This window comes from Proteus alimentorum, assembly GCF_002607735.1.
Lineage (GTDB): Bacteria > Pseudomonadota > Gammaproteobacteria > Enterobacterales > Enterobacteriaceae > Proteus > Proteus alimentorum.
This window is the reverse complement of the sequence record NZ_NBVR01000026.1, coordinates 1-230,686: the sequence shown is the minus strand read 5'-3', so window position 1 is coordinate 230,686 and position 230,686 is coordinate 1. Positions and strand designations below refer to the sequence as shown.

The 230,686-nt window shown below is 37.4% G+C and carries 182 protein-coding genes, 2 tRNA genes, 2 pseudogenes and 1 other annotated feature (1 of these 187 cut by a window edge); of the genes and pseudogenes, 104 read left to right on the top strand and 82 right to left on the bottom strand.

From position 1 onward, the window contains the following. The 5 genes from dinG to B6258_RS09570 all read left to right on the top strand — a co-directional run. A protein-coding gene (gene dinG, locus B6258_RS09590) for an ATP-dependent DNA helicase DinG (protein ID WP_099075071.1) crosses the window boundary here: on the top strand, window positions 1-273 show its final stretch. The gene continues 1,836 nt to the left of window position 1, outside the view; only the last 273 of its 2,109 coding nucleotides appear in the window; its start codon lies beyond the left edge, outside the window; the stop codon is at window positions 271-273. Window positions 274-1,217: 944 nt separating this feature from the next. Then, a complete protein-coding gene (locus B6258_RS09585) occupies window positions 1,218-2,774 on the top strand; it encodes a [FeFe] hydrogenase, group A (protein WP_099075070.1) in 1,557 nt (518 codons plus the stop codon). An 18-nt stretch (window positions 2,775-2,792) separates the two neighbouring features. Then, window positions 2,793-3,626 (top strand): 4Fe-4S dicluster domain-containing protein, encoded by an 834-nt coding sequence (locus B6258_RS09580; RefSeq protein WP_099075069.1) that lies wholly within the window; start codon window positions 2,793-2,795, stop codon window positions 3,624-3,626. Continuing rightward, window positions 3,623-4,768 (top strand): NrfD/PsrC family molybdoenzyme membrane anchor subunit, encoded by a 1,146-nt coding sequence (nrfD, locus tag B6258_RS09575; RefSeq protein ID WP_099075068.1) that lies wholly within the window; start codon window positions 3,623-3,625, stop codon window positions 4,766-4,768. The genes B6258_RS09580 and nrfD overlap by 4 nt, the downstream gene beginning before the upstream one ends. A 95-nt stretch (window positions 4,769-4,863) precedes the next feature. Beyond that, complete coding sequence (locus B6258_RS09570) at window positions 4,864-6,897, top strand: TonB-dependent receptor domain-containing protein (protein WP_164996155.1); 2,034 nt, start codon at window positions 4,864-4,866, stop codon at window positions 6,895-6,897. A 96-nt stretch (window positions 6,898-6,993) separates the two neighbouring features. On the opposite strand, the gene dps is transcribed toward B6258_RS09570, so the two are convergent. Together dps and rhtA are read right to left on the bottom strand one after the other, a co-directional pair. After that, window positions 6,994-7,500 (bottom strand): DNA starvation/stationary phase protection protein Dps, encoded by a 507-nt coding sequence (gene dps / locus B6258_RS09565; RefSeq protein ID WP_099075066.1) that lies wholly within the window; start codon window positions 7,498-7,500, stop codon window positions 6,994-6,996. A gap of 275 nt (window positions 7,501-7,775) precedes the next feature. Further along, window positions 7,776-8,669, bottom strand: coding sequence for a threonine/homoserine exporter RhtA (gene rhtA / locus B6258_RS09560; protein ID WP_099075065.1), 894 nt, complete (start codon window positions 8,667-8,669; stop codon window positions 7,776-7,778). A gap of 335 nt (window positions 8,670-9,004) precedes the next feature. On the opposite strand from rhtA, the gene B6258_RS09555 reads away from it, so the two are divergent. Both B6258_RS09555 and B6258_RS09550 read left to right on the top strand, forming a co-directional pair. Beyond that, a complete protein-coding gene (locus B6258_RS09555) occupies window positions 9,005-9,583 on the top strand; it encodes an LOG family protein (protein ID WP_099075064.1) in 579 nt (192 codons plus the stop codon). A 10-nt stretch (window positions 9,584-9,593) separates the two neighbouring features. Beyond that, on the top strand, window positions 9,594-10,058 hold the full coding sequence (locus B6258_RS09550; protein WP_099075063.1) for a GNAT family N-acetyltransferase: 465 nt from the start codon (window positions 9,594-9,596) through the stop codon (window positions 10,056-10,058). Window positions 10,059-10,149: 91 nt separating this feature from the next. Here B6258_RS09550 and B6258_RS09545 read toward each other — a convergent pair whose 3' ends face one another. The 3 genes from B6258_RS09545 to moeA all read right to left on the bottom strand — a co-directional run bounded on the left by B6258_RS09545 (window position 10,150) and on the right by moeA (window position 14,132). Next, window positions 10,150-11,850 carry an amidohydrolase gene (locus B6258_RS09545; RefSeq protein WP_099075062.1) on the bottom strand — a complete coding sequence of 567 codons (1,701 nt, stop codon included), beginning with the start codon at window positions 11,848-11,850 and terminating at the stop codon, window positions 10,150-10,152. A 267-nt stretch (window positions 11,851-12,117) separates the two neighbouring features. Next, a complete protein-coding gene (gene moeB, locus B6258_RS09540) occupies window positions 12,118-12,885 on the bottom strand; it encodes a molybdopterin-synthase adenylyltransferase MoeB (protein WP_099075061.1) in 768 nt (255 codons plus the stop codon). Window positions 12,886-12,890: 5 nt separating this feature from the next. After that, window positions 12,891-14,132 (bottom strand): molybdopterin molybdotransferase MoeA, encoded by a 1,242-nt coding sequence (gene moeA, locus B6258_RS09535; RefSeq protein WP_099075060.1) that lies wholly within the window; start codon window positions 14,130-14,132, stop codon window positions 12,891-12,893. 210 nt (window positions 14,133-14,342) lie between these two features. On the opposite strand from moeA, the gene B6258_RS09530 reads away from it, so the two are divergent. The 3 genes from B6258_RS09530 to yeiB all read left to right on the top strand — a co-directional run bounded on the left by B6258_RS09530 (window position 14,343) and on the right by yeiB (window position 17,486). Next, window positions 14,343-15,512, top strand: a complete 1,170-nt coding sequence (locus tag B6258_RS09530) for a YbfB/YjiJ family MFS transporter (RefSeq protein ID WP_099075059.1) — start codon at window positions 14,343-14,345, stop codon at window positions 15,510-15,512. Between the two features lie 148 nt (window positions 15,513-15,660). Then, entirely contained in the window at window positions 15,661-16,320 is a 660-nt protein-coding gene (folE, locus tag B6258_RS09525) for a GTP cyclohydrolase I FolE (RefSeq protein ID WP_023581251.1), read from the top strand. Between the two features lie 14 nt (window positions 16,321-16,334). Continuing rightward, the gene (gene yeiB, locus B6258_RS09520; protein WP_099075058.1) at window positions 16,335-17,486 is read left to right on the top strand and encodes a DUF418 domain-containing protein YeiB; all 1,152 of its coding nucleotides are present in this window, start codon (window positions 16,335-16,337) and stop codon (window positions 17,484-17,486) included. Here yeiB and sanA read toward each other — a convergent pair. From sanA to metG, 6 genes are all read right to left on the bottom strand, one after another. After that, window positions 17,483-18,214 carry an outer membrane permeability protein SanA gene (gene sanA / locus B6258_RS09515; RefSeq protein WP_099075057.1) on the bottom strand — a complete coding sequence of 244 codons (732 nt, stop codon included), beginning with the start codon at window positions 18,212-18,214 and terminating at the stop codon, window positions 17,483-17,485. The genes yeiB and sanA overlap by 4 nt on opposite strands. Window positions 18,215-18,355: 141 nt before the next feature. Then, window positions 18,356-20,053, bottom strand: coding sequence for an NAD-dependent malic enzyme (locus B6258_RS09510; RefSeq protein ID WP_099075056.1), 1,698 nt, complete (start codon window positions 20,051-20,053; stop codon window positions 18,356-18,358). Window positions 20,054-20,266: 213 nt separating this feature from the next. Then, on the bottom strand, window positions 20,267-21,151 hold the full coding sequence (cdd, locus tag B6258_RS09505; protein WP_099075055.1) for a cytidine deaminase: 885 nt from the start codon (window positions 21,149-21,151) through the stop codon (window positions 20,267-20,269). Between the two features lie 200 nt (window positions 21,152-21,351). After that, window positions 21,352-22,053, bottom strand: a complete 702-nt coding sequence (locus B6258_RS09500) for a CidB/LrgB family autolysis modulator (protein WP_099075054.1) — start codon at window positions 22,051-22,053, stop codon at window positions 21,352-21,354. After that, window positions 22,047-22,520: a CidA/LrgA family protein gene (locus tag B6258_RS09495; protein ID WP_099075053.1), complete on the bottom strand. Its 474-nt coding sequence runs from the start codon at window positions 22,518-22,520 to the stop codon at window positions 22,047-22,049. Before B6258_RS09495 ends, B6258_RS09500 begins: the two co-directional genes overlap by 7 nt. A 133-nt stretch (window positions 22,521-22,653) precedes the next feature. Next, window positions 22,654-24,681 (bottom strand): methionine--tRNA ligase, encoded by a 2,028-nt coding sequence (gene metG / locus B6258_RS09490; protein ID WP_099075052.1) that lies wholly within the window; start codon window positions 24,679-24,681, stop codon window positions 22,654-22,656. A gap of 204 nt (window positions 24,682-24,885) precedes the next feature. Here metG and apbC point away from each other — a divergent pair, with 204 nt between their 5' ends. The 5 genes from apbC to dcuC all read left to right on the top strand — a co-directional run bounded on the left by apbC (window position 24,886) and on the right by dcuC (window position 31,132). Continuing rightward, window positions 24,886-25,998 (top strand): iron-sulfur cluster carrier protein ApbC, encoded by a 1,113-nt coding sequence (apbC, locus tag B6258_RS09485; protein WP_036912151.1) that lies wholly within the window; start codon window positions 24,886-24,888, stop codon window positions 25,996-25,998. Window positions 25,999-26,218: 220 nt separating this feature from the next. Continuing rightward, window positions 26,219-26,860: a uridine kinase gene (udk, locus tag B6258_RS09480; protein ID WP_099075051.1), complete on the top strand. Its 642-nt coding sequence runs from the start codon at window positions 26,219-26,221 to the stop codon at window positions 26,858-26,860. Between the two features lie 67 nt (window positions 26,861-26,927). Further along, window positions 26,928-27,509, top strand: coding sequence for a dCTP deaminase (gene dcd / locus B6258_RS09475; RefSeq protein ID WP_006537532.1), 582 nt, complete (start codon window positions 26,928-26,930; stop codon window positions 27,507-27,509). A 46-nt stretch (window positions 27,510-27,555) separates the two neighbouring features. Further along, the gene (asmA, locus tag B6258_RS09470; RefSeq protein ID WP_099075050.1) at window positions 27,556-29,493 is read left to right on the top strand and encodes an outer membrane assembly protein AsmA; all 1,938 of its coding nucleotides are present in this window, start codon (window positions 27,556-27,558) and stop codon (window positions 29,491-29,493) included. Window positions 29,494-29,770: 277 nt separating this feature from the next. Continuing rightward, entirely contained in the window at window positions 29,771-31,132 is a 1,362-nt protein-coding gene (gene dcuC / locus B6258_RS09465; protein ID WP_036912153.1) for an anaerobic C4-dicarboxylate transporter DcuC, read from the top strand. A 110-nt stretch (window positions 31,133-31,242) separates the two neighbouring features. On the opposite strand, the gene B6258_RS09460 is transcribed toward dcuC, so the two are convergent. Beyond that, window positions 31,243-31,542, bottom strand: a complete 300-nt coding sequence (locus tag B6258_RS09460; RefSeq protein ID WP_099075049.1) for a hypothetical protein — start codon at window positions 31,540-31,542, stop codon at window positions 31,243-31,245. 76 nt (window positions 31,543-31,618) lie between these two features. Then, entirely contained in the window at window positions 31,619-33,199 is a 1,581-nt protein-coding gene (locus B6258_RS09455) for a TerC family protein (RefSeq protein ID WP_099075048.1), read from the bottom strand. Window positions 33,200-33,443: 244 nt separating this feature from the next. On the opposite strand from B6258_RS09455, the gene gndA reads away from it, so the two are divergent. Continuing rightward, a complete protein-coding gene (gene gndA, locus B6258_RS09450; protein WP_099075047.1) occupies window positions 33,444-34,850 on the top strand; it encodes an NADP-dependent phosphogluconate dehydrogenase in 1,407 nt (468 codons plus the stop codon). A 319-nt stretch (window positions 34,851-35,169) separates the two neighbouring features. On the opposite strand, the gene B6258_RS09445 is transcribed toward gndA, so the two are convergent. Together B6258_RS09445 and B6258_RS09440 are read right to left on the bottom strand one after the other, a co-directional pair. Beyond that, window positions 35,170-36,522, bottom strand: a complete 1,353-nt coding sequence (locus B6258_RS09445) for a dicarboxylate/amino acid:cation symporter (RefSeq protein WP_099075046.1) — start codon at window positions 36,520-36,522, stop codon at window positions 35,170-35,172. A 1,055-nt stretch (window positions 36,523-37,577) separates the two neighbouring features. Further along, entirely contained in the window at window positions 37,578-38,075 is a 498-nt protein-coding gene (locus B6258_RS09440; protein ID WP_099075045.1) for a YbaK/prolyl-tRNA synthetase associated domain-containing protein, read from the bottom strand. A 314-nt stretch (window positions 38,076-38,389) separates the two neighbouring features. On the opposite strand from B6258_RS09440, the gene yiaY reads away from it, so the two are divergent. Continuing rightward, on the top strand, window positions 38,390-39,541 hold the full coding sequence (gene yiaY / locus B6258_RS09435) for an L-threonine dehydrogenase (RefSeq protein WP_099075044.1): 1,152 nt from the start codon (window positions 38,390-38,392) through the stop codon (window positions 39,539-39,541). 100 nt (window positions 39,542-39,641) lie between these two features. Here the strand turns inward: yiaY and hisIE are convergent, their stop codons facing one another. The 8 genes from hisIE to hisG are packed head-to-tail and all read right to left on the bottom strand — an operon-like array spanning window position 39,642 to window position 46,771. After that, window positions 39,642-40,259: a bifunctional phosphoribosyl-AMP cyclohydrolase/phosphoribosyl-ATP diphosphatase HisIE gene (hisIE, locus tag B6258_RS09430; protein WP_164996154.1), complete on the bottom strand. Its 618-nt coding sequence runs from the start codon at window positions 40,257-40,259 to the stop codon at window positions 39,642-39,644. Continuing rightward, a complete protein-coding gene (hisF, locus tag B6258_RS09425) occupies window positions 40,259-41,032 on the bottom strand; it encodes an imidazole glycerol phosphate synthase subunit HisF (RefSeq protein WP_023581269.1) in 774 nt (257 codons plus the stop codon). Before hisF ends, hisIE begins: the two co-directional genes overlap by 1 nt. Next, window positions 41,014-41,751 (bottom strand): 1-(5-phosphoribosyl)-5-[(5-phosphoribosylamino)methylideneamino]imidazole-4-carboxamide isomerase, encoded by a 738-nt coding sequence (gene hisA, locus B6258_RS09420; RefSeq protein WP_099075042.1) that lies wholly within the window; start codon window positions 41,749-41,751, stop codon window positions 41,014-41,016. Before hisA ends, hisF begins: the two co-directional genes overlap by 19 nt. A gap of 5 nt (window positions 41,752-41,756) precedes the next feature. Beyond that, the gene (gene hisH, locus B6258_RS09415; protein WP_099075041.1) at window positions 41,757-42,347 is read right to left on the bottom strand and encodes an imidazole glycerol phosphate synthase subunit HisH; all 591 of its coding nucleotides are present in this window, start codon (window positions 42,345-42,347) and stop codon (window positions 41,757-41,759) included. After that, on the bottom strand, window positions 42,347-43,414 hold the full coding sequence (gene hisB / locus B6258_RS09410; RefSeq protein ID WP_099075040.1) for a bifunctional histidinol-phosphatase/imidazoleglycerol-phosphate dehydratase HisB: 1,068 nt from the start codon (window positions 43,412-43,414) through the stop codon (window positions 42,347-42,349). Before hisB ends, hisH begins: the two co-directional genes overlap by 1 nt. A 49-nt stretch (window positions 43,415-43,463) precedes the next feature. After that, window positions 43,464-44,546 (bottom strand): histidinol-phosphate transaminase, encoded by a 1,083-nt coding sequence (hisC, locus tag B6258_RS09405; RefSeq protein WP_099075039.1) that lies wholly within the window; start codon window positions 44,544-44,546, stop codon window positions 43,464-43,466. After that, complete coding sequence (gene hisD, locus B6258_RS09400) at window positions 44,546-45,865, bottom strand: histidinol dehydrogenase (protein ID WP_099075038.1); 1,320 nt, start codon at window positions 45,863-45,865, stop codon at window positions 44,546-44,548. The genes hisC and hisD overlap by 1 nt, the downstream gene beginning before the upstream one ends. 6 nt (window positions 45,866-45,871) lie before the next feature. Then, window positions 45,872-46,771 (bottom strand): ATP phosphoribosyltransferase, encoded by a 900-nt coding sequence (gene hisG, locus B6258_RS09395; protein ID WP_099075037.1) that lies wholly within the window; start codon window positions 46,769-46,771, stop codon window positions 45,872-45,874. Between the two features lie 44 nt (window positions 46,772-46,815). Next, window positions 46,816-46,946 (bottom strand) — a sequence feature (His leader region). A gap of 357 nt (window positions 46,947-47,303) precedes the next feature. Between hisG and B6258_RS09390 the strand changes: the two genes are divergently transcribed. Next, window positions 47,304-48,125, top strand: a complete 822-nt coding sequence (locus tag B6258_RS09390) for an SDR family oxidoreductase (RefSeq protein ID WP_099075036.1) — start codon at window positions 47,304-47,306, stop codon at window positions 48,123-48,125. Window position 48,126: 1 nt separating this feature from the next. On the opposite strand, the gene B6258_RS09385 is transcribed toward B6258_RS09390, so the two are convergent. After that, entirely contained in the window at window positions 48,127-48,747 is a 621-nt protein-coding gene (locus B6258_RS09385; protein WP_099075035.1) for a glutathione S-transferase family protein, read from the bottom strand. Between the two features lie 157 nt (window positions 48,748-48,904). On the opposite strand from B6258_RS09385, the gene B6258_RS09380 reads away from it, so the two are divergent. Then, window positions 48,905-50,107, top strand: coding sequence for a serine hydrolase (locus B6258_RS09380; protein ID WP_099075034.1), 1,203 nt, complete (start codon window positions 48,905-48,907; stop codon window positions 50,105-50,107). Between the two features lie 149 nt (window positions 50,108-50,256). Here the strand turns inward: B6258_RS09380 and B6258_RS09375 are convergent, their stop codons facing one another. The 4 genes from B6258_RS09375 to ybjG all read right to left on the bottom strand — a co-directional run bounded on the left by B6258_RS09375 (window position 50,257) and on the right by ybjG (window position 56,617). After that, complete coding sequence (locus tag B6258_RS09375) at window positions 50,257-51,927, bottom strand: formate--tetrahydrofolate ligase (protein WP_099075033.1); 1,671 nt, start codon at window positions 51,925-51,927, stop codon at window positions 50,257-50,259. Between the two features lie 364 nt (window positions 51,928-52,291). After that, complete coding sequence (locus tag B6258_RS09370) at window positions 52,292-53,656, bottom strand: L-serine ammonia-lyase (RefSeq protein ID WP_099075032.1); 1,365 nt, start codon at window positions 53,654-53,656, stop codon at window positions 52,292-52,294. Window positions 53,657-53,778: 122 nt separating this feature from the next. Next, window positions 53,779-55,095 (bottom strand): HAAAP family serine/threonine permease, encoded by a 1,317-nt coding sequence (locus B6258_RS09365; protein ID WP_099075031.1) that lies wholly within the window; start codon window positions 55,093-55,095, stop codon window positions 53,779-53,781. Window positions 55,096-56,005: 910 nt separating this feature from the next. After that, window positions 56,006-56,617: an undecaprenyl-diphosphate phosphatase gene (gene ybjG / locus B6258_RS09360; RefSeq protein ID WP_099075030.1), complete on the bottom strand. Its 612-nt coding sequence runs from the start codon at window positions 56,615-56,617 to the stop codon at window positions 56,006-56,008. Window positions 56,618-56,856: 239 nt separating this feature from the next. Between ybjG and B6258_RS09355 the strand changes: the two genes are divergently transcribed. Next, a complete protein-coding gene (locus tag B6258_RS09355) occupies window positions 56,857-57,282 on the top strand; it encodes a secondary thiamine-phosphate synthase enzyme YjbQ (protein ID WP_099075029.1) in 426 nt (141 codons plus the stop codon). A 253-nt stretch (window positions 57,283-57,535) separates the two neighbouring features. Here B6258_RS09355 and B6258_RS09350 read toward each other — a convergent pair whose 3' ends face one another. Continuing rightward, window positions 57,536-57,799, bottom strand: coding sequence for a GrxA family glutaredoxin (locus B6258_RS09350; RefSeq protein ID WP_036912158.1), 264 nt, complete (start codon window positions 57,797-57,799; stop codon window positions 57,536-57,538). A 171-nt stretch (window positions 57,800-57,970) separates the two neighbouring features. On the opposite strand from B6258_RS09350, the gene B6258_RS09345 reads away from it, so the two are divergent. The 4 genes from B6258_RS09345 (at window position 57,971) to B6258_RS09330 (ending at window position 61,425) form a co-directional block, all read left to right on the top strand. Continuing rightward, a complete protein-coding gene (locus tag B6258_RS09345; RefSeq protein WP_099075028.1) occupies window positions 57,971-58,273 on the top strand; it encodes a YbjC family protein in 303 nt (100 codons plus the stop codon). A gap of 167 nt (window positions 58,274-58,440) precedes the next feature. Continuing rightward, the gene (locus B6258_RS09340) at window positions 58,441-58,956 is read left to right on the top strand and encodes a type III secretion system chaperone family protein (protein WP_099075027.1); all 516 of its coding nucleotides are present in this window, start codon (window positions 58,441-58,443) and stop codon (window positions 58,954-58,956) included. Window positions 58,957-58,986: 30 nt separating this feature from the next. After that, window positions 58,987-60,120: a 23S rRNA (uracil(747)-C(5))-methyltransferase RlmC gene (gene rlmC / locus B6258_RS09335; protein ID WP_099075026.1), complete on the top strand. Its 1,134-nt coding sequence runs from the start codon at window positions 58,987-58,989 to the stop codon at window positions 60,118-60,120. Window positions 60,121-60,225: 105 nt separating this feature from the next. Next, window positions 60,226-61,425, top strand: coding sequence for a multidrug effflux MFS transporter (locus B6258_RS09330; RefSeq protein WP_099075025.1), 1,200 nt, complete (start codon window positions 60,226-60,228; stop codon window positions 61,423-61,425). A gap of 115 nt (window positions 61,426-61,540) precedes the next feature. Here the strand turns inward: B6258_RS09330 and artM are convergent, their stop codons facing one another. The 6 genes from artM to B6258_RS09300 form a co-directional block, all read right to left on the bottom strand. After that, on the bottom strand, window positions 61,541-62,209 hold the full coding sequence (artM, locus tag B6258_RS09325) for an arginine ABC transporter permease ArtM (protein ID WP_099075024.1): 669 nt from the start codon (window positions 62,207-62,209) through the stop codon (window positions 61,541-61,543). After that, window positions 62,209-62,913 carry an arginine ABC transporter permease ArtQ gene (artQ, locus tag B6258_RS09320; RefSeq protein ID WP_099075023.1) on the bottom strand — a complete coding sequence of 235 codons (705 nt, stop codon included), beginning with the start codon at window positions 62,911-62,913 and terminating at the stop codon, window positions 62,209-62,211. The genes artM and artQ overlap by 1 nt, the downstream gene beginning before the upstream one ends. A 31-nt stretch (window positions 62,914-62,944) precedes the next feature. After that, a complete protein-coding gene (gene artJ, locus B6258_RS09315) occupies window positions 62,945-63,679 on the bottom strand; it encodes an arginine ABC transporter substrate-binding protein (protein ID WP_099075022.1) in 735 nt (244 codons plus the stop codon). 14 nt (window positions 63,680-63,693) lie between these two features. Then, entirely contained in the window at window positions 63,694-64,422 is a 729-nt protein-coding gene (artP, locus tag B6258_RS09310; RefSeq protein ID WP_088493315.1) for an arginine ABC transporter ATP-binding protein ArtP, read from the bottom strand. 112 nt (window positions 64,423-64,534) lie between these two features. Next, window positions 64,535-65,992, bottom strand: a complete 1,458-nt coding sequence (locus B6258_RS09305; RefSeq protein WP_099075021.1) for a DUF2867 domain-containing protein — start codon at window positions 65,990-65,992, stop codon at window positions 64,535-64,537. A 52-nt stretch (window positions 65,993-66,044) separates the two neighbouring features. Beyond that, a complete protein-coding gene (locus B6258_RS09300; protein WP_075672475.1) occupies window positions 66,045-66,947 on the bottom strand; it encodes a LysO family transporter in 903 nt (300 codons plus the stop codon). A 342-nt stretch (window positions 66,948-67,289) separates the two neighbouring features. On the opposite strand from B6258_RS09300, the gene B6258_RS09295 reads away from it, so the two are divergent. From B6258_RS09295 to macB, 3 genes are all read left to right on the top strand, one after another. After that, the gene (locus B6258_RS09295) at window positions 67,290-68,966 is read left to right on the top strand and encodes an ATP-dependent nuclease (protein ID WP_099075020.1); all 1,677 of its coding nucleotides are present in this window, start codon (window positions 67,290-67,292) and stop codon (window positions 68,964-68,966) included. Window positions 68,967-69,101: 135 nt separating this feature from the next. Then, entirely contained in the window at window positions 69,102-70,211 is a 1,110-nt protein-coding gene (gene macA / locus B6258_RS09290; protein ID WP_099075019.1) for a macrolide transporter subunit MacA, read from the top strand. Beyond that, a complete protein-coding gene (gene macB, locus B6258_RS09285) occupies window positions 70,211-72,157 on the top strand; it encodes a macrolide ABC transporter ATP-binding protein/permease MacB (protein ID WP_099075018.1) in 1,947 nt (648 codons plus the stop codon). The genes macA and macB overlap by 1 nt, the downstream gene beginning before the upstream one ends. Window positions 72,158-72,296: 139 nt before the next feature. Here the strand turns inward: macB and cspD are convergent, their stop codons facing one another. Then, window positions 72,297-72,506: a cold shock domain-containing protein CspD gene (gene cspD, locus B6258_RS09280; RefSeq protein ID WP_023581298.1), complete on the bottom strand. Its 210-nt coding sequence runs from the start codon at window positions 72,504-72,506 to the stop codon at window positions 72,297-72,299. A gap of 288 nt (window positions 72,507-72,794) precedes the next feature. Between cspD and clpS the strand changes: the two genes are divergently transcribed. Both clpS and clpA read left to right on the top strand, forming a co-directional pair. Next, a complete protein-coding gene (gene clpS, locus B6258_RS09275) occupies window positions 72,795-73,109 on the top strand; it encodes an ATP-dependent Clp protease adapter ClpS (RefSeq protein WP_075672467.1) in 315 nt (104 codons plus the stop codon). A 30-nt stretch (window positions 73,110-73,139) separates the two neighbouring features. Next, the gene (gene clpA / locus B6258_RS09270) at window positions 73,140-75,431 is read left to right on the top strand and encodes an ATP-dependent Clp protease ATP-binding subunit ClpA (protein WP_099075017.1); all 2,292 of its coding nucleotides are present in this window, start codon (window positions 73,140-73,142) and stop codon (window positions 75,429-75,431) included. 123 nt (window positions 75,432-75,554) lie between these two features. Here the strand turns inward: clpA and infA are convergent, their stop codons facing one another. The 5 genes from infA to trxB form a co-directional block, all read right to left on the bottom strand. Further along, window positions 75,555-75,773 carry a translation initiation factor IF-1 gene (gene infA / locus B6258_RS09265; protein ID WP_004244560.1) on the bottom strand — a complete coding sequence of 73 codons (219 nt, stop codon included), beginning with the start codon at window positions 75,771-75,773 and terminating at the stop codon, window positions 75,555-75,557. Window positions 75,774-76,112: 339 nt separating this feature from the next. After that, window positions 76,113-76,805 carry a leucyl/phenylalanyl-tRNA--protein transferase gene (gene aat / locus B6258_RS09260; RefSeq protein WP_099075016.1) on the bottom strand — a complete coding sequence of 231 codons (693 nt, stop codon included), beginning with the start codon at window positions 76,803-76,805 and terminating at the stop codon, window positions 76,113-76,115. 1 nt (window position 76,806) lies between these two features. After that, window positions 76,807-78,558, bottom strand: a complete 1,752-nt coding sequence (gene cydC, locus B6258_RS09255) for a heme ABC transporter ATP-binding protein/permease CydC (protein WP_099075015.1) — start codon at window positions 78,556-78,558, stop codon at window positions 76,807-76,809. Between the two features lie 2 nt (window positions 78,559-78,560). Next, window positions 78,561-80,330 carry a heme ABC transporter permease/ATP-binding protein CydD gene (cydD, locus tag B6258_RS09250; protein WP_099075014.1) on the bottom strand — a complete coding sequence of 590 codons (1,770 nt, stop codon included), beginning with the start codon at window positions 80,328-80,330 and terminating at the stop codon, window positions 78,561-78,563. 141 nt (window positions 80,331-80,471) lie between these two features. Then, window positions 80,472-81,431, bottom strand: a complete 960-nt coding sequence (gene trxB / locus B6258_RS09245) for a thioredoxin-disulfide reductase (RefSeq protein WP_099075013.1) — start codon at window positions 81,429-81,431, stop codon at window positions 80,472-80,474. 544 nt (window positions 81,432-81,975) lie between these two features. Here trxB and lrp point away from each other — a divergent pair. The 8 genes from lrp (at window position 81,976) to B6258_RS09205 (ending at window position 92,629) form a co-directional block, all read left to right on the top strand. Then, a complete protein-coding gene (lrp, locus tag B6258_RS09240) occupies window positions 81,976-82,470 on the top strand; it encodes a leucine-responsive transcriptional regulator Lrp (RefSeq protein ID WP_004244566.1) in 495 nt (164 codons plus the stop codon). A 132-nt stretch (window positions 82,471-82,602) separates the two neighbouring features. Further along, the gene (locus tag B6258_RS09235) at window positions 82,603-86,286 is read left to right on the top strand and encodes a DNA translocase FtsK 4TM domain-containing protein (protein WP_099075012.1); all 3,684 of its coding nucleotides are present in this window, start codon (window positions 82,603-82,605) and stop codon (window positions 86,284-86,286) included. A 115-nt stretch (window positions 86,287-86,401) separates the two neighbouring features. Then, window positions 86,402-87,010 carry an outer membrane lipoprotein periplasmic chaperone LolA gene (lolA, locus tag B6258_RS09230; RefSeq protein ID WP_099075011.1) on the top strand — a complete coding sequence of 203 codons (609 nt, stop codon included), beginning with the start codon at window positions 86,402-86,404 and terminating at the stop codon, window positions 87,008-87,010. A gap of 7 nt (window positions 87,011-87,017) precedes the next feature. Then, complete coding sequence (locus B6258_RS09225; RefSeq protein ID WP_099075115.1) at window positions 87,018-88,367, top strand: replication-associated recombination protein A; 1,350 nt, start codon at window positions 87,018-87,020, stop codon at window positions 88,365-88,367. 118 nt (window positions 88,368-88,485) lie between these two features. Further along, a complete protein-coding gene (gene serS, locus B6258_RS09220; RefSeq protein ID WP_099075010.1) occupies window positions 88,486-89,775 on the top strand; it encodes a serine--tRNA ligase in 1,290 nt (429 codons plus the stop codon). Between the two features lie 304 nt (window positions 89,776-90,079). Then, a complete protein-coding gene (locus B6258_RS09215; protein WP_099075009.1) occupies window positions 90,080-91,066 on the top strand; it encodes a methionine ABC transporter ATP-binding protein in 987 nt (328 codons plus the stop codon). A 1-nt stretch (window position 91,067) separates the two neighbouring features. Further along, window positions 91,068-91,754, top strand: coding sequence for a methionine ABC transporter permease (locus B6258_RS09210; RefSeq protein WP_099075008.1), 687 nt, complete (start codon window positions 91,068-91,070; stop codon window positions 91,752-91,754). Between the two features lie 50 nt (window positions 91,755-91,804). Beyond that, window positions 91,805-92,629, top strand: coding sequence for a MetQ/NlpA family ABC transporter substrate-binding protein (locus B6258_RS09205; RefSeq protein ID WP_099075007.1), 825 nt, complete (start codon window positions 91,805-91,807; stop codon window positions 92,627-92,629). A gap of 342 nt (window positions 92,630-92,971) precedes the next feature. Here B6258_RS09205 and B6258_RS09200 read toward each other — a convergent pair whose 3' ends face one another. The 5 genes from B6258_RS09200 to ycaO form a co-directional block, all read right to left on the bottom strand. Next, window positions 92,972-93,859 carry a BPSS1780 family membrane protein gene (locus tag B6258_RS09200; protein WP_099075006.1) on the bottom strand — a complete coding sequence of 296 codons (888 nt, stop codon included), beginning with the start codon at window positions 93,857-93,859 and terminating at the stop codon, window positions 92,972-92,974. A gap of 299 nt (window positions 93,860-94,158) precedes the next feature. Further along, entirely contained in the window at window positions 94,159-94,899 is a 741-nt protein-coding gene (gene pflA / locus B6258_RS09195) for a pyruvate formate lyase 1-activating protein (RefSeq protein WP_023581312.1), read from the bottom strand. 106 nt (window positions 94,900-95,005) lie between these two features. Further along, window positions 95,006-97,288 carry a formate C-acetyltransferase gene (gene pflB / locus B6258_RS09190; RefSeq protein ID WP_099075005.1) on the bottom strand — a complete coding sequence of 761 codons (2,283 nt, stop codon included), beginning with the start codon at window positions 97,286-97,288 and terminating at the stop codon, window positions 95,006-95,008. A 54-nt stretch (window positions 97,289-97,342) separates the two neighbouring features. Further along, window positions 97,343-98,197 carry a formate transporter FocA gene (gene focA / locus B6258_RS09185; RefSeq protein WP_099075004.1) on the bottom strand — a complete coding sequence of 285 codons (855 nt, stop codon included), beginning with the start codon at window positions 98,195-98,197 and terminating at the stop codon, window positions 97,343-97,345. A 672-nt stretch (window positions 98,198-98,869) separates the two neighbouring features. Continuing rightward, complete coding sequence (ycaO, locus tag B6258_RS09180; RefSeq protein ID WP_099075003.1) at window positions 98,870-100,627, bottom strand: 30S ribosomal protein S12 methylthiotransferase accessory factor YcaO; 1,758 nt, start codon at window positions 100,625-100,627, stop codon at window positions 98,870-98,872. 228 nt (window positions 100,628-100,855) lie between these two features. Here ycaO and ansB point away from each other — a divergent pair, with 228 nt between their 5' ends. After that, on the top strand, window positions 100,856-101,893 hold the full coding sequence (gene ansB / locus B6258_RS09175) for an L-asparaginase 2 (RefSeq protein WP_099075002.1): 1,038 nt from the start codon (window positions 100,856-100,858) through the stop codon (window positions 101,891-101,893). 96 nt (window positions 101,894-101,989) lie between these two features. Here ansB and B6258_RS09170 read toward each other — a convergent pair whose 3' ends face one another. Together B6258_RS09170 and B6258_RS09165 are read right to left on the bottom strand one after the other, a co-directional pair. Further along, window positions 101,990-103,129: a two-partner secretion domain-containing protein gene (locus B6258_RS09170; RefSeq protein WP_099075001.1), complete on the bottom strand. Its 1,140-nt coding sequence runs from the start codon at window positions 103,127-103,129 to the stop codon at window positions 101,990-101,992. A 159-nt stretch (window positions 103,130-103,288) separates the two neighbouring features. Beyond that, window positions 103,289-104,719, bottom strand: coding sequence for an MFS transporter (locus B6258_RS09165; RefSeq protein WP_099075000.1), 1,431 nt, complete (start codon window positions 104,717-104,719; stop codon window positions 103,289-103,291). Window positions 104,720-104,855: 136 nt separating this feature from the next. On the opposite strand from B6258_RS09165, the gene serC reads away from it, so the two are divergent. From serC to kdsB, 12 genes and pseudogenes are all read left to right on the top strand, one after another. After that, the gene (serC, locus tag B6258_RS09160) at window positions 104,856-105,944 is read left to right on the top strand and encodes a 3-phosphoserine/phosphohydroxythreonine transaminase (RefSeq protein WP_099074999.1); all 1,089 of its coding nucleotides are present in this window, start codon (window positions 104,856-104,858) and stop codon (window positions 105,942-105,944) included. A gap of 198 nt (window positions 105,945-106,142) precedes the next feature. After that, a complete protein-coding gene (gene aroA / locus B6258_RS09155) occupies window positions 106,143-107,429 on the top strand; it encodes a 3-phosphoshikimate 1-carboxyvinyltransferase (protein WP_099074998.1) in 1,287 nt (428 codons plus the stop codon). A 312-nt stretch (window positions 107,430-107,741) separates the two neighbouring features. Then, a complete protein-coding gene (gene cmk, locus B6258_RS09150; protein WP_099074997.1) occupies window positions 107,742-108,428 on the top strand; it encodes a (d)CMP kinase in 687 nt (228 codons plus the stop codon). A 173-nt stretch (window positions 108,429-108,601) separates the two neighbouring features. Beyond that, entirely contained in the window at window positions 108,602-110,275 is a 1,674-nt protein-coding gene (rpsA, locus tag B6258_RS09145) for a 30S ribosomal protein S1 (RefSeq protein WP_006537421.1), read from the top strand. A 64-nt stretch (window positions 110,276-110,339) separates the two neighbouring features. After that, entirely contained in the window at window positions 110,340-110,627 is a 288-nt protein-coding gene (ihfB, locus tag B6258_RS09140; protein ID WP_006537420.1) for an integration host factor subunit beta, read from the top strand. Window positions 110,628-111,055: 428 nt separating this feature from the next. Then, a pseudogene (locus B6258_RS09135) lies at window positions 111,056-113,433 on the top strand (DNA internalization-related competence protein ComEC/Rec2). 95 nt (window positions 113,434-113,528) lie between these two features. Continuing rightward, complete coding sequence (locus tag B6258_RS09130; protein ID WP_099074996.1) at window positions 113,529-113,777, top strand: hypothetical protein; 249 nt, start codon at window positions 113,529-113,531, stop codon at window positions 113,775-113,777. Window positions 113,778-113,813: 36 nt separating this feature from the next. Beyond that, window positions 113,814-115,559: a lipid A ABC transporter ATP-binding protein/permease MsbA gene (msbA, locus tag B6258_RS09125; protein ID WP_420820584.1), complete on the top strand. Its 1,746-nt coding sequence runs from the start codon at window positions 113,814-113,816 to the stop codon at window positions 115,557-115,559. Further along, window positions 115,556-116,545, top strand: coding sequence for a tetraacyldisaccharide 4'-kinase (lpxK, locus tag B6258_RS09120; protein ID WP_099074995.1), 990 nt, complete (start codon window positions 115,556-115,558; stop codon window positions 116,543-116,545). The genes msbA and lpxK overlap by 4 nt, the downstream gene beginning before the upstream one ends. A gap of 514 nt (window positions 116,546-117,059) precedes the next feature. Then, window positions 117,060-117,275 carry a cold-shock protein gene (locus B6258_RS09115; RefSeq protein WP_023581324.1) on the top strand — a complete coding sequence of 72 codons (216 nt, stop codon included), beginning with the start codon at window positions 117,060-117,062 and terminating at the stop codon, window positions 117,273-117,275. A 415-nt stretch (window positions 117,276-117,690) separates the two neighbouring features. Beyond that, a complete protein-coding gene (locus tag B6258_RS09110) occupies window positions 117,691-117,870 on the top strand; it encodes a Trm112 family protein (RefSeq protein ID WP_004244593.1) in 180 nt (59 codons plus the stop codon). Between the two features lie 4 nt (window positions 117,871-117,874). Beyond that, complete coding sequence (kdsB, locus tag B6258_RS09105; RefSeq protein ID WP_099074994.1) at window positions 117,875-118,636, top strand: 3-deoxy-manno-octulosonate cytidylyltransferase; 762 nt, start codon at window positions 117,875-117,877, stop codon at window positions 118,634-118,636. A gap of 84 nt (window positions 118,637-118,720) precedes the next feature. Here the strand turns inward: kdsB and elyC are convergent, their stop codons facing one another. Then, entirely contained in the window at window positions 118,721-119,551 is an 831-nt protein-coding gene (elyC, locus tag B6258_RS09100; RefSeq protein ID WP_099074993.1) for an envelope biogenesis factor ElyC, read from the bottom strand. Window positions 119,552-119,926: 375 nt separating this feature from the next. On the opposite strand from elyC, the gene cmoM reads away from it, so the two are divergent. The 8 genes from cmoM (at window position 119,927) to B6258_RS09060 (ending at window position 131,790) form a co-directional block, all read left to right on the top strand. Continuing rightward, window positions 119,927-120,700: a tRNA uridine 5-oxyacetic acid(34) methyltransferase CmoM gene (gene cmoM, locus B6258_RS09095; protein ID WP_099074992.1), complete on the top strand. Its 774-nt coding sequence runs from the start codon at window positions 119,927-119,929 to the stop codon at window positions 120,698-120,700. Window positions 120,701-120,709: 9 nt separating this feature from the next. Further along, entirely contained in the window at window positions 120,710-122,032 is a 1,323-nt protein-coding gene (mukF, locus tag B6258_RS09090; RefSeq protein ID WP_099074991.1) for a chromosome partition protein MukF, read from the top strand. Beyond that, complete coding sequence (gene mukE / locus B6258_RS09085) at window positions 122,013-122,744, top strand: chromosome partition protein MukE (RefSeq protein WP_099074990.1); 732 nt, start codon at window positions 122,013-122,015, stop codon at window positions 122,742-122,744. The genes mukF and mukE overlap by 20 nt, the downstream gene beginning before the upstream one ends. After that, window positions 122,741-127,201 (top strand): chromosome partition protein MukB, encoded by a 4,461-nt coding sequence (gene mukB / locus B6258_RS09080; RefSeq protein ID WP_099074989.1) that lies wholly within the window; start codon window positions 122,741-122,743, stop codon window positions 127,199-127,201. Before mukE ends, mukB begins: the two co-directional genes overlap by 4 nt. Window positions 127,202-127,427: 226 nt before the next feature. Continuing rightward, window positions 127,428-128,141, top strand: a complete 714-nt coding sequence (aphA, locus tag B6258_RS09075) for an acid phosphatase AphA (protein WP_088493285.1) — start codon at window positions 127,428-127,430, stop codon at window positions 128,139-128,141. Between the two features lie 355 nt (window positions 128,142-128,496). Next, window positions 128,497-130,224 carry a L,D-transpeptidase gene (ldtD, locus tag B6258_RS09070; protein ID WP_099074988.1) on the top strand — a complete coding sequence of 576 codons (1,728 nt, stop codon included), beginning with the start codon at window positions 128,497-128,499 and terminating at the stop codon, window positions 130,222-130,224. A 329-nt stretch (window positions 130,225-130,553) separates the two neighbouring features. Next, window positions 130,554-131,102: a peptidoglycan L,D-endopeptidase MepK gene (mepK, locus tag B6258_RS09065; RefSeq protein WP_099074987.1), complete on the top strand. Its 549-nt coding sequence runs from the start codon at window positions 130,554-130,556 to the stop codon at window positions 131,100-131,102. A gap of 37 nt (window positions 131,103-131,139) precedes the next feature. Next, window positions 131,140-131,790 (top strand): MBL fold metallo-hydrolase, encoded by a 651-nt coding sequence (locus B6258_RS09060; RefSeq protein WP_099074986.1) that lies wholly within the window; start codon window positions 131,140-131,142, stop codon window positions 131,788-131,790. A gap of 150 nt (window positions 131,791-131,940) precedes the next feature. Here B6258_RS09060 and B6258_RS09055 read toward each other — a convergent pair whose 3' ends face one another. The 4 genes from B6258_RS09055 to pncB form a co-directional block, all read right to left on the bottom strand. Continuing rightward, entirely contained in the window at window positions 131,941-133,131 is a 1,191-nt protein-coding gene (locus B6258_RS09055) for an amino acid aminotransferase (RefSeq protein WP_099074985.1), read from the bottom strand. 380 nt (window positions 133,132-133,511) lie between these two features. Beyond that, window positions 133,512-134,663: a porin gene (locus tag B6258_RS09050; protein WP_099074984.1), complete on the bottom strand. Its 1,152-nt coding sequence runs from the start codon at window positions 134,661-134,663 to the stop codon at window positions 133,512-133,514. Between the two features lie 340 nt (window positions 134,664-135,003). Then, window positions 135,004-136,404, bottom strand: a complete 1,401-nt coding sequence (gene asnS, locus B6258_RS09045) for an asparagine--tRNA ligase (protein WP_099074983.1) — start codon at window positions 136,402-136,404, stop codon at window positions 135,004-135,006. A gap of 256 nt (window positions 136,405-136,660) precedes the next feature. Beyond that, window positions 136,661-137,875: a nicotinate phosphoribosyltransferase gene (gene pncB, locus B6258_RS09040; RefSeq protein ID WP_099074982.1), complete on the bottom strand. Its 1,215-nt coding sequence runs from the start codon at window positions 137,873-137,875 to the stop codon at window positions 136,661-136,663. A gap of 340 nt (window positions 137,876-138,215) precedes the next feature. Between pncB and pepN the strand changes: the two genes are divergently transcribed. The 3 genes from pepN to B6258_RS09025 all read left to right on the top strand — a co-directional run bounded on the left by pepN (window position 138,216) and on the right by B6258_RS09025 (window position 142,815). Further along, window positions 138,216-140,831 carry an aminopeptidase N gene (gene pepN / locus B6258_RS09035; RefSeq protein ID WP_099074981.1) on the top strand — a complete coding sequence of 872 codons (2,616 nt, stop codon included), beginning with the start codon at window positions 138,216-138,218 and terminating at the stop codon, window positions 140,829-140,831. A 203-nt stretch (window positions 140,832-141,034) separates the two neighbouring features. Further along, complete coding sequence (gene pyrD / locus B6258_RS09030) at window positions 141,035-142,045, top strand: quinone-dependent dihydroorotate dehydrogenase (RefSeq protein WP_099074980.1); 1,011 nt, start codon at window positions 141,035-141,037, stop codon at window positions 142,043-142,045. Window positions 142,046-142,263: 218 nt separating this feature from the next. After that, window positions 142,264-142,815 (top strand): cell division protein ZapC, encoded by a 552-nt coding sequence (locus tag B6258_RS09025; protein ID WP_099074979.1) that lies wholly within the window; start codon window positions 142,264-142,266, stop codon window positions 142,813-142,815. Window positions 142,816-143,083: 268 nt separating this feature from the next. Here B6258_RS09025 and B6258_RS09020 read toward each other — a convergent pair whose 3' ends face one another. Continuing rightward, window positions 143,084-144,208 carry a YcbX family protein gene (locus tag B6258_RS09020; RefSeq protein ID WP_099074978.1) on the bottom strand — a complete coding sequence of 375 codons (1,125 nt, stop codon included), beginning with the start codon at window positions 144,206-144,208 and terminating at the stop codon, window positions 143,084-143,086. 108 nt (window positions 144,209-144,316) lie between these two features. On the opposite strand from B6258_RS09020, the gene rlmKL reads away from it, so the two are divergent. From rlmKL to B6258_RS17875, 7 genes are all read left to right on the top strand, one after another. Next, a complete protein-coding gene (gene rlmKL / locus B6258_RS09015) occupies window positions 144,317-146,431 on the top strand; it encodes a bifunctional 23S rRNA (guanine(2069)-N(7))-methyltransferase RlmK/23S rRNA (guanine(2445)-N(2))-methyltransferase RlmL (RefSeq protein ID WP_099074977.1) in 2,115 nt (704 codons plus the stop codon). 6 nt (window positions 146,432-146,437) lie between these two features. Beyond that, the gene (locus B6258_RS09010) at window positions 146,438-148,366 is read left to right on the top strand and encodes an ABC transporter ATP-binding protein (RefSeq protein WP_099074976.1); all 1,929 of its coding nucleotides are present in this window, start codon (window positions 146,438-146,440) and stop codon (window positions 148,364-148,366) included. A gap of 85 nt (window positions 148,367-148,451) precedes the next feature. After that, window positions 148,452-149,741: a membrane integrity-associated transporter subunit PqiA gene (gene pqiA, locus B6258_RS09005; protein ID WP_099074975.1), complete on the top strand. Its 1,290-nt coding sequence runs from the start codon at window positions 148,452-148,454 to the stop codon at window positions 149,739-149,741. Then, a complete protein-coding gene (gene pqiB / locus B6258_RS09000; RefSeq protein WP_099074974.1) occupies window positions 149,734-151,386 on the top strand; it encodes an intermembrane transport protein PqiB in 1,653 nt (550 codons plus the stop codon). Before pqiA ends, pqiB begins: the two co-directional genes overlap by 8 nt. Beyond that, window positions 151,383-151,958: a membrane integrity-associated transporter subunit PqiC gene (gene pqiC / locus B6258_RS08995; protein ID WP_420820582.1), complete on the top strand. Its 576-nt coding sequence runs from the start codon at window positions 151,383-151,385 to the stop codon at window positions 151,956-151,958. The genes pqiB and pqiC overlap by 4 nt, the downstream gene beginning before the upstream one ends. A gap of 656 nt (window positions 151,959-152,614) precedes the next feature. Beyond that, window positions 152,615-152,785, top strand: coding sequence for a ribosome modulation factor (gene rmf, locus B6258_RS08985; protein ID WP_099075112.1), 171 nt, complete (start codon window positions 152,615-152,617; stop codon window positions 152,783-152,785). An 876-nt stretch (window positions 152,786-153,661) separates the two neighbouring features. Next, window positions 153,662-154,126, top strand: a complete 465-nt coding sequence (locus B6258_RS17875; protein WP_129586853.1) for a hypothetical protein — start codon at window positions 153,662-153,664, stop codon at window positions 154,124-154,126. 272 nt (window positions 154,127-154,398) lie between these two features. On the opposite strand, the gene fabA is transcribed toward B6258_RS17875, so the two are convergent. Together fabA and B6258_RS08955 are read right to left on the bottom strand one after the other, a co-directional pair. After that, window positions 154,399-154,917, bottom strand: coding sequence for a bifunctional 3-hydroxydecanoyl-ACP dehydratase/trans-2-decenoyl-ACP isomerase (gene fabA, locus B6258_RS08960; protein WP_023581351.1), 519 nt, complete (start codon window positions 154,915-154,917; stop codon window positions 154,399-154,401). A gap of 83 nt (window positions 154,918-155,000) precedes the next feature. After that, on the bottom strand, window positions 155,001-156,743 hold the full coding sequence (locus B6258_RS08955) for an AAA family ATPase (protein ID WP_099074969.1): 1,743 nt from the start codon (window positions 156,741-156,743) through the stop codon (window positions 155,001-155,003). A gap of 361 nt (window positions 156,744-157,104) precedes the next feature. On the opposite strand from B6258_RS08955, the gene matP reads away from it, so the two are divergent. After that, window positions 157,105-157,566 (top strand): macrodomain Ter protein MatP, encoded by a 462-nt coding sequence (gene matP, locus B6258_RS08950; protein WP_088493264.1) that lies wholly within the window; start codon window positions 157,105-157,107, stop codon window positions 157,564-157,566. Window positions 157,567-157,765: 199 nt separating this feature from the next. Here matP and ompA read toward each other — a convergent pair whose 3' ends face one another. Both ompA and sulA read right to left on the bottom strand, forming a co-directional pair. Next, entirely contained in the window at window positions 157,766-158,866 is a 1,101-nt protein-coding gene (gene ompA / locus B6258_RS08945; RefSeq protein WP_099074968.1) for a porin OmpA, read from the bottom strand. 347 nt (window positions 158,867-159,213) lie between these two features. Then, window positions 159,214-159,765, bottom strand: a complete 552-nt coding sequence (gene sulA, locus B6258_RS08940) for an SOS-induced cell division inhibitor SulA (RefSeq protein WP_099074967.1) — start codon at window positions 159,763-159,765, stop codon at window positions 159,214-159,216. A gap of 230 nt (window positions 159,766-159,995) precedes the next feature. Between sulA and B6258_RS08935 the strand changes: the two genes are divergently transcribed. Then, entirely contained in the window at window positions 159,996-160,604 is a 609-nt protein-coding gene (locus B6258_RS08935) for a TfoX/Sxy family DNA transformation protein (RefSeq protein WP_099074966.1), read from the top strand. Window positions 160,605-160,680: 76 nt separating this feature from the next. Here the strand turns inward: B6258_RS08935 and yccS are convergent, their stop codons facing one another. After that, window positions 160,681-162,843 carry a YccS family putative transporter gene (yccS, locus tag B6258_RS08930; RefSeq protein WP_099074965.1) on the bottom strand — a complete coding sequence of 721 codons (2,163 nt, stop codon included), beginning with the start codon at window positions 162,841-162,843 and terminating at the stop codon, window positions 160,681-160,683. 114 nt (window positions 162,844-162,957) lie between these two features. On the opposite strand from yccS, the gene helD reads away from it, so the two are divergent. Next, window positions 162,958-165,009 carry a DNA helicase IV gene (gene helD / locus B6258_RS08925; RefSeq protein WP_099074964.1) on the top strand — a complete coding sequence of 684 codons (2,052 nt, stop codon included), beginning with the start codon at window positions 162,958-162,960 and terminating at the stop codon, window positions 165,007-165,009. Between the two features lie 2 nt (window positions 165,010-165,011). Here helD and B6258_RS08920 read toward each other — a convergent pair whose 3' ends face one another. After that, a complete protein-coding gene (locus B6258_RS08920; protein ID WP_075673145.1) occupies window positions 165,012-165,470 on the bottom strand; it encodes a methylglyoxal synthase in 459 nt (152 codons plus the stop codon). Between the two features lie 136 nt (window positions 165,471-165,606). Between B6258_RS08920 and B6258_RS08915 the strand changes: the two genes are divergently transcribed. Further along, window positions 165,607-166,020, top strand: coding sequence for a CoA-binding protein (locus B6258_RS08915; protein ID WP_099074963.1), 414 nt, complete (start codon window positions 165,607-165,609; stop codon window positions 166,018-166,020). Between the two features lie 79 nt (window positions 166,021-166,099). Here B6258_RS08915 and hspQ read toward each other — a convergent pair whose 3' ends face one another. Continuing rightward, window positions 166,100-166,420: a heat shock protein HspQ gene (hspQ, locus tag B6258_RS08910; protein WP_206073616.1), complete on the bottom strand. Its 321-nt coding sequence runs from the start codon at window positions 166,418-166,420 to the stop codon at window positions 166,100-166,102. A 197-nt stretch (window positions 166,421-166,617) separates the two neighbouring features. Between hspQ and B6258_RS08905 the strand changes: the two genes are divergently transcribed. Then, on the top strand, window positions 166,618-166,899 hold the full coding sequence (locus B6258_RS08905) for an acylphosphatase (protein WP_099074962.1): 282 nt from the start codon (window positions 166,618-166,620) through the stop codon (window positions 166,897-166,899). Window positions 166,900-166,943: 44 nt separating this feature from the next. Here the strand turns inward: B6258_RS08905 and tusE are convergent, their stop codons facing one another. After that, window positions 166,944-167,273: a sulfurtransferase TusE gene (tusE, locus tag B6258_RS08900; protein ID WP_023581360.1), complete on the bottom strand. Its 330-nt coding sequence runs from the start codon at window positions 167,271-167,273 to the stop codon at window positions 166,944-166,946. 182 nt (window positions 167,274-167,455) lie between these two features. On the opposite strand from tusE, the gene B6258_RS08895 reads away from it, so the two are divergent. The 3 genes and pseudogenes from B6258_RS08895 to B6258_RS08890 all read left to right on the top strand — a co-directional run bounded on the left by B6258_RS08895 (window position 167,456) and on the right by B6258_RS08890 (window position 169,341). Beyond that, window positions 167,456-167,543: transfer RNA gene (locus B6258_RS08895), tRNA-Ser, on the top strand. 90 nt (window positions 167,544-167,633) lie between these two features. Then, window positions 167,634-167,911 (top strand): annotated as a pseudogene (locus B6258_RS18620) (phage tail fiber protein). A 302-nt stretch (window positions 167,912-168,213) separates the two neighbouring features. Beyond that, the gene (locus B6258_RS08890) at window positions 168,214-169,341 is read left to right on the top strand and encodes an ABC transporter substrate-binding protein (RefSeq protein ID WP_099074961.1); all 1,128 of its coding nucleotides are present in this window, start codon (window positions 168,214-168,216) and stop codon (window positions 169,339-169,341) included. A 350-nt stretch (window positions 169,342-169,691) separates the two neighbouring features. Here the strand turns inward: B6258_RS08890 and B6258_RS08885 are convergent, their stop codons facing one another. Both B6258_RS08885 and B6258_RS08880 read right to left on the bottom strand, forming a co-directional pair. Continuing rightward, the gene (locus B6258_RS08885) at window positions 169,692-170,219 is read right to left on the bottom strand and encodes a DUF4303 domain-containing protein (protein ID WP_099074960.1); all 528 of its coding nucleotides are present in this window, start codon (window positions 170,217-170,219) and stop codon (window positions 169,692-169,694) included. A gap of 166 nt (window positions 170,220-170,385) precedes the next feature. Then, window positions 170,386-170,838 carry a multidrug/biocide efflux PACE transporter gene (locus B6258_RS08880; protein ID WP_099074959.1) on the bottom strand — a complete coding sequence of 151 codons (453 nt, stop codon included), beginning with the start codon at window positions 170,836-170,838 and terminating at the stop codon, window positions 170,386-170,388. Between the two features lie 100 nt (window positions 170,839-170,938). On the opposite strand from B6258_RS08880, the gene B6258_RS08875 reads away from it, so the two are divergent. The 4 genes from B6258_RS08875 (at window position 170,939) to B6258_RS08860 (ending at window position 175,088) form a co-directional block, all read left to right on the top strand. After that, a complete protein-coding gene (locus tag B6258_RS08875) occupies window positions 170,939-171,811 on the top strand; it encodes a LysR family transcriptional regulator (protein WP_099074958.1) in 873 nt (290 codons plus the stop codon). 102 nt (window positions 171,812-171,913) lie between these two features. Next, window positions 171,914-172,855, top strand: coding sequence for a curved DNA-binding protein (gene cbpA / locus B6258_RS08870; protein WP_099074957.1), 942 nt, complete (start codon window positions 171,914-171,916; stop codon window positions 172,853-172,855). Further along, window positions 172,855-173,160 carry a chaperone modulator CbpM gene (gene cbpM / locus B6258_RS08865; RefSeq protein WP_099074956.1) on the top strand — a complete coding sequence of 102 codons (306 nt, stop codon included), beginning with the start codon at window positions 172,855-172,857 and terminating at the stop codon, window positions 173,158-173,160. Before cbpA ends, cbpM begins: the two co-directional genes overlap by 1 nt. A gap of 431 nt (window positions 173,161-173,591) precedes the next feature. Next, complete coding sequence (locus B6258_RS08860; protein ID WP_099074955.1) at window positions 173,592-175,088, top strand: C69 family dipeptidase; 1,497 nt, start codon at window positions 173,592-173,594, stop codon at window positions 175,086-175,088. Window positions 175,089-175,167: 79 nt separating this feature from the next. On the opposite strand, the gene B6258_RS08855 is transcribed toward B6258_RS08860, so the two are convergent. Beyond that, a complete protein-coding gene (locus tag B6258_RS08855; RefSeq protein ID WP_099074954.1) occupies window positions 175,168-176,064 on the bottom strand; it encodes an AraC family transcriptional regulator in 897 nt (298 codons plus the stop codon). A 386-nt stretch (window positions 176,065-176,450) separates the two neighbouring features. Here B6258_RS08855 and B6258_RS18060 point away from each other — a divergent pair, with 386 nt between their 5' ends. The 4 genes from B6258_RS18060 (at window position 176,451) to lpxL (ending at window position 179,823) form a co-directional block, all read left to right on the top strand. Continuing rightward, window positions 176,451-176,597, top strand: a complete 147-nt coding sequence (locus tag B6258_RS18060) for a hypothetical protein (protein WP_164996153.1) — start codon at window positions 176,451-176,453, stop codon at window positions 176,595-176,597. A 361-nt stretch (window positions 176,598-176,958) separates the two neighbouring features. Further along, window positions 176,959-177,816 (top strand): alpha/beta fold hydrolase, encoded by an 858-nt coding sequence (locus tag B6258_RS08850; protein WP_099074953.1) that lies wholly within the window; start codon window positions 176,959-176,961, stop codon window positions 177,814-177,816. A 395-nt stretch (window positions 177,817-178,211) separates the two neighbouring features. Beyond that, a complete protein-coding gene (cspE, locus tag B6258_RS08845; RefSeq protein WP_006537332.1) occupies window positions 178,212-178,424 on the top strand; it encodes a transcription antiterminator/RNA stability regulator CspE in 213 nt (70 codons plus the stop codon). A 469-nt stretch (window positions 178,425-178,893) separates the two neighbouring features. Then, complete coding sequence (lpxL, locus tag B6258_RS08840; RefSeq protein WP_099074952.1) at window positions 178,894-179,823, top strand: LpxL/LpxP family Kdo(2)-lipid IV(A) lauroyl/palmitoleoyl acyltransferase; 930 nt, start codon at window positions 178,894-178,896, stop codon at window positions 179,821-179,823. Between the two features lie 442 nt (window positions 179,824-180,265). Here lpxL and B6258_RS08835 read toward each other — a convergent pair whose 3' ends face one another. The 3 genes from B6258_RS08835 to B6258_RS18055 all read right to left on the bottom strand — a co-directional run bounded on the left by B6258_RS08835 (window position 180,266) and on the right by B6258_RS18055 (window position 183,695). Beyond that, on the bottom strand, window positions 180,266-180,580 hold the full coding sequence (locus B6258_RS08835) for a hypothetical protein (RefSeq protein WP_099074951.1): 315 nt from the start codon (window positions 180,578-180,580) through the stop codon (window positions 180,266-180,268). 1,143 nt (window positions 180,581-181,723) lie between these two features. Further along, window positions 181,724-183,145 carry an SMI1/KNR4 family protein gene (locus tag B6258_RS08830; protein ID WP_099074950.1) on the bottom strand — a complete coding sequence of 474 codons (1,422 nt, stop codon included), beginning with the start codon at window positions 183,143-183,145 and terminating at the stop codon, window positions 181,724-181,726. A gap of 388 nt (window positions 183,146-183,533) precedes the next feature. After that, the gene (locus tag B6258_RS18055) at window positions 183,534-183,695 is read right to left on the bottom strand and encodes a hypothetical protein (RefSeq protein ID WP_164996152.1); all 162 of its coding nucleotides are present in this window, start codon (window positions 183,693-183,695) and stop codon (window positions 183,534-183,536) included. Between the two features lie 220 nt (window positions 183,696-183,915). Between B6258_RS18055 and B6258_RS08825 the strand changes: the two genes are divergently transcribed. Next, window positions 183,916-184,851 carry a 5'-nucleotidase gene (locus tag B6258_RS08825; protein ID WP_099074949.1) on the top strand — a complete coding sequence of 312 codons (936 nt, stop codon included), beginning with the start codon at window positions 183,916-183,918 and terminating at the stop codon, window positions 184,849-184,851. 220 nt (window positions 184,852-185,071) lie between these two features. Beyond that, entirely contained in the window at window positions 185,072-185,251 is a 180-nt protein-coding gene (locus B6258_RS08820; RefSeq protein ID WP_099074948.1) for a hypothetical protein, read from the top strand. A gap of 143 nt (window positions 185,252-185,394) precedes the next feature. On the opposite strand, the gene B6258_RS08815 is transcribed toward B6258_RS08820, so the two are convergent. From B6258_RS08815 to B6258_RS08795, 5 genes are all read right to left on the bottom strand, one after another. After that, window positions 185,395-185,910: a DUF1543 domain-containing protein gene (locus tag B6258_RS08815; RefSeq protein WP_099074947.1), complete on the bottom strand. Its 516-nt coding sequence runs from the start codon at window positions 185,908-185,910 to the stop codon at window positions 185,395-185,397. A gap of 194 nt (window positions 185,911-186,104) precedes the next feature. Continuing rightward, on the bottom strand, window positions 186,105-186,623 hold the full coding sequence (locus B6258_RS08810; protein WP_099074946.1) for a ClbS/DfsB family four-helix bundle protein: 519 nt from the start codon (window positions 186,621-186,623) through the stop codon (window positions 186,105-186,107). 508 nt (window positions 186,624-187,131) lie between these two features. Further along, a tRNA-Pro gene (locus tag B6258_RS08805) sits at window positions 187,132-187,208 on the bottom strand. Window positions 187,209-187,294: 86 nt separating this feature from the next. After that, on the bottom strand, window positions 187,295-189,031 hold the full coding sequence (yejM, locus tag B6258_RS08800; RefSeq protein ID WP_099074945.1) for an LPS biosynthesis-modulating metalloenzyme YejM: 1,737 nt from the start codon (window positions 189,029-189,031) through the stop codon (window positions 187,295-187,297). 26 nt (window positions 189,032-189,057) lie between these two features. Continuing rightward, complete coding sequence (locus B6258_RS08795; protein WP_004247042.1) at window positions 189,058-189,285, bottom strand: YejL family protein; 228 nt, start codon at window positions 189,283-189,285, stop codon at window positions 189,058-189,060. A gap of 155 nt (window positions 189,286-189,440) precedes the next feature. Here B6258_RS08795 and yejK point away from each other — a divergent pair, with 155 nt between their 5' ends. Further along, the gene (yejK, locus tag B6258_RS08790) at window positions 189,441-190,445 is read left to right on the top strand and encodes a nucleoid-associated protein YejK (protein ID WP_099074944.1); all 1,005 of its coding nucleotides are present in this window, start codon (window positions 189,441-189,443) and stop codon (window positions 190,443-190,445) included. 83 nt (window positions 190,446-190,528) lie between these two features. Here the strand turns inward: yejK and rplY are convergent, their stop codons facing one another. Next, a complete protein-coding gene (gene rplY, locus B6258_RS08785; protein WP_023581385.1) occupies window positions 190,529-190,813 on the bottom strand; it encodes a 50S ribosomal protein L25 in 285 nt (94 codons plus the stop codon). Window positions 190,814-190,957: 144 nt separating this feature from the next. Continuing rightward, entirely contained in the window at window positions 190,958-192,721 is a 1,764-nt protein-coding gene (gene radD, locus B6258_RS08780) for a DNA repair helicase RadD (RefSeq protein ID WP_099074943.1), read from the bottom strand. A 181-nt stretch (window positions 192,722-192,902) separates the two neighbouring features. On the opposite strand from radD, the gene rsuA reads away from it, so the two are divergent. The 3 genes from rsuA (at window position 192,903) to B6258_RS08765 (ending at window position 195,697) form a co-directional block, all read left to right on the top strand. Further along, window positions 192,903-193,607 carry a 16S rRNA pseudouridine(516) synthase RsuA gene (rsuA, locus tag B6258_RS08775; protein WP_099074942.1) on the top strand — a complete coding sequence of 235 codons (705 nt, stop codon included), beginning with the start codon at window positions 192,903-192,905 and terminating at the stop codon, window positions 193,605-193,607. A gap of 37 nt (window positions 193,608-193,644) precedes the next feature. Continuing rightward, entirely contained in the window at window positions 193,645-194,829 is a 1,185-nt protein-coding gene (locus B6258_RS08770) for a Bcr/CflA family multidrug efflux MFS transporter (RefSeq protein WP_240531561.1), read from the top strand. A 520-nt stretch (window positions 194,830-195,349) separates the two neighbouring features. Further along, window positions 195,350-195,697: a YejG family protein gene (locus tag B6258_RS08765; RefSeq protein WP_069368284.1), complete on the top strand. Its 348-nt coding sequence runs from the start codon at window positions 195,350-195,352 to the stop codon at window positions 195,695-195,697. A 127-nt stretch (window positions 195,698-195,824) separates the two neighbouring features. Here the strand turns inward: B6258_RS08765 and mepS are convergent, their stop codons facing one another. Both mepS and B6258_RS08755 read right to left on the bottom strand, forming a co-directional pair. After that, the gene (mepS, locus tag B6258_RS08760) at window positions 195,825-196,439 is read right to left on the bottom strand and encodes a bifunctional murein DD-endopeptidase/murein LD-carboxypeptidase (protein ID WP_099074940.1); all 615 of its coding nucleotides are present in this window, start codon (window positions 196,437-196,439) and stop codon (window positions 195,825-195,827) included. A gap of 344 nt (window positions 196,440-196,783) precedes the next feature. Continuing rightward, window positions 196,784-197,509: a phosphatase PAP2 family protein gene (locus tag B6258_RS08755; protein ID WP_099074939.1), complete on the bottom strand. Its 726-nt coding sequence runs from the start codon at window positions 197,507-197,509 to the stop codon at window positions 196,784-196,786. 347 nt (window positions 197,510-197,856) lie between these two features. Between B6258_RS08755 and B6258_RS08750 the strand changes: the two genes are divergently transcribed. Together B6258_RS08750 and B6258_RS08745 are read left to right on the top strand one after the other, a co-directional pair. After that, window positions 197,857-198,168: a hypothetical protein gene (locus B6258_RS08750; protein WP_099074938.1), complete on the top strand. Its 312-nt coding sequence runs from the start codon at window positions 197,857-197,859 to the stop codon at window positions 198,166-198,168. A 266-nt stretch (window positions 198,169-198,434) separates the two neighbouring features. Beyond that, on the top strand, window positions 198,435-198,764 hold the full coding sequence (locus tag B6258_RS08745; RefSeq protein ID WP_099074937.1) for a hypothetical protein: 330 nt from the start codon (window positions 198,435-198,437) through the stop codon (window positions 198,762-198,764). 146 nt (window positions 198,765-198,910) lie between these two features. On the opposite strand, the gene yeiP is transcribed toward B6258_RS08745, so the two are convergent. The 3 genes from yeiP to B6258_RS08730 form a co-directional block, all read right to left on the bottom strand. Then, complete coding sequence (gene yeiP, locus B6258_RS08740) at window positions 198,911-199,483, bottom strand: elongation factor P-like protein YeiP (protein ID WP_088493223.1); 573 nt, start codon at window positions 199,481-199,483, stop codon at window positions 198,911-198,913. Between the two features lie 161 nt (window positions 199,484-199,644). Continuing rightward, window positions 199,645-200,886 (bottom strand): tryptophan permease, encoded by a 1,242-nt coding sequence (gene mtr, locus B6258_RS08735; RefSeq protein WP_099074936.1) that lies wholly within the window; start codon window positions 200,884-200,886, stop codon window positions 199,645-199,647. Window positions 200,887-201,176: 290 nt separating this feature from the next. Beyond that, window positions 201,177-201,593: a nucleotide triphosphate diphosphatase NUDT15 gene (locus B6258_RS08730; RefSeq protein WP_099074935.1), complete on the bottom strand. Its 417-nt coding sequence runs from the start codon at window positions 201,591-201,593 to the stop codon at window positions 201,177-201,179. Between the two features lie 188 nt (window positions 201,594-201,781). On the opposite strand from B6258_RS08730, the gene fruK reads away from it, so the two are divergent. Continuing rightward, complete coding sequence (gene fruK / locus B6258_RS08725; protein ID WP_099074934.1) at window positions 201,782-202,720, top strand: 1-phosphofructokinase; 939 nt, start codon at window positions 201,782-201,784, stop codon at window positions 202,718-202,720. Between the two features lie 72 nt (window positions 202,721-202,792). On the opposite strand, the gene nfo is transcribed toward fruK, so the two are convergent. After that, window positions 202,793-203,635, bottom strand: a complete 843-nt coding sequence (nfo, locus tag B6258_RS08720) for a deoxyribonuclease IV (RefSeq protein ID WP_099074933.1) — start codon at window positions 203,633-203,635, stop codon at window positions 202,793-202,795. Window positions 203,636-203,801: 166 nt separating this feature from the next. Then, on the bottom strand, window positions 203,802-204,896 hold the full coding sequence (locus tag B6258_RS08715) for a YeiH family protein (RefSeq protein WP_164996151.1): 1,095 nt from the start codon (window positions 204,894-204,896) through the stop codon (window positions 203,802-203,804). A 184-nt stretch (window positions 204,897-205,080) separates the two neighbouring features. Between B6258_RS08715 and yieE the strand changes: the two genes are divergently transcribed. From yieE to B6258_RS08660, 11 genes are all read left to right on the top strand, one after another. Further along, the gene (gene yieE, locus B6258_RS08710; protein WP_099074931.1) at window positions 205,081-205,974 is read left to right on the top strand and encodes a DNA-binding transcriptional regulator YeiE; all 894 of its coding nucleotides are present in this window, start codon (window positions 205,081-205,083) and stop codon (window positions 205,972-205,974) included. 118 nt (window positions 205,975-206,092) lie between these two features. Further along, complete coding sequence (locus tag B6258_RS08705) at window positions 206,093-207,580, top strand: amino acid permease (protein ID WP_099074930.1); 1,488 nt, start codon at window positions 206,093-206,095, stop codon at window positions 207,578-207,580. 568 nt (window positions 207,581-208,148) lie between these two features. Beyond that, window positions 208,149-209,156 (top strand): FecCD family ABC transporter permease, encoded by a 1,008-nt coding sequence (locus B6258_RS08700; RefSeq protein WP_420820586.1) that lies wholly within the window; start codon window positions 208,149-208,151, stop codon window positions 209,154-209,156. Then, complete coding sequence (locus tag B6258_RS08695; protein ID WP_099074929.1) at window positions 209,156-209,938, top strand: ABC transporter ATP-binding protein; 783 nt, start codon at window positions 209,156-209,158, stop codon at window positions 209,936-209,938. Before B6258_RS08700 ends, B6258_RS08695 begins: the two co-directional genes overlap by 1 nt. Before the next feature lie 177 nt (window positions 209,939-210,115). Beyond that, the gene (locus tag B6258_RS08690; RefSeq protein WP_099074928.1) at window positions 210,116-212,134 is read left to right on the top strand and encodes a ligand-gated channel protein; all 2,019 of its coding nucleotides are present in this window, start codon (window positions 210,116-210,118) and stop codon (window positions 212,132-212,134) included. Between the two features lie 766 nt (window positions 212,135-212,900). Next, window positions 212,901-213,110 (top strand): hypothetical protein, encoded by a 210-nt coding sequence (locus B6258_RS18365; protein ID WP_074454084.1) that lies wholly within the window; start codon window positions 212,901-212,903, stop codon window positions 213,108-213,110. Beyond that, window positions 213,100-214,479 carry an APC family permease gene (locus B6258_RS08680; RefSeq protein WP_099074927.1) on the top strand — a complete coding sequence of 460 codons (1,380 nt, stop codon included), beginning with the start codon at window positions 213,100-213,102 and terminating at the stop codon, window positions 214,477-214,479. The genes B6258_RS18365 and B6258_RS08680 overlap by 11 nt, the downstream gene beginning before the upstream one ends. Before the next feature lie 588 nt (window positions 214,480-215,067). After that, window positions 215,068-216,477, top strand: coding sequence for a fimbria/pilus outer membrane usher protein (locus B6258_RS08675; RefSeq protein ID WP_338064486.1), 1,410 nt, complete (start codon window positions 215,068-215,070; stop codon window positions 216,475-216,477). A gap of 39 nt (window positions 216,478-216,516) precedes the next feature. Beyond that, complete coding sequence (locus B6258_RS08670) at window positions 216,517-217,128, top strand: hypothetical protein (RefSeq protein ID WP_099074925.1); 612 nt, start codon at window positions 216,517-216,519, stop codon at window positions 217,126-217,128. Window positions 217,129-217,291: 163 nt separating this feature from the next. After that, on the top strand, window positions 217,292-219,004 hold the full coding sequence (locus tag B6258_RS08665) for a ShlB/FhaC/HecB family hemolysin secretion/activation protein (RefSeq protein WP_099074924.1): 1,713 nt from the start codon (window positions 217,292-217,294) through the stop codon (window positions 219,002-219,004). Between the two features lie 81 nt (window positions 219,005-219,085). Continuing rightward, window positions 219,086-230,686, top strand: an 11,601-nt coding sequence (locus tag B6258_RS08660) for a two-partner secretion domain-containing protein (protein WP_099074923.1), incomplete at its 3' end; no start/stop codon positions are given.

Sequence of the window (230,686 nt, the reverse complement as noted above, 5' to 3'; positions counted from 1 at the left end):
AAAATTGCTTTTCCGCCCGTGACGGATCCTGTGATTGTGACAGAAGGCGAGTGGCTTAAATCACTAAAGCGCTATCCTTTTGAAGTGCAAAGCTTACCCAGTGCATCGTTTAATTTAATTCAGCAAGTTGGGCGTCTTATTCGTAGTCATCATTGTCACGGTGAAATTGTGATTTATGACAGACGTTTATTAACAAAAAACTACGGTTCACGCTTATTAACGGCGTTACCTATTTTCCCTATTTATCAACCTGATATGCCTAAAGAGAAGTGATTTTCTATTATATTGTGTAAATTTCGTTTTTATTGGTGATTTATTCTTCTCTGATTTGCGCAGATAGGTTATTAACGTGTTATTAATAAATATAAACTATTTACTATAAGTTTTATTTTTAATAAAAGAGCGATTGTGTTTTTTGTTTAAAATAATACAAGTCATCTTAAGGTTAAATATATTTAATCATTTCATTTTTGTTTTTATTTAATACTCCGGCCGATATTATTAACTTGTATTTATTATGAATCTTATTAATACTTAAAAAATAAAAATAGTTAATTTTTAAAACAAAGTGATTATTTTACATAAATTAATATAATTATAACAAAACAAACAATTATATTGTCATTTTCTTATTTTTATTAATTTAGAAAAAGTGAATAATTTATTTAGAAAATATTACAATGATATTTTTTTAATTATTTAATTTATATTAAATTCTATGCAATAATCTCTTTTTTATTTAGTTAAGATAAATGCTCAATAATTTTATAAAAAATAACACTTATTTTAATTTGTTGATTTTAAAGTAATTTTTATTTTAATTTTTTTGTTATTTTTATCTTTTTTGATGGGGTTATTTTTATTCTTGTATTTCTATTTTGATATGAATCAATAAAATTAAATATATTTAATTAATAAGGTTGTAAGCTGTTTTTTTTTGATTTCTCTTCAGTACAATATCTCTCATAAACACCCTATCACTTATTGAATTAAAAAAATCTCTCCTGATTTTCTTAAATGAAACGATGATTGCTGATAGGGTGTTTTTACACAAAATAAATCGATTTCACTTAGGTTGATGCTTATTTCAAGTATTGATCTTTTTATTAATAAAATAATAAAAATTGTTTTTAACAAAAATAAATTTTAACTCTTTATATATTATTGCCATTAAAGGGTAATTTTATTTATATATTAAAGCAGGAGCATTGTAAAAAATGAAATCTATTCTTCCTACAAAAGAAGAAAGTGACGAGAAATTATTATCTCGTCGCTCTTTCTTTTCATTTGCTGGAAAGGTAAGCCTTGCCGCAGGGGTAACCGCTGTTACTGCAGGATGTGATGGCAATATTTCTGGTGGTACAGGTTGGGTTCCTGAGCAATATAATGCGAAAGGTACTTTTCCTGTCCAAGTGAGAGGCCGTATTCCTATTGACCCTAATAACGTAGCCATTTGTCGTGATGACAAAAAGTGTATTTTATGTGGTCAATGCGTTGAGGTATGTGAAAAAGTACAAACGGTAATGGGAAACTATGATTTACCGCTCATTGATAGCGTTCCTTGTATTGATTGCGGACAGTGTACGCTTTGGTGTCCAACTGGGGCAATAACAGAAGTTGACGACACAGATAAGGTGATTAGGGCGTTATTAGATCCAACCTTGCATGTTGTTGTACAAACAGCCCCTGCGACAAGAGTCGCACTAGGTGAAGAATTTGGTATGCAACCTGGTGAAGATATCGAATTACTTCAAGTTGCGGCGCTGAGAAAATTAGGTTTTGATAAAGTTTTTGATACAAACTTTTCTGCTGATCTAACCATTATGGAAGAAGCAACAGAATTACTGCAAAGAATTCAAAATAATGGTGTCTTGCCCCAATTTACTTCTTGTTCTCCTGGATGGGTTAAATTCTGTGAGATGTTTTATCCTGAATTAATACCTAATCTCTCTTCTGCAAAGTCACCAATGACGATGCTTGGTTCGATGATAAAAACGTATTACGCCAAAGAGCAAGATATTGATCCGAGTAAAATTGTTTCCGTCGCCATTATGCCATGTACCGCTAAAAAATCAGAAGCTGCTCGTCCTGAAATGAATGGCGCAAGTGTGTTATGGGAAAAACCTAATCTTCGTGATGTTGATATCGTTATAACAACAAGAGAACTCGCAAGATTAATTAAAAGTCACCATATCGATTTAACCTCACTTCAACCCGCAAATTATGATCGTCTGATGTCTGAATACAGTGGCGCAGGTGCTATTTTCGGCGTAACAGGCGGTGTTATGGAAGCCGCAGTAAGAACCAGTTATTACTTTATTACAGGTGAAAGACCACCAGAGCCTCTATTTAATTTGCAACCCGTGCGCGGATTAGAAGGTATTAAAGAAGCTACTGTGAATATCCCGAGTGTGGGTGAAATTCGTGTCGCGGTTTGTTCTGGTATGGGAAATGCACGTCCTGTTTTAGAAGCGATCCAAAAAGGGGAAAAACAGTGGCATTTTGTTGAATTTATGGGGTGCCCTGGGGGTTGTATTGCTGGTGGTGGTCAACCTCGCTCAGCATTACCACCTTCAGATGAAATACGTGCTTTGCGTATGAAAGCGCTGTATAGCAAAGATGAACGCGCCACCATTCGCTTAAGTTATGAAAACAGCGAAATCCAAAGTATTTACGAACAATTTTTAGGCGAACCTTGTGGTGAACGCGCTCACCAGTTGCTTCATACGCATTACCAAGATCGCAGTATTCATTTTAACAAAAAGAAAGCTTAAAGATTGAGGAAACACATTATGTCTAAAGGTGTATTAGTCGATCTTACAAAGTGTATCGGCTGCGGTAGTTGTACAGTTGCATGTAAAATGTACAACGAAAATAAATGGATAGAAGACAGACAACCCACAAGTGGTGAAAATGCCAAACTCGCGGATGAAAACTGGACGGTTATCAAAACAGTCACGGTTGAAAAAGAAGATAAAGCGGTGTGGCGTTATGTCAAAGAACAGTGTTTTCACTGTATTGATCCTGCTTGTGCATCAGCGTGTTTTGCTAAAGCTTTTCAAAAAACGCCAGCAGGTCCTGTGGTTTATTATCCTGATCTCTGTGTGGGATGCCGCTATTGTATGGTGGCATGTCCATTTGATATTCCTAAATATGAGTGGGAAAAATCACTTCCTTATGTCACTAAATGTATGATGTGTTCCTCTCGTGTTGAAGAGGGACAATCTCCAGCTTGTGTCGCAGTATGCCCAACACAAGCTTTAGTTTTTGGTGATAGACAAACCTTATTAGAAAAAGCGAAAGAAACCATTACGAATAACCCTAGCTATGTTCAGCATATTTATGGTGAAAAAGAAGTAGGGGGTACTGAATGGCTCTATATTTCGGATGTGCCATTCGAAAAACTAGGCTTTAAAACAGGGTTAACTGAAAAACCCCTCTCTTCTTACACTTCTGATTTTATGAAATATACGCCAATTGCAGGAGCAACTTGGGCTGTGATCCTTGGTGGTATTGCAATGTTTAATCATAGAAAAGACAAAGTGAGCCGAGATGAGCAATCACATCAGCATATAGAGCATAACCAGAAGAATAGCACTGATGAAGAAACAAGGAGATCAGAATGAGTGTTATCGATAATACAACCCGCTTTAACAAGTGGCGTTTTCCTATGACACCCGTACGCTGGGTACTTGTGGTCATTAGCTTGATTGCTGTCGGGCTTATTTTATTTCGCTTAGTCACTGGATTAGGATTAGTCACTAATCTTAATGATGAGTGGCCTTGGGGTCTTTGGATCTCGTTTGACGTGATGTGTGGTGTAGCGTTAGCTGGCGGGGGATATGGTACTGCATTAATTGTTTATGTTTTTAAACAAGAACAATTTTCAAGTATTGCACGCAGTGCGGCATTAACCTCATTAATTGGCTATTTATTGGTGATGGTAGGGCTTTTCCTTGATATTGGGCAGTGGTGGAACTTCTGGCGACCATTAGTTTCTCAAGGGCATAGTTCAGTACTTTTTGAAGTCTTTATTTGTGTTTCTGTTTATACCAGTGTGCAATTAATTGAATTTGGTGAAGTTGCCACTGAACGTATTGGGCGTAAATACCATCAATTTTTCCGCAAAATATTACCTGTTTTACTGGTGATTGGTATTGCTATTCCATCAATGCATCAATCATCACTTGGGGCGCTTTATTTATTAATGGTCGATAAACTGCATCCATTGTGGTGGTCGCCAATTATTTTCTTTCAATTTTTAATCTCGTCATTCTTTGTCGGTCCTGCCATGATTGCTGTTGAAACTGCATTAGCAGGTAGAGCATTTAATCATAAAGTTCCTATGTCTGTATTAAGTGGACTAGTGCGAATTTCAGGTTATGCAATGCTGGTTTATTTAGCGTTGAAATTCGGCAGTATTATTGTAGAGGGTAAAGTGCATTACCTTTTTGAAGGTAGCTTTGAATCTTTATTTTTCTGGATTGAAGTTGGTTTCGGCGTTATTGTGCCGTTAATTATCTGTTTCTCTCCATTAATAAAACGTCGTGGCTGGCTGGTGACTTTTGGTGCATTAGTGGCTTCAGGGGTTATTTTAAACCGCTACAATGTGGTGGTGACAGGTATGGTCACATCAACGGGTGTTTCTTATTGGCCATCATTACCAGAATTAACGATCACTATTGGTCTTGTTGCAATGGGTGTTCTTGCTTATTTATTTATCTGCGAAAACTTCCGCATTATTGAACATGATAACGCCAAACATTAATTAATTTAATGCCCAATTTTATTGGGCATTTTTTTATCAATAAAATCCAAAAAATATTTTTATTTTTTCCTTTAACAATAAACAGAACGATAAATATGCCTATTTTAAAAAAATCTTTATGGTTTATTTCATCCTCTTTGCTTTCGATTACACCCATATGCAGTTATGCCCAAGTAGATGAAAATAAATCAGAACACATTATTGTCAGTGGACAAAAAGAAGATAATACGTCAAATCGTATTTATAAAATTGAATCTGAAAAAATAAGTGATATTGCTGGTGGAACAAACTTAATCACTGTTGATCATGAAAACCGCTTATTAACATTGAATGATGCCTTAAAAAATCAACCCGGTGTTGTGATACAAAGTTTATTTGGTGGATTAGATCAACCCCGTTTAAGTATCCGAGGTTCAGGCGTTCAAAGTGCACCACTTTCTAGAGGGGTATTGTTACTACAAGATGGACTGCCCCTCAATGAAGCCGATGGCAGTTTTCACTCCAGTATGGTTGATGTACGAGATGCACAATTTATTAGTCTTCGCCGTGGTGCAAATAGCACACAATTGCAAAGCAATAACTTAGGCGGTGAGCTTGATTTTATCACCTATACAGGACGAGATAACCAAAACCAATTACGTTATGAGCAAGGTTCTTTTGGGCGTCAAGGTTTACAAATGGCATTAGGGGGTTATGGTGATAATCATCCTATTGATGCCAGAATAAGCCTAAGCTATGACCATTATGATGGTTATCGTGAGCATTCAGCTTCTCAGCGTAAAACAATGCGCTCAACACTTGGGTATACCTCAGATAACTTTGAAAATAGAACATGGATTAATTGGACTGATTTGCGTTTTGATGTTCCTGGTCCTGCAACATCACAAATGCTTACCGATGATCCGAAAAGCGTATTACCTGCTATTAAGAAAAAAGATCCTCATAGGAATGTCGAACAATTGCGTATAGCCAATAAATCGACATGGAATAGTGGTGCTCAGGATATCCAATTTGGATGGTGGTATTCACAAACACACGATAATTTTAAAACGCCTAGCCATTATCAATTTGTAAATTATTACACTAAAGGCGCTCAATTTAATTATAAATTAGAAACTCAGCATATTAGTTATCGTGCCGCGTTAGCTTGGGATCATTCGATAATGAAAGATGATATTGAGAAAAATCCAAAAGGCTGGTTAGGACGATATGATGGACGTGCTGAAAATATCTATGCATCTTTAGGCGCAGGAATACATATTAGTCATAGTGTATTGTTTAATTTGGATATAAAAGGAACTCATGCGAAAAGAGATGTATTTTCGAGCCATAACTCCCTTGAACAATCCTTTAATTTCTTAACACCTAAAGTTGGGCTGATTTGGTATCCTAATTACAATACACGCTTATTTGCTAATGTCAGTATGAGCCAAGAGCCAGCTTCTTTTAATGATATTATTAATCCTAAGGTACCGTTAAATAAGGTCAATCTGTTAAAACTTTCGCCTCAAAAAGCAACCAGTTTTGAAATTGGTAGTGATATTGAATTAACCGACAACATAAGTTTAAGTGCGGTATTTTATCGCAGCCTTGTTAAAGATGAATATATCACTTCGCATGACACCGATGGGAATATTGTTGATATTTATAATTATCCAGAAAAAACACGCCATCAAGGTGTGGAATTAGGTTTAGATGCAATTCAACCACTTTCAATAGGCGATATTCTTTATCGAGCAACATGGACGTATAATGATTTTCGTTTTATGGGCGGGGAATATAATCGCAAATATATTGCAGGCGTTCCTAGAAATCTTATTTCGGGTGAAATTAACTATCAATTAAATGGATTAAGATTCGGCCCTACAGTGTATTGGTCACCCACAAATGTTGCTGTCGATCATGGTAACCATTTTAATATTCAAAAGAGTAAACCCTATGCATTATTAGGATTTAATGCACATTATCAATATGATAATCAATGGTCTACTTATTTGAATTTAGACAATATAACGAATAAACGCTATGCGGCAAGTACGTTAGCTAATCCAAGTGTGAATAAAAATGATGCCTTACTTTTTCCAGGAAATGGTTTTAGCGTTAATGCGGGTGTTGTCTATAAATTTTAGCTAAATAGAAAATAGAAAATAGAAAATAGAAAATAGAAAAAGGCTGTCTTAGATGACAGCCTTTTTCGTTATTAACAATGTATGGCGACATGTAAATTAATTTTCAATATTGGCTTCAATGAACCATAAGAATTTATCAAGATCACGCGATGCGGCAGTAAACATATCTGCGGTATCTTCGTCTTCAACTTCGTCAATCGCTTTACGAATATCATTAGCAACAACAGCATAACGATCGGCCAATGCTTTTAGGTGATCTTGCACATCGTGGATATCCAGAGGATAAGCTTTCAATGGTGTTTTCTTACTCACCACTTGTGCAGTACCTAATACAGTGCCACCTAATTGAACAATACGCTCTGCAAACTCATCGGTGTGCTGATTAATGGTATCGCGGAAGCCGTCAACCATCTCATGAACAGAAATAAAGTTTCTGCCACGCATATTCCAGTGCGCTTGTTTTGTGATGAGAGATAGGTCGATAAACTGCGTCACCATCTGTTGCAATAATTCAATCGCGTGTAGTTTTACGCTGTCATCGAGGTTATTACGGGTATAGAGCAGAGTTGAAGGTGTGGATTTGACTAATTTAGCAGTACTCATAATCGTTCTCCCTAAATAATTAATAACTCAATATCTTAATTTCTGTTAATCATGATAGTGAATTATTAATGGTTAGTCTTATCGATTGATACTATTAAATTGATAGGTCATCTATTAAAAAAATCTAATCTATCGAAATAACCTATTTAGGGTAAGACAATGAGCGAAAAATAGCAATGATAGGTCAGTAAAGTTATTATTTAATAAGTAAAAAGGATCATAAGATCCTTTTTAAATTAATATTTATTTCTTACTGAGTAAAATGAGTTAAATATCTATTTTACTTCCTCAATTTTGGTTTTGCTTTTCATGGTTGCTGTTGAACCAATAGAGGCTAATACAATAAAGGCAAGGGCAATCCATTGAATTAATGTCAAATGTTCGTGTAAGAAAATAATACCGATAAAGGCACCCATACAAGGCTCTAAGCTCATTAAAGTACCGAATGTTTTGGCCGGTAAACGTGTAAGAGCAATCATTTCTAAAGTATAGGGGAACGCGGTTGATAAAATCGCAATAGCTAATGCAACAGGTAAAATTGACCAGCTAAACATAATGTCAGGGCTACTTTGTAACATACCAATAGGCACAAAAATAAATGCGGCAATTAATGAACCCACAGAGACAGTTGCAGCACCATAGCCTTTTCCTGCACGTTGTCCGAAGACAATATATAATGCCCAACCCACACCTGCACCTAAGGCGTAAAGCATACCTAGTGGATCAAGGCCATCATGAATATTATCCCCAATAGGGAGCAATAACCCTAATCCTGCAATGACTAAAATTATCCATAAAAAGTCGATGGCTCTGCGCGATGAAAACATAGCAACAGCTAGAGGGCCTGTAAATTCAAGGGCAACAGCGATACCTAAAGGAATGGTTTCAAGCGCGAGGTAGAAAAGGTAATTCATTGCTCCTAACGATAAACCATATAAAAACAGTGGCATAATTGATTCTCGAGTAAACTTGAGTCGCCACGGTTTAAAAATAAAAAAGAGGATCAATGTACCCAATAATAGACGTAACGCCGTTACAGCTGGAGCACCAATAACAGGAAATAGGCTTTTAGCAAGGGATGCGCCACTTTGAATTGAAAGCATGGAGAGAAGCAAAAGAAGTACAGGGTAAAATACCTGTAATTTAGCTGAGTGTCTGGCTGACAACATCCTATAAAACCTCATCAATAATCAATTGTATGTGTTCTCTGTTAGTAGATAACAAAGGATCGCATAATATAATATAAAATAAAATCACCAGCTTTAATATAGCTATTCATTAATAAATATTTTTTATTTTAATTTAGTCGAGTGAGATTAGCTAAAATAAAAATTATTTCATTTTTAATAAAATAAAAAATAACTTCTCATAAATATAAGTATTAATAATGATTAAATATATATATGCGATAAAAAGCGTAAAAACACTTTTTTTAACCTTTTTTATTAAAAGTACCTTCAGTATAATTTCAAGCTCGTTTTAACTAGCTAAATGAGAATAAAAAATGAGTAAAATAAAATCTATCGCAGTGTATTGTGGTTCTAGTTTAGGGGCTTCACCTATTTATAAAGAACAAGCAATTATTTTTGCCAAAGAGCTGGTTAAACGTAATATTACCTTAATTTATGGTGGTGCCAGTGTTGGCATTATGGGCACTCTCGCTGATACTGTATTAGCCGAGGGCGGAAAGGTAATTGGTGTTATTCCCGTATTATTAGAAGGGCGTGAAATTTCACATAAGAATCTGACCGAATTGCATGTTGTTGAAACAATGCATCAGCGTAAAAGCAAAATGATTGAATTGGCTGATGGTTTTGTCGCTTTACCCGGTGGCTTTGGTACATTAGAAGAGTTTAGTGAAGTCTTTACGTGGAGCCAAATTGGGTTGCATCAAAAACCATTAGGCTTACTGAATATCAATCAGTTCTATTCTCCATTATTAATGATGATTGATAAAATGGCAGATGAACAATTCTTACATGAAAAATACCGGAATATGGCGATTGTGGAACAATGTCCTATTCAACTTTTAGATAAATTTGAAACGTATATTGCGCCTCCTGTAAAAACCTACAACAAATAAAGGTAAAAAAATGATAATAATAAGAAAAGCAATTTTGTCTGATGTAGAAGAAATTAATACGCTTTACACTTACTTATTTAATGAAATGGCGAATTTACAACCTGATCGATTAAAACCGGGTAAGCAAGATGAAGCATTTATTATTAATGGAATAAAAAATAATAAGTTTCATCTTTTAGTGGCAGATCTAGACGGTAAAGTGGTTGGATTTAGCATGGCACAAATTCAAGAAACCCCTCTGTTTAATTGTTTAGTTCAACGTAAATATGCTTATATTTACGATATCGTTACTGATCCTACGGTACGTAGCCAAGGCGTGGGGCGTTTATTGTTGACCGCAATGAAAGAGTGGGCTAAATCAGAGAAAATGACACATCTTGAGTTATCAGTATTAGCTGAAAATGGTGCAGCTAAACGTTTTTACGAACGTGAAGGATTAAAAGAAGTGAGCACAGTAATGGCTATTGCTTTATAACAGGACAAATTTACGTTAATTCTCATAGGATTAAGTGCATAGATAAAAATAAACCCGCTTTAAAGGCGGGTTTATTAATTATATTATTCAGCTAAATTGTGGGTTTCCCCGCAATGATCGTACACAATACCCTGACATTTTCAACATCTTCTGCCGATATTTCAAACAAGTTTCTATCTAATACAATAAAATCGGCAAATTTTCCGACTTCTAATGATCCAATGTGTTTATCCATATCTAATGCCTGAGCAGCATTAATGGTCGCTGCGCGTAGGACTTCAATTAACGTAAGGTTACGATCATTATCAAGGCGTGGGCTTGCTGCATCTTTTTGGCGAGTCATCGCGACTTTAAAATCGTACCATTCATTAAGTGGATCAATCGGCCAATCGCTCCCGAAAGCAACAGTAACGCCAGCATCAATAAACTTGCCAGCAGTCTCTAAATAATCGCAGCGAGATTTCCCCAACATTTCAATATCTTTTTCGATATTGCTCTGTTCTGCAGCCGCCCATTGGAAGGAGAGAAAAGGGTAGGCTTTTAGTTGTGTAAAACGGGCGTAATCTTTTTCACACATCAATTCATTATGTGCAAGTCCCGGTCTTATGTCTTTTTCAGGTAAGGCTTTGCGCATTGCACTAATCGCATCAAGAGCTGTACTAATGGCACCTTCGGCAACGGTATGAATATGAGGGTGATAACCCGCGCGGGCAATTTCTGTGACTAATGGCGTTAAAATCTCAGGTGAGAAATAGAGATCGCCAATATGTTCAGAGTTTTGCCAGTGTGGCGTATCATCAGTGCCAACATTAATACGATAAGGTGAGTGTAAACGTGCTGTCATAATCGGCGCTTGTAATACACCATCAAGGAAAAGTTTGATATGGCGGATCGCAACACTGGGTTGCGCGCCATTACTGATTTGATGCCATTGTGAAAATCGAGTGGTAGCATGGCGTACCGCGTTTGGAATATCTTCAATACAAGGTACATCATCTGGCGTGATTTCAACGGCATTTTCTACGCGAAGCGTTAGTTCGCCTGCTTTTCTTAATGTATTAAAGGCACGTAATTGAGGCTCACCTACTCGTGCATCCATAATGGTGGTCACGCCTTGTTCATTTAATAACTTTTGAACATGACGAGCTATCTGTAAATTTTGAGCTTCAGTCAGTGGCGGTAAGTTGTCAATGGCTTGCATTGCTGGCGCATCTTCAAGAATACCAATAGGTGTTCTATCACCATCACGTTCAATGTTTCCATCAGGCGGATCGGGAGTTTCAGCGGTGATATTTAACAACGCTAAAGCACGAGAATTAGCAAGAACACTATGGCAATCGCTAGAAAATAGCAAAATAGGGCGAGTCGTATTTAAGGTATCAAGGTGATAACGTGTCATTTGCACGCCTTCAGGTTGCATACCCTCGCGATACCATGCGGAGACTTTTAACCATTCGGTATCACTATCAATAAAGTTTTCATCAAGGTATTTTTGAATATGGAATAAAATGTCATCGATAGAGAGTGATTGATAATCAAGATGGCAACCCGCTAGCGTTGTGCCTCCCCAGAATGGGTGCATATGTGCATCAATAATGCCTGGCATGGCCATTCTTCCCTGTAAATCAATCTGCTCAGTATTTTCATTACAGTAAGAAAGTAACCCCTCTTTTTTACCTGAAGCAATAATAACACCTTGGCTGATCGCGATAGCATCAACAATATTATTATGATGATCGGCGGTGTAAATAAGTCCGTTGTAATAGAGAGTGTCTGCAATTTGAAATGTCATTTTTCTACCTTGTATTGCTTTTTTAGCACGTAGAATGCGTGCTTAAATGATTATTTTGCTTATAGAGGATCCTATTGCGTTTTGACGCGGGCGGTCATAGTAGAATTAAATCAAAGTGAATACTACAAGCTTGTTACATCAACTTAACGAAAAATACGACTTATAAGGCGATAAAAATGCTTGAAAACAGATTAATAGCGCTGTCTTTGAGAGAAAATAAGGTAAGTTTAAAGAAGTTAGACTTACCCTATCTAGGATAGAAAGCGGTTAGTTATCGGTTGAATTGGCAGAACACACTTCACAATGTGGATTTTTAGGTAATTTGAATTCACGAAATTGCATTCGCATGGCATCAAACATCAATACCTTACCCTGTAAATTTTCACCGTAGCCAGTAAGTAATTTAATAGCTTCAACGGCTTGTAATGTGCCAATTGTGCCGACTACAGGTGCCATTATACCGGCTTCAACACAACTTAACGCATTATCACCAAAAAGATGACTTAAACAGCGATAGCAAGGCTCATCATCTTGATAGGTGAATACACTGATTTGGCCTTCCATTCGAATCGCTGCCCCAGAAACGAGCGGTTTTTTCTGATGAAAGCAGAGGCGATTAAGTTGCTCACGTACTGTCACATTATCAGTGCAATCCATAACCATATTATGGTGGCTAATAAGCTCCGCTAACGCTTCATCTTCAAGTAATGCATCAACGGTTTCTATCGTGACATGAGGATTAATGGCTTCTAATGTTGTTTTTGCAGAGAGTACTTTAGGTTGACCAATCGTGGCGTCACGATGAAGAATTTGACGCTGAAGATTGGAAAGGGAAACCGTATCAAAATCTAATAATGTGAGTTTTCCTACACCTGCGGCTGTAAGATATTGTGAAGCACTACACCCTAAGCCACCAGCGCCAACAATCAATACAGAAGCACTTTTCAGTGCTTCTTGGCCATCAAAATCAAAGCCCCTTAATACAATCTGGCGATTGTAACGTAGCGTTTCTTCATCGGTTAATTCAATACTCATAAAGGCTATTCACTTTTTAATAGAGAATTAAATAGCTCGATAGTCACCGTTTCGCCAGCCGCAATTTTACCGCGCTCACGCTCTAAAACGATAAAACAGTTAGCGACACTAAAGGAGCTATAAACATGTGATCCTTGGTGTCCAGATGTTTCCACTTGCCATACGCCATTTGCATTAATACTTGCAATACCACGTTGAAAATCAAGGCGACCCGCTGATTTTTTCAATGGAGATTGTGCAATCGCTTGGAAACGTTGCGGTGCTTTCCATTGGCTAAAACCAGAGAGGCGTGCAATTAACGGTTGAACCAATTGATAGAATGTCACAGTGGCTGATACTGGGTTACCCGGTAAACCGCAGAACCATGCATTATGTAATCGACCAAAAGCAAAAGGTTTTCCCGGTTTAATGGCAAGCTTCCAAAAACCAATTTCACCAATTTCATCAAGAATTTGTTTGGTGTAATCGGCTTCGCCCACAGAAACACCACCACTGCTGATCACTAAATCTGCTTCTTGATCAGCCTTTTTAAAGGTTTCGCGTAGTTTTTCCGGTGAATCAGGAATAACGCCTAAATCTAGAACTTCACAGCCTAGTTTTTCAAGCATTAAACGTACCGCAAAGCGGTTGGTATCATAAATTTGCCCCGCTTTTAATGGCTGTCCGATGGTTTGTAATTCATCACCCGTTGAGAAAACAGCCACTTTTAAACGACGATAAACTTGTACGGTTGCCACACCTAAAGAGGCAATTAAAGGTAATTGCGCTGTTGAAAGCTTAGTACCAGCAGGTAATACAATGTCGTTTTCTTTTATATCTTCACCAATACGGCGAATATTCTGGCCTTTCTTCGCGGGTTGTAAAAAACGAACACCCTGTTCAGTCACTTCAGCTTCTTCTTGCATAATGACAGTATCAACACCAGCAGGAACCATTGCCCCTGTCATAATACGCACACATTGTCCAGCAGGGAGTTCTCCCTCAAAAGGAATACCCGCGAACGATTTACCTGCAACAGGAAGTGGAGTTTGTGCTTCTAAGTCAGCGTAACGAAGTCCATAACCATCCATTGCCGAATTATCAAAAGGCGGAACATTTAGTGGAGATGTAATATCTTCACTTAGAATATAATCTGCGGCGTTATTTAATGGAATGTTAAGGGTATTGGTAATTGCCAGCGGTTTTTCAAGTAGTTTTTCTAGCGCTTCATCAAGAGATAATAAACCGCTAACGTGACATTGACTCATCATATACTCCAAGATCTATCGAAATGTTCTGTTTTATTTCATGATACTAATCTATCACGATGAACATCATCATGTCAGAGATCATCTTGTGAATAGAAAGAAATGAAACTTTTTATTGCAAAAATATTAACTGATTGTGGTTAATGTGTTGCTTGTTCTGTTATTAATGAGCCGCACATTTAAAATGATAAAACAAAATAATGGATCTCCATGAATACTTCAAATCACCAAAGTCATTCAGCACAAGCTTTTCATATCGCTTTTAGTGGTTTTCTTGCTTTAGTGGTTGCAATGGGAATAGGGCGCTTTACATTTACACCGCAAGTGCCATTGATGATTGCAGAATATCAATTGACGCTAACAAGTGCGGGGATTGTCGCTGCATTTAATTACCTTGGCTATCTTGCAGGCTCGTATGATGCAATGAAAGCCGTTAAAGGTGTAGGATATCGCTTGTGGGCGGGACTTTGGGGAGCAGTGATAATCACTCTGTTGTCTGCTTTTTTAAATGATGCATTTACACATAGTATTGCACGCTTTTTTATTGGCTGGGCAAGTGGTTGGACATTAGTGTTGGTGGCTTCATGGGCTAACGAGTTACTGGCTCGCCTTAATCGACCTGCATTAAGTGTGGCTGTTTATGCAGGAACTGGCGCAGGTATATTTATTAGCGGTATTCTTGCTGTGTTAATTATGAAATGGCAAATGAGTGCGACGGTGGGGTGGTTAATTTATGGTTCTCTTGCTTTTATTTGTGCCATATATGTGCGTTATCATCTCCCAAAGCCTTGGAAAATGAGCCGAGAAGAAGTAAAAGTTGCTCCTTTAACGCTTACTCCAGCGATGAAAAAGCTGATTTTGGGTTATACCTTTGCCGGATTTGGCTATATTTTACCCGCAACATTTCTTTCTCAAATGGCGGCAGAACGCTTTCCGGGGAGCTTAATCGCACAATTTGTTTGGCCTGTCTTTGGTGCTTCTGCGGCATTATGTATTGGGATCGCTATTTTAACGCGTAATGTATTAAACACGCAGTTACGCTTAGCCATTACGCTTTGGTTACAAGCATTAGGCATTTTGATTGCAGAGTGGATCCCGACAATAACAGGGCTTGCGATTGGTGCTTTTTTAATTGGTGGGGGTCTTATGTGCGCTGTACAACTTGCTTTTTTACGGGGCAGAGAATTAGCACCTGATCATGGGCGTTATATGGCGGGTTTACTTACCACTTTTTACGCCATCGGGCAATTAGTTGGTCCCGTAATTTCTTCACTTTCAACGGCATTGACAGGAAAATTAGAACCTGCACTTTACGTTGCTTTTATTGTATTGATAATCGGTGGTTTTCTGGTGTGTTTAAAAGAAAAAGAGTGCCAGTAAACTAAAATTAGCGCATACAAAAATGCAATAATTTCATAACGAAAAATGCGGTATTGCTGGATAATGTGATTGAGGTCATCTAAAGTGTAGGCTGTTATTGCTAAGCGCAATAACAACTACTTAATTAATGTGTTTATCGGAGAGTCCAATGTCATCATTAAGTAAAGAGGCGCAATGGGTGCACGCTGCGTTAGTTGAACGCGGTTTGGAAACGCCTCTTCGTGAACCAAAACTCTCTCCAAGTGAGAGCAAACAGCAAATTGAACATCATATGACAGAAGTGATGAAGCTGTTAAATCTAGATTTAAGCGACGATAGTTTAGCTGAAACGCCTCGTCGTATTGCTAAAATGTATGTTGATGAAATTTTCTCAGGGCTGGATTACCACAACTTCCCAAAAATCACGCTAATTGAAAATAAAATGCAAGTTGATGAAATGGTGACAGTACGAGATATCACATTAACAAGCACTTGCGAGCATCACTTTGTCACTATTGATGGTAAAGCCATTGTGGCTTATATCCCGAAAGATAAAGTCATTGGGTTATCTAAGATTAATCGAATTGTGCAATTCTTTGCTCAGCGCCCTCAAGTTCAAGAACGCTTAACACAGCAAATCCTTATTGCATTACAAACGTTACTCGGCACAAAAAATGTGGCGGTTTCTATTGATGCGGTTCACTATTGTGTGAAAGCTCGTGGTATTCGCGATGCAACGAGTGCAACAACAACAACGTCGTTAGGCGGGTTATTTAAATCGAGTCAAAATACGCGTCAGGAGTTTTTGCGCGCTGTTCGTCATCTTTGAGATTTTAAATAAAAATGAATGAATCGTCTCATCAACGTATTGAAGCACTTGATGCGTTGAGAGGAATGGCGATCCTTGGCATTTTATTGCTCAATATTTCAGGTTTTGCATTATTAAGAGTGGCTTCATTTAACCCATTACATTCGGGAGAAGCCTCTTTTGGTGATCGTATAACATGGATGGCATTAAATCTGTTTGCTCAAGGCAAATTCCTCTTTATTTTTGCGCTGCTATTTGGTGGTTCGCTTTATCTTCTTTTGTATAAAGGAACACGTTTTAATGTATCGCGGTTAGTTGTACTGGCATTGATTGGTGTTATTCACACATTATTTATTTGGGAAGGTGATATTTTATTTCCATATAGTATATGTGGTTTATTTGTTTTTGCATTTATCAAGTCAATAGCAACAAAGCACCAATTTATATTAGGAGCGATACTCTATTTTTGTGGTGCACTTATTTTAGGTGTGTTGTTTTACTATTATCGTGATTTTATTGATACCGTTTGGTATAGCACGCCATACTCTCAATTGGCTGAATCAGATTGGAAAACAGGGCCTTATTTAAATAGTGTTTATTATCGTTTGAATGAGTTAAGTCTTTTTGTTTTTAATCTAGTACGTCAATACAGTTGGTTTTTGTTTGGTGCGATGTTGATGGGTTCTGCATTAATGGCATCAGGTTGGTTGCAGCAGAAATTTAGTCGCGCTCATTATGGTCATGTGGCACTTTATTTCCTCACGATAAGTTTAAGCTTACAAACGGTTATTGTACTGGTGGATTATTATCTTGATTGGGATTACCGCTGGGCGGCTATTTTGGCACAACCTTTAACTATGTTAATCCAAGTGATGCAAAGTTTGGGGTATATTGCGCTGTTTTATTGGAGTTGGAATATTATTCAACACTCTTATTTTGCTTATGCTTTACGTTGTGTCGGCAAAATGGCGTTAACGACCTATTTAATGCAAAGCCTTATCGGTATTTATTTATTCCAGCATATGGGGCTATTTAATCAATTTACTTTACCTGAACTGATGCCTTTTGTTGCGGTCATTTGGGCAATCAATATTGCTTTTGCTGTAATTTGGCTACGTTATTTTCCACAAGGGCCAATAGAGTGGATCTGGCGTAAATCAGCCTCGAAATTAGCCCAATTCTTTTAGGGTTTTTCGTGATTATTTTCATTCAGAGGAAGTGATTCGACTTCCTCCGGTGAAACCGCAGGATAACCTTTAATGCCTTCAGGAATTGATTGTATTGCGGGAATAGTTTCTGGTGGCCCTAAAAAGCGTGGTTCGCGGTTTAGAATATAAACATCAATCATTGCACCTGCTCTGGCAAATACTTCACGTACGCGTACTTTAAACATGCTTTTAGGGGATGCAACGGCAAAGCATTGCGCATCAATTCCTTTTTCTAATGCGATAAAAACAGCACGTTCACAGTGAAAACGCTGAGTAATAATGGTAAATCCATCAGTACCAAATACCTCTTTTGTTCGTACTACTGAATCAAGTGTTCTGAAGCCTGCAAAATCCATCACAATACGAGAGGCCGGAATGCCCGCTTTAATCAGATCTTTACGCATTGTATTCGGCTCATTATAGCTATGTTTTGCATTATCACCGCTGAGTAATAAATACTGAATTTTGCCACTATTATAAGCATTAACAGCACCTTGGATGCGGTATTGATAAAACTGATTTATATAACCGCTGGTATAGTACTTTGATGTCCCTAACACCATACCCACTTTTTTAGCGGGCAATGTATCCACATCTTCAAAGATATAAGGATTGGTTTTCCATCCGATCCAGCGATCGCAGGCAATCAAGGTGACTGCAAATAGAATAAAAAGTGTAAGAAAGAGATAAATGAGGCGTTTTAGCATGTCCTTGCCTTAATGACGCAAATAACGAATGACTTTCATAATGCTTAAGGCTACTTGAGCAAGGATAGGGAAGCAAGAAAAAAGCGCCTCATATTAAGTAATGACGCGCTTTTCAGAATGGTACTTAGTGTTTCAAACTACTTAGAACGAGGTTCTTTTGTAAATACGGTACTCTGGTGACCAATAGTTACGTTCAATGGCTTCTTCTAATGCAGAGTCTGAAGTCACAGTAGCAACACCTTGTACTTGTGCTTCTTTTGCAACTTGTTTGGCGATATAACGCGAAACTTGCTGAATATCAGACAGTAAAGGTAACAGGGAACCATCACCCTCTTTTGCCATTGGTGAACAATCTGCTAATGCACGACTTGCTACCATTAACATGGCGTCAGTAACACGTTTTGCACCACATGCGATAACACCTAATCCAATACCTGGGAAGATATAAGAGTTGTTGCATTGTGCAATTGGGTACTCTTTATCTTTGTATTTAACGGGTGCAAATGGGCTACCTGTTGCCACTAAGGCCTGTCCATCAGTCCAGTTGATAATATCTTCAGGACGTGCTTCTACACGAGACGTTGGGTTAGATAATGGCATTACGATAGGACGTTCACAGTGTTTGTGCATTTCACGAATAATTTCTTCAGTGAATAAACCTGCTTGTCCTGAAACCCCAATCAAAATAGTTGGTTTTGCATTCTTAACCACTTCTAACAGTGAAATCGCATCGCTTCCGGTTTCCCAATCTGCAATGGTTTCGCTTTTTTGGATAAGTTTGCTTTGGAAATCAAGTAAATTAGGCAGTTTGTCTGTTAATAAGCCGAAACGGTCAACCATAAAGATACGTTCACGCGCTTGCTCATCACTTAAACCTTCAGATTTCATTTGGGCAATGATTTGCTCAGCAATACCACAACCTGCAGAGCCTGCACCTAAGAAAGTGACAGTTTGGTCTTTTAATTGGCGACCCGCAGCACGACTTGCTGCAATTAGGCTACCTAAAGTGACCGACGCTGTACCTTGAATATCGTCATTAAAGCAACATAGCTCATCACGATAACGGTTTAATAAAGGCATCGCATTTTTTTGTGCGAAATCTTCAAATTGCAGTAAAACATTTGGCCAGCGACGTTTAACCGCTTGGATAAACTCATCAACAAACTCGTTATATTCATCACCTGTAATACGAGGATGACGCCATCCCATATATAGAGGATCGTTTAAGCGTTGTGGATTGTTAGTACCCACATCAAGTACAACAGGCAGTGTGTATGCTGGGCTAATACCACCACACGCGGTATATAAAGAGAGCTTACCAATAGGAATACCCATACCACCGATGCCTTGGTCACCTAAACCAAGAATACGTTCGCCATCTGTTACAACAATGACTTTTACGTTCTGTTTAGTGGCGTTTTGTAGCATATCGTCGATATTGGCACGGTTAGGGTAAGAGATAAATAAACCGCGAGCACGACGATAAATATCAGAGAAATGTTCACACGCTTCACCCACTGTTGGTGTGTAAATGATTGGCATCATTTCAGTTAGGTGAGATTCTAATAGACGGTAAAACAGGGTTTCATTGGTATCTTGGATATTTCGTAGGTAAATATGTTTGTCGTTATCGTTTTTGAAATCAAGATATTGGCGATAAGCGCGTTCAACCTGCTCTTCGATGGTTTCAACTGCTTCAGGCAGTAAACCATGTAAGTTAAAGGTGCTGCGTTCTTCTTCGCTGAAAGCACTACCTTTATTTAACAGGGGAAATTCAAGCAGGATTGGGCCTGCATACGGGATGTAGAGAGGGCGTTTACTTTCGTGTTCCAGTTCCATGAAAAATACTCTTGTAAGGCAGTTAGTCACATGACAATTATAGATCCTACAAAATAATAAAAATATGTACAGCTTATGTTATTTTTTTATGATTTTTATGCTTAGAAATGAGAGATAGATACGGTTGTTACAACTTTTTCTGGTAAGCATCAGCAAAATTTACATGCTGATGCTTTTTTAGGAGAGATTTTTAGCGGAATAAGTTAAAACTTTTTACAAAGTGATGCGTTGCATTTGGCGACAACCTAAAGCAGTTAATGTTGCTTGTGTTGCATCCCACTGCGTTAAAATTGTCTCTGCTTTTTCAATTAAGACAGCAGATTCAATATCCATCACAGACTCACCTGCCATATTTAATAAAATTAATGCTGCTTGTAATGGCGGTAAACTTGGGTTAAACGCGGCATTTTCAGCGTAGCTACCTTGGAAAATTTTGCCATTTTTCATTTGAACTGCAATACCACTGTGCGATCCACTATAAGGTGCATGGCTACGGTTAGCTGCTTGCAGCGCCTGTTGTGCTAATTCACTAGGATTATCAATCTTGTAACCGTGATTAACTTTGTCCATTAATAAAGAGGTGATATTGAGATCTTTCGGACCAAAGCTATCCGGTAAATAATCACCTAATGTGGCCATTTTTCTACCCGGTAACTGAATTTGAATATGGGTGCCGCTGTTCAACTCGTTCATAAACTGGCGACAATGACCGCAAGGTGTATAGTTAACGGTAACTGAAATTAAGCGAGATTCACCACGTAACCATGCGTGAGTCACAGCACTTTGTTCAGCGTGAACAGTTTGTTGTAGCGGGGCGCCAGCAAATTCCATATTGGCACCGAAGTAGAGATTACCACTTTCACCATGCGCAACGGCACCAACTTTAAAATTAGAGATTGGTACAACAGCACAAGCGGCAGCAACGGGTAAAAGTGCTAGGGCTAAGGCATCATCATTACATTGTAACTGTGTTTTTATGGCATTGACCTGCTCTGCCGTAAACATTGCAGGGAATTCATCCTGCTCAAGATAAGGAGCAAGTGCTTGTTGTAACTGAGGGGATAAATCTGACCAAATTGCCTGAAAACGAGTATGCATACATGAGTCTCCCATTAATCTTTCTGTATTATAAGATTCTAGGCATCTTTACCCATTCTTATATGTGATGAAAATCATATTTTCAATGAAACAATTGCAACAAATTCATTAATTGAGAGATGTATCTCAAATTTATAGTAAAAATCCCCGAAATAAATTTAATTAAATCGAGGATTTAAGAATGGAGGGTAAGAAAGGTATCAACTATAAAGATGCAAAATAAGAGGGAAGATAAATGGCGCTGTAAGGGAAGTAATAATCCCGCAGGTCATTAACGCCAATGAACTGTAAGCACCTTCAATATAATCTACTTCTGCTGCTCTTGCTGTACCCACAGCGTGAGATACAGTACCCATTGCTAAACCACGAGAGGCGTGAGTAGGGATACGCAGTATCTTAAATAAAGTATGACCAAAAATGGCACCTAAAATACCTACTGCAATAACACATGCAGCACTGATTGCAGGAATACCACCTATGGAGTCCGCGACAGCCATTGCAATTGGCGTTGTCACTGATTTAGGTAAGACTGAAGCAGCAATTTCTGGTGTTGCTCCTGCCCATAAGGCAATTGCCGTACCACTGACCATTGCAGCAATGCTTCCTATAAAGCAAATACTAATTAATGATTTCCACTGCGCGCGAATTTGGTGAAGTTGCTGATAAAGTGGGATAGCAAGCGCGACAACCGCCGGTTGTAATAAATCATTTAAAATACGACTACCCGCAAAATAGTGTTCATAAGGTGTATGTGTGATTAGTAGAATGGGAATAATCACCGCAATACCAATAAGTAACGGGTTTAATATTGGTAATTTATAGCGAGCAGCAAGTTTACGTGATAAATAAAAAACGATTATGGTGAGAGGAAGCGACCACCAAATATTCATCAATACTAACATTTTTTCTTCTCACTTAACGCGTTATCGTCGTCTTTTTCTTTTGCTATAACAACATCTTCAACTTGGTCTGGCTTTGCGCCAACAATAATACGTTCACGATGAACGTAGTGAGAACAATAAGCAACCAATGCCATTACACCAAAGGTACTGACCACACAGGCTAAAACAATCGGGAAGAGTTGTTGACTTAATAAATCATAATAATTCATGACGGCTACCCCGATAGGAATAAAGAGTAATGTCATATTTTTTAACAGAATATTGGCACCCGGTTTGACCCAGCGTAATGGAATAAGCTGGAAAGCAAGTAAACCAAAAAGGATAAGTAAGCCGACAATACTGCCTGGAACCGCAAAGGGCAAAAGGGCTGAAATCAGGTTACCTGCAAAAAGACAAAGATAAAGTATCAAAAAAGATCGTAGAAAATGCCAGAGTGTAATTTGCACTCGTGCCCGTTTAGATTTCATAAGTAAGTGTCCTAAATCAACTAACAGATTTATCATACACCGATTTTGAAAGTGTGCTACGGATCACAATAAAAAAAGAGCGAGGCTCTTATAGAACCTCGCCACTTATTTATTTGGCAAATGAATTTGGGTGTTATTTCACTTGCTGACCCGGTTTTGCACCAGTATCTGGGCTAAGTAAGAAAATATCTTTATCGCCAGGTCCTGCTGCCATTACCATGCCTTCTGAAATACCAAAACGCATTTTACGAGGTGCTAAGTTTGCCACCATTACCGTTAAGCGGCCTTCTAATACTTTCGGATCAGGGTATGCAGTACGAATACCAGAAAATACTTGGCGAGTTTCACCGCCTAAGTCCAAAATGAGTTTCAGTAACTTGTCTGATCCTTCCACAAAATCAGCTTGTTTAATTTCGGCGATACGCATATCGATTTTCGCAAAATCATCAAATTTGATGGTTTCTTGAATGGGATCATCCGCTAATGGGCCTGTCACTTCTTTCACTGGTGCAATGGTGCTTTTAGAGGCTTCAACCATTGCATTTGCTTTATCCATTTCAATGCGGTTAAACAATGCTTTAAATTTAGTGATTTCTTGGCCTAACAGCGGTTGTTCAAGTGCATCCCATGTTAATTGGGTTTGTAAAAAGGCTTCTGACCGCTCTGTTAATGAAGGTAATACGGGTTTTAGATAAGTCATCAGTACGCGGAATAAGTTAATACCCATAGTACAGATGGATTGTAGCTGTGCATCTTGACCTTCTTGTTTTGCTACAACCCATGGCGCTTTTTCATCAATATAGCGGTTGGCTTCATCCGCTAATGCCATGATTTCACGAACCGCTTTACCAAACTCACGATTTTCAAATGATTGTGCGATAGTTTCTTTCATATCAACAAAGTGTTGATAAAGCTTAGCATCATCTAAAGTATTCGCTAGTTTGCCATCGAAACGCTTGCTGATAAAGCCGGCTGTACGTGAGGCAAGGTTAACGACTTTATTCACAATATCGCTATTTACGCGTTGAACAAAGTCTTCTAAGTTTAGGTCAATATCGTCAATGCGTGATGAAAGTTTTGCTGCATAGTAGTAACGCAGGCAATCTGCATCAAAATGATCAAGATAAGCGCGCGCTGTAATAAAGGTGCCACGAGATTTTGACATCTTCGCGCCATTTACAGTGACATAACCGTGAACAAACAGGTTTGTTGGTTTGCGATATTCGCTGCCTTCTAACATGGCTGGCCAGAATAAGCTGTGGAAATAGACGATATCTTTACCAATAAAGTGATAAAGGTCAGCTTTGCTGTCTTTATTCCAAAACTCGTCGAAACTTAAATCGCCACGTTTTTCACATAAGTTTAAGAATGAACTCATGTAGCCAATAGGCGCATCTAGCCATACATAGAAATATTTACCCGGCGCATCAGGGATTTCAAACCCAAAATAAGGTGCGTCACGAGTGATATCCCACTGTTGTAAACCGCTGTCAAACCACTCTTGCATTTTATTTGCAACTTGTTCTTGCAGCGCGCCAGAGCGGATCCACGCTTGTAACATGTTGCTAAATGCCGGTAAGTCGAAGAAATAGTGTTCAGTTTCACGCATAACAGGTGTTGAGCCTGATACAACAGAGCGTGGATTAATTAATTCTGTTGGGCTGTAAGTTGAACCACAAACTTCACAGTTATCACCATATTGGTCTTGCGCTTTACATTTAGGGCAAGTGCCTTTTACAAAGCGATCAGGCAAAAACATGCCTTTTTCTTCATCATAAAGCTGAGAAATGGTTTTGCTTTTGATATGGCCATTTTTTTTCAGTGCAAGATAAATTTTAGTCGATAATTGGCGACTCTCTTCACTGTGTGTAGAGTGATAATTGTCATAACTGATATTGAAGCCAGCAAAATCCTGCTGATGCTCTTTGCTCATTTCTTCAATCATGGCTTCTGGTGTAATACCTAGTTGTTGTGCCTTGAGCATAATTGGCGTGCCGTGGGCATCGTCAGCACAGATGAAATGAACTTCTTTGCCGCGCATTCGTTGATAACGGACCCAGATATCTGCCTGAATGTGCTCAAGGATATGACCGAGATGAATTGAACCGTTAGCATAAGGTAACGCGCAGGTTACCAATAATTTATTCGCGACGTGAGACATAGTAAGGATCTTACTTCCATAAAATTAATAAAAGGGACTTTGATGTTAACCGATCCGTCATGATGTCGCTAGGGCAATAATCGAGTTTTTGCAAGAGAAATTTCAGTTGGCAAATTGAGGTAAGGCATTATCGTAGTCATCTACTATCTGATATGATAGATGCACTCATATATTTAATAAATAATGAAAACGAGAGGAGCCGGGATGAGTGATAAATCCCCCGAGCAGACCACCCCTGAGATTCTGAACGAAAAAGTTTCAGGTGTCTTGTCTACTTTTGAACACCCGACATTGAAACGTAATCTGCTTTCTCTAAAAGCATTACATCAATGTGCGATGATTGATGATGTTCTTCATATCGAGTTAGTGATGCCGTTTGTTTGGAAAAAACCTTTCCAAGTGCTAATCGAAGAAAAAACAGCTGAACTTCGCAACATCACTGGTGCAAAAGCCATTGAATGGAAACTCAAGCACAATATTTCAACCTTACGCCGTGCAAATGATCTGCCAGGCGTTAATGGTGTGCGTAATATTCTTGCTGTGAGCTCTGGTAAAGGTGGCGTTGGTAAATCAAGTACCGCAGTTAACCTTGCATTAGCGCTCGCACAAGAAGGCGCTAAAGTAGGTATTCTTGATGCTGATATTTATGGGCCGTCTATTCCGAATATGTTGGGTACCACAATGGAGCGTCCAACGTCTCCTGATGGACAACATATGGCGCCAATTATGGCTTATGGTTTAGCGTCTAACTCTATCGGTTATTTAGTCACAGATGATAATGCCATGGTATGGCGTGGTCCTATGGCGAGCAAAGCATTAATGCAAATGCTCCAAGATACGCTGTGGCCTGACTTGGATTATCTGGTTATCGATATGCCACCGGGAACAGGTGATATCCAATTAACCTTATCTCAAAATATCCCTGTAACCGCTGCGGTTGTGGTAACAACACCACAAGATATTGCGCTGGTGGATGCAATGAAAGGGATCGTCATGTTTAAGAAAGTCAATGTGCCTGTATTAGGCATTATTGAAAACATGAGCGCACATATTTGTAGTAACTGTGGTCACCTTGAACCTATCTTTGGTACGGGGGGGGCGGCGAAATTGGCAGAGAAGTATCATTGCCAATTATTAGGTCAAGTTCCTCTTCATATCTCTTTACGTGAAGACTTAGACCGCGGGCAACCAACAGTGATGCGTGATCCTGAAGGCGAGTTTGCTGATATTTATCGCGAAATCGCATCAACAGTATCTGCTCAAATGTATTGGGATGGTGATGCAATCCCAACGGAAATTTCTTTCCGCGCAGTGTAATTACAGTAAAATAATACGTTGAATTATTTGCTGATTTAAATGGAGAGCCACTTGGCTTTCCATTTTTTACAGGCGATTTCCGGCTGTTTTTGATAAAAAACAAATAGATTTCTGGTTTTACGCTGGAACCAGAGTGATTTCAAAACTATAATCTGCGCTAGCGTAATATTTACATATTATTACGTTATCCCTCTTTTTATTTCAAACCAGGTTTTTGATTATGGCTGACACAGCACATCAGTGCACAATTGTAGGTATCGCTGGAGCCTCTGCTTCGGGTAAAAGTCTTATTGCAAGTACACTTTACCGCGAATTAAGAGCGCAAGTAGGTGATCATAATATCGGTGTGATACCAGAAGATTGTTATTATCGTGACCAAAGTGATTTGACGATGGAAGAACGATATAAGGTCAATTATGACCACCCTAATTCGATGGATCACGCACTTTTATACCAGCATTTGTGTGAACTAAAAGCAGGAAATGCCATTGAACTCCCTCAGTACGACTACGTTGCTCACACACGCAAAACAGAATCCATTCATTTTCAACCTAAAAAAGTTATTATCATTGAAGGTATCTTGTTATTAACAGATAAACGCCTACGTGAAGAGATGGATTTTTCTATCTTTGTTGATACGCCATTAGATATTTGTTTAATGCGCAGAATTAAACGTGATGTGAATGAACGTGGACGTAGCTTAGACTCAGTCATTGAACAATATAATAAAACCGTTCGTCCTATGTTCTTCCAATTTATTGAACCTTCTAAACAATATGCCGATATTATTGTCCCTAGAGGGGGTAAAAATCGCGTTGCGATTGATATTCTGAAAGCAAAAATTGGGCAGTTCTGCGAATAATAGGTTCATTTATGGGCAGCTTTCATGCATGATGAAACTGCCTGTTTAATTTGAAGAAGGAAATAAAATGCGATTATGCGACCGTGATATTATTCAGTGGCTGGATGAAGGTAAATTAGTCATTGAACCCCGCCCGCCCGTCGAGCGAATTAACGGCGCAACAGCAGATGTTTGCTTAGGAAATCAATTTCGTGTTTTCCAAGGCCACACTGCAGCTTATATTGATTTGAGTGGCCCTAAGGCTGAAGTGAACGCTGCGCTAGAGCGTGTAATGAGTGATGAAATTGTTTTACCAGAAGGTGAGGCATTTTTCTTACATCCTGGTGAATTGGCGTTAGCTGTAACACTTGAGTCAGTCACTTTGCCTGATAATGTTGTTGGATGGTTAGATGGACGCTCATCATTAGCCCGTTTAGGTTTAATGGTGCATGTCACAGCTCATCGTATTGATCCCGGCTGGCATGGACAAATCGTATTAGAATTTTTTAATTCAGGTAAACTTCCTCTTGCATTAAGACCGGGTATGGTTATTGGTGCATTAAGCTTTGAACCTATGTCGGGTTCTGCTGATAGGCCTTATAATCGTCGTCAAGATGCAAAATATAAAAATCAACAAGGTGCAGTTGGTAGTCGGATTAGTGAAGATTAACTATCTTTATAATCATCATTATCATGTTCACTAAGCGGGTAATTATATGAAAAGGTTTTTGACAACACTGGCTATTTTGCTTGTGGTTATTTTGGCAGGCTTAACAGCGTTAGTTTTACTCATTAACCCGAATGATTTCCGTGGATATCTTATTGATAGGGTTGAAAAACAAAGCGGTTATAAACTCACATTACAAGATGATATGCGTTGGCATGTGTGGCCAAAGTTAAGCATTATCAGTGGTAAAATGTCATTGACAGCCCCTGGTGCTGAAATGCCTTTAATTACAGCCGATAATATGCGTCTTGATGTTGAGTTATTACCGCTACTTTCTCATCAACTTGAAGTAAAAGAAGTCATGCTTAAAGGTGCTGTAGTTCGCCAAACACCTGAAAGTAAGGCTATTCCTAAAATATCACCACCTTCTACTCCTCGAGATATTTCTCACCCTGTTATCGAACCTAGAGCCAATAATTGGCAGTTGAATATCGCTAAAGTAAGGATTTCAGATAGCTTAATTATTTGGCAAATGAAAGACGGTGAGCAACTTAATTTACGTGATATTAATTTATCGTTGAAAACAGACGAGAAAAAACAAGTTAGTCTTGAGATGAGTACGAAAGTGAATCGTGACCGTCGCGAGATCACGCTAAATGTTGCCGCTGACGCGGACATGAACCGCTATCCTTACCAAGTTACAGGTAATATTACACAGTTAGATTACGCTTTATCAGGTGTCGGGATCCCTGAAAATGGAATTGCAGGAAGTTTAACTTCAGATTTTACGATCCGAAATGAGGGTGTGAGAACAATTTCACTTGATAACTTAAATCTCACGGCTAATGATAGCCAATTGCAAGGCAATATCAGTGCGGAATTTGCGGATACTACTCGCTATCAAGTTGATTTAAAAGGTAATGTGCTAAATTTAAATACATTATTGCCAGAATTAGCAACGGCTAATGTATCAGAAAATGCATTATTAGCGCCAATGACGGATAATCATATACCTCCTGCATTTTCATTATTTAGTACAGCGCATGCGGCACCCGCACCAAATGCCACCATTATGGCAAAACCCGTTATTACTTCAGTCACTGTTGAAAGTAAAGAATATGATTTAACACATTGGAGTAATATTGAATTTACATTGAAATTAGCCCTGAATAAGCTTCTTTATAAAAATTTAGAGATCAATAATTTTAAACTTGATGCTTTAAATAATCCTAATTCGCTGAATATTCAAACCTTAACAGGACAAGTCCTTCAAGGTGATTTTTCACTACCAACGGTTATCTCTACAAGCATTGTGCCAGCGCATATCAGCATGGACATCACAATGAATAATATTCCATTACAGCCACTATTGCGTGTCTTTAATCAACCTGAAAACTTCAGTGGATTAATTTCAGCAAAAGGGAATTTAGAAGGAGCGGGATATAACCGAAAAGCTTTTTATCATTATTGGCAAGGCACGCTTAATACCTCTGTTAGCCAATTTAAAATGCAGGGATTAAATGTACCACAGGTTATTCAGCAATCCGTCGCGCAAGCGACAGATAAAGTGATTTACCCTGAAGATATTGAAAGTTATACCCAAGCAGATAATGTGATTGCTCAATTTAAGTTAGCGCCAAAAGGGAAAGTAACCATTAATTCACTTGATGCTCAAGCAGAGGCTTATCAAATTAAAGGGCAGGGCAAAGTGGATCTTCAGCGCCATGATCTTGATGTGATGTTACTCGTTAATATCAAAAAAGGTTGGGGTAAAGAAAATGAATTTATCCGTCAATTGGCTAAAATTGAAATTCCATTAAGGCTTTATGGGGATTGGAATGCTATTCAATATGAATTGAATATTGAAAAATTATTGCGTGATCAATTACAGCAAAAAGCCAAGCAAGCTATCGATAATTGGTTAAATAAACAAGATGCTGAAAGCCCCGAAGTAAAAGCACTTAATCAGTTATTGAAGAAAATCTAATTTCACGATTTTTAACTTCATCACATTCTTAATAAAAGCACACTATTTTGATAATTGTGTGCTTTTTGCTTTATATCTATCATTTAATTTATGTTTTGAATGAAAAGTAAGCATTCGTGCTATATATATGTAAAAAAATAGTCGTTTTTTTTGATATATGTCATACACTGCAACGTTGCCTTTGGGCAGAGTGTGTCAATCGCACTAAACGCAAAAATGATGATAAAAATAAAAAACTTCATTTTATAAATGACTACTTTATAGACAGGATAAATAAATGATTGAGATTCTTATCGGCGCCTTCGTTGCTGTAGGTGTTGGACGTTATATTGTAAAAGGCTATTCTCCAACGGGTGTATTAATGACAGGTGGTCTGTTATTACTGATCATCAGCGTTATTATGGGAAGGGCTGTTTTACCTGCAAGCGCAACGGCGACAGGTTATGGTTTAATCGATATTGTTGAGTATGTGAAAAATCTACTAATGAGCCGTGGTGGCGATTTAGGCATGATGATCATGATACTTTGTGGTTTTGCTTCTTATATGACACATATCGGTGCTAATGATGTTGTGGTTAAATTAGCATCACGCCCACTGAAAATGATTAACTCACCTTATCTGCTGATGGTCGCGGCTTATATTGTTGCATGCCTGATGTCACTGGCTGTTTCATCAGCAACAGGTTTAGGTGTGTTATTAATGGCAACGCTGTTCCCTGTTATGGTGAATATGGGAATTAGCCGCGGCGCAGCCGCTGCAATCTGTGCGTCTCCAGCTTCTATTATTTTAGCGCCAACATCAGGTGATGTTATTTTAGCTGCTGAAGCGTCTCAAATGCCATTGATCGATTTTGCATTTAAAACCACATTGCCTATCTCTATTGCTGCAATTATTGGTATGTGTATCGCTCACTTCTTCTGGCAGCGTTATCTTGACCGTAAAGAGCATATCGAAACAGAAATGTTAGATGTAAATGAGATCAAAACTCACGCACCAAGTTTCTATGCGATTTTGCCTTTCACGCCAATTATCGGTGTTCTCGTGTTTGATGGTAAATGGTTACCAGAACTTCATATTGTTGCCATTATTATTATCTGCATGATTTTAGCGGCTGTTATCGAATTTATTCGTAGCTTTAGCGCAAAACAAGTTTTTGAAGGTTTAGAAGTTGCTTACCGTGGTATGGCAGATGCATTTGCTCAAGTTGTGATGTTATTAGTTGCAGCCGGGGTATTTGCTCAAGGTTTAACAACGGTTGGCTTTATCAATGCGTTAATTGAAGGTGCTCAGTCATTAGGTTCGGGTGCGATTGTAATGATGATTGCCCTAGTATTAATTACCATGTTAGCGGCAATGACCACAGGCTCTGGTAACGCACCATTCTATGCATTCGTTGAATTAATTCCTCGTTTAGCAAGCAATATGGGTGTTAACCCAGCTTATTTAACTATTCCAATGTTACAAGCTTCAAACTTAGGCCGTACCTTATCGCCAGTTTCTGGTGTTGTGGTTGCGGTGTCAGGTATGGCAAAAATTTCACCATTTGAAGTGATGAAACGTGTTTCTGTACCTGTGTTAGTCGGTCTTGTTATTGTGATTGTTGCTACAGAAATTCTTGTACCAAGTACTTTAGGTTAATTTTTATCGTATTGAATTAATCTAAAATTATTGTTTTAAATTTTATTGGTGGGCTTTGTGTTAAAACAAAGCCCGTTTTTTTATTTGCTTAAAAAGCGTATAGAAAGTGATTATTGACATTGAATAAAAACATCTGCGACTTTTTTAGAACCTTCATAAATTTCAATTTTTTCTAATTCTTCTAATAAGTGATGAGGAGCATGTTCAACTAAAAACTGCATATAGCCCTCACTTATCCAATGTTCAGGCTCTTGCTGTGTGTGAATAATTTCAATCGCAAGGCTCCAGCTATTTGGTTCATGAGGTAGTTGAGTGGTTGGATAATAAAAACCAGTTAAAGGAGGTGGTGATTGTCTTCCTCCTTCAATGCAAGTTAACCAGATGATTTTAACATTGACATTGGTATACATATTATTTTCCAATAGGCATTATCTTCAGATAAAAAATATCCGCCATAAAGGCGGATATTTAAAGACCTCATTGAGATTACGCTTCGTCCACGCCCTCATTGTCGTCAGTGTTAGGCTCAACAATTCGAACTTTATTAATTCGATGGTTATTCACTTCTAATGGCTCAAATTCAATGCCATCAATAAGGATCTTCTCACCAACGGTTGGAACACGTTGTAAATGCTCCATTAATAAGCCAGCTAAGGTTTCATACTCACGTTTTTCATCCAATTTGATTGGAATATAAAGCACTAAGTCTTCAAGTGGTGTAAAACCGTTTACAGTCCATGAACCGTCTTCATTTTGAACCAAATCATGGCGTGAATCGTTTTCTTCAGAGCTGACAGGTAAGTTACCCGCAATAGTTTCCATAACGTCAGTCAGCGTCACGATCCCTTCAACTGAACCAAACTCATCTACAACAAAAGCGAAGTGAGTGTGAGCACTACGGAACTGTTCTAACGCTTGCAGTAAGGATAAACCTTCAGGGAAAATCAAAGGTTGAGTGACCAATAAACGTAAGTTTAGAGGTTCATTACGCAATTGTTGATTCAGCAGTTGAATAACATTAACCACACCGACAGGTTCATCACTATATTGCTCATCAGTGATCACTAGGCGAGAGTGAGGATCCTTTTCCAATAATTGGCGGATATCATCTTGTGTTGCATTTAAGTCTACATATTCAACATCATGGCGAGACGTCATGATACTGTTAACATTACGTTGGCTCAAACCAAGCACACGCACAATCATTTGGCGCTCTTGAGGATCAAACACTTCTTCTGAACTGGAGACTAAATCAGATGTGTGAGGATCTAATTCAGAAGATTCAGGCTTACCATTAATAATGCGTAGAACCGCTTCTGCTGTACGTTCACGCAAAGAGCGAGAGGCAGATAAGAAACGGCGACGGTTAAATTGTGCGAGCTGATTAAAGACTTCTATCATGATAGAGAAGCCAATCGCTGCATATAGGTAACCTTTTGGAATGGCGTAGCCAAAGCCTTCGGCAACTAATGCAAAACCAATCATCAGCAAGAAGCTTAAACACAAGATAACAATGGTTGGGTGGTTATTGACGAAATTTGTTAGAGGCTTACTTGCAAGGATCATCAAGAACATTGCAATAGTCACAGCCGCAATCATAACGCCTAAATGATCAACCATACCAACAGCGGTTATCACTGAATCAAGCGAAAATACCGCATCCAGCACGATAATTTGTGCAACGACAGACCAAAAGCTGGTCGTTTTGCGTTGTTTCCCTTCGTTATGATCTTTACCTTCTAGCCGTTCATTAAGCTCCATAGTGGCTTTGAACAGCAAGAATATCCCTCCGAGCAGCATAATTAAGTCTCTTGCACTGAAAGGATGATCAAACAGTGTAATGAGAGGTTTTGTCAGAGTGATAAGCCAAGAGAGGCTAAATAGCAACACAATCCGCATAACAAGGGCACACAATAAGCCTGTTACACGTGCTTTATCTCTTAGTTTTGCTGGGAGTTTATCTGCCAGAATAGCAATAAAAACAAGGTTATCAATACCAAGTACGATTTCGAGAACAATTAGGGTGGAGAGCCCTACCCAGATTGTCGGATCCAAGATCCATTCCATACAGTTTGTTTTACCTTCTATAAAGACGGCATATGCCGACTTGAGAATAATGAGCAATTTGCAGGAATTTTTCAATAATTTATTATCAATATAAAGGCAATAATTTCATTTTACGTGAAAGAGTGCGATATCGATTGCATCAATAACTACCACCAATGATGAGAGTGAGTTACTATGTGATCAGGTTAACACATTGCCAGTGCTTGGAAACTGGCAGGTATATTTTCAGACGGGAGTCATTTTCATGTCAAAACAGCAAATCGGCGTGGTTGGTATGGCCGTTATGGGACGTAACCTTGCGCTTAATATTGAAAGCCGTGGTTATTCGGTGTCTATCTACAACCGCTCAAGTGATAAAACAAACGAAGTTATCACTGAAAATCCAGGTAAAAAACTGGTTCCGAATTATTCTATTGAAGAATTTGTTGATTCGTTAGAAAAACCGCGCCGTATTTTATTAATGGTCAAAGCGGGTGAAGCGACAGATAAAACAATTGCTGCATTGACTCCTCATTTAGATAAGGGCGATATCCTTATTGATGGCGGAAATACTTTCTTTAAAGATACTATTCGCCGTAATCGTGAATTATCAGAGCAAGGTTTCAACTTTATTGGGACGGGTGTCTCAGGTGGTGAAGAAGGTGCATTAAAAGGTCCTTCAATCATGCCGGGTGGACAAAAAGAAGCTTATGAACTTGTCGCACCTATCCTTGAAAAGATTGCTGCTGTTGCTGAAGGTGAACCTTGTGTGACTTATATTGGCGCTGATGGCGCAGGTCACTATGTAAAAATGGTTCACAACGGTATCGAATATGGTGATATGCAACTCATCGCAGAAGCGTATTCCGTATTAAAACACTCTTTAGGTTTAACTAACGAAGAGCTTGCAGAGACTTTTACTGAATGGAATAAAGGTGAATTAAGTAGCTACCTTATCGAAATTACCGCTGATATCTTCCGCAAAAAAGATGATGAAGGTAAATACCTTGTTGATGTTATTCTTGATGAGGCGGCAAACAAAGGTACAGGTAAATGGACAAGCCAAAGCTCTTTAGATTTAGGTGTTCCTGTTACACTTATCACTGAGTCTGTGTTTGCTCGTTATATCTCTTCATTAAAAGATCAACGTGTTGCAGCATCTAAAGTATTATCAGGCCCAGCACCTAAAGCATTTACGGGTGATAAAAAAGCCTTTATTGAAAATGTTCGTCGCGCACTGTATTTAGGTAAAATTGTCTCTTACGCTCAAGGTTTCCAACAACTGAAAGCCGCATCAGACGAATATAATTGGGATCTAAACTACGGTGAAATCGCGAAGATTTTCCGTGCGGGTTGTATTATTCGCGCTCAATTCCTGCAAAAAATCACTGATGCTTATAACGAAGATGCAAGCATTGCAAATCTGCTGTTAGCACCATATTTCAAACAAATCGCTGACGATTATCAACAAGCTCTGCGTGATGTTGTGTGTTATGGCGTTCAAGCGGGTATTCCTACTCCAACATTCTCTGCGGCTATTTCTTATTACGATAGTTATCGTGCAGAAGTATTACCCGCAAATTTAATCCAAGCTCAACGTGACTATTTTGGTGCGCATACTTATAAACGTACTGATAAAGATGGCGTTTTCCATACTGAGTGGATGGAATAAATAAGAGTAAATATTCGGTTATATTAATCGAAATATAACAATAAAAGGTGCTCAAATAGAGCACCTTTTTTATAGATTTAATGTTTTGATATTAAACGGGATTAGTATTATTTAAAAAATCATTAAAGATATTATTTAGCCATTGAGGTTTTTCTTCGTGAACACTGTGTGAGCAAAAGGTACATTCAACAGTGAAGCAGAACTGATAGCATCAACCATTTCTTGAGTTTGAGATAAAGAAGCAAGCATATCATTATCACCACGACAGATTAAAACAGGGCAGTAAATTTATTATTATTGAGTTAAGAAATAGTCTAATCTAGTGCTCAGCGGCTTTTACATAATGAGGTTTTTCGTTTGCCTTATCAGAGACTAAATTATTATCATCAAAGTCTTCTCTAGAAATTTTCCCACTAAAAACAGCGTTCATTCTCTCTTTATCTAAGGCATTTTCCCAGCGAGCGACAACAATACAAGCGCAAGCATTACCAACAATATTGGTTAATGCACGACACTCTGACATAAAACGGTCGATACCTAAGATAAGCGCCATACCTGCAACAGGAACACTGGGGACAACTGATAGTGTTGCAGCGAGGGTAATAAAACCTGCTCCAGTGACACCCGCTGCACCTTTTGAGCTAATCATGGCAACAAACAGCAACGTGATTTGCTCCGTTAACGACAGTTCAATGCCGGTTGCTTGAGCAATAAATAAAGCCGCCATAGTCATATAGATATTGGTGCCATCAAGATTAAAGGAATAACCCGTAGGAATGACTAAACCAACGACTGATTTTTTACAGCCCAGTTGCTCCATTTTACTCATTAAGGTTGGTAATGCGGCTTCAGATGACGAGGTACCTAATACGAGCCAGAGCTCATCTTTTATGTATTTAATTAAAGAGAGAATAGAAAAACTGTTATATTTAGCAACAGCGCCTAAAACCACTAAAACAAAAAGTAATGCTGTTAAATAAAAGGTAATTACTAGCAACATTAAATTGCCAATAGAAGAAATACCATATTTGCCTATTGTAAAAGCCATTGCACCAAAGGCACCAATAGGTGCTAATTTCATTAGCATCCCGACCATTTTAAAAACTGGATCACAAAGATGCTGTAAGAATTTTAATACAGGTTCACCTCGAGAGCCTATCGATGCCAATGCGAGGCCAAAAATCACAGAAACAAACAATACTTGTAAGATATTACCGTTAACTAATGGGCTAATGATAGTATCAGGGATGATATTCATAAAAAAATCAACAAGAGAAGCGCTGTGTGCCTGAGTGACATACATTTCTACTCGGCTACTATCTAATGATTCAGGAGAGATATTTAAACCGTCACCGGGACGAATAATATTGGCAGTGATTAATCCAATGACAAGTGCAATTGTAGAAAATGTAAGAAAGTAAATCATCGATTTACCTGCTACTTTTCCGACAGCTTTCATATTATTCATACCCGCAATACCTGTCACTACGGTTAGAAAAATAACAGGCGCGATGATCATTTTTACTATTTTGATAAATCCATCACCTAAAGGTTTGAAAGATTCGCCAATATCTGGGTAAAAATGGCCTAACAGAATACCGAAAATGATAGCAATAATGACTTGGATATATAACACACGATAAAAGGGGAGCTTGCGGGATGAAATTTGCATAAAAAATTCCCTGTAACTGAAAAATATTTGAATAATTAAAAAGACATCATGTTGTAAACTATTATTTACATTTATTTTGTTGTGGGGAATAACTTAAAGGTATGAGTAAATCAGGTCAATAAAATAAAGTTGATTTTATCAAATATTGTGCTCTTCATCTAAAAAATTAGATTTAATTTCAATTTACCGCCATTTGTAGAATTTATTTTTCTTAAATCAATAAGTTAATGGAATTGTATTTTGTTTTAATTTTCCGTGTTTCTTTAAAAATATGTGTGTTTAGCTTTATTTTTTGGTGAATAAAATGGTTTAAATGTAAATGAATGTGGAAAGTGAGATATATGAAGGGCGTTTTGACAATAATTATTTGTTTTTATTTGGTTTGTTTTTTAATAAAAAATGAACTGCTGATAAGCTTTTTACTATAAATAAACTCTAACTAACACACAAATAAGCATTTATTCGTAGCGACAGGAAGTCTAAAAAGTAAAAGAGCGCTTATGCGCTCTTTTATGGATTATAGAAAATGATCTTCATTTTACTGGAATTTTAATTGAGTTATCAGACTCAATTTCAATAGGCGTTAGTGGGATATCTTCAACAAACTAAAGCGGTTGTTTTTTATGCATGAAGATTTCCCTGCACCTATTGGTACATTGTTTATATATTTGTATGATAGAAAGTAACTGAATTGTAAAAAAAATTTACATTATTGTATTTTTATTGATGCCAACTTAAATGTACGAGTAAATCAGGGCAATAACATAAAATCTATTTAGTTAATTATTGAGTGCTGAATCGAAAAAATAGTTAAAATTTTATGGCTGGCTCATTTTATAGCGTTATCGCTAAGATAATACAGAATTGATGGGATTAATTCTGATTTTTTTATTATTTGTGGTGTTAAATACTGGTGGTGTTTTGGGTTATATTATCTAATATTATATTTAGGTGTGTAAATATATACATACAGTAAGATTAGTTATCATAATAACAATTACCCATAGCTAAACTTATGAACAGGGTAATTGTTAGGGATAAGTTAACCGTTTTTATTATTCGTTTTCTTCATCACGAATAAAAGAGATTAATTCAGGTTGTGCAATACGTTTGTAATCTTGCGTATTAAGAATAATAGAACGCTCTAATGTGCCTGCATTAAAAGCTAATTCATCAAAACGTTCAAAAAGCAGTGGGTCAGCGACAAGCTTTAATGCTGGATGAAAACTAAAAGGGGGGATAGCACCAAATACGCATTGAGTAAGATCATCCACTTCTTTAGGGCTTGCCAGTGATGCTCTTGTTCCCCCAATTTTGTGAGCGAGTTTTGTGAGATCAGCTTGTTTATCGGCAGGTAATATCGCCAGAACATGTTGTTTAACGCCGTTACCTTTTATATGGCAAACAAGTCCTTTCGCTCCTTGTCCTAATTGTGTTCCTCTGATTTTTGCCACTTCTTCAGAACGACCTGCGGTAGGGTGTTTCATAACACGATAAGTGGCATGGTTGTCATTTAATAGAGTGGTGAGCTGCTCAAAAATAGTCAAAGACATCAATGACTCCTGAATTTAATAAGTTATTTCTTTGATGTCATTATACGACTTTAAAAAAAATATTCTGCTGTGATGTTCACGGCTGGTTTTGATTATTTTGATAAGCTTTTCAAATTATTTTGTTACAAATAATAATATGTTAATAGTATTATCCTATTGAATTAATAGAGTAATTAAATTACTAAAATTATATTCATATACTAATATTATAAATAAATTGATATCTATTCATTATTTTGATGATGATCAATTTAAGAACAAAAAGAATAGAACATATTAAAACATAGATTTAATTACTAAAAAGGAAGTCAATAATGGCTGTTTCTACATTCTATATCCCTTCTGTAAATAAAATTGGTGCTGGTTGTCTTGCTGATGCTGTAAGTTCAATGAAAGACTTCGGTTTTCATAAAGCATTAATCGTTACTGATAGTATTTTAAATCAACTGGGTGTTGTTGATAAGGTCAGCAAGTTACTGACAGAGGCTGGTATTTCTAGCGTGACTTATGACGGGACTGCACCAAACCCTACTGTTGAAAACGTAGAAGCGGGTTTAGCTCTGCTGAAAGAAAATCAATGTGACTGTGTGATTTCTTTAGGGGGTGGTTCACCACATGACTGCGCAAAAGGCATCGCGTTAGTGGCTTCTAATGGTGGGAAAATTGCAGATTATGAAGGCGTTGACCGCTCTGCAAAACCTCAATTACCACTGATTTCAATTAATACTACAGCAGGTACTGCATCGGAAATGACACGTTTTTGTATCATCACAGATACTGCGCGTCATATCAAAATGGCTATCGTTGATAAAAACGTTACCCCAATCTTATCTGTTAATGACTCAGAATTAATGATTGGTATGCCAAAAGGTTTAACCGCTGCAACAGGTATGGATGCATTAACTCATGCTGTTGAAGCGTATGTTTCAATTGCTGCAAATCCAATCACTGATGCGTGTGCATTAAAAGCAGTCACTATGATCAGCGAGTCTTTACGTAAAGTTGTTGATAATGGTGGTGATGCGACAGCACGTGAAAACATGGCTTACGCTCAATTCTTAGCAGGTATGGCATTTAATAACGCTTCTTTAGGTTATGTACATGCGATGGCTCACCAATTAGGTGGTTTCTATAACTTGCCTCATGGCGTGTGTAATGCGGTTTTATTACCCCATGTTCAAGCTTATAACATTCAAGCAGCCGCTGGTCGTTTAAAAGATATCGCACAAGCTATGGGTGTTGATGTTTCTGCAATGAGCGATGAGCAAGGTGCAAAAGCGTGTATCGAAGAAATTCGTAAAATGGCTAAAGATGTGGGTATTCCAGCAGGCCTGAAAGAATTAGGCGTGAAAGAAGAAGATTTCAAAACATTAGCTGAAAATGCGCTGAAAGACGCTTGTGCAATCACTAACCCAGTTCAGGGTTCTGAAAGTGATGTTATCGAGTTATTCCGCCAAGCAATGTAATGCTAAGAGAATCAAAAAGTAGTTAAGACATTACTTTTTTCTTAAAGATGAAGCCGATACTTAGTTTGTATCGGCTTTTTTCATATTAATGTTAATTCAATTACTCTGCTTTTTTATGACGCGCTTGTAGGCAACCTATTACATCAGAGAGTGATAATGATTGATCTTGTAATAGTACCATTAGGTGATAGAGCAAGTCTGAGGCTTCATTTTTTAGTTCTTCTCTGTCATTAACAGTGGCAGCCAATGCTGTTTCTACACCTTCTTCGCCTACTTTCTGGGCTATACGTTTTGTACCACTGGCATAAAGGCGGGCAGTATAAGAGCTATCTGGTGAGGCATTTTTGCGTTCACGTAATAAGTTTTCAAGCTCATAGAGAAATCCCCATTGACTTTGTGCTGGGGCAAAACAACTTTCGGTACCGTTATGGCAAGTTGGGCCAATAGGATTGGCTAAAATAAGTAAAGTATCGTTATCACAATCAGGATAAATATTGACTAACTTGAGAAAGTTGCCTGAGGTCTCACCTTTTGTCCATAAACGCTGTTTAGTGCGTGAATAGAAAGTAACATTTCCACTTTTCAGTGTGACATTTAGTGCCTCTTTGTTCATGTAACCTAGCATTAATACATCACCTGAAATGGCATTTTGGATCACCACAGGCATGAGATTATCGACTTTTTCCCAATCTAGTTGCACTAATGTTTCACTATTCATTATATTCTTACCTTAACGTCATTCTTTGCAAGATACTGTTTTAGTTCGTTAATATTAATTATTTGTTTATGAAAAACAGAGGCTGCAAGAGCGCCATCAACATTGGCTAATTTAAATGCATCAAGAAAATGTGACATTTCGCCAGCGCCCCCTGATGCGATAATAGGAACATCTGCAACTTGGCGTACTAGGGCAAGTTGTTTTAGGTCATAGCCTTGTCTTACGCCATCTTGGTTCATCATATTTAAAACAATTTCACCTGCGCCAAGTTGCTGAACTTCACGTACCCAATCAAGGGTTTTCCAGTGCGTTTGTTGTGTCCGTTTTTCATCGCCCGTGAATTGATAAACTAAATATTCACCTGTTTTTTCATCAAACCAAGTATCAATGCCCACAACAACACACTGTACACCGTAGCGATCGGCCAAACGAGATATCAGTGAAGGATCAGAGAGGGCAGGAGAGTTAATTGAAATTTTATCTGCACCAAATGAGAGAATTTTCCCAGCATCTTCAACAGAGCGAATACCACCAGCAACACAAAAAGGAATATCAATCACTTCAGCGACACGCGATACCCAACTTTTATCAACAACACGACCATCAGAAGATGCCGTAATATCATAAAACACAAGTTCATCAGCGCCTTCTTTGGCATAGCGTTCAGCAAGAGGGACAATATCACCAATAATTTCATGATTACGAAATTGAACACCTTTAACGACTTGCCCGTCACGGACATCAAGACAAGGAATTATGCGTTTTGCCAACATGATATCGCCTCTTTTAATGTAAATTTGCCTTCTAATAATGCTCTACCAACAATAATACCGGCAACACCCGATGCTGGAAGATCTGCGATATCTTGTAAATCACCAATACCCCCCGAAGCTTGGAATAAAATATCAGGAAAACGCTGGCTAATTTCTTTATACAATTCGACGTTAGAACCCGCTAATGTGCCATCACGAGAAATGTCGGTACACAACACATGCTTTAAACCCACACTTTGATAAAGCTCGATAATATCTTCAAGTGTGTAGGATGAGTTTTCTTGCCAACCACTAACGGCTATCCACTTTTTGCCTTGTTTATCAATGCGAACATCGAGGGCTAATACAATGGCATCTGCACCATAGCGCTCAAACCATGTTTTCACCCTTTCAGGTTGACTGACTGCGGTAGAGCCAATAACAACTCGGCTTGCTCCTGCATCGAGTAGTGATTTCACGTCATCTTCAGTGCGAATGCCACCACCCACTTGTACAGGGACACTGACACAAGCAACAAGTTCTTTTAACAGTGGAATTTGGCGAGCTGAAGGATCTTTTGCACCTGTTAAATCCACTAAGTGAAGCAATTTTGCGCCATCTTTTTCATATTGTTGGTAGCGTGTCAGCGGATTATCATCATAATCACGCTGTTTTGCATAATCACCTTGATGAAGACGAACTACTTTCCCATCAATTAAATCTAATGCTGGAATAATCATACGGGTTACATCTCCAAAAAGTTCTTGATAAGTTGAGCACCCGCTTTCCCTGAACGTTCTGGGTGAAATTGCACCCCATAAAAATTATCTTTTTGAATTGCGCTACTAAAACGCGATCCGTATTCAGTTTCAGCAATCGTAGATTGATTGAGCGCTAAAGCATAGCTATGAACAAAATAAAACCAAGCATCGTCACCAAGATCACGAAAAAGAGGATGTCCAGGTTTCGCTAATACTTGGTTCCACCCCATATGAGGTAATGGTAATCCTGCGGTATCAAGCTTATCTATGGTGCCATCAACTAAACCTAATAAAGGAATGTCTTTACCTTCCTCGCTGAGTGAGGCCAATATTTGCATACCTAAACAAATCCCTAAAACGGGTTGTGTTAAGGCTTTAATTAAAGGGATTAGCTCACGAGCTTTGAGCTGTTCCATTGCCGCTCTTGCTGTTCCTACTCCGGGTAAAAAGAGTTTATTTGCAGATAACACCACGTTTTTTTCGTAGGACACTATTGGATCATAACCAAGTCGCTTCACGGCGTAAGCGACAGAGGCTAAATTGGCACAGCCTGTATCAAGAATAACCACTTTCATCACAGAACACCTTTTGAGCTTGGTAAAGTATTGCCTTCAACACGAATGGCTTGGTGTAATGTGCGGCCAAAGACTTTAAATAAACTTTCAGCTTTGTGGTGATCGTTTTTACCTTTTGATTTCAAGTGTAGTGTGCAACCCATGGTGTAAGAGAGTGAACGGAAAAAGTGTTCAATCATCTCTGTACTTAAATCACCGACACGTTGATATTTAAATTCGGCTTTGTACTCAAGGTGTGGACGACCCGAAATATCTAACGCACAACTTGCGAGGCACTCATCCATTGGTAATGTAAAGCCAAAGCGAGCAATACCTCGTTTATCACCTAATGCTTCACGTAATGCTTCCCCCAAAGCAAGGCCGGTGTCTTCCACCGTGTGGTGATCATCAATAACTAAATCACCTTTTACATTGATATTCATACGAAAGCCACCGTGTGTGGCAATTTGATCAAGCATGTGATCAAAGAAACCGACACCTGTGCTGATTTGGCTATTGCCTTCACGATCAAGCCAAACATCGATCGCGATTTGTGTTTCTTTTGTTTTTCGCTCAACGTGGGCATAGCGATCTTTTTTAGTCAGTTGCTCTGTAATAGCTGCCCAATTTAGCTCACCAATATTATAAAGTATGCCTTTGATACCCATATTTTCAGCTAATTGAATATCAGTTTGCCTATCGCCAATGACATAGCTGTTATTTTTATCTAGTGCACCATCAACTAAATATTGGGTGACAAGCCCTGTTTCTGGTTTGCGACAAGGGCAGTTGTCTTCAGGCTTATGAGGACAAATTAAAACATCATCAAATGTGATCCCTTGAGATGAGAAAACTTGCATCATTAAATTATGAGGAGGATCGAAATCTGTTTGAGGAAAACTTTCTGTACCTAATCCATCCTGATTCGTGATCATAATGAGTTTATAGCCTGCTTGTTGCAGCGCAGTCAGTGCGGGGATCACGCCATTTTCAAAAGCAAGCTTATCAAGTCTATCAACTTGGTAATCCGTGGGGGGCTCAGTGATTAAAGTACCATCACGGTCGATAAAAAGAATTTTTTGGCTCATGGTTGAGGTTCCTCAGTTGCGATTTTTTGTTGTTATTATTTTTAATGTTTTATACGTTTGCAGTTTGAATATTTTTTATGGCATTAATCACGCTATCACATTCTTCTGCTGTACCGATCGAAATACGCAAACAGCCATTAAGTCCATATTGACGCTGTTGATCGCGTAAAATAATCCCTTGTTCCCATAAAGTACGGAAAACCAGAGTCGCATCAGTGAATTTCACTAAAATATAGTTGGTTTCACTGTTATAAACCTGTTCAACATTAGGCAATTTTTTTAACGTGTCAGATAAAATGGCTCTATTGCGTGAAATTTCGGCCACTCGTTTTTTCATTATCTCAATACTTGCTTCTGTTAATGCTTGCGCAGCAATATCTGCAACTGGTGTTGAAAGTGGGTATGGTGCGATCACCTTTAGTAATAATTCAATGACTGGTGGGTTGGCAAGTGTAAAGCCACAACGAAGTCCTGCTAAAGCAAAAGCTTTCGATAAGGTTCGCAAAATAACTAAATTCGGATAATCTTCAAGCCATGAAACAATTGATGCTTGTGGGCAAAATTCAATATAAGCTTCATCTACCGCAACAATGGCTTTATCTTTAGCCAAGGCTAATACATCACGAATAAGCGAAGGATCAACTATATTTCCTGTCGGATTATTGGGGCTGCACAGGTAGATAAGCTTTACATTATCAAGTTGTGATGCAATGGCATTGACATCAGGGCTCCAATCAGCAAGTGCAGGGACAACTCGCTGTTCTACACCGAAAGTTTCAGCGCTAACGCTATACATTCCATATGTCGGTGGGCAATAAAGCATTGCGTCTTTACCCGGCTCACAAAAAGCACGAATAAGGAGTTCAATCGCTTCATCGGCGCCACGGCTAACTAAGACTTGATTCGTATCTACACCTGCATATTTTGCATAGCGGCTAATAACGCTAACTGGCTGACACTCAGGGTAACGGTTTAAGTTTTTTTCATTAAAAGTAAAGTCAGGCGCGATAGGGTATTCATTTGCATTTAACCAAACAGAACCCTTTCCCCCTAAGCGTCGAGCAGATTGATAAGGGGTTAATTCACGTACATTTTTTCTTGCAAGTGTATTGATATCAAATTGAGTTTTCATCACTCTTTTTTCCCCTGAGCTAAAGCGTTAATGCGGAGTGTGACAGCATTTTTGTGTGCGGTGAGTTGTTCTGCCTGCGCTAATATTTCAATGGTCTGTGCTAAATCAGATAAACCTTGTGCTGTGAGTTTCTGTACTGTCATACGCTTCATAAAATCAGCTAAGCCTAAACTTGAATAGGTTGATGTATAGCCATAAGTCGGTAGAACGTGATTAGTACCAGAAGCATAGTCTCCGGCAGACTCTGGTGACCAAGCACCAAGAAAAACAGATCCAGCACTGGTAATGCTATCAACACGAGTATCAGCATCATTGGTTTGAATAATTAAGTGTTCAGGGCCATAGCTGTTACTAATTTCGATACACTGATCGAGATCACGAGTAATAATGACGCGGCTTTCTGCTAGTGCTTGTTTAGCGATTTCAGCGCGACTTAATAGCGTCAGTTGTGTTTCAGTTTCAGCAATAACGGCTTTAGCAAGTGTTTCATCGGGTGTTAATAATACAACCTGTGAATCTGGGCCGTGTTCAGCTTGCGAAAGTAAGTCAGCGGCAATAAATGCTGGATTTGCATCCGCATCCGCAATCACTAATACTTCAGAAGGGCCCGCAGGCATATCGATTGCGGCACCTTGTAGCGATTGACTTGCTTGGCGTTTCGCTTCTGTTACATAAGCATTACCAGGGCCAAAAATTTTATCAACTTTAGGAATAGATTCAGTACCAAATGCCATCGCTGCAATTGCTTGTGCACCACCTACTTGGAAGATTTCATCAATACCAATTTGTTGTGCAATATATAAAATTTCATCAGCAATAGGGGGCGGTGAGCAAAGAATAATTTTGCGACAACCAGCAATACGGGCTGGAATACCTAACATCATTACTGTTGAAAGTAATGGTGCCGAACCTCCAGGAATATAAAGGCCTACTGCATCAATCGGTCTACTTACTTGCTGACAAAATACACCAGGTTGAGTTTCCACGTTGATAGCGTTAGGAATTTGAGCCTCATGAAAGCAACGAATATTATTCATCGCCTGTTCTATTGCCTGTTTTATTTTGCTATCAAGCCTTGATGAGGCTTCATTGATTTGCGATTTTGACACCAAAACACTTTCCGGCGCTGCTTTATCGAATTTTTGGCTAAGTGCTTTAAGCGCTTTATCTCCATCATTGCGTACCTGTGAAATGATGCTAGCAACTAGTTCTGTAATTGAACCTGATGCAGAAATAGCAGGGCGAGTTAATAGCACTTGTTGCTGTTCTTTAGTGCATTTATTCCAGTAAGTTAATGTATTAAAACCCGTTTTCATCATTTCACCTTATTCCATCATTTTTTCAATTGGTAAAACAAGAATTGAACTTGCACCTAATGCTTTAAGCTTTTCCATTGTTTCCCAGAATAGGGTTTCGCTACTTACCATGTGCATTGCAACGCGATTTTGGTCACCTGCCAGAGGTAAAATAGTCGGTCTTTCAGCTCCCGGAAGTAATGCAATGACATCTTCAAGACACTCACTGGGGGCGTGTAACATAATGTATTTGGATTCTCGAGCTTGAATAACGCCTTGAATACGTGTTAGTAAGCGGTCGATCAGGGCTTGTTTATCGGCTTCCATTTCACCGTCGCGTTGGATCAAACAGGCTTTTGAGCGATAAATCACTTCAACTTCTTTTAAACCGTTGGCTTCTAATGTTGCGCCAGTAGAAACTAAGTCGCAGATAGAGTCAGCAAGACCCGCACGAGGGGCGACTTCAACAGAGCCATTTAATAAACAGGATTTAAACTTGATGCCTTTTTGGTCTAAATAGCGTTTGAGGAGATTTGGATAGGAGGTTGCGATACGCGTATTATTTAAGCATTCCGCACCTTGATAATCGAAATCAACAGGGGTTGCTAGAGATAAACGACAGCCACCGAAATCAAGGCGACGTAGTGTCAGATAACTTGGATTTTCACCTTGTGAGCGACGCTTTAATAACTCTTCTTCTAAAACGTTTTCACCGATGATCCCTAAATCTACAACACCATCCATTACCAATCCCGGAATATCGTCGTCTCTCACACGCAAAATATCGATTGGCATATTTTCAGCGTAAGCAATCAGGCGTTGTTGATTTAAGTTGATTTTGATCCCACAGCGAGCTAAAAGAGCACGAGAATCATCGCTTAAACGTCCCGACTTTTGCATTGCGATCCTTAATCTTGCTTTATCTAACATAATATTACCCTATCATTGTCCATATTTTTGTGATGAAAATTAGCTATAAAAAAACCCCGGAAGTTGCCTTCCGGGGTTTTTATTGTTTGTCTGCATTCAGACCACCGGAAGCGTTTCTTAAACGTCTTCCAGCACTCATCGCCTGAAAGACTAGTCAGGGTGATGGTGATGATGGTGGTTTAGTTGAATGCTATACATAATTATTTTCCTAGCTAATAACACTATTTGTTATTTAGTAATGCCTGTTACTGTTAACCAGTATTTAGTAACCTGCATTTAGAATTTGTCTGCCTTTCAACCTACATGATTTACAAAGCATAAAGCAACCTATTTTTTAATAATAATTTAATTATTTTATAACCTTTTGTTTTTAATGTGATTTTAATATTTCTCTTATTTACTTAATGGCACAAGTAGGCGAGTATATAGGGAGATGCTAAACGTTCACGAAATATAAGTAGTATTTATAAGTAATGGCGAAACTAAAATTTTATAGCATACTTTGACTAAGCCATTTAAGTAGGGGAGCAAAATGAAACGAATAACCATCGTAGGATTAGGTTGGTTAGGTTTACCACTTGCCGCTGCGTTGCGTGATGCAGGCTACCAAGTTAAAGGGACTAAAACCACCGAAGATGGCGTAGAAGCAGCAAGAATGAGTGGTGTTGACTGCTGTTTAGTGAATTTAACACCCGCAATTGAATGCGATAGAGATGATTTTGATTACTTAATGGAAACTGACGTCCTCATTATCACATTACCACCCAGTGCTGCTGGTGGAGGTTATGATTATGTTGAAGCCATTCAGACGCTGGTGGATAGTGCAATGTCTCGCCATGTTACGAGAATCATTTACATTAGCTCTACTTCTGTATATGGCAATCAGACAGGTAATATCACAGAAGAAATGGATATTCGACCAGAAACACAATCAGCAAAAATGTTAGCAGAAGTTGAAAACTGGCTACATCGTTTACCGTTGACTACGGTTGATATTCTTCGATTAGCTGGATTAGTCGGACCGGGTCGTCATGCAGGACGTTTTTTATCAGGGAAGAAACAAGTAAAAGGCGCTCATCAATGCGTTAACTTAGTCCATTTAGACGATGTGATTTTTGCTGTCGAACAACTTCTTGCGCAGCATGAAGGTGGCCATTTATATAATTTATGTGCCCCAATTCACCCTAAAAAGAAAGATTTTTACTCAAGAGTGTCTAATCAACTCGATCTTATTCCGCCTGAATTTGCCGAGGAAGATAAGCCTTTAATACGAGAAATTGATGGTCAGGAGATCTGTCGAGATCTTGGATTTCATTACCATTATCCAGATCCCGACAAAATGCCAATGAATTAACTTAATTTACAGGCAGTAACACGATATCACGGAAAATAGGTCTTTCACTTAATTGCGCAAACCAACGCTCAATGTGAGGGAAGTGAGGTCTATCTTTGCAAACTTCGAGCCACGGGTAGACCAATGGTGCGATCGCCATATCGGCAAGAGAGAATGCATCTCCTGCAAAATAAGTTGTTTTTGCAAGTTGATCGTCAGCGATTTTCATTAATTTATTAAGCTTCTCTTTCAACGTGTTAACAATCTCAGGGTTTTGTTGCTCTTTAGGTGTGCGAACAATCATGATCATCATTTGTTGAATGGGAGCAAATAGGCTGCCATTTGACCAATCCATCCATTTTTCTATATTAGCTCGTTGTTTAGGATCAACAGGATAGAGTGTGTTATTTGCATATTTTGCACATAAATAACGAATAATGGTATTAGACTCCCATAAAGCGAAGTCATCATCTTGTAAGGTTGGAATAGAAGCATTGGGATTCATCGCTAAATAATTTGCTTCATTGAGTCCACCAAAAGGACCGCCAACATCGATTTGTTCATAAGGAACATTTAATTCCTTTAAGCACCAAAGAACTTTTTTAACGTTAGATGAGTTTTTTCTACCCCAGACTTTTAACATAAAGGTCTCCTAAACCACGATAAGTAATAAAATTTCCCTCTATAGGGCGCTAAATATGAATATAAGATAAATCTCTATATATCAATGTTGGCGTCTTATTCCAGAAAGCCATATAGTAGGAAAGCTTTAACAAATTGATATAAAAGGGTGATCGGTAATGAAAAAAAATATTCCATCTGTTCTGGGTAAGGTTACCGCGGGAATGGGTTTACTGCTAATTATTTCTAGTCCTTCATTTGCAGTAAATAATCCGGTACCTCCTCAAATAGAGGCAAAATCTTATGTATTAATGGATTACAACAGCGGAAAAATTCTGGCATCAGAAAAACTTGATGAGCGTTTAGATCCCGCCAGTCTTACAAAAATCATGAGTAGCTATGTTGTTGGACAAGCTATCAAAGAAGGTCGTATGTCACCTGACGATATGGTGATTGTAGGGCGTAATGCATGGGCAACGGGAAATCCGGTATTAAAGGGATCATCATTGATGTTCTTGAAACCGGGTGATCAGGTCAAAGTGATTGATTTAAATCGCGGTATGGTTATTCAATCTGGTAATGATGCCAGTATTGCATTAGCAGAACATGTTGCGGGTAGTCAGGAAACCTTTGTTGATTTAATGAACTCCTATGCTAACAATCTGGGTTTAAAAAATACGCACTTTAAAACAGTCCATGGGTTAGATTCTGATGGGCAATATACAACCGCACAAGATATGGCTTTACTCACCGCTGCCATGATCCGCGATGTTCCTTCAGAGTATGAAATTCATAAAGAAAAAGAATTTACATTCAACAATATTCGTCAGCCAAACCGCAACCGTTTATTGTGGAATAAAAATATGAATGTCGATGGTGTGAAAACAGGCCACACTAATGGCGCAGGGTACAATCTTGTTTCGTCGGCAACTGAAGGTGATATGCGTTTGATTGCTGTTGTTTTAGGAACACCATCAGATAAAGTGCGTTTTGCTGAAAGTGAAAAATTATTAGGTTGGGGTTTCCGCTTTTTTGAAACGGTAACACCCGTAAAGGCAGGTACACCACTGACAACGCAAAAAGTGTGGTACGGTGATAAAGGCGAAGTTGCATTAGGGGTTGCTAATGATGCCTCAATTACCATTCCTAAAGGTGAATTGAAAAATCTGAAAGCCTCTTTTACTTTAACCAATCCTGTATTAGAAGCGCCATTAACTCAAAATCAGGTTGTAGGTACAGTTAACTTTTTATTAAATGATGAAGTGATTGAACAACGCCCATTAGTCGTAAAAGAAGCGGTTGAGGAAGGCGGTTTCTTTAGTCGTATTTGGGATTTTGTTGTTAAAACAGTATCCGGTTGGTTTAATGCTATTTTTGGTTAATTTACCAATAATGGAGCTATCAAAGCGTTACTGAGTTTTTCACCCAAAAAGAAAGACTAGCCGTTATCTTTATATAAATAATCCGTAATTGTTTAACGATTACGGATTTTTTATACTCAATAAAATAGAGTGATATCCTATTTTAGAACTTAAATAAGCCCATCGATTTTACCTTGATTATCAACATGAACAGCGATAGCAGCAGGTGTTTTGGGTAATCCAGGCATTGTTGTGATAGCGCCTGTTAAGGCGACAACAAAGCCAGCGCCAGCAGAAACATACACTTCACGAACATTGATTGTAAAGCCAGTCGGGCGGCCTAATAATGTGGGATCATCTGAGAGTGAATATTGCGTTTTTGCCATGCAAACCGGGAAATGAGCAAAGCCCATACTTTCTATCTTTTCCAACATGTTACGAGCGTGTTGGCTATAAGTCACACCCTCTGCGCCATAAATTTCTTTGGCAACAATATCGATTTTTTGGCTCAGTGAGGCATCATCAGGATAAATTAATTGAAATTGGCCCTGTTCATTTTCAAGCGTATCAATCACTTGCTTAGCTAATTCAATACCACCTTCGCCGCCTTTTTCCCACACTTTGGTCATTGCGAAGCGACAACCTCTGTCTTGGCAAAATTGTTCGATAAACTGGTGCTCTGCAATACTATCAGTGACATAAGCATTAAGAGAGACAATGACGGGTAAGCCATATTTTTTAAGATTTTCAATGTGTTTTTCAAGATTTACAATGCCTTTTTCTAGGGCCACTAAATCTTCATTATTCCATTCGCCTTTGCCTAAACCACCGTTATATTTTAGCGCTTTAGTGGTGACAACAATAACGGCACAATCAGGGCGTAATCCACTGATCCGGCATTTTATATCAAAGAATTTTTCAGCGCCTAAATCAGCACCAAAACCCGCTTCTGTCACAGTAATATCCGCAAGTTGAAGAGCAAGTTTTGTCGCCCTTACGCTATTACATCCATGAGCAATATTAGCAAAAGGGCCTCCATGAATAATGGCTGGGGTATTTTCGAGAGTTTGGACTAAATTAGGATTAATGGCATCTTTTAATAAACTCGCCATTGCTCCGACTGCATGTAGATCGTTTGCGGTAACAGGATCACCATGATAAGAATAAGCAACAATAATGCGAGAAAGTCGTTGTTTTAAATCATCAATATCCACTGCTAAACAAAGGATAGACATAATTTCAGAAGCAACAGTAATAACAAAGTTATCTTCTCTTGTGATACCGTCTTTTTCTCCCCCTAATCCCACAACAATATTACGCAAAGCACGATCGTTCATATCCATACAACGTTTAAACACGATTTTCTTAGGATCGATATTTAAAGGATTACCTTGATAAATGGAATTATCGAGCATGGCCGCAAGTAAGTTATTGGCGGAGGTAATTGCATGAAAATCGCCAGTAAAATGAAGGTTAAGATCTTCCATTGGAACGACTTGTGAATAACCACCTCCCGTCGCACCACCTTTAATGCCAAAGCAAGGGCCTAAAGAGGGTTCTCTCAATGCAATAATGGTATTTTTTCCAATATGATTAAGTGCTTGCCCTAATCCCACAGTGACGGTTGTTTTACCTTCACCAGCAGGTGTTGGGTTAATTGCTGTAACTAAAACTAATTTTCCGGGCTTTTTTGTCGCAATTTTTGACCAAATGCTGTGGCTAAATTTAGCTTTATACTTGCCATAAAACTCGATATCGTCTTGATCAATATTTAAATTTTTAGCAATGTCCTGAATAGGTAAGAGGTGTGCTTCTTGGGAGATTTGAATATCTGATTTCATTTTAATTCTCTTTTTATCCCGCAGATGATGTCTCTAGTGATCTTTACTTATCAACTTTAGACAATAATCTAAATATGGCCAATAGATTGATTAATTTGTAGTTATTTACTTTAGATAACGCGCTTATCGTCACGTCATTTAAATAATTTTTGTTATTAGCTCCTATTTTTTCTTTAAATTATCTCTATTGAGTGATGTTTTGCTTTTTTGAAAAAACGTATTTTAGCTAAGGATGACAATTTAATCTCATACAAAAAAGAGGATATTAAAAAAGAAGAGCATCAAGATAGATGTGAATAAACAAAAAAGGCGCTGATATCAGCGCCTTATCTATTATAAATATCTATGTTTAAAACGCTCAGGTTTAGTCACAAGAAATTTTAATGGCTAATCCACCTTGAGAGGTTTCACGATATTTAGCATTGATGTCTTTACCTGTTTCATACATTGTTTCAATGACTTTATCTAAACAGATACGAGGATCGCTGACACGACGTAAAGCCATACGAGATGAGTTTACTGCTTGTACCGCTGCGATAGCATTACGTTCAATACACGGAACTTGTACTTGTCCTGCTACTGGGTCGCAGGTAAGCCCTAAGTTATGCTCCATTGCAATTTCCGCTGCAATACATACTTGTTCTGGGCTACCGCCTAAAAGTTCAGTTAATGCACCTGCAGCCATTGAACAAGCAACACCAACTTCCCCTTGGCAACCGACTTCAGCACCTGAAATAGATGCATTCATTTTGTAAAGTGAACCAATAACACCCGCAACTAAGAAAAAGCGAGTGTAAGAGTTTTCATTTACAGGACGAATAAACTTATCATAGTAAGACAATACGGCTGGAATAATGCCACAGGCACCGTTTGTGGGGGCTGTAACAACACGTCCACCAGCCGCATTTTCTTCATTTACGGCAAGAGCAAACATATTAATCCAGTCAACAACGGTCATTGGATCTGTTGTCGTTTTATCTTCTGTGACTAACATACGGCGTAATGCAGAAGCACGGCGAGGTACGCGTAATGGCCCCGGTAATAAGCCTTCGGTATTTACACCGCGCTCAATACCTGACTTCATTACTTCCCAAACAGCCGCAAAATGAGCCGAAATTTCTTCTTTGCTACGTAATGCTAATTCGTTTTGCATCACTAATGCTGATAAAGAAAGACCTGTTTCTTTGCAATGGCGACGTAAATCAGCCGCATATTGATAAGGATAAGGAACTTGGACGGCATTTTCTTCAGGTTGACCAAAATGCTCTTCATCAACAATAAAACCGCCACCGATAGAATAATAGGTTTTTTTCAATAAAACCTGTTCACCGTTATAAGCGGTAATGGTCATGCCATTTTCATGAAGGGGTAGATTGGTTTTATGAAAATTCATACCGCCTTCAACCGGAAAATCGACTTCTTGTATGCCATTTGCCAGCATTAAGCGGCCGGTTGTTTCCACTTGTTTAATAAATGGGGCGATAGAATCAATGTCGACTGTATCAGGTAAATTTCCTGCGAGTCCCATAATAATAGCAATATCCGTTGCGTGACCTTTACCCGTTAAAGATAAAGAGCCATAAACATCAACGATAACGCGGGAAACAGAAGAAAGAAGATTTTTTTCAGCAAGTAAATCAACGAATTCTTTACCTGCTTTCATTGGGCCTACAGTGTGTGAGCTTGAAGGGCCGATACCGATTTTAAAAATATCAAAGACGCTAACCATAATATTCGCCTCCCTAATTAATTTAAAGGCGCAACTGTGTGATTATTAGAGTGTTAAGAGTCAGTTTTGAAGCCTAAAGCGATGGCTACTCTCTTTTAAGAAAGTAGCCATTCGATGCTTTATTAGCCCATGAAAGAGTTAATTAAGCTATAGAAAACTGCTGAGATTGCGATAAGACCCATGATTACAACAAATACGTTGCTGATATGGCCTTCATATTTCTTCATTGCTGGTACTTTACGGATTGCATACATTGGCATCAGGAACAGTAACATTGCGATAACTGGGCCACCTAATGTTTCAATCATACCTAAAATGCTTGGGTTTAATGTTGCAACAATCCAAGTTGTAACCAGCATAAACAGTGCAGTGATTTTGTTTAAACGATCTTTTTCGATTGTTTTACCTTTTTCACGCAGCGATTTGATGATTAAACCGTTGAAACCTTCACGAGCACCTAAGTAGTGGCCTAAGAAAGATTTAGTAATCGCAACGAAAGCAATAAATGGAGCAATATAAGCAATAACAGGAGCTTCAAAATGGTTAGCAAGGTAAGACAGGATACTGATGTTCTGTGCTTTTGCTTCAGCTAAGTTTTCTGGTGTTAAGCTAAATACACAGCTAAACACGAAGAACATGACAGTGATAACCATCATGATGTGCGCATAAGCTAAAATGCGAGAGCATTTTTTCTCAGCGTTTTCGCCGTATTCTTCACGTTTTGCAACAGCAAACGCAGAGATGATTGGAGAGTGGTTAAAAGAGAACACCATGACAGGGATAGCTAACCATAGGGTTACTAATAGGCCTTGACCCATGCCTGATGTTGTTGCGTGATCAAAAGAGAGAGTATCAAGAACCGCACCATTCCACTCTGGGATTAGATACAGTGCTAAGACCATCAGGACAGCAACAAATGGGAATACTAAAACGCTCATTGCTTTAACAATAGCTTGTTCACCAAAGCGAATAATCGACATAATACCAACAATCAGTACTAGCGATAAAATTGCGCGAGGTGGAGCCGCCATGTGCATTTGGTTCACAATAAAGCTTTCTACTGTATTGGTGATAGCAACGCTATAAACCAATAGAATAGGGTAAATTGCGAAGAAATAGAGCAGGGTGATTAATTTACCTGCTGTTTTACCAAAGTGTTCTTCAACAACTTCAGTGATATCTTCACCAGGGTTTTTACCTGATAACACAAAGCGACACATACCACGGTGTGCAAAGAAAGTCATTGGGAATGCAAGTACTAACATAATCAACAGAGGAATTAAACCACCAATCCCTGCGTTGATAGGTAAAAATAGCACGCCAGCACCGATAGCCGTACCGTATAAACCTAACATCCATACTGTATCTGACTTACGCCATGTTTTGTAATCACCTTGGGTGTTACCCGACGCGATAGAACCAACTTTGGTTGTATCCATAATACTCTCCGAAATAACGCGGTAAAAAAAATAATGAATAAAAATAAGGACGCGATTGTATTTCTTTTTAGAAATAATCACGGCATAAATTTAATTATGAATAAATGAGTGCATTGAGTACCTGGTGTTATCTCAATATCTTCAATTACCACATACAAAGCCTTTAAATTTCAAAAAAATTAGACTCTTTCAAAATTTGAAAAAATATTCAATAAGTTTATATCCAGACTTAAGAGGTGCAGAATATAGTGTTTTTCAGGATAAACTACCGTGATCGCCATCTCAAATGCTAAATATAACTGAAAAACCTGAAAATGTAACATTTTTTATATTTTGTGTTTTTCTCGGCGGTTTTTAAAACATTTTGAAATAAGTTTCCAATTTTAAAGTAAGTACAAAATAAAGCTAAATACTTAAATGTTCACATGTTAATGATTATTTTTAGGTGTTTTTATTAACTAGAAAATAAATGATTAAAATCAATGAGGTTATTTTTGTTTACAATTAAAACATTGCATTAACCATATATGTTATTGAAATATAATAATAAATTATTTTCTTTAATTAATGTTTAAAAATAGACAAAAGAATATAGAAACATTTCAATATGATTATTTATTAATGAATTTCTTTTGTTTTATGAAATGAATATGCCTATATTTCATTTATAAGTAGAATATTGTTTATAAATACGACAATGAATGTGTTAATAAATGAGTTTGGTAGGTTGTTATATAACGAATATAAAAGTTTTATTTTGATTAAAATAACAACATATTTATTTTTTGGACAAATAATATAATAGTAGAGAATATTTTTATTTATATATTAATATATTGATGGGCGGTATTACTTAAGTTAAATATAAAAAAGACCACAATGAATGTGGTCTTTTTCGGGATTAGAAAGGTTAGGCCTTTGTCCAACCTTTGCGAATGGGATAAGCAAAACAGAGTTGATAGAGTTGTTGTACCCATTTTTGGAGTGTATCACCACCTTTAGACCAGAAGATCTGGCAAAGGCCACAAGAAAGTAGCGCAACGATAAAAGCACCAATCATATCAATTGGCCAATGTACGCCAAGATAGATACGTGCCCAAGCAATCGCAAGTCCTAAACCGATCATAATATAGCCAATGCGTTTGCTGTTATGCCAAAAGAGATAAGCTAAAGCAATGGTGAAAACAAACGTACCATGGTTACTTGGGAATGAGGGTGTTGCGTCATGATCAAGAAAGTTGTAGCCAATGTTGGCGGCAAAAGGGCGTTCATGAGGCGCAATAGCGCCAATCACCCAAGAGATAGAAAGTGCAATACCTAAAGAGACAGCCGCTTTACATACTAATGTTCTTTGCTGGCTAAGATATTTTTCATTACCCCATAACCAATAGAACACTAAAGATAACGGAAAAAGATAGACAAGGTACTTAGCAATAATTATCGCCGTACCGATTTCTAAAGGAGATGCCGCAGGTGTTGCATTCATCATTGAAAATACGGCTAAATTGAATTGTTCCAGCAAAGTAGGCTCCATACATGTCGTACTGATAAGCGATGTTTATGATACATAATACGCAAGTTTTTAAGGGTAAATGAGGGAGTAATAGGGGTAAAGTGTTTTTTTCTTATTTAATTGTGCTTTTTTTAAAAGATTTGTCAGTTTTATATCAAACTGAGCTAAAGCACGCTTAAAAAGAGTATTGCGCTTATGTTATTGCTCTCACATCGTTCTTTTTCTTATCTTCAACGAGGTATAATTTTATGTGGCTCCAGAAAAATATAGTCCTTAATGCAAGGCCAAGAGGATTTCACTTAATTACACAAGCATTGATTCAAGAATTACCGGAACTAAGACAATACAAAATCGGAATTGCTCATTTTTTTATTCAACATACATCGGCTTCATTAACGATTAATGAAAATGCGGATCCGACAGTACGAAGTGACTTGGAAAACTTCTTTAATCACAGCGTAAAAGAAGGCGAAGATTATTATCTTCACACCTATGAGGGCAGCGATGATATGCCTGCACATATTAAAAGTAGCTTACTTGGACAAAGTATCACGGTTCCTATTAGTCAAGGTGAGCTGAATTTAGGGATTTGGCAGGGGATTTATCTTGGTGAACATCGTAATCATGGCGGTAATCGTCGTATTATTGTGACATTACAAGGTGAATATTATTAAATTTGAAGCAATAAAAAACCCGACAGTTATTTCACCAAAGGGGTTGAAACTATCGGGCTCCTCAATATTTGGGGACATCAAAGAAAAGCAGTGGCACTAATTCAGACTACGAGTTAGAAAGAAAGTTCGCTGGCTAATGAAAAAAAATAGAATTTTTTTTAGAAAGAGAGGGAGAATAATGAAAAGAGGGATGATGCAAAAAAAAGAAAGCGCTAAAACATATTGATAAATAAGCTGTTTTAGCGCTTTTAAATTAGTTGTAGATGCCTAAATTTTCTTTAGCATAAGCTTCAAAATCAGTGCAACCACCAATGTGTTTCTCATCAATAAAAATTTGTGGCACAGTTTCAACAGGCTTACCGACAGTTTTAGATAAATCAGCTTTTGTAATTCCTTCAGCTTGAATATCGACATAGCGGAAATCGAAATCGTCACGTTTTTCAGACAAAGTTTCAGCCAGTTGTTTCGCACGAACACAATATGGGCAACCAGGGCGACCAAAAATGACAACAAACATACGACACTCCTTATTGAGGAAATAAAATTCAGGCATAATAGTTTCTATTGGTTGTTACTATGCCCTTTTATTAGGCTAAACAAAAACAGTTATTGCCTTTTAGTGTGATAAATTATACCAATTTGCCGAATAATGAGATAGGACTGCAACACAGCATTTAGCGGAGAAATAATGGAAAAGCCTTCAAATCGAGATATGAAATCACTGTCAGATATGCCAAAACCCATTATCGTCATTGAAATAATTGGGATTATGCTATTGGTGATAGCTTATCTTTATATCAATCAATATATGACCTCTCCGCAGTGGCTAGGAACATATACAGGACAATTAACGCTAGTTGTTTTAGGGGTTATCTGCATGATCCCGCCGGCTATCCATATTGTATGGCGTGCTATTTATCGATTAACTTTTTTAGGGATTGATCATAAATCCACAAATAGTAAAAAGAAAAAAGAGAATAACGAAGAATAGCGCTCTGTTTTTGCTCAAAAATGCATTAAAAACGAAGAAAATCCAATGTGTAAATTGGCTTAATTTTCTTAGTTTTTCTATTTATTAGTGCCTTCAAGATAGAAATAGTGGCAAAATAGCGCCAATGCCAAAAGGCACTCTTTTTTTTGCGCGTAAAGGTTATTTGAATGAACGCTGTTGTGACTACCGATCTGGATCAGCTAAAGTCTTGGCTTGATGAACTACAGATTGCTTATTATGAATGTGACTCTTGTCAGGCGTTACATTTACCGCATCTTCAATATATCAGTGGTATTTTTGATGCCAAAATTGATATTCTTGAGGATGTACTTGTATTTACCGCTATCGCTGAACTAAAACCGTCAGCAATAGTGCCATTAATGGCAAATCTAAGCCAAATTAATGCAAGCTCTTTATTTATTAAAACATTTCTAGAAATTAGTGATGAGAACTTACCAAAATTAGTTTTCTGCCAATCATTTCCGGTTGCAGCAGGTATCTCACTTAATCAATTTGATCTGTTCTTACAAAAAGCAGAAGAGCAATCAGCTGAAGTTGTCAGTGAAATTTTTAATAACGGTTTCTTGTATGGCGAAAAACAAGAAAGTGAAAACGAAGAAGATGAAGAAGACGATGTTGAGATAAATAACACATCAACTGACTCCTCCTACACTGTACATTAATATTAATCTCCATAACGGTCACAAAATCTTATGCAATGCGCACGATTTAGTGCGGGTGAATGTCATTCTTGTGAGTGGCTTTCTCTTGCTTATCCAGAACAAATCAAGAAAAAACAGCACAGCCTATTAGCATTACTTCCTGAAGATTATGCTTTTGATAAATTAGCGCCAGTTGAAAGCCAACAGGCGCAGTTTCGTAATAAAGCAAAAATGGTGGTCAGTGGGAGTGTCGAAAGACCCGTCTTAGGTTTAAAAACTAAAGAGGGTGTTGCTGTCGATTTATGCGAATGTCCACTGTACCCAGTTTCTTTTGCACTTGTGTTTCCTGTTTTAAAAACATTTATTGCAAAAGCAGGGTTAGTACCTTATGACATCGAGCGTCGCCGTGGTGAACTCAAGTTTATTTTATTAACAGAGAGTCGCAGTAATAGCACCATGATGTTGCGCTTTGTTTTGCGTTCAGAAAAAAAACTAGAACAACTTCGCAAAGCACTTCCTTGGTTACAAGCGCAATTACCTCAATTGGCGGTGATCTCCGTTAATATTCAACCGGTACACATGGCTATTTTGGAAGGCGAGCAAGAAATTATTCTGACAGAAAAAACGTTCTTGGATGAATCGTTTAACCAAATTCCATTGCATATTCGCCCTAGAGGCTTTTTTCAAACTAATCCGGCGGTGGCTTCATCACTTTATGCCACGGCAGGTCGTTGGGTAAGAGAATTAAATATCACGCATCTGTGGGATATGTTTTGTGGATCTGGAGGCTTTGGGTTGCATTGTGCAGATAAATCAACCCAATTAACAGGCATTGAAATTAGTCCAGAAGCCATTGAATGTGCACGTTTATCAGCTCAGGAACTCGGGTTAGAGCATGTCGAGTTTCAAGCGCTAGATTCAACAGGTTATGCATTAGCTAAAGAGTCTGTTCCTGAATTAGTCCTTGTTAATCCACCAAGGAGAGGTATTGGTGAGGCATTGTGCGGTTATCTAAATAAAATGAAACCTCGCTTTATCCTTTACTCAAGTTGTAATGCTCAAACTATGGCAAAAGATATTCAGCAACTTTCACACTATCAAATAGATAGAGTGCAATTGTTTGATATGTTTCCTCATACTTCTCACTATGAAGTTCTTACGTTATTGGTATTACAAGACAACTAAGATATTTATTACAAAATAGTGATTGGATGTTAGTATAAATAAGCATTTAACGCTCGATGGATAACATCGGGCGTTTTCTTTTTTATTAGATAGGCATTCTATTTTATGCAGAATTTAAAAGCGTTGTTATTAGTGATGGTGTTATTGGGGCCTTTGGGGATCGATCTTTATTTGCCGACGATACCCGCGATAGCTCAAGATTTAGGAAGTAGTGTATCCCTTATTCAATCAACTATCGCTTTATTTATTTTAGTCTTAGGTGTAGGGCAACTTATATCAGGGCCTTTAGTGGATAAGTTTGGTCGTAAACCTATCGCTATTGCGGGGATCCTTATCTATATTGTGGGTTCTGTTATTGCAACAATTTCGACAGACTCAACGCTTTTTATTATCTCGCGATTATTACAAGCTTCAGCTGTGTGCTGTACTTCTGTTGTCGCTTTTACCTGTGTTCGTGACTGTTTTAATGGTAATGAAGCCGCCCGCGTTTTTGGTTTTTTAAATGGTACATTAAATATTATCCCTGCATTGGCACCATTATTAGGTGGATTATTGGCAGAATATTGGGGATGGCGTGCACCTTTTGGTTTTTTAATTTTCTATTCAGCGCTGGTGTTGATTTTGATCACCCGCTTTTTACCAGAAACAAAACCTGAAAATACTGCTCAATCAAAACAAAAGTTAGGTAAAACATACCTTGAGATTTTATGCAGTAAACGCTTTTTGACTTTTGCTTTAGTGAATGCAGGTACAATGGGAATGGCATTAACCTATGTGTCATTTGCTCCAATTGTATTGATGAATGATGCAAAATTATCAGCACTGATTTTTTCTATTGTTTTTGGTATCAATGGTTTTTGGATCATGTTTGTCAGTTTTTATGCAAACCGCGTTATTCATCGTGCTGGCAGACCTATTTGTTTGATCTTCGGAAGCGGACTAATGGGATTAGGCTGTGTGAGCTTGTTAGGTAGCTTGTTGCTTATTCCTGTCGAAATGCAGGATCATTGGTTGATCTATATGCTTCCTGTGGCAAGTGCTTGTGCTGGCCTTGCTTTTATTATGGGGCCAGCGACAAGTTATGCACTTGAGCCTTATTCACAAACGGCAGGTATTGCCTCTGCATTAGTGGGTTTTATCCAAATGGCAGGTGGTGCAGCCTTTGGTTTAACGGCATTGGCTTCACCTGTACAACCTAAATTAGCATTAGCCATTGTGATGTTACTTGGCAGTTTATTAGCGTTGAACGCTTATCGAGTAAGCCACAAAGAAACATTAATAGAAAAACAGGCTATACAAGAATAGAACAACGATTTGTTGTTTATTCAGACATAAAAACACCCCAAAGTTGTGTCCAACTTTGGGGTGCAGTTCACATTGCTGGGGTGTTTGTTATATCGACAGTTCGGTTTACACGTTTTTAATTACGATGCTCAAACTCTAAGGCTTTTTTCTCAATTAATCGCATTAAGAGTGTCAGTATTCCGTTGATACACAGATAAATAATACCTGCGGCCACAAAAACCATCACATCATAACTTTGACCAAAGACTTGTCGGCTATAACCTGTTAACTCAAGTAAGGTGATGGTACTGGCAAGTGAGGTACTTTTGAAGATTAAGACCACTTCGTTTGAATACGATGAAAGCGCACGCTTAAATGCGTAAGGTAATATCACTCTTACTGTTTGTACAGGTGACATGCCTAATGCTTGGCAAGATTGCCATTGTCCTGACGGAATAGCTCTTACAGCACCATAGAAAAGTAAGGTTGAATAAGCCGCACTATTTAATGCTAGTGTAACCATTGCACAAAACCAGGGTGTTGATAGTAACTCCCACATTGTTGGGAAGTTTTTCAACACAGGAAATTGCCCAGGGCCATAATAGATTAAGAAAAACTGTACTAATAAAGGCGTACCCGTAAATAAGGTAATATAGGCTTTTACTATTTGGCTAATAACGGGCGTTTTTAGTGCCAAAACAAAAGTCATTAAAACCGAAAGTGTAAATGCTACCAATAGAGCCACAAACGTTAAAGAAAGGCTGGTTGGTAATCCCGGTAATATATCAACAATATAATCCCACATTATGAGGCACTCCGTTCAAATCGGGTCGTTCTCATTTCTAACCATTTCAGGATATATTGACTGACCAATGTAATTGCCAAATAAATCAATGCAACAATGCTATACCAAGTAAAAGGCTCTTGAGTTCGATTAGCGATACTTTGTGTTTGTAACATTAAATCGTTAACGCTGATTAATGAGACTAAAGCCGTATCTTTTAATAGAACTAACCACTGATTACCTAAACCCGGTAAAGCGTGACGCCACATTTGAGGCATGATAAAGCGGAAGAAAATAGTAATACGACCCATACCTAATGCTTGGCCGGCTTCCCATTGTCCTGTTGGTACTGCTTTTAATGCGCCACGTAACGTTTGTGAAGCATAAGAAGCATAAAGAAGTGAAAGGGCGATAACACCACAATAGAAAGGCAATGATTCAGTATCACCAAAATCAATTTGTAAGGTGAAAGCACCGAAATCAATCCCATCCATTAACATCATGACGCCTTGCAAGGTGCCATAATAGACAAAAAGAACCACCAGCATTTCTGGCAGTCCTCTAATCAGTGTTACCCAGCATGTTCCTAAGAAAGCAAAGGCTTTCCATCTTGCGGATTCCCAAGCTGTAAACAGCATGGCTAGAACTAATCCGATGATAAGAGCAGAAATAGCAAGTGAGACCGTTGTGACGGCCGCACCTGCTAGAGTTGTTATTTCATTCATTTATTAAGCTATTGTTGTTATTGATATATCGTTATTCAAACCATTTTTTATAAATGACATCATAGGTGCCATCAGCTTTTACTTCAGCTAATGCTTTGTTTAATTTATCTTGTAAATCAGCATTACCTTTTCTTACTGCGATCGCAAGGCCTGTACCAAAGTAGTTAGGATCTGCAACTTTATCGCCTACAATACCTAATTCTGGATTCTTTTTCAGCCATTCATTAACAACAGCAGTGTCACCAAAGATAGCCTCGATACGACCATTTTTAAGATCTAATACTGCATTTTGATAGCTGTCATAAGAAACAGTTTTCATCTCTTTGTGTTGTTCATTGATGAATTTCTGATGGGTTGTTCCATTCTGTACACCAATTTGCTTGCCTTTTAAGCTCGCTACATCAGAGATTTTACCTGTTACAGTGATAAATACTGCTGAGTTATCATAGTAAGAGTCAGTGAAGTCAACTTGCTTTTGACGCTCTGGTGTAATATCAATACCTGCCATCAATGCTTCAAAACGACGGAATTTCAGACTAGGAATTAAACTATCAAATGACTGATTGGTAAAGGTACAATCAGCATTAATTTTTGCACACATGGCATTGGCTAAATCAACATCAAATCCCACAATTTGATTATTCGCATCAATCATTTCAAATGGAGGATACGTTGCTTCAGTTGCAAAACGAATTGTCTCTTTCTCAGCCGCAGTTGCAGAAAGTGTAATACTGGTCAGAAGTGCTGCAAATAATATTTTTTTCATTGTCTGATCCTGATTTAGTGTGACAAGTAATTAGCAAAAGCTTCCGTTTGTGGAGCAGTGAAATGATAGTTATCACCTTGCTCTATAATACGGCCGTTTTCCATATATACAACTTTGCTCGCGGCTTTGCGTGCGATTTCAACTTCATGGGTCACAATGACTTGTGTAATACCCGTTTCAGATAGCTCTTTAATGATATCAACAACTTGAGCTGTAATTTCAGGATCTAATGCTGCCGTAGGTTCATCAAATAAGAGAACTTGAGGCTCCATCATTAATGCTCTTGCAATAGCAACACGTTGTTGTTGTCCTCCAGATAAATGCAGAGGAAAACGTCCTGCATAATCACTTAAACGTAAACGCTCAAGTAATTTCATTGCTTTTTCTTTAGCTTGCGGTTTTGATAAACCTAATACACGACAAGGTGCTTCAATTAAGTTATCAAGAACCGTTAAATGTGGCCATAAATTATATTGTTGAAATACCATGCCCACATTTTGGCGTAATGAACGAATTGCCTTTGCGTTAGGCTGTTGGCTAAAGTCAAAATGTAGACCAGCAATTTCTAATTCGCCTGAACGTGGCATTTCTAATAAATTAAGAACTCTCATTAATGAGCTCTTACCTGCACCACTTGGTCCTAATAGAACCATTGTTTCACCGGCAGAGCATTCTAGATTAATATCATAGAGTGCTTGGTGCGAACCGTAGAAACAATTTATGTTTTTTAATTGAATACTCATGCGTTTTTTCTGAATAGTCATTAACTGGTTCAAATAATAAAACGGTAAGAATAATTATGCAACTAAAACTGCATAATAAAGTGGTTTTTTTACGTAAAAATGGGTAATTTGGCTATTTTTTTTCACTGCTAGATGAATTTTTATCCAGTTTGTAAGCGTTAGTACTTATTGTTTTAGCCATACCTTTGAAAATAAATAAGTGCGCAGGCATCATGGCAAACCAATAAAGTAATCCACTAAATCCTGCTGGGTGCCACCAAGCACGAACATCGATTGAACGAAGATTACCACTGTCGTGGATTGTGAAAGAGAGTCTGCCTAAACCAGGCGCTTTCATTCCAAATAACAGTGTGAGTTGTTTTTCAGGCTCAAGTTTGATCACTCTCCAACCATCAATCATGTCGCCAAGTTCTAATGTTTCTCTCGATGGGCGTCCATAAGTGACTTTATTTCCAGCGATATCATCCATGATGGCGCGTGTTTTCCACAAAGCATTTCCATAGAAGTAACCTTGTTCTCCGCCGATTTGTTGCACGGTATGCCAAAGAGATGCGGCGCTTGCTGGTGTGGATACGGTGCAACCTGCATTTTTAGGGTAATAACCATAGCCAGGTTTCCAGCGACTGCGAACAGCAGGAGAGTAACCCCAATCTTGGTTATCTAAAGCCGCTTCTTCATCAGCGAGTGTTTCTGTCACCGCATCATCAAATTTAATTAGGGATTGAGGAATAAGTTTACGTAATGGCTCATCGTTGGCAGGGAGATCGTATTTAAGTCCTTGGATTAACTCTTTGGCAATAGAGGTTGGCACTGATGTTATCATGCTGATAAAGCCAGCAGAAATAAGACTACCCGGCATCGGTAGCGGGATCAACACTCGTTTTTTACCTGAGATTTTAATAAAGCGCTCAAAAAGGGTTTGATAGCTAATATATTCAGGGCCACCGGCGTCAAAAATACGATGTTGATGGGTAGGGTGATGAATAATTTCAGTTAAATAGTGAATTAAATTTTTGAGCGCAATAGGGGAGGATTTAGAACGCACCCAACGTGGTGGTGTAAGAATAGGAAGGTTATAAACCATATCACGCATAATCTCAAAGGCGGCAGAGCCAGGCCCTACAATCATTGAGGTACGGATTTCAGTCACAGGAATAGTGCTGGTTCTTAACACTTCACCTGTCAGTTTTCGGGCAATAAGATGAGGTGAATATTGTTGATCCTCATGCTGTAAGGCACTTAAAAAGATAATTTGTTTAACATTTTTGCCTTCTAGTGCTTCTACAACGTTGATTGCCGCTTTACGCTCTTGCTCAACTAAATTACGCGCATCACCCATGCTATGAACAAGGTAATAAACGATATCAGTATGATGCATGACTTTGTTTAAGGTTTCTGGATCATGTAAATCGACAAAAATACAGCGTGTATTTTCCCAACCTTGAGACATCATCCAGTCAACTCTACGGGCACCTGCCGTGACCTGATGACCTTGTTTTATCAGAGCTGGAATAAGATTTTGACCAATATGCCCACTTGCACCAAGTACTAATACACGCTGTTGATTCATTGTTAATCCATTGTAAAAAGAGAACGTTATCGTTCTATTGTTACTGATTTTTCTATGAAGTAAAGAAAGCCATCAAGATTGGTGTGATTAAACTTAAAACGAATCCATGTACAATAGCAGCAGGAACGATAGATACACCGCCACTTCTTTGTAAAACAGGCAAGGTAAAGTCCATGGAGGTTGAACCACAAATTCCTAATGCTGTATTTCTATAACGATTAACAATGATAGGAATAAGCATGATTGCCGCTAATTCACGCATTAAATCATTGAAAAATGCCGTACTACCAATAACGGGGCCAAATGCATCAGTGAGTACAATACCTGATAATGAGTACCAACCATAACCGGATGCAATGGCTAATCCCATTTTCATCGGTAATCCCAGTAAGTAAGCAGCTAAGGCACCCCCAGCAAGTGCACTAACGCCCATAACGACAGCAACCGTTGTTCCGCGACGGTTGATAAGAATTTGTTTTGGGCTCATTCCGCTATTACGTAATTGTAATCCGACTAACCAAAGTAAGAAGATAAGCGCGCCTTGGCTGGCATGAGAGGCATAATGAAAAATTGACCAGCCTGTTAAACCTACAAAGAAACCCACAACAACGACACCACATAATTGCAGTGATTCAAGTACCATTTTTATGCGTGATGGTGGCTTAGATTGCTTATGAGCAGGAACATGCCACGGATCTTTTTTATCCAGTAGCCATAAAAACAGTAAATTGGCGCCAAATGTACATAAAAAGAAAACACTGGCATAAGAAAGAATCGAGACTAAGTTTTCACCAATATTATCTAGCATGGCTAAACTAACGCCCATTAGAAATAGGATCACGTAAACCATCGCGCTAAGTAGGCGGTTTGCCAAATGAAGTAATGGGCGATTGTTTAACTTAATCAAATACCCTACAAAAAGCGGAAGTAGGATAATCAATAACCCTGATAGCATTTCGATTCCTTACTGAGCGTGCTCAAATTATAAAATAAACTAATAACGTGAATTGGATTATAACATTTGCTTATGATGTTGTGGATACAGAAATTAAGATAAATCTAAAATATTTACTAAGGGTAACGAGCCTACCACGTTTAAGCTTAAGAGGCTTTAATTGATTGAAAAGCGAACAAAATGGGTATATATCGAATAGTTGAGTAAATTTTATTACGGCTATCTTGAACTGTGATTTAATGAAAATATCCATTAAGTGAAATTATTAGCTGACTAAGCATAAAATGAAGATAAGAAGAATAAAATAAAACCATAGCTTAGTCGTAACTAACGAGGAAATTTATGTATTTAGAAAGAGTGGAAATAGCTGGATTCCGTGGACTTAATCGTCTTTCATTACCTCTTGATATGAATACAGTCTTGGTGGGTGAAAATGCGTGGGGTAAAAGCTCATTACTTGATGCGTTAACACTCAGTTTGGGTATTGAAACTTATCAATATGCATTTACACCTGATGATTTCCATCGTTTGCCGAATGAGCCTGAGGAAAATGGTAAAAAAAGCCTACAAATTATTTTAACGTTTACCGAATCTCGCCCAGGACGTCATCGCTCTTATCGTTTCCATAAAATAGCGCCTGTATGGGTTGAAAATGGTGATGATCTTAAACATATCTATTACCGTATCAGTGCGGAATTAGATGAACAAAAGAATGTAAAAACATTCCGTTATTTTCTTGATAAAGAAGGAAAGCAAATTCGCTTACCTAATGGGCAAACTCAAGAAATCATTGCAGAAATAGTGAGGCTTTATCCTGTTCTTCGCTTACAAGATGCGCGTTTTGTTCGTGATCTTGCCTCAGATGTTATCGATCCTCATAATAATCCTCATCGAGAAGCATTTAATAATAAAATGAGCGAGTTAACCAAAGCGTTAGTCAAAAATCCTGACGAGTTGTCAGATGAAGATTTACGTGAAGGTCTTGATGCAATGCAACAACTGTTAGGGCACTATTTTGCCGATCACGGTTCGTTGCTGTTTAAATCTCGCTCTCATCATCGCAAAATCAGCGAGCCTCATGTACGTGGCTGGCATGCCTTAGAAAATATCAATAAAGTGTTGGCAAAACCTAATCAGAGAAGTATTCGCTTAATTATCTTGGGAATGTTTTCTTCTATCTTACAATCTCGTGGTAGCGTCGCGCTTGATCCTTATGCAAGACCTATCGTGATTGTTGAAAACCCAGAAACGCGTTTACATCCTATTATGCTTTCAGTGGCTTGGGGATTACTCAATCTTTTCTCATTACAACGGATCACAACCACAAACTCAGGTGAATTATTGTCACTTGCACCATTAGAGAGCGTTTGCCGTTTAGTGCGTGATACCGATAAAGTTGCTGCTTACCGTGTTGGAGATCAGCAACTACATTCTGATGAAGAACGGCGTATCTCATTTCATATTCGTTATAACCGACCTTCTGCGTTATTTGCGCGTTGTTGGTTATTGGTTGAAGGTGAAACAGAGATTTGGTTAATGAACGAATTGGCAAGGCAATGTAATTATTTCTTTGAAGCGGAAGGAATAAAAGTCATTGAATTTGCTCAATGTGGTCTTAAGCCATTATTAAAGTACGCAACTTATATGGGCATAGAATGGCATACCTTAGTGGATGGTGATGAAGCGGGTAAAAAATATGCTGCTACCGTTAAGGATTTTGCGTTAAAAAGTAATGACGCAGAGCGTGATAGATTAACGAAGCTTCCTGCGTTAGATATGGAACACTTTTTATACAAAGAAGGCTTTCGTAATGTATATCATGATGTTGCAGGAGTGCCAGATAATGAAAAATGGCCAACTCGACGCGTGATCATTAAAGCTATTCAACGTTCATCCAAGCCTGATCTCGCACTAACGGTGGCTAACAATGCGGCTCAACGTGGAGTAGACTCCATCCCTTCCATACTGAAAAGTATGTTCTCTCGTGTTGCATGGCTTGCAAGAGGCAAGGCGAATTAATTCGAGTTCGTTACACTTGTGTAAGTAAGATAAATCCACGAGATCTACACTTATTTTATTTAGCTATGAGAATAAAATCTTATAGCTAAAGCTCTGTATGATTTATTGCATCTTTATGTTTAAGAAGGAAAATTTATGGCTTTTTTATCTTTAAAAAAGCGAGGGAGAGTGCTTACCCTTATTTTAATTGTTGCAGCAGTTGTTGCGTACTTTCTTTTGCCAAAAGAGAAGACTCCGATATATCAAACGCAACAGATCACTCATGGTGATCTGTCAAAAGAAGTGACCGCAACAGGTAAGCTTGATGCTGTGCGTAAAGTTGATGTGGGTGCACAAGTCAGTGGTCAGTTACAATCACTGTTTGTAAAAGAGGGGGATGTGGTTAAAAAAGGGGATTTACTTGCCATTATAGATCCTAAAAAAGCGCAAAATGATGTCACTGAATCTCAAGAAACAAATAATGAGCTTAAAGCCAATCTTCAACAAGCACAGGCTGAATTACGTTTAGCTCAATTAACTTATCAACGGCAATTAAAACTTATTGGTACTCACGCTATTGCGCAAGATGAACTTGATCGCGCTAAAACCGATGTTGAAGTAAAAAAAGCACGCATCATCACTTATCAAGCACAAATTAAAAAGAACCAAGCGACGTTAGATACTGCGAGAACGAATTTGCAATATACGCGGATAACTGCGCCTATGGATGGGGTTGTTACCTTTATTAAAACGCTTGAAGGCCAAACAGTGATTGCCGCACAAGAAGCGCCGACTATTTTAACGTTAGCTGATTTAGACACAATGCTGGTAAAAGCAGAAGTATCCGAAGCTGACGTTATTTATTTAAAGCCCAATCTCAGCGCCTCTTTTACGGTTTTAGGTGCGCCGGATAAAGCTTTCAGTGGTCAGTTGAAAGATATCCTACCTACACCAGAAAAAATTAATGATGCTATTTTTTACTATGCCCGTTTTGAAGTTCCTAATGAACAGCATTTATTACGCTTACAAATGACAGCACAAGTTAAAATTCTTATCGAAAATAAGAAAGATGTGCTTCTTGTCCCGCTTTCTGTATTAGGTGATGATGCCGGAATTAATGAATATTATGTTGATGTCTTGGTTAATGGTCAGTCAGAGAAACGCAAAGTAAAAATAGGTATGCGTACTGATGTTTATGCAGAAGTTCTTAGCGGATTGAAAGAAAACGATGAAGTCATTTTGGGTGAAAGTGCAGGAGAAGCATGATGCCTGCATTATTAGTGCTCAATGAGGTCAGCCGTTTATATACCAATGGCGAAGAAGAAACCGTTGTTCTCAATAAAGTCTCATTAACGATTAATGCTGGAGAAATGGTGGCGATTATTGGGGCTTCTGGCTCCGGTAAATCAACTTTAATGAATATTTTAGGCTGCTTAGATAAGCCAAGTAGCGGTGAATATAAAGTTGCCGGTCAAAGTGTTGCGAAAATGGAAGGCGACCAACTTGCTGCATTGCGCCGTGAGCATTTTGGTTTTATCTTCCAGCGCTACCATTTAATGTCGCATTTAAGTGCGGAACAGAATGTCGAAATTCCTGCAATTTATGCAGATAAAAATGCTACTCAACGAAAAGAAAGGGCTCGTGAACTATTAACACGCTTAGGATTAGGTGATCGCGTTGATTATCGTCCCAATCAACTCTCTGGTGGTCAGCAACAGCGTGTAAGTATCGCTAGAGCATTAATGAATGGGGGCGAAGTCATTCTTGCTGATGAGCCCACGGGGGCATTGGATAGCCATTCTGGTAAAGAGGTTATGTCTATTCTTAAGCAATTAAATGAGCAAGGGCATACGGTTATTATCGTCACTCATGATCCTTTAATTGCGGCACAAGCTGAGCGAATTATAGAAATAAAAGATGGTAAAATTATTAATGATAATCGCCATCAAATAACTGCAAATAAAGTTAAAAAAGAGACAACAACTGTTTTAGCCTCTTCTTATTTTGGGCAAATATTTGGACGTTTTACACAAGCATTAGATATGGCTTGGCGTGCAATGGTTGTGAATAAAGTACGCACTTTGCTAACGATGCTCGGCATTATTATTGGTATAGCCTCTGTTGTCACGATTATTGTGATTGGTGATGCTGCTAAAAGCATGGTACTGGCAGATATAAAAGCCATTGGCTCTAATACGATTGATATCTATCCCGGGAAAGATTTTGGCAGTGATTCACCCGAAGATCGGCAATCGTTAACACTGCAAGATGTCTATGCACTTAAGCAACAATCTTACATACAAGCGGTAACACCACAGGTGCAATTTAGTACGCGATTACGTCGTGGAAATCAAGACTCACCCGCGGCTGTTGCGGGAGTCAGTGATGACTATTTTTCTGTCTATGCCATGAAATTTGCTCAAGGACATTCATTTACACCTGATATGATCCAACGGCAAGCTCAAGTTGTGGTGATTGATCAAAATACATTACGCCGATTTTTTCCTACTAAAAAAGAGGTGATTGGTGAGCAAATTATTATCCGTAATATTCCCTCTACGATTATAGGTGTGGTGGCTGAACAAAAATCGAATTTTGGTGATAATAAATCATTACGAGTATGGGTACCTTACAGCACATTAAATAGCAGAATATTAAATCGGGCTTACCTTGATAACATCACTGTACGGGCGAAAGAGGGCTATGATGCCAGTGTGGCAGAGCAACAAATAATTCGCTTATTAACGATTAGACACGGTAAAAAAGATATTTTCACCTATAACATCGACAGCTTGTTGAAAGCGGCTGAAAAAACCACACAGACAATGCAACTGTTTCTGACGTTGGTTGCTGTTATTTCGCTGGTGGTTGGTGGTATTGGTGTAATGAATATAATGTTAGTTTCCGTAACTGAAAGAACACGAGAAATTGGTATTAGAATGGCGGTTGGTGCCAGAGCGAGTGATGTGATGCAACAATTTCTTATAGAATCCGTATTAGTGTGTTTAGTCGGCGGATTACTGGGAATAGGCCTTTCATTTGGTATTGCGATGGTGGCAAGTGTTATGTTGCCTGATTGGCATTTTGTATTCCAGCCCATCGCATTAGTGAGTGCTTTTATTTGTTCGACTGCCATTGGTGTTATTTTTGGATTTTTACCTGCAAGAAGTGCAGCAAAAATGAATCCAATAGATGCTCTCGCGAGAGAATAACTCAAACGATAAGATAAAAGCCCTTAAAATAGAAAGGGCTTTTATTTGAATGAATTAGGCATTCTATTTAACTAAAAATACCCAACTGTTGTGAGTAAAAGGTATTTTTATTGGGTTTATCTATACTGTAAATTATCTTCTATTCGATAATAGGAATGATAAGGTCAGCATGATCACCTTTAGGTCCTTTTATCGTGCTATAATTAACTTTCTGCCCCGCTTTAAGTGTGCGGTAACCTTCCATTCTAATTGTTGAATAGTGGGCAAAAATATCATCGCCACCTTTTGCTGGGGTAATAAAACCAAAACCCTTAGCGTTATTGAACCACTTAACTGTACCTGTCTCCATACTTAGCTTCTCTCATATACTTGTATTTATTTCGTTCACATCACTTTCAGTATATTTACTGAGCTGTTCATAAAACATACTCTATTTTATTGTTTCAATCGTCAAGAGGTGAAGGGGATAGAAAGTGTTTCGAGTAGATGAATTTTTGATGTAGCTAACGCTTTGTCATTTTTTGAATGTAAAAAGAAGGAATAAAAAAGCGTTGATAGGCAGACTTTCCTGTGAGATGGTAAACTAAATGTCATAATTGAAAGTGACATTTAACAACACGATGAGTAATGCAAAACAATGGGTCAGTTTGATTTTTTAACAGAAACCACGTTAAGGGAAGATGTTCATCAGAAAAATGAGCCACCAGCAATGTATAAGGTGATCTTGAATAATGATGATTACACCCCCATGGATTTTGTTGTAGAAGTGCTTACGATGTATTTTTTCCTTAGCGAGGAAAAAGCAACGCAAATTATGTTGGACGTTCATCATAAAGGAAAAGGAGTTTGTGGGGTTTATAGTGCGGATATTGCCGAGACAAAAGTGGCCCAAGTTAATCTGTATGCGAGAGAAAACGAATACCCACTTTTGTGTACTCTTGAACAGGCATGATCCGGTTAGTCTTTTAAGGAGGAGGTGCTTATGCTTAATCACGAATTAGAGCTGAGTCTTAATGTTGCATTCGCGAAAGCCCGTGATAACAGACACGAATTTATGACTGTAGAGCACCTGCTGTTGGCGCTATTAAGTAATAAATCGGCACGCGAAGCATTGGAAGCTTGTAAAGTCGATCTGGCAGTCTTACGCGAAGAGCTTGAAGTCTTTATTCGTAAAACAACCCCAATTCTGCCTGAAAATGTGGACAGAGAAACACAGCCAACGCTGAGTTTTCAGCGTGTATTACAGCGCGCTGTTTTTCATGTCCAATCATCAGGCAAGAATGAAGTCTCTGGCGCTAATGTGCTGGTGGCTATTTTTAGTGAACAAGAATCTCACGCAGCTTACTTATTACGTAAACACGACGTTAGTCGCCTTGATGTCGTTAATTTTATTTCTCATGGTATTTCAAAAGAAGATCAACCAAACGACGATCTTTCTGACATGAATGATATGAACGCACAATCTCAGCAAGAGATGCCTCAAGGTGACGATCATATGGATAATTTTACCACTAACCTTAATCAGTTAGCGCGCCAAGGTAAAATTGATCCCCTAATTGGGCGTCAAGCTGAATTAGAAAGAACAATCCAAGTGTTATGCCGCCGGCGCAAGAATAACCCATTATTAGTGGGCGAATCGGGTGTCGGTAAAACGGCTATTGCAGAAGGGCTTGCATGGCGTATTGAGCAAGATGATGTGCCTGACGTGATGAAAGGCTACACCATTTACTCACTCGATATTGGTTCGTTATTAGCGGGAACTAAATATCGTGGCGATTTCGAAAAACGGTTTAAAGCATTACTGAAGACCCTCGAAAAAGATGAAAAAAGCATCTTATTTATTGATGAGATCCACACCATTATTGGTGCAGGAGCGGCATCAGGGGGACAAGTTGATGCAGCAAACTTAATTAAGCCATTGTTATCTGGTGGCCGAATTCGCGTTATAGGCTCTACGACCTATCAAGAATTTAGCAATATCTTTGAAAAAGACAGAGCGCTCGCACGTCGTTTCCAAAAAATTGATGTGACTGAGCCATCACCAGATGAGACGGTTTTGATCATCAAAGGATTGCGCCAGAAATACGAAGCGCACCATGATGTACGTTATACCAATAAAGCCATTCAAGCTGCGGTAGACTTATCGGTTAAATACATCACCGATAGACACCTACCTGATAAAGCTATTGATGTTATCGACGAAGCGGGTGCAAAAACACGTTTAGTTGCACCAAGTAAACGTAAAAAAACCATTAATGTCTCAGATATTGAGTCGGTTGTGGCTAAAATTGCACGAATTCCTGAAAAAACAGTTTCTAGTAGCGATAAATCAATGCTAAAAAATCTCGATAACCAATTAAAAATGTTGGTATTCGGTCAGGATCAAGCCATTCATGCCTTATCTGAATCGATTAAGATGAGCCGTGCAGGATTAAGCCAAGATAATAAACCAGTGGGATCGTTCTTATTTGCAGGCCCTACTGGGGTAGGTAAAACGGAAGTCACTGTGCAGTTAGCAAAAGCGTTGAATGTTAAACTGCTACGCTTTGATATGTCGGAATATATGGAAAGACATACGGTCAGTCGTTTAATTGGTGCTCCTCCTGGTTATGTTGGTTTTGATCAAGGTGGATTATTAACAGACGCCGTGATTAAAAATCCATATTCCGTTGTGTTACTTGATGAAATTGAGAAAGCACATCCTGATGTATTCAATATCCTGTTACAAGTCATGGATAACGGTACATTAACGGATAATAATGGTCGCAAAGCAGATTTCCGTAATGTTATTTTAGTGATGACAACCAATGCGGGTGTGCGCGAAACGCAACGTAAATCGATTGGATTTACAGAGCAAGATAACAGCACTGATGCGATGGTCGAAATCAAAAAAGCCTTCTCACCTGAGTTCCGTAACCGTTTAGATAGTATTATTTGGTTTAATGCCTTATCACCAGAAATTATCTCTATGGTTGTGGATAAATTTATTGTCGAGTTGCAAGTGCAGTTAGATGATAAAGGCGTATCGCTAGAAGTTAGCCAAGAAGCACGCCAATGGCTGTGTGATAAAGGCTATGACAAAGCGATGGGGGCAAGGCCAATGGCTCGTGTTATTCAAGAAAACTTGAAAAAACCATTAGCTAACGAGATTTTATTTGGTTCTCTTGTTAATGGTGGCTCAGTGTCTGTCACACTCGATAAGCTGGCAGGCAAATTGAATTATGAGTTTGTTAGCCAAGAGAAACTGGCCAAGAATGAAGATGCCGTTATCTGAGGATAGCGGTTAATCTCACTAAGCTATAAAAGCATACACCACAGGTGAGCATCAATAAATGCCTTGCCTGTGGTGTTTTTTTTCACCCGATATATGACAATAGCGGGAGAGAACAGATTGGGATCAACGGCTACGGAAGATGATACGGCCTTTGCTCAGGTCATATGGGGTCAGCTCAACGGTAACCTTGTCGCCTGTCAGGATACGAATATAGTTTTTACGCATTTTTCCTGAGATATGAGCGGTAACGACGTGTCCGTTTTCTAATTCTACGCGGAACATCGTGTTTGGCAGAGTATCCAGTACAGTGCCTTGCATTTCAATGTTGTCTTCTTTGGCCATCTAATCCTCTAAGTTTTAATAACCATATTTTTTAAACGGCAAGATAATGCCGAAAATATTGTCCTATGTAAAGGAATGTTATTGGATAGCAATGGTGTTCACCTTGCTATTGCAGTTAACATCCTTACCGCAACTTGCGTTTTACTTTGCTAAAGTAAAAGTAATAACAGAAGTTGTAATTCTTTATTTTGTGGTATTTGTAGCAATAAAATAACAACACCCCAACCACATAATGGGTGTGTAAGATAAAATTTTTGTATAAACCTTTTTGCATAAATAACAGAATAACATTATCGATTCTGTCTTAAATAAGAAGGGCTTTACAAAAACAAGCAGTGATTATAATTCCAACGATTGCTGATACCAACACTTTTTATCAATAATCACTTTTTTCCAACGAGATAACGCAACTAAATAATGTTCACGTGAAATCTCAGAGGCACCTAACGAGGCAGTATGAGAGTTTAGCACCTGACAATCAAATAGTTGACCCCCATAACGAAGAAAATGGTTATAAAAAGCAATAAAGGCACATTTAGAGGCATTATCTCTACGGCTAAACATAGATTCACCACAAAAAATGGCACCCATATTTACACCATATAATCCTCCAACGAGTTCATCACCTTCCCAAACCTCAACAGAGTGAGCTTCACCTTGTTGATGAAGACCTTCATAACCTGCTTTTATATCAGAACCTATCCAGGTTCCTTCTTCACGTACAGAACATGCCTCAATAACTGAAGCAAAAGCATGATTTAACGTAATTTTATAAGGCTGGCGACGAATGAATTTACGTAAACTACGCCCAATATGTAAATCACCAGCCGGTAAAACGGCTCTTGGATCGGGTGACCACCATAATGGTTCTTCATTAGGGAAATACCAAGGAAAAATACCCGATTGATACGCAACACGTAATCGTGAAAGGGAGATTTCTCCCCCTATCGCTAATAAACCATTAGGCTCTTTTAAAGCTAAATGAGGCTCTGGAAAATCCAAATCACTATCATCTAATTGAAACAGCGGCATATTATGCCTCGTGAGTTGGTGTTAATAGAGCCTGTCTTTGATGAAATTTAGCATAATGCCCTTGTTGTTGTAACAACGAAGCATGAGTGCCAGTTTCAACGATTTTTCCGCCATCCATAACGCAGATTTTATCCATTTTATCTAAACCGTGAAGTCTGTGAGTGATCATTAATACGGCCTTATCTTGGCAATGCTGATGCAAGAGCGCAAGGATCTGCTGTTCTGTATCAGCATCAAGGCCTTCTGTTGGCTCATCAAGCAATACAAGCGGTGCATTGTGGAGTAGGGCTCTCGCAAGTCCCAAACGTCGCTGCTCGCCGCCAGAGAGTTGTCTACCACCATCACCTATCCATGCATTTAAGCCTTCATCATTTTCAAGTAGTTGCTCAAGACCAACTTGCTGAAGAACATGTTTAAGCTCTTCATCTGTTGCCTGTTCTTTTGCCATCAATAGATTTTCTCTTAATGTGTGGCTAAAGACATGAACGCGTTGAGGGACAACGGACATCATTGAACGTAATGTTGCTTCATCATAATCAGCAATAGGTAAATTATTTAAGCTGATAGTACCGTGAGTCGGATCAAAAGCGCGATTGATCAACTGCAATAGTGTCGATTTACCACACCCTGTTTTTCCTAATAAGGCAATGTGTTGTCCTGCTTCAATTGTTAAATCAACGTGATTGATGACTTGCATTGGTTGGGTTGGATAAGTAAAGCAAATATTGTGCATTGTCAGTGTGGCACGACGGTTTGTTTCTCCCCCTTTTTCAGGAAAAGTGACATCAGGTTTTTGCTCAATTAAATGAGAAATACGTGTTGCTGATGTCATCACTTGTCCTAAATGTTGGAAAGCGACAGTCACTGGCGCTAAAGCCTCAAAGGCTGCCAATGCACAGAACGTAAATAAGGCAATTAACGCTTCTGGCATAAAGCTATTGTCGATGCCATCCGCTGCCAGCCATAAAATTAATGTTGCTGTTAGGCCTGATGCGAGGATCATCAATGATTGTGATAAACCAGTTAAGTTTGCTTGTTGTGCTTGTCTACGCAGCCATTTAGCTTCAAGTTGCGCTAAATTTTGTCTAAAACGAGGTAATGCGCCAAAAACAGTTAGCTCAGCTTGTCCTTGCAACATGCTGGTTAATACTGTGCGATATTGACCTCGTAAATCGGTGAGATCACGACCAATAGGTTTACCTGCGTAATAGAATACGAAAGGCAAAACAATCAGCAAGGTAAGCATAATGCCACCGAGTGTATTGGCTAAACGTGCATCGATTAAACCCAGACCGAACATAATTGCCATAATGACAACAAAAGCGGCAATGATAGGGGAAATAACGCGAATATAAAGGTGATCTAGCGTTTCAACATCAGCAACTAAGCGGTTTAGTAACTCACCTTGACGAAAACGTGCAATGCCCCCCGGCGAAAGAGGGAGGATCTTTTTAAAGGTGAATACACGTAGATGCGACAATACACGAAACGTTGCGTCATGGCTGACAAGTCTTTCAAAATAACGACCCGCAGTACGAAAAATTGCAGCACCTCGAACACCCGCTGCTGGTAGCATATAGTTAAAACTATAAATGCCCGCAAAACCCGCAAGCGATGTGCCTGCTAAGAACCAACCTGATAGTGTTAAAAGGCCAATACTCGCCAGTAAAGTCAGAATAGCAAGAATAATCCCCAACAATAACATAAACCAGTGGCGGCGATAGAGTGCAAGAAAAGGAAGCAATACTCTCATGATTAAAGTTCCTCTTTACGATGAGCAAGAAGGCGAGCAAAAGTGCCGTTCTGTTGGCTTAACGATGCATAACTGCCAGTTTCAATAATCTGACCATTTTCCATCACCCAAATTTGATCATAATCCAATGTCTCTTCGAGTAGATGAGTAATAAGTAATGTTGTTTGATTTAATGAGGCGTTATTAAGCGCGTGCATCACTCGTTGTTCACTATGAGAATCAAGGCTTGCTGCTGGCTCATCTAATAACAAAAATTGACAAGGTGACAACAACGCACGAGCAACAGCAATACGCTGAGCTTGGCCCACAGAAAGGCGTGCAGCACTATCGCCAATAATCGTATTTAAGCCGTCAGGTAACTCATTAATAAACTCGCTGACATACGCTTTTTCAATGGCAAGATTGATTTGTTCATCGCTGGCATTAGGCTTGCTTAAGCGAATATTATCCAGCAAGGTTTGTTCTGGTAAATTAGGATTTTGACCAACCCAGCTTAAACATTGACGCCATGCTTCAGGTGAGAGCTGTGTCAATTCAACGCCATTAACTTTTAATGAGCCACGATAAGGTAAAAAACCAAGTAGCGCATTTAATAACGAGCTTTTGCCTGCACCACTTAGACCCACAATCGCAATTCGTTGATTAGGATTAATGGTAAAGTTTAATGGGCCCGCAAGTTTGACACCTTGATGAGATAGAATTTCTAGTTCATGAGCTGTTATCTCAATACTTTCTGTTGTATTGATACGCTCATTGCCTGTGGATTGTGGTTTCTCACCTTCTGCTTCTAAAAATTCAACCAGAGATTCAGCCGCGCCAATAGCTTGTGCTTTGGCATGATAGTAAGTTCCTAAATCACGCAAAGGTTGGAAAAATTCAGGGGCTAAGATCAGCGCTAAAAAGCCTGAGAATAGTGTGACACCTAAGCCATAACTACCGAAACTAAGTTCACCTAAGTAAGAAAAGCCAAAGTAAACAGCCACAACAGCAATAGAAACCGCGGTAAAGAATTCCAATACGCCTGATGAAAGGAATGCCATTCTTAGCACTTCCATTGTACGTTTGCGGAAATCTTCTGTTGCTTCGGTGATCTGTTTAACTTCTGCATTACCACGGTTAAATAGCCGTAATGTATCTAACCCTCTTAATCTATCGAGGAAGTTACCACTTAAACGACCTAATGCGAGAAAATTTCTACGGTTAGCATCTGCTGCGCCTAATCCAACTAATGCCATAAATAGCGGGATCAGTGGGGCGGTGAAAAATAGAATCAAGCCAGCAGCCCAGTTAACAGGGAAGATGGTGATAAGGATAAGGAGAGGCACAATAGTCGAAAGATACATTTGCGGAATATAACGCGCGTAGTAATCTTGCATATCTTCTATTTGTTCTAGAATAATTGTTGCCCAGCTTCCTGCGGGTTTGCCTTTAACCCAAACAGGACCTAGCTCTTCAAGTCTATCAAGCACAATTTTACGAATTTGTTGCCTGACTGCCATACCACAGCGATAACCTACACGCTCGCGTATCGCCATTACTACAGCGCGTAAGATAAAAATACCAATAAGGGTGAGAAAGGTAGGTATATGCGTATCACGACTCATACTGTCCATGATAAATGCTTGAAGTAAAACAGCTAATAACCATGCTTGTGCAATAATTAGTAAACCGCTTACAACACCTAGGATCATTGATAGCCGCAGCCATCGACGGGCTGGAGCACTTTGCTGTTTCAGCCATCGAACCAATTCACTTTGTTTTGTTTTATCCATAAGAAAAGATTCAAATCTGCAGGTGAGATACAAAGTATCAGAAAGGCCAAGGGTAAGTAATTGTACTCGTTGGCAACCAGACTAGTATGTTACATGGTAAAAGGCGCTACTGAAATAGCGCCTTGAAAGGAAGTGATGATTTTAGTTGGATTTTAGTGCGTCTAAGTAACGTTCTGCATCTAAAGCAGCCATACAGCCTGTACCTGCGGAGGTAATTGCTTGACGATAAATGTGATCCATAACGTCACCTGCTGCGAAAACACCCTCGATAGAGGTTTGTGTTGCATTACCTTGAGTACCTGATTGTACTTTGATGTAACCATTGTCTAATTCTAATTGATCATCAAAAATAGTGGTATTAGGGCTATGTCCAATAGCAATAAAGACACCCATCACATCTAATTCTTCGGTTTTATCGCTTTTAGTATCTTTTAAGCGAACTTTTGTTACACCCATATCATCGCCAAGAACTTCGTCTAAGGTACGATCAGTATGCAAAATAATATTGCCACTATTTACTTTATCCATTAGACGGTTAATTAAGATTTTTTCAGAACGGAAAGAATCACGACGATGGATCAGATGAACTTCTGATGCGATATTCGCTAAATAAAGTGCTTCTTCTACAGCGGTATTTCCGCCACCAACAACAGCGACTTTCTGGTTACGATAGAAAAACCCGTCACACGTTGCACAAGCAGAAACGCCTCGACCTTTAAATGATTCTTCTGAAGGTAAACCGATATAACGTGCAGAAGCACCTGTCGCGATAATTAATGCATCACAAGTGTATTCTTGCTCATCACCAAATAGGCGGAATGGGCGGTTTTTCAGATCGACTTTATTAATATGGTCAGAGATAATCTCTGTATTAAATTTTTCAGCGTGCTGAAACATGCGGTCCATTAATCCAGGACCTGTTAACCCCTCTGGGTCACCGGGCCAGTTTTCGACTTCTGTTGTCGTTGTCAGCTGACCGCCTTTTTCAACACCCGTAATCAGTACTGGTTCTAAGTTTGCTCTTGCAGCATAAACGGCGGCGGTATAACCCGCAGGGCCAGAACCTAAAATAATAAGTTTGCTATGTTTGATGGTGCTCATGTATACCTCATCTCTGATTAGGCGTGATGCGAATTGAGGGATTGTAGGAGAAATAAGACGTTAAAAAAAGCCAATGACGAGAAATAGACATAATATTTTAGCTATTTTAGCAATAGTTAATACTAATATAGTTTAATAATTATAGAGTTATATTGGGCTAACATCATCGAATTAAGATGAAACATTTTGCTTTACAATTGATGTTTATCTTGCGTATATAGAGAATAACATAGCGCCTTGTTCTGATTTTTACTCATTTGCTTTGACAATCCGCTGTACATTTGCGAAAACATGATTGTTAAAGATAATTATCCTCGGATGTTATACGTATTATTTTTTAGACAGACAGGGCATGGGATAGTTATTTTGCGATATTTGCTAATGAGTATTTTGATAAAATAGAACTTTTATCTGGCATTAAAAGAAAATAGATTGGTAGTTTGCTCTGACCGTTTGATACCGAAGTTTCGACAGTGATGCTGAAGGTGTACAGGTATGGGTATAGGAAAATAAAGTAAGAGAAAAAGAGAAAGAGAGTATAGAGATGATTGATAATAAAAAACGTCCGGGTAAAGATCTTGATAGAATAGACCGGAATATTCTAAATGAGCTTCAAAAAGATGGTCGTATTTCAAACGTTGAGCTATCTAAACGTGTAGGTTTATCACCAACACCTTGTTTAGAGCGTGTACGTCGTTTAGAGCGCCAAGGATTTATTTCTGGTTATACTGCACTGTTAAACCCACATTACTTAGATGCATCATTACTGGTATTCGTGGAAATCACATTAAACCGTGGTGCACCAGATGTTTTCGAACAATTCAATATGGCTGTTCAAAAACTTGAAGAAATCCAAGAATGCCATTTAGTTTCTGGTGATTTTGACTATCTGTTGAAAACTCGTGTACCTGATATGTCCGCTTACCGTAAATTACTAGGTGAAACACTGTTACGTCTTCCTGGTGTTAATGACACACGTACATACGTGGTTATGGAAGAAGTTAAACAAAGCAACCGCCTTGTAATTAAAACTCGCTAAGCCAACTTAATAGGTTGGTGCAAAGCAGGAAAAAGTTAGGTACACTCCTGTTTATGCATACAGTTTCAACGCTGGGATATCTCAGCGTTGTTCCGTTTTAATTCACCCTAAGTTAAACCTGGAGAGCCCTCCTTGAGCCAGGAATATACAGAAGATAAAAATATTCGTTTAACAAAGATAAGCAACCGTCGCCGTATTTGGGAGGCTATTCTCATCCTCATCGGTATTGGTGCTGTCTTTTTAATGGTTTCATTACTTAGCTTTCATCCCTCTGATCCTAGCTGGTCACAAACCACTTGGAATGAGCCTATTCAAAATTTAGGCGGCAGTATCGGAGCATGGTTAGCTGATATTCTATTTTCTGCATTTGGTTTACTGGCCTATGCAATTCCTGTTGTCGTGGTTTTTGGGTGCTGGAATTCTTTACGCTACCAACAAAACCGTGAATACACCGACTTCTTTTCCCTTGCTCTTCGCACGATTGGTGCTTTAGCCCTGATCTTTACCTCTTGTGCATTGGCTGATCTCAATTTTGATGATATCTATAATTTCAGCTCTGGTGGTGTTATTGGAAGTTTGTTTAGCAAAGCTCTATTACCGTGGTTTAATGTTTTAGGGGCGACTCTTGCCCTGTTATCTGTGTGGGCAATTGGCTTTACACTGTTTACTGGCTGGTCTTGGTTAACAATCACAGAAAAAATTGGTGCCGTTATTTTGGGAAGTGTTGGTTTTATTACCAATAGAGGCCAAAATGAAGCTGATTACGAAGATGAAGAAGAGGAAGATGATACTCAAGATGTTGTGACAGAAATAGTTGAAAATTCAAATCAAAAAGAAAATCAGCAATCTGAATTAGCAACAGAAGAGAGTGATGATATTTTATTTTCTGCACCTTCAGCTCTTGAACTCGCTCGTCAGCAAGAGATAGACACATTACACTCTAAAGCAGAACAAGAAGATGATTTACCCTCTTTCGCTGCAACAAATGATATCGCAGATGAACAATCGCAAACTGCTCCTCTGGCGCCAGCAACAGTTTCACAACCCACTCATACAGAGGAAGAGCCAGAACATTACCGTTTTGATATTCCAGAAGCATCCTTGAAAAAAGAAGCTCAATCAGAAGTCAATGCTCCTCAATGCTCTGCTTACTCAATACCAGAAGAGAATACACCTTCTGTGATGCCATTCGAAAATGAACCAATGGCACAGCCATCGTCCGTATCAACAGATAGTTTTATGCCAGCAAGCAGAGCTGAACCTGCATTCTCGCTAACACCTGATACAGATCCTTTAACGCAAGCAACTACGGTAGCCGCTGGTGTGGCGACTAGTGCGCTTGTTAGTCATGGCTCTCAAATTAAACAAGGATTAGGCCCTGAATTACCACGCCCAAATCCAGTGCGATTACCAACACGTCGTGAGCTTTATGGCATCCATATACCTTCACAACGCGAAGCTGAATTGCGTCGTCGTGAGGAAACCGTTAAATCTGAACCTGAAGATGAGTTAGCTGATATTCAAGAACAAGCGAATTTCGAACAAGAGTTGCGTCAGCAATTCCTCGAACAGCAACGCGAACGTTATGGTGAGAATGAGAGTGCTGATCCTGACGATATTATTGGATCCCCTCAACCAAATATGACAACACCAATATCTTCATTTAGTCATCAACAAGATGATTATCGTGATGAACCAACGGTTACCGCGAATACTTTCTCTTCCACAGAAGAGAATAACAACGATATTGATGAAGATGAGCAATATCAGCAACAATTAGCAGCACAGTTCAAGCAACAATTGCAGGATCGCTATGGTGATGATGTTTCGTTAGATGATGACGAAGATGAAGTTTTACCTCAGATATCAACATCGGCACTTTCATTGCAAGCAACAACGGGTTATCAACCTCATATTCAACATTCATTTGCTTCACAATCAGCACAACCGACGCAAACTATTGAGAAAAAAGTTGAATACCCAGCCAGTAATGCATTTCTACACATTTCGCCTCGTGATGAAGAAGAGGAAGAATACAGCCCTAAAATTGAGTTAGAAAGAGAGCTCACAGCATTAGAGGCATTCTCGCCAATTGATGATCTATTAGATGAAGATCCGATAGAGCCGGTGTTTACACCGATTGTTTCAGAACCAGTTACGCCACAAGTTGCACCTCAAACTGCACCGCAATCACGTATTGAGCCTCAGCCGAATATGGCTCAGCATTTTGCACAGCAACAGCAACAGCAACAGCAACAGCAACAGCAACAGCAAGAATCGTTAATTCACCCATTCTTGATGCGTAATGATAGACCGTTGCAGAAGCCAACAACACCAATGCCTTCTCTGGATCTACTAACAACGCCACCAGTAGACGATGAACCTGTTGATATGTTTGAGCTAGAGCGTATTGGTAAACTTATTGAAGCGCGTCTTAATGATTACCGTGTTAAAGCCAAGGTGGTTGGTATTTCACCGGGGCCTGTTATCACTCGTTTTGAACTTGAACTTGCACCGGGTGTAAAAGCTGCACGTATATCCAATTTATCACGCGACTTAGCGCGTTCATTGTCTGCTATTGCGGTGCGTATTGTTGAAGTTATTCCGGGCAAACCTTATGTAGGTCTGGAATTACCGAATAAAAAACGTCAAACCGTCTATATGCGTGAGTTATTAGACAACGATACATTTCGTGATAGCCGTTCTCCATTAACTGTTGTTTTAGGTAAAGATATCGGCGGCCAGCCAGTTGTTGCCAATCTGGCTAAAATGCCTCACTTACTTGTTGCTGGTACAACAGGTTCAGGTAAATCTGTTGGTGTGAATGCGATGATTATCAGCATTCTCTATAAAGCGAAACCAGAAGATGTTCGCTTTATTATGATTGATCCTAAAATGCTTGAGCTTTCAGTTTATGAAGGAATTCCACATCTTCTAACGGAAGTGGTTACCGACATGAAAGATGCTGCCAACGCGCTACGTTGGAGTGTTGCCGAGATGGAACGCCGTTATAAGCTGATGTCACGATTAGGAGTGCGTAATCTTGCAGGTTATAACGAAAAAATTAAAGAAGCAGAAGCGATGGGGCGCCCAATTCCAGATCCATTCTGGAAACCAACGGATAGCATGGCAACAGAAATGCCAATGCTAGAAAAAGAACCTTATATCGTGGTTGTTGTTGATGAATTTGCTGATTTAATGATGACTGCAGGTAAAAAAGTCGAAGAGTTGATTGCTCGCTTAGCGCAAAAAGCGCGTGCAGCTGGTATTCACCTTGTGCTTGCTACGCAAAGACCTTCTGTGGATATTATTACGGGGTTAATTAAAGCCAATATACCTAGCCGTATCGCTTTTACGGTATCAAGTAAAATCGACTCTCGAACTATTTTAGATCAAGGTGGTGCAGAGTCTTTATTAGGCATGGGGGATATGCTTTATGCCCCTAATGGTTATCCGCCAGAACGTGTTCACGGTGCTTTTGTCAGTGATGATGAAGTTCATGCTGTGGCAACTGACTGGAAAGCACGAGGTCGTCCTCAATATATTGAAGCCATTACTAAATGTAGCGAAGAAGGTGAAGGCAATGGTGGCGGTGGATATGATGATGGTGAAGAGCTTGATCCGTTGTTTGACCAAGCTGTAGAATTTGTGGTTGAAAAACAACGTGTTTCTATCTCTGGTGTACAACGTCAATTTAGAATTGGCTATAACCGCGCGGCAAGAATTGTGGAACAAATGGAAATGCAAGGTATCGTGAGTGCGCCAAACCACAACAATACGCGTGATGTGCTTTCACCACCACCTTCAGATATGTAATATCTTGAAAACACAGTTATCAGCTAATGAGATAGCATGATAATCTGCACAATATCATCAATAATTTATATACGCCGACATTATGTCGGCGTTATCTCATGCCGAGGCTTGTAGAATGAAAAAAGTATTATTTGCAGTGTGTGCGATGACATTAATAAGTAGCCAAGCCGCTTGGGCTGATGCGCGTCAGGATTTGCAACAACGATTAAATAAAGTAAATAGTTTTCAAGCAAACTTTAGTCAAACCGTGACTAGCAATGAAGGCTCACTTATCCAAAAAGGGGAAGGCAGTTTAAAAGTACAACGCCCTGATTTGTTTAATTGGCACATGACCGCACCGGATGAGAGTACTCTGATCTCTGATGGCAAAACATTGTGGTTTTACAATCCTTTTGTCGAGCAAGTTACTGCAACTTGGCTTGAAAGTGCCACAACCAATACGCCTTTTATGTTGATTGCCCGTAATGACAGTAAAGAGTGGCAAAATTATGACGTAAAACAGTCTGGTGATCGTTTTGAGTTAACACCGAAAGTAGAAAATAACTTAAAACATTTTACGATAACAGTATCACCTAATGGACAAATTCAGCAATTTGCAGCCACAGAACAAGACGGTCAAGTCAGTAATTATCAATTGACCGCACAGACTGCCACGCCAATCGATGCATCCGCGTTCCGCTTTACACCTCCTACAGGTGTGACTGTGGATGACCAACGTCAGTGAGGATATTTTGAGTAATTTATCACTCGATTTTTCACGCAATGAGTTCCAACCTTTAGCCGCAAGAATGCGACCTGAAACGTTGGAACAATATATCGGACAAACTCATTTACTTGCCGAAGGTAAACCATTACCTCGTGCGATTAAAGCGGGTCAATTGCATTCCATGATCTTATGGGGGCCTCCTGGCACGGGTAAAACCACCCTTGCTGAGATCATTGGTCGCTATGCGCAAGCTGATATAGAACGATTATCTGCGGTAACATCGGGTATTAAAGAAATCAGAGAGTCTATTGAAATTGCGCGCCAAAACCGCAATGCAGGGCGCAGAACGATCCTGTTTGTTGATGAAGTTCATCGTTTTAATAAGAGTCAACAAGATGCCTTTTTGCCTCATATCGAAGACGGTACAATCACTTTTATTGGTGCAACAACAGAAAATCCCTCTTTTGAATTAAATTCGGCGTTGCTATCCAGAGCAAGGGTTTATCTATTACGTTCATTAACCGAAACGGATATTGAGCAAGTGCTACAACAAGCGCTGGACGATCTCGAACGAGGTTTAGGCGGGCGCAATATTATCCTGCCAGATGATACACGTAAAATGATTGCACAATTGGTTAATGGTGATGCGCGTCGTTCATTGAATTTACTTGAAATGATGGCGGATATCGCTGAAGTTGATAATCAAGGAAAACGCGTATTAACACCAGCACTACTGACAGAAATCAGTGGTGAGCGGAGTGCTCGTTTTGATAATAAAGGTGATCGTTTTTACGATCTTATTTCTGCATTACATAAATCAGTCAGGGGATCGGCACCTGATGCTGCGCTTTACTGGTATGCAAGGATCATAACAGCTGGCGGCGATCCGCTTTATGTTGCTCGTCGTTTATTGGCAATTGCATCAGAAGATGTGGGCAACGCCGATCCTCGCGCGATGCAAGTGGCAATTGCTGCATGGGATTGCTTTACGCGTGTTGGCCCCGCAGAGGGTGAGCGCGCCATTGCACAAGCAATTGTATATTTGGCTTGTGCTCCCAAAAGTAATGCTGTTTATACCGCATTTAAAGCAGCCATTGCTGATGCTAAAAGTAAACCTGATTATGATGTACCTGAGCATTTGCGTAATGCACCAACAAAATTAATGAAAGAAATGGGGCTTGGTGCTGAATATCGGTACGCCCATGATGAGCCTAATGCTTATGCTGCGGGTGAGGTCTATTTTCCTAAAGAAATGGCTGATACACAGTACTATTACCCTGTGAAAAGAGGGTTAGAGATCAAGCTTGCAGAGAAATTAGACTGGCTTGCTCAGCAAGATCAAAATAGTACGACAAAACGCTATCGCAAAATGTAAAGATGCGGTAAGGTTATTCAATTATCATTAATTTCTTAACTATGCCTTGTCTCAGATATCTTTTTTATAAGATAGGAGAGAAGGTTTTTATTAATCTATCAATAAGCACAGGATAAGCATGCTCGATCCAAATCTACTGCGTAATGAGCTAGACGCGGTCGCCGAAAAACTGGCTCGCAGGGGATTCACCCTCAATGTGGAAAAAATTCGTCAACAAGAAGAACGCCGTAAGGTGTTACAGGTTGAAACTGAATCCCTGCAAGCAGAACGTAATTCCCGATCGAAGTCCATTGGTGCGGCAAAAGCGCGTGGTGAAGATATTGAGCCACTTCGTCAAGAAGTTAACCTGTTAGGTGAAAAACTTGAAGCTGCAAAAGCCGAACTTGAAGTGCTTCAAGCGGAAATTCGTGATTACGTTTTAACTATCCCAAACATGCCAGATGATGCGGTTCCAAATGGCAAAGATGACAGCGAAAACGTTGAAGTTTCTCGTTGGGGCACACCAAAAACTTATGATTTTGAATTAAAAGATCATGTGACTTTAGGTGAGCTAACAGATGGTTTAGATTTTGCTTCTGCGGTAAAAATTACCGGTTCACGTTTTGTTGTGATGAAAGGTCAAATTGCACGTCTACATCGTGCTATTGCACAATTTATGTTGGATCTGCACACAGAAGAGCACGGCTACCAAGAAATGTATGTTCCTTACTTGGTTAACCATGCAACGCTGTACGGTACAGGTCAGTTACCTAAATTTAGTGAAGACTTATTCCACACTAAACCGTTAGAAGAAGAAGCAGAAAGCCAATACGCACTTATTCCAACAGCAGAAGTGCCAGTGACAAATATGGTAAGAGACGTCATTCTTGAAGAAGACGACTTACCATTGAAAATGACGGCCCATACACCATGCTTCCGTTCAGAAGCTGGCTCTTATGGTCGTGATACTCGTGGTTTAATTCGTATGCACCAATTTGATAAAGTTGAGCTAGTTCAAATCGCTCATCCTGAAAAATCAATGGAAGCATTAGAAGAGCTGACTGGTCACGCTGAAAAAGTACTGCAATTACTGAATCTACCTTACCGTAAAGTGGTACTTTGCACTGGCGATATGGGCTTTGGTTCACGTAAAACTTACGACTTAGAAGTTTGGGTACCCGCTCAAAATACTTACCGTGAAATCTCTTCATGCTCAAATATGTGGGATTTCCAAGCTCGTCGTATGCAAGCGCGCTTCCGTTCTAAAGGTGATAAGAAAATTCAGTTAGTTCACACCTTAAATGGTTCGGGCTTAGCAGTAGGCCGTACTTTAGTAGCAATTATGGAAAACTATCAAATGGCGGATGGCCGTATTGAAATTCCAGAAGTGTTACGCCCATACATGAAAGGTTTAGAATATATCGGTTAATTATTATCTAATTAACTGAGTTTTAATAATTTAACCCTCTGCTTAGGCAGGGGGTTTTTTATTGCCCCGCATTAAACATTTATCACTACCAATTTGTTCTATGCTGATAGTTAAGGCTGGTTAATTGGGTCTTTATAGAGTTAATCATCAATAAAGAGGGTGTTAAAAATAATTTAATTCTAAGGTATATCATTTTTATTTATCACATTTTCATTCCCTGCTTGACAATTTCTCTCACTAACATTAATTTGGATTTCTAGATGTTTAGCCATCTGGATTTCTATTTAATGATGGGTTGATTAAAATGATAACACTAAAAAATGTCAGCAAAATTTATCAGCGAGGGAAAAAGCAAACTATTGCTGTTGATGATATTAATTTGAATATTGAGCAGGGAGATATCTTTGGCATCATTGGTTATAGTGGTGCTGGGAAAAGTAGCTTAATTCGTTTATTGAATCGCTTAGAGCCTGTAACACAAGGGGAAGTGATTGTTGGTAAATACAACATTACTACCAGCAGTGAACGTGAGATCCGTAAAATCCGTCACTCAATTGGTATGATATTTCAACATTTCAATTTGCTATGGTCACGCACAGTTAGAGAGAATATTGAATTTCCACTCGAAATTTCAGGATCAGATAAAAAGCAACGCTTTCAACGTGCGACTGAATTAATGGAGTTAGTTGGGCTTGCTGATAAAGCTGATGAATATCCATCAACATTAAGTGGTGGGCAAAAACAACGTGTTGGTATTGCTAGAGCGTTAGCAAACAATCCTGATGTTTTATTATGTGATGAAGCAACATCTGCATTAGATCCAAAAACAACACAAACAATTTTGGCACTGCTCGCTGAAATTAATAAAAAAATGAATATTACGATTGTGTTGATCACGCATGAAATGCAAGTTGTAAAAGCGATATGCAACAAAGTCGCAGTTATTGAGCAAGGAAAAATAATTGAACAGGGCGAAGTAGTCAAAATATTTAACCAACCAAAACATAAAGTGACACAGCAGTTTTTATCACAATCCGTACATGTAACAGATAACAGTGATGATATTGATAATATAAAACAGCAAAACACAGTAATAAAACTGTTACTGAAAGAGGGTAAAAAATATGACTATTTACTTTATGATTTAATTTCTAAATTTAATGAACCTGTTAATTTAATAAAAGGCAGTTTTTCACAAGATAACGGGTTTATTTATTTACAGCTAAATAATAAATCGGATGAAATTATCCAATATCTTGAGAATAATAAATTTGATATAGCGGTCGTGTGATATGGATGAAATACAAAGTTGGGTTAATAGCTATTTGCCTCATTTAAAACTCAATGTATTAGGTGAAGAGACATTAAATACATTATATATGACATTGGTTTCTGGAGCATTATCCTGCTTATTAGGGATTTTAATTGGTGTGGCATTATTTTTAACAGCCAAAGAGGGTTATAAAGAAAATATTTCTATATATAGAATAATTTCGTTCGTTGTAAATATATTTAGAGCAGTTCCTTTTATTATTTTAATTATTTTATTATTTCCTTTTACTAAATTAATTGTGGGAACCATCTTAGGTGTTAATGCAGCACTACCTGCATTAGTGATTTCAGCTGCCGCTTTTTATGCTCGATTAGTTGAATTAGCATTACGTGAAGTAGACAAAGGTGTAATAGAAGCAAGCCTCTCTATGGGCGCTAATCTACCGACTTTAATACTTAAGGTGTTATTACCCGAATCTTCACCCGCGCTTGTTTCTGGTTTAACGGTAACATTCATTTCTTTAGTCGGTGGAACGGCCGTTGCTGGTGCAATAGGTGCAGGTGGGTTAGGCAATTTAGCTTATTTAGAAGGGTTTCAGCGCAGCCATCTTGATGTGGTTTGGATTGCAACATTAGTGATTTTATTTATTGTGTTATGTATTCAGTTATTGGGAGATAGTGTTGTAAGAAATATAGATAAACGCTAATTAAAAAATTAATTCAATTAAAAATCAAATTTAAAAATAAGGTTATAACAATGAAATTAACAGTATTTAAAAAACTGGGATCACTGCTACTTATTAGCCTAGCACTCTCTGCTTGTAAACCATCAGATGAAAAATCAGAAAATAAATTAATTATCGGTGCATCAAGTACGCCTCATGCGGAAATTTTAGAATTTATTAAACCACAATTAGCAAAAGAAGGATTAGAGTTAGATATTCGAATTTTCAATGACTATATTATTCCTAATCAGGCATTAGCAGAAAAAGAATTAGATGCAAATTTCTTTCAACATGTGCCTTATTTAAATAAAACACTTGCTGATCACCCAGATTGGAAATTAGTATCAGCAGGCGCAGTGCATATGCACCCATATCGTTTTTTCTCGCAGAAATATAAAAGCTTACAAGATTTACCTAATGGTGCAAAAATGATTAGTAGTAATAATCTGGCACAGCATGGACATATATTAAAATTGTTCCAAGATGAGGGATTAATTAAATTGCGAGGTGGCATTGATCCTGATGATTCTACGATTGATGATATTGTTGAGAATCCTCGCAACATTAAGTTTTTATTTACTTATGACGGCCCATTATTGCCACAAATTTACAAAAATGGTGAAGCGGATGCCGCTTCTATTGATGGGCACTTTGCCATTAATGCAGGGCTTGATTTAACTAAAGAAGTTATTTATACAGAGCCTGCGGCTAACAGTAAGTTTGCCAATGTGGTTGTTATAAGAGAAGAAGATAAAAACGATCCGCGTATCGCTAAATTAATGGCGCAGCTAAAAGCACCGGAAACCAAAAAATTTATTTTGGATACCTTTAAAGGTGAGGCAGTTCCAGTTCCATAATCAATCGATTCTCAAGTTAATGTATCAAAGAGTGGTGTAAGAAATTATGCCACTTTTTTTGTTTATTATAGGGAGACTATAAAGAGGATTTTAATAAAGAAATGACTATTTAACAAGAATATAACGCAATCCGTCTTTGGTTAAACCGATCACGGCAGATCCTATTTATGCTGTTAAATTAGATCTATTGCTTGAATTTACCTCCGTTATTTTAAGGCATCCCTATTTAATAAGAACCTTACAAAAGAGCATACTCTATGATAGTTTTTAAACAGCAGTTACATCGATTAGTAAAGTACCACCTCTTTTAGAGGTGGTACTTAAGTCAGTTAATGCTAAGAATTAACTGACTAATTTGCCAATATTGGATTCAGCAGTTTTATTTAGAGAAATCGTTCCATTTCCATCGTTTCCACCATTATTTCCTTGGTTGCCTACATTATGGTGATAAAAAACGTCACGATAAGAGCCATACATCGCAGTGTAAGAAAGAGGAATAGTAATTAATAACCCTAAACCAAATGGAATAACACTCACGGCCAGAATAAATAACAGTAAAATAAAGAAGAAGAACCCACCTGCTAAATTTATTTTTACTGCCGAAAGGCTCGCTTTAACAGCAGGGAGTGCTTTATAGCCGTTGACTAATATTAACGCAGGGACAAACCAATATGCAGCAGTACTAATTGTACCGAAAATAGCAATAATAATGATAAATAGAGTAAAACCTGATGTGTTATCAGCCATCATTTCAGCAATAATTTCTTCAGAGTAATCACTAGAAGCCGCATAGATAACGTCCATCATGGCTGCACCAGAGATAATAACTGCGAGAATAATCCCAAACAGAAAAATAAGGAAACTAATACCGTAAGCGCCCATTATACTTAGATAGCGTTTGTTATAAAAACCAAAGAATAGATTATCAACATCCATCCGTCGGGTTTCATATTGCTGATGGGCAATGGCAATAAGGCCCGTAGCTAATACAGTAGTAATAAAAGGTGATATGATTGGACCTATTAGCGGAATAAAACCAAGAATGGTCGATATAATAAGACTAACGATAAAGTAGATAATAATAACACCTATCCACATCCAAAAACGTTCTTTTATTAAATCCCATCCCAGTCCTAACCAACGTACTCCGCCTGAGGCGCCTCGTGCTTGAGGAATAGGTGTAAATACCTCTTGTGGTTCTATTAGCGATGAATTATTGTCTTGTTCCATTTCCTGTACCTTAATCCCAATATCTTTAGTTTATAAATATAAGCCTTCTATAATATCTTTTTGTTTTGTTATTAATCAACTGTATTCAACTTAATATAGGATAAGGATAATCTTAGAATGTATATTTTTACTTGTGGGGACAGCCATTCTTTAATTAATACAAAATGATTTAAATAATTTAAGTTAACTTCATCTAATTAAAAAATAACTTTATTTATTTTGAATATTTTTAATTATATAAAAACAAAAAAGCAGCACTTTGATGTGCTGCTTCTTAAATTAATCTTAAGTAGAAAAGCTTAGTAGATCACTTTATGGCCATAAGATTCAAGAATTGATTTTACATTTTCCATCGTCTCTTTTGACGGTGGGTGAATGCCATCTAGCTTGTATTCTTCTCCTAAAGCTACCCATTTATGTTTGCCAAGTTCGTGGTAAGGAAGAAGTTCTACTTTTTCAATATTTTTCATATCTTTAATAAATTCGCCTAAACGATGAGCCGAATCATCATCATCAGACCAACCCGGTACAACAACATAACGAACCCATGTTTTTTGGCCTCGTTTTGCTAGATAACGTGCGAATTCAAGTGTACGCTGGTTTGATACGCCAACCAGTTTCTGGTGGATCTCATCATTGACTTGTTTTAGGTCGAGCATCACTAAGTCAGTAGCATCCATTAATTCATCAATAACAGGATCATAACGACGAACAAAGCCATTAGTATCTAGGCAGGTATGGATATTTTCTTTCTGGCAAGCGCGGAACCAATCACGCACAAATTCTGCTTGCAAAATTGCTTCGCCACCTGACGCAGTAACACCGCCGCCAGAAGCATTCATAAAATGACGATAGGTAACCGCCTCTTTCATTAGTTCATCAACTGTGACGATTTGCCCACCATGAGTATCCCATGTGTCACGGTTGTGACAATAGAGGCATCTCATTAGGCATCCTTGAAAGAAAACAATGAAACGTATTCCGGGACCGTCAACAGTACCGCAGGATTCAAATGAGTGGATACGACCAAGTACGGACATAACAGGGTTACTCCAAAACTGTCTAATAAAAAGGCCCCAAAGTAGGGGCCTTTATTCTAAGCGATTTTATCTACTTTCTCAGTAAATAAATGCATGAGTTATCAAATTACATTGTTTGTGTAAATGTACGGGTGATAACGTCTTGCTGTTGCTCTTTAGTCAGTGAGTTAAAGCGAACTGCATAACCAGAAACACGGATAGTTAACTGAGGATATTTCTCAGGGTCTTCCATTGCTTCCAACAGCATTTCACGATTCATCACGTTGACGTTCAGGTGTTGACCACCTTCGATGCCTGCTTCGTGGTGGAAGTAACCGTCCATCAGACCAGCAAGGTTCGCTTTACGAACATCATCATCTTTACCTAATGCATTAGGTACGATTGAGAAGGTGTAAGAAATACCGTCTTTCGCATAAGCAAATGGTAGTTTAGCAACTGAAGTCAGTGAAGCTACCGCACCTTTTTGGTCACGACCGTGCATTGGGTTAGCACCTGGTCCGAATGGTGCGCCTGCACGACGACCGTCTGGCGTGTTACCTGTTTTCTTACCGTAAACAACGTTTGAAGTGATAGTCAGGATAGACTGTGTAGGTACCGCATTACGGTATGTACGCAGTTTCTGAATTTTCTTCATGAAACGTTCAACTAAGTCACAAGCGATGTCATCTACACGAGAATCGTTGTTACCGAATTGTGGGTATTCGCCATCAATTTTGAAGTCAATCGCTAAACCGTTTTCATCACGGATTGGAGAAACTTTTGCATATTTGATAGCAGACAGTGAGTCAGCAGCAACAGACAGACCTGCGATACCACATGCCATTGTACGATATACGTCACGGTCATGAAGTGCCATCAGAGCTGCTTCATAGCTGTATTTATCGTGCATGTAGTGGATAACGTTCAGTGCAGTTACGTACTGAGTTGCTAACCAATCCATAAAGTGATCCATTTGGTTCATCACGGTATCGAAGTTTAATACTTCGTCCATGATTGGCGCATGTTTTGGACCTACTTGGATTTTCAGTTTTTCGTCAACACCACCATTGATGGTATACAGTAAGGTTTTCGCTAAGTTTGCACGAGCACCGAAGAACTGCATTTGTTTACCAACAACCATTGGGCTAACACAACATGCGATTGCATAGTCATCGCTGTCGAAATCAGGGCGCATTAAGTCATCATTTTCGTACTGGATTGAAGAAGTATCGATTGAGACTTTCGCTGCGTATTTTTTGAAGTTGATAGGCAGTTGTTCTGACCACAGGATGGTCATGTTTGGTTCTGGTGATGGACCCATTGTGTACAGGGTATTTAAGAAACGGAAAGTATTCTTAGTGACCAGAGTACGGCCATCTAAACCCATACCTGCTAAAGATTCCGTTGCCCAGATTGGGTCACCAGAGAACAGTTCATCATATTCAGGAGTACGTAAGAAACGAACCATACGTAATTTCATGACTAAGTGGTCAATTAATTCCTGAGCTTGTTCTTCTGTCAGTAGACCCGCTTCAATATCACGTTGGATGTAGATATCTAAGAAAGTAGATACACGACCAAATGACATTGCAGCACCGTTTTGAGATTTAACAGCGGCTAAGTAACCGAAGTAAGTCCATTGTACTGCTTCTTTCGCGTTTTGAGCTGGGCGAGAAATATCGTAACCGTATTTCGCAGCCATTTCTTGGATTTGACCTAAAGCAGCGTGCTGCTCTGCGATTTCTTCACGCAGTTGGATAGTCATTTCCAGATCTTCGCCTTTTTCCATTCTTTCTTGTAAAGAGGTGAATTGGGCAAATTTATCTTTACGCAGGAACTCAATACCGTACAGTGCAACACGACGGTAGTCACCGATGATACGACCACGACCATATGCATCTGGTAAACCTGTTAAGATACCAGATTTACGGCATTTCATGATGTCTGGAGTATAAACATCGAAAACGCCTTGGTTATGAGTTTTACGGTAATTAGTAAAGATTTTTTTCAGTTCTGGATCCAGCTCACGGTTGTAAGCGTGGCAAGAACTTTCAACCATACGGATACCACCGAATGGGATGATCGCACGTTTCAGAGGTGCATCAGTCTGTAAACCTACGATTTGTTCTAAATCTTTAGTGATGTAACCCGCATCGTGAGATGTGATAGTTGAAGCAACAGAAGTATCAAAATCAACCGGCGCATGCGTGCGGTTTTCGATTTTGATGCCTTCCATAACTTGTTCCCAAAGTGTATCAGTTGCTTTAGTGGAACCTGCTAGGAAAGATTCGTCGCCTTCATATGGAGTGTAGTTTTTTTGAATAAAGTCACGAACGTTAACACCGTTCTGCCATTCACCTTCAGAAAAACCTTTCCATGCTTCAGCAAATTTTTCATTTAAATCAGACATGATACTTCTACCTTTTTACAATGGAACTTAAGAAATCAGTCATACCTGCACGGATTAATGTTTGTCACCGCGCAGATGCATTAACCAGTATACCAGACCAACTAGGACTGCTCCGCCAATAATGTTACCGATAGTGACAGGTAATAAATTATGAGAGAGAAAATTTGATACAGTTAAATTTGAAAATTGTTCGGATGATGCACCTACTTTAGTCCAGAATTCTGCGGGTGCAAAATTCTTAATAACAATACCTAAAGGAATAAGGAACATGTTAGCGATACTGTGCTCAAAACCACTAGCAACGAACATGCCGATAGGTAAAATCAGTGCAAAAAGCTTGTCAATCAGTGTACGACCTGCATAGCTCATCCATACTGCAAGACAGACCATTAAGTTAGCTAGAATACCTAAACAGACTGCTTCAATAAACGTGTGCTCTAGTTTATGTTGTGCAGTTTGTAAAACATTCAGCCCCCAAAGCCCATTTGCGGCCATATACTGACCAGCAAACCACATTAAGGCGACAAAAAAGAGTGCGCCAACAAAGTTACCAAGATAGACATTTATCCAGTTAGCAAACATTTTGCCCCAAGATATACGTCCGGTTGCTTTAGGAATAATAGTCAGAACAGTTGAGGTGAATAAGTCCGCGCCACAAACGATAACGAGCATTAACCCCAGAGAGAAGCAGATCCCACCGACTAATTTAGCCAGCCCAAATGGAACAGATGCGGTACCTGTAGTAGCAGTAATATAAAAAACAAAAGCAATGGATATAAACATTCCCGCAGTAAATGCAGATAAGTAAGTCGTTGGGATCTGTTTATTTGCTTTATAACAACATGCATCATCGGCAACTTTTGCCATATCTGCAGGTGATAATAAATTAAAAGGGCTGTCAGCTTTCATACTAACACTCTCTTATATGTTGGAATAATTATAGCACGCAATAATAGTAGCAAAGGGGCTTACTTCTAAAATTGATATGGATCATGGTCGCTCATTAGAATCCTGTTTTTAGTGCGTAAAAACCCGCTATTTTAGCTATAACTATTTGATTAAATTAATGAAAAAATTTTTTAAAAATTATCAAAAAATTTTAGACTAGCTGGATAAATAAAGTGGAAAGTAAATATAAAGTATTATTTAAACCCCGTATGTTAAGAATTAAAAATTAAATTTAACGCTTTATTTACTTTTGTCATAAATATAAACATTACTTTATTTGTGGTTAATCTTTAGTGATTACTCCAGACATATATCCATTATAAAAATAAGGTTTTTTAATTTTTGAGATCTGGTTAAATAAATAGCAATTTAATCTAGAATTAAGCGCTATTCTTAGTGTAAAAATTCAATGTAAGTTTATAGTGTCATATTAAATGCCTTAAATCGTCACTTTTGCCATATTTTGACAATTTTGTCAGATGGCAAATTTGTCATGTTGACAAATCTGTCAATATTTTATTTTCAGCAAAATAAAACACTCTACTTTTCAATAGAGTGTTTCAATTTAAATACGCGCTTATTATTCAGTTAAAATTAGTTATTATTTAATAAATAACCTTAAACAAAATAGTCTTATTTCGTCGATTGACGTTTTGCTTTCTGTAATTTCTCATAGGCTGCAAGTAACGACTGATGAACAGGCAAATTAGCTAAATCAGGATCAATAGTCTGTAATCCGTAAAATGCTTGTTTACCTTGCATTGCATTTAAGGCTGCCTGTAATGTTTTTTCACCATACATACGAGAAAATGCGTGCGTATATTGTTCTGATTCACGTTCAGTCTCTTGTTGTAATAATAAGAGATTGTGTAAACAGCGATAGTAGTTTTGACGCTCTGGCGTAAATAAAGAAGCATTAAAATCTTGAGTCCATTCAACCCAAACGAGCGCTTGATCAAGATCGCCACCCGCAAGTGCTAACATTGATTTTAATTCGCCTACACGTAAATGGCTCCAACCATTATCTTTGCCAGGAGCAATACCAATCATCTCTCTGATACGTGTAAAGTCGTCTAAACCATCTTCATCAAATTGACCAATAAGAGAAAGATACTCTTCTTGAGAGCCTTGGCTTGTTGGTAGAGAAAGAATAGTGTCACGCCAATGTACACCCATAATGTTATTGGCTAATTGTAAATCTTCAGCAGGATAAATATCTGATAAACCCGGTACTAAAATACGACAAGCGTATACACCTAGGTGTGAGTAGTCCATGATATAGACTTCTGCATCGCACTGTTGGCAAAGTGACATTAAGGTGTGGAACTCTTCTTCTGTCGTACCACTGAAGTTCCAATCAACAAACGGGTAATCGGCATCTTTCTTAAATAGATCCCAGCTAATTAAACCACTTGAATCAATAAAGTGTGTTTCAAGGTTAGTATGATCACCGACTTCTTCATCATCAAAGCTTGGTGGATTAAAGACATCGAGATCTTTAAGGCTACGGCCTTGTAATAATTCAGTGACAGTACGCTCTAAAGCCACACCAAAATCAGGGTGAGCACCAAAAGAGGCAAAGCAGGTGCCATTTTGTGGGTTGAATAACACGACACAAATAACAGGGAATTGACCACCTAAAGAGGCATCAAAGCTAAAGATTGGGAAACCTTCTTGCTCTAATGTTTCAATCGCTTCAATAACAGCAGGATAGCGAGCTAAAACTACTTTAGGAATTTCAGGTAAGCTAATTCTTTCAGTGATAATGCGATTTTTGACATAACGTTCAAAAACTTCAGAAAGCCCTTGAACTCGTGCTTCATTCTTTGTATTTCCCGCTGACATACCATTAGAAGCATATAAGTTAGCAATAATATTTACAGGAATATAAACGGGCTTTTCATCAGATTGACGTATAAATGGTAGAGCACAAATTCCGCGATCATGATTACTTGATTGTAAATCAACTAACTCACTACCACATAACTCACCTTCAGGATCATAAAACTCGCGTAAACGCGCATCTAATAAGCCAGTAGGAACGGAATCATCTTCTGTGAGTGGGAACCATTTTTCACTTGGATAGTGAACAAATTCACCTTCGGCAATATCAGCACCTAGCCAGAAATCAGAGAAGAAATAATTGGTTGAAAGACGTTCAAAGTATTCGCCTAGTGCAGAGGCTAATGCTGCCTTTTTGCTAGCGCCTTTACCGTTAGTAAAACATAAAGGGCAATCTTTATCGCGAATATGAACAGACCAAACGTTAGGAACAGGGTTTAACCATGAAGCTTCTTCAATGTTAAATCCTAAGTCGGTTAATTTTTGCTGAAAGCTAGCGATAGAATCTTCCAGTGCGGCATCTTTGCCAGGAATAAATGTTTGTGACATGGCAGGTTTCATCAATATTTTGCTGGTGATAGTTAGGGGCACATGATACTGAAACTCCCTGTAATGCACTAATAATTTCTCTCATTTACCCAAGGTTAACTATATTTATCGTTCATAATTTATTTGATATATGATTTTTTTTAATAAATTCGTTCGATTTATCACGGAATTAATAATTTTAAATCATCATAATTGGATTTATTTATAAACTCATAAGGGATCAGTTCGATGATGAAAAAAACATTGCTCGCAAGCCTGTTAGCTGTAATCAGTGGTTCTGCTTTTGCCTTACCTAATGTCACCATTTTAGCAACAGGTGGCACAATTGCTGGTGGTGGTGATTCAGCAACAACATCAAGTTATACCGCAGGCAAGTTAGGTATTGATACATTGATTAATGCAGTACCTGAAGCTAAAAAAGTCGCTAATTTAAAAGGCGAGCAAGTCGTGAATATCGGCTCTCAAGATATGAATGATCAAGTATGGCTTAAGCTGGCTAATAAAATTAATGCAGATTGCGACAAAACAGACGGCTTTGTGATCACCCATGGTACAGATACCATGGAAGAAACCGCCTATTTCCTTGATTTAACTACAGCATGTAAAAAACCGGTCGTTATGGTGGGGGCAATGCGTCCTGCAACGGCATTAGGTGCTGAAGGCCCTTTAAATCTTTTTAATGCGGTTGTGATTGCGAGTGATAAAGCCTCTGAAGATCGTGGTGTATTAGTGACCATGAATAATGCGGTTATCAGTGGTAAAGATGTTGTGAAAATGAACACGACTGAAGTACAAGCATTCCAGCCTGTTAACGCAGGCGCTCAAGGTTATGTACATAACGGTAAGGTTCATTATTATACCGCGGCATTACCTCGTGCTGACAAACCTGCATTTGATGTCAGCAAACTGACTGAATTACCAAAAGTGGGTATTGTTTATAACTACTCCAATGCCTCTAATTTACCAGCAAAAGCCTTTATTGATAACGACTACAAAGGTATTGTCAGTGCCGGTGTGGGTAACGGTAATTTATATACTGATATTTTTGATACCTTAGCTGATGGTGCTAAAAAAGGTGTCGTTGTTGTACGTGCAAGTCGCGTACCAGTCGGTTTTACTACACAAAATGGTGAAGTTGATGATGCAAAATATGGCTTTGTTGCATCAGAGCGCTTAAACCCACAAAAAGCGAGAGTGTTATTACAGTTATCACTGACTGAAACTCAAGATCCAGCAAAAATTCAAAAGAACTTTGAAAAATATTAATTTCTGCTATATGTAGGTTAAATTTTTAGCGGAAATTTAAAAAAAGAGAGTCCATCTTAAGTATATCAATAAATAGATGGCTCTCTTTTGAAATAATTATTTTATTTTAAGTAATTTATCATAACTGTTTAGTACTGCATTATGATTATCAATACGATCTATTTTTTTATCTTGGGTATATAAACGAATTGTTTTGTATACACCTTCATTAATAAATTGACCGTTATGATTAAGAGCGATTGTCAAATTATTCATGGGAACCGCAGTATCTTTTAGTGTAACACCTCGTCTTCTGTCAATTCTATTTCCCAAAGATTGTATAATAAAACCATCTTTTTTATTGGTAAATGTAGAATAGCCTTTGAGATTGAGGGTAAGTCCTTGTGTCGAAATATAATGATAGTTATTAAACTTTGTATTGCTAAGGTTAAATAAAATACTTTTTTTACTCTTATTATTGGCTCTAATAATACCGTAGTTATCAAGAGTTGTATTATCGGCATTAATAATCACTCTATTTAATGAAAATAAACCTTGGGAGAGTGCGGTATTATTTTTATTGCCGAGGGTTATTTGATGCCTGACTTCATAAGCAGCCTCCAATGTACGCATGCCATTTATGAGTGGATATGACTTATTTTTATTGAGATAAGATCGAATAACACCGGTATCGATAACGATATTTCCTCTTGAAGAGATAAAACCTTTTTCTAAATTAATATTATTAGAAATAATATTAATTTGATTAAATGCCATATTAAATTTATGCTTATCACTACGTAAAATTATGCGACCAAAATTTTCTTTAATATTTTCATTATAATATCGTGGGTCATGAAATGAAATGTGATTTTCTAAATGGTAGCCTATCAATTCTCCTTGTTCAATAATGGGTTTCCCCGTTACTAAAGTTTCAGATAATGTATTTGAAAAACTGCAGTTATCACAAATAATCCCATTTGGATTAGCAATAATAACATGAGCAGTTTGCCCTTTTACGCCTATATTACCCTCCAATAAAGAACTTGGGCCGTTGATGACTTCATTAATAATATAATCTGCTTTTGCCTCAATGTTATTTAACGTTAATCCTGATTTATCGACATTAAACGACTCGTGTTTATTGTAAGATACTTTTTTTTCATTACTGGGTTCAATAATTATTTCATTACTAGCGAAACATATTGATGATGTGGATATGAATCCGATAAACATAGTTATAATTTTTAATTTCATAGGGTTTTCCTTTTATCTATTTGTCTAAGTTAATTTATCGACAATATTAAGAGGAATAAACCTTATAAAATAAAAAGGGTTTTTATTTATAATAAAAAAACAAATAACAAGGAATAAAAATTGTTATTTGTTTTTTATCATAAAGAAAGAAACAAGGATTCAATGATCTTTGATTCGATTGACAACAATATTAGCGGTACAAAAAGCAATAAAAGGTGTAAAAGAAAATACAATAAATAACCAATGTGCCGCATTTTGAGCACCTATTATACCGCCCGGATCTGTTAATCCAGCCATATTCACCACAGTCCCAGAAATAGAGGCGCCAACAGCCGTTGAAAACAATTGGATAGTGGTAATGGATGTTGCTGCTTTTTGCGCTTCTTGCCCCTGAGAAACGTGTAAAACACGGGTTAAATAATGTGGCCATGCCATACCAATTCCGGCACCGGTAAAAAAGAGGGCTATACAAATAATGATAATTTGCGCATAAGGTATGGTTAGAACATTAGAGATAAATAAACCAAGGATCACAATGGCTGAAAAATTAATCATTGGGCCAAAACGCATTAATTTCTGAGCAGTAGATTGTTTGCTTGATGAAGACATAATGGCAGAGAAAGACCAACCCGCACCAACCAATGCTGCTAAATAGCCCGAAAGCAGTGGGGTAATATGATGGATAATTTGCAAGAAGTAGGGCACAAAGACTTCTGTTTGTACACTGATCCCTAATAAAGCCATGGTGAGATATATGGGGGCTAGTGGTGCAGAAAAAGAAAATGTTCCTTTAGGAAATAAGCCATCGTTTGATTTTTTATCAATATTGACTAGCAGTAGAATAAAGATAAAAGCAAATACAAAGGATAAAACGTTATATAAAATAACGTGATAGAGACTACCAATAGAAATAGATAATACAGCAAACATGAGTAAAATAAGCTGTTGATAAGGTAACGGGGTTTTCGCGACGATAATATCAGCAGTATTTTCGGTAGGAAGAATAGTAAATAATAAAATAGCGTAAGGAATACCTACAAATAAAATAGACCAAAATGCACCACGCCAAACATCATACTCAGCAAATATTCCACCTAATGCAGGGCCTAATAGTGTCGATATTCCCCACATGCTAGACATTAATGCCATGGCTCTAGACCAAAGTGGTTGAGGAAACATGACTCTAACTAAAGAGTAAGCAAGTGCCAGCAACATTCCTCCGCCTGCGCCTTGAACAAATCGCCCTAAAAGTAATATCGGCATTGAGGGCGCTGTCGCACAAATAACAGAACCTGCTAAAAAGCAAATTGTGGCAAAAAGATAACTATTGCGAGGTGCAAATACACTCAGTAATCGAGATGTTAATGCGGAAGAGAGAATTGAAGCTAGAATAAAAACAGTGGTGTTCCATGCATATAAATTAAGCCCGCCAATATCACGTACAATTGAAGGCAACGTTGTGATCGTAATATAGACATTAATTGCGTGTAATGCGACACCTCCTGCTAAAGCGAGCGATTTTAGACTATTTTTTCCATGCAGAAGCATTCCCCAGCTCGCTTCTTCTTTTTTATTTACACTCCCCGACATAAAACACTCCTAACCCTTATTTTTATGCTCTGTATATTATGCGTTAGTTCACAATAATCATTGCGCCAATTTAACGGGAATGATACAACCGATAAAGGTCATTTTGTAAAAACATATTCAGATAGGGTGAATTTGAATGAGTCAGGTATATAACTTTAGTGCAGGTCCGGCTATGTTACCGGCAGAAGTCCTTCGTCGTGCAGAATTAGAATTATGCAACTGGCATGAACTTGGGCGTTCGGTTATGGAAATTAGCCACCGCAGTAAAGAGTTTCTTGAAGTTGCTCATCAGGCAGAACAAGATCTTCGCGATCTTCTCAATGTGCCAGAAAACTACAAAATTCTTTTTTGTCACGGTGGTGCTCGAGGCCATTTTGCTGCTTTACCTCTCAATTTATTAGGCGATAAAGCAAGCGCTGATTATATTGATGGTGGTTATTGGGCTAAAAGTGCAGCTGAAGAAGCTGAAAAATATTGTTCGCCAAATATCATTAAAATTAAAACAGAAGTTGATGGCAAAATTGGTGTTAAACCAATGAAAGAGTGGCAATTAAGTGCTGATGCTGCTTATGTGCATTATTGCCCAAATGAAACCATTGATGGTATTGCCATTCATGAAGAGCCAGATTTTGATGACAGCAAAATTGTTATTGCTGACTACTCCTCTTCTATTTTATCTCAACCGATAGATGTTAGCCGTTTTGGTGTTATTTATGCGGGTGCACAAAAGAATATTGGTCCTGCGGGTTTAACTATTGTCATTATTCGTGAAGATCTATTAGGTAAAGCGCGCAAAGAGACACCTTCCGTGTTTGATTACACCGTACTTGCTGAAAATGATTCCATGTTTAATACACCACCTACTTTTGCTTGGTATTTATCAGGTATGGTCTTTAAATGGCTAAAAGAACAAGGTGGGTTGCAAGAGATGGCAAAACGTAACTATGAGAAAGCTGCACTTCTTTATAGTGCAATTGATAATAGTGATTTCTATATCAATCGTATTGCCACAGAGAATCGTTCACTAATGAATGTCCCTTTCCAAATGTCTTCTCCAGAGTTAGATTCTGTATTCTTAAAAGAGGCAGAAGCACAAGGGTTAGTCGCCTTAAAAGGTCACCGTGTATCAGGTGGTATGCGTGCTTCAATTTATAACGCAATGCCATTAGAAGGTGTTCAAGCATTAGTTGATTTTATGGCTGATTTTGAACGTCGCCATGCGTAATAAATAAAATTCTCAACTAAGAAAACCTGCTTAAAATACAGGTTTTCTTAGTTATTCAATATTTAAGATGTTAATAATTAAAATTGAATTACCGAGTACAGAATTAATAAATAAAAATACAAGTACCTAAATAATTTTATATTTAATTAAATAACATCCCTGTTTAATCTACTTGTTTATTGGAGTTTTTACCTGTTTATGGAATCGTTAACATTACAACCTATCGCTCATATCGAAGGTGTTATTAATTTACCAGGATCAAAAAGTGTCTCTAACCGTGCGTTGTTATTAGCGGCTTTAGCTAAAGGTAAAACTCGTCTAACCAACTTATTAGATAGTGATGATATTCGTCATATGCTTAATGCATTAAAAGCATTAGGTGTGCAATATCAATTATCAAATGACAATACGGTATGTGATATTGAAGGGCTAGGGGGCGAATTTAAAACCAATTCACCATTAGAGCTCTTTTTAGGTAATGCAGGTACAGCAATGCGCCCATTAGCGGCTGCCTTAAATCTCGGTCAGCATGATATTATTCTTACTGGCGAACCTCGTATGAAAGAGCGTCCAATTGGGCATTTAGTTGATGCTTTACGCCAAGGTGGCGCAAAAATTGATTATCTTGAACAAACGGATTATCCGCCAATTCGCTTACGTGGTGGTTTTTTAGGGGGCAATGTTGAGGTTGATGGCAGTGTTTCTAGCCAATTTTTGACTGCATTATTAATGGCCGCACCTTTAGCTGAGCAAGATACGATTATCACCATTAAAGGTGAGTTAGTATCAAAACCTTACATTGATATTACCTTAGCCTTAATTAATACCTTTGGTGGGAAAATTGAAAACCAAGACTACCAACGCTTTGTTATAAAAGGTGGTCAGCAATACCAATCTCCAGAAAAGTACCTTGTAGAAGGTGATGCTTCATCTGCTTCTTACTTTTTAGCTGCTGCTGCCATTAAAGGCGGTACTGTACGAGTTACAGGTATAGGTAAAAATAGCTTACAAGGGGATATTCATTTTGCTTCTGTGCTTGAAAAAATGGGTGCAAAAGTACGCTGGGGTGATGATTATATTGAGTGTGAGCGTGGAACGTTAAAAGGCATTGATATGGATATGAATACTATCCCTGATGCAGCGATGACCATTGCTACCACAGCACTTTTTGCAGAAGGCGAAACGGTTATCCGCAATATTTATAATTGGCGCGTAAAAGAAACTGATCGACTAGCGGCAATGGCTGCAGAGTTACAAAAAGTGGGCGCTGTTGTTGAAGAAGGGCACGACTACTTAAAAGTCACGCCACCAAAGCAATTAACCACTGCGAATATCGAAACTTATAATGATCACCGTATTGCAATGTGTTTTTCATTGGTGGCGCTTTCAGATACGCCAATTACTATTCTTGATCCGGGGTGTACTGCAAAAACCTTCCCTGATTATTTTGAGAAATTAGAAACACTTTCTCAGCGTAATAATTAATGTAAAAAGCATTAATTAAAATAAGTCAAAATTAAATCAGTTAAATCGGCAGTATTGGACTTTTTGAAGAACAATACTGCCGATTTTCTATGGTGATTAGATTAAATTTTCTAAAAAATACACTATCTCGAAAAAATAATATTAAATAAGACGCTTTAGTGCTTATCTGCTTGTTTCTTCCTATACATTGTATGCGTATAATGTCGCGCATATATTAATACTGTTTTTCTCTGTTTGAACACTATGCCTATTATATCAATGTAATAAGAGCAACAAATACAGAAATGCAGTGCCCACGAAAAGGAGAAACTCATGGCGGTTATCGTCCCTGTTATAACTGTTGATGGGCCTAGCGGAGCAGGTAAAGGAACATTATGCCAAGCATTAGCGAAAGCGTTTGGCTGGCATTTACTCGATTCTGGCGCTATTTATCGTGTATTGGCATTAGCGGCTTTACATCACCATGTTGATATCACCTCAGAAGATGCTTTAGTCCCCTTGGCTGCAAATTTAGATGTGCGTTTTATTCCTAATGAGAATGGCTTAAGTGTCATTCTTGAAGGTGAAGATGTTTCAACTGAAATTCGAACAGAAACCGTTGGGAACACGGCATCACAAGCTGCGACTTTTCCTCGTGTAAGAGAAGCATTACTGCGTCGCCAACGCGCATTTCGTACAGCGCCGGGCTTAATTGCAGATGGCCGAGATATGGGCACAATCGTTTTTCCTGATGCCCAAGTAAAAATATTTCTAGAAGCGAGTGCAGAAGAGCGCGCGCGTCGTCGCATGTTACAGTTGCAGGAAAAGGGCTTTAATGTTAACTTTGAGCGCCTTTTATCCGAGATAAAAGAACGCGATCACCGTGACCGGAATCGCGCTGTTGCGCCACTTGTTGCGGCGAAAGATGCATTAATTCTCGATTCTACAAGCTTGTCTATTGACGAAGTCATTGAAAAATCGTTGACTTATGCTAAAAAAAATCTGCAATTATCAGCGTAATTAATTTTTATTTCGTTTATACTAGGTAATTATCAAAATCGGGTTGACGTGTTAATGAAAACACAACAATGCCCGATGACCTTGTCACAAAGGATGTAACGAGGTATGTGAAACAACCCCATTCGGCCGGATGCTAAATGGACGTTAATTAAATTTACTTGAAGATCATTAACATGACAGAATCTTTTGCTCAACTCTTTGAAGAATCCCTAAAAACAATCGAAACTCGTCCTGGCGCTATCGTTCGCGGCGTTGTAGTTGCTATCGATAAAGACGTTGTTCTGGTTGATGCAGGTCTGAAATCAGAATCTGCTATTCCTGTAGAACAATTCAAAAACGCTCAAGGCGAATTAGAAATCCAAGTGGGCGACGAAATTGATGTTGCTCTGGACGCGGTTGAAGATGGCTTCGGTGAAACCGTTCTGTCTCGTGAGAAAGCTAAACGTCACGAAGCGTGGCTGATGCTGGAAAAAGCTTACGAAGAAAACGAAACTGTTGTTGGTATCATCAACGGTAAAGTTAAAGGTGGTTTCACTGTTGAACTGAACGGCATTCGTGCGTTCTTACCAGGTTCACTGGTAGACGTTCGCCCAGTTCGCGATACAACTCATCTGGAAAACAAAGAGCTTGAGTTCAAAGTCATCAAATTAGACCAAAAACGTAACAACGTTGTTGTATCTCGTCGTGCGGTTATCGAATCTGAAAACAGTGCAGAACGCGATCAGTTATTAGAAAACCTGCAAGAAGGCATGGAAGTTAAAGGTATCGTTAAGAACCTTACTGACTACGGTGCATTCGTTGATCTGGGCGGTGTTGACGGCTTACTGCACATCACTGACATGGCTTGGAAACGTGTTAAACACCCAAGCGAAATTGTCAATGTTGGCGACGAAATCACTGTTAAAGTCCTGAAATTCGACCGTGAACGTACTCGCGTATCATTAGGTCTGAAACAACTGGGCGAAGATCCATGGGTAGCTATCGCTAAACGTTATCCAGAAGGTACTAAACTGACTGGTCGTGTAACTAACCTGACTGATTACGGTTGCTTCGTAGAAATCGAAGAAGGCGTTGAAGGTCTGGTACACGTTTCTGAAATGGATTGGACTAACAAAAACATTCACCCATCTAAAGTTGTTAACGTTGGTGATGTTGTTGAAGTTATGGTTCTTGACATCGATGAAGAACGTCGTCGTATTTCACTGGGTCTGAAACAGTGCAAATCTAACCCATGGCAGCAGTTCGCAGAAACTCACAACAAGAACGACCGTGTTGAAGGTAAAATCAAGTCTATCACTGACTTCGGTATCTTCATCGGTTTAGACGGCGGTATCGACGGTCTGGTTCATTTATCTGACATTTCTTGGAATGTTGCAGGTGAAGAAGCCGTTCGTGAATACAAAAAAGGCGACGAAATCGCTGCTGTAGTTCTGCAAGTTGATGCTGAACGTGAACGTATCTCACTGGGTGTTAAACAATTATCAGAAGATCCATTCAATAATTACCTGTCTGCTCACAAAAAAGGTGCTATTGTTTCTGGTAAAGTAACTGCTGTTGACGCTAAAGGCGCAACTGTAGAATTAGCTGACGGTGTTGAAGGTTACCTGCGTGCTTCAGAAGCTTCACGTGACCGCGTTGAAGATGCAACTCTGGTTCTGAATGTTGGCGAAGCTGTAGAAGCTAAATACACTGGCGTTGACCGTAAAAACCGCGTTATCAACTTATCTGTTCGTGCTAAGGACGAAGCAGACGAGAAAGACGCTATCGCTTCTGTAAACAATAAAGAAGAAGTTGGTTTTTCAAACAACGCTATGGCTGAAGCTTTCAAAGCAGCTAAAGGCGAATAATTTAAGTTATTAACGGAAGGCAACGTTAATCGTTGCCTATTTATCGGTAGTTTAGGGAGGTAATATGACCAAGTCTGAGTTAATCGAGAGACTTGCAGGCCTACAATCTCATCTTTCGGCTAAGACGGTTGAAGAAGCTGTAAAAGAAATGCTTGATCATATGGCTGATACTTTAGCTGATGGTGAGCGTATCGAAGTCCGCGGATTCGGCAGTTTTTCTCTACACTACCGTGCGCCGCGTACGGGTCGTAACCCGAAGACTGGTGATAAAGTAGATCTGGAAGGTAAATACGTTCCACACTTTAAGCCAGGTAAAGAGTTACGTGACCGTGTAAATATTTATACGGAATAATAACTCCTGTCGAAATGGCACGATGTTAGTTAACTTTCTCAAAAACGGTGCTTAGGTGCCGTTTTTTTATTACCAATTATTATGACTTTTAGTGTGTTTTTTTACTCCTTAATCTTTTTTCCATCTTCCATCTTCCATCTTCCATCTTCCATCTTCCATCTCTAATGCTAAATGATCGATTCGTTCTATTTACTTTATCTCACTAGCTCCTTTCTTCTTTATTACTGTATTCTGCTTTAGTTTTAATTTCTCTATTTAATTACCTATATCACTTAGTTGTTTTATTTTTTACGAGTTGCTTCTCAAAATTTATTGTATGTAACAAGAGATCTTTTTCTTTTTATAAAGTATCGCTAAAAGATGACCTAAAAGCCTTTCTTTAACTAAATGATAACACCATGATATTTAAAGAATGATTGAAGGTAAGGATGCTGAAAATGATTGTATTGAATCGAATGATAAATTTTTTTGAGCTAGGGGCAGTATCAATAAAACGGAGATGCTTTCATTCAACCTATTTTCAAAAACTCTATTTCACAAAGCTAACTTTAGATAAAATTGCTTTGGCAATCATATTAGGTAGCTTACCGTTATTAGTTCAACATACTCTTTTTAGCCAGACAATTTACTCTATTATCATTCTTGTTGCTCTATTTCTATTATTTATTCCTTTTTGCTCATTCCGATTTTTAGCGATATTTCTATTTTTCTGGGTTTATTCAAATATGACCGCATCATCGCTAATGACGAGAACAGAGCAGTTTGCTGATAATATGGCAACACTTGAAACCAAAATTATAGATTATCGTCAGTTAACAGACGGTCATATTATTATCAAAATACCTATTACGAAAAGAACGCTTTTTTCATCGTCTGCTTATGCGAACGTGTATTGGCGAAATCCGCCTAAAAATATCATAGTAGGGCAATATTGGAGGTTTAAAATCCAATTCAGAGCTGTACATAGCTATTTAAATGAAGGTGGGTTTGATAGCCAAAAATATGCTGTTTCTATGAAAGAAACGTTAACGGGTAAAGTGATGACGGCAACGTTTATCCGTGATGATATATCACTGCGTACTCAACTTATTCAGACAATCTCAGCTTATTGGCAAACAGCAAAAAATAAAGGTGAAATTATTGCTTTAGTCTTAGGTGATAAGCGATATATTGAACCTGATAAAAAAGATCTCTATATGAAAACAGGGGTTGCACATTTAATTGTGATATCGGGTTTACATATAGGCTTAGCTGCCTTTTCTGGTTGGGTTCTTGCAAGAGGTATTCAATTTCTTTTTCCTATCAAATGGATTAATCCTCAGTTTCCATTAGTCATAGCTTGGCTATGTGGTGTTTTCTATGCCGCGTTATCAGGTTGGGGAATACCCGCAACAAGAGCTGTTATTGGATTAACCGTTTGGGTTATTTTACATTGGGGGAGCCGATTATTTTTACCTTGGCAATGGGCACTTTGGAGTGCTGCTCTTATTCTTATTGTTGATCCTCTTTCTATTCTTTCAGCCAGTTTCTGGCTTTCATTTTCTGCTGTATTTGCCATTATTTTTTGGTATTGGATGTACCCATTAAAAACTAAATATAATCATCAAAAGAGGTGGTTTATTTTAAGATTGATACATTTACAATTTGGTTTATTAATTATCTTATTACCATTTCAATTATATTTATTTAATGGTGCTAATTTTTTTAGTTTTATCGTTAATTTATGGGCGGTTCCTGTTATTTCTTTTGTTACCGTGCCATTAATAATGTTTGGATTATTGACATTCTTTCTTTCATTTTTACAACCACTCATTTGGCATTGGATTGATCTTTCTATTAATCTTGCTTTTTGGTGTACTCCATTATTTTTACCATTTTGGCAAGAGAGTGGCGCTATTCCTTTATTATTAGGATTTTTGGGGATTGGTATTATTTTAATCATTAAAATGTCATGGTGGTATCATCATTTTATTTGTATTGTGGCTATTGGTACTCTTTTATATTGTGAGTTCGTCACTTCTTCGCGATATCAATGGCGAATGTCTATGCTAGATGTTGGACATGGTTTGGCGATTATTATTGAAAAAGAAGGGGAGGCGATTATTTATGACACTGGAATGCGTTGGAAAAGTGGGGGTTCAATTGCAAAAAGTGTCATTATTCCTTATTTAAGAAATCATCGACTTAAACCGGTTGCATTGATAATTAGCCATGATCATCTTGATCATACGGGGGGATTAAAGATTTAATAAAAACTTATCCTAACTTAAGTATTCGCAGTAGTTTTGACGATCCTTCGCATTTACCGTGTTTAAGCAATAAATCATGGCAGTGGAAAGGGATCCAATTTGATGCATTATGGCCACCGAATAAATTATTCTCCCCGAAGAACAATCAATCCTGTGTGATTAATGTCAGCGATGGTAAATACAATATTCTTTTAACTGGAGATATAGAGAAAGAAGCTGAAGCTCAATTGGTAAAAGTAAAAAAAGATCAACTGAAAGCAGATGTTTTACAAGTCCCTCATCATGGTAGCCAAACATCATCCACATTGATGTTTATCCGAGCAGTATCACCTAAAATTGCTCTCGTTTCGGCTGCTCGTTATAGCCCTTGGCGTTTACCTTCTGATAAAGTACATCATCGCTATAAAAAAGAAGCTATTAATTGGCTAACAACCTCTAATAGTGGGCAAGTTTCTATCGAGTTTAATCAAGATAATATTGATGTATTTACCTATAGACGAGATATTTTACCTCGTTGGTATCATCAGTGGTTTGGTATTTTGGCGTTTACCTTCTGATAAAGTACATCATCGCTATAAAAAAGAAGCTATTAATTGGCTAACAACCTCTAATAGTGGGCAAGTTTCTATCGAGTTTAATCAAGATAATATTGATGTATTTACCTATAGACGAGATATTTTACCTCGTTGGTATCATCAGTGGTTTGGTATTTTGGCGTTTACCTTCTGATAAAGTACATCATCGCTATAAAAAAGAAGCTATTAATTGGCTAACAACCTCTAATAGTGGGCAAGTTTCTATCGAGTTTAATCAAGATAATATTGATGTATTTACCTATAGACGAGATATTTTACCTCGTTGGTATCATCAGTGGTTTGGTATTTTGACGTTTCCCGAGTAGAATGACCGGCTAATTATTAAAAGTTTGGTAATACATATGAATGATATAGATCTATCAACGTGGCAAACATTCCGCCGCTTATGGCCAATGATCCGAATTTTCAAAGCGGGTTTAATCGCGGCTGCAATTGCATTAATTATCAATGCAAGCGTGGATGCCTTTATGATTTCTTTATTAAAACCGCTGCTTGATGAAGGTTTTGGTAAAGCGACAAATGACGTATTAAAATGGATGCCTCTTGCCGTCATTGGGCTGATAGTTCTGCGTGGTATATCTAACTTTGTTTCAAGTTACTGCCTTTCTTGGGTATCAGGAAAAGTGGTAATGAATATGCGTCGCCGACTGTTTTCTCATATTATGGGAATGCCAGTGAGCTTTTTTGATCAGCAATCAACAGGGACTTTACTCTCCCGTATCACCTATGATTCAGAACAAGTTGCCTCTTCATCATCAGGTGCATTAATCACTGTTGTACGTGAAGGCGCTTATATCATCGGACTATTTGGTTTGATGTTTTACTATAGCTGGCAATTATCCCTGATCCTTATCGTTATCGCACCTATTGTGGCTGTTGTTATCCGTTTGGTATCGACTCGTTTTAGAATTATCAGTAAACGGATCCAAAATAGCATGGGACAAGTGACAACTAGCGCAGAACAAATGCTAAAAGGGCATAAAGAAGTTCTGATTTTTAATGGTCAAGAAGTTGAAAATAAACGCTTTAATCATGTGAGCAATCATATTCGCCGTCAAGGTATGCGTATGGTTGTCGCATCGTCAATTTCAGATCCTATTATTCAGTTGATTGCTTCTTTCGCATTAGCATTTGTCCTGTATGCAGCAAGTTTCCCTGAAATTATGGATACATTAACAGCGGGTACAATCACTGTTGTCTTCTCCTCAATGGTTGCATTAATGCGTCCGTTGAAATCACTAACTAACGTGAATGCTCAGTTTCAGCGTGGTATGGCTGCTTGTCAGACGCTATTTGCTATCCTCGATATGGAGCAAGAAAAAGACACGGGTAAGCTTGAACTGAAAAAACCAACTGGTGATATTGAGTTTCGTAATGTGACTTTCCAATATGTCACGAAAGATACACCAGCACTGAAAAACATGTCATTTACTATCCCTGAAGGGAAAACCGTTGCATTAGTTGGTCGTTCAGGTTCAGGTAAGTCTACGATTGCAAACTTGATCACTCGTTTTTATGACATTAATGAAGGCGAGATATTGATTAATGGTCATGATATTCGGGAATACACCTTGAAATCTTTGCGTAACCAAGTTGCTTTGGTTTCTCAAAATGTGCATCTTTTTAATGAAACGGTGGCAAACAATATCGTCTACGCTTGTGAAGATCAGTATACCCGTGAAGATATTGAAAAAGCAGCGAAAATGGCACATGCGATGGATTTTATCCAAAAAATGGATAAAGGTTTAGATACTGAAATTGGTGAAAATGGCGTGTTACTTTCAGGTGGACAACGTCAGCGTATTGCAATTGCAAGAGCGTTATTACGAGATTCACCAATTCTTATTCTTGATGAAGCAACATCAGCACTAGATACAGAATCTGAGCGTGCTATCCAGTCAGCACTTGATGAACTACAGAAGAACAGAACCTCTTTAGTGATTGCTCACCGCTTATCAACTATTGAAAAAGCGGATGAAATATTAGTTATTGAAGATGGTGAAATTGTTGAACGTGGCGCACACCTTGATTTGATTGAGAAACAAGGTATTTATGCACAACTTCACAGGATGCAATTTGGCAAATGATTGAACGGATTTGGTCTGGTAAATCTTGGTTTTATATCCTATTGCTTCCATTCTCATGGTTGTATGGTGCTATCACACTGTTAAGGCGTTTTGCATATCAGAAAGGATGGTTAGCATCATGGAAAGCCCCTGTTCCTGTTGTGATTGTTGGCAATTTAACCGCAGGTGGGAATGGCAAAACACCTGTTGTGATATGGCTTGTTGAGCAATTAATACAGCAAGGGTTTAAACCAGGTGTCGTATCTCGTGGTTACGGCGGCAAATCAGACCATTATCCATTACTTTTGACATCTAATACGACACCTGCCATGGCAGGTGATGAACCTGTATTGATTCATCATCGAACAACAGCGCCTGTTGCGGTTGCACCGAATCGACGAGATGCAGTAAAAGCGTTATTAGCTCAATATGAGATTGATGTGATCATCACTGACGATGGTTTACAGCATTATGCATTACAGCGTGATTATGAAATTGTTGTCATTGATGGTCAGCGTCGGTTTGGTAATGGTTGGTGGTTACCAGCAGGCCCTATGCGAGAGCGTGCACAGCGCTTAAATTCAGTAGATGCAATTATCGTTAATGGCGGAATAAGCCAAGATAACGAGATAGGCATGGTGCTGGAAGGTGATATTGTGGTTAATCTTAAAACGGGGGAAAAGAAATCAGTTCAGCAAATTAAAAAGGCTGTTGCTATCGCTGGAATTGGTCATCCTCCTCGATTTTTTAATTCGTTGCATGAAAAAGGGATAGCGTTAATCACAACAAAAGCATTTAGTGATCATAGTGATTATAGTGCTCAAGAATTACAGGATCTAACACCTGATTTAGAACCCCTTATTATGACAGAAAAGGATGCGGTTAAATGCCAGCATTTTGCACAAGACAATTGGTGGTATTTACCCGTTAGCGCTAAATTAAATAGTCAATCTGTGCTAAAACAAGTCAGCAATTTAATTTACGGCTCGAAAAAAACTTGTATCTGATCTGAAACAATGATATTTATAGTGGAAATCAGGATAGCGTTACATAAAAGATTACCTACCTACAGTTGCATATCGCTTTTGTCGTAGTTCAATTTAACTCGCCAATACCCTATCTACTCAAAAGCCTTGTGTGGAGAGTTTGTGGATCTTGAATGTAGAGTTAATATTTTGTGCAGTAAATAGCGTCGGCTTTTGTGTACAAAGAATGATAAAAACCATTTTTGATGGCGACTAATTATCTCTATATTCGGTTATCTTTTTTATCAGTGCGCAATAAATATCAACATGTCATCTTTTTGTCATGTTGATACTGTAAATATTTATTGAGCTTTATGATATTTATTAGGTTTAGCTATCACGATTTTGAACATTTATATTGAATAATAAAATGCACTACTTAAATTAATGTGTTCAGAATTTAATTGGGGTTTTATATAAGAAGACTTAATAAAAAGTAGGATGCATTTGTATAGAAAAATAAAACTATACAAAGAACAAAAGGAGTTTATCTATCATGACATTACAATTAAGAATGGGTCGCGTAAAATGGTTTGACAATAACAAAGGTTATGGTCTTATTGTTGCAAGAGATATTGAACAAGAAGTTTATGTCAATAAAAAAGCGATTGCCAATACAAAAAATAAAGCATTAACAGAAGGTCAAGACGTTGAATTTTCTGTTATCAGAACAGCAGCAGGTTTAGAAGCCGCTGATGTTATCGGGTTTTAAATAAGGCTTAGCCTTGTTAAAGATGTAGATAAAACGATAGTTTAGCATTGAGATTAAATTATCGTTTATGCCTATTTTTAGGTGGGTAAGCGAAAATAGCTTACCACTAAGCTGAATAAGTAATATAAAAGAGTCGTTTCGTTAATTAGAATGCAATAAAGATAATAAAAAGGTTAAATTATTATCAATAAAAGCTGAATGTAATTCTTTATTAATGATGTTGCATACTCAACGATAAAAAGCCACATTAATGTGGCTTTTTTGTTGCTTATAGTAAAACAGAAAATAATAAATTTATTAATAACGAAAATAATTTTCGAATTATCACTAAACGAGAGGCTTTGAGTATTAACGCTGATCCTTCCTTATGATATCCTTTCGCCATATAAAATGATTAACCCTTGAGAGGGACAAAATGGATCACCGCTTACTTGAAATTATTGCTTGCCCAGTTTGCCACGGCAAACTTATCTTTGATAAAGAAAATTCAGAGCTTATCTGCAAAATTGATCATTTAGCTTATCCTGTTCGTGACAATATTCCCGTTCTTCTGGAGAATGAAGCAAGAGAATTATCACTAGAAGAGGAAAAGTAACTTCATGTTCACGGTCATTATCCCTGGTCGATATGCATCGACCCGTTTACCGGGTAAACCCCTCGCGGATATTCATGGCAAACCTATGATTGTTCGTGTAATGGAACAGGCTATGCGCTCTGGTGCAAACCGTGTCATTGTCGCAACTGATAACTTAGATGTTGTCGCAGCAGTTGAAAAAGCGGGCGGGGAAGCGTGTATGACTCGCGAAGATCACCATTCTGGGACAGAACGTTTAGCTGAAGTCATTGAAAAATATCAATTTGCAGATGATGAAATCATCGTTAACGTACAAGGTGATGAGCCTCTTATTCCTCCCGCCATTATTACTCAAGTAGCCGAAAATTTGGCGAGTTGTGGGGCAGGAATGGCAACATTAGCGGTGCCTATTGTTGACTCAAAAGAAGCTTTTAACCCTAATGCAGTGAAAGTCGTGATGGATGCAAAAGGTTTCGCACTTTATTTTTCTCGTGCAACCATTCCTTGGGAAAGAGACCGTTTTAATTTATCTCATGATGAAATTGGTGAGCATTATCTACGCCATATTGGCATTTATGCTTATCGTGCAGGCTTTATACGTCGATATATTACTTGGGAGCCAAGCCCATTAGAATCTATTGAAATGTTAGAGCAACTGCGTGTGCTGTGGTATGGCGAAAAAATCCATGTTGCAAAAGCATTAGAAGTTCCTGGTGTCGGTGTTGATACACAAGATGATCTGATTGCAGCTAGAGCTGCCTATCGAGCGCTTAACCAAGAATTTTAATCTTTAAGCGACAACAAATAACCCCAGCGGCACTTAATTTTATTTAAGTGCCGTTTTTGTATCAGTTAGCAAAGATATTTTTAATTATTGGTTTTTTTCTTTATCAGATTGAAGATCTTCATTTTCAGGAATAGTGGCAGGTTGTCCAGCAGGTTTTACGGATTGCCACATCGACCCTAAAAACTCATACCATGCACGTTCACTGTGTTGAAAATAAGTGGCGGAGGGAAAATATTTCTCCCAAGAATGTAACGGTGATGTGATAGCCAATTGGTTAGCTGGCGCAACGATAGGTTTCATACCTCGTGCTAAAAAGAAACGTTCAGCGCGTGCTAAATGGTTGGCAGATGTCACAAGTAAAAATGGTTTTTTACCAATTAATTTATCAACTTCATAGGCTTCTTCTTCAGTATCTTTCGGTGTTGATAATGCGATAGTTTTCTCAGCAGGTACACCTAAAGATTGTGCCACCTGAGCTGCTACCTCTGCACTACTTATCTGGTTAACACCTGCCCCCCCTGTAAAAATCAGTATCGCATTAGGATTGCGATAATAAAGCCTGACACCTTCAGCAACACGAAACAAACTATTATTAAGAAGATTAGAACTTGGTGCCCATTCTGGGTTATAAGTAAATCCACCCCCCAAAACAACAATATAGTTCACATCTTGTTGCGAATTTTCTCGTAATTCATAACGAGCTTGATACTCTTTTTCACTTGGCATTAATAGTGTATCGGCAACAGGCTGTATGCCTAAAATAGTTAACAGAATAAGCACAACTGTGAGTAGGCTTTTTCCGGTTTTTTGCCAACGCGTAAACCAAAGTAGTGCTAATGCGAAAAAGGCAATTAATAAGAGCAAAGGCAAGGGCATCAGGAAGCCGGCAACATATTTTTTGAGCAAAAACAGCATAAATCATCCTAGATTGAGTGAAATACATGCAATTGATAGCGAAAGCTTAGTGAAAACTAGGGGAATTCCAAGACGTTGTGTCAAAATAGCTAACACAACAACGTTTCACTAAGTTTTCATCAATAGAAATAAAGAACCGTTTAATTATTTATAAAACGATAAACGTTTGAACGTTAATTTTTTCATTAATAAGCGTTATATTTATACTGCGCTTTGCGAATAGTCTGATTCATGACTTATTTCTTTAGAGAAAACAGTCAGTATCATAGAACACTGGTAAAATTGCCGTCTTTATTTATGTACAGTGTCTCATATTTTTGAATTTATCAGAACGCAAAGAGCGCAAGTAGTAAGTTGTTATCATGAGGCGTTTTAATGTCAGATCGTAATTTTGACGATATTGCAGATAAATTCTCCCGCAATATCTATGGCACAACAAAGGGTAAAATACGTCAAGCGGTGATTTGGGAAGATTTACAACAATTATTGACCCTCTTACCTAACCGGAGTTTGCGTATTTTAGATGCAGGTGGAGGCGAAGGTTATTTCTCTCGTCAGCTTGCTAAATTAGGACATCAAATTATCTTATGTGATTTATCACAAGAGATGCTTAATCGCGCGCAAGAGGCTGCGATTGAAGAAGGTGTTGTCGAGAACATGACGTTTATTTGTTGTGCCGCTCAAGAGATTAAAGAGCATATAGATGAAGGGGTTGACTTAATTCTATTTCATGCAGTATTGGAATGGATCACGGATCAGAAAGACGCCGTAAATGTTCTTACCGATATGTTGCTACCTAATGGTATCTTATCGCTGATGTTTTACAATGCGAATGGTATTGTCATGAGAAATGCGATTTTAGGAAATTTTCATCTGGCAAATCCAGAGATCCCACGTAGAAGAAAAAAATCGCTATCACCTCAAAATCCATTACAACCAGAAGATGTTTATCAGTGGTTAGATGCATTTTCGATGACAATATTAGGAAAAACCGGTGTCCGCGTTTTCCATGATTATTTGCAAAGTCGCCAGTTGCAAAATAAAGATTTTCCATCGTTGCTTGCATTAGAGCAACGATATTGTCGGCAAGAGCCCTATATCAGTCTGGGGCGTTACATTCATGTCATGGCACAAAAGCGTGTAAATTAAGGATGTACTATGAGTGATTTTACCCAGACCGTTCCTGAGTTAGTGTCTTGGGCGAGAAAAAATGATTTCTCAATCTCACTGCCACCAGAAAGATTAGCTTTTTTGATGGCTGTCGCTGTATTAAACAGCGAGCGCCTTGATGGCGAAATCAGTGAAGGGGAGTTAATTGATGCCTTTAGGGAAGTGTGTAAAGGCTTCGAACAACCTGCAGAATCAATACAAGTTCGCGCGAACAATGCCATTAATGACATGGTAAAGCAGCGACTTTTTAACCGTTTTACCAGTGAATTGGTAGAAGGTAATGCAATATACCGTTTAACCCCGTTGGGGATCGGAATTAGTGATTACTATATTCGCCAACGTGAATTTTCATCATTGCGCTTATCTATGCAACTTTCTATTGTGGCAAGCGAGCTTGATTCAGCGGCTAGCTCTGCTGAGGACGGCGGTGATGAATATCATTGGCATCGTAATGTTTTCGCACCTCTAAAATATTCAGTGGCGGAAATTTTCGATAGCATTGATTTGTCTCAGCGAATTATGGATGAGCAGCAAAATACAGTAAAAGAAGATATTGCTGCGTTATTAAATCAAGATTGGCAAGCGGCTATTTCAAACTGTGAACAGTTGCTATCTGAAACCTCGGGTACATTAAGAGAGCTGCAAGATACGCTTGAAGCCGCCGGTGATAAACTTCAAGCCAATCTCTTACGTATTCAAGAAGCAAACATGAATACGGGCCATGTTGAGCAAATAGATACCTTAGTGTTTGAACTTCAAAGTAAGTTAGACCGCATTATTAGTTGGGGTCAGCAATCTATTGATTTATGGATTGGTTACGATAGACATGTTCATAAATTTATTCGTACAGCGATTGATATGGATAAAAACCGTATTTTCTCTCGCCGCTTACGTCAATCCGTACAAAACTATTTCGACAGCCCATGGGCATTAACTTACGCTAATGCTGATCGGTTGTTTGATATGCGTGATGAAGAGCTGACTCTACGTGATGAAGAAGTCACGGGTGAGTTACCCGAAGAGCTTGAATATCAAATGTTCAGTGAAGTGAACGAACAGATAGCGCAATGGGTAGAGCAAGAGCTTGCTTCTTACAAATTAGAACAACGAGCATTAGATCTCAGTTCAGTGTTAGTTGAATACCTTAATCGTTATCCGCAACAGAAACATTTTGATGTTGCACGTATTGTTATTGATCAAGCAGTACGATTAGGTGTAGCGAAAGCTGAGCTCGCAGGATTACCTGCAAAATGGTCAGAAATTAACGAATATGGAGCTAAGGTACAAGCGCATGTCATCGATACATACTGAACAATTTATGCCAGTAAAACTGGCGCAGGCATTAGCGAACTCACTTTTTCCTGAACTGGATAGCCAGTTACGTGCAGGTCGACATATCGGTATAGATTCTCTGGATAATCATGCTTTTTTGATGGATTTCCAAGATGAGTTAACAGACTTTTATGCGCGTTATAACGTCGAGCTAATTAGAGCGCCAGAAGGCTTTTTCTATTTGCGACCGCGTTCAACCACACTTATTCCACGTTCTGTCCTCTCTGAAATGGATATGCTGGTGGGGAAAATTCTTTGTTATCTCTATCTTAGCCCTGAACGATTAGCGAATCAGGGAATATTCACCGTTCAAGAGCTATTCGATGAATTAAGAACATTAGCGGATGAAACCAAACTTTTACGTTTAGTGAATCAACGCTCAACGGGGTCTGATCTTGATTTGCAAAAATTACAAGAAAAAATGAGAACCTCTTTAAATCGTTTACGTCGTTTAGGCATGATTTCATTCTTATTAAATGATATGCAGCGTTTTTCGATCACGGAATCTGTTTTCCGTTTTGGCGCAGATGTACGCAGTGGCGATTCTCCACTTGAGGCGCAAATGCGAATGATCCGAGATGGTGAAGCAATGGCGCTTGAAGATAGCTCAGAAGCACTTAACGATGATGAAGAAAATGAAGATGAGCAATTACAATCCAGTGAAGATGACGCGGAGGGAGAAAATAAATGATTGAACGGGGAAAATTTCGCTCATTAACACTTATCAACTGGAATGGGTTTTTTGCTCGTACTTTTGATTTAGATGAGTTGGTGACTACGTTATCAGGGGGGAATGGTGCGGGTAAATCAACCACTATGGCTGCATTTATCACAGCTATGATCCCTGATCTTACTTTACTTCATTTCCGTAATACCACAGAAGCAGGATCGACAAGTGGATCTCGTGATAAAGGATTATACGGGAAACTACGTCCTGGTGTGTGTTATGCCGTCTTAGATGTGATCAACTCGCGCCACTTACGTGCTGTAGTGGGTGTTCGTTTACAGCAAATTGCAGGGCGTGATAAAAAAGTTGATATCAAACCCTTTATGATCCAAGGGTTGCCAATGGCAGAAAACCCAACAGAAATTTTGACGCAAGCTGTTGCAGATCGCCAAGCTCGTGTTTTACCGCTTAATGAATTAAAAGAAAAAGTTGAAGCGATTGATGGGGTTGTTTTTAGACAATTTAACTCTATCACTGATTTCCATGCGGTGATGTTTGATTTAGGGGTTATTCCTAAACGTTTACGTTCAGCAAGTGATCGTGCCAAATTCTATCGTTTAATTGAAGCCTCATTGTATGGCGGTATTTCAAGTGCGATTACCCGCTCTTTACGTGATTACTTACTCCCTGAAAATAGTGGTGTAAGAAAAGCGTTCCAAGATATGGAAGGTGCATTACGTGAAAACCGAATGACACTTGAAGCTATTCGTGTCACTCAATCTGATCGTGATTTATTTAAGCACTTAATTACAGAAGCGACATCGTATGTTGCCGCTGACTATATGCGTCATGCTAATGAACGACGCGTTCATCTTGATGAAGCTTTAACCGTGCGTCGTGAGTTATGGTGTCAGCGTAAATCAATTAATAACGAAGCGTATCGCTTTGTTGAGATGGGTAAAGAGTTAGCAGAGCAACAGGCGCTATCTTCTGATCTTGAAGCGGATTATCAAGCGGCAAGCGACCGACTAAACTTAGTGCAAAATGCGGTTCGCCAACAAGAAAAAATTGACCGCTATGTTGCTGATGTGGAAGAAATCACTTTCCGCTTAGAAGAACAAAGCGAAGTGGTTGAAGAAGCCGTATCTAAGAAAGAAGAGCTTGAAGAACGTGTAGGAGCCGCAGAAGAAGAAGTCGATGAACTGAAAAATCAGTTAGCAGATTATCAGCAAGCATTAGATGTACAACAGACACGCGCTATCCAATATCGCCAAGCTGTGCAGGCTTTAGAGCGTGCTAAAGCACAATGTGATATTGCGGATTTAGACGAAATTAATGCAGAGCAGTGGGCTGAACGGATCCAAGCAAAAATCCAAACCATTACACATTCATTGCTTTCTATGGAGCAGAAACTCAATGTTTCTGAAGCGGCGAAAACGCAATTTGATCAAGCCTATAAACTGGTGAGTTCAATTGTCGGTGAGGTTGAACGTCAAAACGCATGGGATGCAGCAAAAACGGCATTACGTGAATGGTCTTCCCATCGACATCAAGCGGATAGGGTTCATCCTATTCGTATGCAGTTGGCTGAATTAGAACAGCGTTTACATCAACGAAATAATGCAGAACGTCAACTTGAAGAATTTAATAAACATCATGGCAAATCAATGGAGCCAGATGACCTATTAATTCTACAAGATGAGTTAGAAGCTAAAATTGAAGAGCTGAGCGATTATGTTAACGAGTCTGGCGAACACCGCATGCAAATGCGCCAAGAGCTGGATCAACTTAAACAACAAATCGAAAAGCTGAAAAAACAAGCACCAGCATGGATTGCGGCACAAGATGCGTTAACACAATTATGTGAACAGACCCGCCAATCTTTTGAAACGGGTCATCAAGTAACAGAATATATGCAACAGTTACTTGAAAAAGAGCGTGAAGCAACAGTATTACGTGATGAAACTGCAACTCGCAAACAACAGATTGAAGCGCAAATTGAACGTTTAAGTCAGCCAAGTGGTGCTGAAGATGGGCGATTAATTACGTTAGCGGAACGTTTTAATGGTGTTTTATTATCAGAAATTTATGATGATATTACGTTAGACGATGCGCCTTATTTCTCTGCATTATATGGTCCAGCACGCCATGCGATTGTTGTTCAAGATCTCTCTTTGGTTCAGGAACAATTAGAAACGTTAGAAGATTGCCCTGAAGATCTCTATTTTATCGAAGGCGATCCACAATCTTTCGATGACAGTGTATTTAATGCACAAGAGATGGATAAAGCCGTTCTTATCAAGAGTACTGATAGACAATGGCGTTATTCTCGCTACCCTGAAATTCCGCTTTTTGGTCGTGCTGCGCGTGAAAATCAATTAGAAATTTTATCGCGTCAGCGTGATGAGCTTTCTGAGCTTTACGCAACACAAGCTTTTGATGTACAGAAGATCCAACGTGCTCACCATGCCTTTAGTCAGTTTGTGGGACAACATATTTCTGTGGCATTTGAGGCTGATCCTGAAGAGAATATTCGTCAGCTTAACCAACGACGTACTGAGTTAGAAAGAGCGTTAGCACAATACGAAGAGAGTACTCAGCAACAGCGTCAACATTATGCGCGTGCGAAAGAATCGCTAAATCTTCTTAATAAACTTATTCCTCAAGTTAATATCTTGATGGATGAAACACTGATTGATCGTGTGGAAGAGTTACGTGAAGAGCTGTACGCCGCAGAAGAGTCAATGCGTCATTTACAGCGTCACGAAAAATCATTAGCAGCATTAGAGCCTATCGCTTCAATCTTACAAAGTGATCCACAAGCGCATGAGCAATTAGCGCAAGATTATGAGCAAGCAAAAGCAGAACAGCAACGTTATCAGCAACAGGCTTTCTTGCTGGTGGAAGTGGTACAGCGTCGCCCTCACTTTAGTTATAGTGATGCCGTTGAGATTGTGAGTGAAAATAGTGATCTTAACGAGAAACTACGTCACCGTTTAGAGATGGCTGAAACAGAACGTGCTACGGCAAGAGATCTCTATCGTCAACAACAAGCTCAATGTGCTCAATTTAATCAAGTGCTTGCATCATTAAAAAGCTCCTTTGACACTAAATCTGAATTACTCAGAGAACTTGAGCAAGAGATGCGAGATACAGGGATCCATATTGATATTGGTGCAGAGGCCAGAGCTAAAGAGCTTCGTGATCAGCGCTATTCTGCGGTAAGTGCAAATCGTACGCGTATTAGTCAACTTGAGCGAGATATCGCATTGAGTGAAGCTGAGCGCGATAATCTCACCAAAAAAATTCGTAAACTTGAACGTGACTACATTCAAATTCGTGAGCATGTTGTGAGTGCAAAAGCGGGTTGGTGTGCAGTTATGCGATTAGTGAAAGAAAATGGTATGGAGCGTCGTTTACACCGACGCGACTTTGCTTATCTTTCTGCTGATGAATTACGCTCAATGTCGGATAAAGCGTTAGGTGCTTTACGCCAAGCGGTTGCTGATAATGAATATTTACGTGATGCGTTACGTCGCTCAGAAGATGCAAAATATCCTGATCGTAAAGTTCAGTTCTTTATTGCGGTATACCAGCATTTAAGAGAACGTATTCGTCAAGACATCATTAAAACCGATGATCCGGTTGATGCAATTGAACAGATGGAAATCGAACTTGCTCGCTTAACTGAAGAATTAACTAGCCGTGAGCAAAAATTAGCGATTAGTTCACGAAGTGTCGCGAATATTATTCGTAAAACTATTCAGCGTGAGCAAAATCGTATCCGTATGTTAAACCAAGGTTTGCAAGCGGTTTCATTTGGTCAGGTGCGTGGTGTCCGACTCAACGTCAATATTCGTGAAAGTCATCAAGTGTTATTGGATGTGTTATCTGAAGAAGATAACCAGTATCAAGATTTATTTAAAAACCAAAACCTGACTTTCTCTGAAGCAATGGCGAAGCTTTATCAGCGTTTAAACCCTCAAGTGGACATTGGTCAACGTATGCCACAAACCGTGGGTGAAGAGCTGTTAGATTACCGTAATTACCTTGAAATGGATGTTGAAGTCAATCGTGGACCAGAAGGTTGGTTAAAAGCAGAAAGTGGTGCTTTATCAACAGGTGAAGCGATTGGTACGGGGATGTCAATTCTGGTGATGGTGGTACAAAGCTGGGAAGAAGAATCACGACGCTTAAGAGGAAAAGATATTTCTCCTTGTCGTTTACTCTTCCTCGATGAAGCGGCGCGTTTAGATGCGAAATCTATTGCGACGTTATTTGAGCTTTGCGACCGTCTTGATATGCAGTTAATTATTGCGGCACCAGAAAATATTAGCCCAGAAAAAGGAACAACCTATAAATTAGTACGTAAAGTGTTCAATGGTACAGAACATGTACATGTTGTTGGGTTAAAAGGTTTTGGTCAACAGGCTGAAAAAGATAAAATTGCATCATCAAATGTTGCTGAAATAACAGAATAACTTTATTCCATTCTCAGCCCGATAGGGCAAGAATAAAGGCGCTACGGGCTTATGCTCTTATAGCGCCTTCTTTTTTTAAAGTGTTACGTAGATCAAGAAATGAAAGTAAATTAACAAAGAATGAAATTTTAAATGGTATAACGTGCGCCATGTCTCATTTAAATGTAATCATGATGTTTATGATTGTTCCCGTATGTGATTAATATAAAAATTTAAAGGAAAAAGAATGCGTAAAGTCACGTTAGCTTTTAGTGCAATTGCTTTAGCGTTAAGCTTAAACGGCGCAGCAATGGCAAAAGTACACCTGCCAGAAGTTGTTAGCCCAGGAGTTACTGTTGCACAGCTTGCACAACAACAACCAATTCATTGGGTTTCTGTTGCTGATATTGAAAAAAGCCTTGCAGGTCAAGCACCGATGGCGGTTGGTTTTGATATTGATGACACGGTTCTATTCTCAAGCCCAGGTTTCTACCGTGGTAAACTGGAATACTCTCCAAACGATTTCAGCTACCTGAAAAACCCAGAATTCTGGGAAAAAATGAATAACGAGTGGGATAAATTCAGTATGCCTAAACAAGTCGGTATCGATCTTGTTCAAATGCACTTAAAACGTGGGGATACTGTTTATTTCATTACTGGTCGTACTCAAACTAAAACTGAGACTGTGACCAAATATGTACAAGAAGGCTTGAACATTCCGGCTGATAAAATGCAACCTGTTATTTTTGCTGGTGACCAACCTGGCGCAAATAACAAAGTAAGTTGGATGCGTGATCACAAGCTGAAAATTTACTACGGTGATGCTGATGCTGATATCGCAGCAGCAGATGAACTGAACATCCGTGGTATTCGTATTCTGCGTGCGGCTAACTCTTCTTACCAACCACTGCCAAAAGCAGGTCAGTTTGGTGAAGAAGTCGTTATTAATTCAGAGTATTAATCTTTACCCTTTGTTTACCTTTATTTGTAAGGCGTAGGTAACTGCGCCTTTTTCTATTTTAAAATCCCTTCCATTTTAATATCTTATTTATTTATCTATTTAGAATTCTTTATTTTTTCCTAAAAGCTTATTTTCAACTTGTCTGTTTTTTGTTCTTTTATTGCGCCTTTATTTAAATTATATATTTGAATATAAAAACAGCTAAATAGTCTTTTTTTGATTGAATAAAATTAAATTTCCACCAAGGGCTTACAAAACTTTAAAAATATTAGTTTATTCCTATAAAACTCTTTTCCAAGCTCATCTAATATTCTAGGATACCAAAATAATAATAAGGGATGAGGGTAGAGGATTTATGGCGCATCAACCAATTAAAAGAGCAATCGCATATTCAGTTGTTATAGGTACACTTCTTTCTGGGCATAATACAATGGCCACAGAAATAGAGCCGGTGACTTTATCTGCACCCGAAACAGAAAATACGACATTAGTTCCTGTGAATAACGAAGCTATGCCAGCACCTGCAATTGTGGTTATGAATGTTCCACAACTGACTGAGTTAGCAGTAAGAACAAAACTACAATCATGGATCCCTACGGGATATAAACCGTTATCTTTAACCCAGCTAGTGAAAGTTTACCAAGCGAATAATTTAACATTAATCTGGCAAGATGAAAAAATAGTACAACAATTACAGCAACAAATTGCTGAAGTCGCGATATCAGGGATCCAACCTCAATTTGGGCAATGGTTAATACAACTAGAGTCGCCTGAATTAACAAAAGAAGCGCGCGACCTTATTTTATCAGATGCTTTTTTAGGCTATATCAGTTTTGTTGAGCAAGTGAATAAATCAGGCATATCTTTACTGTATCGTGATGTGATGCAAACATTACCATCACCAACCGATAAATCAGTCGTGGAATTCCAGCAAAATATTCAAAATAACACCTTAGGTAGTTTTGTTATTTCTTATGCACCGTCTCATCCTTATTACGCCTTAATGAAAGAGGAAGTGCGAAAGCAGTTACATAGTTCAGTTGCTTGGCCAGAAATGAAAGGAACAACATCATTAAAGCCAAATCAATCATCACAAGAAGTTGTACCACTGAGACGGATTTTACGTCATTTAAAATTAATTCCTGAGCTGACAGCGAATGAACAGGAAATAGCGACAACTGTTTATGATGCGCCTTTAGTTGCGGCTGTTAAATTATTTCAAACTGCCCATGGGTTAGAGCCCGATGGTGTTATTGGGCGACAAACACGAGTGTGGTTAAATATAACACCCGCACAACGCGCAAGTATTATGGCATTAAATATTCAACGTCTTCGCCTGACGCCAGCTATTGGTGATACTGGAATTTGGGTTAATATTCCTGATTTCTCACTCTATTTTTATGCTAACAACGAGCTTATTCTTGACTCAAAAGTCATTGTCGGCCGTCCTGATAGAAAAACACCGATTATGAGTAGTGCGCTGAATAATGTTGTGGTTAATCCACCTTGGAATGTGCCAACAAGTATGACTCGTAAAGATATTGTACCTAGAGGCAAAGCAGATCCGAGTTACTTTAGTCGTAAGGGATATACCATTTATTCAGGGTGGGGGAATGATGCTTATCCTATTAACCCTTACGATATTGATTGGCAAAATATGAGTGCTAATAACTTCCCTTACCGAATTTGGCAGGCTCCGGGGCCAACAAATTCATTAGGGCGCTATAAATTTAATATGCCAAATTCAGATGCGATATATCTGCATGACACCCCAAATCATTCACTGTTTGCAAAAAATATGAGGGCAATCAGTTCAGGCTGTATTCGTGTTAATAAAGCCTCTGAACTAGCTTCAATTTTATTGGGCGATGCTGGATGGAAACAAGATAGAATTGATGCGGCGTTAAAACGTGGTTCAACACAATATGCGCCAATTCCTGAACGTATACCGGTTTATTTATATTATCAAACAGCATGGGTGGCTCAGGAAAATGCACCTCAATATCGTGCAGATATTTATGGTTATGACAAAAGCATTGCAAACGTACAACCCTATTTAGAGAATATTAAGAAATACTTTTAATATAAATAAATATAAATTGAATAAAGGGTAGCTAATTTGGTTACCCTTTATTTTTATATAAATCAATAGGATAAAGTGGTTCTCTTATGATTATTAATAAGAGAACTAAAAATATAATAAATTATTAAATATTTTTAAAATTTCCATTAAAAATAGAATGATAAAAATAGAATTTAGTATAAATAACTAAACTTATAAAATGACTAATGACGTTAAATTGAAATGAAGTGTTATTTACAATACTATACAAACTATCAGAAACAATTCGAGAAAAACATTGTCATAATAAAGGTTCTTCTTCCTGAAATAATTTGTTGAGTGCATATACTATGGATATCATTGATTCACATCGCCGTAAGTGGCTGGGGCTTGGTATGGCCGCAGTAGGGTTAGGGTTATTGCCTTCTCATGCATTTGCTTCATTAGCGACACCTCGTCCAAAAATCCTTCGCTTTAATAATTTAAATACTGGTGAAACTATTAAAGCCGAGTTTTTTGATGGAAAACGTTATAATAAACATGAGCTTGCTAAATTAAATCATCTTTTTAGAGATTACCGTCAAAACAAAATCAAAACCATTGATCCTGCACTGTTTGACCAAATCTACTTATTACAAGTGATGCTTAATAACAATAAACCCGTCGAACTTATTTCAGGTTATCGCTCTTTAGTGACGAATAATAATCTACGTCATAGTAGTAGCGGAGTGGCAAAGAAGAGCTATCATACGCGTGGACAAGCAATGGATTTTCGTTTAGTCGGCACAGATCTTTCTAAAGTTCGCCAAGTTGCATTAAGAATGAAAGCGGGTGGTGTAGGCTATTATCCAAGAAGTAATTTTGTGCATATTGATACAGGACCTGTCCGCTCATGGTAATCTATTGAGAATTAGATAATAAAGAGTGGAGTGATTCATGATGTATCACATTGTACCTGTGACAAATTATATGCAAAATTGCACCCTTATTTGGTGTGATGAAACGAAGGAAGCCGCAATTGTTGATCCCGGTGGTGATGTTGAAACGTTAATTGCAGAAATAGAAGAACGCCAATTAACATTGACCAAAGTATTATTAACACACGGACACTTTGACCATATTGCAGGCACATCACAAATTGTCGAGCACTTCAATGTTCCTGTTTATGGTCCTCATAAAGAGGATAATTTCTTATTAGAAGAATTAGAACAACAATGCCGTATGTTTAATTTTCCTTGTGGAAAGTCATTTACACCAGATAGCTGGTTAAATGAAGGTGATACCGTCACGATAGGTAAAACAATTTCGTTATCTGTATTACATTGCCCTGGGCATACACCGGGACATATTATTTTTGTAAATCACCAGAATAAAATTATCTCTATGGGAGATGTATTATTCAAAGAAAGTATTGGTCGTACCGATTTTCCTCGTGGAAACCATGCTGATCTTATCGCTTCAATCAAAAATAAAGTCTTACCTTTAGGCGATGATTACCTGTTTATTCCGGGACACGGCCCTATGTCTAATTTAGGACATGAACGCCAATATAATCCTTTTTTACAAGATGAAATGCCAATCTGGTAATCGTGTACTGATATAAGTAAATAAATGAAAGCGCTTTATTATAAAGCGCTTTTTTATGGATAAAAAAGAGAAGTTTATATTCTTTTATGCCAATAAAAATGCCATGTTATTTAATAACATGGCATTTATCTTATCTAATCTCTAAAAATATTAGAGTACTGCAACAATGGCTTCGCACAGTGGAACCATATTCTCAAGGGTTAAACCTGCAACGTTAATACGGCCTGAACCCACGATATAAATACCATATTCAGCGCGTAAGCGTTCGACTTGCTCTTTATTTAAACCACTAAATGAGAACATACCATTTTGGTCGATAATAAAGCTAAAATCTTGTTTAGCCCCTTTTTCTTGCAGAGTAGTCACTAACAGTTGACGCATACGCTGAATACGTTCGCGCATGGTTGTTAGTTCTTCAATCCACTCTTCTTTTAACTCTGGATTAGAAAGGATCGTTGTGACTACTGAAGCGCCATGTGCTGGTGGGTTTGAGTAGTTTGCACGAATAATGGCTTTTGCTTGGCTAAAGGCTTTCTCAGCGGTGTCGCTGTCTTTGGTGACAATGGTGCATGCACCTACACGTTCATTGTAAAGGCCGAAATTTTTAGAATATGAACTAGCAACAATAAGCTCAGGATTCTTTTCTACAAAGAGACGTAAGCCTTGTGCATCCTCTTCAAGGCCACGCGCAAAACCTTGGTATGCAAAGTCAAAAACAGGTAACCAGCCTTTTTCTGCTGATAGTGTGGCTAATTGGCGCCATTGCTCTTCTGTTGGATCAATACCACTAGGGTTATGACAGCAACCATGGAATAAAACAACATCGCCAGCTTGAGCTTTAGCAAGGCTGGCTAACATGCCTTCAAAATCTAACCCACGATTTTCTGCATCATAATAATCATAATTACAGATCTCAAGACCTGCAGTTTGGAAAATATTATTATGATTAGGCCAAGTTGGATTACTTATCCAGACGCGTTTTGCTGTGGTTTGCTGAGCAATAAAATCAGCGGCAATACGTAAAGCACCTGTACCACCTGGGGCTTGTGCTGTGCGTGCGCGCTTTTCAGTAATAATAGGATGTTGTTCACCAAACAAAAGTGCTTGGGTTACATTGCCAAATTCAGGGATACCGCTAATAGGAAGGTAATTTTTGGTGGTTTCGTTTTCTAACAGGTATTTTTCTGCTTTCTTAACAGTGGTTAAAACAGGGGTTTTACCTGTTTCATCCTTGTAAACACCAATTCCTAAGTTAATTTTGTTTTCACGAGGATCAGAACGGAAACTATCAGCTAAACCCAGAATAGGATCGGCTGGTGCAGCAATGATTTTCTCAAACATAGTGTAATTGTTCCCTAAGCTCAAAACGAAGCCGAAATATGAGTATCAAGAGTAACGCTATGAAGGCTTTTTGCCAACTGTTTGTAGAGAAATTAACAAGAAGTTGTGAACTAAGTGAGAATAAATAGCAAATCAAGATGTAAATAAGTGAATATCCTGTGATTACATTAACATGTAAAAATTATCACTAAAAACACCTAATTGTTTAGTGCGATAAACTTTTTGATAATTTGAAAAACAAAGAAAAGAGGGGATATTTTTAAGTGAATAAATAAAGGGTGTGTGGTGGTGATGGTTAGATTTAAAAATAAAAAAGCAACACCGAAGTGTTGCTTTTCAAATCAATTAACTTGACTGTTTAATTACCAATTAAGTGGTAATTAGAACTGATAAGTCAGACCTAAACCAACTACGTTGTCAGTTGCAACGTGAGCATCTTTAGTGAATTGATTTTTGTCTAACAGGTTGATTTTATAATCAATAACTGCAGTCATATTTTTGTTAAATTTGTAGAAAGAACCTACAGAGATATATTTAACTAAATCTTGATTGTTATTGTATTCTGTTAAATCAGTGTCTCTAGCTAAATCTTTACCTTTAGACTGAACATATGCTAAAGATGGTTTGATACCTAAATCTTTAAAGTCATACTGTGCAGTTAACTCGATGTTTTGAGTTTTGTTAGCAATTAATGCATCTTTAGCTTTACCGAAGTAAGTCATGTTACGGGTTTCACCGTACATAGCCGCTAAGTAAACGTTATTTGCTTCAAATTTAGCACCAACGTTCCATGCATCAGCACGGTCGCCACCAGCTAAGCTAGCGTGTTGTTGTGACGCTGCACGAGCAGAGCTTGAATAACCACCACCCAGAGTTACGCCCCAGCCTAAGTTATAAGCTGTAGAGAAACCAAAACCATCACCGTTAGCTTTTACGCTAGCATCACTGTCACCTGGGTTTTTCGAATCATATTCACCGCGAGAGTTGCCAGTGTTTTCGTTGTTTTTGCCTTGATATTGCAGAGCAAAACTTAGGCCATCAACATAACCGAACATATCAGTGTTACGGTAAGTTAAAACACCAGTAGTACGGCTAGTCATGTAAACGTCAGTTTGCGCCATAGAGTCGCCGCCCCATAAAGGCAGAACGTCTGTCCATGCGTTGGTGTCGTAAATTACACCGTAGTTACGACCGTAGTCCAGTGAACCGAAGTCAGCAAATTTAAAACCAGCATAAGCAAAACGAGCACGTGAATCAGTGTCACCTTCAGTGTTGCTTGTACGGATTTCGTATTCAAAACGACCAAAACCAACTAAATCTTTATTGATTTGAGTTTCGCCTTTGAAACCGATACGTGCACGAGATGCATCACCATCTTCACCACTTTCAGCATTAGCGAAGTAATGACGAACGTCAACTTTACCGTAGATGTCTACTTTGTTGCCGTCTTTGTTGTACATTTCAGCTGCGTTTGCTGCACCAGCAAACATTAAAGCTGGGATTACCACTGCAAGAAGATTGCGCTTCATCATTATTATTACCCTCATTGGTGTTATTCAGACACCTTTGCCACTGCCAGAAATAGTTTCTTAATTTTTATGGAACTATTTATGAGAGTTAAGTGTCGTCTGTGTCGGGTGACAGTGTTCCATTGGTAAAAAATTTTATCTACCCCCAATTTGCTACAAAAACGAAAAAAGTGTAACAAATTGTAACTATGTATTTCAAAGTATGTATTTTGGGGAACTTTTGAATCAAATAACAGCCATGCATAAAAAAAGCCAACCTTGAGGTTGGCTTCTTCACTTAAGTTAAAATTGTGCAATAAAGCAGCAATGCAAATTTTTAGCTGAATACTAATTAATCACTAAATTAGAAATCCGCATTTCTTGGTGTACGAGGGAATGGAATAACTTCACGAACGTTTGCGACACCGGTCACATAAGCAACTAAACGTTCAAAACCTAAACCAAATCCTGAGTGAGGCACTGTGCCGTAACGACGCAGGTCACGATACCACCAGTAATCTTCTTTGCTCATTCCCATTTCGTCTAAACGTTTATCAAACATCTCTAAACGCTCTTCACGTTGAGAACCACCGATGATTTCACCAATGCCTGGCGCTAACACGTCCATTGCGGCAACTGTTTTACCATCTTCATTCATACGCATATAGAATGCTTTGATGTCTTTCGGATAGTTTTTCACTACAACCGGTGCTTTAAAGTGTTTCTCTGCAAGATAACGTTCATGTTCAGAAGAGAGGTCAACCCCCCAATAAACTGGGTTTTCAAATTTCTCACCACAGTTTTCAAGCACAGTGACCGCATCGGTATAATCGATTTGAGCAAAGTCAGAGGTGATAAAGTTCTCTAAGCGTGTAATAGCGTCTTTATCGACACGTTGTGCAAAGAACTCCATATCATCTTTACGCTCTGCTAATACAGCTGCAAAGGTGTATTTCAGCATTTTTTCAGCAAGCGCTGCGATATCGTTAAGATCAGCAAATGCGACTTCAGGCTCAACCATCCAGAATTCAGCAAGGTGACGGCTGGTATTTGAGTTTTCAGCACGGAATGTTGGACCGAAAGTATACACTTTGCTTAATGCAGAGGCGTAAGTTTCACCATTTAGCTGGCCAGATACCGTTAAAAATGCTTCACGGCCAAAAAAGTCTTCGCTGAAATCAACGTCGCCTTTATCTGTGCGTGGCAGGTTGTTCATATCTAATGTAGAGACACGGAACATCTCGCCTGCACCTTCTGTATCAGCCGCTGTAATCAGTGGCGTAGAAACCCAGAAGAAGCCTTGTTCATCGAAGAAACGATGTAGTGCTTGTGCTAATGTGTGACGAACACGAGCAACTGCACCAATTAAGTTAGTACGAGGACGAAGGTGAGCAACTTCACGCAGGTACTCAATACTATGACGTTTGGCGGCCATCGGATAAGTTTCCGGATCATCGACCATTCCTACCACAACAACATGGGTGGCATGAATTTCAAAGTTCTGTCCCTGGCCCGGAGATTCAACAATTTTACCGGTGACTTCCACAGAACAGCCTGTGGTTAAGTGCAGCACTTCATCTTGATAATTCGGTAAATTATTATTAATGATGGCCTGTACTGGATTAAAGCAGGAACCGTCATAGACGGTAAGAAATGAGATACCAGCTTTTGAATCTCTTCTTGTACGTACCCAACCGCGAACGGTGACGTCTTCGCCAACCGCGATACGGCCTTGCAGTACGTCGACTACAGGCGCAACGATCATAAATAAATCTCTCTTCGTTTAATTAAAATAATTGTTTGGTTAATTCACTCTGCCCCTGTCGGACAGTTTTTCTATGTTACTTGCAATAGCGCAGGAAACAAGTAGGAAATTTTAGTTTAAAGAGTCAATAAAGAAGAGAAAAGCTTTTGTATAAAATAAATTGATAAAAATAGGAGAAATATTGATAAAAGTAGAGGTTATGACAAAAGAAAGGGCAATTATTACCCTTTCTTCTATTAATGAAGATTTTGGCTAATTAACAGGCCTGTTTAACAAGAGGAACGTCAAAGGCTTTGCGTAGCTTGTCAACAAAGTCATTATCGTCACAAATCGTTTTACCTGGACTATCTGATAATTTAGCAACGGGCTGACCATTACACTCCACCAGCTTAATTACAATATTAAGAGGCGTTATTTCAGGAATGTTACACGTGAGTCGAGTGCCAATACCAAAGATTAGACGAATACGCTTATGGAAATGCTTATAAAGTACAAGTGCTTTTTGAAAATCGAGGCTATCAGAAAAGACTAATACTTTACTCATTGGATCAATGCCCAATTTTTCATAATGCGCGATCGCTTTTTCACCCCATTCAATGGGATCGCCAGAGTCGTGACGTAAACCTTGGTAGCTCTCTGCAAAGGTTTTATCAAAATCACGTAAAAACGCATCCATTGTAATGCAATCGGTTAATGCAATACCTAATTGATCGGGATATTCATCTAACCAAGATTGTAAGGCTGCACGCTGACTGTTTGCTAATTCAGGGCTAATCTGCTGGTGAGCCTGAAACCATTCGTGAGCCTGTGTTCCCACTGGGGCTAAATGCATACGTTCAGCTAAATGATAGTTACTTGTACCAATAAGATAAGGGAAATGATTTTTCAGCTCATCCACAATGGCACATTGCACATCATAAGAAAAACGGCGACGAGTACCAAAATCCATCAATTTAAAATCAGCTAAGTCAATCTGTTGCTCTGCAGCATCACGGTAGAAGATATCAATGAGTTTACGTAATTGATTAACTGCATCATCAGGTGTGATTTGAGGAGAGCGAGCACGATGTACAATTTCACTCACTAAAGCCAACAAAGGAACTTCCCATAGAATAACTTCACGCCAAGGGCCCGTTATTCTGATTGTCAGTTGGTTTTCAGGTGTTGTTGAAATTTGGACTTGTTCTGGTTTAAAGCGAAAATGCTTAAACCATTGCAGATAGTCATTTTTGAAAAAGGGGAGGCTCTGAAGATAGTCAAATTCTTCATTCGTTAATGACAAGTCTGCCATCATATTAACCTGATGGCGTAAGGTTGTTGCATATTCACCTAGACGTTCATCACTCCGACAGCGGAACTCAGCAACGACAGGAATATCACTATAATGGTGGTAAACCGCTTGTTGCATGTGGAGCTTATATGCATCGGTATCCAACAGTGATGTAATAATCGGTGTAGCGTCTAAAATCATAGCGCGTCAAGCATCCTCACGGAGCGTTTTTATGTCAGCTAAATCGTTAAGGTTGGAGAGTATACCCGAATATGACGACAAAGCGTCACTATTCAACAATATTTCTCTGCGACATAAAAACAAGCTGTAAAACTGAGATGAGTTTATCACGTTAAACATAATTTGGGAGTATATTAGCATCATTTACCAAATAAATTGATTACATGTATTAATAAGCTATTAACATTCTATTGACTTTTAATGTTTTCAATTGAATATTCGACTGGCTAAACAGATTTTTGACGAGTAAGCTTTGGCAATATAACCGTTAAATAGTCGTGTTAACTAAAAGGTTTTTTCTATGACACAACAAAGAATCGCGAAATTTCGCAAAGATTATCGTGCCCCTGACTACACAATCACCGATTTACATCTTGATTTTATCTTAGATAAAGAAAATACCCAGGTTACAGCGATAAGCCAATGTAAACGCCTAAATTCAGATGCGACCGCATTAGTGTTAGATGGCGAAGACTTAACATTAAAATCAATCGCGGTGAATGATGTTGCTTGGACACACTATAAAGAAGAAAATGGCAAACTCATCATTGAACAACTGCCAGAGCAATTTACATTAAAAATTGTTAACGAGATCAATCCATCGGCTAACACCGCGTTAGAAGGGTTGTATGTTTCTGGTGATGCATTATGTACACAGTGTGAAGCGGAAGGCTTTCGCCATATTACCTACTATTTAGATAGACCTGATGTATTAGCACGTTACACCACAACAATCACTGCAGACAAAAAACAGTATCCTTATTTATTGTCTAATGGTAACCGTATTGCGCAAGGTGAACTGGATGATGGTCGTCATTGGGTAACATGGGAAGATCCACATCCAAAACCAAGTTATTTATTTGCTGTGGTAGCGGGGGATTTTGATGTATTACGAGATACTTTCATCACCAAAAGTGGCCGTGAAGTTGCTTTAGAGCTTTTTGTTGATAAAGGTAATTTAGATCGTGCTGATTGGGCAATGACATCATTGAAAAATGCGATGGCGTGGGACCAATCTCGCTTTAATTTAGAATACGATCTCGACATCTATATGATAGTTGCTGTTGATTTCTTTAATATGGGGGCGATGGAGAATAAAGGACTGAACGTCTTTAACTCTAAATATGTGCTAGCGAAAAGTGAAACAGCAACTGACAAAGATTATTTAGGTATTGAGTCGGTTATTGGTCATGAATATTTCCATAACTGGACAGGTAACCGTATTACTTGTCGTGATTGGTTCCAATTAAGCTTAAAAGAAGGCTTAACGGTTTTCCGTGATCAAGAATTTAGCTCTGATTTAGGTTCACGCTCAGTGAATCGTATCAATAATGTACGAGTGATGCGTACTGCTCAGTTTGCAGAAGATGCAAGCCCAATGGCTCATCCAATTCGTCCTGATAGTGTGATCGAAATGAACAACTTCTATACTTTAACAGTATATGAAAAAGGTTCAGAAGTGATCCGAATGATCCACACCTTATTAGGTGAAGATCAGTTCCAAGCGGGTATTCAAATGTATATTCATCGTCACGACGGCAGTGCTGCAACTTGCGACGATTTTATTCAAGCAATGGAAGATGCTTCTAATGTTGATCTTACCTTATTCCGTCGTTGGTATAGTCAATCAGGTACGCCACAACTGACCGTTCGTGATAGTTATAATGCGAATAAAAAGCAATACACTTTAACTGTTAGTCAAATGACACCACCAACAGCTGATCAAACTGAAAAACAGCCATTACATATCCCATTAGATATTGAATTATACGATACCAAAGGCAATGTGATCCCACTGCGTTCACAAGGTCAGGCGATTTCTAATGTCTTGAATGTGGTACGTGAAGAGCAACGGTTTGTCTTTGACGATGTGCCAGAACAGCCAATCCCATCTTTATTACGTGAGTTCTCTGCACCTGTAAAACTTGATTATCCATTTACGGATGAACAGCTCTCTTTCTTAATGAAATATGCACGTAATGCATTTTCACGTTGGGATGCAGCTCAAGCATTATTAGGTCGCTATATCAAAGAAAATGTTGCTCGAGTTCAAAAGGGTGAAACCTGCATTCTACCTGAAATGGTAGTTGATGCTTTCCGCGCAGTATTACTTGATAAAGATATCGATCCTGCATTAGCTGCACTTATTCTGACATTACCGACAGATGTCGAAGCGGGTGAATCATTTAGTATTATTGATCCCGTTGCTATCCATAAAGCGCTTGGTTTTATTCGTAAAACCCTAGCAACTGAAATGGCTGATGAATTCTCTGCTGTTTATCATTCAATGCATATTGGTGCTTATCGTGTTAATCATGATGATATTGCAAAACGTGATTTACGTAATGTTTGTTTAGCTTATTTAGCGGTTGAAAATGAGCAAACAGGTAATCAGCTTGTTGATGAGCAATATCACAACAGTGATAACATGACCGACGCGCTTGCCGCACTTAATGCTGCTGTCATGGCGCAGCTACCTTGTAAAGATACACTATTACAAGAGTTCGATGACAAATGGCATCAAGATGGTTTAGTGATGGACAAATGGTTTAGTTTACAAGCCATGAGCCCAGCAAAAGAGGTGTTACAGAAAGTCCGCAGTCTGTTATCTCATCGCTCATTTACACTTGCAAACCCTAATCGTACTCGTGCGTTAATTGGTGCATTTGTAAATAATAATCCGGTCGCTTTCCACGCTGAAGATGGTTCTGGTTACTTATTATTGACAGAAATTCTGACTGATTTAAATAGCCGTAACCCACAAGTTGCATCACGCCTTATTGAACCGTTTATTCGTTTAAAACGTTACGATACAACACGCCAAGAAAAAATGCGTGCAGAGTTATTAAAACTGAAAGAACTTGAGAATTTATCAGGTGATTTATATGAGAAAATCACCAAGGCATTAGCTGATTAATATGATGTTTTATATCACTTTATGAGTGAGTAAATAGTATAAAATCAGAAAGATAACTAGATCCCCAGCATAGTCTGGGGATTTTTATGGCAAATTGTGAAATTGAAACGTTTACTTTTCGTGCTTTTATCTATATGATGCACGACGCTTAAATTGTCGTAGACATATCATTCCTAATACCCGATATTCTCAATGGAGATCGTATGTATTATTCCTTAGTAAGGAAGGCATTGTTTCGGCTAGATCCTGAACGTGCCCATGATTTTACCTTCCGCCAGTTAAAACGTTTATCTCATTCCCCATTTCAATTTCTTATTCAGCAGTCACTTCCTTCTAAACCCGTTTCCTGTATGGGGCTCTCATTTAAAAATCCACTTGGTCTTGCTGCCGGTCTTGATAAAAACGGTGATTGTATAGATGCGTTGGGTGCAATGGGATTTGGCTTTATTGAAGTTGGTACAGTGACACCGCGTCCTCAAGTGGGAAATGATAAACCTCGTTTATTCCGCTTAGTGGAAGCCGAAGGTTTAATTAACCGAATGGGCTTTAATAACCTTGGCGTTGATAACTTAATTGAAAATGTAAAACAATCTCGTTATGGTGGCGTACTGGGTATTAATATCGGTAAAAATAAAGATACCCCAGTAGAGCAAGGTAAAGATGATTATCTGATTTGTATGGAAAAAGTCTATGCTCATGCTGGTTATATCGCAATCAATATCTCATCACCAAATACCCCAGGTTTGCGTACACTACAATATGGTGAAGCATTAGACGATCTGCTATCAGCAATTAAAAATAAACAATTAGAGTTGCAGGGTAAATACCAAAAATATGTTCCTGTTGCTGTTAAAATTGCCCCAGATTTAACGCATGAAGAATTAATTCAAGTTGCAGATAGCTTAGTGCGTCATCATATTGATGGCGTGATTGCGACAAATACCACATTAGATAAATCATTAGTCAGTGGATTAAATCACTGTAATGAAGCTGGGGGATTAAGTGGTCGCCCAGTACAATCAAAAAGCACACAAATAATTCGTCAATTAAATGAAGAATTAAAAGGTGCATTACCTATTATTGGTGTTGGTGGAATTGATTCATTAACAGCAGCTAGAGAAAAAATGGATGCTGGCGCTTCTCTTATTCAAGTCTATTCAGGATTCATTTATCAAGGTCCTGCACTTATCAAATCTATAATTAATCATATCTAAATACATTTAATAATGAATTAGGGGCTTTTCTTCTGCCCCTAACTCGTTTATATTGCCCCTAGTTGGTTATTTTTTATTAAATTGCACTGATTGTGCTTAATTAATAGTAAAATGAATCCTGTTTTTGTTAGGTGATATTAAATATTTTATTTAGGTCATTTAATTTTGATTGTTTATCAGAGTATAAAACAGGGAATGAATCGAAGGGGGATTAATTAGTGATAATAAAACCCGATGATCGCTGGCGTTGGTATTTTGATGTTGAGCAACAAAAATTAATGCTTGATTTAGCAAATGGTATGGTTTTTCGTTCCCGCTTTCCAAGCAAAATGTTGAGTGAGAGTGCTCGACAATCAGCATCTTTTACCGTTGATGATGCAGCTCTTTATTATGGATACGATGAGCAAATTCGACAAATAGGTATGCCATCTGAATCAAGAGCTGAATTAGCTTTAAATGCATTAATAGCCCATCGCTTTTTAAAGCCACTGATGCCTAAGAGTTGGTATTTTGCAGTTAACAATAATCAAATCAACCCTTATTTATCTCAAGTGGTAGAAGCCTCATTAAAAGAAGAAGACGAAACCGCTCTTTTTTTAGTGACTGAAGTGGGGGCTCAAGCTTGTTTATGTTTATTAGCTCAACCTCAGTTAACATTATTTGATAGAACTCTTAATTTTTGTGACCCAATAAAAATTATGAATGATAGGTTAAGCAATTACCATAAAGAGTCAGAGTCAGGATCATTTTTGTACGAGAAAGTTATTTAACAAAAAGAGTAAAAAGGACTTACTCTTTTTATCGTCACTCATTATTTATAACATTCTAAAAACAAATCCACCCCAAACAATACTGCCTAAAATCAAATCTTCATTACTCTCTTTCTGTGATCTTTTTCTAAAAAATGAAATGAATTTATTGATAACTTATTATTGAGTTATTAATAAGACAATTCTTATTAAATAAATTGTTTTATTTAAAATAAAAAAGAAGATAAGGGGGAAATTACCTTCTTTTAATTTGAGATAAAGATAAGTGTTATTTTTTATTAAGTGAAAGTTTTACATTACCGTTAGGCACACAGCTGCAGGCTAAAATTTTACCTGAACGTTTAATTGCTCCGGCTTTTAATGCATTAACATCGCCTTCATCTAGTTGGATAACACAAGAGCCACAAAGGCCAGCCCGGCAACTATAAGGAATAACATAACCATTATTTTCAAGCTGTTCTAACAGGACTTCTTGGTTATTACCCTCAAAAGTCTCACCATTAAATTCAATGCTGACAGTTTGCTCTTGTGAGTGTTCAATAATAGGTGTTGATTGTGCTTCAACAGGCGCTGTTACAAGGTATTGTTTCGCTTCTTTATAGGCTATTACCTCAACAGTATCCCCTACACGAATAATGCCAGTTTGACGAATGATGATATTTTGTCCAAAGTCGACATCACCGGTTTCATCACTACGGAATGTTTGCAGTGTTGCGAGTGGTTCTGTGTTAGGATGTTTAACGCCTTTATCAATACTAATTGTGGTCATGATGCAACGGCTACAAGGTTTCATCAGATCCATTACAACAGAGCCAACACGAATAGTCTGCCAAGTATCTTCTTCAAAAGGCTTTGCACCTGTTATGAGGATATTAGCTCGAAATTGCTCAATATTAATTGAAGCGGGGCAACGCTGTTGTAAGTATTGAAATGAGGCTTCATTAATTAATAAGTAAGGGTAACCATCAGCGAAAGAAACAGCGGTTTCTGGTTTTTTTTTCACTCGGCGTGTCGATTTTTCGCCAGTCCAACGAAGTTGAACATCCATTTTTAAATAACGACTGAACCACTGATTTATTTCATCTGGAGCCACATACGCGGTAAAATGGTTACCCCAAACTTCTGTCGGTTGCAATGTGGTCTCAAAATCTTGATAGGTGATAGCAATACCTTCACCATCAGGTGCTTGAATATAAATGCCATTTGCCATGACAGTAGGAATAAAACACAGCAAAACGGGAAATTTTCGTGCCGTGATAAAAGTCCCTTCAGGGGTGGTTATCATAAAATCGCGATCAAACGTGAATCCGCTCTCACGAGCAAATGCATGAGAAAGTCGAATTCCCTTCATTGATTTAACTGGGTGTATATAAAGGCGTGAAACGTTGATCATCGGTGCTCCCAAAAGACATTATTATTTTTTTATAGCCAGTAACTTTATGACAACGTAATACAATTAGCTATAATGCCCAACAATTTTATTTTAGGTGGTAACAATATTATGCGCTCTCTGTTTGCCAGCACAGGCCGAGGTCTGGAAGAACTATTAAAATCTGAACTTGAACACCTTGGTGCTCAGGCTTGCCAGATAACCCAAGGCGGTGTTTATTTTCGTGCTGATGATAAAACCATGTATCAGTCTTTACTTTGGAGCCGTTTAGCATCACGTATTATGTTGCCGTTAAATGAATTCAATGTTTATAGTGATTTAGACTTATATCTTGGTGTGCAGGCAATTGATTGGAGTGAGATTTTTACTGTTGATCAGACTTTTGCTATCCATTTTAATGGCACGAATGACATTATTCGTAATAGCCAATATGGCGCATTAAAAGCGAAAGATGCCATCGTTGACTCATTTCAGCGTAAAATAGGGCAACGTCCAGATGTTGCTAAACAATCTCCTGATATCCGCTTAACTATCCACCTTCATAAAGAAAAAGCCTCTTTATCTTTAGATTTAAGTGGTGATGGTTTACATCAACGTGGTTACCGTGACTTAACAGGACAAGCGCCTTTAAAAGAAAACTTAGCTGCCGCAATTATTATGCGTTCAGGCTGGAAACTGGATACACCATTAATCGATCCAATGTGTGGCTCTGGTACATTATTAATTGAAGCAGCCATGATGGCGACGGATTGTGCGCCAGCATTAAATCGTGTGCATTGGGGATTTCGCCATTGGTTAGGTCACGATGAAGCGTTATGGAAAGAAGTCACTCATGAAGCTTTTGCTCGTTTTCGTGAAGGTAAAAAGAATACCACTGCGCGTTTCTATGGTTTTGATGTTGATAAGCGCGTATTGGATATGGCGAGAGCCAATGCCCGTAGAGCGGATGTTGCTGAATTAATCACATTTGCTCATGGTGATGCAGCTAAACTGACAAACCCTGTCTCAACAGAAATAAAAGGGACAATTATCAGTAACCCACCTTATGGTGAGCGTTTAGAAAGTGAGCCGGCATTAATTGCACTACACAGCCAATTAGGAAGAGCGGTAAAAGCGCATTTCCCAGGTTGGAGATTGTCACTATTTAGTGCATCACCTGAATTGTTAAGTTGCATTCAATTACGTGCTGAAAGAGAGTTCAAAGCAAAAAATGGTCCTCTTGATTGTGTACAAAAGAACTATTTACTTTCTGATACACCATCAACGATTAATACTGGACTTGCGGAAGATTTTGCAAACCGTTTACGTAAAAATGAGAAAAAACTCGCGAAATGGGCAAAACAACAGAAAATTGAATGTTATCGCTTATACGATGCTGATTTACCTGAATATAATGTTGCTGTGGATCGCTATGGCGATAAAGTGGTTATTCAAGAGTATGCGCCACCTAAAACCGTCAATGAACACAAAGCCCGTCAGCGTTTATTCGATGTGATTAGTGCAACAATGGAAGTACTGGCATTACGTTCTGATCAACTGATTTTAAAAACCCGCCAACGCCAAAAAGGTAAACAGCAATATGAAAAAATGGCCGAAAAGGGTGATTTTTTCTTAGTTGACGAGTTTGGTGCAAAATTCTGGGTAAATCTAACAGATTATCTTGATACAGGATTGTTCTTAGATCACCGTATTGCACGAAAAATGCTGGGTGAAATGAGCAATGGAAAAGACTTCTTAAATCTTTTTGCTTATACCGGTACAGCCTCTGTTCATGCCGGGATCGGTGGTGCAAAAAGCACAACAACCGTTGATATGTCCCGTACTTATCTTGAATGGGCTGAGAAAAATTTCCAAGCGAATGGCCTATCAGGTAGACAACATCGTTTAATGCAAGCAGATTGCATTCAGTGGTTAATGCAGAGCAACGAACAATTTGATGTGATCTTTATCGATCCACCGACGTTTTCTAACTCAAAACGAATGGAAAACACCTTTGATGTGCAGCGTGATCACATTGAACTAATGAAACATCTGAAACGTTTGTTGAGAAAAGGTGGAACAATTATGTTCTCAAATAACAAACGTGGATTCAAAATGGAACATGACGAGTTAGCAAAAATTGGGTTGTGCGCAAAAGAGATAACACAGAAAACATTATCACAAGACTTTGCACGTAACCGTCAAATTCACAATTGCTGGCTGTTAACTCATGCTGGTGAGGAATAATTTACAATGCCGTTAATTAGTTTGACAGGGGCTTATTTATCTTTCAGTGATGCCCCGCTATTAGATAGCACCGATTTATTTATTGAAGAAAATGAACGCGTTTGTTTAGTTGGGCGCAATGGTGCGGGTAAATCAACACTATTAAGAGTGTTATCTAAAGAGCAACCTTTAGATGATGGTCAAGTTGTTTACGAGCAAGATCTTGTCACTGCTCGCTTACAGCAAGATCCCCCAAGAGATATTGAAGGTACTATCTTTGATTTTGTTGCAGAAGGTGTTGAAGAAGATGCTAAATATCTAACGGATTATCACCATATTTCTAAACTGATTGAGACAGATCCTTCTGATAAAAATCTCAATAAAATGGCAGAGCTACAAGAAGTACTTGATAGTCGTAACTTGTGGTTGCTTGATAGCCGAATTGCAGAAGTGCTAGAAAAACTCGGTTTAGATGGTGAAGCAGAGCTTTCTTCTTTATCGGGTGGTTGGTTAAGAAAAGCCGCTTTAGGACGTGCATTAGTCAGCGCGCCAAGAGTGCTATTTTTAGATGAACCAACAAACCACCTTGATATTGAAACGATCCTTTGGCTTGAGAAATTCTTAAAAGATTTCCAAGGAAGTATCGTGTTTATTTCCCATGACCGTTCATTTATCCGTAATATGGCAACGCGTATTATCGATCTTGATCGTGGAAAACTTTCTTCATGGCCAGGAAATTACGATAAATATCTTGAAAGCAAAGAAGAAGCTTTACGTGTCGAAGAGCAACAAAACGCAGAGTTTGATCGCAAATTAGCACAAGAAGAAGCGTGGATACGCCAAGGTATTAAAGCTCGCCGTACTCGTAACGAAGGTCGTGTAAGAGCCTTAAAAGCACTGCGTGTTGAGCGCAGTGAACGCCGTGAAGTGCTAGGCAGTGCACGTATGCAGGTTGAAGAAGCAACGCGCTCAGGTAAAATTGTTTTTGAACTTGAAGATGTTAATTACAGCATTGGAATGCGCAAATTAGTACGTGACTTTTCTGCCAAAGTACAACGTGGTGATAAAATTGCGTTGGTGGGGCCAAATGGTTGCGGTAAAACCACTTTATTGAAACTTATGCTAGGCGATTTAAAAGCAGACAGCGGACGAGTTCATTGTGGTACTAAGCTTGAAGTGGCTTACTTTGATCAGCACCGTGCGGCACTTGATCCTGATAAAACAGTGATGGATAACCTTGCTGAAGGTAAGCAAGAGGTGATGGTAAATGGTCGTCCTCGCCATGTACTTGGTTATTTGCAAGACTTCTTATTCCCACCTAAACGTGCGATGACGCCTGTTCGCGCACTCTCTGGAGGAGAAAGAAACCGCCTATTATTGGCACGTTTATTCTTAAAACCAAGTAACTTGCTTATTCTCGATGAGCCAACCAATGATCTTGATGTTGAAACATTGGAATTACTAGAAGAGCTCGTTGATGCTTACCAAGGCACTGTTTTACTGGTTAGCCATGACCGTGAATTTGTTGATAATAGTGTTACTGAGTGTTGGATCTTTGAAGGTGATGGTGTTATTAACAGTTATGTTGGTGGATATTACGATGCTCAACAACAACGAGCACAGTCGGTTTCACTAAAGAATGAGACAAATAAACCACGTAACGCACCAGAAAAAGCTGAAAAAGCAGCAAAAGTGAAAGATAGCTCTAAAAAGAACACGCGTACTAACAAGTTAAGTTATCATTTGACGCGAGAACTTGAGCAACTTCCTGCTAAATTAGAAAGCTTAGAAACGCAGTTAAGTGCATTACAAGAAGAAGTAAGTGGGGCGGATTTCTTTACTCGCCCTCATGAAGAGACAGAAAAAGTCTTAAAGGCACTTGCCGATAAAGAACAAGAGCTTGAAACCGCTTTTGACAGATGGCAAGAGCTAGAATTGATGCAAAACGGCGAATAGCCAACCGAAAACGGGGCATCACGCCCCGTTTTACTTTCTGGAACAAATATTCTTTTATTGATTATTCTAAATAAGAGGTGTCTCTGTGTGCTCTGGTCAACAACATCGTCATGAACATAAACATGAGCAAATATTATGTCCTCAGTGCGATCTGGTGGTCAGTGTTCCTCAATTAGCACAAGGAACAAAAGCAACTTGTCCTCGTTGTCATACGGTATTAATTGCACGTTGGCGCCAACCTTTTTATCAACCTGTTGCATTAGCAATCAGTGCATTATTTATGTTGCTAATGGCAAGCCAGTTCACCTTCGTGAGTATGGAAGTAGCTGGTATCGCCAACAATGTCACACTGATGAAAATTCCAACGGTTATGTTTAGTGAAAATTACGTCGAGTTAGGCGCATTTTTCCTACTGTTTGTCCAAATTGTGCCGGCTTTTTGTATGTTGGCAATCTTACTTCTTTGTACACCAATTCAATTACCTAGAAAGCTACAAATTTGGTTATCACGTATTTTATTCCAATTAAAATCGTGGTGTATGGCAGAGATTTTTCTTGCGGGAATTTTAGTTAGCTTTGTAAAATTAATGGCCTATGGTGATATTGGATTAGGACTCAGTTTCCTACCTTATGTGCTTTATTGCTTATTTCAAATTCGAGCATTCCAGTGTCTTGATAGACATACTTTATGGGAAAAATTAGAACCTCGTCCAAGTTATCCCGAGATTGAATCAGGTAAATCGGGATTAAAACAAGGGGTTCGATTATGCCGTTCATGTACGGCAATTTTACCGGCAGATCAATACGAATGTAGTCGTTGTGAAGTAAAAGGGCATGCAAGAAGACCTAAAAGTTTACAATGGACGGTCTCTTTGTTGATTACCTCTTTTATTCTTTATATCCCCGCTAATTTATTACCTATTATGGTCACTGAATCTTTAGGTAATAACATTTATTCAACTATTATGGCCGGGGTTATTTTGTTATGGGAAGATGGCTCTTATCCTGTGGCAATGGTGATATTTATTGCCAGTATTATGGTGCCAAGTTTAAAAATGGTAGCAATTGCTTGGTTGTGTTGGGATGCACACAAATCCAATGGAAAAAGAGATCCTGCTAGAATGCATTTTCTCTACGAAGTTGTTGAATATGTAGGGCGTTGGTCGATGATTGACGTCTTTGTAATTGCTGTTTTAGCTTCATTAGTCAGAATGGGACGTCTGATGAGCATCTATCCTGATTTTGGTGTGGTGCTATTTGCATTGGTTGTAGTGTTAACTATGTTCTCTGCAATGATGTTTGATCCTCGGTTGACGTGGGATAAATGTACAACCGATGATGATAAACCCACGATTAAGGAGCCTAAGGGTGACTGAAAAGAATGAAACTGCTTTAACTGAAGCAAAAATTAACAAATTAAAAAGCTGGTCTCCAGTTTGGATCATACCACTTGTCACCTTACTGATTGGTGCGTGGATACTTTATTATCATTTCAGCCATCAGGGTCCAGAAGTTACGTTAATTACCTATAATGCAGATGGCATTGAAGCGGGTAAAACCAAAATTAAAAGCCGCAGTGTGGATATCGGTTTAGTTGAAAGTGTTTCACTCGATAGCAATTTTAGTCGCGTTATTATTACGGCTCGCCTCGATAAAGAGATGAAAGAGTTATTACGTGCAGACACTGCATTTTGGGTTGTAAGACCTCAAGTCGGTAAAGAGGGTGTAACAGGTTTAGGCACCTTGCTTTCTGGTGCTTACATAGAATTGCAGCCAGGATTAAAAGGTAAAGAAGAAGATGAATTTAATCTTCTCGACTCACCGCCGTTAGCTTCGCCAGATGCAAAAGGTATTCGCATTAATTTAGTGAGTGAAAAAGCCGGTCAATTAAATGCAGGCGACCCAGTTTTATTTAGAGGTTACCAAGTCGGCTCTGTTGAAACCAGTGAATTCAATATTGATACAAGAGACATGCATTATCAACTCTTTATCAAAGCACCTTATGACAAAATGGTGACATCTAATGTTCGGTTCTGGAAAGATTCTGGTATCGCTTTTGATATGTCTTCATCGGGTGTTCGTGTTGAAATGGCATCTCTCTCTACACTCTTTAGTGGCGGCGTCAGTTTTGATGTTCCTGATGGATGGCTACCAGGTGATCAAATTGCACCTAAAACAGAATTTAAACTTTACGATAATGAGAAGAGCATTCAAAACTCGCTATATACTGATTATCGCAGTTACATTATGTTTTTCTCTGATTCGGTAAGGGGATTACAGGCGGGGGCACCTGTTGAATTCCGTGGAATTCGCATGGGTACCGTTGTTCAAGTACCTTATTACACAAAAGGCATGCAACAATCACTGGATAAAGATTTTCGTATTCCTGTGTTAATTCATGTAGAGCCAGAGCGCTTTGCGAATGATGTTGGTGAAAGCTTTGATTTTGTCAAAGAAATTTCCTCTGCTTCTAATAATGGCTTAAGAGCTTCTTTAAAATCGGGAAATCTTTTAACCGGGGCGCTTTATATCGATCTTGATTTCTACCCTGATGCAACAAAATGGGAAGGTCCTCAAGAAGTCGCGGGCTTCCAACAAATACCGACTGTAAGTTCAGGTTTAGCGCAAATTCAGCAAAAAGTGATGACATCTCTGGATAAGATCAACAATCTTCCTGTTGAGCCAATGCTTAAAGAGATGACTGCAACATTAACTGAAAGCCAAAAAGCAGTTGCTGAAGCGAAAGAGACATTAAAATCATTAAATGCCATGATTGGTAGTGATGAATTTAGAAATCTTCCTAATGATATTCAGCAGTCATTGAAAGAGATCAATCGTAGTATGCAAGGCTTCCAACCGGGTTCTCCTGCTTATGGAAAAATGATTGATAATATGCAGCAACTTGATCAGGTTTTAAGAGAGATGCAGCCTTTATTGAAAACATTGAACAATAAGAGCAACGCATTGATTTTTGAAGCGAAGGAAGGTAAAGATCCAGAACCAAAGAGGGCTGAAAAATGATGAAATACATCATTGGGGTATTTGTATTGATGTTAACGGCATGTTCAAGTCAGGTTAATAAAACGTATTATCAGTTACCTGATGTTTATCAAGGTGGCGTGTCAGAACAAGTCTCGGCAACACAGTCAGCCAAGAAGCCTCAAATTTGGGTTCAGCCGATCCGTTTGTCTAATATGTTAGTTAATGCAGGCATTGTTTATCAAACGACGGATATTAACTATACCGTGGCTAATCAACACCTATGGATTAATCCACTTGATCAGCAATTACAACAGAACCTTATTTCAGGTTTAACAAAAGCATTGCCGGGTACCGTTGTTGCTAATCAACCCGTTGAAGATAGCTTGGCGAAATTAACGGTCACCGTGAATTACTTTCAAGGTCGCTATGATGGGCAGGTAATTATTTCAGGTGACTGGATTTATACTGAAAATAATAAAGTGATTAATCAGCCATTTTCTTTAGTTTTAACACAAACTGAAGATGGTTATCCTGCTTTAGTACGCACATTAGGACTGGGCTGGGAGCAAGTTGTTTCTGATATAGCGAAAGCAATTCAAGCTCAGTACTAACTGACTTAGCATTACGTTTATTCAAACCCAATATTCTCTTAAATTGTATTTAAGTTGAATATTGGGTTTTTGTATATAAATGCAAAAGAGAACGCTTTTTTAATCGAGAAGGTCATTTTTCAGAAGATATGGAGTCGGTATTTGAAGAGTTTGAATTAATAGAAGTATCTAAGAGGCATTAATCGCTTATTTTACCTTCAATGATGGCTAATTCCTTAATAAAACAAAGGTAATTAGAAAGCGTTTTCTACGAAAAAATAAAAATAGAGCAAAAAGTTATATTTATAAACCAAGTCTTATATTGACATAAATTTAAAAATAAATATCATTTTATCTTATTTAATTTATTGATTACATAATATAAAAATAAAGAAAGTTATTTTTACTTAAAAATACTCATTTAATATCAACTGGTTAATTATTTCATTGAGATAATTAACCAAAATGATTAGATAATATTTCAATTAAAGCATTAAATAAAATAAATGATAACAATGATTATTAAATTTGTAACTGGCTCGACATCACAAATATGACATTTGTATTAACTTCTTTACTTGCTTAAATGCTCAATAAAGCGTATCAATTTATAGTGGTTGTTGAAAAAACAATCATTATCTTTCCGCTTAAACTTAGAACGTGAGGGTTGTCTAGATATGAAAAGACAGAAACGAGATCGTTTAGCAAGAGCATTATCGAAAGGTTATCAAGCTGGTATGCAAGGCCGCTCAAAAGAACTTTGTCCTTATTTCGCCATTGATGCGCGTTCACATTGGCTTGGAGGTTGGCGACAGGCCATGGAAGATCGCCCGAATCTAGTAAAATAAATAACCCGTCGTAGTGAAATAGATAATAGCTTATTTTTAGTTGTATTAAATATTATCACTAAGATTTTACCGATAATCAAAACGAGGGTTATTTATATACATTCCTATGTACATATTGAGCATAGGATAATTTGAGTATAAATAACAAACAATCAATTTGGATATAAAAAGGCTTACATTTTGTAAGCCTTTTCACGTTATATTGCCATTATTTTTTTAATTCTGATCCATGAAAACTTTTACGTAAACGAAAGCCATAAATAGTAAGAAAAATAGCAAGTATTGTATTGACAGAATTATATAGCCAATCTATTTTTTCTGAAGTAAACCACGGTATAGACGATGTAAAGATCAGAAATATGCCACAATAAAACATAAAGTCTGCCTGTTTTTTAGATACTTTTCCTTTGTTAATCACTTATTTTCCTTGAATTATTTTTTATGATGGTTAATTTAGCTTAAGGGTTATCCTTTGGCTTTTTAAATAACTTATATAAGTTTGGGCTATATAAACATAATGAGGTTATAGAGAAACCTAAGATCCATTTCATATCGAATTGATTAGCATACATAAAAATAAATATAATCAATAGAATCGTGAGTCTATAGCCAATTGCTTTACAAAGAAGAAAAATAAGCTCAATCAGAAAGCTAAAAAAATCTACAATTCCGCTTATAATCATATCCATACGATTATTTCTTGATGTAATTTACTTATACAAAGTTGATATAAATTTTTTAGTGTCGTAGTTATTTGGAATAAAAAATCTCACCTAACTTAAATATATCTTTATATATAAAATTTATTTATTAATTTAATGACACTATACATCGATTAATTTATTATAGCGACCTTTATTTACAAGGAAGACTTCAATGAAAAAACCAATATCATTATGGATAATATTAATTGCTTTTATTTTATTTACTTTAGGGCAATTAACATCTTCATTTTCTAGTGTTTCTACTTTAGTAGACGTATTTATAAAGGATAGTGAAAATTTAAATTTAATAACTTCCCTTTCTATTATGTGGAGTTTGATACAAGCTTTTTCTCTACCCATTTTATATGTTATTACTCTTGTTGTTATCTTTATGAAGAAAGAAATAGCACCAATAATGCTGAAAATCTTCTGGTGTATATCAATGTTACCTATCTCTATTGCAATAGTTATCGGTATTCAAAGTGCATTTGATAATACAAGTGGTAGCAATCAAGCAGAAAATTTAGGTGAGCTATTCGGTGTCTTATCTTTAATGGGTTTATTTGTTTATCTTACATATAGCTTATTTTTCTCTGCTAAAATTAAACACTATTTTCAGTATTTACAAGATAAGTAATCGACGCAATGTATTGATAAAAACTAAATTGAATATGATCTATTTTTTATAAAAAATAAATATGTTGTTAGCATAGATAAAAAAATACCGTGTACTTTATATTACACGGTATTTCTATAATATACTCGTCATCCTTCAAGTTGCAGGGGTGTTGGCTACGCGCCTCTAGCTATCCGAATCACATACATGAGTATGCCCATCGGGATATCTTTGCTTGCCGCCTACCTGCAACTCGAATGATTTAGAGTATAGATTAGGGGGGGGTATCTATCTTAGAATGCCGTTGTATCTTTAAATAAGCCAACTTTTAAGTCTTTTGCTTCATAAATTAGCTTACCATCAACATACACTTCACCATCGGCAATACCCATAATCAGTTTACGATTGATAACACGTTTGAAATCAATTTTATAGGTAACTTTTTTTGCTGTTGGTAATATTTGTCCAGTGAATTTTACTTCACCAACACCAAGCGCACGGCCTTTACCTTCACCACCAAGCCAGCCAAGATAGAAGCCGACAAGTTGCCACATGGCATCTAGGCCTAAGCAACCCGGCATAACAGGATCATTGACGAAGTGGCAATCAAAGAACCATAAATCTGGCTTGATATCGAATTCTGCTTCGATAAAGCCTTTATTATGGGTGCCGCCATCTTCTGTCATTTTAATGATGCGATCCATCATTAGCATATTACCAGATGGCAGTGGTGGGCCATCTTGGCCAAATAATTCACCACGGCCTGAAGCAATGAGGTCTTCTTTAGAATAAGATTCGCGTTTATCAACCATTGTCTATATAGCCTTTATCAAGTGTAAGACAACAGAATAGCTTACACTTGTACGCTGAACAACTCCGATCACTTGAAACAGAATTATCTGAATAGACGTAAGAACCAAGGTAATTTAGGTCTATCCTGATTATTTGCCAGTGTTATACGATCATGAATAACAGCTAACAAGTGTGAGTCTGATTGTTCTGGTTCACATTGCTCTTCATAATAGGGCTGACGAGTCAGTAACGTTATCGCTTCCGCTACATGAGTGACAGGCCAAATATGAAATTTTTCTTCTTTTACCGCTTGTTGCACATTTTCGTTGAGTACCAGATGACGAATATTGGCAAGAGGAATAATTACGCCTTGAGCACCGGTTAATCCTCTTTGTTGGCAGATATCAAAGAAGCCTTCGATTTTCTGGTTTACGCCACCAATCGGTTGGACTTGACCAAATTGATCGACAGCACCTGTGACAGCAATTTGCTGATCAATAGGTTGTTGTGCCAGTGTACTAATAAAAGCACATAATTCAGCCAAAGAGGCACTATCACCATCAACCTCACCATATGATTGCTCAAAAACAATCGAGGTGCTAAATGGCTGTGGTTGGTCTAAACGTAATTCTGAGTTTAAGTAAGCTTGCATAATCATCATTCCTTTAGCATGAAGATTGCCACCAAGCTCAGCTTTTCGCTCAACATCCGTAAACTCACCATCACCTATATGTGCAACGCAGGTAATGCGAGTCGGTTCTCCAATTAAATCAGGATATCCCGGGTAATCTAAGACAGAAAGCCCGTTGATTTGACCAACAGCTTCGCCTTCTGTTTGTATCATGACTTGGTCTTGTAAAATCTCATCACGGCTACGTTCTAACAGGTAACTGTGTCGCCATAGGCGATTTTCTTCTGCTTTTTTCAATGCCTCAGCATTTAGAGAAGTATCATGATTAAAACGCATTGCATAACGAAGCTGACGTAATATCCATTCTAAATCTAGGCTCAGAATGAGTTGATCTTCATGTTGTCTTGCGGCTTGTGTTAGCAAGACTTCCCAAGCATCCGCAGATAGAGATGGGAGGCGATATTTTTGGCACAGTGAATTGACAAAGCCACACCATTGAGAAAGCGCGGTTTCATCTTCTAAATACATGTCGTATTCATATTCACCATATAAAGCAGTGCTACTTAGCTCAGGCTCCATAAATTCAAGCTCTTCAAGACTAAGTCTATCACCAACTAAAATAACACGAAGATTGAGTGGCATACTCTCAATAGGTAAAGGCAGGGATTGATTGTCATTCCAGACAAGCCACTCAAAACGTTGCTCTTCAACCATTTTTTTAAGGCGGAACCACATTAGTGGTTGTGCAAGTAAAGATTTTATAGAGAGGACTAAGATGCCTCCATTAACTTTATGCAATAAGCCTGGGCTGAGGGTAACTTCGTCTTTATGGCAATAGAATGAACCAAAGAGTTGTTCTGGCTCTATCCATTGGCAACAAGTAATAGATTCTGATGATGAAAATGCACCTTGTACATTTTCTTGCCAATCGATTTTATTGGTTTCTGCTTGATAACTGCCAACAATAGGATCAGTTTTGATCCCTGATTGCGTTAATGTGTCTGTCAGCATATCAAAGTAAGCAGTAGAATCATCCGCTTTTAACAGCATAAACTGCCCTGAATCTGCATTGTTTAACCATTGTAAACTTTCATACAGGCGAGGTTGAACCTCACGAAGTAGAGATGCAGGTAATTGAGATGCTGTTTGAAAGAAAGTTTGGTAGGAGGCGTAATCAGGACGTAACGCCTGCCATTCTAATTCGTTGTTTTTCAAGGTTACCGTTTTTATTATTGATTAGTGAAAAGAGATAATTAGATATCGTATAAGTCGATATCTATCCTGCAATAAGACGGTTCTTTAACTGTCATCAACTGCATAGGCAGGGAATATGTACCGCTACGACCTTATAATGACGAGTTAATAATGGGTCATTAAGGTTTTATGATAGCGACGCTCGATTCTATCATAACGTGCTCAGAAAACTATCCCTTATCAAGGCTTGTTATTAATTGATAAGAAAGATTATCTAAAATAACTCCGCCTATAAAATAGTCAAAAAATTTCGGTTCAGTGGCAGTATTTTTGTAAAATTGTTGATATGCTACTATATAGTTACGTTGTCACGGGATTTTGTATGAAATATCAACAATTAGAGAACCTAGAATGTGGCTGGAAATGGGCCTATCTAGTAAAAAAACACCGTGAAGGTGAATTAATTACCCGTTATATAGAAAAAAGTGCTGCTGATGAAGTTGTTGAGCAACTGTTGCTTCTTGAATCGCAACCATTAAAAGTTTTAGAGTGGATAGATTTGCATATGAATCCTGATTTATCTAATAGGATGAAGCAAACTATTCGAGCTCGTAGAAAACGTTATTTTAATGCTGAGCATCAACACACGCGCAAAAAATCAATCGATTTAACGTTTAAAGTCTGGCAACGCTTATCTGCATTATCCCAACGAAGAGGGATCACATTGTCAGAAACGATTGTGCAATTAATTGAAGACGCTGAGCGAAAAGAACAATATGCATTAAAGGTACATAGTTTAAAAGATGGGCTTATTGAGTTATTAGAACGCGATAAAGAAAAATAAGTTACATTAATTTTGGCTTATTGGATTTGACAATTATTTCCATCGTTATTTTTGTTCTCTGTTTTTATTGTGATATTTCATACCCGTCCGAAAACGTTCTTGTCTTTATATTTTTACTTAATTTTATCTCTATAAAAGAAAAACCCTGCCATTGGCAGGGTTTTGAATTCATCAACAGTAGATTATTCTACTATTTGAATTATTTAGCAGGAACAACAACTTCAGTTGTACCTTGGATTTCGATCTCAACACGACGGTCTGGCGCTAAGCAATCGATCAGAGCTGAACGAGCTTTAACGTTGTCACATGTGTTGCCAGTAACTGGGTTTTCTTTACCACGACCTTCTGCAGAGATGCTGTTTGCAGGGATACCTTTAGAAACCAGGTAATCAACTACAGATTGAGCACGTTTTTCTGACAGAGGCAGGTTGTAGTTTTGTGAACCGATACGGTCAGTGTAACCGATAACGACTACACGACCTTGAGTTGGGTCGATGTTAGCCAGTTCAGCGTACAGACCATTCAGAGCTTCTTGACCTTCAGCTTTCAGAGTAGATTTGTTGAAGTTGAACAGAACGTCTGAACGCAGAGTAAAGGTTTTGTTTTCAACAACTGGCGCTGGAGCTACAACTGGCGCTGGAGCTACAACTGGAGCTGGAGTTTCTTGGTTGAAGCGGTAAGCAACACCAACACTCAGCATGCCATTGTCTGGACGCGCATTCAGAGTACCTTTATCACCGATGTTGTTGATCCACTGATATTCAACACGGGTAGCGATGTTTGGAGTGATCGCGTATTCAGTACCTAATGCGAATACTGGAGAAACGCCAGTGTCATTTTCAGAGAAACGTTTTTGAGCTGGAGATGCTAAAGTAGCGTTTTTAGTTGCAGAAGAATCTGCACGCCATACCATACCACCTAAACGTGTATAAACGTCTAAGTCTTCCATTACTGGATAGCTTAATTTAGTGGTTAACTGGATACCTTGAGCTTTGAAAGCACCGTTGTTGTATGAACCTTTATAAGCCATACGACCTAACCAGTCATAACCCAGCTCAAAACCTAAGTATTGGTTGTACTGATAACCAGCAAATGCACCAGCACCTAATTGGTCACGGTGAGTGTTACCGTTACCGATAGACACGTCTTTACCATCTACATTCCATTGGTTGCTAGTACCTTGGTATTGAGACCAACCTAATTTACCACCGGTATACCAGGTATTGTCTTTTGGAGCTGCTTGCGCTGCAGTTGCGAAAGCTGCCACTGCCACTGCTAATGCGATAGCTGTCTTTTTCATTTTACGCCTCGTTATCATCCAAGTTAGGCATTTGGCTTTAAGCCTTATTATTTGCCCTTGGTTAAATTATTGTTAGGAATCCAATGCTTTCATCAAATGATGATCCCAAAAATGGGATTTAAAGCATAACCTTAACGACATAAAGTCTACAATGAACTTAAAAAGTTACAAGTAATCCTTTAAAATTCGACTTAAAATTTTAAAAAGATCCGCCTTATTCCACAATGGGAAAGATTCTGTATTTTTGTTAAATTTACTGTAACTATATGATTTGGGTTATAAATACATTTGACTTATCTTAAATGATATCGGAGTGTTTTGAGTATTAGGAAAACTCTTAAATTTCACTAATGGTAGTGAATTGAATGAATTTTTACGGAATTCAAATGTCGTTTAGATGCATTACTACTTTCTAAATGGATATTTGTATTCATTTGCTGTCGCATAATAAACCCGAGGCTTTTTCCTTTACTTGCAGCAGATTCTAATCGCTTCATCTCTTCTGGCGATATTTCTGGTAACCAACCGAGTACGACACTGTAGTTACCACTCACCAGTGCTTTTTCCATTAAATCAACAGTAGTTATCATATTTATATGATTTAACTGGATTATTTTGTTAAGAGGCAATCCTGCATTTTTTAACCAAGTCCGATTTAGCTTTTGTTGTGGGTTTAACCACAATAACCAACGTGATTCATGGCTATACTGTTTCAGTAATGGCAAAAGGATGTGATTAATGACGAGTGGATTTTGGTAGAGAAGTTCACTCACCATACCTTGTTTATTATTGCTATCGTAAGTCGCCACTGTTGAAGGGATAGATAGAGGTAATACCTCATTTGAGATCTCTTGGAGAATGGCGTTCTGTCTTGTCGGAGATGATGTTGAGAGTGTCATATTTACCTCGTTCCATGTGTACTGTATGAATATACAGTATCCCTATATTTCGCTTAAATCAAGCGCATTTTTTTGAAAGTTCCTCTCAAATTTTATGTAAATCATTATTTTTAAGCCGTTAACTATTGGCAATAAAAGAGAAATTCTTTATTGTCTCTCTTGTGATGTCTTATGCATGTTTTTGAATTCAAAGATAAAAATTTAATCTTAAAGTTTGTGTCGGAGTTTCAATGTTATTTTTACCTGAGCAAAGGAAGGCTCATTTGTTATCGCGTATTGCGCAATATGGAGAGTTAACAACAAAGTCTCAATTTGGTGGTGTTAGCTTAATGATTGATGATGTTATGTTTGCTATTACGTCTGATAATGAGTTTTATTTAAAAGGAAGTGGCTTTTTAGAAACTCTTTTTAAGGCAACAAAAATGAGTTCCTATACCTATTTGAAAAAAGGAATTCCTATCATATTGCGTTATTACCATATAACGGATTCGCTATGGAAACATCAGCAAAAATTAGATCAATATATTGATATGTCATATCACTACAGCATTCAAGAATATTTAGGACAACGAAAGAAGCCTTGCAGAATAAAAGACTTACCTAATCTAGGTGTGATGTTAGAAAAAAGATTGAATCAAATTGGCATTAATCAAGTTGAAGAACTGCGTTTAATCGGTGCAAAAGCGTGTTATCTAAAACTAGTGCGTAGCCACAATTTGAGAAATAGTGAACTTTTACTTTCATTGGCAGGCGCTATCGTTGGGTGTCATCGTTCTGTATTACCTAATCAACTTAAAATGGAGTTATTAGATTGGTACAACGAATTATCTTTCCAATAAGATAAAAGTAATGACCGTTATTTTCTCTAATATGCTTATGGGAATTAGAGAAAATAACGTCAGTAAGAGATTTAGCTTAAGTTTGAGGGAGGCTATTGGATTCGCTTTGCTCAATAATTTGGATACAACTAATAATCTGTGGCAGTAAATCCAATAGTAATCGGATTTGAGTGAGTACTAATTGAATGCGAGGATTATCTGCATTAGGTAATAGATTGATCCTTTCAATTAATTCTGCATGAGATTGCTTAAATCCTTCATCTTGTGGCATTTTTCGACGTAAAGCAGAATCGATATAACAAACCGTATCATTAAGCAACGTGAGCACATTCTCATCTTCTATTTTTGAACGATGAACGCCAAGTGCAGAAATATAACTGAGTAAAGTATGATTTAAGCAAAGCAACTGGAAAGCGACCTCTTGGGATGCTTGATAACTTTTTGGCTCTGATGACATATTTGAGATCAGTGATGCTAATTCTCCATCACTGCTATGGGCATTTCGACGAGCAATACGATAGCTCAAGCTATTATCTTTTCCTTGGTAATACTGAATAAGGATGGCATCAAGATAATAACAGTTGTTTGTCATTGTTTTTTGAATAACAACAGGTAGTTGACGGAATTTCCAATCAGGCCAAATAAAGCTGACAGCAAACCATGCTATGGCACAGCCAATTAAGGTATCGATAATACGGGGAAGGGCAACATCATAACCTTCACCAAGTAAATTGAAGCTTAATAAAACCAATAAAGTAATAAATAGTGTGGCATGTGCATATTGTATGGTTCTAAATGCGAAAAAGAGCGTGCCCGTTATCACAATTAAAACGAGTTGCCCTTCAATTGAAGGAACAAAATATAAAATAGGGAAGCCGATTAAAATACCAATAATAGTACCACTTACACGTAAGGTAAGACGTCGACGAGTGGCATTGTAGTTTGGTTGGCAAACAAATAGACTTGTCAATAATATCCAATAGCCTCTATCCAATTGGAAAAATTGAATAATGGCATAGCCAATACATAACACGAGTGACATCCTAACGGCATGTCTAAAAAGTGCCGATTTAGGCGTGAGGTGCTCTTTTATTCTTAGTGCAATGTCGCGCCATCCCGTTAAACCATCATCAGAAAGTTGCGTTTCTTCTTTTTGGTCATGGGATATTTGGTATTGCTCTGTACTAATACTTCGTAGAAGCGCATCAATGCCTTGAAGATTTTGCAGTAAATTATTTAAAGGCGCTATTAATTGTGGTTCTGACGTCGTGTTTTTTAAATGATTTAATGCATTCTCTAAATAATTTATAGCACGCTCTAATGAAGGGTTATGCTGATATTTTTTATGCCAAAGAATAGATTGTGCAACTTGTTCACAAGCTCGTGCTTGCATAGAAAGTAAACGTTGAAAACGAAACAACACATCGCTATGTCGCAATTCATTACTTAATAGTGGGTATTGAACATGCGACGAACTTGCTCGCTCATGAATATCTTGAGCAACAAAATAGTAATGAAGAGTGAAACGGCTACTACGTTGGCCTCTATCACCTTTTAATCGACTTAATAATGCAACTTTAGTTTGGTTCATTGTGTCAATTAATTGGCTATTTGCCATTGCTAAATTATAAAGCGAATGTTGATAGTCATCTTCGATATCAGGATCGAATAATGTTGCTTTAGCTTCAAGGTAAGTTGCAAGCTGTTGGTAGCAGCGAGTTAAATTGTCCTGAACTGGGCGAATTGGGAATAATAAGTGACCAATTAATGTTAATAAGTTATACCAAATAGCGCCTAACAGTAATAAAACGGGTTGTTCATACCATTCAGGGAAAATCGGCATACCAAGCATAGTATAAATTGCGATTAATAAAGCACCAAAAGCAATGGTTGCGTACCGTTGCCCTAAAGCACCTAATAAAATAAATCCCCAAGTAGAAATGGCTAAACCACAAAAGAATAAAATAGGATATGGATAAAGTAATCCTATTGATGCTGAAGCAAGCAGAAAACAGCATAAAGTGATAACGAGGTTTTTTAAACGACCGACAAGCCTATCATCTAAGTCAGTTAATGCTGCTGCAACCACACCCAACGTTAGAGGAATTGTGTATTTAGGCTCTTGCCCTAAAATCCAAGGAAATAAAGTCGTTCCTGTAAGCGCGATTATTATGCGAATATAATATAAAAAGTGGCTATTATAGATAAATCGGCGGGCGCCATTTAGCAAAGTGAACACAAAAAGCCCTTAAATAAACAAGATGAAGATAATTACCTCTTAGAATATAGGGTTTATCACCGATTAAAAAGAGCTTAACAACAGACTATTTGTTATTTATTGCAGGAATTACGTATGGAACTGAAATCCACCCCTATGGGACAACGTTTAGCACAGCATCCTTATAATAGAGTCAAATTGTTAAATGCAGGTATTGAAGTCAGTGGTGAAAAACATCAGTATTTAATTCCTTTTAACGAATTGATTAATATTTTCTGTAAAAAAGGGATTGTGTGGGGAGAGTTAGAATTTTTATTGCCTGAAGATAAAGTTGTTCGATTACATGGAACAGACTGGGAAGAAACTCAGCAGTTTTATCGTTATCTTTATCAGTCATGGCAAAATTGGAGTAAAGAAATGAGCGAAATAAGCGCTCAGGTGCTTGAGAAGCAACTCCAGAATATTAATGAAATCACTCAATCAAATAGATGGATAAGACAGTCTAAACTGAGTGAAATTCAACAATCTATCAAAGAAAGCTTTTCTGCTATTCCCCTTCCTCTTGAACGCCTTATTCAATTTGATAATTGCCATACTCTTTATCAGCAATGTTTAGAATGGCTAAAACACGGTGAAGCACTTGTTAATAAAGAAAATGCTGCATGGATAACTCAAATATTAAATGAGCATGCGGAATTTTTTAATACGATTGAATCATCGCCATTAAATGAATCGCAGTGTCGTGCCGTAATTAATGGTGAAGAAAATATTCTTGTTCTCGCTGGTGCGGGAAGTGGTAAAACATCAGTATTAGTCGCAAGAGCAGGCTGGTTATTACGTCGTCAGTTAGCGCAGCCAGATCAAATTTTATTACTTGCTTTTGGACGTAAAGCTGCACAAGAAATGAATGAAAGACTTTCTAGTCGTTTAAATGCCGATATTATGGCAAAAACATTCCATGCACTGGCATTATCCGTTATTCAGCAAGCGACAAAAAAACAACCTAAAATTAGTGAGCTTGAAATAAATAGTGAAAAAAGAAGAGCACTATTATTAGGTGAGTGGCGAGAGCAGTGCCAACAGAAAAAGGCACAAGCAAAAGGGTGGCGAGAGTGGTTATCTCAAGAGCTTGAATGGGATATTCCTGATGGTGAGTTTTGGCATGATAAAAAATTAGAAAACCAAATTGCCGTAAGATTAGAGCGTTGGATCGGTTTATTAAGGATGCAAGGAGGTAGCCAAAAATCTCTGATTGAAAGTGTACAACCCGAATATAAAGAAGTCTTTAAAAAGTATTTAAAATTATTATCGCCATTATTAAAAGCTTGGAAAACGGCATTAAAAGAGGAAGATGCAATCGACTTTTCGGGCTTATTACATCAAGCTATCAATCTTATTGAAAAAGGGCGTTTTATTAGCCCATGGAAACATATTCTTGTTGATGAGTTCCAAGATATTTCACCATTAAGAGCTTCATTATTAACTGCATTAAAACAGCAAAATAAACAAACATCACTATTTGCAGTAGGCGATGATTGGCAAGCCATTTATCGTTTTAGTGGTGCAGAATTATTATTAACGACTTCTTTCCATCACTCTTTTGGTGAAGGTGCTGAATGTGCATTAGATACGACTTATCGTTTTAATGACACGATAGGAAATGTTGCCAATACGTTTATTCAACAAAATCCCGCTCAATTATCTAAGCCTTTAAATAGTCTAGTGAAAGGTAATAAAAAGTCAGTTGTGCTGTTATCTGACGATCAACTTGAAAATTTACTTAATAAAATGAGTGGTTATGTAGAAGAAAATGAAACCATTCTTTTACTCGCTCGCTATCACTATTTAAAACCAGAATTATTAAAAAAAGCGAAAACACGTTGGCCTAAATTAGATCTACAATTTATGACTTTTCACGCTTCAAAAGGGCAACAGGCAGATTACGTTATTATTTTAGGTTTACAAGATGGTAAAGATGCTTTTCCAGCACCAGCAAGAGAATCGATTATTGAATTGGCATTATTGCCTAGTATTGAAGATTATCCTAACGCGGAAGAGCGACGTTTAATGTATGTCGCTTTAACAAGAGCAAAAAAACAAGTATGGCTATTATTTAATAAACAACAGCCATCTTGTTTTGTTTCAGAACTAGAGTCTCAAGGTGTTCCTATACAGAGAAAACCTTAGGATTATTTTAATCTCTCTTTTAAATAACCTTCGTAATCTGGAATTTTAATTGTAGATTCTTGTGAAAAGAGAGGTGATGAAATTAAAAAATTCGCAGTTGCACGATTTGTTGCAACTGGGATGTTCCAGACAGTGGCTAAGCGTAGAAGCGCTTTAACATCGGGGTCGTGCGGAACGGCATTTAATGGATCCCAAAAGAAAATCATAATATCAATTTTCTTTTCAGCGATCATTGCACCTATTTGTTGGTCTCCACCCATTGGGCCACTTAGCATTTGAGTAACAGTAAGGCCAGTGTGGTGATTAATTAAGTTACCGGTAGTTCCTGTTGCAAATAACTTGTGTAGAGACAGTTGTTCACGATTATTTTCAACCCATTCCAGTAATGAGCTTTTACAGTGATCATGGGCAACAAGCGCGATATTTTTTTCTTTTAAGAGCGTGCGGTCAATTTGTTCCATTTGATACCTTTAAAAATAAATATAGTAATTGTTCCAGTTTTCAAAATACCTTTTTTTTATCTTATAAGCTATGAACAGATCAAGATACTATGATGTATCATAATATTTTCAATCTTCATGATGAACGGAGTAGATAATGGTGGATTCAGACATTTATGACATTTTAAGAAGCGTTAAAACCATTGCGCTTGTTGGTGCGAGTAATAAAGAAGATCGCCCAAGCTATAAAGTCATGAAATTCCTATTAGAACAAGGCTATGATGTTATCCCTGTCAATCCAGGTATGTCAGGGGAAACTTTATTGGGGCAACAATGCTATGCCTCATTAAAAGATATTCCTGTTGCTGTTGATATGGTTGATGTTTTTCGTCAATCTGACGTAGCATTGGAAATTGCGCAAGAAGCCATTGAAATTAATGCCAAAGTATTATGGTTGCAGATTGGTGTTATTAATGAAGAGGCAAAAAATTTAGCCGAAGATGCTGGGTTACGAGTGGTAATGGATCGTTGTCCTAAAAAAGAAATTGAAGCACATGGTCTTCCTTGGTAATACGCCAAAATAAAATCGCCGAAAACAAATTCGGCGATTATCATTTTATTCAGATTACTGGTTATGTAGATTAATTGAGTTAATTTCTTAATCGTGGTGCCTGTAATTGGCTACGAATTGACTGTGATAACTCATCCAATGAGTCATTATCTAAGTGTTCATCTGAAACTTCATAGGTTATCTGCGCTTCAGCAAGATAAGTATGAACGGGTTGTCCGTCATCATCTTCCATCACAACATGGTACCAAGGTGCTGCTCGCAAGGTCACATTAGATGCAATATCATCCTCATTAGGTTGATCAAGGGAATATTCAGCATCCACATCGACAACAACGCCTAAGTAGCCGAGTAATTTATGTCTAACTTGCTGTCCTATCCCAAATTTGCTGGCGGTCATCATAGTATCACCTCCATATAGCCTTGCTTATTGGTTATATATATGAGGGTACAAAGTGAAATTTCAAGGATTTGAAAAAAATATAATCCTTTGCTTTCATTATGAATAAAGAACCTCACAAAATCAGATTATCTATTGTATAAAGAAAAGACAATAACCTAGACAGAATTTTTATTTGAAGAATACGACTAGAGGGGCATATGAAAATCGGTAGAGAATATATTATTCAAGGACGTGTTCAAGGTGTTGGTTTTCGTTTTTTTACTTATCAATGGATGAAAAAACGACCAATAACAGGATATGTTTGGAATCGTGATGACGGTAGTGTGGGAGTAAAGGCTTTCGCGAAAGAAAATGCATTAAAAGAATTTGAAGATTGGTTAGAAGTTGGTGGACCCAAAAGTGCCAAAATTACATTTTGGTCAGCGATATCTTGTGAATATGAACAAATGGCAGATTTTTCAATCCACCATTGTGAGTGATATAGTTTCAATGATTTTTAATTATCTTTTATCGAAAGATAATATTAAATACATTTAACGGGTTTTGGTAAACCCGCAAGTTTTGTTGCCTGTTTTGCAGGGCCTTTAGGAAACAAACGATAAAGATAACGGCTATTTCCTTTTTCATCGCCATATTTTTGTGCAAGCGCTTTTACTAACATACGAATAGCAGGGGAGGTATTAAATTCTAAATAAAATTGGCGAACAAAACGAATAATTTCCCAATGTTGTTCTGTAAGCTCAATTTCTTCTAGTTCAGCTAATGTTGGAACCATATCTTCATTCCACTCATTGCTATTTTTTAAATAACCGTGACTATCTGTCTCGATTTCTTTTCCGTTAAATACAAACATGTGCATAGCAACCAATCAAAAATAATACCGCTAATTTAGCAAAAATAAGGAAAATACCCAAGTAGAACCCATAAATCGTTGATAAATTAAGCCATTGACTTGTAATGCGTTTAATTTTACGGCAAACAGTACAATAAGGGCTTTACAACATAAGCTTAGGTGTTTATATTGCTCCCCATTGCGGAGGGGTGGCCGAGCGGCTGAAGGCAGCGGTCTTGAAAACCGCCGATGGGAAACCATCCGAGAGTTCGAATCTCTCCTCCTCCGCCATCTCATCATCTCCTAGCGTATCCTAATCTCAGTAAAATAAAATCTTCTTGTTAAATCATTGTTTCCTGAAAGCGCTACCTTGCTACTCGAATAGCTAAAGGCGAATATCTCATTAAAGGCATACTTGGATTTAATTCAGATGCAGGATGGGGCGGTGTCGATAGCAGTATTGAAATTCCTCTCAATATCAATAAACAGCCCTCATTTGGATTAACTCTAAAGTTAATGAAGACGGTTCTATTCTCGTTAAAAGCTATCATCGTAAGCACCTTAATGCGCCTGAGTTAGCCAATAATGAAATTGATGGCCTCAATGATGAAGACTCAATTGATATCTCTGATGACCGTTTTATTTCCGTGCGTGTATAGATGCCAGAGTAACCAATCTATAACGTGAGAATACATGAGATGGAAGAAGCGCAGAGAGGCATACAGACAAAAATAAGATGGTTAATTGTGACGCTGTTAAATGGACAGGTTAGTTAAAACTGACCATTTAACGTCAAAGTGGTTAGCGAAACTTGTTTTTAGAGAGCATATCAGACCCGAATATTTATTGTTAGATACCGTTCTATTAAAACGAATTTATTTGGTAGTCAGATAAAGATGATTTCTATTGATGATGCTAATGATAATTGTTAGCATTAACTCTCTATTATGGAGAGTATACTATGAAAAATAAATATCACCTGTTAGCAATATCTCTTTCTGCATTACTTCCTTTTACCGCATCGGCTACAACATATCCAGTGACAATTACGGATACAGATGGGCAAAAAATAACGTTAAAACATGAACCTAAACGCATTGTATTACAAGATGGTAGAGATATTTTAACGCTGGCTTTGCTTGATAGAAATAACCCGTTTGAAAGAGTTGTAGCATGGAATAATAATCTGAAAAAATCGGATCCACAGACAGTTTCTTTATTAGAACAGAAATGGAAATCTAATATAAATGCGATCCCTGATATGGGATTTAATGACAAAGGTGAAGTTAATGCAGAGCGAGTTATTGCACAACGACCAGATGTTCTGATCGCTCAACTAAGAGCCAAACCTGCATTAGAAGGGTCGGGTGTTGTCAGTATTTTAAGAGAGGCCAATATTCCTATTATTTATGTTGATACTTTTTTAGAGCCAGTCAAAAACACGAAAGAAAGTGTTGAGCTTCTTGGTATTATTTTAAATAAAGAGAGTGAAGCTAAAGAATATACAGATTTTTATCAACAACACCTAGATAGTATTAAAAATAAAACTCAAGAAATTAAAAATAAACCAAGTGTATTTGTAGAAGCAAAGGCTGGAGCTAACGGTGATGGGTGCTGCTTTACACATAATAATGCGGGTTGGGGTGGTTTGATTCAAGCTGTTGGGGGTGACAATATAGGCAGTCATTTCTTACCAGGCGCTTCGGGTGTTATTTCTTTAGAGCAAGTTATTAGCACTAAACCTGATGTATATATTGTAACGGGATCTCGCTGGATTAATAAGAATAATATTGCTGCACCATTTGGCTATGGGGTATCCAACAAAGAGACTCAGGAAGGTTTCAAACGATTGAAGAGCAGAATTGGATTTAATCAGATCGCAGCCGTTGAAAATGAGCGATTATATGGTATATATCACAATTTCTATAATCATCCATATAACATCGTTGGTTTAGAATATTTAGCAACCTTCATTTACCCTGAACAATTTGCAGAATTAAAGCCAGAAAACACCTATAAAGAGATAATAGAAAAATATACCACATTACCTAATGCTCAATTTCTTTGGGCAGCAAAAGCAGATAAATAAAAATTTTAATTATAGCCCTTGTTTTTTAAGGGCTTTCTATACTCATTTACACTTCGGCTAATCAGAGTATCTGACTTAATAAAGTTAAAATAAGGCAGATCACTATAATAATGAGCAATACACCCAGAAACGTTCTTGCTAAAAGGCAAGAAAGTGTTGTGGGTGGCGCTTTAGGAAAAAGTGCAGAGAAACACCAATAGGCTAATATAGTGGTCAAAAAAATTGCAAAAAGTATAGAACTAATAAAAAAGATCATTTATTGATACTCTTCTTGTGTCAATAATAAATAACCGTTCGGTTATCGCTTTATTTTTGAACATCTATGATATTTATCGTTCTATACAGTTTTATTAATATTTTCCAATGCGCATTAAAGCATCTTCAACATCTTCATCATGATCAATTGTAAAAGCAATAAAATCATCAGTTTTTGGGATTTTTTTGTAAGTCTCTGTTTGCTTAAACAGGGTTAGACATTCTGAAAATATGTGAATCATTCTTGTTAAAACGTGAGAGTAAGAGCCGTCTTCATAAGACGTATGATAAAGTTGTTCTAAGCATGTTTCATCGATAGGATAAAGAGTACTAAAGCATTGGTATTCCCAATCACCTGTATTGTATTTTAAGCTTTTTATCTCTTCATGTGAATGGTAAGCGTAACCATCAGATTGATTTTGATAGTGTTTTAATGTTTTTTGAAAATATTCTTCAGTGTTAAAGCAAAGATTGACTTCTCCATATGCGGCATTTAAATCGAATGCAAAGGCGTAAAAGACTTCGCCACTTTTTTCTGTTAAAAATTTCTCTGTTTCTGTTATTGCAAAAGAGACAATATCATTTTTTATATTTTTAATTATTTCATCATTTAATATCATCATTAAATCATAATCCAGTTAGATACAGCGACAATCATAATAATTGCTCTGTATGAAGATAATTAGAATAGTATATTAATATTATAATTTAATGGTATAAAATAATGAGTGCCTACTTTTGATTGGTGATAAAACACCTAATGATAGTTCAAAAGGTGTCTTTGTGTAATTATTGACGTGCAATAACCCGTTTTTGTTTACGATGAAACCAATTTTTACGTAATTTATCGTAACTAAGATTAAATGCATAGGTATAGAAAAGGAAAAAGGCAAAGAAGCCAACTTCTAATAAGAATGCATTCCACAGTGACATATTTAATAAAAATGCCAATATTGGTAAACCAATGATCACAAAACTTAATTCAAAGCCAATGGCGTGTATGACTCGTATTTTTGTTGGTCTTGAGCCTTTGATTAAAGGCCAATAATGGTCAAAAATCATGTTATAAAATAAATTCAGTAACATAGCTAATGTCGATAAAACAATAGTAACGGTTCCCATTTGAAAAATTGAGCGACCCAAAATCCAGGCACTAAGTGGTGCTGTTATTACGATGGCTATCACTTCAAATGAAACAGCGTGAAAAACGCGCTCAGTAAATGTTTTTTGATATTGGCTCATATCCCACCTCAAATTAATTAGTTAGCAAAAAACGAGTGCAATTATTGATGATGTTTTGTATATATACAAAATAGGAGCCATCGAAAAAACCGATACTATAATGAACTATTCCATAGAAACTTTGCGTACATTTATTGAAGCTGCTTCGTTGAAATCATTCTCTGCGGCTGCGCGAAAATTAAATAAAAGCCAATCTACTGTTAGTAGTACGATCGGTGGATTTGAAGATGATATGGGCTTTGAACTATTTGAGCGTAAAGGAAGAGAATCAACACTAACTTTTGCAGGGCAAAAGGTACTCAGCTTAGTTGAAGATATATTAGCGGCGGATGAACGCTTACAAGCATTAAGAATAGAACTATCACCAGAAATGGAGCCTCGTTTAAGTTGCGTTTTTTCTGATATGTATCAACCCCCTTATTCTGAGCAACTCTTAAAAACTCTAGATAAAGAATTCCCTCATATTGAATTCGAATTTCTTGTCGCTGAAAATGATGATGTCATTAATATGCTACAAAATAATCAGGCACATATCGGTATGATGGAATCACGAATAGAATATCCAGCCGATATTGCTTTTGCCCGCTTACCTGTAAGTGGTAAGTTAGGATTATATGCACATAAAACTCACCCACTTGCGAAAGAAAAGCAAATTAGCTATCAACATTTAACCATGCATCGTCAATTACGGCTAAGTAGTCGTGCTCAATTTGTCATCAACAGTGAAAAAAATTGGCTGGCACCTAACTATTTATTGCTACTTGAAATGGCAGAGCAAGAAATGGGTTGGGCAATATTACCCACTTGGTTAGTTGAGCAATTTGGGCATGATTTACTCGTTAGTCTGAATTATGATCAATTTCCGAAAAAAATAGATATCGATTTAGTTTGGTCGAGAAATAATCCGCCAGGAAAAGCAGGATATTGGATGATAGATCAGCTTTTGAAAAACAATATTCCCGCATCTATTTAGGTATAGATAATACATCACTCAACATAGTTTCTTTGTTCTATAATTAATCAAGTCTAGGATATTAATATTTAATTCATTATTTAACATAATTGAGATATCACTATGGAATTAAAGGATTATTACGCCATTATGGGTGTTAAACCCACTGATGATACTAAAACGATTAAAACAGCTTATCGCCGTTTAGCGAAAAAATATCATCCAGATGTCAGTAAAGAGCCAAATGCAGAGGAGCGTTTTAAAGAAATTGCTCAAGCATGGGAAATATTAGGTGATGAGCAACGTAGAGCTGAATACGATGAACTATGGGCACATCGCAATGATCCTAAATTTAGACAATTTACACAACAACATTCAAATAAGGGTCAAGAAAACTTTAGCCAAGAAGATTTTGATGATTTTTATGCTTCATTTTTTGGTCAACATTCTCCCTTTGAAGGGCATCGAACTCAACAGGCGCCTAAACAGCGTGGGCATGATTTAGAAATAGAATTAGCTGTTTTTCTGGAAGAATCACAGGAAGAGCATAAGCGCACAATAAGTTACCAATTACCTGTTTATAATGTCTTCGGTATTTTGGAAAAAGAAATTCCTAAAACACTGAATGTTAAAATTCCTGCCGGTGTTATTGATGGGCAACGTATACGCTTAAAAGGGCAAGGTACTTCGGGTGAAAATGGAGGTGAGAATGGTGATTTATGGCTAACAATTCGTATTGCACCTCATCCTCTATTTGATATTAAAGGTCATGATTTAGAAATAGTTGTTCCTGTAGCTCCTTGGGAAGCTGCATTAGGTGCAAAAATTCCTATACCTACAATAAAAGAAAAAATATTGTTAACTATCCCAGCAGGAAGTCAGGCAGGACAAAAGCTACGTATTAAGGGAAAAGGGTTAGTTAGCAAAAAGGTCAGCGGTGATTTATATGCAATTTTAAAAATTGTGATGCCACCTAAATCTGATGAAAAGATACGCGAATTATGGCAACAAATTGCAGATAGCCAGACCGATTATAATCCACGTAAAGACTGGGAGAATAAATAATGGGTCAATTAACAACAACAGTATTTACTGTTACTGAGTTTTGTTATCACACAGGAATATCAAATGATGAGCTCAAAGAGTTTGTCGCTCTTGGTGTGATCGAACCGCTAGAAATTGAAACTCAGGAGTGGTTTTTTGATGATAACGCTATTGTGGTGACACATCGTGCATTAAAACTCCATAAAGAGCTTGCATTAGATTGGCATGGTATCGCCATAGCACTGACTTTATTAGATGAAAATGAACAGTTAAAACAAGAAAATAAGCAACTACGTCAGCAGTTAATGCGCTTCATAAATGAATAAAGATTAATAAAATAGCCACTAAAAAAGTAAACAACTTAGTGGCTATTTTTATGTCTAAGTTTTATTACTATTAATATATTTTATTAACATGGAACATTATTAGATTTAATTAATTGTTGTTTAATTTAATGTTTACAGCTATTTTTATAATTAAGTTTCATTTGCATTACATTTTTAGATTTCATCAATAATAAAAACTCTATTTATATTTTAAATACATCTTTCTATAAAACTCACTGATATTAATATGATGCACATAATTCATGTTTTTATTTCGAAATATAATAATCATTGGGATATAAATCACGGAATCTCTTTCTTTTTCATTGTTAATATTTCGCATCAAATTATCTATCTGGTTTTTTATTTTGATTCTAAAAAGATACTTAATTGATCTACAAATTATAAATAACAAGCAAATGGGGAGTTTTATGTCTTTATTCAAAAAAGGTATTATTGCCTTATCCGTTAATATTGCATTAGTTTCTTCAGCTTTAGCCTGTACAACGTTGTTAGCGGGAAGTGAAGCAACAAATGATGGTTCATTGATTATTGCTCGTAGCGCAGACAGCGATGCATTAAAAGCACAACATTTTGTTATTCATCCAGCTAAAACAAACCAAACGGGTATTTACAGTACCAAAGAATATAACGGCGCTAATAACTTTACGTATCCATTACCTAAAAATTCATTACGTTATACCACTGTACCGAATTGGAAAACACAACTTCACGGTGCAACAGGATTTAATGAACTGGGTGTGGGTGTCAGTGGTACTGAATCTATTTTTGCTTCACCTAAAGCACTCTCTTTTGATCCCTATGTTGAAGAGACAGGGATAACTGAAGATGATATTCCAGATGTCTTGCTTTCAAGAGCAAAAACAGCTCGTGAAGCCGTGGAATTATTAGGGAGTATTATTGAAAAGCAAGGTGCTGGTGAAGGATTTGGTGTTGCTGTTGTTGATAAAAATGAGCTTTGGTATTTAGAAACTGGAACGGGACATCATTGGATCGCACAAAAATTACCTAAAGATAAATACTTTGCGACAGGAAATCAAGGTCGATTACAACACTATGATATTAATAGTAATGATGTTTTAGGCTCTAAAAATCTAGTGGAATTTGCTGTTGAAAAAGGGCTTTATAATCCTGAAAAAGAGGGGGCATTTAATTTTTCAAAAGCGTATACACGAGATGATGAACGAGATCGTACTTATAATGATCCGCGTGTATGGGTTATACAGCAACAATTTAATCCATCATTAAAACAAGCTGTAGATGATGGTCGTCATTTCGCACCTTTATTAACGCCAGAGAAAAAAGTATCTGTAGAAGAAGCTAAAGCGATGTTACGTAATCACTTTGAAGGAACAGAACATGACCCATATACCAATGGGTTAAATGGCCAAGAGTCTTGGCGTCCAATTAGTGTATTTAGAACTTATGAAGCGCATATTATGCAAGTTCGTCCTGAGCTTCCTCAAGAAATAGGTGAAGTAACCTATGTTGGTTTAGGCATGGCGGATTTAACAGCATTTGTTCCTTATTACAGTGGATTAAAAGCTTATCCGCAACATTATGGAATAGGGCGCAATCAAGCAGACAGTGATTCTATTTACTGGAAATATCGTAAGTTACAAACATTAGTAATGACGGATTATCCAAAACTTGCACCAATAGTGAAAAAAGCTTATCAAGAGTGGGAAGCAAAAACAGCATTAGAGCAAAAAGAAATGGAAGCTAAATATCTTACTATGGTGAAAACAGATAAAGCTAGCGCAGATAAAATGCTTAATGAATTTAATCTACGAGTCATGGCTGATGCTGAAAAATTAACTGAAAGCTTAATGAATGAATTGTTTACAGTAAGAACAAAAGATATTCAAGATGATATTTTCTTTGCTAATAAGTCTAAGAAAGATTGATAGAAGATATATATCTTAGATATCTATTTTAATAGAAAGATCCCAATTAAATTGGGATCTTTTTTATAGATGAAATTCATTAAAGAACAGGAATATAGTAGCTAATCTTTTGTACGTAATGATCACTTTGACTAAGTAATTTATCGTAATCCACAGACTCTTTTAATATATATTGTTCAATGTCTGGGCCGGGCCTACGCAATAAATTCATTTTTGGAAGTATTTTGGTATAGACGGTATAAATAATGTCATCATAGTCCGTTAATGAATCTAAGATTTCATTCATATGAAATGTAATGGCCAGATAGTTGCCACTTGGTAATTCTAGTTGTGACATGGCAGAAACGTTTGATGTTTTTGCTAACTTTTCTTTATCAACGGCAGTGCTATAAATATACATAGTATCTTCTAATGTACTTGCAGATGCTCGATGCATTGCATATAGCTCTGTGGGTATTGTATGCACATCTTTTAAAAATTTACGCCAAAATTCTTTTCTAAATTTTTTCTTGTCGGAATCCCATGTTGAAATAGGCTTATTGTAATGATGCGACATACCAACTAATTTTTGAGATGGGAATGTAACTACCTCATATTTAGCGCTCAGTTCAACGGTTTCTAATGCAGGGAAAATCAGTTCACTAATATCCCATCCTGGTTTTTTTCTATATTCCGAAGGTGTAATGTTAAACTGTTTTTTAAAAGCTCGGCAAAAAGTTTGTTGGGAATCAAAGCGATACTTCAATGAAATATCTAACAGGCTACAACGTGTTACTCTTAACGCGTAGGCACCACAAGATAAACGACGAGCGAGTATGTATTTTCCTAAAGATATTCCTGTATACGCTTTAAATAAGCGCTGAAAATGCCATTTTGTATAGCCCGATTTCTCAGCAACAATATCTAGCGATAAACGTGAATCGAGATTTTGTTCAATCCAAACGATGATATCTTTAACAACATTCTCTTGTAGCATGAATATTCCTATTATTTTATCTATCGATATTTTTCAACAAGATCGACTTAATTTATTGAACTACAATAAATTTATAGGTGTTAGGATAATAGCATATCGTATAGTGATAGTTACATTGAATAAAGTAAAATAGCCGGATAATAATGTAAAGTTATGTATTGCAATTTATTTGAATTAAAATTGACCTTAATTAAAAATTTGTATTTTAACCAACTCATCAAAGATTGATTATCTTTTATTAAAATTAATTTCAAATTAAAATAGCTATATATATTTTTAGTTTCAATAAAATGCGGAGATGTCCTATTTTATCTTTATCGGTGGGATATGTTGAGGCAATGGCCGTTTTAAAGGATTATCGTCGACAAAGAATAGGTAAATAATTAATGACTCAAGCAAATGGTATTATCAAGTCTTGTTATCAGCTTGGGCTGCTTTCGGTTTCAGAGAAGGGAGTGCCACTATCTTCTCTGTTAGGATGGCGTAAGCGAGAAGGTAAGCTCTTTGAATTAAACCATGGTGTTTACAAATAAACAGAGGGAGATGATGAAGGTATTATGGCATTGAGTACCATAAATGAAATAGATTTAACTTCGTCATTATATTGTGACTTTCGCAGTGGCGATCAATGATAGCTCTCTTACCTATTACGGCTAATTCGATTATACTAAAATAATATAGTATTAAATTTACTCATTTTTATTTTAAAAAAACAAAAAATAAATTTCGGTTTATTCATTTGTTTGCAACGAAAAAAATTTATTGCGAGTTCATATGAAGTCTTATCCTTAGCTAGTCTCAACATTAATTTTTAAATGCAAAACTTAAAAATAGACATTGCTATCCAAATTGGCAGGTAATGTATTATCAAAAATTAATAAAAGACAAAATCTAATGAAAATTAAAAACTCAAGAAAATATCATGTATCATTACCAGATAATAGAATTTTAACGTGGTATGAATCAGGTCCTGAGCAAGGTAAACCTGTATTATTTTGCACTGGTGCAGGTATGAGCGGTTTATTAGGAGTAGAAGTTGACCTCTTAAATAAGCTTAATATTCGGTTGATCACACCCACTCGTCCAGGATTAGGCGATTCCACTTTTGATCCTCAAAAATCGTTAAAATCTTTTTCTAAAGATATTTTATTTTTATTAGACCATCTTCGTATTAAAAGTATTAATGTAATGGGATTTTCACAAGGCGCTGTTTTTGCTATGGCTCTTTGTGTTTATTGTCATGTTGATAAATTACTTATTGTCGCAGGACAAGATCAATTTGATTACCCAGATACACAAAATAAACTAACAGATGATGTTGTTAATATGTATCGTCAAGCTGTTGGATCACCTGATTCGTTAACCAGTTGGATTAAGCAAAATATAACAGCCAAGTGGTTAATGGATTTTATTCTAAATGACAGTGCTGATGTTGATTTGGCTATTTATAAATCAATTGACTTTCTCCCTGTTTATCAAGAATGTATGGTAGAAGCCTTTAAACAAGGCAATGATGGATACACTCAAGATTTGCTGATTGCATTGCAACCTTGGGGATTTTCACCTGAAGAAATAAAGACACCAACAACCTTATGGTATGGAATGAAAGATACCAGTACAGTTCATTCTCCGGACTTTGGCGATTTACTATTTCAACGTTTTCCTAATGCTGAGCGACATTTATGGCCAGAAGAAGGTGGTTCATTGCTATGGACGAAAACAGAAGAAATTTTATTAGAACTCGCTGATTAAGGTGATGTAGTACATTAATGATAGAGTAGATACTGGTCATCTTAAAAAATAACAGTATCTACTTTTTTATTCATGTTCTTAAATTAAAATAATGAGATAGGTGAAATAGATAATTATTTTTATTTTGTAACTATGTTCTAATTTGGTGTGTGAAAAGTTTTTTTAAAATAAAGATGAAAATAATTTGCTATAAACCGAATTATATGACTTAATAGCGCCACTGGTTTGGAAGTACAGACCTATTTATGTTAGTGCAGTTTTAAGTAGTTCACCGTTTAGCGTTATCCCTGATACCTCTTCGTTGCGAATTCCTTCAAATAGTGACCATAAGTAAAAATCCGAAATCAAACCGCAAACAATGCCTTATGGCAAAATAATTAATTAAAGGAAATCTTATGTCTAATACAATGACTGGTACAGTAAAATGGTTTAACGATGATAAAGGTTTTGGCTTTATCACTCCTAAAGACGGTAGCAAAGACGTATTCGTACACTTTTCAGCGATCCAAAGCGATAGCTTCAAATCTCTGAAAGAAGGTCAAGAAGTGTCATTTTCTATCGAAAATGGCGCTAAAGGTCCAGCAGCAGCGAACGTAATCGCTCTGTAATCTATCGAGCTGTTATTACTGTGTCTATATTGCTTAATGCAATATCGATACAAGTAAGATCTAAAAACCTCACTTCGGTGGGGTTTTTTTATATCAAATTCTAGTATTATTTAAATTTAAAGTATATTTAGTAAAGCGTATAAAAAATAATATTATTAAAGTTATGTAAGTATTTAATGTAAATTATTTTAAATTATAGAAAGTTATTTACTTTAATGCCTAATAATTTTTACAGAGAAATAAATTATTAGATAAATAAATTTTTATAATGGCAAAATAAAGGCGTTAAGATATTGCCTTCTCAATCAAAAGAAAGAAAAAATTTTTATTAGAATAAAAAGATATCAGATAAATCATAAAAAAATAATTTAAGATAAAAATTAAATTAATATTTAATGACTTATTTTAAACAATTGCTGTCTAATTCAATGTAGCTTAAATGCTTTTTTAGTTCCTAGAGGACAAACTTGTGTACGCGAAAAATATTTTTTCATTGCATCTATTACATCCAAAATATTTCTTAACTTGGTTTGGTGTCTTTATTCTTTTTTTATTAGTACAACTTCCTTATTCTTGGTTACTTTTTTTAGGTAAACATCTTGGGTTGTTATCTCGTTTTTTTGTCAAAAGAAGAGTCTCGATAATAAAGAAAAATTTAGAATTATGTTTCCCTAATAAAGATGAAAATGAAATTAACAAGCTTGTTATGGATAATTTATCGTCACTGGGTGTCGCATTGTTTGAAACGGGAATGGCATGGTTTTGGAGTGATCGCCGATTAAAAAATCTCTTTGAAGTACAAGGGATCTCCAATTTTACTGATGCAAATGATAAAAAAGCTGGAATTTTACTAATTGGTATACACTCTATGTCACTAGAGCTGGGCGGGCGCATTATGGGGCTTTGTTTTCCTGTGAATGCGATGTATAGACCACATAATAATAAAGCGATGGAGTTTATCCAAACTAAAGCAAGATGTCGATCAGATAAGGGCATGATAGATAGACGTAACTTAAAGTTTATGGTTATGGAGTTAAAAAAAGGGAAAGCAATTTGGTTTGCTCCTGATCAAGACTTTGGTTTAAAAGGTACAACATTTTCTCCATTCTTCTCTGTTGAAAAAACATCAACATCAAAAGGAGTGGCTATATTAGCAAAATTATCAGGGGCACCTTCTTTAACGGTTACTTTGGTCAGAAATGAAAATCAGAAAGGCAAAAAGTACAGTTTAATCATTGGTAAAGAACTGATTAATTATCCTTCTGAAGATATTCAAAATGATACAGATAGAATGAATAAGTTGATTGAAACAGAAATTATGCGAGCTCCAGATCAATATTTATGGGCTCACCGTCGTTTTAAAACTCGACCAGCAGGTGAAGCTAGTTTTTATAATTAATTATTATATAAAAAAAGACCAACACATTATGTGTTGGTCACAGTAAATACTGGAAGCAATGTGAGCAATGTCGTTGTGAAAAACCAAGTAAAATACTCAACTATTCACAAGGTAAAAGATAATCATTATCAATTAACTTGTCAACCCTAAGATTTATATGGATTTAGAAGATAAAGATAGGGATATAAAGCAAAGATAAAAAAGATAAGAAGATAAAAAAATAAGAAGATAAGCAATTTTATAAATAAGTTAAAACAGAGTTAGCAGATATAGAGGTAAATTATATCTGCCTAATATATTATAACCATAATAGAAAATACCATTTATATAGCAATGAATTCTAATTCTTGGAAAATATATACTCATTATTTAATAATAAATATTATTTCTATTGAATAGAGATTAATTTTTATTAAAAATATAGGGTTTTAAAGTGACTAGATTAGTTGTATGCGATATCCATTATTCCTACATTTTCTTTGATCCAATTTATGCTCATTGAACCTTTATTTTCACCTAATTGAGCATTAAACGTTTTATTGGGTTCGATTTTATGTAAAGTTTCTTCCATTTCAGTTCCATTCCAGCAATTTGTTGAAAAAGTATTTCCTATTGAGTTGGTCATACAATTACCCTCTACAATTGAACCTGTAAATGTAATGGTTCCTGAACCAATTACTTTATTATTATTATTTGCCATAGTTGAGGCTGATAATAAAAGTGCTAAACAAGTTCCAATAATAAAATTCTTTTTCATTCTATATTCCTTAAATATTTTTTATCTGTTTAATTTTTTTATTTGTTATTCTCTGTACGATGAATAAATATCTTTTTTGTACCAAGTTGATGGAAGGAATATTAGAGAAAATAAATATATCATTCTGTAAAAAATCTTGATGGTTAATGACAGATAGATAAAGATTTATGAATGATTCTATGAATTTTTTAGTACTACGTTATTTATATAAATTGACTAATAATAATTTAACCACTTGAAATTTAATGGTTAAATTTATTTTTGAGTGCTTCTGTTAATAAGCTAATTTTTTCTGATATTAGTTAAGTTGCTTGATTTTTGAGTGATACATTTTGTCGTTAAAATAGAAAACTTATAAAATGAGTAATTTCAGAGTTCAAATAAACTTGTCAAAATATTACAATAAAATGATTATTAAGAATAAAAAATCATCTTTATTCGATTATTTTTAAATTGATAGGGTTGAACTTGAAATTTCAGGGAACCAAATTACAGGTGAGATAATTTATATTTATGCATGAAATTTGAAAAGTAGTGAATACTTGAAAAATAAAAACACTAAAAATAATTTGAAAGTATTCGATATGGAAATAGGAATGAACAGAATAATAAGAGTGCTATAACATGTTTTCGCTATGGGAAAAGATATAAAAGCACGTTTAGTTTAAAAACAGTGAGAGTTTAGTGATTGGCCTCTTAAGAGGATAATTTAGATAAAAAAAGCCCCGCACAAAGCGGGGAGAAAATTAAATATCTATCATTGATGAAATACTAAAAACAATAGTAAGGGAAAAAAAGATATCAATCTGTAACAAACTTTAAAAAGAAATAATAAGAATAAGTGTAGAATTAGAGTGATTCTCTAAGGAGATAAAAATTTTTTAAGTTTTTTTATTTAACTGATTGATTTTATTTGCTTAAAATTTTACTTAACAGTAAGGTTAAATGATGCAAACTAAAACCACCTTGGTTTAACTATAAAGTTTGCATACATTTAGTTGAAAATCTTAATAATTTACTTCATTGGCTAGAATAACAATGTGAATATTTATAATGATATTGGAATTAAAAAGAGACAATAATAAGGGATAATTATTGCCTATCTAGAGTAAATAAAAGAAAAAACGTTTATTTATCTGTTAGTTACCATTTGGTTACATCAATTTCATTATTCCGATATACCTTTGCAATATAAGAAGAGATATTGTTGCGTATATAAGGGGTTTTTTCTTTGGGATACATTTTCCAAGCTTGTTGTAAATAAGGTAACAACTCACTATCGATGTAATTTGAGCTAGATAATGCTTGAATTGCACCTAAGCTGATCTCTTCATTTTCAGAGATTGCGAGTTCATAAAATGCTGATGTTTTATCTTTTAAATTAACATCATGAGAAGCTGCATAAATTGCACTTCTTATTATTTCTACGTTTGGGTGAGTAAAAAATGGTTGAAAATCTTCAACTAAAACAGCTTTTAATTCAGTCAAAGAGTAACCGATAAAACGCAATGTATCTTCGCTGTTCGTTGATTTAAGAATTGGAAAAAGGTTATCTTTGAAAAGAGAACATTGATCTCTATATTTAAAGTAAATAATAGGAATAACAATATCTGTTTTTTCATCAAATGGGGCAACTAAAGCTTGCTGAATATAAGGCAGTGCTTGTTTTTTAAAATAGGTGGCTAAAACATTTAATGAAACTTTATATAACTCAATATCTTCAGTTTGTAGCTGTTGCTCTAAAAAATATAAGCTGTTGTTGGATAATTTAGGTAACTTAGTTAATGAGTTGATAGCACTAATTTTTTTTGTAATATCTTCATTGTTTTTGGCAAAATCAAGTAACGTTTCTTCATTACCTCCCATTCGATGACCAAACCAGCTTGTGTCATAGCCTAAAATCACTTCATCTAACCAACGTTCGTACCATTGTGTAAATGAAGTTTCATAGGAAAATGTGTAAGGAGTATCTGAATTAACCCAATCGGATGTATATAAAATATGGCCTTTATATTTACCATTAACCACTAATAAAAGATCGTATTCGCATCCACAAGTACCTAAATAAAGCGTACCTTGATGAACTCTATCGCAAATAATATCGAAGTCTTCATTACTACAGTCTTCGGGAACATAACAAAGTGTTTTCCACTCATCGATATCCATTTTAGGCTTAAGTAAGCAGGGTAATGCACAATTTTGTACACCATTTCGATCTATTGCGTCATCAAAAGCATATAGGCCATAGTAAGGACCCGCACCACCATAAGAGCCTGTACCACCATTGCCAATTTGAGTTATAAAGGCGATATAATCTTCAGGAAATTCACATCCTGCTTTTGCTTGTAGCTGATTAACTTTTTCTACTGAGAGTGGAGAATTTAGTTGATATTTATGATTATCAGCACCAAATTCTTTATATTCGTGATCAATACTGGCTACTAGTGCTAATTTTCTACGGATACGCTCAATAGGATTATCTGCATATTTTTTATTAAGTTGTTCCCATTGCTGCTCTGGCGTTAGCTCTTTATTTTTTCCAATGATGGTGGAAATAAAACCCATAATTTAAAATCCCTATTGACGATATGGTTTAATTATAATGTGGTTATTTCATGATTCTTTTTTAGATAATGATACCCAAATATAACATTATTATCTTGTGTTAAATTCACTATAAACTATTTTAGCTTCAACAAGATAATAGTATTTTGAAGGAAAGAATGTCTTTCATTTTGGGTTAAGTAGAGTATGGGGAAATGCAGATAAAAAAAGACCAACGCTAGGAGAGTTGGTCAATAAATACTAGAAGCAATGTGAGCAATGTCGTTGTGAAAAACCAAGTAAAATACTCAACTATTCACAAGTTAAAAGATAATCATTATCATTTGATATGTCAACCCTATGAAGACTACGGTTACTATTTATTCACACTAAAAGCCAACAAATTATCTTATTTTACAGAGACCAAAGTTGGAATTTTATTATTAATAACAACAAGATCACTATTTTCTGATTTAGTGTTTATTGTATTTTTAACAGCATTCATTTTTTTCATTTTATTGACTAAATCTTTAAAGTGCTGGGAGCGTAAATGTATCGTTTTCTTAACCATGAGCTTTCTCCTTATGAGCGGTAGTCATAACAATAATAAGGATATTCTTTAAATGCAAATGATAATCAATATCGATTATTGTGTGGGTTGATGATAAAGTGCTTATGGGTAAGTAAATACTACGATTTTATCTGCTTTTTTTGTATAAGTTTTCTTATCTTCACTCTCTTAAAAGAGTGATATTATGAATAATAAAAGGAACTAACAGGGAATTTTGGCGATGGCATATGATTTAACGAAGAGATTAGTCATAGGACTTTCCTCTAGTGCTTTATTTGATTTAGAAGAATCAGATAATATTTTTCGCACTCAAGGGGAGGAAGGTTATCGAAAATATCAACATAAGATGCAGGATGTGGCTTTGAATAAAGGCGTTGCATTTCCTTTTATTAGTCGGCTTTTGAAGCTAAATAGCATTAGACCTAACGATCCACTCGTTGAAGTTATTTTGTTATCCAGAAATGATCCGGATACTGGGTTAAGAGTAATGAATTCTATTGAACACTATAAGTTAGGGATCACCAGAGCTGTATTTCTTCAAGGAAAATCGCCTCATATTTATATTCCAGCATTTGATATTGAATTATTTTTATCTGCTGATCATGACGATGTTTTACAAGCAATTAATGCTAATTATCCAGCAGGGCAGATATTAGCAGGTCATGTTAATGATGATGACGCCGATGAATTAAGAATTGCGTTTGACTTTGATGGTGTGCTTGCTGATGATGAAGCTGAAATTATTTATAAAACTTCAGGTGAGTTGTCTCAATTTCATAATCATGAAGCTAAAATGGTTAATGTCCCCCATAATCCTGGACCATTAAAAAAATTCTTACTACGTATTTCTGATATTCAAAAATTGGAATTAGAAAAAGTAAAACAGGATCCTACATATATTCCATTACTTAAGATCTCTATTGTTACTGCGCGCAATGCACCATCTCATAAACGTGTTATTAACACGATGAGGGCATGGGGAATTTCTGTTAATGAAGCCTTTTTTATGGGGGGAGTAGAGAAAGCCAATGTTTTAAGAATTCTAAAACCACATATATTCTTTGATGACCAAAAGCTGCATTTAAAATCATCATCTGAACTACCTTCTGTGCATATTCCTTTTGGAATAACGAATAGAAAAATAGATAATAAATAATAATTTTTTAATAAGTTGAGTGTCTTATATATAGCATACACTCAATTTTTCTTTTGTCTAATTATGTTTTTTCTTTAATTTAAATAATAACCCTATTAGGAGTTTGAACTATTTTATAAAAGTAGTATGGCATTAAATAATTACTTTAAAATTATAAATGATAAATATTTATAATTAACTACAAGAGGTCTAAATTTTTATTTAAATAAGGATAATTGAAGTGGATAATAATCATAGATTTTTTTCTGACGATGTGTGTCCTAAAACTGCATTATATGGTCAATTTTATGGTGATAATCACTATGCAGGCCGAGATTATGAGCGAAAAATATATTATGGAAATAAATTCCCAAAAACTAAAAAAGGATTTTATTTTAAGAAACTAATGAATTTTAAATAATAAAAATAACAAGAAAGTAATATGAAGTTATTTTAAATAGAGGTGTCAATGTTGTTTAAACTGATACATATTTAAAAATAAATTGATGATTGCGTAACTTATAAAATTTACCACGCTGAAGAATAACAGCGCAGTAAAAATAATTATTGAGTCTTTTCAACACCAATAGGTTGATAACCCTGCCATAAAGGTTTGAAATGTTCACCCGAATTATTTGGTATTAGATGAATGTAATAATCGTCGATTTTGCTCAATAAAATGCAATCATCAACATCTTTTAAATTGTCTTTATGCTGTTGCTGACTATTTACTAAAAGCGTTGCAATCGCTCTCTCTTTCGCTTCATTTGCTGATTTAGCAACAAATAAATCAAATTCATGTAGTTCAGCTAGATTTGATGGATGATAGCCTCCTACATTAACAAAATATAAATTCTCGTTACTATCGCTAGGCTTATCGCTAAGAGTAATATTAAATCCATCAACCCAAGTGATTTCTGCATAACCATCTATATGTACTTTATCTTTATCTCCAAACCATGCATCTCTTAACGCCGGCCAAGCATCTGTAGGTTTTTCTGCCACAACAAATTGGACATCGTGAACTTCAATATTTGACTTACCGGCATTACCACCAATGTAGAACATAAATAACTTCATGGCTTCTCCAACTTTTTATTTTGTTATCGATATGTAATCTATTATATAGCCATTTGAGGAGCAAGTGTAAAATGAGACGATAGATAAGCTCATAAGCATGAATCTTGAGTATTAGTACTTAATTATAAAGACCTACTTTATAGTTATAATGGTGATCTGTTTTTAAATACTGCGGGTAATTTTGATGTTGATACTTACTTTAAATTAATATTATTATTTCTTGCCCATTTTCTTAATCTTCCATTAGCGTTGGCATAAGGTGAAGATGTATTAAATGAGATCATCCGACCCATCGTCCATTTTGTATACCATGGTTTACCATACAAAATATCATCAGTTCGCTCATCAATAAGCGTCACAATTTCATTTTTCACAGTCTGAAGTTCAGCTACTAACGAGTCATAATTTAACTCACTGTAATCTGAGTAAAATTTTTGAGCAAGAAGACCAAGTTGGTTCCACTTATAACCAGTGTCTGGAAAATCGACAGGTAAACCTTTAGCATCAGTGTGGATCCATTTTACAACAAGAGAATTCCATCCAAGCAAATATGAAACAAGATCACGAACACTCATTACTGTTCCTTTAGCGTGGCCATCCATTGAGCGTTCCGAAGTCATTTCTGAGGGGATAGCATCAAGATAACTAATTAGTTTATTGAAATTTTTATCAATAGCTAAAAGTAGTTCAACTTTTGTTTGTGGTACGCTCATAAGGAATTCCATCTCATTAAAATAGAGAGTCCATAAAGGACTGTGTTGTGTCTGAAAACCAATTAATTATGTACTATTCATCATAACAGGGGAAGATCCTCTATCAGTTATGATCTCCGACTTGTGTACGATGAGAGCATCTGAATTTGCATTTAATGATATTCGGTCAAAAAAGTAAAATATCAGCTTTAATATATTAATTTTTAAATCTAATTGCTTGACTATTCACTGCTGATTTCAACTGATCACCATAGTTATAGCTTATTAAAAAAGAGTGAGAGCCCGTGTTGATAGACACCTGACTCAGATAGTCGCCTTTGATTGTTGGTAGGTATATATGACATTAATAAATTTGAGGGTAATTATAGCATAGAAGCAGGACTAGAATTGAGCTCTAACTAGGGTAAATCTGATGGGGGTTTTACACCAGTTTTACACCAGTATTACACCAAGTAAATTTCAGACATAAAAAAACCAACCGTAAGCGGTTGGTTTTTCTAAGGATATTTGGTCGGCATGATAGGATTTGAACCTACGACCCCCGACACCCCATGACGGTGCGCTACCAGGCTGCGCTACATGCCGTTTGTGCCCTGTATATTACTGTTTTTGACTGCTAAAGCAACCCCTTGCTAATTAAGTGACGTAATTTTATACGTCACTTAATAATGCTAGCGTTCAATAAAACGTTTTTGCTCAGCCAGAACTTGTAGTAATAATTTTAAATCAGGTTTTGCAGAGTTGATCTCTTGTCCTGATTTATCAAATAAAGCATACCGACCATGCTTATCTATCAACAAGGTATTATCTTGTAAAAAGACGACAAACGCCTCTTCATCACCTGTAAAAATCCATGGGTGATTTCGAGTGCTTGCGAATAAATCTTCACCTTGTGAATAGTTATCTGTTGGACTAATGACATGTAAAACATGCTGCATCAAGGTTGTCATAACGTCTTGATGGCTTGTCATGCGATCAATAATCTGTGGCGTCATATTTGGCCAATGTATCATCAATGGTACTTGTGACTGGCTTAAATTAAAGGTGCTCTTATCTGAAAGCCATTGATTAATCTGTTTCTTATCGTTGTCTTGATGATAGCTTGAAGTGATAACTACAACAGTATTATCCAGCACTTTGGTTTCTTGTAATGTCTTAAATATTGTCTCTAGTTGAGCATTTAATGTGGCGCGTTGAGACGCATTATTGGTGTGACCATTAATTTGTAAGAAAGAGAACCAAGGCGCTGTTTGGCTGTTTTTGGCTAACCAATTATTCCAACTATCAATTGTGGCATTGTTATCACCACTACGTGATGTTGGGAGTGAGAAATCTGATAGTACAGCTTGTTTAAACAGTGGTGTTTGGAAACCATTGGTTGAGAACATGGCTAGTTGGTAGTTTCGATAACTTAACGCATCGAAAAGAGCAGAGTTTTTTCTGCTACTTAATACACTGTCTAAATAAGAAGGTGAAATACCATAAAATAGGCCAAATAATGCAGAATCATTATTAATGCCTGATGAGTAATGGTTTGAAAAATAAAGATTATTTTGCGCAAATTGTTGCAAGCTTGGTAATTCAGGTATTTCTTCTTTACCTAAACCATCAATGACAACCACCAGCAAGTTATAAGAATAGGTATCTTTGGCATAGATTAATGGAGCAAGGGGGTAAGTGATACCTTGTGCTGCTGGATTACCCTCACTGATAACACGTTGCTCATATTCTGATTGATTAATAAAACCATGGCGTTCAAGGAATTTACGCGCCGTCATTGGATACGATAACGGTAAATTAGCTCGTTGCATGGTAATTGGGCGATAGAAGTTAGCATCAGCCCAAATTGACATAGAGTGAGATAATATAAAGCAAGTAATAAAGACACTGGCTAAGGGTTTACCCCAACGTTGACGATTTAAGCTGCGTAATTTTTGCCAACTCCATGTTGCAAAAAGCATTTCAATAAGAAAGATGATGGGAATGCCAATAAAGATAAGTTGCCATTCACGCGCCATTTCACCTTCATCTGGATTAATCACAAGATCCCAAACAAGTTGGGTTAAATGGAGTTGAAATTGCTGGTAAACGGCGATATCAAAAATAAGGATAGTTAATCCAGCGCTGGCAAGGGCACAGGAAATAACTCTAAGTAGCCGTTGAGAAACAGCAACGAAGGTGAGAGGGAAAAGGATGAGTATATAAATAGCAAAGACAATAAAACTAAAATGTCCCATCCAACTCACAATAGCGTAAAAACGACCAGCAAAAGTTGCAGGCCAATCAGAAATAAACAGGTAACGGCTTCCAAGCAGTAAGCTTAGAATAATATTAAATAGCGCAAACCAGTGACCCCAACTGATCATTTGGGATACTTTTTCACGATAGGACTGAGGTCTCGTTACCATGTCTATAAATAATTTTTCTGTGTTTATTAGTGAATATTGCCTTCATCAATTGAAGCACGCAATGCGTGAACAAAAGAATCAGCAATCAGCATTCGTTGAGCAGGGGCAATACTTGTATTAATTAAGTTTGTCACCATGTTCCCCAACACCATCAAAGAAAGATCTGTAGGAGTATGATGTTTTTCAAGAACACTAACAAGTTCTGCAAGTAATTGCTCAACTTGTTCATCACTATAACGGGATTTTTGTGGCATAAAATCTGAATTCCTACTAAATGAATAAAACGCTATATATTACCGTATTACTAGGCCTTTTTCCGCTATTAAATTAATTAATTTTCCCTTGATACTGAAAGTAGGGAGTGTTTGAATACGCGCACGAGAAAGAGACGCAATAGAAGAGGACGACCATGAGTCTAGATATTAACCAATTAGTTTTGCATCAACTTATTAAGCGAGATGAGCAGACATTAGAAGTTGTGCTACGTGATTCACTCTTAGAAATTGAACCCGTTGTTCAGGAGATGATTGAAGAGTTGCATCGTGTATACAGTGCAAAAAGTAAAGCTTATGGTCTGTTTAATGAAGAAAGCGAATTGGCAGAAGCGCTGCGCTTACAACGTAAAGGTGAAGAGAACTTTTTAGGTTTTTCACGCGCCGCAACCGTAAGACTAAAAGATGAATTAGCAAAATACCCTTTTGCAGAAGGTGGCACCGTTCTATTTTGTCACTATCGTTATTTAGCGGTGGATTATCTTTTAATTGCGGTACTGAGTAGTTGTAACAGTATGTGGGTAAATGACAGCCTTGATGTGTCATCAACACGCTATTTAGATATTCCTCATGCCGATATTATTGCTCGTATTGATTTAACTGAGTGGGAAACGGCTCCCGACTCTTTACGTTATTTAACGTTTTTAAAAGGTCGTGTTGGACGTAAAGTTTCTGATTTCTTCATGGACTTTTTAGGTGCTCAAGAAGGTTTAAACGCGAAAGTTCAAAATAAAGGCTTATTACAGGCGGTTGACGATTTTTGTGAGGCCTCAGAAATGGGCAAGCAAGAACGTCAAACTTGTCGTGAACAAGTCTATAGCTATTGTAACGAGCAATTACAATCAGGCGAAGAAATTGCCTTAACAGAGCTTGCTGAAGAATTACCGTCTTTGGGTGATCAAAACTTTGCTCAATTCACGGAAGAAAAAGGCTATGAATTAGCTGAAACATTCCCAGCAGATCGCAGTACATTACGTCAACTGATGAAGTACTCAGGAAGTGGTGGTGGATTAACCGTGAATTTTGATGCGAAATTATTAGGGGAGAGAATATTCTGGGATCCTGCAACAGATACGCTCACGATTAAAGGCACTCCGCCTAATTTACGTGATCAGCTACAGCGTAGAGCATCAGAAAAATAATTAAACAGTAGAAACAAATAACGCCACATTAAGTGGCGTTATATGCTCGGCGTCCCGAAAAATAAAGCTCGAAGGGTGGCTTATTAAGCGCGCAGGAAGTCGATATGAGTAATTTTTGGTTTATACTCGTGACGTTGCACTGCTTTAACTTTAACTTTAGTTTCTTTACCATCGATAACCAGGTTTACGAAATCTGAATAGAATTCTGATTTGTGTTCTTGGTTGATAACTTCGTTGTGATCTAAATCGATAGCGATTGGCTCTTCATTTCCGCCATAAACGATAGCAGGAAAACGGTTAGCCACACGCAGGCGGCGGCTCGCACCCTTACCCTGCTCTTTACGTACAGTTGCTTTGATAGTTAACATCTTTTTTCTCTTATAAAAAAGAAAGAAAATACATACTTGTTACAGGCGACCCAGCAACAAGCTCGAGATTTGGTTTATCTAAAAATAGATAAAGCGGGGCGCATTTTAACGAAAAAGTCCTCTAACAGCAAATATAAATCCAGATTAATACAAGGTATCTGCTTTTCGGTAGCGACCTACATAGTCAAAAATCTTATTTCTTATCTTCCAGAAGCTCTCTTTTTTACCTTTGTGGGCGACAATAAAGTCGGGATGACGTAACAAATCAAACTGTTTAATAATATCGTTGGCATTATGCCAAACAAAAGGGACGCCCGGTGCGCGTTGATGTTCACGTAAAAATTTCAATTCAAATACTTTTCGTTGAGCGGGTGTTGTTAGTCGAAAACGTTCAGAGACAGAAGTGCCTTCTTCATCGTAATAATTAATTTCTAACCATTCACCTTTAACATCATTTCCTGATTTAAATTGCATCCCACCACAGCGTAGAACTAATGCCCCTTTGAGTTTTAATGCTGCTTTGAGCATATCATCGGGATCAACCAAGATCTCATCACAATGAACGCAACGACGTGCTGCAATATCATTTTCTTCATTACAGTGAGGGCATAATTTAAAGCGGAAACGAAATTCACATTGCTGTTTTTGCCCTTGTTCATTGAGGTCCCAACCTTGGCAACGGCGGCCATAGTGCTCAATGATATCCCCATCAGCATCTACCATGCCCCAAAAGGTATTGGCAAATTGGCAAATAGGACAAAAAACTTGTACTGGCTTACTATTTGGATTGGGTTTTTTAGTACCAACTTCGGGTAGATAGAGATCATGAGGATTACCTGCATAATCTAAAATCAGGCATTCTGTTTTTCCTGCAAATAATCTTAATCCTCGTCCTACAATTTGCTGGTATAAACTTACAGACTCAGTAGGGCGTAAGATAGCGATTAAATCAACATGAGGTGCATCAAAACCTGTTGTTAGTACGGCAACATTAACCATATAACGTAATTGTTGCTGTTTAAAACGGGAAATAAGATCATCACGTTCATAAGAGGGTGTATCCGCACTGACTAATGCTGCTTCATCTTGTGGTAAAAGAGAAAGGATCTCTTTTGCATGTTCAACTGTCGCTGCAAATATCATTACACCTCGGCAATTTTTTGCATATTCAATAATTTGAGCAACAATATGAGGCGTAATACGTTTTTGTCTCTTTATTTCACGGTTGAGATCTTCTTCGTTAAATATCCCATTTTGACTTGTTCTTACTTGGCTAAAATCATATTGCAATATAGGCATATCTAGGCGAGTTGGTGGAACTAAAAAATGGTTGCTTATCATATAGCGCAAAGGCAATTCATAGATACAATCACGGAAAAAGCAGTCTTCATCGCCTCTGATCATACCGTGATAATGATATTGATAAATCCAACCGGTAGGTAAACGATAAGGTGTTGCCGTTAATCCTAAGATCCGTAATTGTGGATTGATGGATTGCAATTGTTTAATGACTTGCTGGTATTGGCTATCTTTAGACAAACTAATGCGATGGCATTCATCAATAATAAGAAGAGAAAAAGTATCACTAAACTGTGATAAATTACGGGCCACAGATTGCACACTACCAAAAACAACTTTTCCGCTACTCTCTTTTTGTTGTAAGCCTGCTGCAAAGATATCCGCAGATAGACCATAGGCCTCATATTTGCTATGGTTCTGTTCTACTAATTCTTTTACGTGTGCTAGCACCAATACACGTCCGCGCGCTCTTTTAGCGAGTTCTGCAATCACTAAACTTTTTCCTGCGCCAGTAGGTAATACAATTACCGCAGGTGTATTGTGTTGGCGAAAATAAGAGATTGTCGCGTTAACCGCGTCAAGTTGATAAGGTCTGAGTGTAAAAGCCATAACTCTACATAAGAAATAAAACAGGGCGTCAGCGTAACATTTTTTTATGGATAGCGCGAATAAGGGGGGAGTAAAGAGCGTGATAGTTTATTTATAAATTAATTAGTTGTTTTATTGTTAATATTCATTTTTAATAGATGCCTCATATCAGATGGTATTCTTCCATTTTTCAGAGAAATTCATGCGATTAGATAAATTTTTATCCCAGCAATTGGGTATTAGCCGTAGCTTAATCCTTCGTGAATTAAGAGCAGGGCTTGTAACAATTGATGGTGAAATGGTGAAAAGCGGTTCAACCAAAATTGCACCAGAGCAAGAAGTAGCTTACGACGGTAATGTCTTAACGCAAATTTTAGGGCCTCGTTACTTTATGTTGAATAAGCCAATCGGCTATGTATGTTCAACAGACGATCCTGTTAATCCAACTATACTCTATTTTATTGATGAACCTTTGGCACATAAATTACATGCTGCTGGGCGTTTAGATATTGATACAACAGGGCTTGTTTTATTAACAGATAATGGTCAATGGTCACATCGTATTACGGCACCAAAGCATCATTGTGAGAAAACCTATCTGGTTACGTTAGAAGAGCCGATTGGAGAGGGTGTTGCTGAACAATTCCAAAAAGGTGTTCAACTCAACGGTGAAAAAGATCTAACAAAACCAGCCACGTTAGAAATTATGACGCCAACAGAAGTTAAGCTCACTATTAGTGAAGGCAAATATCACCAAGTAAAACGTATGTTTGCAGCAGTAGGTAATCATGTAAGTGCATTACATCGTGAACGTATTGGGGATATTACATTAGATGAGACTTTAGCTGAGGGCGAATATCGTCCATTAACAGAAGAAGAGATCAACAGCATTCACCTACCTCAATAATTATTATTCATCCTGTCGTTTTTGGGAGTTTATCTGCGTGCAACAGCAACGTTCGTCGTACCTTAGTCTCATTTTAATACTGGGACTTATTTCCATGCTTATGCCATTGGCTATAGATATGTATTTGCCGAGTTTACCCACTATTGCACAAGATTTTGGTGTACCTAGTGGCAAAGTGCAAATGACATTAAGTATCTATATTTTCGGCTTTGCGATTGGGCAATTAGTCTATGGTCCTATGGCGGATAGCTTGGGACGTAAGCCTGTCATTTTGGGCGGCGTAATTGTTTTTGCTTTTGCCTCTAGTGCATGTGCCTTATCTGAATCAATAGATATGTTGATTGGCATGCGTTTTTTACATGGTTTTGCAGCTGCTGCGGCCAGTGTTGTGATTAATGCATTGATGAGAGATATGTTCTCTAGAGATGACTTCTCTAGAAGTATGTCTTTTGTTGCACTTGTTATGACTATCGCACCGTTATTAGCGCCACTACTAGGTGCTTGGGTGATGCATTGGTTTTCATGGCATGCTATTTTCTGGAGTATCGCGATAGCCGCTGTGATTGCATCTGCATTAATTGCTTTTTATATTCCAGAAACATTACCCAAAGAGCGCCGTCAACGCTTTAGCTTAAGAGTGACATTTAGCCAATTTATTAGTCTGTTTAGAACACGTCGTGTCCTTTGCTATATTTTGGCTTCAGGTTTTTCTTTTGCTGGCATGTTTTCATTCCTTAGTGCAGGCCCTTTTGTTTACATCGAATTACATGGTATTCCATTTGATCAATTTGGATTATATTTTGGTTTTAACATCATCTTCTTAATTGTGATGACAAGCATTAATGGGCGATATGTTCGTCGATTTGGTGCGTTGAATATGTTACGCCTAGGATTAACTATTCAATGTATTATGGGGATCTTTTTATTGCTGGTGGTTGCTCTTAATTTACATTTCTATTTCCTTGTTGTGGGCGTAGCAATGTATGTGGGAGGGATCGCGATGATCACATCGAATGCGATGGCCGTTATTCTTGATGATTATCCTCATATGGCAGGGACAGTTTCTTCTCTCGCAGGAACAGTACGTTTTGGTGTTGGTGCTTTAGTTGGAACAGCTATTGCTATGCTGCCAGCAAAATCAGAATGGCCGATGGTAAGCTCTATGGCATTTTGTGTACTGTTCGCTATGGGGTTTATTTTGCTTGCTCGTCGTTATAAATAAGAATATCACGCTATAAATGATAGAAATTTATAGCGTGCTCCTCTTCTCCGGCCTCTGTTTCCTCTAAAAATGCCACATTTTCCTCTGCTGTATTTCATGAATCGTTTCAAATTAGTGCGATTTTTTGATTTAAATCAATACTCAATGTTGTTTTTTTGTTAAATTAAGTAAAATTTATTTTAATGATCATCTATTATTGTTTTGTTGATATGAAGTATCGTGATAAAAATTGATGGATTGTTTTACTTGAATGCGTAATATTTTATACAATTATTTTATATGGTTGATAAAGTGTTAAATAAATGAAAGAATAATTGAAGAGATTAAGCATTGCAGACATGAATCTCTGCAAACACTAAGCTAAATGAATGGTTTGATACGTCTCTTCGCTTTTTTTGTAAAGCAATTGTAATATTCATGTTCTATAATTAACAAAGTTCTAATATGCGTGTGAGCAAGTCAGTTCAAACTCGTATTGATGATGTATTAAATTAACGTGTTGATGAAACAGGATTGATTTGTGGATAATGTACAACTTTCGGTAGTTCATAAGCTGCCGCTGAGTTATCGGTGGCTAGCAGGCTTTGCAGGCACAAGAGTAGAAATACTGCCTGAAAATGATGCTGGAAAGCAAAATACACTGATTGGCTTAAAATTATTAAGTCATGATGGTATGACACTGGATGAAGCAATACAGAATTTGCGTCAGTATCTGAGTAATCTCCATATTGATAGCGTTGTGATTGAGTGGGATGGCACTCCTTGTCTTTTCCTTCATAGCGACGATGAATGTGCTGCATTATGTTGCTTAAAAAACGCGGGTGTCGCTATTGCTGAGCCATTCCCAACGGCATATTCTTATTTGTAGCAACGAGCTAATGTTATAAAACCAACGTAGTTACTGTACGGTTTAAGCATGATCAAGAATACAAAAAAAGCCTCATTATTTTTATTTAATGAGGCTTTTTTATTGCAATAAGATATAAGGGAATTAATTATCTTAATACATTTTGCGAAAGGTTGTTTTCTACAAGTACGGCGTCATTTTTATCAATAACACGTCTTGCAGCATAAAAACGTTTATTCCAGTAGGTATTAGACATTTCTGACACTGTTACACCATTGCTGGTGGATGCATGCACAAATTTATCATTACCGATATAAATTCCAACATGACGCATAGTGCGCCCTGTTTTGAATAGAACGAGATCGCCTGCTTGTAATTTTGATTTATTAACCTGAGTACCTGAGAACTGTTGATCTGAGGTTGAGCGAGGGAGTTCTACACCGAATTGATCAAGGAAGGTTCTTTGTACAAAGGCCGAACAATCGATGCCTTTTTTAGTATCTCCGCCTAAACGATAAGCGACGCCTTTCCAGTCTGCATATTGGTCAAGTATCTTAGATTTTATATCGAGATTCTTCACCAATGATTCAAATTCATCTTGTGATGCTTGGGAAATAGATGTGCTTGATGATGTATTAAGTGGGGTGGTGCTTGAATTCGCTAAGCGTGAATTTGCGTTCTGTGAGCTACATGCTGATAGCGTAGCTACAACAATGAACGCCGGTATGAGCTTGAGCATTCTCATATACGGTTTTGTTCTCATTGTGACAGATTTCCCTTACATCCTTACGTGCAGAAGCGCACATGAATTATTCACCAAATAACCAGAGAATATAGTGTAATTTAACTCTGGCAACCCTATTTCGCGAAAAACGTGCTCTAAAGCACGTAAATGTCCACATTAAACAATAAATAATGTGGAAACCAGAAAAGTGTACAGAAAGAGGAACTAAATGGCGAGAGAAAAGAGGCTTAATTTACAAAACATTAGATAATAAAGTGCTAATACTTAAAATAGATCTCATTTTGTCATAATAATATCATTTAACTGTTAAAAAAATGACCAAAAGAATAAGCGCAAGATTACACTTATTCTCTTTTAATAAATTAGATGTGTTTTCCCTTATATTTTTTAAAAGGAAGATATTTCTCTAATTGTCTGACAATAACATCAGATAATGGTGTAATTAACAACCAACTTGTTGTAATCAAAGTTAATGAAATAGAACCCACCAATATATCTGATGCCCAGTGTGCACCAGCCATAATTCTTGGTAATGAAAATACGAAAGTAATAAGTAGAGCACATAAGAAAGAACGAAACGAGAGATAACGTAATATAAAGCTACAGAAAATAAGTAGCATTAAACCATGATCGCCAGGGAAGCTATCACCGGAGGCATCTTTTGTAGGGATCCCTGTCACAATGCCTACTCTATGCACATCTTGAAAATGAAGTGTTGGGCTTGGTCTTTCAATTGGAATATTTTGTCCAATTTGATTAATGAGCACAGCACTTATTACCATCACTAATCCCACAATGACAAGATGGCGTTTGCCCATATAATCTTTTTTACGGAATGTATTGTAATAAAGCGCGCCCATCGCCAGTAAAATAACCAAATCAAACTTTCTATTATTGATATAAGCCACAAAAGAGGCAAAAAAAGTATCGGGTAAAATGTGCTGATTAAAAAAATAAAAAATATGGGTATCAATTGATAGCCAAAATCCATGTTGCGCTGGAAGATACCAAGAGAAAAAAATAATTAGGCCTGCAAGATTAAGTAGAAAGATAGCCAATGCTTTTTGGTAAAAATTAGAAAGTTTCATAGTAATAACATGACAAATTTTGCGTGTATTTGGTGATCTAGATCACAATAAGTTTAAGTTTGATTATAGGACTATAACCAAAATAAAAAAATAGATCTTTGCAATTTGCTGGCTATGTAAATGTTATACTTTGGTTTCATTTCTGTTAGATTTTTTCATGCCTACTTAACTCAAATTTAGAATATTTTTTCTTGATACTCGAAATTTGAGTATTATATAATTTTTTTCTATTCTTTAATTAAAGATAAAAGTTAAATAAATAAAGTAACAAGCCGATATTAGTTAGGACTTTAATAACATATTGGCTTGTGGAATTTATACACCCAATAATCATAGGAGATTAGTTTTTGAATAAATTTTATATTACAGCTACATGCCTAGCTTTATTATTAAGTACATCTACTTTTGCTAAGGAAAATAAAGTCATTGGTTCCGGAACTATCACTTTTGTTGGTGCAATTGTTGAGGGCAATTGTCTAATGGATACAGAGAAAAACACTTTTAAAACAAGTTGTTGGAATGGTAGTGAAATGCAGGAATCTCAATATCAGTTAGAAAGGAATAAGCACTTTAACACTAAATTGATTAACAACAAAGGTTCTATGGATATTAAATGGATTAATGACAATTTAGCTGTAATGAACATTGTTTATAATTAATTTCCCATAGATCTAATAATAAAAGTAATTGTATTAATTAAATAAAATTTTAATGCTTTTATAGAACTGTTATTGAAGTTAAAAATATTTGACTTAAGTTTAATCAACGTTGATTTCTTATTTATAAACATCGAACACTTATATTTGATAGACATCAAATATTCTTCTTATGTCTATATAAATGTCATATTTTATTGCTATGATGAAAATATGTCGGGTAGGTGTGATCCCCATGCCTGCTAGCGCAAACAAGAAGTGAGGTCGTTATGAGAAAATATCTGACCGTAGTATGCAGTCTTCTCGTTTCCAGTTCGATATCATTAGCTTGGGCATCTGATCCCATGCAAACAACAGGGCAGATTTATCTGCGGGGTGCGATTGTGGATCCTGCATGTGAGATGAATTTCACATTTGATAAAGCTGAATACCAATGTTACAAACACAACAAAGTGTTTACATCTACTCAATCTATTGTTTCTGCGTCTTTTGATAAATCCCAACAAACGATTATTTTGCCTCAAGATATGGGCAAGGCTGAGATCCGTTGGATGGATGATACCCAAAAGAATGGTGTTATTGACGTTCAGTATTTTTAAGGCGTCTGTGGGCAGATAGAGGTAGGCAACAAGAGATAAACAAGTCAAATAATCGTTTGTCACATTGGGTTTCTTACGATTATCTGACCTATTTAAAGCAACATTAGCGATACGTTAAGCTAATGAGTAGGGTTTTTGACTGTTGATTAGTCAGCTCGGCCCATATAGCGACGTTCAGCAATATGAATACGAACTTTATCGCCAGTAGAAAGGTATTCAGGAACCTGAATAACTAACCCTGTGGGTAATGTTGCAGGTTTAGTACGAGCACTTGCTGAAGCGCCTTTAATACCTGGAACTGTTTCAACAATTTCCATATCAACAGTTTGTGGCAGTTCTAATGCTAAAACTTGACCATCCATTGTTAATACTTGCATTCCCGCTAAGCCTTCTTCAGGAATAAACAGCAATTCATCTTCAATTTGATCTTTTTTGAAGGTATACGGTGTGTAATCTTCATTATCCATAAAGATATATTCATCACCATCAATGTAAGAAAAGCTTACAGCACGACGCGTTAAGCTGATGGTATCAATCATATCATCACCTTTAAAACGCTCTTCTACTTTCTGGCCTGTACGGATATCAGTAAAACGCATTTTGTACAGTGTACTTGCACCACGAGCACTTGGTGCTTGGATGTCGATATCTTTTACCAACAATAATTTGTTGTTATAACTAACAGCCATACCACGTTTAATTTCATTGGCTTTTGCCATATAAAACCTTCCATTAAATAACATTGACGATAATGGCGACAAAATTACTCGCAGTGCAGAAACTTGGCAAGTTATTCGCACATTTTTTTATAAGATTTGATGAAAAAATAAAGCCAGCTCAAGTATGGACTGGCTTTAGATACTCGCTTTAAGCAGAGAAATTAACGGTAGATAGGAAGAAGATTAAAGTTTGCTAAAATATGCGCACTAGCATTGATAACACCAAATAAAATGACGAAGCCAATCATAAACATACCACCAGGCGCTTTAAAGCTTTGACTTTGATTACGCTCACGACTCGCTTTTGCCATTAATGCTGGAATAATCGCAGCCCAAATGGTTGCTGCCAGCCCTGCAAAACCAATGGCATATAAGAAACCATCAGGAAAAATAATCGCCAAAATAGTTGGAGGTATAAACGTTACTAATGCAGATTTTAATCGACCACTTCCTGTATTTGAAAACTTAAAGAAGTCGGCTAAATAATCGAATAATCCTAATGACACGCCTAAGAATGAACTTGCTAATGCCATATAAGAGAATAAATCTAATAACATTGATACTGAGGCATTGGCGGTTGTTGAACGCATCTGTGCTAATAAGTTACCAATATTCCCACCATCAGCAATCACTTGCTTGAAACCTTCACGAGGAATATTACCTTGTACAACAAACTGCCATAAAATATAAATCGCCAGTGAAATCAATGTACCAATAAGCAAGCTTTTCATGACAGCTTTACCATCTTTACGATAATACGTCACTAAGCCTGGAATATTGCCGTGATAACCAAATGAGGTTAGCAAATAAGGCAATGCGGCTAAAGCATAAGGTAAGTAGCTTGCATTGCTTTCATTGGTGTTAAATAACACAGGCATTTTTACTTCCGTAAATAGGCCACCAATGGCTAACACAAAGGCAATTACCATACCGCCAATTAAAATGGTGCTTAATCTATCCACTGCGCGTGTTGATAACCAAACAAAGAAAGCCACAATTAATGCAAAGACTAAACCTGCAATCGCTTGAGGAACGCTGATCACCTCTGCAAAGTTTTGCACAATAATGGAGCTACCTGCAGAAATATAAGCGTAAGTTAAAATATAAAGAACAAACGCAATGGATAGTCCATTAATAGTACTCCAGCCTTTTCCTAATAAATCTTTGGTAATGGTATGAAAACTTGAGCCTAAAGGATAATGAAGGTTCACTTCTAAAATCATTAACCCAGACATAAATAAACAAAACCAAGTGTAGATCAGAAGAAAAATAGAACCGGTAAACCAGACACCGGAAGTCACAATAGGAATGGAAAACATGCCTGCACCCACAGCGGTGCCAGCAATGATCATTGCACCACCAAGTATGGATGGGCGCTTTGTTATTGATGTGACTTCTGACATAAGATGTCCTTATATAATTGACTCAATGTACTAGCTTGATGGTGTAAAGAATACACGTTTGCTATAAAGGTGTAAATAGAGGTTATTGTGCTTTATAAAAGAAAAAAGTGAGTGAAAATAATACAGTAGGAAAATGGGGTTATATAAATCAATAAATTAGTGTGAGGATTATTAGAAATGATAAAGAAAGACTGCTATAAATAAGTGAAAATTTGCGCAAAAATAGATGATCCGAACATTATTCTGAACAAAAAAGATCCAGAATAATGAAAGTGATAGGGTGTTTTTAATTAGCCTTGATAAAACTGCTTACTTTTCCATAATGCAATGGAATTACGACTGGCTTCAAAGTGTGGCTCAGGTAAATCATCTGGAGAACACCAGCGAAGTTCAGAACATTTATCTGGCTCCATCAATTTAGGCTCGTCACCTTGATATTGTGCGATCATACAAATAGAGACTGTGTGTTTACCTTCTAATTGGTAAGTTTCTAGATTATTGCTAATACCTATCACTTGTGGATCAGTGATCGCAATACCAATTTCTTCTTCTATTTCTCGAATAGCGCATTGCTCAAAAGTTTCACCTTCATCAACATGTCCACCAAAAATTGACCAATAAGGGGCATGTTTTCCACAACGTTTTCCTAATAATACTTCACCATTTTCATTAGTGATAATTACGCCAACGCCGACTACGACTGACATTTGAGACTCCTTTTTTCTTTTTTATATCGTTAATGTATAAAATAAGTCGTTTTTTATCGGCGATATTCTCCAATGAGGATGGATAGAGTGCAAGGAGAACACGCGCAATTTCACTGAATAAAAGGTTAATTGATGCTATATATAGCACCCTAAATATTCATAATAAAAAATGATTGGGGAGTGAAGGCATGAGTCGCCGTGTCGCTACGATCACCTTAAACCCTGCTTATGATCTTGTTGGTGCTTGTCCAGCTATTGATGTAGGGGGAGTTAATTTAGTCCGAACTGCTGGACTTAATCCTGCGGGTAAAGGCAATAATGTCGCGAAAGTCTTACGTGATTTAGGTATCGACATTACTGTTAGCGGGTTTATGGGGCGTGAAAATCAAGAAGAATTTCAGCACTTCTTTAGTGAAAATGGTATGGCTAACCGTTTTTATCTCGTGTCAGGACGAACACGCATTAATGTGAAATTAACCGAGGGAAAAGGGCAAGTCACCGACTTTAATTTTTCAGGATTTACAGTATCACCGCAAGATTGGCAGCGTTTTGCAACAGATTCACTTAATTGGCTTGGTCATTTCGATATGGTGGTTGTCAGTGGAAGTTTACCTAATGGTGTTGATCCTGAAGCCTTTACCCAATGGATGATTAAGTTAAGAAGATTATGCCCATGCATTATTTTTGACAGTAGTCGAGATGCTTTAGTCGCAGGGTTAAAAGCAGCGCCTTGGTTGATAAAACCTAATCATCGTGAATTAGAAGCATGGGTTGGGCATCCATTAACTGAAATGGCAGATATTATTAACGCGGCTCATCAACTGCGAGATAAAGGCATTGCACATGTCGTTATTTCATTGGGTGAACGAGGGGCATTATGGGTAAATGCATCTGGTGCATGGCTTGCAAAACCACCTCATTGTGATGTGATAAGCACGGTTGGTGCAGGCGATTCAATGGTTGCTGGATTAGTCTATGGCTTATTAATGAGCCAAACGAGTGAACACACATTGCGTCTTGCAACCGCTATTTCTGCGTTATCAGTCAGTCAGCCTGATGTCGGAATAAAAGACAGAAGCCAGCTTGCAGACATGATGACTAAGATTGAGTTAACACCTATTAAATAAAGTAATTTGCGGTTTATTGTTATAAAACGAAAATTGTATAAACCGCAAATCTCATTACTGCTAGTGCTGTTATTAGTATTGTTGTGATTTCAACCAAGCAATTTCGTCAGGCCAAATATCAGGATTAATGGTTTCTAATATCAGCGGAATACCATCAAAACGTTTATCTTGCATAATATAACTAAAAGGCACTTTACCAATATTACCTTCACCTAAACTATGGTGACGATCTACACGACTGGCTAATTCACTTTTTGCATCATTAAGATGCATCGCTTTTAGGTATTGAAAGCCGACAATCTTTTCAAATTCAGCGAATGTTTTTTCGCAATCTTCAATTGTTCTTAGGTCATAACCTGCGGCGAAAGTGTGGCAAGTATCAATACAAACGCCTACACGAGATTTATCTTCTACGCCATCAATAATGGCGGCTAGATGTTCAAAACGATAACCTAGATTTGTTCCTTGCCCTGCTGTATTTTCAATTACGGCAGTGACATTTTTCGTTTTCTCTAAAGTGATGTTAATTGATTGGGCAATTTTTTGTAGACACTTATCAACATCAATCTTATTTAAATGACTTCCTGGATGGAAATTCAGTAACTCAATACCCAGTTGTTCACAACGCTGCATTTCATCTAAAAATGCATCTCTCGATTTTTCGAGAGCATCTTCTTCAGGGTGACCTAAATTAATGAGATAACTGTCATGGGGTAAAATTTGAGAAGGGCTATAACTATAAAGTTCGCAGTTCTTTTTAAATTTATCAATAACTTCTGTGGACAATGGTGCAGCTTTCCACTGGCGCTGATTCTTAGTAAAAAGGGCAAACGCAGTCGCTTTTATTTCATGTGCGCGTAATACCGCCTGATCGACGCCACCAGCAGCACTGACATGTGCGCCAACAAATTTCATTATTTCTCTCCTTAGATTTATTTTACACCATGATAACAAACATACAGCGTATAACATCATATTGAGGTGATAAAAGCAAAAAAGCGCAACTAAAAATAGTTGCGCAATTGGAAAGTACTTCTCAAGGCGAAATTTTAGGGGGGACTAATTTTTATCAAAATGCTGATTAAGACATCAACACAGTTTGAATAAAAATATTAATTATCGCACCACCAAGGGTTAACCAGAAAAATAAGAATAACGCTAATAATAATGGTTTGACGCCCGCTTGTCGGATAGCGCTAATATGCGTTGTTAAACCTAAAGCCACCATTGCCATTGCTAATAAAATAGTATCAATAGTCACAATGTAACTAACAATAGACGCTGGAATTAAATTCAAAGAGTTAAAGCCTGCCATTAAAATAAAGAATACGGCAAACCATGGAATAGTAATTGGGCTTTTCTCAGTAGCTTGTGCGTCATTGTTTGCTTTGCTTTTCTTTTTACTTAAATAAGTTGAAAGAATAATTAAGAATGGTGCTAGCATCATTACGCGGATCATTTTACTAATAACCGCCGCATTTTCAGCATCTGGGCTAATTGAATGTCCTACGGCGACGACTTGAGCCACTTCATGAATTGTTGAACCTGAGAAAATACCAAAGGTTTCTTCTGTAAATGGTAGCCAGCCTGCCAATGCATTTAAGTGATAGAACCAAGGGTAAAGAAAGATACCAATAGTCCCAAAGATCACAACAGTAGAAACCGCAACGGCGACTTGGCTTGCTTGTGCTTTAACAACCGGCTCTGTCGCCATAACAGCCGCAGCACCACAAATACTGCTACCTGCACCAATCAAGATGACAGTTTGTTCATCTAAACCGAAATATTTGCGACCAATCCACATAGCAATAAGAAAAGTCGATGTCAGCATAATGGCATCTATAATTAATCCTGTGGCACCTACATCAGCAATTTGCTGAAAAGTCAGTCTAAACCCATACAAAATAATACCTGTACGTAATAAATAGTGTTTAGCGAATTTGACACCTTCGTCACTATAAGGCTTTGCAACAGGATAAAAGGTATTACCTACAATAATACCGAATAAGATCGCCAGCGTTAATGCGCCTAAACCCATGCTAGAAAACCAAGGAATATCACCAATATAAATAGCAAGCGCAGTTAATACGCCTGTTAGTAATAAACCAGGAAGCCAGCGATAGACTGGAGTAAAACATTTTTTCGCCAATGTAATAGGTTGACTTTGCTCTGACATAGAAAAACCTTGCTTATATGAATTTTGCATAAGCATATAACAAGCAATCTTATTTATTAAACTCATTATTTTTATAATAATAACCAGTAAAACTAATATAGGTGTATTTTCTTAAATGTACTTGGTATGTTACTGGTTTGTGGATAGTATGTTATTACAATGACAGCTCAAAGGTGGAATGGATATGCGAATTACGTTGCGGCAACTGGAAGTCTTTACTGAAGTTCTCAAGAGTGGTTCTACAACGCAAGCATCACAACAGCTTGCTTTATCTCAATCTGCTGTCAGTGCATCTTTAACGGATCTCGAAAGCCAACTCGGCGTACAGCTTTTTGATAGAGTGGGAAAACGGCTTGTCACAAATGAACATGGGCGATTGCTTTATCCCAGAGCATTATCTTTACTTGAACGAGCAACTGAAGTGGAGCAGTTATTCCAAGAAGGAAATGGTGCTTTACGCATCGCTGCAAGTACAACAATTGGTAATTATATTTTACCTCAAATGCTGGGGAATTTTCATCGCAACTATCCTGATATTCCGCTAGAAATGAGTATTGGAAATACTGAGGAAGTCGTTAAATTAGTGAGCGAATTCCGTGTTGATTTAGGATTAATTGAAGGCGCTTGTCAAAGTTCTGAACTGATTAGCCAGAAATGGCTTTTAGATGAAATGGTTATTTTTTGCTCGCCCGATCATCCGTTAGCTAAAGTACCAAAAGTGACTTTAACTGATTTACAGTCGGCTCCTTGGATTTTGCGAGAAAATGGTTCGGGAACTCGAGATGTACTTAACCATCTTCTATTTGCTTCTTTGCCGGGCTACCGCATTGAGATGGAATTAGGTAACTCAGAAGCGATAAAACATGCCGTGATGTATGAAATGGGGATCAGCTGTTTATCTCGCCGAGTCATTGAAGAACAGATTAATAACGGCTCATTAAAAGAGATAAAAGTAGAAGGGCTGGCCTTACAACGTACCCTATATCTTGTTTATCATCGTCAAAAACATGTCTCTGATGCACTGAAAAAACTTCTGACGTATTGTCATGCTGAACACTTAATCGGCAATTTTTCATAAATTGCTAATAATTGACGCCCGATCATGAAGGTATCTTATAATCCTAGATCCTTGCTATTCACAAACGACAGATTTGCTACAATCCTCGTTAGAAAAGTGAATATAAAAGTGGAATGTTATGTCAGAACAACAAAATAGTACTGCTGGTTCGGGCGCAGTACGTACTTTGCGCCGAGAGTTAAAAGCGCGACATTTAGCGATGATCGCTATTGGTGGTTCAATTGGTACAGGGCTTTTTGTCGCATCTGGTGCAACTGTTGCTCAAGCAGGGCCGGGTGGGGCTTTACTCTCTTATGCTTTAATTGGATTAATGGTTTATTTTCTAATGACAAGTCTTGGAGAATTAGCCGCATTTATGCCTGTTTCCGGTTCTTTTTCAACATACGGCTCTAAGTATGTTGAAGAAGGCTTTGGTTTCGCATTAGGCTGGAACTATTGGTATAACTGGGCAGTTACCATTGCTGTTGACCTTGTTGCTGCACAATTGGTGATGCTCTATTGGTTCCCTGATGTTGATGGCTGGATCTGGAGTGCGCTATTCCTTGGCATTATTTTCTTACTCAACTATATCTCTGTAAAAGGATTTGGTGAGGCAGAATATTGGTTCTCATTAATCAAAGTTTCCACAGTCATTATCTTTATTATTGTGGGTATTGCGATGATCACTGGCATTATGAAAGGTGCCGAAAACGCAGGTTGGCATAATTGGGAAATTGGTGATGCACCTTTTGCGGGTGGATTTGCCGCCATGATTGGTGTTGCCATGATTGTTGGTTTCTCATTCCAAGGCACAGAATTAATTGGTATTGCAGCGGGTGAATCTAAAGATCCAGCTAAAAATATTCCAAAAGCTGTGCGTAAAGTGTTCTGGCGTATCTTATTATTTTATATCTTCGCAATTTTAATTATTAGCTTAATTATCCCTTACACTGATCCTAACTTACTGCGTAATGATGTGGGCGATATTAGCGTTAGTCCATTTACACTAGTCTTTAAAAATGCGGGATTATTATCTGCGGCTGCCATCATGAATGCGGTTATCTTAACGGCGGTACTTTCTGCTGGTAACTCAGGCATGTATGCATCAACACGTATGCTGTTTACATTAGCAAGGGAAGGCAAAGCACCAAAATGCTTTGGTAAATTGTCTAAAAACGGTGTGCCACGCAATGCGCTTTATGCGACAACAGTTGTTGCTGGTCTATGCTTCTTAAGTTCAATGTACGGAAACCAAACTGTCTACTTGTGGTTATTAAATACCTCAGGAATGACCGGTTTTATTGCATGGTTAGGTATTGCAATTAGCCACTACCGTTTCCGTAAAGGTTATGTAGCACAAGGCCGTGATTTAAATGACTTACCTTATCGCTCTGGCTTCTTCCCAATTGGTCCTATTTTTGCCTTTATATTGTGTTTAATTATTACATTAGGTCAAAATTACCAAGCTTTCTTAGAAGACACGATTGATTGGTATGGTGCAATTGCAACCTATATTGGTATCCCATTATTCTTATTAATTTGGTTTACTTATAAGATTGTGAAGAAAACCCGCTTTATTCGTTATAACGAAATGGAATTTCCAACACATATTGCGAATAAAAAATAACCTATAAATCAAGTTATTAAAACGCCTGTTTCGTGATCTCGCTCACTATAAAACGGGCGTTTTTTTTATTTTTTAACCAGTCAGTTATAGAAAAGATACAAAAACTCTAATTATATTGGTGATCGCATTGATAATAGTTATTATTTGCTTTATTGTTAGCGCACAATTTATTTGCTGAAAAATAAAATAATGGCACTACTGGTTGTAAATAATATTCTTAATGTAATGAGTCTGATAATAATTAGCCTTTCTAGTGCTCAATACAGCCAACCAACAGTTTATCGCCATATAATAAGTTACACAGCGAATATATTTCACAGTATAATAATTTGGCAACTCACTTCTTTGTTGAATAAATTGTCTCAAATTAATAATTGGCTTTTTGTTTATAAGAAACAGTTGATGAGTTGTACAGTATGTTTTTGCTTAGTGAATGTATTGGCAGGAGCAGAAAAACGTAGAAAAAAAACTAGGTACAACAATTGATATGAGCATTATATCGGAGAGACTCGCTACACAAGAGCATGAGAAAAGTGCATCAGATAATGTGAAAGCTCATTATCGAAAAATGATGAATAAACGCATGCTATGGTTGGGCATTATCGCTTTAATTATTTGTGGATCAGTGGTGTTAGATTTCACCATGGGGCCTTCTGGTTTATCACTTGATAAATTATTAACAACCCTTTTTCAACCTGAACTTGTTGATGCGGGTTCGCGAGTGATTGTATGGGATATCCGCTTACCTTATGCCTTAATGGCGGTTGTGGTAGGGATGTCGCTAGGATTAGCGGGTGCAGAAATGCAAACTATTCTAAATAACCCGTTAGCAAGTCCATTCACACTCGGTTTATCAAATGCAGCTTCATTTGGCGCTGCGTTAGCGATTGTTTTAGGGATTGGTATTCCGGGTATTCCTGACCAATGGTTTATTTCGGCGAATGCGTTTCTCTTTGCATTATTATCAGCTTTATTATTAGACGGAATAACTCGTTGGACGCGTGTTCCGACATCTGGAGTGGTGCTTTTTGGTATTGCAATGGTATTTACCTTTAATGCATTAGTCTCAATGATGCAATTTATTGCAACAGAAGACACTCTCCAAGGTCTGGTCTTCTGGACTATGGGAAGTTTAGCTCGTGCAACATGGGTAAAACTCGGTGTTATGGCGGGTGCTTTTGCGGTCATTATGGTGATTTCATGGATGAGCTCATGGAAATTAACTGCATTACGCTTAGGTGAAGATAGAGCGATTAGCTTTGGTATTGATGTAAAGCGTTTAAGATTAGGATCATTACTGCGTATCAGTATTTTAACTGCGCTTGCAGTTGCTTTTGTTGGGCCAATTGCCTTTATTGGTTTAGTTGCCCCTCATATTGCTCGCATGATGTTTGGTGAAGATCATCGATTCTATCTGCCAGCAAGCGCATTAATTGGTGCTTTAGTTTTATCTTTGGCGTCTATTGCTTCTAAAAATTTAATACCGGGTGTCATTATTCCTGTGGGTATTGTGACATCGCTGGTGGGCGTGCCATTTTTCCTCAGCATGATTTTACGTCATAGGGGAAATATCTAATGATGGAAGGATTAAAGATCCAAGATTTTAGTGCCGGATATGCTAAACATCTTATCATTAAGGCACTGGATGTAGAGCCGTTACCAAAAGGAAAAGTCACTGTATTATTGGGGCCAAACGGTAGCGGAAAATCAACATTATTAAGAGCGTTGGCGGGATTAAATAAATCATCAGGTGTTGTCAGTTTAGATGGCAACGATTTAGCATCGATGAATTTTGCACAACGAGCTCAGAATGTAGTCTATTTGCCACAAACATTACCTGCAGGTGTTCATTTACATGTTTTAGAATCCATCATTGTGGCGCAGCGTGCTTCAGGTGGATTACATAATGAACATAGCGAAGCTCAGGTCATGCACTTATTACGACAATTAGGTATTGAGCATTTAGCATTACGTTATTTAGATGAATTATCAGGTGGTCAAAAACAATTAGTAGGGCTTGCTCAATCATTAATTAGACAGCCTTCTTTATTATTATTGGATGAGCCATTAAGTGCGTTGGATCTTAATTACCAATATCATGTAATGGATTTAGTCGTTAAAGAAACACAACGTAGAAATATTATTACTGTCGTCGTTGTCCACGATATTAATATCGCCTTGCGACACGGCGAACATGTATTAATGTTGAAACAAGGACAGTTAATTGCACAAGGAACGCCAGATAAGGTTATCACGGCGCAAAGCCTTGCCGATGTTTATGGTGTTCAAGGTAGATTGGAATATTGTTCACAAGGAATACCTCAAATTATTATTGATGGTTTAGTGGATAAAATATAGAGAAGTAAAAGAGAAAGAAAAAAGAAGTAAATATAGGAATGCAGTAAATAAGGATATAAAAATAATATTAAAATAACTAAGGGTAATTAAATTTATTTATTACCCTAATTTCTGAGCAACTGTCGATATATCCATCTATATAAAACTTAAAGAATATATATTCTTGGAGAATCGGGAATGGTAGTGTTAAATAAAAATAAAATTGCGCTTGGCGTTGTTGCTGCAATTGCATCAAGTTTTGTTATGACTGCAACAGCAGAAAATGTAGAAAAACTACTTGTTACCACGGCTTCTGGTTTTAAACAAACCGTTGAAGACGCACCTGCATCGGTTTCTGTTGTCACTCGTGAACAATTAGAAACTAAATCTTATCGTGATGTCACGGATGCACTAAAAGATGTACCGGGTGTATTAGTGACAGGTGGTGGTAGTAGCTCTGATATCAGTATTCGTGGTATGGATGCAAAATATACCATGATCTTGGTTGATGGTAAGCGTGTTGCATCGCGTGAAACGCGTCCTAATAGTGATAACTCTGGTATTGAACAAGGCTGGTTACCGCCTTTACCTGCTATTGAACGTATTGAAGTTGTACGTGGTCCAATGTCTTCTTTATATGGTTCAGATGCAATGGGTGGGGTTATCAATATTATTACCCGTAAAGCGCAAAAAGAGTGGAACTTTAGTGTACGTGCAGACAGCACTATCACAGAGCGTAAAGACTCAGGTAACACTAATCAAGGTAGTTTTTATGCAGCTGGCCCACTCATTGATAATGTGCTGGGATTAAAAATTCAAGGGCAATATTCACATCGTAGTGAAGATAAAATCGTGAATGGCTATAACCGCCAGATCACAGCAACAGGTGGCGGTACTTTAAGTTGGACGCCTGATGAGCAAAATACGATTGATTTTGAATTTAAAAAAGATAATCAACATCGTGACTCTCGCGTTTGGCATTCTAAATCGGGATTGCCTAGCAGAGGAAAAGCCCCTGAAAGTAGTTTTACTGACTATGAATTGACTCATTATGCACTGACTCATGATGGTATTTATGATTTTGGAACCATGAATACTTATGTTCAGCGTGATGAAAGCCGTAATCCATCTCGTAAAATGGATTATGACGACACCACCGTGCGTAATCAGACTGTTTTAATGTTCGGCGATCACACTTTAAGTGTCGGTGCTCAATATCGTTACGAAGAGTTAAAAGATGAAGGAAATAAACTTAAAGGTAGCAATAAATTAGATCGTTATAGCTGGGCATTATTTGCCGAAGATGAATGGGCGATGACCAACGATTTCGCTTTAACGGGCGGTCTGCGTATGGACAAAGATGAAAACTTTGGTACGCATTGGACACCTCGAGTTTATGGCGTATGGCATCTTGCTGATGAGTGGACCTTAAAAGGTGGGGTATCTACGGGGTATCGTTCACCTGATTTACGTCAAGCAACAGCATCATGGGGTCAAGGCACGGGTGGTGGTAGTTATGATGCGGTTATTTATGGTAACCCAAGCTTAAAACCTGAAAAATCAGTGACTGAAGAAATCTCGATTATTTGGGATAACCGTGACAACCTGACGGCAAGTTTAGGTCTCTTCAATACCGACTTTAAAGATAAGATTATGGAAGATCGTCGTTGTGATAGCCGTACCAATAAAGACGGCTCTAAAATGACGGATCTACGTGATTGTACATTAGCAGATGGTGTTGGTAACAATGGGAAGCCTTATGACTTTGTTAGTGATAGAACTAACGTAGATAAAGCTAATATGCGTGGTATTGAGGCGACCTTTAACTGGACAATATCGCCAGAATGGAATTTAGCGGCTAACTATACCTTTACGGATACTGAACAAAAAAGTGGTGATTTCAAAGGTAAGCCATTAAATAAACAACCACGTCATATGGCGAATGCAACCTTAAATTGGGAAACCACCCCAGAAATGGAAACATGGGCGCGTATTAATTTCCGTGGTAAAACCTCGGATTACTTATCACGTACATCGATGTCACATGGTACACCTTCTTATGCATTTGTTGATATTGGGACCAGCTATAGCTTAACCAAACAACTTAATGTGATTGGTGGTGTTTATAACGTGTTAGATCGTCGTATTGACCAAGAGCATTTTAATACCACATTAGAAGGTCGTCGTTACAATATCGGTCTGAACTACAACTTCTAATTTATTACCCTCAGTTTGTGTCATAAAGACTCCACTTGTGGAGTCTTTTTTATCTCTGATTTTCTTTCATTTGCTCAAAATTAATACTGGAAAGTTTAAATGTTGAGGTTTATATTTAGCTCAATAATTCATCTTATTCATCGTGTTATTTTGACTATTAGATGGTGATTTCTACTTATTATCCGCCATTTTTTTCTTAATTTATTCTCTTACTTTTTATTTATATAAAACAGGTTGCTAAAAAATAGGCACTTTTTATTAAAAGTCTATTTTGGAGGATAAAAGAAGCATGAGTTAACAAAATCTTAGCATTAATCTTATTAATGTATTTCAAATGCTTTATTTTGATGGTTTGTTAATGACATTAATTCTAATCTAAAGTTTAATCATTATTTATCAATGCGTTGTATTTTATTTCCTTTCAGTGTAGTAATGGCTTTGAGAATATTTAAAACTTAAGAGTTGTGATAAAAGCACGATTTTTGTTAATAAAATGTGGCGTTATGTGTTGACTTAGTTTGCGAATTGAAAAGATCGTAAAAAAAGGGGGCTTTTTGATGAAAATGTATTGCTATTTAAGTCTGAGACGTGCAAAATGCGCCCACTAAAAATATGACTGATGCGTTTAAAGTGCATCGGTTTTTTTTTGCATTTTTACTTATTACTACACCAAGAGGTCAGATTCATTTGAGTCTGAATAGATAACATAATTTGATTAGCAGCCAGCCCCTTAGAGAAAGGGTTGTCATGATAGAGGAATGCTAATATGGTACAATTATTCTCTTTCGCAGTCGGGCCTAGCGGCACTGCGGGCAATGATGACTACGGAGCACGGCGTCTCCTAAACACATACACATCCTTAAAAACTTCATTCTATTCTGTTTATAGGCAGATGCGAAGTCTTCCCAGTAACTGTCGGTTGAGTTTATCTAATACTCAAACCGAAGTTATGGGAGGGTTCGCTAATGTCAGATAACGTCATCTCCTCTATCGGCACTAACCAAACAGGTGCTAACAATCGAGTTCAATTACGTAAAACCTTGACGCTAATGCAGGTAGTCATGATGGGGCTTGCTTTTTTACAGCCTATGACTATTTTCGATACATTTGGTATCGTTTCTGGCATTACGAATGGTCACGTAGCAACCTCGTATGCGATTGCGTTGATTGCAATTTTATTTACAGCGGTCAGTTATGGGAAATTAGTTAAGCGTTTTCCTTCTGCAGGCTCTGCATATACTTATGCTCAAAAATCCATGAGTCCTTATGTTGGCTTTATGGTGGGTTGGTCATCTTTACTCGACTATTTATTTATGCCAATGATCAATATTTTATTGGCGAAAATCTATCTACAAGCAATATTCCCAGGCGTTGAACCGTGGATCTTTGTATTTGGTTTAGTGGCTTTAATGACGTTTTTTAACCTACGTGGTATTAACGTTGTTGCTAACTTAAATACAGCAATTGTTATTGTGCAAGTTGCAGTAATGGTTGTGTTTGTTGGATTACTTATTCACGGTGTTTATAACGGAGAAGGTGCAGGGGAGTTATGGACCTTTAGACCGTTTGCGTCTGTTGATGCTGAAGTTATACCTATGATAACCGGAGCGACAATACTCTGTTTCTCATTCTTAGGTTTTGACGGTATCAGTACATTATCAGAAGAGACACCAAATGCAGGTAAAGTTATTCCTAAGGCGATTTTCTTAACAGCGTTGATTGGTGGATTAATTTTTATTGCTGTTTCTTATTTCTTACAGCTTTATTTCCCTGATATTTCGCGCTTTAAAAATCCAGAGGAATCACAACCTGAGATCATGCTATATGTTGCTGGTGCTTTATTCCAGTCGATTATTTTAGTGTTCTCATGTGTGACTGTATTAGCATCCGGTATGGCGGCTCACGCAGGTGTTGCTCGTTTACTTTATGTTATGGGGCGTGATGGAGTATTCCCAGAGAAGACATTTGGTTACGTACATCCTAAATGGCGTACACCTGCATTTAATGTGCTATTAGTCGGTTTCTTAGCCTTAGGTGCTGTGTTCTTTGATTTAGTGACTGCAACGGCATTAATTAACTTTGGTGCATTGGTTGCCTTTACTTTCGTGAATCTGTCTGTAATTTCACAGTTCTATATTCGTGAGCGTCGTAATAAAGGATTAATGGATCACATTAATTACCTGATATTACCTATCATTGGTGCTGCGACAATGGGCGTCTTGTGGATAAACCTTGAACCGGGCTCTATGGAGTTAGGCCTTGTTTGGGGCGCAATTGGTATACTTTATATGGTGTGGATCACGCGTCGATTCCGTCGACCAATGCCACAAATGCCAGAAAAGTAATGCGATAAAAATTGTCATAAAAAATCAGTGTAGAAATGGCTTCAGTAATGAAGCCATTTTTTTTGCCTATACTAAATTATCAGTATTAAGTGAGTTGTATCAAATAGGATATTGAACAATAAATGATAAATAGGGTGGTTTACACCTTTTTTGATGATAAGAATTACGTTTAAAAATAAATAATCGTGTCATTATGAATAAAATATCAAAATATATTTTTTATATTTTTGTTTTTAAATATTAATGAAATGTTAATTACAATTGTTATTTAATACCTATAATCACATAAATTAATTATTATGACTTTATATTTAATCGTTTGATTGATTATTTTAAGGTGTAACTATAGAAAGTCAGTTTAATAATTTTGATCTTTATCATAGTTATTAGAATAAATAAAAAATAGCTAAGAAAAATCACTTAATAATTATTGCGTAATGATAGTTACGTAAATATTTTCTAAATTATAATAAGTTAATGTGTAAATTTAAATAAGTATAATTAAAAAAAACAAAGTTATATCTTTATTTTATATTATGTTTGATAAAATTATAAGTTTAGTTTTATTCACCTATAGAATAGGTATATATAACTATTCTATTTGGTTTTCCTCATGATGTTACTCTTTATGGTGGTGTGTTAGGCGCAAAAGATTATTTTTCTATTGTTTCTGGTGTTGGGGGTTCTCTCGGTGATTTTGGGGCAGTGTCAACAGATATTACACATGCTCATGCAAAGTTTGATTCAATTGGCTCTCAAGATGGGCAATCATATCGATTCCGTTATTCAAAAAATATGACCACAACAGGAACCTCTGTTGACTTAACTGCGTTACGTTTTTCAACCAAGCACTATTATGATTTTAACCAATTTAATACAGCAGATTATCAGTTAAAAGAAGGAACATCACCTTGGTTAGGTGAACGCGAAAAGAGCCGTTTTACCACATCACTTTCTCAAACATTAGGAAACTATGGCAGTATTTATCTGTCAGGTAGTTACTATAATTATTGGGAACAAAATGAAAAACTCACTCAGTTAACAACAGGTTATAATGGTTATCTAAAAGGCGTTAGCTTCGGGATCAACTATAGTATTGACCGTATAAAATCAAAAGATAGCTGGCCGGAAAATAGACAAATTAACCTTAACGTTAATATTCCATTTAGTCTCTTTAGCAATAATCCGATGGCGAGTAATTTTAACAGTACTTATATGTTAACTCATGATAATCATGGGCGTACAAACCAGCAAGTTGGGTTATCAGGAAGCGCTTTTGATAACGCATTATCTTATGGTGTTGCACAATCTTGGGCGAACCAGAATCAACCTAATAATGGTTCTTTATATGCAAACTACTCTGGTAATTATGGCACTAGTTCGCTGAATTATAACTATTCAAGTGATTATTACAGTGTGAACGGCAGTATGAATGGGGGACGACTTCTCCATTCTGGTGGTGTTTTATTAGGTAGAAGTATGGGAAATAGTATGGCGATTATTGAAGCTCAAGGCGCCAAAGGAACAGAATTAAATTCAGGTAATGGTGCAATCAATCGTCAAGGATATGCTTTATCTCCATACTTATCTGAATATCGAGAAAATACTGTTGGATTAAACGTAAATACATTACCTGATGACGTTACATTAAAAACAACCTCTCAAAATGTTGTGCCAACAAAAGGGGCAATAGTAAAAGTTGTCTTTAAAACTAAAATTGGTTTTCAGGCCATTCTCAATATTAATCGTAGCCAAGGCATTGTGCCATTCGGTGCTATTGCCACATTAATAGATAAAGAAAATCCTAACGAGATTAATACGGGAATTGTCGGGGAGAACGGGCAACTGTATATGAGTGGATTACCTTCAGATGGGGAACTGTTGATCAAATGGGGTAATAGAAATCAACAAAGTTGCCATATTTCATATCAAGGGTTGGGTGATATTGAAGTGAATAGTAAGCAACCAATAAGAACAATGTCGCTTTCTTGTGAATAAGAAATGCCAATCCTTATTTAATTGATAGGATGCACTAAGATGAAAATTCGTACATTGATGATGATACCATTGGTTTCGATGTTAATTACCCCTATATTTGATGCAATAGCGGCAACATCAAAGGGATCAATGACGTTAAATTTAACTGGAGAGATTGATATGAATATTAATCCCTCACAGTCGCAACAAATATCAGGAAGTTTGTCGGGAACGACTTCTTTTAATGCAACCCCTGTTTATTCGGGAAGTGGTAGTAGCGCATGGGCAACAAATTTTGCAATTATTTCATTAAGTCAGCAAGATGATAGATGTAATGCACAATTTGTTACTGAAATCCCTAATCACCCTAATAAATATGGTTTAAAGTTAACACACTCGTCAAATAATAATACGGCCGTTTACGTCACTCCTGAATTTAATTTTTCAGTAAGTTTATCAAATTTTGGTAATACCTTCGAAAGTATGTACGGGGGACAATTTTTTCGACAAAATAATAATCTTATTGATGTTTTGACGCCTGATAGGAAAGTCTTTACTTTAAATGGAATAAATATTCCAATAATAAATTATTTTAATTTTTATAATTTATTGAGATTAACATTAATAAATTTATTAAGTGGTTTTTGTTATTATATACGGCTAATTTTTTAACATAGGTTGATTTTTTTAATCTTTATATTGTTAAAGTCACGGTATTTTATTTGTTATTCAATTATTGATATTTACTTTATATATTATAATATCAATAATGTTAAAGATTAGATGTATCCTAAATTAATACAATTAAAAGCACAGAATCTATTTATTGCATAATATGAAAAAAATCATACTCTTTTTAAAATTATGGGTATTTTTTACGCTATTTAATATTCCCATATCTTCAGCAGATGTTTCTGAAAAAGCGACTGAAATCTTTAACCAGCAACAACAGCATAATCAAAGTCAACAAGAGGCTCTTTATCAACAATTAACACCTGAAACACCTAATATATATTTTGATATTAGCCAATATGAAGAAAAAGAGAATGAAACGGAAGAAAAGCTCTGTTTTCAAATAGAACATATTGAAATAACCAATGCAGAGGTTATTCCTCATTGGGTTAACTTACCTCTTTTTAAAACTGAATTTATAGGGCAATGTTTGGGGATCAGCGGAATAAATACTGTTGTCACCCGTATGCAAAATCGCCTATTAATACATGGATGGATCACAACACGCATTGTTGTACCAGAACAAGATATTAGTCGCGGAACATTATATTTAACAATAGTTCCCGGCATTATTCGCAATGTTAAGTTCACTGATGATTCTGATAAATATGCCTTGTTGTATACCAGTATGCCTGCACATAAAAAACAGCTACTCGATTTACGTGATATTGAACAAGGGTTAGAAAACCTACAACGATTACCCGTTGTTAGTGCTGAAATGGAAATTAAACCAGGTGAAAATGCGGGTGAAAGCGATATTGTGATAAAACGAAAACAATCTCGTTTTTGGCATACTTCATTATGGATCAATGATGCAGGATCACCCGCAACGGGGCGTTATCAAGGTGGCTTAATGTTAGCGCTAGATAATCCTTTAGCGATGAGTGATTTGTTCTATTTATCAACAGAACGTGATTTAGATTTTGTTGGTAGTAAGAATAACCAAAATATTATGGCGCATTATTCAGTTCCTTTTGGCTATTGGTTATTTGATATTAACGCCTCTAAATATGATTATTCTCAAACAGTAGCAGGTCATATTAAAGATATTCTCTATTCAGGCGAAAGTGACAGCATTAATGTAGGTGTGTCATACATTCTTTTTCGTAATCAGAATAGTAAAACGACATTACGTTATGGTGTTCAAGCTAAAGTCTTACGAAATTATATTGATAATACTGAAATTGAAATACAACGCCGACGAATTAGTCATTGGTTAATGAATCTCTCTCATCGTCAATATTTCAGTTTGGGAACTTTGGAAGCTAGCATAAATTACCAAAAAGGAACACGCTGGTTTGGTTCAATGGCTGCCTATGAAGAAAAGTATCTTGATAATTACTATGCAACAGATAAAGCTAATATTTTAACATGGCGTGCTGAATTAGATATTCCAATATCTATTGCTCAGCAGCAGTTTAAATATCAAGCAAGTTATCGCAAACAAATGACACACGATGCATTAACACCCATTGATCAGTTTGCAATTGGTAATCGTTGGACTATTCGTGGATTTGATGGTGAAAGAACACTCAGTGCAAATGAAGGTTGGTTTTTGCAAAATACATTGAGTTGGCGATATCCTGCATCGGAACAGTTTATTTATCTCGGTGCAGATTACGGTGAGTTAAAAACAAACACGGATAATCCTCGATTATTAGGCAAACATCTTGCTGGTGGTGTTGTGGGTATAAAAGGTTCGTTATTTTCATCCACAATAAAATATGACTCATTTATTGGTACGCCATTATCTAAACCCGATGGTTTTAAAACGGATCATGTTAATTTGGGATTTAGTATTAACTTTAATTATTAAAATACAGAATTAACTCAAATTTTAAATAAAAAATAATAATTAAATGAAATTTATATTGTCTTTTAGGCAAGGAACTTACTCATGAATAAATTATGTTATCGCGTTATTTATAATCGTACTCGACAATTAATGGTTGTTGTTTCTGAATTAACGAAATCTAGTAGTGAAGATAATAAACGGAATAATATTTTTTCATTACCTATTAGTGCATCATTTAATAGCGTGGCATTTGTATTATTGATGATGCAGGGATTAGTGAGTTTTTCAGCACAAGCAAGTCAAATTATTGCTGATCAACACGCGCCTAAAAATCAACAAGCAACGGTATTACAAACAAGTAATGGGTTAGCTCAAGTTAATATCCAGCAGCCGAATCAACATGGCGTTTCTCGTAACCAATTTACGCAATTTGATGTTGATAATAAAGGTGCGATCCTTAATAACAGTCTACAAGATACTCAAACTCAATTAGCGGGCATGGTAACAGGCAATCCTTGGCTTGTTAATGGTGAAGCTAAGGTTATTTTAAATGAAATTAATAGCCAAAATCCGAGCCAATTAAATGGTTTTATTGAGATAGCAGGACAACGCGCTGAAATTATTATTGCAAATCCAGCAGGTATTAGTTGCCAAGGATGTGGCTTTATTAATGCTGTAAATACGACTTTAGTTGCAGGTAAAACATTAACCCATGAAGGTGCAATTTCTGGCTATGAAATTAACAATGGTAAGATTGTCATTTCAGGTAGTGGTCTAAATGATAGTCAAAGTGATTACACTCGTATCTTAGCGCGTGCCGTAGAAGTTAATTCACGCATTCAAGCCAATAAATTAGAAATTACGACAGGTAAAAATACATTAGATAATGATGGTGATGTGGTTAGCCAAGATAATTCGGCGACTAAACAAAATGATTATGCTATTGATGTGGCACTTGTCGGTGGTATGTATGCCAATAAAATTAAACTTGTTGGCACTGAATATGGTGTTGGTGTACGCAATGCAGGCGAGATTGGTGCGGAAGCAGGTGGTTTAACACTAAATGAAAATGGTCAGTTAATAAATACGGGGCTAATTCAGTCTAAAGCACAATTAAGAATTAATACGGCAAGTGTAAATAACCAAGGTGTGATCACTGGAGATAACAATTTAACGTTAAACACTACCGGTGATCTTGTGAATAGCGGCACATTACAAGCTAAAAATAATATCCAACTAAAAACAGCAGAAAACATTTCTCAAACTGCATCAGGCAAAATACTCGCACAAGAAAATATTCAGATTGATGCTAAAGGATATTTAGCAACACAAAAGAGCCAACTGGGCGCAGGCATTGATAATAGTGGTAATGCTGTTAATTCTGCCTCGTTAACGTTGAATGTAACGGATGATATTATTTCTGCTGGTCAGCATCTAAGTGGTGATAAAATTAACCTGACTGCTAAAAATATCGATATTTCAAATAGCAAAACACAAAGTAAAGATCTACAAATTAGTGCATCAGTAGGGCAAATTAAAACAGAGCTTGCACAAGTTAATGCTAATACGGTAATGCTTAATGCCAAAACAGACATTATAAATCGTAAAGGCGAGATCAGTGGTGATAAGCTTCGACTTATTGCGCCTAACTTGATTGATAATAGCGAGGGTAAATTAAGTCAATTAGGTCGTCATGAATTACAACTCAATTCTGCTGTATTAAATAACCAAAAAGGTGAAATTAATACTGCAGGAAACCTCTCTTTAAATCATCAAAAGCTGAGTAATCAACAAGGTGATATTCAAAGCCTTGGTCGCCAATTAATTATTAAAACAACAGTGCTTAATAATCAACAAGGCACAATGTCACTACCTCAACAAGGTGCTATTACTCTAAAAACTGAAAGCCTATTGGGTAAAGAAGGTTCGCTATTAACAACGGGGCAGCTTTCTCTGCAAGGGAAAAATTTAGATTTAGACAAAGCCACAACTCAAGCGAAAAAAATAGAGATTAGCGCAGTTAATCTTAATCATAATGAAGCGAATTTAAAGCAAACAGGTACTGAAATTACATCGATTAACGTAGAAAAAATACTCAGTAACCGACGTGGTAATATTCAGACGCAAGGCGCATTAACACTCAATGCTCAAGAGATAGATAATACGCAAGGTGAGGTAAGAACCTTAAATCAAAATCGATTAGATATTACGGCTAAAGGAACTATTACTAATGATAAAGGTGCATTGATATCCGCTGACACTCTTAAACTTAGTGCCAATATATTAACTAACCAGCAAGGCAATATTCATGCTGATAAAACCATAGATCTCACCCTGAATAATAAGCTTGATAATACGGCTGGAAAAATCGTCAGTAAAAATAACAGCGAAATAAAAGCGAGTACATTAAATAACGCTAAAGGTGAAATTGGTGCTAATGGGTTAAATATCACTTTAACAGGAAATGCAGATAACCAACAAGGTACAATAATTTCACAAGATAGATTGCGTTTAACTGCAAATAACGTTGATAACAACCAAGGTGTTATTCAATCAGAAAAATCCTTGTGGTTGATAACTCAAGGTGGTGAATTAAATAACCAAAACACGCATCAATCTGGCGGTATTATTAGTAAAGAGGAGTTGCATCTAAACGTTGGTGATATTAACAATAGCCAAGGGATTATCAATGCTAAAAACCGTATTGATCACCAGAGTAAAATTGTTAATAACCAGCAGGGTAAAATCGTTACACAAGGTGATTTTACGGCTAATACGCAAGGATGGAATAATACATCAGGGTTAATACAGGCATTTAATATCACAATTAACTCAAATAACCAGCAGTTAGTTAATTGTGATACACAAAAAAAGCAAGGTATCCAAGCAACACAAAATCTACTACTGAATACCGGATTATTAGATAATAGCCAAGGTGATATTAGTGCTAGCCAATTACAACTAAATACAGCTAAAGCCGGTTTTATCAACCAATTTGGTCGATTAACATTATCAGATCATGCAACGTTAAAAACAGGTGCGATAAATAATCATGCAGGGCTGATTATTACCGATAAAGATCTCATTATTGATAGCCACCAGCAAAAAATAACGAACAGTGAAACACAAAAAAGTGGCGGAATAGTTAGCCAAGGTGGATTAAATATTCACAGTGGTGATCTTGATAATCAACAAGGGCAAATTCTCGCTAAGCAGCAAGTTGATTTACAAACTAACATCGTAACTAATCAATCTGGACAAATTCTTAGCGAATTAGCGAGTTTAACACTAAAAGGAATATCGCTAGATAATAGCCAAGGGCACCTGTTTTCTCCTCAACAATTACAATTAACTTTGCGTGATAACCTGATTAATCGTCAAACAGTTGATGGTAATAAAGGCATCGAAACAAAGGGATCATTAACTATTAATAGTGGTGATATTGATAGTACACAAGGTCGTATTGTTTCCGCTGAGCAGTTAACCGTCAATAGTGGCAATTTAATCAATCAACAAGGCATATTAGGTAGCCTAAACAGTGATTTATCAATTACCAGTAAACAATTGATTAATGATAATGGTTCAATAAGTGCCAATAACATCACCATGAATACACAAGGTGAGCGTTTAAGTAACCAAAGTACTAAAGTTAATAGTCAAATTTTTAGTAAAAATGCACTCAATATTACAACAGGTGAATTAGATAACACCAAAGGAAAGTTGTTCAGTAATGCTTCTGTTAATATTTTAACTCATGGCGAATTAAATAATATCCAAGGAGAAATAAGTGGTCATGAGACGTTAGAAATTGAGGCAAAAAAAGCGCTGAATAATACGCAAGGATCACTTGTCTCTAATAAATTAATGACGCTTACGACGGGGAGTGAGTTAAATAATACGAAAGGAAAAATCACTAGCCATGATGCATTATCCATTGAAACCAAAGGTAAATTAGATAACACATTAGGTAAAATAATTGCTCGTAATAGTGAGAATATTTTATCTTATGGCGATCTAATTAACTATCAAGGTCGTTTAGGAAGTGAGAAATCATCACTGACTTTAAATACCCATCAAATTGACAATCGTAATGGTGTTATTTCTGCTCAAAGTGATCTGAAATTAGATTCAAATAAATATGCTATCGATAACTCGCAAACTTTGAAAAGTGGTGGAATTGTTAGCCAAAATAATATCACCATTGATAGTGGAGAACTAAACAACCAAAATGGTCAGTTAGTTGCTAAATACAACGCAATAATTAATATGCATCAGCAACAAATCGCCAATAATAACGGAATTATTTCCGCTGATAATGGCACTATTTCTATTGATTCTGCCTCAATAAAAAATATATCTGGATTAATTTTTTCTCTAAAAGAGATGGCAATTAATACCTACGGAAATGTTATTGATAACAGCAACAGTAAAAATAATGGTGGCATTTTAACCAAAGCTAATTTAACGCTTAATGCGGGTAATATTAACAATAATAAAGGTAATTTAACGGCTGAGAATGGTAGCAAAATCACCTTCAATCAGTTAAATAATCAACAAGGTAAATTAGCAAGCCTTAAGCAAAACTTAGTATTAGAAGGCCGTGAGCTTGATAATGATGAAGGATTGATTTATTCATCAGAAAAACTGCAAATAGAACTATCTGATCAATTTAGTAATAACAATACGTCAGATGATCTTGGTGTGATCAGTCATAACGATATCGAAATAACAGCCAAGTCATTGGATAATCAGCAAGGTCGCATTATTGCGAAACAAGAAAATAAGCTGACGTTAGGTGACATTAATAATAACCAAGGTACATTAGCAAGCCAAGCTGGAAAACTGGTAATAGAAAGCGCTCAACTGCTCAATCAATCAGGATTGATTACAGCTAAAACAGAATTAAATATTAATACCAACAGACAGCGACTAGATAATACACAAGGAGTATTAGCAAGCCAAACAGGTAAGTTAATTATCGCCAGTCATGAACTGTTAAATCATGCAGGGTTGATCACGGCGAATACAGCATTAAATATTAACACTGATAAACAGCGCATTGATAATAGTGATACAGCAACAAATGGCGGTATTATAAGTAAAGGCGAATTAGAAATTAACGCCGGTAATATTAATAACCATGGCGGTAAAATTACGTCAACGGCTAAACAGTCACTGTTTGTTGAAGAGATTAATAATAAGAAAGGTAAGATTGGTAGCATAGAAGAGCGCGTATCAATCGAAAGTGGTGCTATTAATAACCAAAATGGTCTTATTACGGCAAAAACGCAATTAGATATCACAACGAAAAATAATCAATTAGATAATAGCAACACATTGTCTCAAGCAGGAATTATTAGTCATGGGGTATTAAACCTAGTGACAGGTAACTTAAATAATCAATTAGGCTATATCTTTTCTGCTAAATCTTTATTGCTTAATAATTTAGGGATGAGCAACCGTGGTGGCGAAGTCATAAGTCAGGCAAATGGCTTTAAGTTAATGACTCAAACGTTAGATAACCAACAAGGTACACTCTACTCAGCCAGTAATTTCACTTTAGATACACAAGGTTATGAATTAAACAATAGCCAAACGTTATCTGGTGGCATTATTAGCCAAGGAAAATTAGACCTAAAAAGTGGTGAACTTAATAATACTCAAGGGCGCGTTATTTCTGACGACGACTTAAATATTTCTAGCGAAAAACTGATTAATCACCAAGCACAATTAGGCAGCAAACAGGGCGGGTTAAATTTAAAATCAGCCGAAATTGATAATAAAAAAGGTGTGATTAGTGCGAGTCAAAATGTTGTTATTAACACGCAGAAACAGAATATTAATAACCAAAATGGGCTAATAAGTGCATTAGCTAACCTGACTATTTATAGTGGGCAACTTGTTAATCAAACAGGAAAAATAACCACTAATCAGCAAGCAACGATTAATGCTGGCGATCTTGATAATAGACAAGGCAGCATCGCTAGTAATAGCCATCAATTAACCATTAATGCCAATAATATAAATAATGCGAAAGGGCTAATTTACGCTGTTAAAGCACTTACCATTAATGCAAATGGTAAGTTAATTAATACGGATAACAAAGCGACAGCGGGCATTATTACTCAACATAATCTGAACGCAACGGTTAAACAGCTAGACAACCAAAATGGATTAATTTCTGTCGCGGGTATACTGAAACTAATTAGCCCTGAAAAATTAAATAATCAGCGAGGGCTGATAACTGTAGGCCAAAAAGCAGAACTACAAACAGAGCAGTTAAATAACTATCAAGGAAAAATCTCTTCTGGCGATTTATTAACGATTAGTCACTCTAATACGCCACTTATTAATCGTGAAGGGACGCTGGTATCTTCTGGTGCAATTTCATTAAACAGTGGCGATATTGATAACCAGCAAGGGAAAATAACTGCACTTAATGCACTAACCATTAATAGCGGTGAGTTGCAGAATAATCAAGGTACCATATACGCCCAAAAAGAGTTAAATATCCATTCTCAAGAATTGGTTAATACCGATGGATTATTGCAATCAGATAGCCAGCTTAAGTTAAATACCAGACAAAATGATCTGATCAATTTAAATGGCAAAATTATTGGGACGACTGAAACCCAACTTAACGTCGCAGGGCTTAATAACCAAAAAGGACATATTCAGGCAACTGACAAACTGGATATTCAGTTAAATCAAAGTGAGTTAGATAATCAGCAAGGAACACTCTTATCAGCAAATAACTTACTGATCAACGGTAAGGGTATTGATAATCAACAAGGTGTTATTCTTGCGGGTAACAATACTGAAATCACGCTCAGTCAGGAATTAAATAACCAGTTAGGACAGATCCAATCTCAAGAACAACTCACTGTAATGGCTCAACAACTTGATAATCAGCAAACAGACGATGAAAATCTAGGATTAAGAGCAAATAATATTCATATTACAGTGAACGATTTGCTTAATCACCAAGGCGTTATTCAAGCCAGTGAACAACTTAAATTAATTCCGGCTGAAAACCTGAATAATCAGCATGGTTTGATATCTGCTGCAATGTTAGCCATTGAAGGTAAAAGTGAAAATAAATTAGCTGTTGATAATAAAAAGGGGCTATTAGCCGCGACACAACAGCTTCGTTTATGGGCTGAAAAGCTGAGTGGTAATGGCGAAATTATTTCGGCTGGTAACAGTGAAATTCAATTAAAAACCGCCTTCAAGTTAGAACAAGATGCCACAATTAAAGCGCAGAATTCTTTAATACTCTCTTCAGAGGATGAAATTCATAACGCTGGATTTATTTATGCGGGTGAGAGGCTTTCACTTCAAGCGACAAACTTAAATAACAGTGAGTCAGTAGCACCAGTAGAAAGTGATTATTTGGTTACGGCTCGTAGCAAAAGAAGTATCGATGATAATGAAAAACGTAATGGCGAAATTAGTGCAAAGCAGCTGATATTAACTATTTCAGAAAAACTACAAAATACAGGATTGATTGATGCTTTTGGTGGCACACTTACATTAACGGCTGATGCTATTTATAATCAAGCTGGTGGGCGCATTTATGGTGATAATATTCAGCTAAAAAGCCACCAATTTGATAATTATGCACAGCTTGAAGATATTGCTCCGGTATTAGCTTCTCGTGAAAACCTACAACTATTTAGTAATACAATAAATAACCGTAATCACGCTCTTATTTACAGTGGTGGCGACATGGCAATTGCGGGTTTTGAAACAGAAAATCTGCCAGAAAGTGTTGCTGCTGATGTATTAAATAATGAAAGTGCATCAATTGAAGCGAGTGGAAATTTATTTGCTCATGTTTCAGAAATTAATAACCGCGATCTCTATTTGAAAATCAGCGATCCCGAAAAAGTGTCTGAAGTACCAATGTATCAATTTGGTGTTGATTATAGTGGTGATAAATTTGATTCTAATGATGAGCGAATTTGGTACAAAACTAAGACTCGTGAGCATATATTAAATATTGATGGCCACCAATATAAAAATTTCTATGAATTTAAATATAATATTATTACAGAAGAGTCAAAATTATTACATCGTGATCCGGCATTAATATTGGCGGGTAAAGACATCATTTTAAAAGGCGATAATTTAAATAATATTGACAGTCATATTATTGCAGGTGGCAAACTGATTATTGATGGCATACATATAAATAATCAGGAAACTGAAGGTAAAAGAGTCGAGTATCATGAAGGAACGGCAATTAAGCATAACGAGCCGGGTAAACGTAGAGGGCTTCGTGGTAAAAAGAAAGAGAGCTCATCTAAAAGTAGTCATTATGGACCGTTTGAAGTGGTTAAATCCTTATCATTAGGATTACTTGAATATAAAGAAAATATCGATTTAACCTCAGATAAGCGCCCAGAATTAAGTGAGCAGAGTGAAATAAAAGTATTCACTACTCGAAGATTCGGTCGATTAATTGCTCATCATAATCAAGTCGATGTTGATACTGCGGAGCTAACCGCTCTTACGCCTGAAAAAATAGATTATGATTTGGGTGATGGACTATCACTAACAAAATATAAAGAGGGATTATTAACAGACCAAAGTGATCTTGCTCTCTTTGATAAAATAGCCACGACAAAACTCGATGATGCGATTAATGGTAATCAACCGACAGAAATCGTATTAGAAAGTGGTGACACGGTTTCAACATTTAATTCTGAGCAAACTGTAATTACGCAGCCTAATAGCGTATTGCCAGAAATAAAACGGTTAGAAAAACAACCTGAGTTTCCTATTGGTAAAGTAATTACCGTTCCTCAGTTAGAAAAGCCAACTGCAGAGAAAACCATAGAAGTTAAAATTCAGACAGTGGCACCTATATTAACGCTCCCTGAAAACCGCTTATTTACTTTAAATAAAGGAACAGATAGCCAATATATTGTTGAAACAGACCCTCGCTTTACCAATAAAAGAGAGTGGTTAAGCTCAGATTATATGCAGAATGTATTATCTATTGATCATAATAATACGCATAAGCGTATTGGTGATGGTTTCTATGAACAACGCCTAGTCCGTGATCAAATTATTCAGCTAACGGGTAATCAATATCTTGATGGGCATAATGATAGCGAACAGCAATATCACGCTTTAATGGATGCGGGTATCCGCTTTAGTGAAGAGTTTGGCATTAAACCGGGTGTGACATTAACGGCTGAACAGATGGCGATGATCACAACGGATATGGTGTTATTAACCAGTAGAGAGATCACATTACCTAATGGCTCCGCTGAAAAAATATTAGTGCCTCAAGTTTATGCGCGAGTTCTACCTGGTGATTTACAAAACAGTGGTGCATTACTTTCAGGTAGCGAAGTTATTTTAAATAATATTCCTGAATTAAAAAATAAAGGCACCATTTTAAGTAAAACAGAATTACAAGCATCAACCGATAATTTAATTAACCAAGGGTTAATTAAAGGGCAAACAGTAGATTTACTTGCGTTGCAAGATATTAAAAATGAAGGCGGACAAATTGTAGGACAAAACCGTATTAATCTGCAAGCAGGTAATGACATTATTAGTACAGCAACCGTATCGGGTAATAGTACCGACCAATGGTTAAATCGTGGTGCTGCTATTTATTTAACAGAGCCAGATGGTGAAATTACATTAAAAGCAACGCGCAATTTAGCGTTAACAGCAACAGATATTTTAGCGAGTGGCGATAACAGTCAATTGGCGTTAACCGCAGGTAAAAATATTGAATTAGGTACTATTAATACACGTCGTCAAGAAAATATTGATTGGGACAGCAATAACTATCTACATAAAACCACTGAAGAAGAGATTGAATCTCATCTTTATGCGGGGGATATCTCAATAACATCGGGCGAAGATATTCGTCTGACGGCAACGGATATTCAAGCTACAGGCTTACTAGGATTAAATGCAGGTAATGATATCTCATTACAAAGTGGTTATTCCTCTATTGACCAAATTGCACATAGTGTGACGAAAGATAAATCGTTTGGCTCTTCGGAAACTCGCACTACACATGCTGAAATTCATAATAAACAAGCAACAGGTACTCAGCTAAAAGGAAATGAAATCTCTATTTCTGCTGGCCATGATTTAATTGCACAGGGTAGTGAAATTATTGCTACACAAGATATCAATCTTGATGCGGGTAATCAATTATCGCTAACCACAGCAGAAGAGCTTGCTTTCCAATCTTATGAAGAAAAAATTAAAAAATCAGGCATTGGTGGTACAGGGGGTATCGGCTTTACTGTGGGTAAATCTGCATTTGAGCAACTCAATAATAGTAATGCCGTGACTCAAAAAGGCAGCGTGATTGGTAGTACTGATGGCAATGTTCACATTAGCTCAGGGGATAATCTCACCATCGATGGCAGTGAAATGATAGCCAAAAAAGAGATATCTCTTACAGGGGATTCTGTTGATATTTCCTCTTCTGAAAATAGCTATACGGAATTAAGTCGAACTAAAAGTAAACAAAGTGGCGTGACGGTTGCACTAAGTGGTACCGCAGGAAGTGCAATTAATGGTGCTATTGCGGGATACAAAGCAGCCAAAGAAACGGATGATAGCCAAATTAGTACCTTGCAGAGTATCAAAGCAGGACTTTCGGGTGCTCAGGCAGCAGGTGCAATTGCATTAGATAATGCCCAATCTGGTACTGATAATGAAAGTACAACATTAATTGGCGCTAATGTTGCTTATGGTAAAAGCTCCTCTGAGTCTGAACGTATACAGCAACAAGACATCGCCCAAGGCAGTAGCTTAAGTGCAGGTGAAAACCTCTCTATTACGGCAACAGGAAAAGCACAAGGCGATATCACTATTACAGGCAGTGAGCTACAGGCTGGTGGCGATCTTACCTTAAGTGCTACGCGAGATATCACATTACAATCAGCACAAAACCAAGAGACAATAGACAGTAAAAACAGCAGTAAAAGTGCGTCTGTCGGTGTTGGCGTAACAGTAGGTTCTGGTGGTGTTGGGGTCAATATTAATGCCAATGGTAGCCGAGCGAAAGGATTTGAAGAGGGCGACCACACCTATTACACCAATAGCACATTAAATGCAGGGCAAACGCTCACATTACAAAGTGGTCAAGATACGACCTTAAAAGGCGCTCAAGCGCAAGGCGATAAAGTTATTGCTAAGGTGGGCGGTGATTTACATCTTGAAAGCCAGCAAGCGATTGATGATTACACATCGAAGCAATCGAGTGAAAGTGCGGGTGGTAGTGTCAATGTAATGGGCACACCGGGAGGCTCGGCAAATATCTCGTTTAGTCGCGATAAAATGGACAGCAAATACCGCTCAGTGGAAGAACAAACGGGCTTATTTGCAGGCAATCAAGGGTTTGATATTAGCGTGGGTAAACATACCCAGCTTGATGGCGCAGTGATCAGCAGTACCTCAGAAGCTAAAAATAATCAGCTTGATACAGGCACATTAGGCTTTAGTGATATTCATAACTACGCAGAATATAAAGTTGAACATCAATCTGGGGGAGTAAGTACTTCAGGTGGCGTTGAAGGCAATCTGCTGGCGAATATGGGGCATGCGTTAGCCATGGCCGGCAACCATAGTGACAGCGTGGAAAACACCACTCAATCTGCGATATCACAAGGTACATGGACAGTGCGTGATACTGACAATCAACAGCAAGATATCGCGCAA

Coding starts and splice junctions, on each gene's coding strand:
- B6258_RS09345 (WP_099075028.1), top strand. CDS start 57,971: ATGGAAAAGCCTTCAAATCGAGATATGAAATCACTGTCAGATATGCCA.
- B6258_RS08670 (WP_099074925.1), top strand. CDS start 216,517: ATGAAAATTCGTACATTGATGATGATACCATTGGTTTCGATGTTAATT.
- B6258_RS09500 (WP_099075054.1), bottom strand. CDS start 22,053: ATGTTAGTATTGATGAATATTTGGTGGTCGCTTCCTCTCACCATAATC.
- pflA (WP_023581312.1), bottom strand. CDS start 94,899: ATGTCCGTACTTGGTCGTATCCACTCATTTGAATCCTGCGGTACTGTT.
- B6258_RS08745 (WP_099074937.1), top strand. CDS start 198,435: ATGAGAAAATATCTGACCGTAGTATGCAGTCTTCTCGTTTCCAGTTCG.
- B6258_RS09050 (WP_099074984.1), bottom strand. CDS start 134,663: ATGATGAAGCGCAATCTTCTTGCAGTGGTAATCCCAGCTTTAATGTTT.
- B6258_RS09545 (WP_099075062.1), bottom strand. CDS start 11,850: ATGACATTTCAAATTGCAGACACTCTCTATTACAACGGACTTATTTAC.
- B6258_RS09055 (WP_099074985.1), bottom strand. CDS start 133,131: ATGTTTGAGAAAATCATTGCTGCACCAGCCGATCCTATTCTGGGTTTA.
- B6258_RS09460 (WP_099075049.1), bottom strand. CDS start 31,542: ATGTATACCAATGTCAATGTTAAAATCATCTGGTTAACTTGCATTGAA.
- cbpM (WP_099074956.1), top strand. CDS start 172,855: ATGGGTCAATTAACAACAACAGTATTTACTGTTACTGAGTTTTGTTAT.
- rlmC (WP_099075026.1), top strand. CDS start 58,987: ATGCAATGCGCACGATTTAGTGCGGGTGAATGTCATTCTTGTGAGTGG.
- radD (WP_099074943.1), bottom strand. CDS start 192,721: ATGGCTTTTACACTCAGACCTTATCAACTTGACGCGGTTAACGCGACA.
- pflB (WP_099075005.1), bottom strand. CDS start 97,288: ATGTCTGATTTAAATGAAAAATTTGCTGAAGCATGGAAAGGTTTTTCT.
- B6258_RS08815 (WP_099074947.1), bottom strand. CDS start 185,910: ATGAAGTTATTTATGTTCTACATTGGTGGTAATGCCGGTAAGTCAAAT.
- rsuA (WP_099074942.1), top strand. CDS start 192,903: ATGCGATTAGATAAATTTTTATCCCAGCAATTGGGTATTAGCCGTAGC.
- dps (WP_099075066.1), bottom strand. CDS start 7,500: ATGAGTACTGCTAAATTAGTCAAATCCACACCTTCAACTCTGCTCTAT.
- aroA (WP_099074998.1), top strand. CDS start 106,143: ATGGAATCGTTAACATTACAACCTATCGCTCATATCGAAGGTGTTATT.
- msbA (WP_420820584.1), top strand. CDS start 113,814: ATGAATGATATAGATCTATCAACGTGGCAAACATTCCGCCGCTTATGG.
- B6258_RS08890 (WP_099074961.1), top strand. CDS start 168,214: ATGAAAAATAAATATCACCTGTTAGCAATATCTCTTTCTGCATTACTT.
- B6258_RS08850 (WP_099074953.1), top strand. CDS start 176,959: ATGAAAATTAAAAACTCAAGAAAATATCATGTATCATTACCAGATAAT.
- artJ (WP_099075022.1), bottom strand. CDS start 63,679: ATGAAAAAAATATTATTTGCAGCACTTCTGACCAGTATTACACTTTCT.
- gndA (WP_099075047.1), top strand. CDS start 33,444: ATGTCAAAACAGCAAATCGGCGTGGTTGGTATGGCCGTTATGGGACGT.
- lpxK (WP_099074995.1), top strand. CDS start 115,556: ATGATTGAACGGATTTGGTCTGGTAAATCTTGGTTTTATATCCTATTG.
- cydD (WP_099075014.1), bottom strand. CDS start 80,330: ATGGATAAAACAAAACAAAGTGAATTGGTTCGATGGCTGAAACAGCAA.
- hisG (WP_099075037.1), bottom strand. CDS start 46,771: ATGTTAGATAAAGCAAGATTAAGGATCGCAATGCAAAAGTCGGGACGT.
- moeB (WP_099075061.1), bottom strand. CDS start 12,885: ATGAGTATTGAATTAACCGATGAAGAAACGCTACGTTACAATCGCCAG.
- cbpA (WP_099074957.1), top strand. CDS start 171,914: ATGGAATTAAAGGATTATTACGCCATTATGGGTGTTAAACCCACTGAT.
- B6258_RS09010 (WP_099074976.1), top strand. CDS start 146,438: ATGCCGTTAATTAGTTTGACAGGGGCTTATTTATCTTTCAGTGATGCC.
- B6258_RS09370 (WP_099075032.1), bottom strand. CDS start 53,656: ATGGTTAGCGTCTTTGATATTTTTAAAATCGGTATCGGCCCTTCAAGC.
- artQ (WP_099075023.1), bottom strand. CDS start 62,913: ATGAATGAAATAACAACTCTAGCAGGTGCGGCCGTCACAACGGTCTCA.
- serC (WP_099074999.1), top strand. CDS start 104,856: ATGAGTCAGGTATATAACTTTAGTGCAGGTCCGGCTATGTTACCGGCA.
- artP (WP_088493315.1), bottom strand. CDS start 64,422: ATGAGTATTCAATTAAAAAACATAAATTGTTTCTACGGTTCGCACCAA.
- B6258_RS09020 (WP_099074978.1), bottom strand. CDS start 144,208: ATGATCAACGTTTCACGCCTTTATATACACCCAGTTAAATCAATGAAG.
- B6258_RS08855 (WP_099074954.1), bottom strand. CDS start 176,064: ATGCTACAAGAGAATGTTGTTAAAGATATCATCGTTTGGATTGAACAA.
- B6258_RS08880 (WP_099074959.1), bottom strand. CDS start 170,838: ATGAGCCAATATCAAAAAACATTTACTGAGCGCGTTTTTCACGCTGTT.
- B6258_RS09385 (WP_099075035.1), bottom strand. CDS start 48,747: ATGTTAAAAGTCTGGGGTAGAAAAAACTCATCTAACGTTAAAAAAGTT.
- udk (WP_099075051.1), top strand. CDS start 26,219: ATGGCTGACACAGCACATCAGTGCACAATTGTAGGTATCGCTGGAGCC.
- clpA (WP_099075017.1), top strand. CDS start 73,140: ATGCTTAATCACGAATTAGAGCTGAGTCTTAATGTTGCATTCGCGAAA.
- ompA (WP_099074968.1), bottom strand. CDS start 158,866: ATGAAAAAGACAGCTATCGCATTAGCAGTGGCAGTGGCAGCTTTCGCA.
- B6258_RS09295 (WP_099075020.1), top strand. CDS start 67,290: ATGTATTTAGAAAGAGTGGAAATAGCTGGATTCCGTGGACTTAATCGT.
- lolA (WP_099075011.1), top strand. CDS start 86,402: ATGAAAAAAGTATTATTTGCAGTGTGTGCGATGACATTAATAAGTAGC.
- sulA (WP_099074967.1), bottom strand. CDS start 159,765: ATGACACTCTCAACATCATCTCCGACAAGACAGAACGCCATTCTCCAA.
- asnS (WP_099074983.1), bottom strand. CDS start 136,404: ATGATCGTTGCGCCTGTAGTCGACGTACTGCAAGGCCGTATCGCGGTT.
- rpsA (WP_006537421.1), top strand. CDS start 108,602: ATGACAGAATCTTTTGCTCAACTCTTTGAAGAATCCCTAAAAACAATC.
- macB (WP_099075018.1), top strand. CDS start 70,211: ATGCCTGCATTATTAGTGCTCAATGAGGTCAGCCGTTTATATACCAAT.
- cspE (WP_006537332.1), top strand. CDS start 178,212: ATGTCTAATACAATGACTGGTACAGTAAAATGGTTTAACGATGATAAA.
- folE (WP_023581251.1), top strand. CDS start 15,661: ATGTCATCATTAAGTAAAGAGGCGCAATGGGTGCACGCTGCGTTAGTT.
- B6258_RS08730 (WP_099074935.1), bottom strand. CDS start 201,593: ATGTCAGTCGTAGTCGGCGTTGGCGTAATTATCACTAATGAAAATGGT.
- aphA (WP_088493285.1), top strand. CDS start 127,428: ATGCGTAAAGTCACGTTAGCTTTTAGTGCAATTGCTTTAGCGTTAAGC.
- pncB (WP_099074982.1), bottom strand. CDS start 137,875: ATGATTTTAGACGCTACACCGATTATTACATCACTGTTGGATACCGAT.
- B6258_RS09530 (WP_099075059.1), top strand. CDS start 14,343: ATGAATACTTCAAATCACCAAAGTCATTCAGCACAAGCTTTTCATATC.
- metG (WP_099075052.1), bottom strand. CDS start 24,681: ATGTCTCACGTCGCGAATAAATTATTGGTAACCTGCGCGTTACCTTAT.
- B6258_RS17875 (WP_129586853.1), top strand. CDS start 153,662: ATGAAAAAACCAATATCATTATGGATAATATTAATTGCTTTTATTTTA.
- B6258_RS08810 (WP_099074946.1), bottom strand. CDS start 186,623: ATGAGCGTACCACAAACAAAAGTTGAACTACTTTTAGCTATTGATAAA.
- yiaY (WP_099075044.1), top strand. CDS start 38,390: ATGGCTGTTTCTACATTCTATATCCCTTCTGTAAATAAAATTGGTGCT.
- yejM (WP_099074945.1), bottom strand. CDS start 189,031: ATGGTAACGAGACCTCAGTCCTATCGTGAAAAAGTATCCCAAATGATC.
- B6258_RS09570 (WP_164996155.1), top strand. CDS start 4,864: ATGCCTATTTTAAAAAAATCTTTATGGTTTATTTCATCCTCTTTGCTT.
- mukE (WP_099074990.1), top strand. CDS start 122,013: ATGTCATCGATACATACTGAACAATTTATGCCAGTAAAACTGGCGCAG.
- B6258_RS09445 (WP_099075046.1), bottom strand. CDS start 36,522: ATGCAAATTTCATCCCGCAAGCTCCCCTTTTATCGTGTGTTATATATC.
- rlmKL (WP_099074977.1), top strand. CDS start 144,317: ATGCGCTCTCTGTTTGCCAGCACAGGCCGAGGTCTGGAAGAACTATTA.
- B6258_RS09495 (WP_099075053.1), bottom strand. CDS start 22,520: ATGAAATCTAAACGGGCACGAGTGCAAATTACACTCTGGCATTTTCTA.
- B6258_RS09305 (WP_099075021.1), bottom strand. CDS start 65,992: ATGAATCAACAGCGTGTATTAGTACTTGGTGCAAGTGGGCATATTGGT.
- B6258_RS08920 (WP_075673145.1), bottom strand. CDS start 165,470: ATGGAACAAATTGACCGCACGCTCTTAAAAGAAAAAAATATCGCGCTT.
- yejK (WP_099074944.1), top strand. CDS start 189,441: ATGAGTCTAGATATTAACCAATTAGTTTTGCATCAACTTATTAAGCGA.
- trxB (WP_099075013.1), bottom strand. CDS start 81,431: ATGAGCACCATCAAACATAGCAAACTTATTATTTTAGGTTCTGGCCCT.
- B6258_RS08835 (WP_099074951.1), bottom strand. CDS start 180,580: ATGAAAAAGAATTTTATTATTGGAACTTGTTTAGCACTTTTATTATCA.
- matP (WP_088493264.1), top strand. CDS start 157,105: ATGAAATATCAACAATTAGAGAACCTAGAATGTGGCTGGAAATGGGCC.
- B6258_RS09390 (WP_099075036.1), top strand. CDS start 47,304: ATGAAACGAATAACCATCGTAGGATTAGGTTGGTTAGGTTTACCACTT.
- B6258_RS08885 (WP_099074960.1), bottom strand. CDS start 170,219: ATGATGATATTAAATGATGAAATAATTAAAAATATAAAAAATGATATT.
- yeiB (WP_099075058.1), top strand. CDS start 16,335: ATGAATGAATCGTCTCATCAACGTATTGAAGCACTTGATGCGTTGAGA.
- B6258_RS08680 (WP_099074927.1), top strand. CDS start 213,100: ATGTCAGATAACGTCATCTCCTCTATCGGCACTAACCAAACAGGTGCT.
- B6258_RS08875 (WP_099074958.1), top strand. CDS start 170,939: ATGAACTATTCCATAGAAACTTTGCGTACATTTATTGAAGCTGCTTCG.
- B6258_RS09300 (WP_075672475.1), bottom strand. CDS start 66,947: ATGCTATCAGGGTTATTGATTATCCTACTTCCGCTTTTTGTAGGGTAT.
- nrfD (WP_099075068.1), top strand. CDS start 3,623: ATGAGTGTTATCGATAATACAACCCGCTTTAACAAGTGGCGTTTTCCT.
- nfo (WP_099074933.1), bottom strand. CDS start 203,635: ATGAAATTTGTTGGCGCACATGTCAGTGCTGCTGGTGGCGTCGATCAG.
- rmf (WP_099075112.1), top strand. CDS start 152,615: ATGAAAAGACAGAAACGAGATCGTTTAGCAAGAGCATTATCGAAAGGT.
- mepS (WP_099074940.1), bottom strand. CDS start 196,439: ATGAGAACAAAACCGTATATGAGAATGCTCAAGCTCATACCGGCGTTC.
- kdsB (WP_099074994.1), top strand. CDS start 117,875: ATGTTCACGGTCATTATCCCTGGTCGATATGCATCGACCCGTTTACCG.
- B6258_RS08905 (WP_099074962.1), top strand. CDS start 166,618: ATGAAAATCGGTAGAGAATATATTATTCAAGGACGTGTTCAAGGTGTT.
- cmoM (WP_099074992.1), top strand. CDS start 119,927: ATGTCAGATCGTAATTTTGACGATATTGCAGATAAATTCTCCCGCAAT.
- lrp (WP_004244566.1), top strand. CDS start 81,976: ATGATTGATAATAAAAAACGTCCGGGTAAAGATCTTGATAGAATAGAC.
- B6258_RS09215 (WP_099075009.1), top strand. CDS start 90,080: ATGATAACACTAAAAAATGTCAGCAAAATTTATCAGCGAGGGAAAAAG.
- focA (WP_099075004.1), bottom strand. CDS start 98,197: ATGAAAGCTGACAGCCCTTTTAATTTATTATCACCTGCAGATATGGCA.
- moeA (WP_099075060.1), bottom strand. CDS start 14,132: ATGAGTCAATGTCACGTTAGCGGTTTATTATCTCTTGATGAAGCGCTA.
- yeiP (WP_088493223.1), bottom strand. CDS start 199,483: ATGGCAAAAGCCAATGAAATTAAACGTGGTATGGCTGTTAGTTATAAC.
- rhtA (WP_099075065.1), bottom strand. CDS start 8,669: ATGTTGTCAGCCAGACACTCAGCTAAATTACAGGTATTTTACCCTGTA.
- macA (WP_099075019.1), top strand. CDS start 69,102: ATGGCTTTTTTATCTTTAAAAAAGCGAGGGAGAGTGCTTACCCTTATT.
- pepN (WP_099074981.1), top strand. CDS start 138,216: ATGACACAACAAAGAATCGCGAAATTTCGCAAAGATTATCGTGCCCCT.
- B6258_RS08825 (WP_099074949.1), top strand. CDS start 183,916: ATGGCATATGATTTAACGAAGAGATTAGTCATAGGACTTTCCTCTAGT.
- B6258_RS09165 (WP_099075000.1), bottom strand. CDS start 104,719: ATGTCGGGGAGTGTAAATAAAAAAGAAGAAGCGAGCTGGGGAATGCTT.
- B6258_RS09585 (WP_099075070.1), top strand. CDS start 1,218: ATGAAATCTATTCTTCCTACAAAAGAAGAAAGTGACGAGAAATTATTA.
- B6258_RS08860 (WP_099074955.1), top strand. CDS start 173,592: ATGTCTTTATTCAAAAAAGGTATTATTGCCTTATCCGTTAATATTGCA.
- cspD (WP_023581298.1), bottom strand. CDS start 72,506: ATGGAGACAGGTACAGTTAAGTGGTTCAATAACGCTAAGGGTTTTGGT.
- hisIE (WP_164996154.1), bottom strand. CDS start 40,259: ATGAATAGTGAAACATTAGTGCAACTAGATTGGGAAAAAGTCGATAAT.
- B6258_RS08830 (WP_099074950.1), bottom strand. CDS start 183,145: ATGGGTTTTATTTCCACCATCATTGGAAAAAATAAAGAGCTAACGCCA.
- B6258_RS09580 (WP_099075069.1), top strand. CDS start 2,793: ATGTCTAAAGGTGTATTAGTCGATCTTACAAAGTGTATCGGCTGCGGT.
- apbC (WP_036912151.1), top strand. CDS start 24,886: ATGAGTGATAAATCCCCCGAGCAGACCACCCCTGAGATTCTGAACGAA.
- tusE (WP_023581360.1), bottom strand. CDS start 167,273: ATGTTTGTATTTAACGGAAAAGAAATCGAGACAGATAGTCACGGTTAT.
- hisB (WP_099075040.1), bottom strand. CDS start 43,414: ATGAGCCAAAAAATTCTTTTTATCGACCGTGATGGTACTTTAATCACT.
- B6258_RS18055 (WP_164996152.1), bottom strand. CDS start 183,695: ATGGTTAAGAAAACGATACATTTACGCTCCCAGCACTTTAAAGATTTA.
- hspQ (WP_206073616.1), bottom strand. CDS start 166,420: ATGATGACCGCCAGCAAATTTGGGATAGGACAGCAAGTTAGACATAAA.
- B6258_RS08690 (WP_099074928.1), top strand. CDS start 210,116: ATGGTAGTGTTAAATAAAAATAAAATTGCGCTTGGCGTTGTTGCTGCA.
- B6258_RS09130 (WP_099074996.1), top strand. CDS start 113,529: ATGTATTTACCTATAGACGAGATATTTTACCTCGTTGGTATCATCAGT.
- B6258_RS08665 (WP_099074924.1), top strand. CDS start 217,292: ATGAAAAAAATCATACTCTTTTTAAAATTATGGGTATTTTTTACGCTA.
- hisC (WP_099075039.1), bottom strand. CDS start 44,546: ATGAAAACTCAATTTGATATCAATACACTTGCAAGAAAAAATGTACGT.
- B6258_RS09200 (WP_099075006.1), bottom strand. CDS start 93,859: ATGGAACAAGACAATAATTCATCGCTAATAGAACCACAAGAGGTATTT.
- B6258_RS09210 (WP_099075008.1), top strand. CDS start 91,068: ATGGATGAAATACAAAGTTGGGTTAATAGCTATTTGCCTCATTTAAAA.
- B6258_RS09440 (WP_099075045.1), bottom strand. CDS start 38,075: ATGTCTTTGACTATTTTTGAGCAGCTCACCACTCTATTAAATGACAAC.
- yieE (WP_099074931.1), top strand. CDS start 205,081: ATGCGAATTACGTTGCGGCAACTGGAAGTCTTTACTGAAGTTCTCAAG.
- dcuC (WP_036912153.1), top strand. CDS start 29,771: ATGATTGAGATTCTTATCGGCGCCTTCGTTGCTGTAGGTGTTGGACGT.
- ihfB (WP_006537420.1), top strand. CDS start 110,340: ATGACCAAGTCTGAGTTAATCGAGAGACTTGCAGGCCTACAATCTCAT.
- cydC (WP_099075015.1), bottom strand. CDS start 78,558: ATGAGAGTATTGCTTCCTTTTCTTGCACTCTATCGCCGCCACTGGTTT.
- ycaO (WP_099075003.1), bottom strand. CDS start 100,627: ATGTCACAAACATTTATTCCTGGCAAAGATGCCGCACTGGAAGATTCT.
- B6258_RS08755 (WP_099074939.1), bottom strand. CDS start 197,509: ATGAAACTTTCTAATTTTTACCAAAAAGCATTGGCTATCTTTCTACTT.
- aat (WP_099075016.1), bottom strand. CDS start 76,805: ATGCCGCTGTTTCAATTAGATGATAGTGATTTGGATTTTCCAGAGCCT.
- B6258_RS09365 (WP_099075031.1), bottom strand. CDS start 55,095: ATGGATACAACCAAAGTTGGTTCTATCGCGTCGGGTAACACCCAAGGT.
- B6258_RS09350 (WP_036912158.1), bottom strand. CDS start 57,799: ATGTTTGTTGTCATTTTTGGTCGCCCTGGTTGCCCATATTGTGTTCGT.
- B6258_RS09330 (WP_099075025.1), top strand. CDS start 60,226: ATGCAGAATTTAAAAGCGTTGTTATTAGTGATGGTGTTATTGGGGCCT.
- B6258_RS18060 (WP_164996153.1), top strand. CDS start 176,451: ATGACTCAAGCAAATGGTATTATCAAGTCTTGTTATCAGCTTGGGCTG.
- mepK (WP_099074987.1), top strand. CDS start 130,554: ATGGATATCATTGATTCACATCGCCGTAAGTGGCTGGGGCTTGGTATG.
- serS (WP_099075010.1), top strand. CDS start 88,486: ATGCTCGATCCAAATCTACTGCGTAATGAGCTAGACGCGGTCGCCGAA.
- rplY (WP_023581385.1), bottom strand. CDS start 190,813: ATGTTAACTATCAAAGCAACTGTACGTAAAGAGCAGGGTAAGGGTGCG.
- B6258_RS09510 (WP_099075056.1), bottom strand. CDS start 20,053: ATGGAACTGGAACACGAAAGTAAACGCCCTCTCTACATCCCGTATGCA.
- B6258_RS18365 (WP_074454084.1), top strand. CDS start 212,901: ATGGTACAATTATTCTCTTTCGCAGTCGGGCCTAGCGGCACTGCGGGC.
- B6258_RS09375 (WP_099075033.1), bottom strand. CDS start 51,927: ATGAAATCAGATATTCAAATCTCCCAAGAAGCACACCTCTTACCTATT.
- B6258_RS09110 (WP_004244593.1), top strand. CDS start 117,691: ATGGATCACCGCTTACTTGAAATTATTGCTTGCCCAGTTTGCCACGGC.
- mukF (WP_099074991.1), top strand. CDS start 120,710: ATGAGTGATTTTACCCAGACCGTTCCTGAGTTAGTGTCTTGGGCGAGA.
- mukB (WP_099074989.1), top strand. CDS start 122,741: ATGATTGAACGGGGAAAATTTCGCTCATTAACACTTATCAACTGGAAT.
- pqiC (WP_420820582.1), top strand. CDS start 151,383: ATGATGAAATACATCATTGGGGTATTTGTATTGATGTTAACGGCATGT.
- B6258_RS09380 (WP_099075034.1), top strand. CDS start 48,905: ATGAAAAAAAATATTCCATCTGTTCTGGGTAAGGTTACCGCGGGAATG.
- mtr (WP_099074936.1), bottom strand. CDS start 200,886: ATGTCAGAAGTCACATCAATAACAAAGCGCCCATCCATACTTGGTGGT.
- hisF (WP_023581269.1), bottom strand. CDS start 41,032: ATGTTGGCAAAACGCATAATTCCTTGTCTTGATGTCCGTGACGGGCAA.
- elyC (WP_099074993.1), bottom strand. CDS start 119,551: ATGCTGTTTTTGCTCAAAAAATATGTTGCCGGCTTCCTGATGCCCTTG.
- B6258_RS08695 (WP_099074929.1), top strand. CDS start 209,156: ATGATGGAAGGATTAAAGATCCAAGATTTTAGTGCCGGATATGCTAAA.
- sanA (WP_099075057.1), bottom strand. CDS start 18,214: ATGCTAAAACGCCTCATTTATCTCTTTCTTACACTTTTTATTCTATTT.
- pyrD (WP_099074980.1), top strand. CDS start 141,035: ATGTATTATTCCTTAGTAAGGAAGGCATTGTTTCGGCTAGATCCTGAA.
- B6258_RS08715 (WP_164996151.1), bottom strand. CDS start 204,896: ATGTCAGAGCAAAGTCAACCTATTACATTGGCGAAAAAATGTTTTACT.
- B6258_RS09455 (WP_099075048.1), bottom strand. CDS start 33,199: ATGGAATGGATCTTGGATCCGACAATCTGGGTAGGGCTCTCCACCCTA.
- helD (WP_099074964.1), top strand. CDS start 162,958: ATGGAACTGAAATCCACCCCTATGGGACAACGTTTAGCACAGCATCCT.
- B6258_RS09555 (WP_099075064.1), top strand. CDS start 9,005: ATGAGTAAAATAAAATCTATCGCAGTGTATTGTGGTTCTAGTTTAGGG.
- B6258_RS09060 (WP_099074986.1), top strand. CDS start 131,140: ATGATGTATCACATTGTACCTGTGACAAATTATATGCAAAATTGCACC.
- asmA (WP_099075050.1), top strand. CDS start 27,556: ATGAAAAGGTTTTTGACAACACTGGCTATTTTGCTTGTGGTTATTTTG.
- infA (WP_004244560.1), bottom strand. CDS start 75,773: ATGGCCAAAGAAGACAACATTGAAATGCAAGGCACTGTACTGGATACT.
- B6258_RS09355 (WP_099075029.1), top strand. CDS start 56,857: ATGTGGCTCCAGAAAAATATAGTCCTTAATGCAAGGCCAAGAGGATTT.
- ldtD (WP_099074988.1), top strand. CDS start 128,497: ATGGCGCATCAACCAATTAAAAGAGCAATCGCATATTCAGTTGTTATA.
- B6258_RS08935 (WP_099074966.1), top strand. CDS start 159,996: ATGTTATTTTTACCTGAGCAAAGGAAGGCTCATTTGTTATCGCGTATT.
- B6258_RS09550 (WP_099075063.1), top strand. CDS start 9,594: ATGATAATAATAAGAAAAGCAATTTTGTCTGATGTAGAAGAAATTAAT.
- ansB (WP_099075002.1), top strand. CDS start 100,856: ATGATGAAAAAAACATTGCTCGCAAGCCTGTTAGCTGTAATCAGTGGT.
- B6258_RS08705 (WP_099074930.1), top strand. CDS start 206,093: ATGTCAGAACAACAAAATAGTACTGCTGGTTCGGGCGCAGTACGTACT.
- B6258_RS09170 (WP_099075001.1), bottom strand. CDS start 103,129: ATGAAATTAAAAATTATAACTATGTTTATCGGATTCATATCCACATCA.
- B6258_RS09115 (WP_023581324.1), top strand. CDS start 117,060: ATGACATTACAATTAAGAATGGGTCGCGTAAAATGGTTTGACAATAAC.
- hisD (WP_099075038.1), bottom strand. CDS start 45,865: ATGATGAAAACGGGTTTTAATACATTAACTTACTGGAATAAATGCACT.
- B6258_RS09340 (WP_099075027.1), top strand. CDS start 58,441: ATGAACGCTGTTGTGACTACCGATCTGGATCAGCTAAAGTCTTGGCTT.
- B6258_RS09205 (WP_099075007.1), top strand. CDS start 91,805: ATGAAATTAACAGTATTTAAAAAACTGGGATCACTGCTACTTATTAGC.
- hisA (WP_099075042.1), bottom strand. CDS start 41,751: ATGATTATTCCAGCATTAGATTTAATTGATGGGAAAGTAGTTCGTCTT.
- artM (WP_099075024.1), bottom strand. CDS start 62,209: ATGTGGGATTATATTGTTGATATATTACCGGGATTACCAACCAGCCTT.
- hisH (WP_099075041.1), bottom strand. CDS start 42,347: ATGAAAGTGGTTATTCTTGATACAGGCTGTGCCAATTTAGCCTCTGTC.
- fruK (WP_099074934.1), top strand. CDS start 201,782: ATGAGTCGCCGTGTCGCTACGATCACCTTAAACCCTGCTTATGATCTT.
- B6258_RS08700 (WP_420820586.1), top strand. CDS start 208,149: ATGATGAATAAACGCATGCTATGGTTGGGCATTATCGCTTTAATTATT.
- B6258_RS08795 (WP_004247042.1), bottom strand. CDS start 189,285: ATGCCACAAAAATCCCGTTATAGTGATGAACAAGTTGAGCAATTACTT.
- B6258_RS08915 (WP_099074963.1), top strand. CDS start 165,607: ATGGTGGATTCAGACATTTATGACATTTTAAGAAGCGTTAAAACCATT.
- clpS (WP_075672467.1), top strand. CDS start 72,795: ATGGGTCAGTTTGATTTTTTAACAGAAACCACGTTAAGGGAAGATGTT.
- fabA (WP_023581351.1), bottom strand. CDS start 154,917: ATGGTTGATAAACGCGAATCTTATTCTAAAGAAGACCTCATTGCTTCA.
- cmk (WP_099074997.1), top strand. CDS start 107,742: ATGGCGGTTATCGTCCCTGTTATAACTGTTGATGGGCCTAGCGGAGCA.
- cdd (WP_099075055.1), bottom strand. CDS start 21,151: ATGCATACTCGTTTTCAGGCAATTTGGTCAGATTTATCCCCTCAGTTA.
- dcd (WP_006537532.1), top strand. CDS start 26,928: ATGCGATTATGCGACCGTGATATTATTCAGTGGCTGGATGAAGGTAAA.